The organism is Paenibacillus sp. GCM10012306 (assembly GCF_042649265.1).
Lineage (GTDB): Bacteria > Bacillota > Bacilli > Paenibacillales > Paenibacillaceae > Paenibacillus_AQ.
This window is the reverse complement of sequence record NZ_JBHRYW010000010.1, coordinates 1-230686: the sequence shown is the minus strand read 5'-3', so window position 1 is coordinate 230686 and position 230686 is coordinate 1. Positions and strand designations below refer to the sequence as shown.

At 48.4% G+C, this 230686-nt stretch carries 187 protein-coding genes, 1 pseudogene and 1 riboswitch (1 of these 189 cut by a window edge); of the genes and pseudogenes, 141 read left to right on the top strand and 47 right to left on the bottom strand.

What is annotated here, in order from left to right; all coding sequences use genetic code 11:
- The 14 genes and pseudogenes from cbiQ to ACFORK_RS21370 form a co-directional block, all read left to right on the top strand.
- Positions 1-518, top strand: partial view of a cobalt ECF transporter T component CbiQ gene (gene cbiQ / locus ACFORK_RS21435; RefSeq protein WP_379202788.1) — the 3' portion only. Its footprint begins 274 nt before the window's first position; only the last 518 of its 792 coding nucleotides appear in the window; its start codon lies beyond the left edge, outside the window; the stop codon is at positions 516-518.
- Positions 519-562: 44 nt separating this feature from the next.
- The gene (locus ACFORK_RS21430; protein WP_379202786.1) at positions 563-1441 is read left to right on the top strand and encodes an energy-coupling factor ABC transporter ATP-binding protein; all 879 of its coding nucleotides are present in this window, start codon (positions 563-565) and stop codon (positions 1439-1441) included.
- Between the two features lie 16 nt (positions 1442-1457).
- A pseudogene (gene cobJ / locus ACFORK_RS29105) lies at positions 1458-2289 on the top strand (precorrin-3B C(17)-methyltransferase); the annotation flags it as partial.
- A gap of 137 nt (positions 2290-2426) precedes the next feature.
- Positions 2427-4364, top strand: coding sequence for a sirohydrochlorin chelatase (locus ACFORK_RS21420; protein ID WP_483874852.1), 1938 nt, complete (start codon positions 2427-2429; stop codon positions 4362-4364).
- The gene (gene cobK / locus ACFORK_RS21415) at positions 4364-5149 is read left to right on the top strand and encodes a precorrin-6A reductase (RefSeq protein ID WP_379202784.1); all 786 of its coding nucleotides are present in this window, start codon (positions 4364-4366) and stop codon (positions 5147-5149) included. The genes ACFORK_RS21420 and cobK overlap by 1 nt, the downstream gene beginning before the upstream one ends.
- 10 nt (positions 5150-5159) lie before the next feature.
- Positions 5160-5825, top strand: a complete 666-nt coding sequence (locus ACFORK_RS21410) for a precorrin-8X methylmutase (protein ID WP_379202782.1) — start codon at positions 5160-5162, stop codon at positions 5823-5825.
- Between the two features lie 165 nt (positions 5826-5990).
- Positions 5991-7088 (top strand): cobalt-precorrin-5B (C(1))-methyltransferase, encoded by a 1098-nt coding sequence (locus tag ACFORK_RS21405; protein ID WP_379202826.1) that lies wholly within the window; start codon positions 5991-5993, stop codon positions 7086-7088.
- On the top strand, positions 7081-8328 hold the full coding sequence (gene cbiE / locus ACFORK_RS21400) for a precorrin-6y C5,15-methyltransferase (decarboxylating) subunit CbiE (protein WP_379202780.1): 1248 nt from the start codon (positions 7081-7083) through the stop codon (positions 8326-8328). The genes ACFORK_RS21405 and cbiE overlap by 8 nt, the downstream gene beginning before the upstream one ends.
- 284 nt (positions 8329-8612) lie before the next feature.
- Positions 8613-9320, top strand: coding sequence for a precorrin-2 C(20)-methyltransferase (gene cobI / locus ACFORK_RS21395; RefSeq protein WP_379202824.1), 708 nt, complete (start codon positions 8613-8615; stop codon positions 9318-9320).
- Positions 9317-10114 (top strand): precorrin-4 C(11)-methyltransferase, encoded by a 798-nt coding sequence (cobM, locus tag ACFORK_RS21390; protein ID WP_379202778.1) that lies wholly within the window; start codon positions 9317-9319, stop codon positions 10112-10114. Before cobI ends, cobM begins: the two co-directional genes overlap by 4 nt.
- Complete coding sequence (locus ACFORK_RS21385; protein WP_379202776.1) at positions 10062-11204, top strand: cobalt-precorrin 5A hydrolase; 1143 nt, start codon at positions 10062-10064, stop codon at positions 11202-11204. The genes cobM and ACFORK_RS21385 overlap by 53 nt, the downstream gene beginning before the upstream one ends.
- Positions 11205-11403: 199 nt before the next feature.
- Positions 11404-13107, top strand: coding sequence for a cobyrinic acid a,c-diamide synthase CobB (locus tag ACFORK_RS21380; protein ID WP_379202822.1), 1704 nt, complete (start codon positions 11404-11406; stop codon positions 13105-13107).
- 200 nt (positions 13108-13307) lie between these two features.
- A complete protein-coding gene (locus ACFORK_RS21375; RefSeq protein WP_379202774.1) occupies positions 13308-14192 on the top strand; it encodes an ROK family protein in 885 nt (294 codons plus the stop codon).
- 252 nt (positions 14193-14444) lie between these two features.
- Positions 14445-15470 carry an HRDC domain-containing protein gene (locus tag ACFORK_RS21370; protein ID WP_379202772.1) on the top strand — a complete coding sequence of 342 codons (1026 nt, stop codon included), beginning with the start codon at positions 14445-14447 and terminating at the stop codon, positions 15468-15470.
- Positions 15471-15553: 83 nt separating this feature from the next.
- Here ACFORK_RS21370 and corA read toward each other — a convergent pair whose 3' ends face one another.
- Positions 15554-16489, bottom strand: a complete 936-nt coding sequence (gene corA / locus ACFORK_RS21365) for a magnesium/cobalt transporter CorA (protein ID WP_379202820.1) — start codon at positions 16487-16489, stop codon at positions 15554-15556.
- 1432 nt (positions 16490-17921) lie between these two features.
- Between corA and ACFORK_RS21360 the strand changes: the two genes are divergently transcribed.
- From ACFORK_RS21360 to ACFORK_RS21200, 33 genes are all read left to right on the top strand, one after another.
- The gene (locus tag ACFORK_RS21360) at positions 17922-18464 is read left to right on the top strand and encodes a hypothetical protein (RefSeq protein WP_379202770.1); all 543 of its coding nucleotides are present in this window, start codon (positions 17922-17924) and stop codon (positions 18462-18464) included.
- A 590-nt stretch (positions 18465-19054) separates the two neighbouring features.
- Positions 19055-21646 carry an RNA dependent RNA polymerase gene (locus tag ACFORK_RS21355; RefSeq protein ID WP_379202768.1) on the top strand — a complete coding sequence of 864 codons (2592 nt, stop codon included), beginning with the start codon at positions 19055-19057 and terminating at the stop codon, positions 21644-21646.
- Positions 21647-22561: 915 nt separating this feature from the next.
- Entirely contained in the window at positions 22562-23035 is a 474-nt protein-coding gene (locus ACFORK_RS21350; RefSeq protein ID WP_379202766.1) for a hypothetical protein, read from the top strand.
- Positions 23032-23757 carry a hypothetical protein gene (locus ACFORK_RS21345; RefSeq protein ID WP_379202764.1) on the top strand — a complete coding sequence of 242 codons (726 nt, stop codon included), beginning with the start codon at positions 23032-23034 and terminating at the stop codon, positions 23755-23757. Before ACFORK_RS21350 ends, ACFORK_RS21345 begins: the two co-directional genes overlap by 4 nt.
- A 17-nt stretch (positions 23758-23774) precedes the next feature.
- Positions 23775-24572, top strand: a complete 798-nt coding sequence (locus ACFORK_RS21340; protein ID WP_379202762.1) for a hypothetical protein — start codon at positions 23775-23777, stop codon at positions 24570-24572.
- Positions 24573-24728: 156 nt separating this feature from the next.
- Positions 24729-25208, top strand: a complete 480-nt coding sequence (locus ACFORK_RS21335) for a hypothetical protein (protein WP_379202760.1) — start codon at positions 24729-24731, stop codon at positions 25206-25208.
- Between the two features lie 15 nt (positions 25209-25223).
- Complete coding sequence (locus tag ACFORK_RS21330; RefSeq protein ID WP_379202758.1) at positions 25224-25430, top strand: hypothetical protein; 207 nt, start codon at positions 25224-25226, stop codon at positions 25428-25430.
- A complete protein-coding gene (locus ACFORK_RS21325) occupies positions 25427-31435 on the top strand; it encodes a phage tail tape measure protein (RefSeq protein ID WP_379202756.1) in 6009 nt (2002 codons plus the stop codon). The genes ACFORK_RS21330 and ACFORK_RS21325 overlap by 4 nt, the downstream gene beginning before the upstream one ends.
- 53 nt (positions 31436-31488) lie before the next feature.
- Positions 31489-32262, top strand: a complete 774-nt coding sequence (locus ACFORK_RS21320; RefSeq protein ID WP_379202754.1) for a phage tail domain-containing protein — start codon at positions 31489-31491, stop codon at positions 32260-32262.
- Between the two features lie 11 nt (positions 32263-32273).
- The gene (locus tag ACFORK_RS21315) at positions 32274-35021 is read left to right on the top strand and encodes a phage tail spike protein (protein ID WP_379202752.1); all 2748 of its coding nucleotides are present in this window, start codon (positions 32274-32276) and stop codon (positions 35019-35021) included.
- A gap of 542 nt (positions 35022-35563) precedes the next feature.
- Positions 35564-37429: a hypothetical protein gene (locus ACFORK_RS21310; protein WP_379202750.1), complete on the top strand. Its 1866-nt coding sequence runs from the start codon at positions 35564-35566 to the stop codon at positions 37427-37429.
- 22 nt (positions 37430-37451) lie between these two features.
- Positions 37452-38690 (top strand): hypothetical protein, encoded by a 1239-nt coding sequence (locus tag ACFORK_RS21305; protein ID WP_379202748.1) that lies wholly within the window; start codon positions 37452-37454, stop codon positions 38688-38690.
- Between the two features lie 194 nt (positions 38691-38884).
- Complete coding sequence (locus ACFORK_RS21300) at positions 38885-40573, top strand: hypothetical protein (RefSeq protein ID WP_379202746.1); 1689 nt, start codon at positions 38885-38887, stop codon at positions 40571-40573.
- A 22-nt stretch (positions 40574-40595) separates the two neighbouring features.
- Positions 40596-41054: a hypothetical protein gene (locus ACFORK_RS21295; protein WP_379202744.1), complete on the top strand. Its 459-nt coding sequence runs from the start codon at positions 40596-40598 to the stop codon at positions 41052-41054.
- A gap of 56 nt (positions 41055-41110) precedes the next feature.
- On the top strand, positions 41111-41239 hold the full coding sequence (locus ACFORK_RS21290; protein WP_379202742.1) for a CD1375 family protein: 129 nt from the start codon (positions 41111-41113) through the stop codon (positions 41237-41239).
- A gap of 386 nt (positions 41240-41625) precedes the next feature.
- Entirely contained in the window at positions 41626-42912 is a 1287-nt protein-coding gene (locus ACFORK_RS21285; RefSeq protein ID WP_379202740.1) for a hypothetical protein, read from the top strand.
- A 91-nt stretch (positions 42913-43003) separates the two neighbouring features.
- Positions 43004-43165, top strand: a complete 162-nt coding sequence (locus ACFORK_RS21280; RefSeq protein ID WP_379202738.1) for a hypothetical protein — start codon at positions 43004-43006, stop codon at positions 43163-43165.
- A 51-nt stretch (positions 43166-43216) separates the two neighbouring features.
- Complete coding sequence (locus ACFORK_RS21275) at positions 43217-43702, top strand: phage holin family protein (protein WP_379202736.1); 486 nt, start codon at positions 43217-43219, stop codon at positions 43700-43702.
- A gap of 94 nt (positions 43703-43796) precedes the next feature.
- Entirely contained in the window at positions 43797-44657 is an 861-nt protein-coding gene (locus tag ACFORK_RS21270) for a peptidoglycan recognition protein family protein (protein WP_379202734.1), read from the top strand.
- 602 nt (positions 44658-45259) lie between these two features.
- Positions 45260-45390: riboswitch (SAM riboswitch) on the top strand.
- A gap of 113 nt (positions 45391-45503) precedes the next feature.
- Entirely contained in the window at positions 45504-46421 is a 918-nt protein-coding gene (metA, locus tag ACFORK_RS21265; RefSeq protein WP_379202732.1) for a homoserine O-acetyltransferase MetA, read from the top strand.
- 48 nt (positions 46422-46469) lie between these two features.
- Entirely contained in the window at positions 46470-47663 is a 1194-nt protein-coding gene (locus ACFORK_RS21260; protein ID WP_379202730.1) for an aminotransferase class I/II-fold pyridoxal phosphate-dependent enzyme, read from the top strand.
- Positions 47663-48841 carry a trans-sulfuration enzyme family protein gene (locus ACFORK_RS21255; protein WP_379202728.1) on the top strand — a complete coding sequence of 393 codons (1179 nt, stop codon included), beginning with the start codon at positions 47663-47665 and terminating at the stop codon, positions 48839-48841. Before ACFORK_RS21260 ends, ACFORK_RS21255 begins: the two co-directional genes overlap by 1 nt.
- A 260-nt stretch (positions 48842-49101) precedes the next feature.
- Positions 49102-50238, top strand: coding sequence for a cyclic dehypoxanthinyl futalosine synthase (gene mqnC / locus ACFORK_RS21250; protein WP_379202726.1), 1137 nt, complete (start codon positions 49102-49104; stop codon positions 50236-50238).
- A 496-nt stretch (positions 50239-50734) separates the two neighbouring features.
- Positions 50735-51412 (top strand): stalk domain-containing protein, encoded by a 678-nt coding sequence (locus ACFORK_RS21245; RefSeq protein WP_066373928.1) that lies wholly within the window; start codon positions 50735-50737, stop codon positions 51410-51412.
- 285 nt (positions 51413-51697) lie between these two features.
- Positions 51698-52540, top strand: coding sequence for an SPFH domain-containing protein (locus tag ACFORK_RS21240; RefSeq protein ID WP_379202724.1), 843 nt, complete (start codon positions 51698-51700; stop codon positions 52538-52540).
- A gap of 12 nt (positions 52541-52552) precedes the next feature.
- Positions 52553-52723, top strand: a complete 171-nt coding sequence (locus ACFORK_RS21235) for a type II toxin-antitoxin system antitoxin (RefSeq protein WP_066373934.1) — start codon at positions 52553-52555, stop codon at positions 52721-52723.
- Between the two features lie 499 nt (positions 52724-53222).
- On the top strand, positions 53223-55163 hold the full coding sequence (thrS, locus tag ACFORK_RS21230) for a threonine--tRNA ligase (RefSeq protein ID WP_379202721.1): 1941 nt from the start codon (positions 53223-53225) through the stop codon (positions 55161-55163).
- Between the two features lie 342 nt (positions 55164-55505).
- Entirely contained in the window at positions 55506-56246 is a 741-nt protein-coding gene (locus ACFORK_RS21225; RefSeq protein ID WP_379202719.1) for a 3D domain-containing protein, read from the top strand.
- Positions 56247-56421: 175 nt separating this feature from the next.
- On the top strand, positions 56422-56568 hold the full coding sequence (locus tag ACFORK_RS21220) for a hypothetical protein (RefSeq protein WP_379202717.1): 147 nt from the start codon (positions 56422-56424) through the stop codon (positions 56566-56568).
- Between the two features lie 259 nt (positions 56569-56827).
- Entirely contained in the window at positions 56828-58762 is a 1935-nt protein-coding gene (locus ACFORK_RS21215) for a methyl-accepting chemotaxis protein (RefSeq protein ID WP_379202715.1), read from the top strand.
- 157 nt (positions 58763-58919) lie between these two features.
- Positions 58920-60041, top strand: coding sequence for a cell wall-active antibiotics response protein LiaF (liaF, locus tag ACFORK_RS21210; protein WP_379202713.1), 1122 nt, complete (start codon positions 58920-58922; stop codon positions 60039-60041).
- A 4-nt stretch (positions 60042-60045) separates the two neighbouring features.
- Entirely contained in the window at positions 60046-61128 is a 1083-nt protein-coding gene (locus tag ACFORK_RS21205) for a sensor histidine kinase (protein WP_379202711.1), read from the top strand.
- Positions 61125-61778 carry a response regulator gene (locus ACFORK_RS21200; protein ID WP_379202709.1) on the top strand — a complete coding sequence of 218 codons (654 nt, stop codon included), beginning with the start codon at positions 61125-61127 and terminating at the stop codon, positions 61776-61778. Before ACFORK_RS21205 ends, ACFORK_RS21200 begins: the two co-directional genes overlap by 4 nt.
- Before the next feature lie 600 nt (positions 61779-62378).
- On the opposite strand, the gene ACFORK_RS21195 is transcribed toward ACFORK_RS21200, so the two are convergent.
- Positions 62379-62549 carry a hypothetical protein gene (locus tag ACFORK_RS21195; RefSeq protein ID WP_379202707.1) on the bottom strand — a complete coding sequence of 57 codons (171 nt, stop codon included), beginning with the start codon at positions 62547-62549 and terminating at the stop codon, positions 62379-62381.
- Positions 62550-62774: 225 nt separating this feature from the next.
- Between ACFORK_RS21195 and ACFORK_RS21190 the strand changes: the two genes are divergently transcribed.
- The 6 genes from ACFORK_RS21190 to glnA all read left to right on the top strand — a co-directional run bounded on the left by ACFORK_RS21190 (position 62775) and on the right by glnA (position 70864).
- On the top strand, positions 62775-64433 hold the full coding sequence (locus ACFORK_RS21190; RefSeq protein WP_379202705.1) for a S1C family serine protease: 1659 nt from the start codon (positions 62775-62777) through the stop codon (positions 64431-64433).
- Between the two features lie 122 nt (positions 64434-64555).
- Positions 64556-65245 (top strand): response regulator transcription factor, encoded by a 690-nt coding sequence (locus tag ACFORK_RS21185; RefSeq protein WP_379202703.1) that lies wholly within the window; start codon positions 64556-64558, stop codon positions 65243-65245.
- Position 65246: 1 nt separating this feature from the next.
- Positions 65247-66713 carry a sensor histidine kinase gene (locus ACFORK_RS21180; protein WP_379202701.1) on the top strand — a complete coding sequence of 489 codons (1467 nt, stop codon included), beginning with the start codon at positions 65247-65249 and terminating at the stop codon, positions 66711-66713.
- A gap of 57 nt (positions 66714-66770) precedes the next feature.
- Positions 66771-67727 carry a 4-hydroxy-3-methylbut-2-enyl diphosphate reductase gene (locus ACFORK_RS21175; RefSeq protein WP_379202699.1) on the top strand — a complete coding sequence of 319 codons (957 nt, stop codon included), beginning with the start codon at positions 66771-66773 and terminating at the stop codon, positions 67725-67727.
- A gap of 380 nt (positions 67728-68107) precedes the next feature.
- Positions 68108-69154 (top strand): 3-deoxy-7-phosphoheptulonate synthase, encoded by a 1047-nt coding sequence (aroF, locus tag ACFORK_RS21170; protein ID WP_379202697.1) that lies wholly within the window; start codon positions 68108-68110, stop codon positions 69152-69154.
- 285 nt (positions 69155-69439) lie between these two features.
- Positions 69440-70864 carry a type I glutamate--ammonia ligase gene (gene glnA, locus ACFORK_RS21165; RefSeq protein WP_379202695.1) on the top strand — a complete coding sequence of 475 codons (1425 nt, stop codon included), beginning with the start codon at positions 69440-69442 and terminating at the stop codon, positions 70862-70864.
- Between the two features lie 118 nt (positions 70865-70982).
- Here glnA and ACFORK_RS21160 read toward each other — a convergent pair whose 3' ends face one another.
- Positions 70983-72050, bottom strand: coding sequence for a LacI family DNA-binding transcriptional regulator (locus ACFORK_RS21160; protein WP_379202693.1), 1068 nt, complete (start codon positions 72048-72050; stop codon positions 70983-70985).
- A gap of 364 nt (positions 72051-72414) precedes the next feature.
- Between ACFORK_RS21160 and ACFORK_RS21155 the strand changes: the two genes are divergently transcribed.
- The 8 genes from ACFORK_RS21155 to ACFORK_RS21120 all read left to right on the top strand — a co-directional run bounded on the left by ACFORK_RS21155 (position 72415) and on the right by ACFORK_RS21120 (position 81470).
- Complete coding sequence (locus tag ACFORK_RS21155; protein ID WP_379202691.1) at positions 72415-73800, top strand: ABC transporter substrate-binding protein; 1386 nt, start codon at positions 72415-72417, stop codon at positions 73798-73800.
- A 101-nt stretch (positions 73801-73901) separates the two neighbouring features.
- Positions 73902-74795 (top strand): carbohydrate ABC transporter permease, encoded by an 894-nt coding sequence (locus ACFORK_RS21150; RefSeq protein WP_379202689.1) that lies wholly within the window; start codon positions 73902-73904, stop codon positions 74793-74795.
- Positions 74796-75632, top strand: coding sequence for a carbohydrate ABC transporter permease (locus tag ACFORK_RS21145; protein WP_379202687.1), 837 nt, complete (start codon positions 74796-74798; stop codon positions 75630-75632).
- A 12-nt stretch (positions 75633-75644) separates the two neighbouring features.
- Positions 75645-78395 carry a GH36-type glycosyl hydrolase domain-containing protein gene (locus tag ACFORK_RS21140; RefSeq protein ID WP_379202685.1) on the top strand — a complete coding sequence of 917 codons (2751 nt, stop codon included), beginning with the start codon at positions 75645-75647 and terminating at the stop codon, positions 78393-78395.
- A 49-nt stretch (positions 78396-78444) separates the two neighbouring features.
- Entirely contained in the window at positions 78445-79332 is an 888-nt protein-coding gene (locus ACFORK_RS21135) for a hypothetical protein (protein WP_379202683.1), read from the top strand.
- A 104-nt stretch (positions 79333-79436) separates the two neighbouring features.
- The gene (gene serC, locus ACFORK_RS21130) at positions 79437-80525 is read left to right on the top strand and encodes a 3-phosphoserine/phosphohydroxythreonine transaminase (protein ID WP_379202681.1); all 1089 of its coding nucleotides are present in this window, start codon (positions 79437-79439) and stop codon (positions 80523-80525) included.
- A gap of 103 nt (positions 80526-80628) precedes the next feature.
- Entirely contained in the window at positions 80629-81093 is a 465-nt protein-coding gene (trmL, locus tag ACFORK_RS21125; protein ID WP_175374163.1) for a tRNA (uridine(34)/cytosine(34)/5-carboxymethylaminomethyluridine(34)-2'-O)-methyltransferase TrmL, read from the top strand.
- A gap of 122 nt (positions 81094-81215) precedes the next feature.
- Complete coding sequence (locus tag ACFORK_RS21120) at positions 81216-81470, top strand: AbrB/MazE/SpoVT family DNA-binding domain-containing protein (protein ID WP_066373981.1); 255 nt, start codon at positions 81216-81218, stop codon at positions 81468-81470.
- Between the two features lie 376 nt (positions 81471-81846).
- On the opposite strand, the gene ACFORK_RS21115 is transcribed toward ACFORK_RS21120, so the two are convergent.
- Together ACFORK_RS21115 and ACFORK_RS21110 are read right to left on the bottom strand one after the other, a co-directional pair.
- The gene (locus ACFORK_RS21115; RefSeq protein ID WP_379202678.1) at positions 81847-82911 is read right to left on the bottom strand and encodes a phosphodiester glycosidase family protein; all 1065 of its coding nucleotides are present in this window, start codon (positions 82909-82911) and stop codon (positions 81847-81849) included.
- Positions 82908-83315, bottom strand: coding sequence for a hypothetical protein (locus tag ACFORK_RS21110; protein WP_379202676.1), 408 nt, complete (start codon positions 83313-83315; stop codon positions 82908-82910). Before ACFORK_RS21110 ends, ACFORK_RS21115 begins: the two co-directional genes overlap by 4 nt.
- Before the next feature lie 286 nt (positions 83316-83601).
- Between ACFORK_RS21110 and ACFORK_RS21105 the strand changes: the two genes are divergently transcribed.
- Together ACFORK_RS21105 and ACFORK_RS21100 are read left to right on the top strand one after the other, a co-directional pair.
- Complete coding sequence (locus tag ACFORK_RS21105) at positions 83602-84258, top strand: response regulator transcription factor (protein WP_379202674.1); 657 nt, start codon at positions 83602-83604, stop codon at positions 84256-84258.
- A 68-nt stretch (positions 84259-84326) separates the two neighbouring features.
- Positions 84327-85544: an aminotransferase-like domain-containing protein gene (locus ACFORK_RS21100; protein WP_379202672.1), complete on the top strand. Its 1218-nt coding sequence runs from the start codon at positions 84327-84329 to the stop codon at positions 85542-85544.
- Between the two features lie 329 nt (positions 85545-85873).
- On the opposite strand, the gene ACFORK_RS21095 is transcribed toward ACFORK_RS21100, so the two are convergent.
- Positions 85874-86776 carry a DUF2161 family putative PD-(D/E)XK-type phosphodiesterase gene (locus ACFORK_RS21095; RefSeq protein WP_379202670.1) on the bottom strand — a complete coding sequence of 301 codons (903 nt, stop codon included), beginning with the start codon at positions 86774-86776 and terminating at the stop codon, positions 85874-85876.
- Between the two features lie 225 nt (positions 86777-87001).
- On the opposite strand from ACFORK_RS21095, the gene ACFORK_RS21090 reads away from it, so the two are divergent.
- Positions 87002-88897, top strand: a complete 1896-nt coding sequence (locus tag ACFORK_RS21090; protein ID WP_379202667.1) for a PrkA family serine protein kinase — start codon at positions 87002-87004, stop codon at positions 88895-88897.
- Between the two features lie 109 nt (positions 88898-89006).
- Here ACFORK_RS21090 and ACFORK_RS21085 read toward each other — a convergent pair whose 3' ends face one another.
- Positions 89007-89732 carry a hypothetical protein gene (locus tag ACFORK_RS21085; protein WP_379202665.1) on the bottom strand — a complete coding sequence of 242 codons (726 nt, stop codon included), beginning with the start codon at positions 89730-89732 and terminating at the stop codon, positions 89007-89009.
- A 185-nt stretch (positions 89733-89917) separates the two neighbouring features.
- On the opposite strand from ACFORK_RS21085, the gene ACFORK_RS21080 reads away from it, so the two are divergent.
- Positions 89918-90811 carry an AraC family transcriptional regulator gene (locus ACFORK_RS21080; protein WP_379202663.1) on the top strand — a complete coding sequence of 298 codons (894 nt, stop codon included), beginning with the start codon at positions 89918-89920 and terminating at the stop codon, positions 90809-90811.
- A 236-nt stretch (positions 90812-91047) separates the two neighbouring features.
- Here the strand turns inward: ACFORK_RS21080 and ACFORK_RS21075 are convergent, their stop codons facing one another.
- Entirely contained in the window at positions 91048-92442 is a 1395-nt protein-coding gene (locus ACFORK_RS21075) for a SpoVR family protein (protein ID WP_379202661.1), read from the bottom strand.
- A 249-nt stretch (positions 92443-92691) separates the two neighbouring features.
- Between ACFORK_RS21075 and ACFORK_RS21070 the strand changes: the two genes are divergently transcribed.
- From ACFORK_RS21070 to ACFORK_RS21020, 11 genes are all read left to right on the top strand, one after another.
- Positions 92692-94353: a DUF262 domain-containing protein gene (locus tag ACFORK_RS21070; RefSeq protein WP_379202659.1), complete on the top strand. Its 1662-nt coding sequence runs from the start codon at positions 92692-92694 to the stop codon at positions 94351-94353.
- A 24-nt stretch (positions 94354-94377) separates the two neighbouring features.
- Positions 94378-94710 carry a hypothetical protein gene (locus tag ACFORK_RS21065; protein ID WP_379202657.1) on the top strand — a complete coding sequence of 111 codons (333 nt, stop codon included), beginning with the start codon at positions 94378-94380 and terminating at the stop codon, positions 94708-94710.
- Positions 94711-94870: 160 nt separating this feature from the next.
- Positions 94871-95311, top strand: a complete 441-nt coding sequence (locus ACFORK_RS21060; protein WP_379202655.1) for a hypothetical protein — start codon at positions 94871-94873, stop codon at positions 95309-95311.
- A 432-nt stretch (positions 95312-95743) separates the two neighbouring features.
- Positions 95744-96523 carry an SDR family NAD(P)-dependent oxidoreductase gene (locus ACFORK_RS21055; RefSeq protein WP_379202653.1) on the top strand — a complete coding sequence of 260 codons (780 nt, stop codon included), beginning with the start codon at positions 95744-95746 and terminating at the stop codon, positions 96521-96523.
- Positions 96524-97160: 637 nt separating this feature from the next.
- Entirely contained in the window at positions 97161-97880 is a 720-nt protein-coding gene (locus tag ACFORK_RS21050) for a response regulator transcription factor (RefSeq protein WP_379202651.1), read from the top strand.
- The gene (locus tag ACFORK_RS21045) at positions 97877-98812 is read left to right on the top strand and encodes a sensor histidine kinase (protein WP_379202649.1); all 936 of its coding nucleotides are present in this window, start codon (positions 97877-97879) and stop codon (positions 98810-98812) included. Before ACFORK_RS21050 ends, ACFORK_RS21045 begins: the two co-directional genes overlap by 4 nt.
- 106 nt (positions 98813-98918) lie before the next feature.
- The gene (locus ACFORK_RS21040) at positions 98919-99839 is read left to right on the top strand and encodes an ABC transporter ATP-binding protein (RefSeq protein WP_379202817.1); all 921 of its coding nucleotides are present in this window, start codon (positions 98919-98921) and stop codon (positions 99837-99839) included.
- Positions 99823-100524 carry an ABC transporter permease gene (locus tag ACFORK_RS21035; protein ID WP_379202647.1) on the top strand — a complete coding sequence of 234 codons (702 nt, stop codon included), beginning with the start codon at positions 99823-99825 and terminating at the stop codon, positions 100522-100524. Before ACFORK_RS21040 ends, ACFORK_RS21035 begins: the two co-directional genes overlap by 17 nt.
- Positions 100525-100693: 169 nt before the next feature.
- Positions 100694-101728, top strand: a complete 1035-nt coding sequence (locus tag ACFORK_RS21030) for a PAS domain S-box protein (RefSeq protein WP_379202645.1) — start codon at positions 100694-100696, stop codon at positions 101726-101728.
- Positions 101721-102413 carry an ABC transporter permease gene (locus tag ACFORK_RS21025; RefSeq protein ID WP_379202643.1) on the top strand — a complete coding sequence of 231 codons (693 nt, stop codon included), beginning with the start codon at positions 101721-101723 and terminating at the stop codon, positions 102411-102413. The genes ACFORK_RS21030 and ACFORK_RS21025 overlap by 8 nt, the downstream gene beginning before the upstream one ends.
- Positions 102414-102576: 163 nt before the next feature.
- On the top strand, positions 102577-104106 hold the full coding sequence (locus ACFORK_RS21020) for an ATP-binding protein (protein ID WP_379202641.1): 1530 nt from the start codon (positions 102577-102579) through the stop codon (positions 104104-104106).
- Positions 104107-104245: 139 nt separating this feature from the next.
- On the opposite strand, the gene ACFORK_RS21015 is transcribed toward ACFORK_RS21020, so the two are convergent.
- The 6 genes from ACFORK_RS21015 to ACFORK_RS20990 all read right to left on the bottom strand — a co-directional run bounded on the left by ACFORK_RS21015 (position 104246) and on the right by ACFORK_RS20990 (position 113368).
- Positions 104246-105097, bottom strand: a complete 852-nt coding sequence (locus ACFORK_RS21015; protein WP_379202639.1) for a DegV family protein — start codon at positions 105095-105097, stop codon at positions 104246-104248.
- A gap of 207 nt (positions 105098-105304) precedes the next feature.
- Entirely contained in the window at positions 105305-106165 is an 861-nt protein-coding gene (locus ACFORK_RS21010) for an AraC family transcriptional regulator (protein ID WP_379202637.1), read from the bottom strand.
- Between the two features lie 904 nt (positions 106166-107069).
- Positions 107070-108737 (bottom strand): glycoside hydrolase family 13 protein, encoded by a 1668-nt coding sequence (locus ACFORK_RS21005; protein WP_379202635.1) that lies wholly within the window; start codon positions 108735-108737, stop codon positions 107070-107072.
- A 108-nt stretch (positions 108738-108845) separates the two neighbouring features.
- Positions 108846-111164, bottom strand: coding sequence for a glycoside hydrolase family 65 protein (locus ACFORK_RS21000; RefSeq protein WP_379202633.1), 2319 nt, complete (start codon positions 111162-111164; stop codon positions 108846-108848).
- Positions 111165-111508: 344 nt separating this feature from the next.
- Positions 111509-112171 carry a beta-phosphoglucomutase gene (gene pgmB / locus ACFORK_RS20995; protein ID WP_379202631.1) on the bottom strand — a complete coding sequence of 221 codons (663 nt, stop codon included), beginning with the start codon at positions 112169-112171 and terminating at the stop codon, positions 111509-111511.
- Between the two features lie 159 nt (positions 112172-112330).
- Positions 112331-113368 carry a LacI family DNA-binding transcriptional regulator gene (locus ACFORK_RS20990; protein ID WP_379202629.1) on the bottom strand — a complete coding sequence of 346 codons (1038 nt, stop codon included), beginning with the start codon at positions 113366-113368 and terminating at the stop codon, positions 112331-112333.
- Positions 113369-114116: 748 nt separating this feature from the next.
- Between ACFORK_RS20990 and ACFORK_RS20985 the strand changes: the two genes are divergently transcribed.
- Positions 114117-121325, top strand: coding sequence for a pullulanase (locus ACFORK_RS20985; RefSeq protein ID WP_379202627.1), 7209 nt, complete (start codon positions 114117-114119; stop codon positions 121323-121325).
- Between the two features lie 278 nt (positions 121326-121603).
- On the opposite strand, the gene ACFORK_RS20980 is transcribed toward ACFORK_RS20985, so the two are convergent.
- The 3 genes from ACFORK_RS20980 to ACFORK_RS20970 all read right to left on the bottom strand — a co-directional run bounded on the left by ACFORK_RS20980 (position 121604) and on the right by ACFORK_RS20970 (position 125271).
- On the bottom strand, positions 121604-121963 hold the full coding sequence (locus ACFORK_RS20980; protein ID WP_379202624.1) for a MerR family transcriptional regulator: 360 nt from the start codon (positions 121961-121963) through the stop codon (positions 121604-121606).
- 19 nt (positions 121964-121982) lie between these two features.
- Positions 121983-122693 carry an SDR family NAD(P)-dependent oxidoreductase gene (locus tag ACFORK_RS20975; protein ID WP_379202622.1) on the bottom strand — a complete coding sequence of 237 codons (711 nt, stop codon included), beginning with the start codon at positions 122691-122693 and terminating at the stop codon, positions 121983-121985.
- An 832-nt stretch (positions 122694-123525) separates the two neighbouring features.
- The gene (locus tag ACFORK_RS20970) at positions 123526-125271 is read right to left on the bottom strand and encodes an alpha-glycosidase (protein ID WP_379202620.1); all 1746 of its coding nucleotides are present in this window, start codon (positions 125269-125271) and stop codon (positions 123526-123528) included.
- 826 nt (positions 125272-126097) lie between these two features.
- Here ACFORK_RS20970 and ACFORK_RS20965 point away from each other — a divergent pair.
- From ACFORK_RS20965 to ACFORK_RS20945, 5 genes are all read left to right on the top strand, one after another.
- Entirely contained in the window at positions 126098-127420 is a 1323-nt protein-coding gene (locus tag ACFORK_RS20965; protein ID WP_379202618.1) for a sugar ABC transporter substrate-binding protein, read from the top strand.
- A gap of 109 nt (positions 127421-127529) precedes the next feature.
- Positions 127530-128843, top strand: a complete 1314-nt coding sequence (locus ACFORK_RS20960) for a sugar ABC transporter permease (RefSeq protein WP_379202616.1) — start codon at positions 127530-127532, stop codon at positions 128841-128843.
- Positions 128840-129685, top strand: coding sequence for a sugar ABC transporter permease (locus ACFORK_RS20955; RefSeq protein ID WP_379202614.1), 846 nt, complete (start codon positions 128840-128842; stop codon positions 129683-129685). The genes ACFORK_RS20960 and ACFORK_RS20955 overlap by 4 nt, the downstream gene beginning before the upstream one ends.
- A gap of 138 nt (positions 129686-129823) precedes the next feature.
- Positions 129824-131905 carry a methyl-accepting chemotaxis protein gene (locus ACFORK_RS20950; RefSeq protein ID WP_379202612.1) on the top strand — a complete coding sequence of 694 codons (2082 nt, stop codon included), beginning with the start codon at positions 129824-129826 and terminating at the stop codon, positions 131903-131905.
- Positions 131906-132199: 294 nt separating this feature from the next.
- Positions 132200-133369 (top strand): IS110 family RNA-guided transposase, encoded by a 1170-nt coding sequence (locus tag ACFORK_RS20945; protein ID WP_379202610.1) that lies wholly within the window; start codon positions 132200-132202, stop codon positions 133367-133369.
- A gap of 896 nt (positions 133370-134265) precedes the next feature.
- Here ACFORK_RS20945 and yhbH read toward each other — a convergent pair.
- Positions 134266-135504 (bottom strand): sporulation protein YhbH, encoded by a 1239-nt coding sequence (gene yhbH, locus ACFORK_RS20940; RefSeq protein WP_379202608.1) that lies wholly within the window; start codon positions 135502-135504, stop codon positions 134266-134268.
- A gap of 68 nt (positions 135505-135572) precedes the next feature.
- Between yhbH and ACFORK_RS20935 the strand changes: the two genes are divergently transcribed.
- Both ACFORK_RS20935 and ACFORK_RS20930 read left to right on the top strand, forming a co-directional pair.
- A complete protein-coding gene (locus ACFORK_RS20935; RefSeq protein WP_379202606.1) occupies positions 135573-137162 on the top strand; it encodes an amidohydrolase in 1590 nt (529 codons plus the stop codon).
- 135 nt (positions 137163-137297) lie between these two features.
- On the top strand, positions 137298-137708 hold the full coding sequence (locus tag ACFORK_RS20930; protein WP_379202604.1) for a hypothetical protein: 411 nt from the start codon (positions 137298-137300) through the stop codon (positions 137706-137708).
- 87 nt (positions 137709-137795) lie between these two features.
- Here ACFORK_RS20930 and ACFORK_RS20925 read toward each other — a convergent pair whose 3' ends face one another.
- Positions 137796-138257, bottom strand: coding sequence for a hypothetical protein (locus ACFORK_RS20925; protein ID WP_379202602.1), 462 nt, complete (start codon positions 138255-138257; stop codon positions 137796-137798).
- Positions 138258-138424: 167 nt separating this feature from the next.
- Between ACFORK_RS20925 and ACFORK_RS20920 the strand changes: the two genes are divergently transcribed.
- A complete protein-coding gene (locus ACFORK_RS20920; RefSeq protein WP_379202815.1) occupies positions 138425-138808 on the top strand; it encodes a DUF423 domain-containing protein in 384 nt (127 codons plus the stop codon).
- A gap of 112 nt (positions 138809-138920) precedes the next feature.
- Here the strand turns inward: ACFORK_RS20920 and ACFORK_RS20915 are convergent, their stop codons facing one another.
- The gene (locus tag ACFORK_RS20915) at positions 138921-139436 is read right to left on the bottom strand and encodes a hypothetical protein (RefSeq protein ID WP_379202600.1); all 516 of its coding nucleotides are present in this window, start codon (positions 139434-139436) and stop codon (positions 138921-138923) included.
- Between the two features lie 221 nt (positions 139437-139657).
- Here ACFORK_RS20915 and ACFORK_RS20910 point away from each other — a divergent pair, with 221 nt between their 5' ends.
- The 8 genes from ACFORK_RS20910 (at position 139658) to ACFORK_RS20875 (ending at position 147276) form a co-directional block, all read left to right on the top strand.
- Positions 139658-139960 (top strand): YunC family protein, encoded by a 303-nt coding sequence (locus ACFORK_RS20910; RefSeq protein ID WP_379202598.1) that lies wholly within the window; start codon positions 139658-139660, stop codon positions 139958-139960.
- A gap of 191 nt (positions 139961-140151) precedes the next feature.
- Positions 140152-140613 (top strand): Dps family protein, encoded by a 462-nt coding sequence (locus ACFORK_RS20905; protein WP_379202596.1) that lies wholly within the window; start codon positions 140152-140154, stop codon positions 140611-140613.
- 391 nt (positions 140614-141004) lie between these two features.
- Complete coding sequence (gene sufC, locus ACFORK_RS20900; RefSeq protein WP_066374065.1) at positions 141005-141787, top strand: Fe-S cluster assembly ATPase SufC; 783 nt, start codon at positions 141005-141007, stop codon at positions 141785-141787.
- A gap of 27 nt (positions 141788-141814) precedes the next feature.
- Positions 141815-143116, top strand: a complete 1302-nt coding sequence (gene sufD, locus ACFORK_RS20895) for a Fe-S cluster assembly protein SufD (RefSeq protein ID WP_379202593.1) — start codon at positions 141815-141817, stop codon at positions 143114-143116.
- Positions 143113-144336: a cysteine desulfurase gene (locus ACFORK_RS20890; RefSeq protein WP_379202591.1), complete on the top strand. Its 1224-nt coding sequence runs from the start codon at positions 143113-143115 to the stop codon at positions 144334-144336. The genes sufD and ACFORK_RS20890 overlap by 4 nt, the downstream gene beginning before the upstream one ends.
- Positions 144323-144751, top strand: a complete 429-nt coding sequence (gene sufU / locus ACFORK_RS20885) for a Fe-S cluster assembly sulfur transfer protein SufU (protein WP_379202589.1) — start codon at positions 144323-144325, stop codon at positions 144749-144751. Before ACFORK_RS20890 ends, sufU begins: the two co-directional genes overlap by 14 nt.
- A 26-nt stretch (positions 144752-144777) precedes the next feature.
- A complete protein-coding gene (gene sufB, locus ACFORK_RS20880) occupies positions 144778-146175 on the top strand; it encodes a Fe-S cluster assembly protein SufB (RefSeq protein ID WP_379202587.1) in 1398 nt (465 codons plus the stop codon).
- A gap of 177 nt (positions 146176-146352) precedes the next feature.
- Positions 146353-147276, top strand: coding sequence for a copper amine oxidase N-terminal domain-containing protein (locus ACFORK_RS20875; protein ID WP_379202585.1), 924 nt, complete (start codon positions 146353-146355; stop codon positions 147274-147276).
- Positions 147277-147334: 58 nt separating this feature from the next.
- Here ACFORK_RS20875 and ACFORK_RS20870 read toward each other — a convergent pair whose 3' ends face one another.
- Both ACFORK_RS20870 and ACFORK_RS20865 read right to left on the bottom strand, forming a co-directional pair.
- Positions 147335-147583 carry a hypothetical protein gene (locus ACFORK_RS20870; RefSeq protein WP_379202583.1) on the bottom strand — a complete coding sequence of 83 codons (249 nt, stop codon included), beginning with the start codon at positions 147581-147583 and terminating at the stop codon, positions 147335-147337.
- A 79-nt stretch (positions 147584-147662) separates the two neighbouring features.
- Positions 147663-147902, bottom strand: coding sequence for a hypothetical protein (locus tag ACFORK_RS20865; protein ID WP_379202581.1), 240 nt, complete (start codon positions 147900-147902; stop codon positions 147663-147665).
- Between the two features lie 437 nt (positions 147903-148339).
- On the opposite strand from ACFORK_RS20865, the gene ACFORK_RS20860 reads away from it, so the two are divergent.
- Both ACFORK_RS20860 and ACFORK_RS20855 read left to right on the top strand, forming a co-directional pair.
- Positions 148340-150100, top strand: coding sequence for an ABC transporter ATP-binding protein (locus ACFORK_RS20860; protein WP_379202579.1), 1761 nt, complete (start codon positions 148340-148342; stop codon positions 150098-150100).
- A 4-nt stretch (positions 150101-150104) separates the two neighbouring features.
- Entirely contained in the window at positions 150105-151964 is a 1860-nt protein-coding gene (locus tag ACFORK_RS20855; protein ID WP_379202577.1) for an ABC transporter ATP-binding protein, read from the top strand.
- 965 nt (positions 151965-152929) lie between these two features.
- Here ACFORK_RS20855 and ACFORK_RS20850 read toward each other — a convergent pair.
- Both ACFORK_RS20850 and ACFORK_RS20845 read right to left on the bottom strand, forming a co-directional pair.
- Positions 152930-153187, bottom strand: a complete 258-nt coding sequence (locus ACFORK_RS20850; RefSeq protein ID WP_379202575.1) for a DUF7667 family protein — start codon at positions 153185-153187, stop codon at positions 152930-152932.
- Between the two features lie 753 nt (positions 153188-153940).
- The gene (locus ACFORK_RS20845; RefSeq protein WP_379202573.1) at positions 153941-154978 is read right to left on the bottom strand and encodes an HD-GYP domain-containing protein; all 1038 of its coding nucleotides are present in this window, start codon (positions 154976-154978) and stop codon (positions 153941-153943) included.
- 419 nt (positions 154979-155397) lie between these two features.
- On the opposite strand from ACFORK_RS20845, the gene ACFORK_RS20840 reads away from it, so the two are divergent.
- The 20 genes from ACFORK_RS20840 to ACFORK_RS20745 all read left to right on the top strand — a co-directional run bounded on the left by ACFORK_RS20840 (position 155398) and on the right by ACFORK_RS20745 (position 180450).
- Complete coding sequence (locus ACFORK_RS20840; protein WP_379202571.1) at positions 155398-156849, top strand: bifunctional metallophosphatase/5'-nucleotidase; 1452 nt, start codon at positions 155398-155400, stop codon at positions 156847-156849.
- A gap of 77 nt (positions 156850-156926) precedes the next feature.
- Positions 156927-157754 (top strand): undecaprenyl-diphosphate phosphatase, encoded by an 828-nt coding sequence (locus tag ACFORK_RS20835; RefSeq protein WP_379202569.1) that lies wholly within the window; start codon positions 156927-156929, stop codon positions 157752-157754.
- 196 nt (positions 157755-157950) lie between these two features.
- Positions 157951-159027 carry an HD-GYP domain-containing protein gene (locus ACFORK_RS20830; protein WP_379202567.1) on the top strand — a complete coding sequence of 359 codons (1077 nt, stop codon included), beginning with the start codon at positions 157951-157953 and terminating at the stop codon, positions 159025-159027.
- A 281-nt stretch (positions 159028-159308) separates the two neighbouring features.
- The gene (gene yfkAB / locus ACFORK_RS20825; protein ID WP_379202565.1) at positions 159309-160448 is read left to right on the top strand and encodes a radical SAM/CxCxxxxC motif protein YfkAB; all 1140 of its coding nucleotides are present in this window, start codon (positions 159309-159311) and stop codon (positions 160446-160448) included.
- A gap of 18 nt (positions 160449-160466) precedes the next feature.
- Complete coding sequence (locus ACFORK_RS20820; protein WP_379202563.1) at positions 160467-161813, top strand: hemolysin family protein; 1347 nt, start codon at positions 160467-160469, stop codon at positions 161811-161813.
- Positions 161814-162050: 237 nt separating this feature from the next.
- The gene (locus ACFORK_RS20815) at positions 162051-162281 is read left to right on the top strand and encodes a spore coat associated protein CotJA (RefSeq protein ID WP_379202560.1); all 231 of its coding nucleotides are present in this window, start codon (positions 162051-162053) and stop codon (positions 162279-162281) included.
- Between the two features lie 3 nt (positions 162282-162284).
- Entirely contained in the window at positions 162285-162551 is a 267-nt protein-coding gene (locus ACFORK_RS20810) for a spore coat protein CotJB (RefSeq protein ID WP_379202558.1), read from the top strand.
- A gap of 49 nt (positions 162552-162600) precedes the next feature.
- The gene (locus tag ACFORK_RS20805; protein ID WP_379202556.1) at positions 162601-163170 is read left to right on the top strand and encodes a manganese catalase family protein; all 570 of its coding nucleotides are present in this window, start codon (positions 162601-162603) and stop codon (positions 163168-163170) included.
- A gap of 297 nt (positions 163171-163467) precedes the next feature.
- A complete protein-coding gene (locus ACFORK_RS20800) occupies positions 163468-165189 on the top strand; it encodes a sigma-54 interaction domain-containing protein (protein WP_379202554.1) in 1722 nt (573 codons plus the stop codon).
- Positions 165190-165442: 253 nt separating this feature from the next.
- Entirely contained in the window at positions 165443-166555 is a 1113-nt protein-coding gene (locus ACFORK_RS20795) for an S-methyl thiohydantoin desulfurase family protein (RefSeq protein WP_175374215.1), read from the top strand.
- Positions 166552-168132 (top strand): hydantoinase/oxoprolinase N-terminal domain-containing protein, encoded by a 1581-nt coding sequence (locus ACFORK_RS20790; RefSeq protein ID WP_379202551.1) that lies wholly within the window; start codon positions 166552-166554, stop codon positions 168130-168132. Before ACFORK_RS20795 ends, ACFORK_RS20790 begins: the two co-directional genes overlap by 4 nt.
- 102 nt (positions 168133-168234) lie before the next feature.
- On the top strand, positions 168235-169332 hold the full coding sequence (locus ACFORK_RS20785) for an S-methyl thiohydantoin desulfurase family protein (RefSeq protein ID WP_379202550.1): 1098 nt from the start codon (positions 168235-168237) through the stop codon (positions 169330-169332).
- Positions 169329-170885, top strand: coding sequence for a hydantoinase/oxoprolinase N-terminal domain-containing protein (locus ACFORK_RS20780; protein ID WP_379202548.1), 1557 nt, complete (start codon positions 169329-169331; stop codon positions 170883-170885). The genes ACFORK_RS20785 and ACFORK_RS20780 overlap by 4 nt, the downstream gene beginning before the upstream one ends.
- Positions 170886-170930: 45 nt before the next feature.
- On the top strand, positions 170931-172547 hold the full coding sequence (locus ACFORK_RS20775; RefSeq protein WP_379202546.1) for an ABC transporter substrate-binding protein: 1617 nt from the start codon (positions 170931-170933) through the stop codon (positions 172545-172547).
- A 4-nt stretch (positions 172548-172551) separates the two neighbouring features.
- Positions 172552-173577 (top strand): ABC transporter permease, encoded by a 1026-nt coding sequence (locus ACFORK_RS20770; RefSeq protein WP_379202544.1) that lies wholly within the window; start codon positions 172552-172554, stop codon positions 173575-173577.
- A 42-nt stretch (positions 173578-173619) separates the two neighbouring features.
- The gene (locus tag ACFORK_RS20765) at positions 173620-174534 is read left to right on the top strand and encodes an ABC transporter permease (protein WP_379202542.1); all 915 of its coding nucleotides are present in this window, start codon (positions 173620-173622) and stop codon (positions 174532-174534) included.
- Between the two features lie 15 nt (positions 174535-174549).
- Positions 174550-175530: an ABC transporter ATP-binding protein gene (locus ACFORK_RS20760; RefSeq protein WP_379202540.1), complete on the top strand. Its 981-nt coding sequence runs from the start codon at positions 174550-174552 to the stop codon at positions 175528-175530.
- 5 nt (positions 175531-175535) lie between these two features.
- Complete coding sequence (locus tag ACFORK_RS20755) at positions 175536-176495, top strand: ABC transporter ATP-binding protein (RefSeq protein ID WP_379202813.1); 960 nt, start codon at positions 175536-175538, stop codon at positions 176493-176495.
- Positions 176496-176662: 167 nt separating this feature from the next.
- Positions 176663-178714, top strand: a complete 2052-nt coding sequence (locus ACFORK_RS20750) for a hydantoinase/oxoprolinase family protein (RefSeq protein WP_379202538.1) — start codon at positions 176663-176665, stop codon at positions 178712-178714.
- Complete coding sequence (locus ACFORK_RS20745; protein WP_379202536.1) at positions 178711-180450, top strand: hydantoinase B/oxoprolinase family protein; 1740 nt, start codon at positions 178711-178713, stop codon at positions 180448-180450. Before ACFORK_RS20750 ends, ACFORK_RS20745 begins: the two co-directional genes overlap by 4 nt.
- A 149-nt stretch (positions 180451-180599) precedes the next feature.
- Here ACFORK_RS20745 and ACFORK_RS20740 read toward each other — a convergent pair whose 3' ends face one another.
- Both ACFORK_RS20740 and ACFORK_RS20735 read right to left on the bottom strand, forming a co-directional pair.
- A complete protein-coding gene (locus ACFORK_RS20740) occupies positions 180600-180935 on the bottom strand; it encodes a potassium channel family protein (RefSeq protein WP_379202534.1) in 336 nt (111 codons plus the stop codon).
- A 433-nt stretch (positions 180936-181368) separates the two neighbouring features.
- Entirely contained in the window at positions 181369-182619 is a 1251-nt protein-coding gene (locus ACFORK_RS20735) for an XAC2610-related protein (protein ID WP_379202532.1), read from the bottom strand.
- A gap of 246 nt (positions 182620-182865) precedes the next feature.
- Here ACFORK_RS20735 and rfbF point away from each other — a divergent pair, with 246 nt between their 5' ends.
- The gene (gene rfbF / locus ACFORK_RS20730; RefSeq protein WP_379202530.1) at positions 182866-183636 is read left to right on the top strand and encodes a glucose-1-phosphate cytidylyltransferase; all 771 of its coding nucleotides are present in this window, start codon (positions 182866-182868) and stop codon (positions 183634-183636) included.
- Positions 183636-184622 carry a glycosyltransferase family 2 protein gene (locus ACFORK_RS20725; RefSeq protein ID WP_379202528.1) on the top strand — a complete coding sequence of 329 codons (987 nt, stop codon included), beginning with the start codon at positions 183636-183638 and terminating at the stop codon, positions 184620-184622. The genes rfbF and ACFORK_RS20725 overlap by 1 nt, the downstream gene beginning before the upstream one ends.
- Positions 184623-184842: 220 nt before the next feature.
- On the opposite strand, the gene ACFORK_RS20720 is transcribed toward ACFORK_RS20725, so the two are convergent.
- From ACFORK_RS20720 to rfbG, 5 genes are read right to left on the bottom strand one after another with little or no spacing between them, the layout of a single operon-like run.
- The gene (locus ACFORK_RS20720; protein ID WP_379202526.1) at positions 184843-185970 is read right to left on the bottom strand and encodes a DegT/DnrJ/EryC1/StrS family aminotransferase; all 1128 of its coding nucleotides are present in this window, start codon (positions 185968-185970) and stop codon (positions 184843-184845) included.
- A 12-nt stretch (positions 185971-185982) separates the two neighbouring features.
- Entirely contained in the window at positions 185983-186681 is a 699-nt protein-coding gene (locus ACFORK_RS20715; protein ID WP_379202524.1) for a GNAT family N-acetyltransferase, read from the bottom strand.
- A 3-nt stretch (positions 186682-186684) separates the two neighbouring features.
- A complete protein-coding gene (locus ACFORK_RS20710; protein WP_379202522.1) occupies positions 186685-187455 on the bottom strand; it encodes a glycosyltransferase family 2 protein in 771 nt (256 codons plus the stop codon).
- A gap of 16 nt (positions 187456-187471) precedes the next feature.
- A complete protein-coding gene (rfbC, locus tag ACFORK_RS20705; protein WP_379202520.1) occupies positions 187472-188026 on the bottom strand; it encodes a dTDP-4-dehydrorhamnose 3,5-epimerase in 555 nt (184 codons plus the stop codon).
- On the bottom strand, positions 188023-189129 hold the full coding sequence (rfbG, locus tag ACFORK_RS20700) for a CDP-glucose 4,6-dehydratase (protein ID WP_379202518.1): 1107 nt from the start codon (positions 189127-189129) through the stop codon (positions 188023-188025). Before rfbG ends, rfbC begins: the two co-directional genes overlap by 4 nt.
- Before the next feature lie 206 nt (positions 189130-189335).
- On the opposite strand from rfbG, the gene ACFORK_RS20695 reads away from it, so the two are divergent.
- The 3 genes from ACFORK_RS20695 to ACFORK_RS20685 all read left to right on the top strand — a co-directional run bounded on the left by ACFORK_RS20695 (position 189336) and on the right by ACFORK_RS20685 (position 190695).
- Positions 189336-189815: a hypothetical protein gene (locus ACFORK_RS20695; RefSeq protein ID WP_379202516.1), complete on the top strand. Its 480-nt coding sequence runs from the start codon at positions 189336-189338 to the stop codon at positions 189813-189815.
- Between the two features lie 137 nt (positions 189816-189952).
- The gene (locus ACFORK_RS20690) at positions 189953-190510 is read left to right on the top strand and encodes a hypothetical protein (RefSeq protein WP_379202514.1); all 558 of its coding nucleotides are present in this window, start codon (positions 189953-189955) and stop codon (positions 190508-190510) included.
- Positions 190507-190695, top strand: a complete 189-nt coding sequence (locus ACFORK_RS20685) for a hypothetical protein (RefSeq protein ID WP_379202512.1) — start codon at positions 190507-190509, stop codon at positions 190693-190695. Before ACFORK_RS20690 ends, ACFORK_RS20685 begins: the two co-directional genes overlap by 4 nt.
- A gap of 123 nt (positions 190696-190818) precedes the next feature.
- Here the strand turns inward: ACFORK_RS20685 and ACFORK_RS20680 are convergent, their stop codons facing one another.
- Positions 190819-191703, bottom strand: a complete 885-nt coding sequence (locus ACFORK_RS20680) for a glycosyltransferase family 2 protein (protein WP_379202510.1) — start codon at positions 191701-191703, stop codon at positions 190819-190821.
- A gap of 147 nt (positions 191704-191850) precedes the next feature.
- Here ACFORK_RS20680 and ACFORK_RS20675 point away from each other — a divergent pair, with 147 nt between their 5' ends.
- The 4 genes from ACFORK_RS20675 to ACFORK_RS20660 all read left to right on the top strand — a co-directional run bounded on the left by ACFORK_RS20675 (position 191851) and on the right by ACFORK_RS20660 (position 196031).
- Positions 191851-192873: a S66 family peptidase gene (locus ACFORK_RS20675; RefSeq protein WP_379202508.1), complete on the top strand. Its 1023-nt coding sequence runs from the start codon at positions 191851-191853 to the stop codon at positions 192871-192873.
- Between the two features lie 84 nt (positions 192874-192957).
- Positions 192958-193980, top strand: coding sequence for an SDR family oxidoreductase (locus ACFORK_RS20670; RefSeq protein WP_379202506.1), 1023 nt, complete (start codon positions 192958-192960; stop codon positions 193978-193980).
- A 217-nt stretch (positions 193981-194197) separates the two neighbouring features.
- Positions 194198-194857, top strand: coding sequence for a class I SAM-dependent methyltransferase (locus tag ACFORK_RS20665; protein ID WP_379202504.1), 660 nt, complete (start codon positions 194198-194200; stop codon positions 194855-194857).
- A 169-nt stretch (positions 194858-195026) separates the two neighbouring features.
- A complete protein-coding gene (locus ACFORK_RS20660) occupies positions 195027-196031 on the top strand; it encodes a CapA family protein (RefSeq protein ID WP_379202502.1) in 1005 nt (334 codons plus the stop codon).
- A gap of 120 nt (positions 196032-196151) precedes the next feature.
- Here the strand turns inward: ACFORK_RS20660 and ACFORK_RS20655 are convergent, their stop codons facing one another.
- Positions 196152-196715, bottom strand: coding sequence for a nitroreductase family protein (locus tag ACFORK_RS20655; protein WP_379202500.1), 564 nt, complete (start codon positions 196713-196715; stop codon positions 196152-196154).
- 551 nt (positions 196716-197266) lie between these two features.
- Between ACFORK_RS20655 and ACFORK_RS20650 the strand changes: the two genes are divergently transcribed.
- Complete coding sequence (locus ACFORK_RS20650) at positions 197267-197521, top strand: AbrB/MazE/SpoVT family DNA-binding domain-containing protein (RefSeq protein ID WP_379202498.1); 255 nt, start codon at positions 197267-197269, stop codon at positions 197519-197521.
- A gap of 175 nt (positions 197522-197696) precedes the next feature.
- Here ACFORK_RS20650 and ACFORK_RS20645 read toward each other — a convergent pair whose 3' ends face one another.
- Together ACFORK_RS20645 and ACFORK_RS20640 are read right to left on the bottom strand one after the other, a co-directional pair.
- Complete coding sequence (locus tag ACFORK_RS20645; RefSeq protein WP_379202496.1) at positions 197697-198203, bottom strand: helix-turn-helix transcriptional regulator; 507 nt, start codon at positions 198201-198203, stop codon at positions 197697-197699.
- An 87-nt stretch (positions 198204-198290) separates the two neighbouring features.
- Complete coding sequence (locus tag ACFORK_RS20640) at positions 198291-199445, bottom strand: YhgE/Pip domain-containing protein (RefSeq protein WP_379202494.1); 1155 nt, start codon at positions 199443-199445, stop codon at positions 198291-198293.
- A gap of 155 nt (positions 199446-199600) precedes the next feature.
- Between ACFORK_RS20640 and ACFORK_RS20635 the strand changes: the two genes are divergently transcribed.
- Positions 199601-200317, top strand: coding sequence for an HAD hydrolase-like protein (locus ACFORK_RS20635; protein ID WP_379202492.1), 717 nt, complete (start codon positions 199601-199603; stop codon positions 200315-200317).
- Between the two features lie 138 nt (positions 200318-200455).
- On the opposite strand, the gene ACFORK_RS20630 is transcribed toward ACFORK_RS20635, so the two are convergent.
- Genes ACFORK_RS20630 through ACFORK_RS20605 form a run of 6 tightly spaced genes read right to left on the bottom strand, consistent with a single transcriptional unit; the run spans position 200456 to position 207146 of the window.
- Positions 200456-201586: a YheC/YheD family endospore coat-associated protein gene (locus ACFORK_RS20630; protein WP_379202490.1), complete on the bottom strand. Its 1131-nt coding sequence runs from the start codon at positions 201584-201586 to the stop codon at positions 200456-200458.
- A complete protein-coding gene (locus ACFORK_RS20625; RefSeq protein WP_379202488.1) occupies positions 201568-202086 on the bottom strand; it encodes a GNAT family N-acetyltransferase in 519 nt (172 codons plus the stop codon). The genes ACFORK_RS20630 and ACFORK_RS20625 overlap by 19 nt, the downstream gene beginning before the upstream one ends.
- A gap of 26 nt (positions 202087-202112) precedes the next feature.
- A complete protein-coding gene (locus ACFORK_RS20620; RefSeq protein WP_379202486.1) occupies positions 202113-203225 on the bottom strand; it encodes a YheC/YheD family endospore coat-associated protein in 1113 nt (370 codons plus the stop codon).
- Positions 203222-204595, bottom strand: a complete 1374-nt coding sequence (locus tag ACFORK_RS20615; protein ID WP_379202484.1) for a YheC/YheD family endospore coat-associated protein — start codon at positions 204593-204595, stop codon at positions 203222-203224. Before ACFORK_RS20615 ends, ACFORK_RS20620 begins: the two co-directional genes overlap by 4 nt.
- Positions 204596-205768, bottom strand: a complete 1173-nt coding sequence (locus tag ACFORK_RS20610; RefSeq protein ID WP_379202482.1) for a YheC/YheD family endospore coat-associated protein — start codon at positions 205766-205768, stop codon at positions 204596-204598.
- Between the two features lie 10 nt (positions 205769-205778).
- A complete protein-coding gene (locus ACFORK_RS20605) occupies positions 205779-207146 on the bottom strand; it encodes a YheC/YheD family endospore coat-associated protein (protein ID WP_379202480.1) in 1368 nt (455 codons plus the stop codon).
- A 132-nt stretch (positions 207147-207278) separates the two neighbouring features.
- On the opposite strand from ACFORK_RS20605, the gene ACFORK_RS20600 reads away from it, so the two are divergent.
- Positions 207279-207623, top strand: coding sequence for a YlbF family regulator (locus ACFORK_RS20600; RefSeq protein ID WP_379202478.1), 345 nt, complete (start codon positions 207279-207281; stop codon positions 207621-207623).
- Between the two features lie 161 nt (positions 207624-207784).
- Here ACFORK_RS20600 and ACFORK_RS20595 read toward each other — a convergent pair whose 3' ends face one another.
- Complete coding sequence (locus ACFORK_RS20595; RefSeq protein WP_379202476.1) at positions 207785-208369, bottom strand: LURP-one-related family protein; 585 nt, start codon at positions 208367-208369, stop codon at positions 207785-207787.
- A 204-nt stretch (positions 208370-208573) separates the two neighbouring features.
- On the opposite strand from ACFORK_RS20595, the gene ACFORK_RS20590 reads away from it, so the two are divergent.
- A complete protein-coding gene (locus ACFORK_RS20590; protein WP_379202474.1) occupies positions 208574-208852 on the top strand; it encodes a hypothetical protein in 279 nt (92 codons plus the stop codon).
- 227 nt (positions 208853-209079) lie between these two features.
- Positions 209080-210414 (top strand): DRTGG domain-containing protein, encoded by a 1335-nt coding sequence (locus ACFORK_RS20585; protein WP_379202472.1) that lies wholly within the window; start codon positions 209080-209082, stop codon positions 210412-210414.
- 935 nt (positions 210415-211349) lie between these two features.
- Here ACFORK_RS20585 and ACFORK_RS20580 read toward each other — a convergent pair.
- The 3 genes from ACFORK_RS20580 to ACFORK_RS20570 form a co-directional block, all read right to left on the bottom strand.
- Positions 211350-211691 (bottom strand): YtpI family protein, encoded by a 342-nt coding sequence (locus ACFORK_RS20580; RefSeq protein ID WP_379202470.1) that lies wholly within the window; start codon positions 211689-211691, stop codon positions 211350-211352.
- A 93-nt stretch (positions 211692-211784) separates the two neighbouring features.
- Positions 211785-212288 carry a sporulation membrane protein YtrI gene (locus ACFORK_RS20575; protein ID WP_379202468.1) on the bottom strand — a complete coding sequence of 168 codons (504 nt, stop codon included), beginning with the start codon at positions 212286-212288 and terminating at the stop codon, positions 211785-211787.
- Between the two features lie 4 nt (positions 212289-212292).
- On the bottom strand, positions 212293-212616 hold the full coding sequence (locus ACFORK_RS20570) for a YtrH family sporulation protein (protein WP_379202465.1): 324 nt from the start codon (positions 212614-212616) through the stop codon (positions 212293-212295).
- A 244-nt stretch (positions 212617-212860) separates the two neighbouring features.
- On the opposite strand from ACFORK_RS20570, the gene ACFORK_RS20565 reads away from it, so the two are divergent.
- The 6 genes from ACFORK_RS20565 (at position 212861) to pyk (ending at position 221151) form a co-directional block, all read left to right on the top strand.
- Positions 212861-216514 (top strand): DNA polymerase III subunit alpha, encoded by a 3654-nt coding sequence (locus tag ACFORK_RS20565; protein WP_379202463.1) that lies wholly within the window; start codon positions 212861-212863, stop codon positions 216512-216514.
- Between the two features lie 74 nt (positions 216515-216588).
- Positions 216589-217095, top strand: coding sequence for a phosphatidylglycerophosphatase A family protein (locus tag ACFORK_RS20560; RefSeq protein ID WP_379202461.1), 507 nt, complete (start codon positions 216589-216591; stop codon positions 217093-217095).
- Between the two features lie 146 nt (positions 217096-217241).
- Positions 217242-217430 carry a glutamate decarboxylase gene (locus ACFORK_RS20555; protein ID WP_087914321.1) on the top strand — a complete coding sequence of 63 codons (189 nt, stop codon included), beginning with the start codon at positions 217242-217244 and terminating at the stop codon, positions 217428-217430.
- Positions 217431-217503: 73 nt separating this feature from the next.
- Complete coding sequence (gene accD, locus ACFORK_RS20550) at positions 217504-218397, top strand: acetyl-CoA carboxylase, carboxyltransferase subunit beta (RefSeq protein WP_379202459.1); 894 nt, start codon at positions 217504-217506, stop codon at positions 218395-218397.
- Positions 218398-219399 (top strand): acetyl-CoA carboxylase carboxyltransferase subunit alpha, encoded by a 1002-nt coding sequence (locus tag ACFORK_RS20545; protein ID WP_379202457.1) that lies wholly within the window; start codon positions 218398-218400, stop codon positions 219397-219399. It begins immediately after the preceding gene.
- A gap of 330 nt (positions 219400-219729) precedes the next feature.
- Positions 219730-221151: a pyruvate kinase gene (gene pyk / locus ACFORK_RS20540; protein ID WP_379202455.1), complete on the top strand. Its 1422-nt coding sequence runs from the start codon at positions 219730-219732 to the stop codon at positions 221149-221151.
- Positions 221152-221293: 142 nt separating this feature from the next.
- On the opposite strand, the gene ACFORK_RS20535 is transcribed toward pyk, so the two are convergent.
- On the bottom strand, positions 221294-222058 hold the full coding sequence (locus ACFORK_RS20535) for a G1 family glutamic endopeptidase (RefSeq protein WP_379202453.1): 765 nt from the start codon (positions 222056-222058) through the stop codon (positions 221294-221296).
- 101 nt (positions 222059-222159) lie between these two features.
- Here ACFORK_RS20535 and ACFORK_RS20530 point away from each other — a divergent pair, with 101 nt between their 5' ends.
- Genes ACFORK_RS20530 through ACFORK_RS20520 form a run of 3 tightly spaced genes read left to right on the top strand, consistent with a single transcriptional unit; the run spans position 222160 to position 224309 of the window.
- Entirely contained in the window at positions 222160-223335 is a 1176-nt protein-coding gene (locus ACFORK_RS20530; protein ID WP_379202451.1) for an MFS transporter, read from the top strand.
- A 42-nt stretch (positions 223336-223377) separates the two neighbouring features.
- Positions 223378-223914, top strand: a complete 537-nt coding sequence (locus ACFORK_RS20525; protein ID WP_379202449.1) for an acyl-CoA thioesterase — start codon at positions 223378-223380, stop codon at positions 223912-223914.
- Complete coding sequence (locus tag ACFORK_RS20520; RefSeq protein WP_379202447.1) at positions 223911-224309, top strand: FxsA family protein; 399 nt, start codon at positions 223911-223913, stop codon at positions 224307-224309. Before ACFORK_RS20525 ends, ACFORK_RS20520 begins: the two co-directional genes overlap by 4 nt.
- Before the next feature lie 855 nt (positions 224310-225164).
- Here ACFORK_RS20520 and ytvI read toward each other — a convergent pair.
- Positions 225165-226280 (bottom strand): sporulation integral membrane protein YtvI, encoded by a 1116-nt coding sequence (gene ytvI, locus ACFORK_RS20515; protein WP_379202445.1) that lies wholly within the window; start codon positions 226278-226280, stop codon positions 225165-225167.
- A gap of 411 nt (positions 226281-226691) precedes the next feature.
- On the opposite strand from ytvI, the gene citZ reads away from it, so the two are divergent.
- The 3 genes from citZ to mdh all read left to right on the top strand — a co-directional run bounded on the left by citZ (position 226692) and on the right by mdh (position 230228).
- Positions 226692-227804: a citrate synthase gene (gene citZ / locus ACFORK_RS20510; protein ID WP_379202443.1), complete on the top strand. Its 1113-nt coding sequence runs from the start codon at positions 226692-226694 to the stop codon at positions 227802-227804.
- 114 nt (positions 227805-227918) lie between these two features.
- Positions 227919-229214, top strand: a complete 1296-nt coding sequence (icd, locus tag ACFORK_RS20505; RefSeq protein ID WP_379202441.1) for an NADP-dependent isocitrate dehydrogenase — start codon at positions 227919-227921, stop codon at positions 229212-229214.
- A gap of 72 nt (positions 229215-229286) precedes the next feature.
- Positions 229287-230228 carry a malate dehydrogenase gene (gene mdh, locus ACFORK_RS20500; protein WP_379202439.1) on the top strand — a complete coding sequence of 314 codons (942 nt, stop codon included), beginning with the start codon at positions 229287-229289 and terminating at the stop codon, positions 230226-230228.
- The last annotated feature ends 458 nt before the right edge of the window (positions 230229-230686 follow it).

Genomic DNA, 230686 nt, shown 5'->3' with positions numbered 1-230686 from the left:
AGGCAATGGTGGTAATGCCGTTGCCAGGATCTTCACTCTCGCTCTATATGACGGCTGCTGGACTATGGCGAGGTGGGCTGCTGCTGGCAAGAGTGGCAGCTTGTCTGTCGTGCTTCTTTTTTCTGATTCTTACCACGCCGTTTGGCGAACTGCTACAGGTGCTCAGCAGATTGCGGATGCCGCAGATTGTACTAGAACTGATGCTGATCATGTATCGTTTTTTATTTTTGCTCAGCGACACCGCACATGGCATGATGCTGGCCCGGCGATTGCGCGGTGGCACAAGGGGATTTATGCCCAAGCTGCGAGAGGCTGCGGGGATGGCTGGCGTTTTGTTCGCAAAGACGGTTCAGCGATACCATGGTCTATCTCAAGGGATTTTGACCAGAGGGTTTGCTGGCGATATTGTTTTACCGCCCTGTGAGACCCGTCCGGTTCCGGTTCGGTATGCTATTGAGGCTTACATCGGAATGACTGTATTGGTACTCGTTCAGAGCTGGTTGGCCTGGCGATTGTGAATACCGTTGATCCCATCATTTGGGGTCGATAAAGGAGAATCATCATGAATAACTCAAGTCTGGCTTTTGAGGAAGTGGTGTTCCGGTACCCGGACACGAGGGAGCCTGCATTGCAGGGACTGACTGCGTCCATTCCTAAAGGTTCCAGAACAGCTGTGCTGGGCCATAACGGATCGGGTAAGTCCACGCTATTTCTACACGCGGTGGGTATTCTCCGGCCGCAGCAGGGAGTTGTGAGGAAGGATGAGGCAAGGCTGTCCTATGCCCCCAAAGACCTGGCTTCCCTGCGCCGCAGCGTCGGGCTGGTGTTCCAAGACCCGGAGCAGCAGCTGATTTTAAACACGCCTCTTGAGGATGTATCGTTTGGGCTGCGGGGTTGCGGTATGGCTGAACCTATGATCAAGCTGCGCTGCCGCGAGGTACTGGAACGGCTGAACTTAACAGAGCTAGGAGATAAGCCTATCCACCAGCTTAGTCTGGGACAGAAAAAACGGACGGCGCTGGCCGGTGTGCTGGCGATGGAACCAGAACTGATCCTGCTAGATGAGCCAACAGCTTATCTGGACCCTATGTCCGAAACGCTGTTGCTGGAGGCGCTTGATGATATACATGCCCGAAAGGGAACTACACTGGTCATGGCTACACATGACATGAATCTGGCTTACCACTGGGCGGACTGGATTATTGTCCTGGATAAGGGAATATGCAGGGCGTGTGGCAGGCCAGAAGAGTTGTTTGCCAGCCGGGAGATAATGCAGACCATCGGTCTGGGTTTACCGTTGCTGGCTGATGTATGGCAGAGCTTGCCGCCGGAGCTGATATCGGGGCAGAAGGCGCCCCGGACTGCGGATGAGTTCAAGGCTGCTCTGAGTGCACTGCTTACAAGTATTGAGAGGCGAGGAAGTACGGTAACGAGATTATAAAGGGACGAGGAGAATTATGGATAAACAGGGCAAGCTGCTGATCATCGGTTTTGGACCCGGTGCAATGGAACATATTACGGGTCGGGCACTGGCGGCAATAGAAGAAAGCGAAGCGGTAATCGGCTACAACACCTATGTTGAGCTTATCAAGCCACTGCTGCGGCATCAGGAAATAGTCGGCACAGGCATGACGGAAGAGATCAGCCGGGCGCAGGAAGCTGTACGCAGAGCAGAGACAGGACAGACTGTTGCTGTAATATCCAGCGGGGATGCCGGTGTATACGGCATGGCCGGACTGGTGTATGAGGTGTTAATTGAACGGGGCTGGAACCCGGAAAAGGGGATCCAGGTCGAGGTGATTCCCGGCATATCCGCCATCCAATCATGCTCATCGTTGCTTGGCGCACCGATTATGCATGACGCTTGCACGATTAGTCTCAGCGACCATCTTACACCATGGGAGAGCATTGCGACCAGAGTGGAGGCGGCAGCGGCAGCGGATTTTGTTATCGCGTTCTATAATCCGCGCAGCGGGAGGCGGACCCGGCAGATCGAGGAGGCCCGGAACATTCTACTGCGTTATCGCGAGCCTGGAACGCCGGTCGGCATTGTCAAAAGCGCCTATCGTGATCGACAGCAGACCGTCGTAACCACACTCGAGGACATGTTGGAGCATGAGATTGGCATGCTGTCTACTGTCATTATCGGCAACTCGGCGACGACGGTTTTCGAGGGGATCATGATTACCCCGCGCGGATATGAGCGCAAGTACAGCCTTGGCGCGGAGACACAGGCGCTGAAGCCTCACGAGCGGCTGCGGACCTCGGCGGAGCCGTGGTCATTGACCGCGTCAGAGGGAGTCACCGGGCAGCGGGGCGAAGCCGTTGCTTGTCACCCTGCAGCAGGAGGAGCAACCTGCGCAAAGGCAGTACAAGTAGAGGGCACACCCCAAGTGTTCCCGGCCTTGAAGCAGTCAGCAGCGATAATGGCTGCAGAGGGTGGAGAGGCTGAGGCAAGGATCTTCACAGCGGAGCTGGAAGTCTTGCCTCCAGTGGGCAGCCGGACATTGACGGGGGCTCAGTTGGCGCTGCTTGCAGAAGTGGCGGGACCAGCGGGCCAGGTTACCCATACACGAGAAGGGCATTTCCTGCTCCGCAGCATAGCGTGCCGACCACAAGAGCTTGCCCGCAAGCTTCTCGGGGCAGGAATGCGTGTCATGCAGCAGGGGAGCTTCGTGCATGTGGAGACCTGCGGCTTCTGCGAGGGCCGGAGAGCAGGCGGCCTGGGTGCGGCCATAAGATTGAATTATCTTCTGGCCGGACAGCCGGTGCCAAGGGAACTTAGAATCCAGGTCAACGGTTGCGGGATGACCTGCAATTCTGCAGTGCTAGATGACATCGGGGTGGTCTACTCCAAGGGCAGCTTTGAGCTGTATCTCGGGGGCAAGAAATCCGGACGCAGTCCCCAAGCGGGTACTCTTGCCGGCCAGGGGATGAACGAGGATGAAGTCATTGAAGCCGTTATGGCGGTTGTAGGGAGATACCGTGAGCTGGCGACGGAGAACGAGCGTTTCCATACCTTTTTTGCGAGGGTGGGGCTTGCAGGAATATGTTTAGGTTCAGATCATGAGGCGAAGGTCACGAAAGTCGAGACGGCTGTGAGAACAGTATTGCTGGTAGGGCATGGCAGCAGAGTGGCGGAAGGCAACGATGAATTAAGGGCGTTCGCGAATTTGCTGGCAAGACGCAGACCAGAGCTGAAGTTCGAGACCTGCTTCATTGAATTGGCCGGTCCTTCCATAGCCAAAGGTATTGAGAACTGCGTGCAGGGTGGGGCAACTGCGATATATGTGGTGCCGATTATTTTGTTCGCGGCTGGACATTCCAAGCTGGATATTCCTCAGGCGATCGATCAGGCCAAGGCTCGGTACCCTGGTGTTGATTTCATCTATGGACGCCCAATCGGTGTGCAGGATAGGGCGGTGGAGATTCTGTTGGACCGGATCTCCGAAGCTGTGCCAGTGATTCCTTCAAAACAGCCGAATCCACAGAAAGAGGTTTCAGTTGAGAAAAAGGTGAACATTCCCGACGAGGAGACGGTAGTTCTGCTCATGGGCCGCGGTGGGAGTGACCCTGATGCCAACAGCGATTTTTGCAAGTTAAGCCGTTTACTCTGGGAACAAACCTCCTATAAAAGTGTTGAGAGCTGCTTTATTGCCATTGCCAAGCCTTCCCTTGCAGCGGGGCTGGAACGCTGTCTGCTGCTAGGCGCGCGTAAAATCATCGTGCTGCCGTATCTACTGTTTACCGGCGTATTAATCAGGCAGTTCAATGAAAGGGTGGCAGCCTTTGCCGCTGAACATCCTGACATCGAAGTGGAAATCGGCAGTTATCTGGGTGCTCACCCGCTGCTGGTGGAGATGCTGGAAGAGCGAATCGATGAGACTCTGAATGGCCGCAGCCATGCCAATTGCGACAACTGTAAGTACCGTACCGAAGCAGGGGTGCACCACCACCACCATGGACATGACCATCACCATGAGAATGGATGCGGACATGATCACAGCCATGGACATGATCATCATCATGAGAATGGAGGTGGACATGGTCACAACCATGGACATGACCATCATCATGAGAATGGATGCGGACATAATCATAGCCATGGACATGAGCACCACCATGATGAGCATGATCATACTAACGGTCACAGTCAGTGCCAGGGGCATTATGACTTCAATCACGGTTCTGTCCATCATCGTTACTGTCAGATGCACTCCGACGATCGAGAAAGAGATCATGGTCCCGAACATTGCAATTGTGCCGGTGACCACCAGGAGTGCCCGAAGGAAGAGCAAGAGGTGTCCGGACAGCTTGATCGCATCGGCCAGCCGGTCTCCGGTTCGGGAACGGGATCACGCTGATGATATTTATTTTGTGCGGCACGAGCGACGCTCGGGAGCTGGCCTTGATGCTCACGCGGAATGGCCTGCCGCTGCTGACATCGGTCGTGACGCCAAGCGCGGCAGATTCGCTGCGCGAAGCCGGTCTGAATACGCGTGTTGGCAGGTTGGACCAAGGCTGCATGACTGCTTTGTTGCGGGAGGGTAGATTCCGTGCTGTCGTGGACGCAAGTCATCCGTTTGCGCTTGAGGCTCATGCCAATGCAGCGGCAGCGGCAGCTTCCCTTGGCTTACCCTATCTCCGCTATGAGCGGAGAAGCCTTACTTATGCAAGTCATCCGAGGCTGCTGTCTGTCTCTTCCTATGCGGAAGCTGCCGTCAAAGCGCGGGAGCTGAAAGGCTCCGTGATGCTGACTACCGGCGGGAAGACGCTGGAGATCTTTGCCGAAGCATTGCTGGGTGATCCTGAGATTACGCTGACGGTGCGCCTGCTTCCATGCCTGGAGAACATGGAGAAATGTCTCGCTTTGGGGATAGAGCAGCGGAATATTATTGCAATGCAGGGTCCTTTTTCACGTGAATTAAATGAGGCTTTGTACCGCCAATACGGCACAACGGTGATGGTTACGAAGGAAAGCGGAGCAGAGGGATCTGTGGATGAAAAGGTGTACTCAGCCCTGGAAATGGGGCTGTCTGTTATCTTAATTACCCGGCCAGAGCCGTTAACTAATGAGGTATACGATTCTTTTGAAGATATGTCCACAGCGCTCGGCCGATGGCTTCAGGAGAGTAAATCAGAGAAATGAGGGATCCGAAATGGATTTTGGAACTAAGTTCAAGCCGCTGACCGTGCAGCCGCAGGAGATCGAAAGTCTCAGCTTCCGGATGATTACCGAAGAGCTGGGAGCGCATGATTTTAGCCCGGAGCAGTATCCTGTAGTGCAGCGGATCATCCATGCATCGGCGGATTTCGAGCTAGGCCGCAGTCTGGTATTTCATCCCGAGGCGTTGCAGTCCGGCATAGCAGCAATTTTGCAGGGCCAGCCGGTGATAGCCGATGTGGAGATGGTGAGAGCTGGAATCGCCAAGGAACGAATCGGGAGATATGGTGGGGAAGTGCGAGTGCATATTTCCGATCCAGAGGTGGTGGAGGAAGCGAAACGGCTGGAGACTACCCGAGCGATTATTGCTGTCCGTAAAGCTTGCTTGGAGGCCCCGGAAGGCATCTATGTGATCGGCAATGCTCCCACTGCCCTGCTTGAACTGATCCGTCTGGTCAAAGAAGGTGCAGCCCGGCCAAGCCTTGTTATTGGAATGCCGGTGGGATTCGTCTCCGCCGCCGAGTCGAAGGATGAACTGCGCAAGCTGAACATCCCTTATATCACGAATATTGGGCGAAAAGGGGGCAGCACCGTCGTAGTCGCCGCAGTTAACGCGTTGACGCTGCTAGCCGTAAAGCATGCCGCAGAGCGGAAGCTTTGACGCAGAATCTCACAATTAAGCTGCTAAGCCGCGTCCAAGAAATCTTGTGCCGGTGGCTCATCAATAATCAGTCGTGGAGGAAACGTTATGCTGGAGAAGTCTCAGAATCTGATGAATTCCAAGAGTCGCCCGGGGAACGGCGGCGAGGCCAGCGGAAATTCAGAGATGCGTGGTCATGAGACCCCGCCGCTGCGCCGCGGCTACACAACCGGCGCCTGCGCAGCCGCCGCCGCCAAAGGGGCAGCCCTGCTGCTAATCACCGGCGATGCTTCCGAGACTGTAGATATCGATCTTCCGGCAGGCTTCCGTCATACCTTTCAACTAACCGGCTGGCAAAGGCATGGTACATCTTTGGCTGTCTGCGCTACGGTAAAGGACGCTGGAGATGATCCTGATGCGACCCACCGGGCCTGGATTGAGGCTGCTGTAAGCTGGCGGGAAGACCAAGGGATTGAAATTGACGGCGGTCAAGGCGTGGGTCGGGTAACGAAGCCGGGACTGCCGATGCCTGTCGGTGAAGCGGCTATTAATCCGGTGCCGAGAGCAATGATCCGGGAAGCCGTTGCTGGCGTACTGGAAGAACATGGGGCGGCGAGAGGTGTGCGGGTAGTCATTAGCGTACCAGAAGGTGAAGCTATTGCACAGAAGACACTCAATCCCCGGTTAGGTATCGTTGGCGGCATTTCCATTCTCGGCACGCGGGGTGTGGTTACGCCCTTCTCAACAGAGGCCTACAAGGCGAGTGTAAAGCAGGCAATCTCTGTTGCTGCAGCCGCTGGAAACCGTGAGATCGTCCTGACGACCGGAGGCAGCAGCGAGAAGTATGCTATGGCAATGTTTCCAGATCTTCCGGAGGAAGCTTTTATCCAAATGGGTGAATATGTTGGCTTCTCTCTTGAACATGCCAAAGCTTACGGCATCGTCAAGATAACACTCGTCGGGATGGCTGGCAAGTATTCCAAGGTAGCGCAAGGAGCCATGCTGATTCACTCCAAGAATGCGCCTGTTGATTTCTCTTTTTTGTCACGGATTGCACAGGAGGCTGGTGCGGATAGGCAATTGACTGCACAAGTAGAGGCTGCCAATACCGCATCACAGGTCGTGGACCTGATGATAGAAGCTGGGAACTTGGTTTTTTTTGAACAACTGTGTCTCCATGCCTGTAGACATTGTCTAAGCCATATGGGCGGAGGAGCGGTAGTGGAGATGGTGCTGATCACGATGAAGGGCAGAGTGCTGGGAAGGGCGGAAATCCGTGGATAACGTAATTTATATCATCGGCATTGGAGAAGATGGCGCCGGAGGACTGGCCCCGGAGAGTCTGAAAAAAGTGCTGGAAAGCGATGTGCTGCTCGGCGGGGAGCGGCAATTGTCTTTTTTTGGACAGTATACTGGGGACAAAATTGTGCTCAAGGGCGGACTGCAGGCCTTTACCGATAAGCTGGAGAAGCTGTGGAAGAACCGGAAGACAGTCGTGTTGGCATCGGGAGACCCGTTATTTTTTGGCATTGCGACCGCTCTTGTGCACAAATTCGGGGCGGAGAATGTCGAGGTTATTCCGCATTACAGCAGTGTGCAGCTGGCTTTTGCCCGGCTTGGGGACAGCTGGCAGGATGCGGAGCTGGTGAGCCTGCACGGACGGCCAATTCACGGTCTGGCACAGCGGATTGACGGCAAGGCCAAGGTCGCGATCCTGACCGATGCGGTCAATCATCCAGCGGTGATCGCCAGTTATTTGTTGGAGTTCAGTATGATGGAATATGAAGCTTTCGTCTGTGAACGGCTGGGCAGCCGGGAGGAAAGATGCGGGTTCTGGGAGCTGGAAGAACTGAAGGGACTGGATCGTGGTCATTTTGCTTCCCTTAATGTAGTTATATTGCGGCATAAGCCCGGGAATGTTGTCGCAGCCCGGCGAGGCTTTGCTTATGCGGACGAGGATTTCGCGCAGCGGAGACCGGACAAGGGACTGATTACGAAGCGCGAGGTGCGCGCCTTGGTCTTGTCCGAGTTGAATCTGGGTGAGCAGGCTATTGTCTGGGATATCGGGTCCGGCTCAGGAGCAGTGGCAGTGGAGTGTGCGCGAATAGCCCGCCAGGGCCGAGTCTATGCACTGGAAAAAGAGGCAGAAAATCTGTCTAACATAGAAGAAAATCGGCGCAGGTTCCGCGCGGATTTCGAAATTATTCATAGCAAGGCACCACAGGGGCTGAAGCATTTGCCGGACCCGGATGCCGTATTTATCGGTGGCAGCGGCGGGGAACTGGCGGCCATTATCGCGCTAAGCGCTGCACGGCTGAGGCCGGAAGGAGTCATCGTCGTCGGGGCGATTACGGTCGAGACGCTGCACGGCAGTATGCAGGCGCTGGCACTGGCCGGTCTGGAGGTAAGAGTAACGATGCTCCAGGCTTCGCGCGGGAAGCCGATTCTGGATATGACCCGTTTTGAAGGGTTGAATCCCGTCTATGTGGTCAGCGGCAGGTGCAGGGGTGTACGGCGGCAGTAATCTTTTTATATACAAATGCAAGTAAGATTCGGCTATGAAAATGATGCACAGATTCCTAGTTCCTGCGAGTAAGGGTGTAGCTCTTCGCGGGGACATAGAAGTCGTTCTTTTTAACGGAAAACTATGAATTAAGGAGGGGAAAGGCTATGAGACAGCTTGATATTGAAGAAGATGTTGTGAAGCAGGCAACTATTGAGCAGATGGGGAGAGCCGCAGGACAGGAAGAGGATGATCTTTTGTGGGGAAATGAAGAGCAGTTTGTTCCTGAGGAAGGCGCTGAACAGATGGTCATCGGTACGCTTTATGGTGTAGGTGTCGGGCCAGGAGATCCCGAGTTGATTACAGTGAAAGCTTGTCGCTTACTCAAGGAATGTCCGGTGATCGCCTATCCTGCGGCCAAACATGGCGGCAAATCCTATGCACAGGAAATCGTAGATACTTACGTCAGCGGCGAGGACAAGGATATGCTTGGTTTGGTATTTCCTATGACCAAGGATCCTGTTCAGCTGGAGAATGGCTGGCGATGGACTGTGGAGTTGTGCTGGAATGAGCTGAGGCTGGGCAAAGACATTGCTTTTGTCACCGAAGGCGATCCCAATCTGTACAGCACCTTCATTCATTTGGCCCGGCTGATGCAGGAGCTTCATCCGGGAGTTCCTATAGTTTCAGTACCCGGCATTTCTTCTGTACTGGGTGCGGCCGCTGCATTGGAGCAGCCGCTCGCGGAAGGCGATCAGCGGGTGGGCATCATTCCGGCTACAGGCGACAGGGAGGCAATCAAGGAGGCGCTGCTGCACCATGACACGGTGGTGTTCCTGAAAGTAGCAAAGGTGCTCGATACCGTACTTGATGTGCTTGATGAGCTCGGACTTCACAGCAAGGCATCTGTTGTTACCAAGGTGACTTCTCCTTATGAAACGTTGTGGAAGGATGCGCGCGAGCTACGCGGACATGAACTGGAATATCTGAGTCTCATGGTGGTGAGCAAATGACGGTACTGGAGGCAAAAGTATATATCGTGGGCGCAGGTCCTGGCGATCCCGAACTGATTACTGTGAAGGGTCAGCGCATTCTTCGCTCTGCCGATCTTGTGCTCTATGCGGATTCTCTGGTTAGCGAGGAGCTGATTCGTAATGCAAAAGACGATGCAGAGATGCTGCCAAGCTCTGGCATGGATCTGGAGCAGCAGGTAGAGATTATGGTGGCGGCAGTACAGTCAGGTAAAAGCGTAGCTCGCGTCCATACGGGCGATCCGGCCATGTACGGGGCTATCCTGGAGCAGATGACCCTGCTTCGGCAATGTGGCGTAGGTTACGAGATCGTACCGGGAGTCAGCTCTGTCTTTGCTTCCGCAGCAGCAGTAGGTGCGGAGCTGACGGTGCCAGAGCTTACGCAGACAGTGATTTTGACGCGTGCGGAAGGGCGCACACCGGTTCCTGAGCGGGAGCGGTTGTCGCTGCTCGCCGCGCATCACTGTACAGTAGCGCTGTTCCTGAGCGCCGCACTGGCAGAGCAGGTCACGGCAGAGTTCCTCGCCGCTGGCTGGAGTCCTGAGACGCCGGTGGCGGTGGTCAAGCGGGCGACCTGGCCCGACCAGCAAATCCTGCGTACAACGGTGGTGAAATTGGCGGATGACTTGCGAGATGCAGGCATTACTATGCATGCCATGATCCTTGCAGGCTGGGCATTAGACCCCGCGCTGACGGAAGCGGACAGCCACCGTTCCAAGCTGTATGATAAGAGCTTTACACATGGATGCCGGGAAGGAATATCCACTGATGTCTAAGAAGTATGCAGCGGTAGCTATAACACGAAACGGTATCAAACTGGCACTGGAGCTGGGCGTGATGATGGAGGATACAGATGTATTCTGTAGCGCCAAGTATACGGAAGGCCAGGAGGGGGCGGCGGATGTCTATTCGTTCTCTGAGCCGCTTAAGGATCTGTTGTCAGAGCTGTTCTACCGTTATCAGGGACTGATTCTGTTCTTTTCACTTGGCGCGGTAGTTCGGCTTATTGCCCCATTATTGCAGGATAAAAAGACTGACCCTGCCGTTGTGGCCATGGACGAGCGTGGTGAGCATGTGATTAGTGTCCTGTCCGGCCACCTGGGCGGAGGGAATGCGCTGACTCAGCGGATTGCCGGGTTGCTGAACAGCCGTCCAGTTATCACTACAGCTTCAGATGTGCAGGGCACATTTGCAGTGGATTTGTTGGGCCGTGACTTCGGCTGGCGAGCGGACAGTTTCGATTCAATGAAAAAAGTGAGCGCAGCCATCGTTAACGGTGAGCCGGTTGTTTTTGTGCAGGAGTGCGGTGAGCCGGATTGGCTGCCTATTGGATTAAAGCTGCCGGAGAATCTCAGGATTTTTGGAAGTATCTCGGAGGTAATAGAGCAGGGGATATCGTTCTCAGCTGCCGTTATTGTAACAGACAGACAGCTTAAGGCCAAAGAAAAGGAAACTCTGCAAGCCTGTTCAGTGGTGTATCGGCCACGGAGTCTTGTGCTTGGCATCGGCTGCAATCGCGGCACCTCCATGGCTGAGCTGGAGACGGTAGTAATGACTACGCTGGAGGAGTTAAGTCTGTCTCCGGTGAGCGTGCGAAATCTGGCAACAATTGATATCAAAGGAAATGAGGCTGGACTGCTGGAATTGGGGGCCAAGTATGGCTGGAAGCTAATTACCTATCCCGCAGAACAACTGAATAAAGTAGCGCTGGATCAGCCGTCGGAGACAGTTTTCCGAGCTACGGGAGCGTACGGTGTATGTGAACCGGCTGCTTTGCTGTCCTCTGGCGCTGCAGACTGGCTGCTGCCCAAGAAAAAGAGCGGTAACGTCACGATATCGGTGACCCGGGTGGCTTTTAATACATAGTACAGCTTGGGAAGCATTTGAATTCATTGTCGGACAGGAAAGGGGGGATATGAGCATGCTTGATGAGACAGAGGGTTTGACTGAAATCACAGAGGGCGAAGGTATGTACTCTTCAGATTCAATGAGAGGAAATGATATGGATCTGTCAGATATGACCCGGGAGGGTATGTATTCGTCGGAGATGAGAGAGAGGGAATCTATGTATTCTTCTGGTAGTGAAGCCAGTGGGAACAGGCAGTGCAGCCGTCTGGTTATCGCCGGCACCGGCAGTAGCTGCGGCAAAACCACGGTGACGCTTGGCCTTCTGCGGGCCCTGGTCCGGCGTGGACTGAAGGTGCAGGGGTTTAAATGCGGGCCAGATTATATTGATTCGGCCTATCATGCGGCTGTGACTGGTCGTCCCGCCCGCAATCTTGATTCCTGGATGACTCCGCATAATTATATGCTCGCCAGCTTCCTGCATGCCTCTCAGGATGCGGATATATCGATCATTGAGGGTGTGATGGGGCTATATGACGGCAAGGAGCCGCTGGGGCTTTCCGGCTCCACAGCAGAGATTGCTCTCCTGACAGCCAGTCCTGTGCTGCTGGTTGTGGACGCCCGCAGCATGGGACGCAGTGCTGCGGCGGTGGTACTTGGCTTCCGGCAGCTGGAGCCGGAAGTTCAGATCGCAGCGGTGATGCTTAACCGCTGCGGTAGCCCCAGCCATTACAGGACAGTGAAGGCGGCCGTTGAGGCGGCCTGCAATATTCCTGTCATAGGCTGGCTGGGGCGAGATGCCGCTCTGGATATCCCGGAGCGGCATTTGGGCTTGCTGCCAGCGATGGAGCGCGGCGAGCTGGAGCCCTTGTTCGACACCGCCGCCGATCTGGTGGCGGCGGGGATTGACCTTGCGCGGCTACTAGAGATTGCCGCCGCCGCGCCATTGCTGGCTAATCCAGTCGTCGCAACGGACCAGACGACAGATACCGCCGCGCCACCACTGCCGTCCCATCTCGCCGTCGCAACGAACCACTCGACGACAGGTCCCGCCGCGCCACCACTGCCGTCCCATCTCGCCATCGCAACGAACCAGTCGGCGACAGGTCCCGCCCCGCCGCAGTTATCTGCAATCTCCGCCGTTATTAGACCAGTGCAGGATCGCCCGGATGATCATACACAATCAGACCACCTGAGACACCACAAGCAGCAGTTCAATCCGGTCAGCCACACGCAACTGGACAGTCTCTCAATTGCTCCAGTCATAGCTGTTGCACGCGATGCTGCGTTCAATTTCTATTATGCCGACAATTTGGAATTGTTGACCCAAGCTGGAGCGCGGCTTGTAGAGTTCAGTCCGCTACGTGGTGACGGGGTGCCGGAAGAAGCCGATGGCATCTACCTTGGTGGGGGCTTTCCCGAGGAATTCGCTGCAGTTATTTCCGCGAACAGGGCCTTTATGCAAGGGCTCAGAGATGCTGCGGCCAATGATATGCCGCTATATGCCGAATGCGGCGGATATATGGTGCTGGCCCGTTCCTTGACCGATAGGGCCGGAGCTGACCATGCCATGGCCGGCATTATTCCGGCGTATGCTAAGATGCAGGAACACCGCGCTGCGCTGGGCTATCGGGAGGCCACTGCGCTCTCGGATTGTCTGCTGCTGGAGAAGGGGGAAAAGTTGCGGGGGCATGAATTTCATTATTCAACCATGAGTTATGATGAGGCACCGCGCCAATATGCCTATGAGAGCAGCGGGAGAGGTGGCAATCATCTGGAAGGCTATGTCTCCGGGAATATCATGGCCGCTTATGCGCATATCCATCTGGCCTCTTACAAACCTGCGGCTATCCGCTGGGTAGCGGCCTGTAGGGCTTATCAGAACAGAAAAGGCGCTCAAATCCAGGAAGGGCGGAACGGTTGAATCCATTTGACCGCCCAAGCCCGGAATAGTCGTTCACGCAGTCTATTACTGTATTAAAAGACTCCGAAGAGGAGTTTTCTTGAGCTTGTGTCAACCGCTTGTTATATCCTTGTTGTCCAAGTATAATGTGAAATAGAGAGCGCTTTAATAACAGGCAGTCCATACGGTCTGCTGTTTATGGAGAAGGGGGATTACTTGCAGTGAGATTACTGGGAGCGGTAGAAGCAGGGGGAACAAAGTTTGTCTGTGGGATCGGAACAGAGGATGGTAATATTATTGACCGGGTCAGCTTTCCGACATTAACACCGGAAGAGACAATGGGACAGGTACTGAATTATTTCAAGGATAAAGGCGTAGAGGCCATCGGCATCGGTTCGTTCGGACCGATTGATCCGGTGCTCGGCAGTCCTACTTATGGATATATAACCACAACACCGAAGCCGCACTGGGGACAATATAACCTTGTGGGCACTGTAGCGGAGCACTTCAATGTGCCGATCGCTTTTGACACGGATGTTAATGGTGCAGCACTTGGTGAATATACTTGGGGTGCAGCTCGTGGTCTGGACAGCTGTCTCTATATTACCGTTGGTACAGGTATCGGTGCTGGCGCAGTGGTGGGCGGTAAACTGATTCATGGACTCTCGCATCCGGAGATGGGCCATATTCTGGTCCGTCGTCATCCTGAGGACAAATACGAGGGCTTCTGCCCGTACCATGGTGATTGTCTGGAAGGCCTGGCAGCCGGCCCAGCCATCGGCAGCCGTTGGGGTCAGCCTGCGGGTGAGTTGCCTGCTGATCATCCTGCATGGGAGATGGAGGCGCACTATTTGGCGCATGCCCTGATGAATTACGTGTTGATCCTATCTCCGCAGAAGATTGTTATGGGCGGAGGGGTTATGAAACAAAGCCAACTGTTCCCGTTGATCCACAAGAAGCTGCAGGAACTGCTGAATGGCTATGTGCAGCATCCGTTCCTGAATGAAGGTATCGGCAGCTATGTCGTACCGCCTCAGCTCGGAGATAATGCTGGTCTGGCTGGAGCGATTGCCCTTGCCAAGCTGGCTTTGGACAGAGAGCAGTAATAAATAGGGATTGACTGTACGGTAATATATGGTATTGTAGGATTTAACAGTATAGCATCGTCATGAGGAAGCACCTCTTTCGCGTTGAACGCGAAAGAGGTGCTTTTTGGCGTGGTTTGGGATAGTACTTATATGTTTCCATAGCGGAAGAATGGCACGATATCCGGTTGTGGAAGAATAAAGCGTTCAGTCAAAGAGCTACTCCTATAGCCCTAATATGCTTGCTGTAAGACGGGAAAGGAAGGGATTGTTATGCAGATAATATTCATGAACCGCTTATCGAGGATGGCTGGCAGAGAAGAAGAGGAGTTCGCCCAGCTGTGGATCGGAGAAGAAGAGGGTGTGTGGAGCCTGGGCTGGCGTGATTTTTCGGTAAATGCTGCCTTGGAGAGCACGGATACCCTCTGGTATGAGGGAGGATCATGGAATGAGATGCTCTGTGTGTACCGACATGAACTGGCAGTGAAGATGGGGGCCGGCTACCGACCATTGATTGACGGAGGCTTGCACGAAGAGGAGGTACTGCCCCGGAGGGGCAGGGATCAGTTGAAGCTGCAGTACTACAGTGAGCATTATAGCCAAGAGAGCATCTATGATGAACTGTGCGCCTGGCGCCGGGGCCGGGCATCCAGTGAACGCAAGGCTCCTTATATGCTGGCGAGCAACCGTTTGTTGCGCCTGCTCAGTACCTTCTTGCCGAAGACGACAGAAGAACTGCTGCAAATTCCTGGAATCGGCGAAGCCAAGGCAGCCCAGTATGGGGCAGACTGGCTGGCAATAACGTCTGTTGCACCAAGAGAGCGCAATTTTCCGCTGGATTGGGTCTATGAGGAGATCGGGGATGAAGAGTTCTCTTCCTGGCTGTATAAGCAGAAGGAGCTTAAGTATAAAAAGCAGCTCGAGCGACTGCGCCTGAATCGGACTCTGCTACAGGGCATTGCTGGTGGCCTTGGACTGGAGCAATTGAAGAACGAGACGGGAGTCAGCCGTAGAGAACTCCTGGAAGCGCTGGAGGAACTGGAGAAAGACGGATACTCTGTAGAGAAACTGATTGAGCTTGAGCTTGAAAGCATGGCGTATGAAGAGCAACAGGCAGTCTGGAAGGCCTATGAAGAGTATGGTGACCTGTTCCTGAAGCCAGTATTGTACAAGGTCTATGGCGATGCACCTCCAGCTGCTGCGGGCGGCCTGGAAGTACATTATGAACGCCTGCGGCTGATCCGCATCCGGTTCCGGCGGGAGCAGAGCGGAAGCCTTGATTCAGCAACGAGCTTTTAGCATCACGTTACATACCAAAAAGACGAAGGAACCATACCCATAGGGTGTGAACTCCTTCGTCTTGTGCTTTCGTTATTAATCCTTCATAGCCAGTCTTTTTTACGGAAAATATAAAGCATTCCGCAGCCGAGGGTCAGCATCAGACCAATTACGGTGTAGTAGCCATATCTGCTGTGCAGCTCGGGCATATGGTCAAAGTTCATACCGTAGATACCGGTTATGACTGTCAGAGGCATGAATATCGTTGTAATGGCGGTAAAAACTCTCATGATTTCATTGGCACGGTTCGCGATACTAGACTGATAAGCTTCTCGTAAGTTGCCCATCAGATCGCGGTACGTCTCAAAGGTCTCAGAAATTTTGACGGCATTCTCATAAATGTCGCTGAAATACTTCTGAAGCTGGTCATCGATCAGCCGGAGATCCTTTTTGTTCAGCGTATTGATGACTTCTTTTTGCGGACCGAGCATTTTCTTGAGCCACAAAATTTCACTGCGCAGACCGATGATTTCACTAAGATGTGATTTCTTCGTATGCATGAGGATATCTTCCTCCAGCTTCTCAATCCGGACTTCAATCCGATCGCCGACGGAAAAATAGTTATCCACTACAAGGTCAATGAGCAGATACAGGAACTTATCAGGCTCGCTTACTTCCTGCTCCCACAGCATTGGTTTCAGGACACGCAGCTCATTGATCTTCTGCTTCGTCACGGTGATGATAAAATGTCTTCCCAGGAAGACGTTAAGTGCGCGGAGGAAAATCTCCTCATCATCGAACCGGATGCTATTCACTACAATAAAGTAGTGATTTTCGTAAATTTCAATTTTTGGACGTTGGTCCTCTTCGCTGAGACAATCCTCAACGGCGAGATCATGCAGATTGAACATGGGCTGAATGAGTTCCAGGTCCTCCACATCGGCATCGATCCAATAGAATCCCTCAGCAGGGGGAGACAATGTTTCATTAATATCATCAATAGGTGTAAAAACCCCTGCGTTTACCAGCCGGATTTTCATCTGATTCACTCCTTCGATCCCTGTCTTCTTCAGGGACATGCTAATGAAAGCACAGAGAAAAAATCAGCTTGGCCGGGGTCATGTCAGGGTGAAGCGGCAAATGACGTTTCGAGGGCATGAAGAAGAACTGCTCCCGCCGCCGGCAAGCTGATGTTAATCCTGTGTGGTTGTTCGTTTTGTACACTGAGCTGCGAACTCGGGTCGCCCTCCATAATCCTCTCACCTCATCTTGTCGTCCAGTTTAAAACCCTTGTCTAGTATAACGCCGGGGTATGCCTCTTTCAAGGAAAATTCTTGTCATTTTCAAGGCTCTTCAGCATTGTATGGATTTGACGAGAAGTGGGTTCATGATTTAACGTGGATTTTAAGAAAATCCAACTGAAAACAGCTAAATTTTATCAATAAAAAGCAAGTTTATTTTGATCTATATAAGTTTGAAATATCCTTGTGTAGCAAGGGCAAGGGCTTTCCAGTACATCATACTGTTGAACCAGTTGAAAGTCACAGAATATAAACTTTCAATAAATATGAATAAGTACCAGATGATATTTATACGCTTGAATGCTCTAAAAGATCAACTATGGTACTCTAAAGTTAAGCATTAATGGTACTGCTGTATGTCCTCAATCCATGAAAACCAATTCGAAGGACATGCCTAATACTTAGTAAAATATAATAAACCGTTGTAAATTTATTGTTCCCCCAGTTGTTTCTTTTCTTCCTCACTTGTAAAAAAATTGATGTGCGCACTCTATATATCCTTAACATATTGAAAATAAATATTTGCGCAGAGTTAAAAAACAAAAAGACGCTTAGTGAATTTTCACTTATGCGTCTCTTTAGTTTGATATAGAATTTGATCGTTTAAGATGTCATTGTGTCAGGTACCAATTTAGTTAACTGGTTTATGTTTCTATTTTACCCATGAAAGTTAAATGCCAAAAAAAGCTCTAAATCATCCAATTTTCAGACTTGAAAAAATCTTCGTCCTTTGTAAAAGATCGTATAATAAGGAAAACAAACTCTTTGGCATTTAATGTAGTGGACCTATGACAGCTCTAACACCGCCAGCAAGAATGCCACCTGCCAAAGCACCACCTATTTGACTTGATCTAGAAGTTCTTGTAACAGAGACATCATCCTAGAGAATTTTCAGGAAATAAAACCGCAACATACACCTATGATATTCGGCTATAAGAATCTCACTATTATGATATCAATATCACACATATTCGCTTAACAACGATAATTACGTGACACGTAGAAAATTCATCAAAAAGAGCTAGAATTCGACAATAATTACATCGCAGTTCGACATTGTTTCAATTTAGTGAATATTTGAATTAAATGTAAATAAGGAAAAAATAAATGGTTTAAATAGGAATAAATAACTATATTGGTAGAGCCAAAAGGCTACATAGGAGGGAACAACATGACATTATCATCCATAGCAGCTAAGTCGATTAATCAGATTGATTCAACAAAAGTTTTTATGAGCTACAATTCGTCATCACCATCCGAAATCACACTGTATTATGCTGCTGTTATTACAGATGAAAATCCTATTATTACAGAATATATATTCACAACTCTACAGGATGCAACTGCATCTGGACATGCTTATCGGATTGCTACTTGGGAGGATATCAACTCTCTTGCAACATATAGCGATTATCATCTACAGGGTACGATTATTAACACACCTCAAGGACGCTTCATTTGGCACGAAGAGTATGAAGAGGATATCACTGGTGAGATGATTCTCAGTGACTGCATGTATCGTGCTTACGGCGCCCCAGAAGCGTTCAGCAAACGTGTGGAGGAATACTTGAACGTTAATTACAATGAAGGGGCAAAGCTGCTTAATATGTCCTGTGGCAATCATAACGGACAAACAATATACACTGCTATATTATCCAGTGCTGCCGAGGGTACCTTTAGTATCAACAGCTTGGGTATGATTGAATATTATTAAGTTCTTATAACAACTATAAAAAAGTAATGAGATTAAAGTTATAAAGATACAGACCAAATTACGTATTTACAAGGTGGATTTAACAGAGTGTCTGACAAGAGATTGTGGAGAAAAAATAGTTCTACTAATAGAAAGGAGGTGTTTTTTCTAACCAAGATTAGGGAAATACTTTAAGGATTTTCGTGACTGAAGTATACAATCGATTTAAACCGGGAGAACATTTCGGCAAAAACACAGGTGTAATCATGGTTTCTTTTCGCAGAACAAAATCTTCTATAGAGATTTCGCTGTGATTTGATCCTGCCGCTGAGTCAAAATGAATTGTGAAATAATAAAGTGAAAATAAGTATATACAAAAAAATGATGGTTGTATTGTGTAATATAACATAAGGAGGTACTTTATAGATTAGCTATACATAGATAGGCCGAAATGAATGTGTTTATTTTATTAAAAAGAAAATAAGTTTATTATTATATTTTATTGTTTAGGAGGGGGTTGAAGGAAAGTACATCAGTTGTATTTCTTTTTGCAAGAGATTTAGCATATTAACTTCGGGAGGTATATTCTCATTAGTCTAGATAAACAAGTTATGATCTACAGTGTAGACACTAGTGCTTTTTATAATGATAAGGAAAAACGCATCCAGGATTTAATGAATCGTGGACAACTAAAAAAGAACCTTCTAGTCGAAAAGAGAAAAAAGCTGGACAAAAAAAATGATCTATATTTAGAAATATATACCGAACTTACACTAAAAATAAAGCATTACAACAAAAGAAACAATCAGCTAAAGGAACGTATCAAATATGAATTTAATTTTAATGAATCAATCAGAAACCTTCGTGAGAGTTACATTGCTGATAAAAATATAGTCTCTGTTTTCGATTCTGTATTAACAAGAGTGTTGAAGATTAATCCGAATACCATCACAACTGATATTATTATTGTTCAAGCATATTTTTTTAGTATTTTAGAGGATCTGATAAAAGACGGATTCATGCTTCACGGTGAAAAATACATATGTTTTACAGCGAGTGCTGGTCAAATCAGAACAAAGAAAACTGTATTCATTAAGGAAACAATTTTCCAGAGGTATTGCAATACTTTGATGTGTGGTCTTAGCGTAGATAGAATCAATGAGCATGGTGGCATCAATGTGAATAAGTATTTGGCATATCTTGCACTCTGTAATAGTGCCACAGAACAATGGAAAGACTTCGACATTAAAAAATGTATTGTTGTAGAGGATTTCAACAGTTTAGTCAATTCTGAGGTTGATTTTATAAGCGATTTGACATATGAGGTTGAGCGAAAAATTATGGACATTCCAATCGAGCATACCGATGGTTGTGGCATGATTCTTCCGCGCAAAAGTAAAAAACCTTTTATGGTCCGAGGCCCATGGATCAAAGGCTTACTGATGCCATTTCCTTTCGACAAATTCATAAGGGAACATAATAAAGTAGCAAAGTATTCTAAGTATGGTATTGTCGAAGATATTTATGGAATTACACATGATATTTTGAAGGATAAGATTGAAGTAATATTCACTAAAAGTCAATTTAAGATGTGGAAGTTTTTTGCTTCATGGAAAGAGTATCAAGATCTATTCATACAACATAACTGTCAAGCCGGAAAATGTAACGAAGAGGAAGAGAGAATAAAAAAAGCAAAGATAAACTATCAAATGCTTCAGAGTCTTGTTGATACATCAGATGAGGAGCTATTAAAATTGTGTATCCCATCAATCTCGATGATTGAGAAAGCTGGGTCAGATAAAAAAACTATGCTGGAGATACTTGGCGTTACGGAATTTAACACGAAGAAGAATTACTTCCAACAGGCACTAGAAATTTATCCTGAGTTACTAAAAGATGAGTATAGTAAAGAAGTTCTAAAAGAAACAAGGAGAAAAATGATCAAAAACGCCAAGTCTGGAAAACTAAGGATTGACGGTAAATATACCTTTATATCACCCGATTTATATGCCTTCTGTGAGAAATTGATTCTGAAATCAGAGAACCCTATAGGATTGCTTAACAATAACGAAGTTTATTGTTCTTTGTATAAAGACAACGTATTGCTTGACTGTCTTAGAAGCCCCCATCTCTATCGTGAGCATGCTTTAAGAAGAAATACAGTGAATGAAGAAAAGAAGAGATGGTTTGTAACGAAGAGTCTTTATACAAGCTGTCATGATCCTATTAGCAAACTCCTTCAATTCGACTGTGATGGTGATAAAGCTCTAGTATGCCAGGACGAAACGCTGGTCGAAGTTGCGGCAAGAAATATGAAGGGAATTGTTCCTCTTTATTATGAAATGAAAAAAGCAGATCCTGAGATACTAACTACTGAGTCTATCTATAATGGTTTAAATTCAGCTTATATGGGTGGGAATATTGGAACAATAAGCAATAACATTTCTAAGGTCTGGAACAGTGAAGAGTTCGAGTTAGATGTGATCAAGAAGCTTTGCATGGAAAATAACTTCACTATCGACTTTGCCAAGACACTGTATAAACCTAAAAGACCTAAAGAAGTTTCTGAGAACATTAAGAAGTATACAAGTAAGAAAGTGCCATTCTTTTTTATTTATGCTAAGGACAAAGATGATGATGAGGTAGAGAAGATAAATAATTCTGTTGTAAACAGAATTGGAAGAATTATTCCTAAGAAACGCTTGAATTTTAAAGCAGCCAATGTAGGTCATTTTGATTATAGAGTATTAATGAGTGGAAAGTCGCATGAAGATCATTCAGAGTTAAAAGAGAAAATAATTGAAACATATATTAAAAATGATAAAAACAAGCGATTTATAGAGTTTAAGCCAATTGAAGATGATATGACGGGCGACAATCTTTATCCATATAAAGTAATCCGTGACGAGCATTTGAAAATTACTGATGACTTATCATATATAGTAGATATTTTGGTGGATTATCTTTATGATCAGAAAAAGAGTAAGTATAAGGCTACTTTATGGTCGAGTTTTGGTGACATGATCATAAAGAATATCAATAGTAATCTTAGGGATGGCACAATGCAATGTGAAAGTTGCGGAGAAAGAGTTGTAATAACAGGTAACCGCATGAGATATTGCAAAGCTTGTGCAGAAAGAAATAAACGAGAAAGAACGAAAGAAAGAGTTCGGAATTATAGAAGTAAAAATAATTATATATAATATAGTAACGTTCTTTGGTGTTTCTGTTTTCCTTATGTATCAAGGGGTTTTAAGAGTTTGAGATATGTTATTACAGGCGGAAAAACGAAAAAAACCTTGGTACATAAGGCTTTGTTCAAAAAAGGATAATGGTGTTTAAGGGAGAGGATGCAAACTGTTGTACAAATCAAAAGAAATCGTCTTTCTTCTAAATTTGAGGTAGAAACAAGTAACCGCACAAGATATTGCAAAGCTTGTGCGGAAAGAAATAAACGAGAAAGAAAAAAGAAAGAGTTAGAACTATATAAATAAAAATAAGAATTATATATTGAGTAACGTTCTTTGGAATCTTTGTATCCCTTATGTATCAAGGTTTTTTATGGATTTAAGATATAGTCTTTCAGGTGGAAAAACGAAAATATCCTTGATATATAAGTCTTTATTCAAAAAAGGATAATGGTGTTTAAGGGAGAGAATGCAAACTGTTGTACAAATGATTCGAAACAGATACTAAATAAATATCTATCTTATAGCACATCTGAGTATTGGGATGAAGCGATGGAAGTTCTAGCTTCCGAAGACGAGAAGATTGAAAAAAGTGCCAGGAACCAAAAACGAAAACTTAATGACAACAACATTAAAATGATGGAAAAATAATTTTTTGAGCAGCATTGCCAATTAAAAAGGTATTGGCTTCTCCTATTCTGATCAATTAAAAATAGGGCAAAGTAAAAATTTAAACTACCTGAAAGGAGGTGATTATATTGGGGGTTAGAAAGCAATACAAGTATACCAGCTTGATTTGAAGAAATTGAATGAGTCTGATTTTCTTGGACAAAAGAGGAGAATTATTATCGAAAAGGACAAATTGTGAATTGAATATCCTTGAAGAGCATTGGCTATACAACTTCAATCTGCAATTTAGGGTGTGAGCTGTTGAACAAATTTGAGAATCTAAGTAAAGATAAAGAGACGATAATGCAAAAACTAGCAACCTCTCAGAATCTTTGTAAAGCTTTAAAGTATTCTAATGATAATTTTCTGGATATGCCAGACATTGAGGACACATCCGAATTATTTTATGAAAAACTGTATCCTTATCCTAAAGTCCCGTCCATTGAAGATACCCAAAATGCTTTTGTTACGATTGAGTTCAAAGATTACCGTAAAACAAGCAACCCATTATTCAAGTCAGGTTTAATCTACATTCATGCTTTTTGCCATGTGGATAAAATAAGAACAGATCATGGTCTTAGATATAATTTGATGATATCTGAGATCGATAAAACCCTGAATAATATTCGGGGGCTTGGTTTTGGTAAACTGGAATTCAATAAAATGGATGAGTATTATGTGAATGAGAAGTATATGGGAATGGATGTTGTTTATAAGGTATGTGAATTTAATTGACTTTAAATAAAGAAGATATCGAGCTTAAACTTATTGCAAATGTTCCAATAAGTATAGAGGGAGCCCCCGACCTAGTTCTTCCGTCCTTTAGGACTGTAGCTGAAAGGGATTTATCTAAATATTACCAGTATTTATCCGTTCTATTGATTAATAAAGATATATTTAACAAGGAGTTTGACGACGATCGCATCACTAATTTCGATGTGTTCTTTTCTAATTGCTACCATAGTTTAGAGTTCAGAGAGTTGGCATTCGACGGACTACATTTGTTCTTCTTAGAAGAGCCAACATTACATGAAGGTGAAACAGATGTTTCTATTAAATTCTCAACTGGGTTTATCAACAGAAATAATTTTGATGATATTCAATATATATTGAAACTTGCCCATCATATTAAAAATGAGAATAAACCTGAATTTAAAGCCGCAAACTCGAAGGCTCAAGAAATGATTGATATGATTTTTAGGAATAGAACAAAACAGCCTCCTAAAAAAGAGAAGATCGATTTGATGAGTATGGCAACAGGGCTAGGCTGGAAGTCTAATGGGATTTCTATACGAGAAGTCTTCGACTTATCCATTTATCAAATCTACAATGGATTCTTTTCCACAAACAACATTGATAACTATGAACACACAATTTCTGGTATTTATGCCGGAACCATAGAAAGTAAAAATATTAAATTGCCTGATATCCATTGGGCTAACAAAATTGATAATTAATTTGGAGGAATTTATACATGACAACACCTAACATTTGGGCTATTAAAGAGGTTGCACTTGCTACATTTTATGATTTGAAAACCGGGAAAGCAAAAGTTCAACTTCAAAACTTGAAAACTGCGGGTATTGAGAATACCGGAGAAACAAAATACGCTGTCGGCGGACGTGGGAATTCTAAAATTGTTGCTTTTTCGAGTACTCGTGGAGGAAAAGTGACTCTACAAGATTGCGTATTTACAAATGAAGTTATTGCAATGATGACAGGTAATGATATCAAAAATGCTGCAACAAAAGTCATTCAGAGAGAAGAGCTTGTGGTTTCCGGTAATAAAGCAACTCTTGCCCATACACCGGTACAAGCTACGGCTGGACTGATCAGTGTATATAAACTGAATCCGGATGGAACCCATGGTGAAGAGCTTGTACATACTACAGCTACCTTGGTAGCAAGTAAATATACATTGGCTGAAAAAGTACTTACATTCTTCACAGGAGATCTAGCAGACGGAACTGAAATTGTAGCGTACTATAAGGTTGCTACGGATGCTACAGCTAAAACCATTACCGTATCTTCTGATAAATTTGCCGGTTCATACAAGGTCGTCTTGGATTGCCTCGTACGTGATACTGTGAATGAGGAAGATTATGCTGCACAGATTGTTATTAATAAAGCTAAAATGGAAGATAACTGGAAGATTGATACTAGTGCTGAGGGTGATCCTTCGGTATTTGATATTCCACTTGAAATTTTGGAACCTGCAAAGAGTAGAGAAATGTACACAATGGTTATTTACAATGATTCGACATTGATTTAATAAATAGGAAGCTTTAAGGGAGAGGTAGCCAGTGAGCTATCTTTCCCTTTTTTTAAGACATTAGCTAGAGCTTTCTTGATTTATGTGGAAAGAGGACTGTAACCAGTGTCTTAGAGACACTTTTAAAATATGAAGTTAAAAAAGGAGATATAAAAAATGGCTAAACTTACGACTGCGAAAATTAATAAAATCAACAAAGAACTTGATAAGAAGCGGAAGATTTACATCCTTGAAGATAATGACGAAGTCAACATTAGTGTCACTTTTAAAGATGCAGTAGTGGATAAATTGGTATTGGATTATATCTCTATTTTAGAGGAAGTAAGTAAAAGTTCCGAGTTGACTGATGAAATAATTCGCGGAACGATAGCTGTTTTGAATTTGCTTATTCTTAGAGAATTTTCTGATGTTCCGACGATTTCAAAGAAGGTAGTTGAGATCCAGAAACTTATAGATATCACATATGTTCTATATAACACCGGCATAATGGATGCAGTTATGGAACAATTTGATCCGGCACAAGTCAAGAAAGTGCATGAGAAGCTTGAGAAGGTCAGCAAGCGTGCTGGAGAGCTTATAGGTGAAATGGCAATCCGAGCAACATTGGACGATGCGAAGAATGAGGAGCTTTCATAAGAGGATGTGAATGTAATGGCAGATGGGCGATTAGCATTAAAAATACAGGAGAGCTTAGACTTAAACGCCAGTTCGAAAGCTATAAATGAAGTGATAATAGCATTAAGTGAATATCCTTCTTTGAAAAAAATAAATAAGATAAATATCAATCAGACGCTAATTAATTTACTGAATAATGAATTAAAAAGTGCAGTGAGTGATAGAAGGGAGGAGAGATATTGAGTATCCCAATTAAGAGTTTACTTAATTTTGTTGGTGTGGATATTAAGGAAGATTTTATTGCTAAGCAATTAAAAGAAGGAATTACATATGTTAATGAGCTAAATAAGTCCCTTACAAAATTGTCTACAGTTTATATGAAAGGGCAAAGTGAAATCCAACAGTACGCCTCTAAATTTAGCAATCTAGGTATGGTGATGGGCATCACAACCAGTGAAATTGCAAAAGGAGCAGTCGAATTAGCAAATCAAGGCTTCAATGAAGAGCAGATGTTTAGCCGATTGGAATCGGCAGCGAAATTTGCTGCAATCAATAATCTTGAATTTAGTACAAGCGCACAGACTCTTAATGATACTGTCAGTTCAATGAATGTAGATCTTGATCGGGCAGCGGACGTATTTAGTTATCTAGGCGATGCTACAGCTGCAGGAGCAGATGACATTGGGAAGGCCATGCAGAGTGTTGGGGGGACAGCACGAGCAGTCGGCATTGAATTTGAAAAGGTATCCTCATGGGTAGCTACATTATCGTCAAACACACAAGAATCTGCAGATGCTGTTGGTAACTCGATCAAGAATATCCTCGAACGAATGCAATCTTTCAAAGAAACTGGCCTTAATTCGACAGACGGCACAACAATAAACGATGTAGCAAAGGCGTTAGCAGAAATTGGGGTTGCATTCGAAAACGAAGGGGGGAATGTTCGGAATTTTGGTACAATACTTGATGAAATTGGCCTTAGATGGGATTCTATTAGCTCAAAGCAACAGGCTTATATTGCAACCACATTAGCAGGTTCCAATCAAAGTGCACAATTCGCAAGTTTGATGCAGAATTATGGTCAATCCGTCGATCTTTACAAAGGTTCACTAGATAGTGCTGGTATATCAACAGAGAAGTTCGGACTATATCAGCAAGGAACAGAAGCTCATATAAACACAATGAAGGCTGCACTTGAGGGATTGTGGAGCAGTATGTTTAAATCTGAAGATATTCGCAACGTAATTGATCTAATGACAGGTTTAGTTAATACTCTTAATCAAGTGGCCAATACCTTTGGTGGATTGCAAACAAGTGTTGGCGTAGCAACTACTGCTTTTTTATTTTTTAAACGGGCTACTCTTGCTACTAAAGTTGACAAATTATTCGAAAGTCTGGCTACTGCCGGTTTAGAGATGAGATCATTAACAATATTTTCTGAATTGTACACTAGATCTGCCACTTCTGCAAAATTGGCAACTTTAGGTCTGCAAACGGTACTTAGCGTGGGCTTCGTTGCCGTAATTACATTAGCAACGGTGGCAATCTCCAAATTAATTGCTGCCCATCAACAAGCCAAAGAAGAGCAGAAAGCTTTCGCTGAGCAGCAACAACACATTGCGAACTCTTGGTCTACCCAGTCTGCTAAGATAAACGCACTGGTTGGCGAGTATGAAAGGTTAAACCAACTCACACAAAATGGTATGGTATTTGCAGATGTTGAGCAAGAAAATAATTATCGCCAAATTGTTGAAGAATTAGCGACACTTATGCCTAACCTTGTAGAATCTATTGATGATAAAGGGAATAAACATCTAAAAAATGCTGACGCCATCAAAGAAGAGTTAATATACGCAGAAGAATTAGCGAAGCTTAATCAAAATCAAAAAGTCCTTGATGCCGAAAGTACGTTTAAGGAAAAGATAGATGAAGTTGAGAAATACGAAAAACAAATATCAGATTTGCAAGGTAAGATGGCACTCGGCGGTAATGTAATGGGCACAACGTTTAATCTATTTAACGAGTCTCAGTTGAATCAGATGGAAACAAAGATGTTGACATTACAGCAGAAGGTGGCAACCGCTTCTAACGCTCTAAGAGCAGATTTGGGCTCAATAGTTCAGAATATGCTTTCTCTCAATAAAGTCAAGATGGATGATGGTCTCACAAAACAAATTGATAAGATTACATCAAATCTGAGTCTCGAAGGATTGTCCCCCAAAGAGATAAATGATAAGGCTACTGTCATCGCTAGCTTAGCTACTAAACTAAATGGTCTCCAGATTAGCACTGATGAATCGGTTATTGAGCGAACAAAAGATGAAATAAAAGTATTAGGTACTGAACTCGGGTTAACAGATAATCGAATTAATCTATTTATTGCATCCATACTTGACGCGAAAGAAGCTTTGAAGCAACAAGCTAGTGTATTAGAGCCAATCGTCGATCGCTCTAAAGATGTTGAACAAGCAATGGCCGATTTGTCAAATGGTTTTACACAGGCAGTAGATAATGTGAGTCCACTTAATGCTGCCATCCAAAAACTCAAGCAAGGAAAAAGTTTAACAGCCGATGAAATTGCGAATCTTATGCAAAAAGTGGATGGCTTTAGCGAGGCAGTATCAAATGAAAATGGAGTTTTAAAGGTCAATGAAGCGGCTGTAATAAAACTCAGAGATGGTCATATACAAAGTTTTAAAGATATTCTCAAAGCAAAAGAAAGTCAAGTTGCAGGACTTGAAAAGGAAACAATTAAGGATCTTAAAAATTATGGTATACAGATCGAAGGAATTAAAAACGTAGCGCAAGCAATGGAAGCCCTCGCAAGTAAAAGAGAAGAAGTAGATAGAGATATTCGTACTGTTATGCGAGATCCTGAGGCCACGGACGAAACTAGAAGCTATTTAGCTGAAAAACAGCATGATAAGGCGGGTATCATAGCAGCTCAAAATACTTTGCAAATGATTGAAAAAGCTAAAGCGCAGAATGATAAATTAAAAAATTTATACTACGCAATGCTAACATCAGCGGGGAAAACGACAGATGCTAATGATAAACTTAAAAGCTCTAATGATAAACTTAAGGATTCTAATGATAAGCTTAATGATTCTTACACTGAAACTGTTGAAGTTCTAACCCAAGTTCAAGAGAAACTAAAAGAACTCCAAAAACAGCAAGATATAGAAGAAAGTCGTCGCAAAAGGATGCAAAAAAGCTCCAAAGAATACCAAGATTCAATTCGAGAGAGCATAAGACTAAAACAAGAAGAATTAAAATTAGTAGAGAATGCTGATCCGTCAGAGTTAGTTGCAAAAAAGGTTACGAGAACCGTCAATAATTCGGATACTACTTCTAATTCATCAGCCTCAACAGGGAATCAAGCTGGAACCAGTACATCTAACGCTTCATTAAATAAAATGTTTTCTGCTTTTTCTGGACTAGAAGGTAAATTTAAATATAGTCAAGATAAGTCTGGTGGAACGTATGGAGAGTTTGTTAAAGATGCTATTTCGGACTGTTCTCTATTTGTGCAACAAATGTTCAAGCAATTTATGGGGATTGACTTAGGCAGAGATACATCTGCTCAATTTAAAAAAGGAAAAACGATAAATAAAATAGAAGATTTACAGCCTGGTGACTTGGTTTTCTTTGATACCAATCCTAATAAAGCTAATGGACATGTTGGTATTTATAAAGGTAATGGTAAATTTGAACATGTTGGCCAAAAAACTGGATTGAGCGAACAGGATATTAATAATCCTTATTGGTCTAAAAGCTTCACTTCGGGCAAACGTGTTCTGAGTGATGATGTGCAATCCACATCAACCCCCACTTCTTCAAGTAATTCTAACGGAAAAACAACTGATAATAATGGTAAAATAGAAGCCCTAACACCAGAAGAATATAAGAAATCTGCTGAACAAAAAGAGAAAGATATTGAGCGACTTAAGAATGAGGGTTTTGATAGCGTAGAGGATTTATTAAGATCCATACAGTACAACGCTGACATCGCAGTCGAAGAACTAGAACGTTTAATCACTGCTTCTAAAAAAAGGCAAGAAAAGCTGGATCCTACTAGTGAAGAATTTAAAAAAGAAAATAAATATCAGGTTAATATCCAAAGTGGTATTCAAAAAATTAAAAATCAAGAAGCATTAGATTTAGACAAAGAAATTAAACGCTATGGAGTTAAATCAGATGATTGGCAAAAGTTAATTAAACAACTTCAGACTGAACGCTCAGACATTCAATCCGAAAAGTACAAGACACTTGTTGATAATCTTAATATTGATATTGATGCAACCAAAGAACATATTGATGAGATGGACAAACTAATTCAACAATCTCAAAAAAAAATGGCTCAATATGCTGAAGGGACACCCGAGTATAATAAAGAACTGAATTATCAGATTGAACTCAAGAAGAAACAAAAGAAAGAAAATGATGATCTAATAGTTTCTATTGAAAATCTGATGAAAAGTGAAAACTTAGACGCGGCAACTAAAAAGAATCTTAAAGCAATTCTTGATGATTTAAATCTTAAAGATTATACGGGAGATGTCAAAAATTTAAATGCAGAGCTGATAAAGTCTAAAGCTAAACCACTTGAGGATCGACTCGACAACTTGAATTATCAATATGATATTTCATCTACAAAGTTGAACGCGATGAGAGAAGGAACTGCTGAGTATAATGCAGAGATGAAAAATCAGATTGCTATTATTAAGCAATCCAAAGAAGAAATCAAAAAGTTATTTGAATATTATTCTTCTCAAGCAAATAACCAAGAACTACTCCCTACTGATCGAGAAGAATATCGTAAAAAAGCAGAAGACATGGTTAAGCAGGGAATAGACCAAGAAGACAAGCTGAAGTCTATCAGAGAAAAATATGCAGATAATGTAATTGAAAAGTACAAGAGGGTGCTTCAAGAGCAGCAAAAGCTTAGAAATGCTGCTTTTGACAAAGAAAAAGAAGCTGAAGATGCTAGACATAAAACACGGATTGAGAATTTAGATAAGGAAATGTCTAGATTTGAGGAAGTTATCAATGCTCAAATCAAGTTGATGGACACTCAAGACACTACGGATGATTTTAACGAAGAGTTAAATAAGAAAATAGCATCTCGTGCTAAACTGCAAACTAGGTTAGACGAGCTTTCCAAAGATGACTCTATAGAGGGTCGGGCTAATACTAAAGAATTACAAGAACAAATTGCAACTCAAACAGAAGAAATTGAACGTTTTAAACTTGAACGCGAAAGAACTCTTCGTAAAGACAATCTACAAAAGCAGTTGGAAGACAAGAGGAAAACTGTAGATACCGAAAAAGAAATTGAAAACGATAAGAATACAAACATTATTAAGAATTTGGAATATTTAAAAAAACAGAATGATGAGTATTATGACGGTTTATTGAATGATGAAGAGAATTTTTTCAAAATGAAGCAGAATCTCATGAGCGAAGATACGATCCTGATTCAGGGTGAATTGGATAAGATTAAACTTGCTTACGATCAATTCTTTAAAGAATTAGAACAAAACTCTGCAGGCTATGCTGAGAAGATGAAAGCAAACTTAAAATACTCTATCGATCTAGACAGTAAGTACTCGGAAAGTTTTCCAATAGACAATAAACCAAGTTCTTCTGGTGAAACAGGCAATGTAGTTGTACAACCTGAGACCAACACACCTTTAGAATCAATGAGAAATCGGAATGCTGCCTGGGCTGAGTATCTGGAAAACAAAGTAAAAGCAGAAAAATTACTTGGAGAAATGAAAGGGCTTGGGAAGAATTCATCTGAATACAGTGCAAAGCAAAAGGAATTACAAGAATTAAATGATAAAAATCAAGAATATCGTGACAGATATGGATTTCAGGATGGTACTTCTGATCAATTAAAGAAAAAGGTGTTCTCTGCCGAAACAGGTGGGATGACCCCTGCAAGTATGCCCACAGAAGGTAAATTTCTTTTGGCTCACGAAAAGGAACTTGTCTTGAATGAGTCTGACACATCCAGATTATTGGATACTGTCAATGTTGTTAGAGATATTTTTGCAGGATCTAAAGTTAATCTAAGCAATTTACTGTCTTCAATAATTAGACCATTTTCTCCCGCGCCAAGCGCTGTTGTTTCTTCGGGAGGAATAAATGTTAATGTGACGATTGAAAAAATGGTTGGCGATGAGACAGGTGCGAAGAAATTCTTTGACATCGTTCAGCAAAATTTAAAACGAGGAATTAAATAAATGAAAGGTGAGATTTCATATCTCACCTTTTTATATTTTTAGGTGGTGAAGAATTGCCAATAAGGGATAGCTTATATTTTATATACGATGGAATTGAAAGTTTGGATATGGGTATCGTTAATGTCAATATGGAAACAGGAATGTTGGAAGAGAATTTTCTGCCTGAACAAACAATTAATGAAACGACGATTAGAGGAAATGATACTCCATATTTTATTGAACAAAAGAAAACCCCATTTAAAGTTAATCTAACATTTGCATTTGTTGATAACTTTGATGAAGGGAAATTAGAAGAAGTCTATCGGTGGCTTGGAAAGCAAACGTATTATAAACCTATGGTTTTGTCGAATGATTGGAATAAAGTGTATTACCTTTTATATACTGGGGAGCCGAGACTCTTGCACAACTCTCTTAAAGAAGGATATGTGACTATCGAAATGAGAAGTATTAGTCCTTATACCTATTCTCCGGTATATCAACCTGAATGGTTAGACTGCTCATCAAATAATGCAAATGGTATGGAATTTGTGGTGGAGAATAAAGGTGGATTGATTTGTAAACCTCAGATTAAGATCCAGAAAATAGGCGATGGAGAAATTAGTATTGTTAATGAGTCAAACAGAGGGAAGACATTCCGAGTTGTCAATCTAGTTAATAATGAAACTATTGACATTGACTGTGAGAAAGAAGATATAGTTTCAGATATTTCGTTAAATTATCATTTTGACGACACTTATGGAGCGTTCCCTTCGTTTGTGACTGGATATAACTATTTAAGGATATATGGAAAATGTAAGATTCAATGGAGATACCAGTTTGTAAATTAGGGGCTGAAGATTTGATCGAACAAATAAATACAGAGATTATTAAACCAAAACTCTTTTTGTGCAGACCAGATAAGAAGACTATTGCAAGACTTCCCGAAGTACATAATAACATTACTCAAAAAATCTACAATGGATCATTAAATGAATTGAGCTTTAAAATACCGCTAATGTTAACTGAGTTAGATGGTTTAGTTAAAAATAAACATATTGATCTTTTGAAAGAACATTATCTTATAAGATTTGAAAAAGGAAATTATAAAGAATATTATGTGATTGATAAAATTCCGAAAGCGTCCAATGAAGATGACAGCGTAACTGTTGAATGCCTCAGTTATGGCTATAGTCTAGCTTCCAAATTGATAAAAAATTATAATGTGGAATCCTATACTTTAAGTCAAATACTTTCTGATCTGCTAAAGCAAACCGTATGGAAAATTGGTTATGTAGATGCTTCGTTTGATTTGAAATATAGAGCCATTAGTTTTACAGGTAATGTTCTTGAAGGCATTCAACAAGCCGCCGACAAATTTAACGCTTTAATTGTTTGGGACACCATTAATCAAAAAATACATTTCTATAATCCAAATAACTACGGAAAAAACAAAGGATTCACAACTAAATTTGGAATGTTGATGCAGAGTCTAAATCATGAATTAAACTTTGATGAATTTTGCACTAGGCTTAAGCTATTTGGTAAAGAGGGAATCTCTATTCAATCGGTAAACCCTTTGGGAACAAACTTCATCCAGGATTTTTCCTATTTTATTTATCCATATCAAAAAGATAATTCGGGTAAGCTTATTAAGCATAGTGACTATATGAGTGATGATTTATGTGAAGCATTAATCAATTATAGTACTCTTTATGCTGCGAAACAGAATGAGTACACAGGTCTCCTAAATCAGATGACAAGTAGTCGCGCTATTCTTGATACCAAAGAAACTGAACTTAGTCAATTAAAGACGCAGCTTTATATTATTGATGATAATTTAGCAACAGCCAACGCCACAGGTGGTGACACAACGCAAATTAAAATTAATAAAACAAATATGGAGACACAAATTAAAAATAAGGATAATGAAATTAGTGCTACTAAAGCTCAGATTATCTCTATTCAATCTAGTATGGATATTTTGTCAAATTCATTGAAAATGGAAAATAACCTTACAGACAAACAGCTCACCGAATTGAATCCTTTCATTATTGAAAAGGAATTTAGCGATGATAACTATTCTGATGCTAAAACGCTACTAGCAGATGGGAAAATTGAATTTGATAAAATTAGAGAACCAAAGATTGTTGCAAAAGTATCTTTAGTTAATTTTTATGAGATTATGACGGAGAGTCATAACTGGGAGAAACTTAATATTGCGGACATTGTGACGGTTAAACATGAACGTCTGGGTATTGGCATTCAGGCAAATGTGTCTCAGATTGATTTTGATTATGAGAACAGCACAATTGATGTCACTGTTTCAAATGCGAGAGATTTATTGACCGACGAACAAAGATTCATGAAGAACTATTATAAGTCTATAAGTAGCTCAAACACTGTCGATATCAAAAGTAAGAGCTGGGATCGAGCCAAAGCAACCGCAGATGAAACTACAAAGTTACTGAATGAAACATGGGATGCAGTAAAGCATGATATTGTGGCGGGAGTAAACGAATCAGTAGAAATATCACGTAAAGGTATCATTATTAGAGATCCAAACGACCCCCAAAAACTGTTGGTTATGCAACATGGGCAAATAGCATTATCTCAGGATAACGGAAATACTTGGAGTACGGCCATTCTACCAGATCGAATTGTTGCTGAGCGTATTGCAGGTCGTCTGATTATGGGGAATAAGTTGTCTATAAGTGATGACGCTGGCACATTTACTGTAGAAGGGAATCTATTAACGATTAAAGATCCAGCAGGAAACATTCGGGTGCAGTTGGGTGGGTATAATCCTGGTATGTATGGTTTGAAGATTGTTAGTAGACAAGGGGATATTGTACTTAATGAGGATGGTATTGTACAAACAGACTCCATACAATTAGCAGATAATGTTGATAGTACACATGGATTAAAACTTAAATTCTATATTGATGATGGAATGATTAGCATTAGAAAGGTCGTACTTAACTTTAGTCTGGAGAGATTTAGAGCGTATAGTAAGGGTGCTTCTGCTGGAGGAGGTTCCATTACTACAACTCAGAATGGTAATGGGTACTCTATAGATGGAAATGGAGCTATCGTTCAGAATGGGCATTTGGTTGCTGGGGGAATGATAGTTAGCGGATTTTCTGTATCTGGGATGGCTCAGCCTTCTGGGGGAGGTACATATTATACAAGTAGTGAAGGCAGTCATAATCATGGTGGCTCCGCAGGTAGTCATAATCATGGAAACTCAGCTAATTTAAATTATGCGCCCCCAATATCTTCAGATGGTAGCCACAGCCATCAGACAACCATCCCTCCTCACAGTCACGATGTTTTAAGTCACTCTCATTTTATTGATCATACTCATACAATAAGTATTCCAGCTCATAGCCATGACATTAATTACGGCATTTATGAGAGTAGCTTCGCATCAGGTGTAAATATCTTTATTGATGGGGTTCATCGGAGCGGTGCATACTACGGGTCGGAAAATAGTGTGGATGTAACCCAATGGATCACCACTAAAGGGTGGCATACGATTGAGTTAACATCTACACAATTAGGAAGAATTAATGCGGGACTATACCTGAAGACTTTTGTTGGCTTCTAGAAAACACTACAGTTCCCAAGTTCCTACTGGGACTAGGACTGAGTAGAATTTAGGTTTAGTAGATAAGCTAAGATCCATATTCAATGCTCGACCAATTTCACCTCGAGGTAAATAGTTTAAATTGTGATAAGTGATTGGTTGAGCGTTTAATTTTGTGTTTTTACCGTGAAAAGGATTCGGTATGCACCTTAGTCTACAATGGAACGGCTTTTATCTTAAAGGGTGAAGGGGGTGAGGAAAATGAAGACACTGTCACTACTGACGATGTTTTGATACGTAAGACGTTCAACTCTGCCAGTAGTTCCAGCACTCAGGCCTACAAGCCATGGGTTTGTTATTAGAGGTTTATTGGAAGAATACTAGATGATGACGAGAGAACTGAATGGAATTCTTGGATATAAAAATAAACCACGTTTTCATTGGCGTGTTTTTTCATATCCATGCTTACCATGTGAAATTAGGCCATTTGTATAAATGGTTTTTTTGTTCCCCCACTCCGTTCTCACCATTGTATGAAAAAAATTAAAATAAGGAGTGAATAAATGTCGGCATTCGATTATCAAAATAGCACCATAACAAAATATCGCGTGGGAACAAGTTCTGACCCATATATAGATATAACAGAGTCTAAGAAAGTCTTCAATGGAGTGTTGCAGCTTAATGAAATCCCAGTTGCTTTAAACAAAGTTAGAATATCTGGTTATTTTGAAGTACCTACTTCTGAGAACAACAATCTAGCCGTTAATGAATATCGTGTTGATTATAACGAAGGTTTAGTATATTTCCATTCTTCCGCTGAAGGTAAGTCGTTAACTGCGATTTATAAAGGCAGAGGAAATCATTATGTTAGTTCTGCAAGAGTATGGACTGTAGAGCAAGATGGAAATGTAAAGCAAACACTAAAAGATTTTGTAGATAAAAGTAATGAAAAAATAATTGAAATTGATGGAAAAATTGCTGAATCTAAAATTGCTACGGATAAAGCTAATGCTGCTGCAACTAATGCCAATGATAAGGCAAACTTGGCGAACAATGCAGCTACAGCAGCAAATACTGCTACAGCCCAAGCAAACGCAGCAAGAGATGCGGCTAACAACGCTGCTACTAATGCTAACACAAAAGCTGATCTTGCAAATACTGCTGCTACTGCTGCTAATATTGCGAAGGCAAATGCCGATAATGCTGCGGCAGGTGCTATATTAGCAGCAAATACAGCCAATACAGCAACAGCGCAAGCTAATGCAGCAAGAGACGCGGCTAACGAGGCTAAGACTAATGCAGATACCGCTACTCGTGGTGCGAACACGGCAAGAGATGCTGCTAATTTGGCAGCTACTAATGCAAACACTGCTAAAACCAATGCAGATACAGCAGCTACTAATGCCAATACAGCAAGAGATAAGGCAAATCTAGCGGCTACTAATGCAGATACAAAAGCGCTATATGCTACACAACAGGGGGATTATGCTAAGAGTGCAGGGGATTCTTTAGTTCATAAGGGAGATTATAGTGCATCTACAGCTTATTTTGTTAGAAATCTAGTTTACTATAGCGGTTCTACATATATGTGTGTATTAAATACTACCGCGGGAACTGTTCCAACCAACACAACTTACTGGAGAAAAATTGTAGCATTTAACTGGAAAGGAATCTACTCAATTGCCACTACGTATCAATATGGTGATTTTGTTGTTGATTCTTCCAACCAAAAGCTATTTATGTGTGTTAAAGATGGGACATTAAATATTCCAATTACAACAGCTGCAAATTGGAATCTGATTGTGGATGTGTCTGAGTCTATTTCAAATGCTAACACAGCAACAACTAACGCAACTAACGCAGCAACTAATGCTAATACAGCAGCTACTAATGCGAACACAGCAAGAGATAAGGCAAATCTAGCGGCTACTAATGCGGATACCGCAAGAGACAATGCAAATATTGCTACTGGAAGTGCAAATGCAGCAAGAGATAAAGCTAATATAGCTGCGACCAACGCAGATGCTGCAACTACTAACGTAAATGCTGCTATTACTAATGCAAACAGTGTAGCAAGTAGAACTACATTCATGGGGGACTATAGTACAACAATAACATATTATCCAAATAACATTGTGGCTTATGGTGGATCGAGTTATATGTGTACTGTCCAAGCGTTGAATAAGATACCTACTAACACTGGATTTTGGAGACTTCTCGCTAAAAAAGGACAAGATGGAAATGGTTTTGGGACATTAACAGAAGATCAGTTCATATTGTCGAAGGATGAGCCTAATGTAGCTAATCCTTTTTTTTGGTTGGAAGACTTGTCTGATAGTGCTTTACAATATATCGGATTAATTATTGCCAATGCTTCTACGAAAAAGGGTGAAGCAGAAATATATTTTGAAGAAGATGAACAAAAATAATAAGTATCTTGGGGGCTATTGAATGACACAAAAAAATATACAAATGAAATACAATAACGGATCTGATTGGGATGAATTATTTCCAAAAACGAAATCGACATTAGTTACATTGAACAGTGGGAAAACTATCGAAGATCATGTGATGGATACCATTTCTCATATTACAGCTGCAGAAAGACTATCGTGGAACGCAAAAGTTACACAAGCTGATATTGATAGTGCTATTAAAAAACTAGTGGGTGCTGCTCCAGCTGTCCTGGATACATTAGAAGAAATCGCAATTGCATTGGGCAAAGACCCCAATTTTGCAGCTACTATTGCTACTCAATTAGCATCAAAAGTTGATAAAGTAGCAGGGAAAGATTTATCGGCTAATGATTTTACAAATACTCTAAAAACAAAATTAGATGGTATCACTGATGGGGCAACGAAAGTTCAATCAAGTACTAATGGTAAAATAAAAATAAATGGTGCCGATGTGGATGTTTATATTCATCCTATTGGAACGAACCCTCACGGAACAACAAAAGCTGATGTGGGACTTGGCAATGTAGAGAATAAAAGTTCGGCTACAATTCGTGCTGAATTAAGTACAACTGATGTAAATGCAGCTTTAGGGTTTATACCTACGAAGACAACCAGTGGTAATGATGCATCTAAACCAACTGCTACGGGAAGTAAAGCTATGTATATAGCTGTTGACACTGGTAAGATCTACCTCGACAATGCATCTGGTACGTGGCTGCTAGTCGGTGGTGGTGGTACTGTAAATTGGTCTAGCTTAACTGGTACACCAGTTACTTTGGCTGGATATGGTATCACAGATGCTACTCCTTTAAGTCACGTTGGTACGGGAGGAGCAACACATGCTACTGTAACAACTACAACAGCAGGATTTATGTCTGCCGCAGACAAGACGAAACTTGATGGTATAGCCACAAGTGCAAACAACTATGTTCATCCATCTGGTGACGGTAACTTGCATGTACCAGCGACAGGGACATCAAGCAATGCAAAAGTCCTGAAATCTGGTGCTACGGCAGGAAGTGCAGCTTGGGGTAATGTTGATTATTCTGAAGTAACGGGTAAGCCAACTACATTTGCTCCATCTGCGCATACTCATAACGCAACTGATGTAGTCGAAAGTTCAACTAAACGATTTACTACTGATGCAGAGAAGAGTATTTGGGGCGGTAAATCGAAAGTAACGGTTGGTACGGTTTCACCAACAGACGCTGATGTGTGGTTTCAAGAAGTATAATGGGAATAGTGAATTCAAAGGGGTATTAATTAATGACAGAAAAAAATATATTGATAAAAAAACATAATGGATTGGATTGGGATAACATTTATCCTGTAACGAAGGGAAACAACGTTGTCCTCACAAGCGGAGGTAGTGTTGAGGATAAAATCAAACAAATTGAAGGTGTAGTTACAACATCTAAAAATGGGTTAATGCTAGCTTCAGATAAATCTAAACTTGATGGGATTGCCGCTGGAGCAAACAACTATGTCCATCCGGCAACACATCCAGCATCTATCATCACACAGGATGCTTCAAATAGATTTGTCACTGACACAGAAAAATCAACTTGGAACGCTAAAGAGACTCCGGCTGGCGCACAGGAAAAAGCGAACGCAGCGGTTACAGCAGTAAAAGCTGACTATATCCGGCAGCCGGGATATGCAGCCACTAGTGGTACAGCTATAGCTTATAACGCGGCTCTAACTCCAGCGCCAACTTCAATACCGGATGGATTCGGTATTACTATTGTTCCGCACGTAGCCAATGGAGCTAACCCTACCCTAAGTGTTAACGGCCTTGCAGCAGTGCCTCTTAAAGATCAAAAAGGCGTAGCTTATGCAGCGGGTAAATTACTTGTTGGCAAGCCTTATACTTTCCGACGTGTGGGTACGGATTTTTTGGCAGATAGCGCGGGTGGCTCCGGTAATGCAGTAGCCGGGGATATTCGCGCGGGGAGAACAGCGGCTACTGATGCGGGAGATATCACAGGTACACTCCCGGTTCAAACGGGAGGTACGGTTACTCCGGGGGCCACAGCGGTTGTCAAGCCAGCCGGGATATATGATACAGCGATTGCTGTTGAGGCGGTAACTGTCCCAGCTGATAAGGTGCTAGAAGATACAACAATTGCCGGAACTAAAGGAACCATGAAGAACATGGCAGGAAGCACGGCGGCACTAACGGTGTCGGCAACAGCTGGACAGCTTTCTGCTATGATCCCTCTAGGTGCATACCAGACTAGAGGTGGACAGATCGCGGGTGCGTTAATCACTCACGCTGATGCTAACTTTCAAGCTGCTAACATCATGAGTGGTAAAACTGTATTGGGCATGAAAGGGACAGCGACAGCAGACGCGACAGCCACAGCCTCCGATATGCTAACGGGGAGATCAGCCTATGTTAATGGAGTTAACGTCGCTGGAACAATGCCAGAGATAACCTCTGCGGCAGATTCTCCCGAAGGTATTGGGATATGGCCTGATGGTGGCTTGGCTGTATACCCAAGGAAAGGCTATCGGAAGGGAGGCATGGGTGCGGGAGAAATAAAAGTATCTACAGCCCAATTACAGGGATTGCAGCCATCAATACATCCAAACAACATCTTAGGGGGCGCTTCTATTTTCGGAGTAGTCGGAGGGATCCCGAATAGAAGTGCGGAAAACCATCACATGCCAGCGCAACAATATACAGTGTGGCCGGGAGATACAACCTTCTTTCAGCCTCCACGGGGGTACTACAGTGGGGAGAGTTGGGTTGTTGCAGCAACACCACATCTTAGAACTGAAAATATCCGAGCTGGTTATAACATATTGGGTGTAGGTGGGAGCTTACAGCCTAAATACTACGCAAAGGGAACAACGTATGTTTCACAAAAAGATCTCGGTGTTTATGGTATTGGGTTCCGTCCGTTCGGTTTTGTCTTGTATATGGAACCTCCTTTGAGTCACTATTTTATTTTTTATTTTGCTTGTGGACGCGAATATCCATTTTCAGGTAATGGAACGGCTATGGGTGGTGGGTATGCAGCTGAACATTATCTTCATGATAACGGATTTTCAGCCACTAGTTATTACAGTCAATTTGGTGCAGGAACGTATACGTGGGAAGCTTGGGGATAAGAAGAGAGAAGGGAGAAGGGCAATGCAAATAGGACGCAGATTATATTATGAGTTGGCAACAGGTAACATCATTCAAGACACCGGAGAGAGATCCGGTGATGTTGTAGAGACAACACAAGAACAGGATTTTGCAGCTTACAGGGCACTAGCAGAGAGAACCCCGGAAACGGTAGGAGTGCTAGAGCTAGAATATGGTGAGTACCGCGAGGACTTTGCAAGGAGTAACGGATACCGATTCAATTTAAAGACATTGGAGATTGAGTTCAGCTATCCTGATCCTAACGAGACAGAGCAGCCGCAGGAGCCAGTATATGAAAAACCGCTAAGCGTACAAGTGGCTGATTTGTCACTAGATCTAGCAATGACTCAGGTTGCGCTTGCGGAAGCATACGAGGAGTTGCTATCATCTCGGACGGAGACCACGAGCCTACAGCTCGCGCTCGTTGACGTGTATGAGCAACTGTTAGAGATAAAAGCGTAAACGGAGCCACATTCCTATGGAGGTTCTTTTTTTATGCCCTGAAAGGGGGTGCGATAATGGTTACAGTATACGTATCTTTGATTATTAAGGAATATAAAACCTACGAGCAAGTTCCGGCTAGCTTGAAAGCTGCTGTGAAAGAAGAATTAGGAAAAATCGGTATGGTACTAACGGCAAGCCGCTGAAAGCAACTCCGGTTGTTTAGCACCACAAAAAGGTCTGACTTTTATGTTGCCCTCGGATCTCCGGGGGCTATTGAATAACGGATCTGATTGGGATGAATTATTTCCAAAAACTAAATCATTGCTACTCAATTAGCTTCAAAAGTTGATACAGTAGCAGCTAAGTATATAACTGTTGACACTGGTGAGATCTACCTCGACAATGCATCTGGTACATCGCTACTAGTCGGTGGTGGAGGTGCTTAACTAGTACACCAGTTACTTTGGCTCGATATGGTATCACAGATGCTACTCCTTTAAGTCATGTTCGGACGGTTTCACCAACAGACGCTGATGTGTGGTTTCAAGAAGTATAATAGCAAAAGTGAATTCGAAAGGGATGTTAATTAATGGCTGAGAAAAATGTATTGATAAAAAAACATAATGGATTGGATTGGGATAACATTTATCCTGTAACAAAAGGAAACAACGTTGTCCTCACAAGCGGAGGTAGTGTTGAGGATAAATTCAAACAAATTGAAGGTGGAGTTACAACATCTAAAAATGGGCTAATGTTAGCTTCGGATAAATCAAAACTCGATGGCATTGCCGCTGGTGCAAACAACTATACCCATCCAGCAACCCATCCAGCATCTATAATTTCTCAAGATACATCCAACCGTTTTGTTACTGATGCAGAAAAAACAACTTGGAATTCTAAAGCGTCGACTGCTGTTGCGACAACTGGAGCAAACGGTTTAATGAGTTCTGCTGATAAAGTAGCTTTAGCTAACAATACTGGTTTTGGTACTACTACTGGAACTCCAACTGCATATACTCTTGCCTTATCTCCTGCACCAACAGCTTTAGTTGCTGGATTACGTTTCAGTTTTGTAGCGCACACAGCAAGCGGTAGCAACCCAACGATTAACCCAAATGGTTTAGGTGCGAAGTCCATTTTGAAGCCAAATGGTTCCGCTGGAAAACTCTCTGCTCTTGGAGTGTACACAGTTATTTATAGTGGAACGTCTTTTATATTACAGGGTGAAGGGGGTGAGAATGAAGGAACCGCTAAAGCTGAGGATGTTTTAATCGGTAAGACCTTCCAAAGTGCTGAATCTCCGACTCTTAATGTAGGAGCCTTAGCGGATGGTTCGGGATTGACTTTACCCGGAGTAAATACGAACTCACAAGAAAAGTTCATTCGAGTGAGACCTAGCAGCATTGGTGGAAATACTAAGGGAGTCGTTGACCTAAACACAATGTTCGAAGTTAGCATACCAACTTTGTTGGCAAGCAATATCAAAGATGGTGTAATCATTGCCGGGGTTAGAGGTACGTATGTTGCTCCTCTAACAAGGCCGAGAGTATGGCGAGTGGATGACTTATACCGAGACGACGAAGTTGTCAGCTCGATAAACGCAATGGACTTTGGATTCACTGGTAGAATAAACGGTCAAACCGAAGACTTCATTATTAGATGGCAGGACGGTTCGGGTCGATGGAATGAAGTCCCACTTGATCAAGGGAATAACGATATCTATGCAATAAAAGCAGAGCAAGAGGGATTATTCATTCAGGGATATGACTGGAGATGGAAGTTAATTAACTGGTCAGGAAAACAACCAGGGACTCTAATTGCAGAAGTGAGAGGGGATTCTATGGTTTTCGTGAAGGGTGATTTTATAATCACATAAGTTGAGAATCACCAGCAAAATTGCATAAATTGCAGTGATGTATAAGACGTATTTTTACTGTGGATATTTCCACCGTTCTTCTGTATATTGAATGAGTAAACGAATAGTCCAAAACGAGGAATACTACGTACCAAGAAGTGAGAGAAAAGAATGGCTGCAATTGGTATGGTTGGTAAACTCCTTGTTCGTGGCGATGGAACAGGTTCCAGAGATTAGCCGTAAAGATGTTGAGAATCTATTGGAAAAGAAATAGAGATTACATAAGCGCCCCAAAAGGCGTTTTTATTTTGCCCTCATCTAAGCGGTGGGGGTTATTTTGATTTATGGGGATAATGAAATGGAAAATCTGTATAAAATTATTATCGGTGCATCTGCATCGGTAGTTACGTACTTTTTTGGCGGGTGGAGTGATGCACTTGCTCTCCTTGCCTTCTTATGTGTTTTGGATTACATGTTAGGTATTGCTGCAGCAGCATATGAAGGATATAAGTTCCCTGATGATCCAACCAAGGGTATCAATTCTAATCGAGGATTTTGGGGGATTTTCAAGAAATTCATGATGTTTAGTGTGATTGCTATCCTTTATCGTGTAGATCTTATGCTAGAACTTACAGGGACACTGGGTTTTATGGTAGGTGCTACTTCCTTTTACATTGGAAATGAATTGTTTAGTTTGGCCGAAAATTATGGGCGACTCGATCTACCAATGCCTAAACAAATGAGAAGTGTAATTTCTGTGTTGCGATCTAAAAGTGAAACTGTCGGCGAAAATGAGGATTTAAAACAATAAAAGAGACAATTCAGTGTAATACTCTGCTTAAGCATCAACAATATCGTCTCCTAGACAGTGTAGCATTGATTTACTAGAAAGGAAGATATCACAAATGAAACAACAAGGGAATTTTCTCCTAATGGAGAAATCGGAGTTTAAAGACTGGGTAGATAAACAAGTGGTAACTCGTAGCATAAAGAAACTTCAAGTACATCACACTGCATCCCCAAATTATACTACTAGAAAAATGATTAATGGTGTAGCTCAACAAGACCATTTTGTATGTCTTGAGGGAATGAGAACATCACATATAAAAGATAATGGATGGTCTGCTGCCGGTCAACATCTAACTATTTTTGAAGATGGTAAAATCGCATTAAGTCTAGACCGCGACTTAAATATTACACCAGCTGGAATTAAAGGCGCCAACACAGGTATGATCTGTATCGAGAGCATTGGCTATTTTGATAAAGGTGCAGACATTATGACTACTGCACAACGTGATGCAATTGTTCATGTTTATGCATGTCTGGCTGATAAGTTTAAAATTTCTATCAACACTGACAACATCGTGTATCATGCTTGGTTTACAGCCACAGGCGAACGGCTTAGCGACTACACTCCAGGAAAATCGAGTAAGACATGTCCTGGAACAGCATTTTTTGGTGACGGTAATACAATTGCGGCAGCTAATAAGGGTTTTATTCCTTCTATTAAAGCAGAACTAGTAAAGCTAAATATTAAATTAGAGCCAGTAGTCAATCCTCAACCTACACAATCAATAAAGGATGATAAAAAAGTGGATGCAATTAAAGCAATATCTACAAAAGATAATAGCATTGTGAATGGGCTACTTAAGGATGGTATTAGTTATGTTCCATCTAGTGTATTGAAAGAGAATGGATTTAAAGTGGCATGGGACAATGTAAATAAAAAATTGTATTATAGTCCACCAATTCAAATTCAAAATTGAATAAAAAAGGAAAATGAATATATTTTTAAAAATAGAATTGAATTCATAAAATAACCCCATTATAACTACAATATTGATTTATTGTATGTCATAATGGGGTTATTTTTTTATTTGTGGAGAGGGGATTCGCTACCTTCAAATTGATGTTAATTAAATTTAATTATGACAATGAAATTACAAGTGAGGGCAGCGGATAATGTGATTAGATCGTTGGGAAGCAGAACGGAATATTGATGGTAATAAAGAGGACATAGAGGTTAATAAAAGTAAAAATACATATGATTTTCAACCCATTCTGCAATTAGGCGAAACAAACATATATAAGCTGATATAGTCAGGCACGTTTAAATTATTTCTAGCTTAGATAAAAATTTAAGAATCGCTAAAGCCGAACTAATTTTTTATCTTGTCAAAATGAATAAATGATGTATAATACATAGCATATTACTTGATGATAATCCATTGAGAATATGCTTTTTTTATCTCTGATGGTGTCACAACTAAATTGGGGATGAAAAATTAAAACTGAATACGAATAATTGATCTTATAAGGTGATATTACAAGGTTTATTAACATTTAATGAGATCAATTAACAAGCAATTTCTTATCAAGAGCAGGTGGAGGGACTAGCCCGATGAAACCCGGCAACCGGCGTGAAAACGCACGGTGCTAATTCTTGCAGGAAACTTTGAAGCGGGCAGATGCCCGGTGAAGATTTCTGGCAGATGAGAGAGGCGCATATGTGAATAAATATGACCTTTCTCGTTCAGAGTGAGGTCTTTTTTGTTTACCCAATGTTAACAGCCGCCAAGCGGCATTCTATTATCAAGGAGTGAAGACGAGAAATGCCAATTAAGATTCCAGACAGTCTGCCGGCGAAAGAGATATTGTCGGGAGAAAATATTTTCATCATGGACGAGAGCGAGGCGTTTCATCAGGATATACGTCCCTTGCGCCTTGCCATTCTAAATTTAATGCCTACCAAAGAAACTACGGAAACTCAGTTGCTCCGTTTGATCGGTAACTCACCGCTTCAGGTGGACATTGTGCTGCTGCGTCCCCGTTCCCATACTTCGAAGAACACGTCGGCTGAGCATCTGAACAGCTTCTATACGACCTTCGATAAGATTAGCCACCGTCGATTTGACGGACTTATCGTGACTGGCGCTCCTGTGGAGCAGATGGATTTTGAAGATGTAACATACTGGGAAGAGCTGAAAGAGATTTTTGAATGGAGTAAAGATAATGTTACCTCCACTATGCATATCTGTTGGGCTGCACAAGCCGGTTTGTACCATCACTTCGGTGTGCGTAAGGAAGCATTGTCTGAGAAATGTTTTGGCGTATTCCCTCACACACTGAACCATAATAATGTAAAGCTGCTGCGCGGGTTCGATGAACTGTTCTATGTTCCGCACTCCCGGCACACGGATGTGTCCCGCGAAGATATCGAGCGTAATCCGGATCTGCAAATCCTGGCCGAATCAGAGGAAGCGGGCATCTATCTGGTGGCTACAAAGGATGGCCGACAAATCTTTGTCACCGGCCACTCTGAGTACGATCCGCTTTCCCTGAAGTGGGAGTATGATCGTGATGTCGCCAAGGGTATGGAAATGGCACTGCCGAAGAACTATTTTCCAAAAGATGATCCAAAGCGTACTCCGCCATCAACTTGGCGCGCCCATGCTAACTTATTGTTCTCTAATTGGCTCAATTACTATGTATACCAAGAAACACCCTATGATATTGGACCCATCATTTAAGTTATAGATGAGAATGCAGCAGTACACTTACTTAGGAGGTTATATGGAATGGACGACAAACTGAGGATTGAAAGCAGACTTGCCCAAATAGGATCGCAGGAGGACCCGGCCACTGGAGCGGTAAACTTCCCTATCTATAATGCAACGGCGTTTCGTCATCCGAAGCTGGGGCAAAGTACAGGCTTTGACTATAGCCGCACCAAAAGCCCGACCCGTTCTGTACTGGAAACGGCAGCAGCGCAATTGGAATCCGGAGATGCAGCATTTGCCTGTAGTTCCGGTATGGCCGCTTTGCAAACGATCTTCAGCCTTTTCCGACAAGGAGATCATCTGATCGTATCGCTGGATCTCTACGGCGGAACTTATCGCTTGTTGGAGCGGATCATGTCCAAATTTGGCGTGACGACTTCTTATGTGGATACCAATGATTTGGAGGCACTGGAAGCCGTTCGTCGTCCGGAGACCAAGGCGGTACTTATTGAGACACCAACCAATCCGTTGATGATGATTACAGATGTCGAGGCTGTCTGTACATGGGCCAAGTCGCATGAACTCCTTACTATTGTAGACAATACGCTGCTAACTCCGTTCTTCCAGCGTCCGCTGGAACTGGGAGCCGATATCATTATCCACAGTGCCACCAAATACTTGGGCGGTCATAACGACGTGCTGGCAGGTCTGATTGTGACTAAAGGTGCGGAACTGTCTGCTGAAATGGCGATTCTCCACAACTCCATCGGTTCAGTACTGGGACCAACCGATAGCTACCAGTTGATGAGAGGGATGAAGACGCTGGCACTGCGCATGGAGCGCCACGAGAGCAACGCACTGGAACTGGCCCATTATCTCAAAGGACATTCTGCCATCGCTGAAGTTTTCCATCCGGGTCTGCCGGAGCATCCGGGCTTTGAGATCCAGAACCGCCAGTCGTCCGGGAACACTGGTATTTTCTCCTTCAAAGTGAAGGATGCGAGATATGTGGAGCCGATACTTCGTCATATCCATCTAATCGCCTTCGCGGAAAGCCTTGGTGGTGTAGAATCGTTGATGACTTACCCGGCGATACAGACCCATGCCGATATTCCGGTTGAAATCCGCGATGCGGTGGGTGTTGATGACCGGTTGCTGCGCTTCTCGGTTGGTATTGAACATATCGATGACCTGATCGCAGATCTGGGTAATGCACTGGAACAGGCACGTATTGAGATTGAAGCAGCAGATGCACAAGGGGGCCAGGCATAATGAGTGATAACAACGTGAACAAGGATAAGAAGAATAACCTCAAATTCGCTACCCGTCTGCTGCACTTTGGCAGCGAGATCGACAAAGCTACTGGCGCTTCCAGTGTGCCGATCTATCAGGCTTCGACTTTCCATCATGAGGATATTAATAATCCGCCGCTGCATGACTATAGCCGGTCAGGCAATCCGACCCGTCAGGCGCTTGAAGATTATATTGCCCTGTTGGAAGGCGGAGAGCGCGGTTTCGCCTATGCCTCCGGCATGGCTGCGATCTCCAGTACGTTCCTGATGCTGTCCTCTGGCGATCATGTGATCGTGACTGAGGATGTCTATGGCGGTACATACCGGCTATTGACGCTCATCCTGAATCGTCTGAACATTGAAAGCACCTTTGTGGATATGACGGATCTTGAGCAGATCAAAGCTGCCCTTCAGCCGAATACGAAAGCCGTATATATGGAAACTCCGTCGAATCCGACGCTAAAAATCACGGATGTAGCCGCTGTATGCGAATGGGCCAAGAGCCATGAGCTTCTGACTATTCTGGATAATACGTTCATGACGCCGTATTATCAGCGTCCAATCGAGCAAGGTGTAGATATCGTTTTGCACAGCGCGACGAAGTTCCTCGGCGGTCATAGCGATGTGCTGGCAGGACTTGCTGTAGCTCGTACCGCAGAAATCGGCAAGCAGCTTAAAATGCTGCAAAACGGTCTGGGCACCGTGCTGGCTCCGCAGGAAAGCTGGCTGTTGATGCGTGGAATGAAAACGCTGGAGGCGCGGATGGCGCACAGCGAGATCAGCGCAGCCAAACTTGCAGCCTGGCTTGACGCCCGCAGCGATATTACGGCTGTGTTCTACCCAGGACTGGCAAATCATCCGGGACGCGAGATCCATGAATCGCAATCCAGCGGCTACGGCGCGGTTGTCTCGTTCGATGTTGGCTCCGGTGAACGGGCCAAGCGTGTGTTGAACAAGGTGACGCTGCCGCTTGTTGCGGTCAGCCTCGGCGCTGTAGAGAGTATCCTGTCGTACCCGGCTATGATGTCCCATGCGGCTATGCCGGCAGAGGTTCGGGCGGCCCGCGGAATTACGGATGGACTGCTGCGCTTCTCGGTCGGCCTTGAGTCTATCGAGGATCTCATTGTCGATCTGGAGCAGGCGCTTGCGGACGAATAATTAAGCTTCGCAAGGACAGTTTCGTTTTCGGACGAAGCTGTCCTTTTTGAATTCAGAAACGGTTCTATGAGCGGGGATGGTATCTTTTTTTACATGGAGGCAGGCCTTTTCCAAAAGATGGTTAAGGTCGTTATACTTTGTGAAAAAAATTTCTCAAGCGGTCCGGATTGTGTTACGATGAAGGAACGAACATATTCAATTGTCTTATAAATTTTATGAAAATACCATAAAGATATGGGTTTTAAAGGAGGCTGCGAACGATGAGTGCGATAGACCTGATCTTGGATAAAGCGCTGCGGGGAGACCGGCTTGGGCTGGAGGATACCGTAAGATTGTTCGAGAGTAACGAAATTGAGAAAATGGGCGCTGCTGCCGACATTATTATGAAACGTTGGCATCCGGACCCGATGGCGACCTTCGTCATTGGCCGCAATGTTAACTATACCAATGTATGTGATGTGTACTGCCGTTTTTGCGCCTTTTACCGCAGACCGGGCTCTGACGAGGGGTACGTACTGCCGGATGAACTTATTTTCCAAAAGATTTCCGAAACGATTGCCGTTAACGGAACTGAAATTCTAATGCAGGGGGGCGTGAACCCCAATCTGCCTTTCAATTACTACACAGATTTGCTGCGTGGGATCAAGCAACGCTTCCCCGAAATTACGATGCACTCCTTCTCACCTGCTGAAATCATGAAGATGAAGGAAGTTTCCGGATTGTCACTGGAAGAGGTCATCCGCGAGATTCATGCGGCCGGGCTGGATTCACTTCCAGGCGGTGGTGCAGAAATTCTCGATGACCGTACACGCCGCAGAATCAGTCGTCTGAAAGGCTCTTGGCGCGACTGGATGGACGTTATGCAGACCGCGCATAAAGTCGGTATGAACACGACCGCGACTATGGTTATTGGCCTTGGCGAGACCTTGGAAGAGCGGGCACTGCACCTGCTCCGCGTGCGCGAAGCTCAAGATGAGTGCATTGCCAATAAGTATGACTCCGAAGGCTTCCTGGCCTTTATCTCCTGGACCTTCCAGCCGGATAATACCAATCTGAAGCTGGACAGACAAACGCCGGAAGAGTATTTGAAGACCGTAGCGATCAGCCGTCTGGTGCTGGACAACATCAAGAACTTCCAATCTTCCTGGGTAACTATGGGGCCGGAAGTCGGCAAGCTGTCACTGCAATATGGCTGCAACGATTTCGGTAGCACGATGATTGAAGAGAACGTCGTGTCCTCCGCGGGCGCAACCTACAAAGTCAACATCGAGTCCATTACACAACTAATCCGTGAAGCTGGTAAAATCCCGGCACAGCGTAACACGCGTTACGACATTCTGCGGGTGTTCGATGATGCCAATGCGAAGATTGACAATGATTTTGTGATGCAGAACTAGGCAGAGAGGCTGCTAGTCTAGAGTTTTGAGGCTAAATATAGACCGTAGATTCATTCGGGAAAATCGAATGTGTCTACGGTCTTTTTGTCAGAAGAAAATAAAGTATTAGACTCGGAAGGTAACCATCGTGAAAGAAAGTTCCGGCCATATATAATTGCATATGAAGTAGGCACTCATGGACTACTGCCTGGAGTGACTTTTTTCGTGTTATGATAATACACAGAAGAAGCCCCTATTTTGTTTCCTTCAGCTTGGATTTGAAAACCCTGAATTCATTTTCTACCTTTCTATACAAGAGTGAACAGTCGTAGCTTGGAAGAAGGAAGAAATAGAAATGAAGCATTGGGCTTTGTGATATAATGTGGTAAAATCTTCAACTCCAAAAACGCAGAGACTATCCTACATGTAGCGTCATCTTTCAGAAAGATTATCTCTCAATAACCGTTGTTTCTGGTGTTCCTGGATTTGATGATATCCCAAGAGGAGGAAAACAGAAATGAAGAAGAAGGTTGTTACGACTTTATGCGGTACCATGATACTTTTAGTGGGCATGGGCACAGGTGCTTTCGCGAGCTCGCATCTCCAAGAAATTAAAGCGTTGTTAAACGGAGATTTAAAGATCAGAGTGAACGGGGAGATTACCCCTCTCAAAGATGGCAATGGCAAAGCGGTGCTTCCCATTACTTATAAAGGAACTACGTATCTTCCGGTACGATCTGTTTCTGAGCTGCTGGATGTTCCAGTGAATTATGACGGGACAGCCAAAGAGGTGATTATTGGCGAACAGCAGGCAGGCGTTCCCGTGAAGCAGGAGGATTTTAACACCAGTCTGCATACCAAGGACCCTGCACTGACCAAATACGGCGGCAAGAATTATAAGGAAGTGCTGTACAGCGCACCTAATTCCAATATTAAATATACCGCGCTCAGCCCTAACGGCAAATATCAGAAACTTGTTCTGCAATTCGCTGCGGTCGGCAAGGAAGTGGAGTCTCTTGAAATTATGGATAATGACAAGAATGTGCTTCTTAAAAAAGTAGAGAAGATTTCGCCTAATAGTGATCTCCAGACGATTGAGGTAGATATCTCTGGAGTAAAGAACATCGCAATAAATGTGACACAAGCTGTTGACGGCGGGTTCATTATTCCGCTAGATACTTCAATTTACAAGTAAGATTAAGCAGAGAAGCCCACAATGCCCGTATAGGCGTAGTGGGCTTATTTTCACGTGAGATTACATTTGATTTTTTCTCGTTCTTTTGCAATGAGGAGATTTAAATCCATCGTCCGTTATATGTGGACGGGCTTACAGGGGATGTGTCGTCGGAGTGTCAGAAGAAAAATAAAGTTGTAGACTGGCATGGCGGTTAGCGAACGGCTGCTGAAATAATAATTTACATCCATATCCAAAAGTGATATCATTTAAATATCAAATGAATATCTAGTTGGAGGGGTCCATATGACGGAAAAAATTCTTCGCCCTGTTAGCGGTTTCTGGGTTATTGCATTGCTAGTTCTTTGTTTGGCTGGTGGAATATACGGCGCCGCTCAGGAATATGTTATTGTGCCTGTCATCTTGTTCGTAGCAGCAGGCGTACTGCTGACCAGTATTACAGTAGTTCAACCGAACAAATCGGTTGTGGTGACATTTTTCGGGCAATATGTTGGAACGATATCTACAAGCGGGCTATGGGCGGTTATTCCGTTCAGTGGCCGTAAGACGGTCTCACTACGGGTTCGTAACTTTAATAGCGCCAAGTTGAAGGTGAATGATGTCGAGGGGAACCCGATTGAAATTGCGGCAGTTATTGTATTTAAAGTAATCAACTCTGCGAAGGCACTCTTCGATGTAGATAAATATATGGAGTTCGTGGAGATACAGAGTGAGACAGCGCTGCGTCATGTGGCGAGTAAATATCCTTATGACAACTTCAATGAAGCCGGAATGTCCTTGCGGGCGAATGCCGATGAAATTGCCAAGGAGCTGGCAAGTGAACTACAGGAGCGCTTGTCCATCTCTGGTGTCGAGGTCATTGAGGCAAGGCTAACGCATTTGGCTTATTCGACTGAAATTGCCAGCACGATGCTTCAGCGTCAACAGGCATCAGCCATTCTGTCAGCACGGCAGATCATTGTAGAAGGTGCTGTGGGCATGGTAGATATGGCGATTAAGCAGCTTAAAGAGAGCGGCGTGGTAGAACTGGATGAAGAACGCAAAGCGGCGATGATCAATAATCTGATGGTGGCGATTGTGTCCGAGCGTGGAGCTAGCCCGGTCATTAACGCTGGCTCGTTGTACTAAGGCGGTATAATTATGGCGGCCAAGAAAAGCTTTCCGCTGCGGATTGATCCAGAGCTGCATGAAGCGCTGGAGCGCTGGGCAGGGGAGGAGTTCCGCAGCGTTAACGGACACATCGAGTATCTGCTGCGTGAGTCGTTGAAGCGTGCTGGTCGCTTGCCCCAGAAGAAACGCCGCGAAGAATGATTCTGCTTCGGGAAGTGTGGCGACTGGCAGCATCAATAGTTATTTTCAATGTATAACAAGGATCGGACTTCTTCTGGCTTGACTGCCGGGGGAGGTCCGATTTATAATTTACTGGTAAATTCACGCGAACAGCTTTGACAAAGAAATGGACAATCGCTTCGGACCGTTCAGAGAGAGGAAACAATGGCTGCAAGTTCCTCCGGTATCCGGCTTTTGATTTACCCCTTTGTAGCTGCGGTTATGAACTCCCGGGAACTATCTAGTGGACAAGACTTGGGACAGTAAGAATCGCCGGTTCATGGCCGTTATTCCATGCTAACTAAGGATTCTGTGCTCGAAAGCCACTTCATTGGCGATAGGAGAAGGAATCGAATTTGGGTGGAACCACGGGTGCAATCACTCGTCCCTTTGCGGGACGGGTGTTTTTTGTTGCATGGAACATCTCGTTCCGTACAAATAAACGACCTACGGGTCTAATGATTTTTGAGGAGGAAATATAATGGCAGTAAGCATTAAGTTACCGGACGGCTCAGTCCGGGAATATGCGGAAGGTAGCACCATCGATGATGTGGCGGCTTCCATTAGTAGCGGACTTCGTAAGAACGCCGCTGCAGGTAAATTGAACGGAATCGTCGTCGACTTGTCGACCCCGCTTCAGGAAGGGGCGCTGGTAGAGATCGTGACTTTGGATTCGCCAGAAGGTCTTGAAGTGATGCGCCACAGTACCGCGCATTTGATGGCGCAAGCGGCAAAACGCTTGTTCGGAGCTAAGGAAGTCAAGCTGGGCGTTGGTCCAGTGATTGAAGATGGCTTCTATTATGATATGGATTTGGAGCATCCGCTTAATCCTGAGGATCTGCTCAAGATTGAGAAGGAAATGGAGCGGATTATTAACGAGAATCTGCCTATCGTACGCAAAGAGGTCAGCCGCAAGGAAGCGCTCGATATTTTCGGAGAACTGGGTGACCCTTACAAGCTGGAACTGATTCAGGCGCTGCCTGAGGACAGTATTATTACAATCTATGAACAGGGCGAGTTCTTCGACCTGTGCCGTGGTCCGCACGTACCGTCCACGTCCAAGATCAAAGTCTTCAAGCTGATGAGCGTAGCCGGTGCTTACTGGCGTGGAGATGCCAAGAACAAGATGCTGCAACGTGTATACGGTACAGCCTGGATCAAGAAAGCTCAACTGGATGAACACCTGCGCTTGCTTGAGGAAGCGAAGAAACGCGATCACCGCAAGCTCGGAAAAGAACTGGAGATTTTCACGTTCAATCAACTCGTTGGTCAAGGTCTGCCAATCTGGCTGCCTAAGGGTGCCAAGCTGCGCAGCATTCTGGAACGTTATATTGTCGATCTGGAAGCAAGCTTGGGCTACCAGCATGTATACACTCCGGTACTGGGTAACGTAGAATTGTACAAGACCTCGGGCCACTGGGAACACTATCAGGAAGACATGTTCCCGAAAATGGCTATCGACAACGAGGAGTTTGTGCTTCGTCCGATGAACTGTCCACACCATATGATGATCTATAAGAGCTCTATGCACAGCTACCGTGATCTGCCGATCCGTATTGCCGAGCTTGGCATTCAGCACCGTTACGAGATGTCTGGTGCCCTGACCGGTCTTCACCGTGTGCGTTCAATGACCCTGAATGACTCGCATATTTTCTGTCGTCTGGATCAAATCAAAGGTGAGTTCATCCGTGTTATCGAGCTGATCCAGCAGGTATACAAAGATTTCGGTATCAACGATTACCGTTTCCGGTTGTCCTATCGTGATCCGAAGGACACTGAGAAATATTTTGCCAATGATGAAATGTGGGAAACCGCTCAGCGTATGCTGCGTGAAGTTGTAGAGGAAGCGGGCCTCCCATTCTACGAGGCTGAAGGCGAAGCGGCCTTCTATGGTCCGAAACTTGACGTGCAGATCAAGACAGTGCTTGGTAAGGAAGAGACATTGTCCACAGTCCAAATTGACTTCCTGCTGCCAGAACGCTTTGAACTGGAGTATGTTGGTGATGATGGTCAGAAGCACCGTCCGGTTGTATTGCACCGTGGTATTCTGGGTACAATGGAGCGTTTTGTTGCCTTCTTGCTGGAGAATTTCGCGGGTTCCCTGCCGCTCTGGCTATCGCCTGAGCAGGTTAAGGTTATTCCGGTTTCCACTGCTTTCGATGACTATGCCAACGAAGTGACTGATAAGCTTCGTCGCCGTGGAATCACAGCGGTTGCTGACCTGCGTAACGAGAAGCTAGGCTACAAGATTCGTGAAGCACAGCTGGAGAAGCTGCCTTACATGTTCATCGTGGGTGAGAACGAGATGAATGCGGGTACCGTCTCGGTCCGTAAGCGTGGTGAAGGCGACCTTGGAGCCAAGCCGGTTCAGGAAGTCATTGAGCTGCTGTCCCAGGAAATCGCTGATCGTGTGATCTCTTAAGATCAACAAGCTGATTTATGCTACCAAATGTATAAACGGACATAAGAAATTAACAAAAGCAAGAAGGAACGAAGGGGAAGGTTTGGAACTGTAGGAGCGTAGCGCTCGCCTTTGTATCCAGATTTCAACCGTTAAAAGCGGCTGATAAAGAAGAAATCTGGATACAACAGCGACCGGAAGTCCAAACATTCACCGTAGTGACGACCGAGCTTTACGTTAGGATATTAAGTTCGTCTTATATAAAACCTCTGATTATATGCCTGTGGGGGACAGTTTTACTGTTCTCCACGTATAAAATTTTGAGAATAGGGAAACCTTCGCTAATAGGGGGAGGTTTATCTTATGAACAAAATGGGCATGTTTCAGAGGTTTTGGTGTTTAATCGTTACTGCAGCGCTTCTACTGGGTGTAGCCGGAATATACCCGGAATCACAACAAGAGACGGTGCAAGCAAAGGGTCTGAGTCCTGAAATCCAGACCGCCCGTGCGACAATATATGCGAATGAAGTCTACACACCACCAGTCTCGGCATCAGCTGTGCAGTCGAATGCAGTACAAGTTCCTAAAGCTTCAACACCGCCTGTAACGCAGAAGAAGGGAAGCCAGGCTCCGGCGAAAACACCGGCGTCTGTACCGGTAGCAGCACCAGCAAGGGAACAGATTCTCACGTCAATGAAGGTCACAGCAACGGGCTATACCGCAGGGTATGAATCGACCGGGAAAACATCCAAGCATCCGGAATACGGCATTACGTATTCTGGTGTCAAGGTTCGTCGGGACAAGAATACGATCTCAACGATAGCAGCGGACCCTAAAGTACTGCCGCTGGGCAGCATCCTTTATGTTCCTGACTATGGCTATGCGGTGGTAGCAGATACAGGTTCTGCGATTAAAGGACGGAAGATTGATCTTTATTTTGCCACTACCAAGCAGGTCTATAAGGAATGGGGCAAAAAAACAGTGGTGGTGCACGTGATCAAGCGGGGTAACGGTAAATGTACAGAAGCCATGCTGAAGAATCTCAGCCACGCGATCCAAACCTACAATTCCGTTCCACCAAATCTCTTGGAAGAAGTCATCTAACAGTGAGAACTGCAGCATCTGTTACACGGATTGAAATATAATTCACTTGGTCATGCATAATCTATGCTGCCACTTCCCATAATACGGACTGGGGCAATGATTCATTGCCTCTTCCGGACCAACCTCACTGGCCTGGTGCAACCATGACATGAGGAAAAAAAGGGAGGTGAATTCCGTGGCTAACTCCAAGAAATCAAAAGTTCAAGAAAACTATAAAACACCGAATGAAAAATACAATGCTGAGTTTGCGGTTGAAAATGATGGCGCAAACAGCAAAAGCAACACTTCTGTTGCGAAGCCGGTTCAAAAACCGCAACAATAATCATCTTACAGCAGACCTCTGCTGAAGAATCAGGCTGTTCTCATCAGCATCAAGCTGATGGGGGCAGTCTTTTTATTATGAGATGATAATTTTCAACCTAAAAAGTATATTTTAACCAAATTTAATGCTAATATTGATAAAACGAATATTTTCTTCCATGTTCTGCTGATAAATACAATAGAGTACATAAAATATGTGATGAGAGGGTTTTGTCTGTATGAAGAAGAGGCATTTTAGATTAACTGTAAGAGTAAAATTAGTGGTCTCTTTAATTGTAGTAGTAATTGTGCCCTCGCTGATCATTGGTGTGATGGCTGCGCAAAGCTCTCGAAACCATATGCGTCAGCAAATGCTAAGCAGTGCCCAGCAAAGCGTGGAGACGGTTAATTCAATTATCAGCTACAGCATCGAGTCCAAAAAAAGTGATGTAGATTTTCTCACCAACACACTGGCAAGTTCTACACTGCAAGGTCCGGATGCTCAGAAATTGATCCCCATGCTGGAACAATATCTAGGACTGAACCCCGATATCAATAATGCCTACATAGGTACTGCAGAAGGTGTAACCATCCAGGGTAGCGGTACAGAACGTTCGAACAATGACCCCCGTGAACAGGATTGGTACAGGTCTGCCTTGGCAGCGCCGGGTCAAATCAGCATTACTCCTGTTGTGATGGATGCCAAGGGCAGCCCTGAGATCATTATGTCGAAAGCGATTGCAAATGGAGCGGGCGTGTTAGGTGTATCCCTGAATCTTGACGCGATCCGAACGGAGTCTAGCGTTACAATTGGCAAGCAAGGGTATGTTATTGTGCTGGACAGTAACAAGAAGATAGTGGTGCATCCTAACCTTAAACCGGCGGAACCGGGTGGAAGCAGCTATACGGAGCAGATGTTTGCTGGCAAGAGCGGAAACTTTGAGTATTTGCTGGATGACCGTGAGAAGGAAATGTTCTTTACGACCAATGATCTAACTGGCTGGAAAATAGGAGGGACGCTCTACGTCAGCGAGATGAATGAGGGTGCTGAGGCTATAAAAAATACAGTGAATATTACGATTGCCATCATTCTAATTGTTACGATCACTGCCAGCTTGTTTATTGTCAGCACTATTACTCGACCTCTGAACAAGCTCAAGACCGCTGCCGAAGTGATTAGCAAAGGCGACCTGACAGAAAATGTGGATACCCGAAGAAAGGATGAGTTTGGCGACGTAGCCCGCAGCTTTCAGAACATGGTTGATAATCTGAGAGCAATGATTATGGGAGTTCAGGAAACGACGGATTTGGTATCGTCGTCTGCTGAGGAGCTAACTGCTGGCGCCGAGCAGACCAATCAGGCCATAGAACAGGTTAGTGTGGCGGTACAGGCGTTGTGTACGGGGAGCGAGCGACAGGTCGAGCGTGTGCAAAGTGGAGCGCGGAGTATGGAGTATATATCTGAAGAAATGGGGAGCTTGTCGAGCCGAATGCAGGAGGTATCAGTCGGGATGATTAAGACCTCTGCAGCGGCCACGGACGGTAATGCAGCCGCAGAGCAAGCGGTCCAGCAAATCCACCGTGTGCAGGAGACAGTGGAACGGCTGGATCAGGTTGTATTCAAACTGGAGGAACGCTCGCTGGAGATTGATACTATCGTGGATGTGATTACTGGTATCTCTCGTCAGACTAACCTGTTGGCACTTAACGCTTCTATTGAGGCAGCTCGTGCCGGAGAGCAGGGCCGGGGGTTCGCGGTGGTCGCCAGCGAGGTGCGGAAGCTTGCTTTTAACTCAGAGGAATCCGCCTCCCGTATCAGTGAATTGGTGCAATCCGTCCGGCAACATGTCGAGGAAGTGACTGCAGAAATGCAGCAAGCCAAGGAGAAAGTGTCCAGCGGTATCGAAGCAGTCAGTCTATCCGGCCATTCGTTTGCCGAGATTTCAGGAACCGTGAACCAGTCGGCTTCAACCCTGGAGGAGCTCGCCAGTGCAGTGGAGGCCATGACCCATGAGGTGGCGGGGGTAACAGAGCATATGGAACAGATTCGGAGTATCTCTGAGGAGTCTGCCAGTATTACGGATTCTGTATCAGCGGCTACCGAGGAGCAGCTTGCATCTACAGAGGAAATAACCTCTTCCTCCGTAGGCTTGGGCCAGATGGCAGAACAGTTGCGGCACCTCGTGCTCCGCTTTAAAATTCACGGAAATCGCTAATAATCTGTATTTAATTTCAATATAATCCCATACGACTCAGCCTCTAGACTGAGGGACTTTTCCTTCTCCCGCCGCTGTACCAAGACCTTGTCTTCCGGTAAACTGAGGTCATAGGGTAAGCGAAGAGTGAAATTCCATTTAAAGGGGGAAATCAAGCATGAAACGAAGGGTTTCGAGCCAGATCCTGAGCGGGCTAGTGCTCATCGGCATCGGTGGCATGTTTATGCTGAGGCAGCTGGGATATACCGATTTCAGCATAGGGTATGTGATCTCCAACTTCTGGCCGGCTATTCTGATTTTTTTGGGCCTGCAACGTCTGTTGTCCACCGGAGATTATAGCTCTAGGGGGTCATCGGCCATTGGAGGACTGTTTTTTCTGGCGATCGGGGTCTATTTCCTGGGACGAAACTTAGGTTGGTTCTACCTGTCGGCCGGTGATTTTTTCAAAATGTTCATTCCGGTGATGCTGATCGGCGGTGGGCTGTATGTCATTTTCAAGCCGCGCAGGAATGATCCTCCTGTGCCGCCAACGCCGCCGGGCTACTTCCCTTCGGGGAACAATCCGCTGGATGTCGAACCTCCAAAACCGATGGAGTCCACACTGGATGAGCAATTTGAGCAGAAATTCGGCAAGTTTTCGGGATCCTCTTCCTTTGAAGAGCCGAAGGCAGCAGCTCCAAAGGATACGGAGTGGGAAAGTTATCTGCACAAGGATGAGCGGGAAGAGGAGGGCCAGTTTGGCTCTTCCGGACCCCGCTATAGAGAGAAGCAGGAACGTCATTTTCAAAGATATCAGGAGCGTCAGGAGCGTCATGCACGTAGACACCAGGAGCGTCAGGAACGCCACGCCCGCAGACATGGAGAATGGGACGAGGAGTATGACCATCACAGCGGCAAGGAGACAAGTAACCGGTCGGCGTTTATCGGTGATATTCATATGGGCCGCGATCATTTTCAACTGAAGCACACAAACATCTCGCAATTTATCGGCGACACTGTCATTGACCTCACCAACGCGCAGATCGCTTACGGGGAGACCAAGATTAACATCTCCGCCTTTGTCGGTGACATTAAGGTATTTATTCCCGATGATATGGATCTGGGCGTTTCGGTTAACAGCAGCTCGTTCATCGGGGATATGCAAGTGTTGGATGAATCTCGTAGCGGGTTCATGAGCAATGTACAGTTCAAGACGCCATATTATAAGGAACGCGGCAAAAAAGTCCGTATCACCGTCAGTGCTTTTATCGGAGATGTTAAAGTGAAGTCGGTGGGCTAGAGAGATGGGAACAATACTTCATAATACTAAATGGGTGTTGTTGTTCTATTTCCTGCTCAGCGGCGGGGTGTCCGCAGGGCTTGTCTATGCGGGCACTTGTCTCGGTTATATTGAGGTCGTGGACTACCGGATGTGGGTATACCTGACGATTGGCATTGTCTTGTTCGCCGTCATTGTAGGATATATGGCCGGACAGCGCATGCAGCGGCGGATTGATCATCTGGATCTGAACATGCTGCAGGTGGCCAAAGGTAATTTATCTGTGCGGATGCCGGAGAGTGACGATCAGTCTTTTTCCAGGGTGTACCATGAATTTAATGTGATGATGGATACGGTGGAGAATAAGATGAAGCTTCTGCAGCGTCTTGGGGAGCAGGAAGTCATCGAGAAGGAAAAGGCAGCGGAGAGTGCGGTATTGGAGGAACGTCGGCGGATGGCCCGTGATTTGCATGATACGGTGAGCCAGCAGCTGTTCGCGATCCATATGTCCGCCTCTTCGCTGCCTAAAGTGCTGGAAATCAACCAGGCGCACGGACAGACTGTGATGAATCAGCTGATTACGATGTCTCAAATGGCACAGAAGCAGATGCGTGCGCTGATCGCGCAATTGCGTCCGGTAGAGCTGGAAGGCAGGAACCTGTTCGAAGCACTGGAAAAATGGTTCCCTGATTATTGTCGTCAAAACGGCTTAAAGGGTATTAAAGAGCTGGAATTGCAGGGGGAATTATCCGAGGCCATAGAACACCAACTGTTCCTGATCATTCAGGAGGCGATGGCCAACATCGTCAAGCATGCGGAGGCGCGTCTCGTTAGTCTGTCACTACGTGAAGGGCCCCGGCAGGTAGTGCTGAGCATCAGCGACGACGGTCAGGGCTTTGAGCATGTCCAGCAAAAACAAGGGTCGTATGGACTCACCACAATGCGCGAACGTGCGGAAAAGCTGGGCGGCCAGGTAGAGATTATTAGCCGTAAGGGAGCAGGAACGACCATTCGCGTACATATCCCCAAATTTATTCAGGGTGACCAGGAGCGGCAACTGCCGAAGGTCACTGATGCTGAATACCGGGAAGAGGAGGACAGGATATGAGTGCCATAAAAGTATTGCTGGTGGATGATCATGATATGGTTCGGATGGGCCTCAAAACCTATCTCATGCTGGAGCCGACCTTTGAGGTCATTGGTGAAGCTTCAAATGGACAGCAAGCGCTGGAGATGCTGCGTGCTAGCGACGAACAGACTCTGCCTGATCTTGTGTTAATGGACCTGATGATGCCGGTTATGAACGGGGCAGAGACGACCAGAGCCGTCTTGTCGGAGTTTCCCGGCCTCAAAATTGTCATCCTGACCAGTTTTCTCGAGGATGATCTGGTCGTCGATGCGATTGAAGCCGGCGCGGTCAGCTACGTGCTGAAGACTGTTTCCGCAGAGGAGTTGATCTATGCGCTGCAGGGTGCATACCGAGGCATGCCAGTGATGACCGGCGATGTGTCGCAGGCACTGACCCGCGGCATCCGTCAGCGTACTGTGCAGGGGGACTCCTCTGGTCTCACTGAGCGAGAAAAGGAAGTGCTGCTGCTCATTGCCGAGGGTAAGAGCAACAAGGATATTGGCGAAGAACTCCATATCAGCATTAAGACCGTCAAGACGCATGTTAGCAACCTGCTGATGAAGTGCGAGCTGGATGACCGCACGCAGCTTGCCATCTACGCCTACCGGAAGGGCTGGGCGCAGGGGTAGTTGAAGCTATGTCGGGTTAAAGATAAAGTAGAAGTGCTGAGTTTATGTTGAGTTAAAGATGAAGTAGAAGTACTGTGCTTATGTTGAGGTTAAAGTTAAAGTAGAGGTATTGTGCTTATGTTAAAGTTGTAGTTCATATTCACACAGAATACCAGGCGTTATTCTGCTAAAGTTAGGACTTTAGCTCAAAGATCTCCTATCCTCTGCACAAGTCTTATTAACAGTGAAAATGGCGCTATCTTCCCAACTAAGAGCATTTTTGCACCTTATTTTTCCTTAATATAGACAAATAATATAAATAGAGGCATTTTTGTATCTTAATTTCGAAAAAAGCACCCTCAAAGGGTTATTATGGAAGATTTAGTGTACAATATTGCACTTAATTCCCATCTATCACCCATCTGCAGACTATTTAAGGTACAAAAATGCCATTAATTACTCTTCGGAGTAACTTATAGGCTTTGTTTGTTATTTTAATGCGTTCTATATATTCTCCAAGTCGGTCATAAAAATAGAAGGGCACTATAAGTTGGAGGTATGATCCAATTTATAGTGCCTTTTTGTAGTAGGTATGAACTTTTAAAGGTTCAGCGATACTTATTAATACTGATTCAGCACTAGTTCGACAAAGTCCCGCCCGCGATCCCAGCCCACGTGATACGATCCCGCTGGCAATCCCAGCCCACGTGAAATGATCCCGCCGGCAATCCCAGCCCACGTGATATAATCCCGCTGGCAATCCCAGCCCACGTGATATGATTCCGCCGGCAATCCCAGCCCACGTGATTATGATCCCCACTAAGCGATCCCATCTAGAATTACACAAGTAATCTCCGCCCTCTACTCTCTATCTTTTCATTTCTATCCGCCTGCGCCTATCTTTTATCTGCGCTTAAATTGTTTTTAATGTGACCTTAAGGTTTAAAGTACAAAATAAGACCATGAAAACAAATTAAACCTTGCCACACGATAGGCAGGGCACGGGAGGAAAGAAACATGGACGAGAACAAAAACAGATTTAACCGTGATAACGAACCTGAATCTGATCGGGAATGGAACAACGGTAGCGATAGCAACCAGTCCTCCGAAACAAGCTCATCATACTATTACTCTTACGGACCTTTTAAATCCTTGAATAAAGAAGAACTGGACAACGACAGCGATGTAGAACACTACAACCGGCGGGAACCGGAGCGGGTGGAAATTACACCTCCTCAGCCCGTAAAATCACTTTCTTACAGCCCGACGATCCGCCCTACAGGTTATGAGGGAAACGGTGGAGGCAAGGGTAACAATGGTGGAAACGGTGACGGCGGCGGTAACGGATGGCAATACAATCGCAAGCCGAAAAGCTCGTTTAAAACAGTGCTGGTTTCTTTTCTCGCCGGAATGATCGTCCTTTCAGGATCGATGTACATGGCGGACCGCGGCAACTGGTTCACACCAGATGCAGCGAGCTCAAGTAACGGAAGCGGATCAAATGTATCTGCCTCAGCGCCGAGCGAAAGCGCCATGGCGAAGCCTTCGACGACAACGGCGTCCCTGGTTACTGGAAAAGGCGATGTTTCAGGCGTGGTGGATCATGTAGGACCGGCAGTCGTCAAGATTGAGACGCTCGTGAACCAAAGCTCGCGCGGCAGAGGACAAAGCAGCCCGAACAACAATGATCCGTTCTCGCAATTCTTTTTCGGAGATCAGTTCGGTGGCGGTGGTTCTTCCCAGTCAGAACCGGATCAGCAAGCTCCATCTGACAAGGGTTCTTCCTCTCAACTGGTTCCATACGGGATTGGTACAGGTTTCATCTACGATAAGGCTGGATATATCCTGACCAACCAGCACGTAATCAATGGTGCAGATGTCATTCAGGTGACAGTAGATGGTAACACCAAACCTTACGAAGCCAAACTGCTCGGCTCCAGCAAAGATCTGGATCTGGCTGTACTGAAGATTGAAGGCAACAACAATTTCCCTGTAGTAGCGCTGGGCGATTCCGATTCGCTGAAGGTCGGTTCGGAAGTCGTAGCGATTGGTAACCCGCAAGGGTTCGACCATACCGTTACTGCAGGCGTGCTGAGCGCCAAAGGCCGCAGCATTGATATCAATGAAGAAGACGGCAGTGGCACAAGAAACTATAAAAACCTGCTCCAAACAGATGCGTCTATCAATCCAGGTAACTCTGGCGGTCCGTTGCTCAATGTGAACGGTGAAGTCATCGGTATGAACGTAGCTGTAAGTACCGATTCACAAGGTATTGGTTTCGCGATTGCTGTGAATACAATCAAGAATGTTGTTGACAAGCTGGAAGCGAACCAAGCGATTCCAAAAGAGCCCGTTCCGTTCATTGGTGCAACTCTCATGACGATTACTGATGAAGTGGCCAAACAAATGGGAACTGATATTAAAGAAGGATCTGTGGTTGCAGATATTGTCTTCAGATCTCCCGCTTATAACGCAGACCTTCGTCCTTACGACATTATTACCGGAGTAGGCGGCAAGAAATATGCGACCAATCAGGATCTGATCACTTATATCCAATCCCTCAAGGTGGGTGACAAGATTACACTCAACGTTGTCCGTGACGGTAAGCAACTGAACCTTGATGTTACGATTGGCAATAAGAACGATTTTGATACTACACAGAAACAACGGCAATAACAGAGGCACGATACAATCAGACGGAAGGGTTCGCCCTTCCGTCTTTAATGTACAAAGATGTCATTTTTCCGATTCGCTGGTACAATATTTATATATAGAACTGGACAATGGGGGCTGTTTGGATGCGACCGAATATTCTAATTATTGATGACGATGAGAAAATTATCTCTATGCTGAGGCGTGGCCTGGCTTTTGAAGGCTACGATGTCAAGACGGCTGCGAATGGCGCAGACGGCTTGCGTGCGGTAATAGCAAATGATCCCGATGTGGTCATTCTTGATGTCATGATGCCACAGGTGGATGGCTTTGAAGTCTGCCGGAGGCTGCGGGAAGGCGGCAGCAATGTGCCCGTTCTGATGCTCACCGCCAAGGATGAGATTGAGCACCGGGTCAAAGGCCTGGATCTAGGCGCGGACGATTATTTGGTGAAGCCGTTTGCATTAGAGGAATTGCTGGCCCGTGTCCGTGCGTTGTTAAGGCGTAAGAGCGAGCAGGGTGGTGGCAGTGATCAGGCGGTGGCTTATGAGGATATTACCCTTGATGTGGACTCTCGGGAGGTTACGCGTGATGGCAAGCGGCTGGAACTGACCGCCAAGGAATTCGAGCTGTTGCATCTATTCATGCAGAATCCCAAACGGGTGCTATCGCGCGATCTCATTATGGACAAGATTTGGGGCTACGACTACAGCGGAGAATCAAATGTGCTTGAAGTATATATCGCCATGCTGCGCCAGAAGACAGAGGAACACGGCGGCAAACGATTGATCCAGACTATCCGGGGAGCCGGCTACATTCTAAGAGGTGACAATTAGCATGTCTATTAAGCTGCGGCTGACTGCTTGGTATTCGGGGATTTTGGCTATAATGCTGCTGGGACTATCAGCCGCGATTTATGCTTTTGTGTATATAAATACTTACGGTGATTTGAAGGACCGTGTTGAAAAGCAGGTAGAACAGCTGCAGCTTCTGCCGCGTTGGGGAATCGACGGCTCCTTGCTCAACGTCAATGTGATTCCTTCTCAGGCAACACGCCTCGAGGAAGCCAATATGTTGGTGCAGATAAGTATCTATGACAGTGGAGCTATTCAGCAGTCGGATAATATGATGAGCCTGGGGCTGAAATTCGATGTTCCCGATAAGAACAACATTATGCAGGAAAAAGGCTTCAAGCAGGTGACGCTTGCAGGCTATCATTTCATCATGTATCAGACGCCCTTGACCCCGATGCCTGGCAGTGCCCCATTGGCTGTTTTGCAAGTAGCCACGCCAACCAACCAGGAAGACCGGATGATGGAAAGGTTGAAAAACATTCTGGTCGCCGGTTCCTTTGCGACCTTGGTGGCAGCGTTTACCTTTGGTCTGTTCCTGGCCCGCAAGGCTATGAGACCCATCGGCAAGGTAATCGAGGCAGCGAACGGCATTCAGACCGGAACAGATCTCAGTTCCCGCATCGAATATGACGGTCCTCCGGACGAAATCGGCAGATTGGTTCAGACCGTAAATAGCATGCTGGGGCGGATGGAGGGTTTTTATACAGAGCTGGAAGATTCTTATGCCGCGCAGCGGCGCTTCGTCTCAGATGCTTCCCATGAACTCAGAACTCCGCTGACGACGATTCGGGGGAATATTGATCTGCTGCAGAAGGTCTGGGAGATGGAACCAGGAGGGAATCCTGCACTGGACGATGCCGCCATCCGCCAGCTGTCTCTTGAGTCGGTGAAGGACATTGCGGATGAATCCAAGCGGATGAGCCGTCTTGTGGCCGATATGCTCTCTCTGGCCCGTGCCGATACCGGGCGAACGTTTGACAAGGAACCGGTTGCGCTGGAGCCGATGATGATGGAAGTAGCGCGACGTGCGTCATTCTTGCCGCATCAGGCGGAATGGCGACCAGGGTCTATGTCGCACTTGAATGGCAAATACATTGTCGGCAACAAGGACTATTTGCAGCAAATGCTGTTTATTTTCATCGACAATGCCTTCAAATACACACCATCTGGTGAGGTAGTGTTTGATACTGTTTTCTATCAGAACCAGGTAGGTATTCGGATCAGTGATACGGGTATTGGTATGGATAAAGATGAGATCCCGCATATATTCGATCGCTTCTACCGTGCAGACGAATCGCGGGGGATCACGGAAGGAATTGGCCTCGGTCTCTCCATCGCCAAATGGATTATTGACGAGCATGACGGCTCGGTTGAAGTTGTCACCCGACAGGGAGAAGGCACCACGTTCGTGATCTGGTTGCCCCTTCTCTTTGCTCCGCCGCTGGAATAGGGTATAATTTAGGAGAACTATTACAGCAGTCAACGACAGCAGAAAGCTGGTGAAGTCATGGAAGTCATCAAAATATCGCCCCGGGGCTATTGCTACGGTGTGGTCGATGCTATGGTTATGGCACGGCAGGCCGCGCAAAATCTCGATTTGCCCCGGCCGATTTATATACTGGGCATGATTGTGCATAACAGTCACGTTACCAACTCGTTTGAGGACGACGGAATTATTACCCTCGATGGTACTAATCGTCTGGATATTCTGGACAAGATCGACAGCGGTACAGTAATTTTCACTGCGCATGGAGTGTCGCCAGAGGTACGCCGGGTGGCCCGGGCCAAAGGCCTGACTACTGTAGACGCTACCTGTCCCGATGTGACGAAGACGCATGACCTGATTCGGGAAAAGGTTGAAGAAGGATATGAAGTCATTTATATCGGCAAGAAGGGTCATCCTGAGCCTGAGGGTGCGGTCGGTATTGCGCCGGAGCATGTGCACCTGATCGAGAAGGAAGAGGAGATCATGAATCTCTCGGTTTCTTCCTCACGAATTGTGATTACGAATCAGACCACAATGAGTCAATGGGATATCAAGCATATTATGAAAAAACTGCTGGAGACGTATCCCGGCGCCGAGGTCCATAACGAGATCTGTATGGCTACCCAGGTGCGGCAGGAGGCTGTGGCAGAGCAAGCGGGACAGACTGATCTTGTCATTGTCGTGGGCGATCCGCGCAGCAACAACTCCAATCGTCTGGCACAAGTGTCGGAAGAAATTGCTGGTGTACCCGCCCACCGAATCTCGGACGTCTCCGAGCTTAAGACGGAATGGCTGCAGGGTGTTAAGAAGGTAGGGGTAACTTCAGGCGCTTCTACACCAACCCCGATTACGAAGGAAGTCATCAATTATTTGGAGCAGTATGATCCTGAGGTTCCGGCAACCTGGGAGATTAAGCGTACTGTGAATATGGCGAAGCTGCTGCCGCCGGTCAAGAACAAGACAGCGAGCACGAACTAATCTCCTGACATTGAACTTATAGGATGGATTAAGAGAGCGTATTACACCGGATTTCGGCGTGTGCGCTTTTTTGTTATGGGATAGAACTTTTCTCAACCACACTTACAGATGTAATGATAATATTCCTTTCGCTTCCATTTCGTAATTTGCTGAATCCTTTTTCAGGCTTTAGAGTCTGGAAATTTGAGCGTTTTCAAATCGGGCTGTTTTGTGAAAATGGGCCACGGCGGGTTGACGAAATGGGTATTTTCCGCTAGAATTGCTTTAGTGATTAAAAGCATAAAAGCTAAAAAGCTAAAAAGCTTAAAAGCGTCATAGTGGAACGAAGTGCACAAACACTGACTAATAAATTACGTTAAATGTGGAAAGGAAGATTAATTATGATCGTCATTACATCGAACCAAACTCCGGAAGAACAGGTGCAGGATATTATCAGAGTTATTGAAAAAGAGGGGCTGCAGGTCCACCTCTCCCGCGGTGCTGACCGTACCGTCATTGGTCTGATTGGAGGTGTTACACCTAAGCTGGCTGAGCATCTGCGGCAGATGAAAGGGGTAGAGAATGTCGTTAAAATCTCTAAATCCTACAAACTGGCGAGCCGTGACTTCCACCCGGAAGATACAATCATTGATATTCGCGGTGTCAAAATTGGTGGCGAGAACCTCGTCATCATGGGCGGACCTTGCGCTGTTGAATCCCCGGAACAAATCGATGAGATTGCCCGCCTAGTGAAGGCCTCTGGTGCTCAAGTGCTCCGCGGCGGTGCATTTAAGCCACGTACAGGACCATACAGCTTCCAGGGCGTGGGTGTAGAAGGCTTGACGATGATGGCAGAAGCCGGCAGACGTCATGGTCTGTTGACGATTACCGAAGTTATGACTCCGGAATACGTAGATATTTGTGCGGAGCACGCAGATATTCTACAGGTAGGTACACGTAATATGCAAAACTTCGATTTGCTGCGCAAGCTGGGCACCTGTGGGCGTCCTGTGCTGCTCAAACGTGGTTTCAGTGCGACCTATGACGAACTGCTGAATGCAGCAGAATACATCCTGGCAGGCGGTAACCGTGATGTTATGCTGTGCGAGCGTGGTATTCGTACATTTGAGACGTACACCCGCAATACACTAGACCTCTCGGCGATCCCGGTTCTGCAAAGTCTGAGCCATCTACCGGTCATCTCTGATCCTAGCCATGGCACCGGACGTCGTGAACTGGTGGAGCCAATGTCCAAGGCGTCCGTCGCTGCAGGCGCCAACGGCCTTATTATCGAAATGCACACCGATCCGGACAATTCCATGACTGGCGATGGTGTACAATCACTGTTCCCGGATCAGTTCGACAACCTGCTTAGAGATCTTGAGAAGCTCGCTCCGCTGGTTGGACGTAAGTTCTCTCAAGGCCCTGAACCTGTAGTAACTGTGTAATTTTTGCTCATATCTGCTGTTCAAATAGCCCGCTTATCCCGCGTCATTACTGGGATAAGCGGGCTATTTGATTTTGGACCGGACAAGATGTGTGGCTGGACGGACCTTTTTTACCATTTTCACTAAAGCGTTAGAAAATCTTACATGGAATCAAGAAATACCTGACATAAGCATTGACGATGTTAGGTATGAGATTTATAATGACGACAGCAAAAAAAATATAAAACAAGAACATTTGCATACTGTGAGCGGCTTAATGTTCGGAAACTTGGGGAGGAAAATATCATGTCGGTTGAAAAAGTGTTGCAAACTATCAAAGAGAACAACATTGAGTGGGTGGATTTCCGGTTTGTAGATTTGGGTGGACGTGCGCATCATATTTCGTTGCCTGCTTCTGAAGTAGAAGAAGAAACTTTTGTGAATGGTGTAGCTTTTGACGGTTCTTCCATTGCCGGCTTCCGCGGAATTGAAGAATCTGACATGGTTATGATGCCAGACACTGAAGCGACATATATCGATCCTTTTACGGCACACCCGACGCTTAACATCATGTGCGACATTTTCACTCCTGATGGCGAACGTTATGAGCGTGACCCGCGTGGTATCGCAGTTAAAGCAGAAGAGTTCTTGCAAAAGAGCGGTGTAGGTACGGCAGCATTCTTTGCACCGGAATCTGAATTCTTTATTTTTGACGATGTTCGCTATGAGAGTGGTATGAACAGCTCTTCCTTCTTCGTGGATTCCGAAGAGGCAGCTTGGAACACTGGACGCAAGGAAGAAGGCGGTAACCTCGGCTTCAAAGTTGGTGTAAAAGGCGGCTATGTACCTGTAGCACCAGTTGATACCCAACAAGATCTCCGTAGCGAAATGTGCCGTATCTTGGAAGAAGCAGGACTGCGCATCGAGCGTCATCACCATGAAGTAGCAACTGCAGGTCAAGCGGAAATTAACTTCCGATTTGACACCTTGAAGAAAACAGCCGACAACCTTTTGACTTATAAATACATCGTGCATAACACAGCTCGTCAATACGGCAAAGTAGCAACCTTCATGCCAAAACCATTGTTCGGTGATAACGGTAGCGGTATGCACGTGCACCAATCCATCTTTGACGGCGATTCTCCTTTGTTCTATGAAAAAGGCGGATATGCTAACCTGAGTGAAATGGCGCTGAACTACATCGGAGGTATTCTGTACCATGCTCCGGCGCTGATCGCTTTGACTAACCCGAGCACTAACTCTTTCAAACGTCTGGTTCCTGGCTACGAAGCTCCGGTTAACCTGGTATTCTCCAAAGGTAACCGTTCCGCTGCAGTTCGTATCCCGGTAGCTGCTGTGACACCTAAGGGCTGTCGCATCGAGTTCCGTACACCGGATTCCACAGCGAACCCTTACCTGGCCTTCTCCGCAATGCTGATGGCAGGTCTGGATGGAATCAAGAAGAAGATCAACCCGCAAGAATTGGGTTATGGTCCACTTGACAAGAACATCTATGAACTGGAAGATGCAGACAAAGAGAAGATCCGCAGTGTTCCAGGAAGCCTAGGCGAAGCGCTTGATGCTTTGGAAGCAGACTATGAGTTCTTGACAGAAGGCGGCGTATTCTCCAAAGACTTCATCGATAACTATATTGGTCTGAAGCGTTCTGAGGCTCAAGCAGTGAATATCCGTGTTCATCCACATGAGTACTCCCTGTACTTCGATTGCTAATCCGTTGCTAATCTAATAAATGTTCAACCTGCAAAGCCCCCGGGACACCTCCCGGGGGCTTTTTAGCGGCTTTTCTGTCAATTAATATGCTGAGGGCCTCTCAGAGCTCCTTGGAGCTTTACAGCGGTGCAGTGGTAGTCTTCGGTAGTGATAGGCCACATGACGGCTTAGAGGCGCCACAGGACTCTCTAATGATAAGTTCAGGCTCAACAAGAAAGGAACTGGTGCTCGACTGATTGTTAATAAGGTCATAAAGCATCAAGGCGGCGAGCCGCCCAAGTTTATTTTTATTCTGGCGGACTGTGCTTAGAGAGGGTGTCGTGTACTTGCAAGCCTCGATGTCATCACAGCCGATAATGGCGACTGTATCAGGTACCGAAATCTCGGCTTCCTTGAGTGCGCGCATTGCGCCGATGGCGATCTGGTCGGAGGCAGCGAAGATCGCCCGGGGCAGGTTGCCGTTAGCGATCATTCGCGTCATAGCTTCATATCCGCTGGATTCAAAAAAGTTATCCCCGTTCAAAAACCAGTCCTCGTTGATTGACATTCCCAGATCTTCAATAGCTTTGCGGTAGCCGCTCTCACGCATATTTGATATCTCTGACTCCTGATTACTCCCGAGATAACCGAGTTCACGGTAGCCTTGCAAATAGAAATGCTCAACGACTTTAGCGGACATCTTGAAATTATCGGACATGATGTAGCCGGAGCTAGACCCGAACAGCTTCATATCGACACCGATGCAAGGAATCGAACTGTGATCCAGTTTTGTGATGGAATTCTCTAGCTCTTCTCCGGAGAGCAGCACACATCCATCGACGTTGTAATGCCAGCACCGGGCCAGATAATCATTGATACCCCCGTTTGTAAACTTTTCATTGGAGAAAAAGATAAGATCATAACCCAGCAGACCCATTTGCTTTTTAAAGGCGTTTAGAACCTCTACGAAAAATGGAGGGGTGAAATCGATATTCAGCATCCCGGCAAAAATAACGCCGATCAAATGTGAAGATTTGGTTGAGCGTGGTTTGGATGAAATGGGAGGAGCGTAGCCAGTTTCTTGGATAATCTGTAGCACCTTGTCGCGTGTACTAGCAGAAATGTCACTGTAATTATTGATGATTTTAGAAACTGTCGATACCGAAACGCCTGCAAGTTTAGCAATATCCTTAATGTTATAGGTCATTAAAAGACCTCCTTATTCTAAATAACAACGTGATAGGCGGGAATTTTATATGTTTCTGTATTTTTCAATGAATTGAATGCATATTTACGAAATAGTTTCGGATTTTATTTTATATTTTAAACGAAAGGTAGTCAATGCTTGAACAGGCTGTTACAGGGGGGATTGAGGGGGAATCCTTGTTTTACAAGGTTTTTTTGAGGAATTAGCCAGGGGTTTAAAAAACGCTTTACAAAAATAAACAACGATGTAATAATAAAAATTACGAAACCGCTTTCTGGATTTGGCTTCTATTGTTCGAAACATCAGATATTTTCTGGACATGTGTTTCGTAATGTTAGAACAATTTATTCTGGGGGGTAACAAAATGGTAAAGAAGCTTTCTGCAGTCTTGCTAAGTTCTGTTCTTTTGCTGGGATTATCAGCATGCGGAGGCGGAAATAACGGCAATGGTGCAAGTGGGGAAGCTACAAACGCTCCATCGAATGCGGCAACGGGAAAATCTGCATCCGGTGAGAAGAAGGTTGTTAAGATCCTGCATTGGAAGCAAGAGAACATTAACAAAGCTATTCAAGAAATCAACAAGAAATTTGAAGAGAAATATCCTGAATACAAGGTGGAGTACACCACTACCGGGCCTGATGACGAGTTTAAACAGGCGCAAAGAGCAAGAATTACCGCTGGTGATGTTGACGTTCTTGCCGACCTGTCCGGGATGAGACTGTCTCCAAAGGATTGGACACCGGGTGCGAAAGTGCCAGATTGGCAGCAGTGGATCGATTCCGGTCTGATTGCGGATCTATCCGACCAAGCTTTCGTGAAGAACTACAATGCCAACGATATTGCCAAGGCGGGTACTTATAACGGAAAAGTATATGCCCTGCCAACCGGTAAAGTCGCGATGTCAGGATTCTTCTACAATAAAGAAATCTTCGAGCAAAACGGGCTTTCCGTTCCAACGACCTGGACGGAGTTCATCAAAGTGCTGGATACCTTGAAAGATAAGAACATTACGCCAATCGTAGTGGCTGGTAAAGACGTATGGCCATTGAAACTGCCAGTCTTCGGTCTGCAAGCGAAAATTCTTGGCGGCGGTGACCAGAACAAATGGATCGAGGGTGTATGGAAGGGAGAAACGGCTTACAATGATGCAGAATCTGTAGAGGTTCTGGATAAGATGAAGACGCTTCAGGATAAATACATCATTGATGGATTTATGGGTATCGACTATGCAACAGCACCGTCCTTCTTTGCTACAGGTAAAGTAGCGATGATTGCCGACGGAACCTGGGATGCACCAACTATTGCAACTGCTAATCCGGATTTGAAATTTGGGTACTTCCCGATCCCTGCTACTGAAGATGCAGCGAAGAACAATTCTCTTGTTGGAAAATACGATGTAACCTGGTATGCCGCAGAGAAAGGCCCGAACAAAGAGGGCGCGCTGAAATGGCTGGAGTTCTTCTCTGAGCCGGATAACTACACAGCGTATGTGAAAGCGGCCGGCTTCCTGCCAACACAAGACAATATTCAAACCGAGAGCGAGTTCATCGATAAAGAGCTTTCGCCATACCTGCGCGGAGACTTTGAACTGGCTTACGAAATTCTGATGATCAACCGTGTGAATGTCGGCGAGCACCTTGCTGCTGAAGGCGTACACACAGAATACCTGGCTCCGGGCGGCGAATTCAAGACGGCCAAAGAACTCGCCGATGTGCAACAGAAAGAATGGGAAGCGGCTGCGCCTAAATAAACTGCTAAAGGTTCAAGAATTAAACATACTGTGCAGCTTCGGGGTCTGTCCTGTGCAGGCCCCGATCCTTTATTTTGAATCAAAATTAGGCAGGTGAGCGAATGTATCCCTTCGGTAAAGGTATAAAGCGCTATGTGCCCTTTCTATTTTTGCTGGTGCCATTGGCGTTGTATGTTATTTTCTATTTCGGACCCTCAGTGATGACGGTCATTTATTCGTTTACAAATATAAAGAATGTGCCTGGTAGTGAATTGAAGTTTGTTGGTCTGCAGAATTACTATGATGTATTCTTCTCTGGCAATTCAGGCGAACGCGTGGACTCCATTATACGAACTCTTTATTTCATGGTGATTGTTACGGTTGTGCAGAACGGACTTGCGCTATTGGTGGCTGTGATCATTAATCAGAAGCTAAAGGGTGATTATTTCTATCGTGCGGTATTTTTTCTACCGGTAGTTCTTGGTGTTGCGGTAGTGGCGCTAGTATGGAGCATGATGTTTGATCCGCTCAGCGGTCCTGTGAACTATCTATACAATGCGTTGTTCGGTTATAAAGATATGTTCTTTGGAAGCTTCACCCATGCCTTCGGCTACATTATATTTGTACAAATCTGGATGTACATGGGCTATTCCATGCTGATCTTTCTGGCCGGACTGCAATCCGTACCGAAGGATCTGTACGAGGCAGGATATATCGACGGTACAAGTAGATGGCAATCGTTCAAAAACATTACGTTTCCGCTGATCGCTCCTTCCTTTACGGTCAATATGCTCCTGTCGATCATCGGTGCCATGTCCACCTTTGATATTATTCTGGCCACAACAGACGGACGCTTCAATACCAGAACGATGGCTTATGATGTCTACAAAGAGACCTTCCGTGGCAGTCTGGAGATGGGTCTGCCTTCTGCGCTTTCTGTTGTACAGTTCCTGATCATTCTTGTCTTTGTTGTGATCGCTGTAAAACAAATGCGCAAGAGAGAGGTGGAATACTAGATGAAAGACTCCAGATCCGCCAAAACTCTTTCTTACGTCGTTGTAGCGATACTTCTCGTGCTGTACATCATACCGCTACTCTTCGTCTTTAACGTTTCATTCAAGTCCTTCACGGAGTATCTACTGGACCCTATGGGAATTGTTTCTAATATTCAGTGGAACAATTACAAGGATGCCTGGGTACAGGGGAATTTCTCTAACTATTTCCTCAATAGCCTGCTGTATACGGGGGTTGCCACGGTATTGACACTCATCGTGTCGCTCTTCGGCGCTTTTCCGGTGGCACGGGGATATGTGAAGTGGAGTGGCTTTATTTATATGTTCTTCCTGCTCTCGCAGTTTCTGCCCAATCCAATGGTAGCTCAGTTCAAACTGATGCTCGCCATGAAGCAGGAACTCGGATTTGTAGGTTATGATACAAAACTGGGTTATATCCTGTTAAAAACAAGCGGAACAGGCATCGTCTTTATGATGTTCACTGGCTATATCAAATCCATTAGCCGTGAACTTGACGAAGCAGCAGGGATGGACGGCTGTGGCTATAACCGCTATCTGTTCCAGATTATTATGCCATTGATGAGACCTGTGATTGCCACCGGCGTCATTTTGACAGCCATCGGCATCTGGAATGACTTTGTCGGCCCGGTCATGTATCTGCCTAGCCCGGATAATTATCCGATCACCTTCGGGTTGAAGGAATTCCGTGGCCAATACGGCAATAACTGGCCGATGCTGGCCTGCGGTATTATGATCGTATCTACTCCGCTGATCATTCTGTACACTTTCATCCAGAAATACATTGTCGATGGTGCACTGGCAGGTGCGGTTAAAGCGTAAACAGCAATACAAATGAGAGGATGGATATTAGTGGAGCGCAATGAAATCAAAGGCTGGAAATTTATAGGAAACAATGGGGAGTTCAATCTTCCACAGCCAGATCGCAGCAGTTTTTTATATTTTCCTTTAGTAAATGAGGGTGGCATGATGTCTTCGATCACGCCTAAGCTTCACGGCCAGGCTACTTCAGGACATAATACGTTTCTGACACCGCCTTTGTCGGTTGAGGATTTGCATAATTCGCGGGCTTCGCGTAACTTCTGGGTATACGTAGAAGGTAAAGGGGCGTGGTCGGCAGCAGGAAACTCTGCCAAACAAAACGCAGCTTTCTATAAGGACAACGCTGACGAGTCTGAGCTCGAGGCTGGCCTTCTCTATCACCGGGTAACCCGTAGCAATAAAGAATTCGGCATTTCTGCCGAGATTACCAGTTTTGTGCCATGCGGTGAAGATAAGGTAGAGTTGACGAAGGTCGTTCTAACGAATACAGGAATTGAGAAAATCACATTGACATCGACAGCGGCTATTCCGCTGTATGCCCGGTCTGCGGATGACTTGCGCGATCACCGTCATGTGACATCGCTGCTGAACCGGGTCTATACCTCCCCGTTCGGCATTGAAGTACAACCGGCACTCTCCTTCGATGAACGCGGTCACCGTGTAAATCACACCTCGTATGGGGTATTCGGAGCAGAAGAGAACGGAAGCGGTCCAGTTGGATTCTTCCCTGTGCAGGAAGAATTTATTGGTGAAGGTGGAAGCCTGGACTGGCCGGAGGCTGTAGTGCTGAACAGCAAGCCAGCCACCTACGCTGAAGCCGAGCTGGAAGGGTATGAGGCGCTGGGTGGACTTCGGTTTGCGGAGACGGTCTTGAATCCAGGCGAAAGCCATTCTTACATTATTGTGCTGGCGATTGAAGGCGAGCGGATCAATATTCCTGTGCTGATGCAGAAATACGGTACAGCTGCAGCCTTTGATGCTAAACTGGAAGAGAATAAATCGTTCTGGAACGACAAGGTGAACACCGTTGAATTCCACACTGGTGAACATGATGTCGATCAGTGGATGAAATGGGTAACCCTTCAACCGGTGCTGAGAAGACTTTACGGAAACTCCTTCCTGCCATATCACGATTATGGCAGAGGGGGACGCGGCTGGCGTGACCTCTGGCAAGACTGCCTCGCCCTGCTTATCATGGAGCCGGAAGAAGTACGGAGCCTGCTCTTGAACAACTATGCCGGTGTGCGGATTGACGGCAGTAATGCGACGATTATTGGCTCGCAGCCTGGCGAATTCATCGCTGACCGCAACAACATTCCGCGGGTATGGATGGACCACGGGGCTTGGCCGTTCCTGACTACCATGCTGTATCTGGATCAGAGCGGAGATCTTGATTTCTTGCTGCAGGAGCAAATCTACTTCCGCGACGTCTTCATGAATCGTGCCCAGAAACGCGATACTTCATGGGATGCCGAGACAGGTAGCTCGCTAAGAACGACCTCCGGCGAAGTCTATACCGGTACCATTCTGGAACATATTCTCCTGCAAAACCTGGTTCCATTCTTCAACGTCGGAGAGCACAACAACATTCTGCTTGAAGGCGCCGATTGGAATGACGGACTGGATATGGGGGCAGACCGTGGAGAGAGTGTGACCTTCACATCCTTCTATGCTAGCAACCTGCTTGATATTGCCCGCCTGCTGCGCGACCTGAAGGAGCGCAAGGGTCTGTCGACCGTCGAACTGGCGGAAGAGATGACGTTGCTGCTCGATTCTCTTGGCGAAGGTGTGGACTACACCTCGGTATCCGGCAAGCACGAACAGCTCGAGCGCTACTATGCGGCAGCGCCGAATAAAGTTAGTGGTGTGCGGGTGGCACTGGATATTGACAAGGTAGTAGCAGATCTGGAGCGTAAGGCTAATTGGATCTTCGATCACCTGCGCAGCAATGAATGGGTACAAACCGAAGACGGCGGCGGCTGGTTCAACGGTTATTACAATAATGACGGTGAACGCGTAGAGGGAGAATTCCCTGGCGGCGTCCGCATGACGCTGACCGGTCAGGTGTTCCCGCTTCTCGGCCATGCTGCTGCACCTGAGCAGATTCCGAGTATTATTAACGCTGTTGAGAAAAATCTGTTGGATGACAAAATCGGCTACCGGTTGAATTCCCGTTTTGGCGGCATTCAGCAGAACCTGGGCCGTGCCTTTGGTTTTGCCTTCGGACATAAAGAAAACGGTGCAATGTTCAGCCATATGACGATTATGTATGGTAATGCACTCTATAAACGCGGATATGTTAAGGAAGGCCGGAAAGTGCTGGATTCCTTGTATCAGCTTAGTGCTGACTTTGCCACCAGCCGGATGTATCCGGGAATTCCGGAGTATATCAATGAGCAGGGCCGCGGTATGTACACGTATTTGACCGGTTCGGCCAGCTGGCTGCTGCTGACTATGGTGACAGAAGTGTTCGGTATCAAAGGAAAGCTGGGCGACTTGTTGCTTCAGCCTAAACTGGTACAAGAGCAGTTCGACCACAATGGGCAGGCAAGAATTAAGACTATTTTCGCAGGGCGTGAACTGGAGGTCGTCTACACTTCCGCTAATCGTTCTGCATATGGAGAGTATCAGATCCAGGGAGTTACACTGAATGGTAACCCTGTGGCGTTGCAGCGCAGTGTAGAAGGGGTTATCATCCCACGTACAGAACTGAACGCTCTATCAACCGATAAGCGCCATCTAATTGAAGTAGAGCTGGCGTAATCATTTGTTCCAAGTCTAACCCTTGTATTACGGAAAGGACGCATTCTATATGAGCAATATATTATCGAATGGCATCCTGTCGGTCGAAATTGCTGAGTTGGGAGCCTATACAGGCTCCCGTTTCGACTGGACAGGATTTATCACACAAGTAACTCTAGAGCAGGGAAAACACACGTTTTGTGTGCCGGAAAGTCTGATTCCCGGACATGGTAGCGGCGGCAGCGGATTATGTAACGAATTCGCCATTTCTCAGGCCATTGGATATGACGAGGCTCCGGTGGGCGGCTGGTTCCCGAAGCCAGGTGTCGGCCTGTTGCAGAGGGAGGATCTGGACCCCTACACCTTTATGGGGGATTACAAGCGGACTTCGTTTGTTACTGAAATAGAGGCCAGTTCGGACTCCATCACGTATACGGTACAGCCAATGGAGTGTAATGGGTACAGTATGCTCTTAACTAAGAGGATAGCCATCGCTCAGAATACATTGACCATTGACTATACGTTTGAAAACAAAGGAACAAAGACTATCGAAACAGAAGAATATGTTCATAATTTTGTCGGGATCGACAATAATCCGGTCGGAGTGGACTATGAACTACGGATGCCAGGGGTTATTTCTGTTGAGAAGCCCGAATCCGCTTATACATCGGAATTGCTGTTGACGGATGGAGAACGATTGGGGTGGAAGCGCCAGCCGGATCGTCCATTCTACTGCCTGCTCTCCATAGGCGCCAAAGGCGAAGTAGATTTCAACTGGGAGCTGATTCATAAGCCAAGTGGAATCGGTCTGAGAGAAAGCGGAGATTTCCCGATTTCAAAAATAGCTTTGTGGGGAGAAGGCCATGTGATCTCTCCTGAAGTTTTTGTGAACATTAGTCTTTTACCGCGTCAAAGCAAGCACTGGCGCCGTTCTTATGAGTTTTTCAAGCTTTCTTAGGGTATAAACTCATCTCTTATGTGAATAATTATACTTGCTGGTGTGTGAGATTACTGCTATCATATCGATATCCAGATTCATAGTAGAGAAAGGGTGGGAGAGTTTTGAGCAAGAGAGCATACAATTTTAATGCCGGTCCTGCGGCATTGCCGTTAGAAGTACTAGAACGCGCACAAGCGGAGTTTGTGGATTTTCGGGAGAGCGGAATGTCTATTATGGAGATGTCGCACCGTGGAGCCATATACGAATCTGTGCATAATGAAGCACAACAGCGTCTGCTTTCACTGCTGGGCAACCCGACAGGCTATAAGGTTTTGTTCACTCAGGGTGGAGCGAGTACCCAATTTGCAATGATCCCGCTCAACTTCCTTTCCGAAGGTAAAGTGGGCAGCTACGTGATGACGGGCAGCTGGGCTGATAAAGCTTACAAAGAAGCTAAGCTGGTGGGCGGTGTTCATGTCGCAGCTTCCTCGGAAGATCAGAAATTTCTGAAGATTCCTGAGCTGAGCTCCATCAAGGCTGCGGACAATGCGGCTTATCTGCATATAACGTCGAATGAAACAATCGAAGGCACACAGTACGCGGAGTACCCGGATTCCGGTTCTATTCCACTCATTGGCGATATGTCCAGTGATATTCTGAGTCGCTCGTTCGATGTGAACAAGTTCGGCCTGATTTACGCAGGTGCCCAGAAGAATCTGGGACCGTCCGGGGTAACAGTTGTGATCGCGAAGGAAGAGCTTATTGCTGAATCTCCTTCCCATATTCCGACGATCCTGCGCTACAGCACTCATACGAAGAATAACTCTCTGTACAATACGCCACCATCTTTCTCTGTATATATGGTTAATGAAGTGTTAAAATGGATTGAAGAGCAGGGCGGCTTGGCTGGAGTTGAATCCAAAAACCGTGAAAAGGCCGGTCTTTTATATGAATACATTGATGGAAGCGACGGTTTCTACCGTGGCGTTGCAGATCAAGGCAGCCGCTCCATCATGAACGTTACGTTCCGGATGCAGTCGGAAGACCTGGAGAAGCAATTTGTAAAAGCTGCTGAACAAGAAGGCTTTATCGGTCTCAAGGGTCATCGTAGTGTTGGCGGCCTGCGCGCTTCCATTTACAACGCTGTTCCTTACGAGAGCGTTAAGGCACTTGCCGATTTCATGAAGCATTTCCGGCAAACTCAAGGTTAATGATCGCTGTTCCTGACCTTCCGCCAATAGGCGGAAGGTTTTCTGCTTTAAAAATCAACAATCCCGGGCGGCTTTAAGTCCGGACAGAGAGGAATTACAGACTATGGCACTTCACATCGTTCTGGTCGAGCCGGAAATCCCGGCAAACACCGGCAATATCTCACGCACTTGTGCGGCGACAGGTACGCATCTACATTTGGTACGCCCGCTGGGGTTCCGCACGGATGATGCTACACTGAAACGGGCAGGGCTGGACTACTGGCATGCGGTCCACATTGAATATCATGATTCCTTTGCGGAAGTTCTGGAGAAATACAGCGAAGGACGTTTTTTCTATGCAACGACAAAGGCGGACAAGCGGTACAGTGATTTTGAATTCCAGGATGGCGATTTCTTTGTGTTTGGCAAGGAAACCAAGGGTCTTCCTGCAGAGATTCTCGAAGCAGGGAAGGAAACCTGCATGCGGATGCCGATGAGTACAGCGGTGAGATCGCTTAATTTGTCAAATTCGGCAGCGATTATTGTATACGAAGCGCTTCGTCAGCTGGATTTTCCACAACTTGTTTAAAATAAGACATGTTTTTTTAATAATTCAGCAGGATTCGACAATTTCATAACGAAATCTTAGTACAGGTCCGATATAAATATGTAATCCATTATTTAGTTGAACAGGAGAGGTGTAAGTTAGATATGAAACCTGCTGGAGTAGTTCGCAAAGTGGATCAGCTTGGTAGAATTGTTCTGCCAAAATCCTTACGCAAGAGATATCAAATGAATGAAGGAGATCCGGTGGAAATTTTGGTACAAGGCGACCATATTATTTTGGAGCGCTACCGTCCGAAATGTGTGTTCTGCGGATCGATGGAAGAAGTAAGCGAGTATAAAGATCGTTATATTTGTGCCGAGTGCCTTACAGAGATGACTCATTTGCAAAGACATGCATAATATAACGGTTTCGGCTTCTCGGATAGAGAGGTCACTCAAACTATGATTACATAAGAAAAAGCACCGCGCTTCTGCGGTGCTTTTTCTTATTCAGCCGGGCTCGCCAGTCACTTTTTGAAAGAGGGGCCAAGCGGTCCTGTGTTTGCTTCACGCAAAATCGAAAATTCTCTAGAGGCCTTTGGTTTTATCTTCGTTGTAAGAGGCAGTCAAAATGCCTGTCAGGAATAAAGCGAAAACAAGGGTAACAATCCAAAAGGTCAATGAAAACGACATGCCGGGCACCTCCAAAAGGGACTGTATTCGTTATCATGATTATACCCGTTCATCTGGTAAAAATAAACGTAAATGTGAGAAGTGGCATAGACAATCTATCATATTACTTAAAAAACAGGAAATTCGTAGGCACAGGCCGCAAATTACCGTCCGAAGGCTTGTTCACGACTCTTCCGTTAAAGATCAGCGAGGAAGAGCCTCCTCCATCCAAATTATATGCATCTATAACTCCCATATTAAAGAGCTTGTTCTGTAATTCCTCCAGCGTAGCACCGGAACTGCCATTTTCATTGTATCCGTCAGCGACCAGAATCAGGAGCTGATCATCTTTATATTTGCCCATCACTGTGCGAGGGGCTCGCTTGGGTGATGTCTTCCACTTCTCCGGGATCGGCATCTTCATGCTGTCCTTCAAAAGAACAGGAACGAAGGTTGCGCCAAATTGTGGTTCCAACTGGTCCAATTGCTCTCGGCTGTAAAATTTACCGCCGATCAGCTTGCCGTTCTTATTCAGTCCGACGAAGCTAAGGTCCTTATAGCTGGACTCAAAGCCGTTCAAATATTGGCCCCCGATTACAGTTGTGCTTAACGGATAGCGTTTGCCATCTTTGTCTGCAAAACCACCAGCATTAATCCCGGCGATAGCGCCGCTGCGGCTGACGGCTTGCATTGTGGTCTCCGCTCCGTTCACTGCATCCGCGAGGCTCATGGTTGCGGCTGATGCATCTTTAAGTTTGATTTTCAGAGCATAAGCTTTATAATTTCCTGGATTAAGCTGGAACAGTTCGATGACAACACGATCGCTGCTAACGACTTCGGAAGGAATGCCAAGTCTGGCGCTAATCCGGCGATTGTAAATGATCTGTGGGCGCGAGGCCTGCGTCTGAGCTGTATTCACAATTTGGTTCATTTCGTTGGTGGTGGCTTTGTAGAGCTTGGCACTGGCACTCACAGAATCTATGGTGTAGGCTGCAGTAGCCTGGGCTTGGATCAGTTCTTGTTTGAGTAAGCCAGTCTCCGCCATAGGTCCCTGAACAGGAGAGAATTGATCTACATGGAGCTGCAAATCAAGCGGGGGTTGAATCCACCATAGACCAATCAAGAGGCCGATGAACGGAGCGGTTAGCATCATGAAGAAGCGGTTGACTCTTTTGACAGGTGTCATCATTTGAGTAGATCCATTTCTTTCTTGAGGGCATCAAGCTGCTTGCGTACCTCGCTAAGCTGGGTATACAGCTTGTTGCTATTGTCTGTCTTGGCACTCGCATTGTCCTTGGTGAAGGTCAACAGTTCATTGAAGGTCTGCACAGTGCTCTGCAGTTCCTTCACTTCATCAGAGAGAGCGGCGATTTTGGACTCATAATCGGTCTTCAAAACGGTAAGCTGCTGCTGGCTTTGCGCGCTGAGCTGACTCAGCACTTGCTGCTTCAGATGGTTGGTGTAACTATACACGGCATAAACGCCAATTCCGATCATCACAACCCAGAACAGTAAAAACCATTTTACGGACGAGCCGTTTCTCGCAGCTGTACGGCGCGATTGAATCGGTGTCGATTCCGCTAGCGGTTGCATTTTATCACCTCGGGGCTTGTTCTTTTCAAGTCCCCATTCTATCAGACTTTGATTATTTTCGCAAAAATGTAAGAGAGTCAGATCATGATAAAAAATAATTGCATCCTATTAAACTACTGCGATACAATTTGCTATAGATTGGAATATCTGTGGGACGTATTCAAGGTAAGTAATAGAGAGGAATAAATCAATAAGACATCATATATCCTTGCTTGCGTCAAACCGGAAACGCCGCGGCGCTTTCCATTCTGGGTAAATACATATAAAGCAGGAGGTCTGGGCGTCAATGATGAAGGTTTGGCAGGTGGTCATTGTGGGATGTCATCCCACAAGCATGCTTGGAACGAAATTGATTCTGGAAGAAGGGGGAGAGCTGGAGGTTCTGGGGATGTATTCTACATGGACCGAAGGGGCCGCAGTAGTGCGGGAGAAGCAGCCTGATCTGGTGCTTACCGATTATCAAATGCCAGATGGAGAGGTAGAGAGTGTGCTGTTTGATATGAAGAACAGTTCGCCAACCTCTCATTTTGTTGTTATGACCGATGAAGATGGCAGAGAACTGCTGCAGTCATTTATAGAACTTGGGGCCAGCGGCATACTATCCAAAGGTGCCTCACCCGGACAATTGCTTCAGTTGATTAATGGATTACGGGAAGGTTTTCTCTCTGTTCCGCTCGAATGGATCAAGAAGGGCTTCTGGCCGATATCCCCGTCCAAAGGACTCGACAGCGTTCTGCAATTAACCCAGACAGAGACTTTTATAATGGAACGAATTGTGCAGGGGGTCACATATGACAAAATTGCGCTGGAGATTGATGTGAGTCGGCGCTCCATTGATAACTATCTTCGCAAAATCTATGTGAAGCTGGATGTCACCACAAGGGCACAAGCGATTGAGAAATTCGCTCTCTTCTCCAGACAGCATCGACAAATCTACGCTTGAGCTAGAGCAGGACGACATAATGCTGACAGGGTCTGAATATTCTTGGAACGAGGGAGGGGGAATTTCGCATGAAATACGACTTTTCCGCACGTGCGCACACGCTGTTGTCATCACAGCTCCTGAGCATACGGACCCAAACGCGGAGAGGCTCCATGATATCGTTAGCCGAAGAATTACCTGCGGAAGAGTTATTCCCGCTGTCCTTGCTTGCCGAGACAGCATCCACGGTCATCTCTGTTGATGCCGGGGCTCTTCAGTATGGAGATCCCGAGGGGTATGGGCCACTGCGTGAATGGCTAACGGGGGACTGGCTCAAAGCCAAAGGAGTGGCCGTCGCCGAAGGCGGAGTGCTACTGACAACAGGCAGCCAGCAGGCTATTGATCTACTATCCCGGGTCTATATTGATCCTGGAGATTGTGTGCTGGTCGAGAATCCAACTTCGCCGGGCATGCTTCAGGCGTTGCGGATGCAAGGTGCGGTGATTATTCCAGTCCAGGGCGACAGTGATGGATTGCTTCCAGATCATCTGCGAAGCCAGATCCTTCAGCACCGTCCCAAGATGCTGTATGCAGCGCCGAGCTTTACCAATCCAAGCGGAGTTCTATGGAGTCTTGCGCGGCGCAAGGAGATTCTGGAGCTTTGTATCGCGCATGATGTGCTGATTGTAGAGGATGATTCTTATGGAGATCTGCACTTTGAGCGGTACAATGAGCATCCTGTCGCCAAGTACCCATCGCTCTATGCGCTGGAAAATGTCAGTGACGGTGGACATGTACTCTACATCGGCTCCTTTAGTAAAACGGTTGCTCCTGCGCTGCGCACGGGCTGGGCGGCTGGCAGCCGGGAGCTGATTTCAATGATGGCTGCGGCCAAGCAAATGGCGGACTGGCAGTCGAGTTCTCTGAACCAGCGGCTGCTACATCACTTGCTGGATGTTTCCGCATTTGATTTGCGGGAGCATATCAAGCTGCTGAACCGGGAGTATCATACCCGATTCAAGTTGATGATTGAGCTGCTAAAGCGCCCCGCCTGGAAGCAAAGCTCATATAATCTTCCGGTCGGTGGCATGTTCCTCTGGGTGTCCCTGCCAGAGGGATTGGACGTCCATGCGCTGCTCCGCTGCGCGCTTGGTAAGGGAGTTGCCTTTCTGCCCGGACCTCTGTGCAGTGTAGATGGCGGGGGGCAATATATCCGTCTGAACTTTACCCATCCGGGCCGTGATGAACTGCTGCTCGGCATGAACCTGATGAGCGAGGCGGTTACCGAGTTTACCGCCCGTAGCTAAAGTGGCTGGTCGGGTGTACGCTGCCCCGGAACAGGCGTGACTTGAATAACGTGAAGAAGCATCCCGTGGGCCGGGATGCTTTTTGTTTATAGGGCGGTGAAGTTTGGCCGCCGCTCGGATTGCGCTTGCGGAGTCATATGCATGCGAGCTATTCTTTGGCCCTGCCGGAAGCTGCTGACGGCGCTGTTGATATATGTCCGTTGTCCGGTTCCCAGCGAACTAGTCGGTTATAAAGCTGGGCCGGATAGGATCTCTAGTGTCACAGGTCTGATGTGTGGTTACTGGTGAATTAGTTGGCTATAAAGCTGGGCCGGAAAGGATCGCTGCTGTTACAGGCCCGCTGTCCGGTTTCCGGTGACAGCGGCATATTCCACCAGGGCGGCATGCCCGCCCTTGGTGAGGGTGTAGCGGCCACGGGTGATCCGCAGGAACCAGCCGTAGTAGTTGTGCTGCAGGATGGCCGCCGCGCCGGGCACTCCGCTGCGCTTGCGCAGCTCCGCCGGGGTGATGCCGGCGGAGCGCTCTGCCGCCGCGCTGCCAGCGGCGGCCATCTCAGTCCGAGCAGCCAGCAGCTGCAGCTCGGACTGTTTCGCTTCCGCTGTGTCGGCGGAAGCGAACTCCGACGGCTGCCCCGCAGCAGCCGTCCCAGCGTCCCGTTCAGCGCTGCCGCGCGCTGAACGGACTCCCTGCAGCTCGGCTTCCGCCTCCTGCAGCGCAAGAGCCACGCGCAGCGCCTTCTCCCGATAGGCGGTGACGAGCTTAACGCCCGTGCTGCCGCCGGTGTTGTAGTCGCCGCTGCGCTCATGGAACTCATAGAGCAGGCGCTCGCGCTTTCGACCACCGCCGCGCCCGGCGGGCAAGGTCTCGTCCGGCTCGGCCAGCACTTCTACCACCGGCGCCTTCGTCTTATAGAAGGTCACGGTGATGAGCCCGATGCCGAGCCGGCGGCACAGTCCGCTCAGCTCGCCCCAGCGCTGATTGACCGCACCCTTCTTGTCCCGATTGCGCTCGACTGCAAGATAGACGTTCGGGCTAAGCTTTAGCCGTTCAACCCCCTGCAGCAGCAGGGCGAGGTTGAAGGATTTTTTCAGCTCCACAATCAGCGGGGGCTCCCCGTTCTCACGAATGCCTACCAGGTCGCAGGTCCGTACCTCGCCCTTGATCTCATAACCCTGCTTTTCAAAAAAAACCTTTAATGGAGCATACAGCTCCGTTTCATGCCGTACGGCCATAGTTTGTCACTCCTGTACCCCATACTCGCAGGGTCTGCGCCCGATATTTAAAACAGGCATAATCGTCCATGCCTGACTTTGTGGGGTGATTTACTGATTCTCTATTATAGCACAGCAAAAAATAGGTCAACTATTCGGGGCTTGCCGCATAGGTATGTAATACACTTTTGAAAGCCATTTGGAGCCATAGAGGAGCAATAGGAGCGCAAGAGGAGGCAGCGAGCAATGGACATTTTTGAGCGTATAGCTTCGTATCGGGCTGAGAACGACCGTTTGGCGTGGAACGGCACCTTCAAGGAATATGTTGAACTGCTGAAGAAAGACCCATCTCCCGCTAAAACCGCTCACTCCCGTGTATACGACATGATCAAATCTCACGGCGTAGAGGAAATTAATGGACGCAAGAGGTATAAGTTTTTTGAACAGGAGATTTTCGGTCTGGACCGGGCCGTGGAAAAGCTGGTGGAGGAATACTTCCATTCCGCTGCGCGGCGCCTGGATGTTCGCAAACGGATTCTGCTCTTGATGGGGCCTGTCAGCGGAGGGAAATCGACACTCGTTACGCTACTCAAACGTGGCCTGGAGCAATATTCAAGAACGCCGGAAGGTGCCGTGTATGCTATTGAGGGCTGCCCGATGCATGAGGACCCGCTGCATTTGATTCCGCATGAGCTGCGTCCCGAGATTGAACGAGAGCTTGATGTGCGCATCGAGGGCAACCTGTGCCCCTCCTGCCAAATGCGACTGAAGAACGAATACGGTGGCGACATTGAGAAGGTTGGCGTAGTGCGCGTCATTTTGTCGGAGGAAGAGCGGGTGGGCATCGGTACCTTCAGTCCATCCGATCCCAAGTCGCAGGATATTGCCGATCTGACTGGCAGCATCGACTTCTCCACCATTACTGAATTCGGTTCAGAGTCCGATCCGCGCGCATATCGTTTCGACGGGGAGTTGAACAAAGCCAACCGGGGACTGATGGAATTCCAGGAGATGCTGAAATGCGATGAAAAATTCCTCTGGAACCTGCTGTCGCTGACCCAAGAGGGGAACTTCAAGGCTGGGCGGTTCGCGTTAATTAGTGCGGATGAGCTTATTGTGGCCCATACCAACGAAACGGAGTACAAATCCTTTATCTCCAATAAAAAGAATGAGGCGCTGCAGTCCCGTATGATCGTCATGCCCGTTCCGTACAACCTCAGAGTTTCTGAAGAGGAAAAAATTTATGCGAAGCTCATTTCCCAAAGCGACATGAAGCATGTGCATATTGCCCCCCATGCGCTGCGTGCCGCTGCGATATTCTCGATTCTGACCCGTCTGAAGGAGAGCAAGAAGCAGGGGATGGATCTCATCAAGAAGCTGCGGATGTATGACGGGGAAGAGGTTGAGGGCTACAAGGAAGCGGACCTGAAGGAAATGCAAACTGAGTATCAGGACGAAGGGATGTCCGGCATAGATCCACGCTATGTCATCAACCGGATCTCCAGTGCGCTGATCAAAGGTGATTTGCAGTGCATGAATGCATTGGATGTTCTGCGGGCGATCAAGGACGGCCTGGACCAGCATCCTTCCATCACCAAGGAGGAGCGGGAGCGGTATCTGAACTTTATCTCCATTGCCCGCAAGGAATACGACATTTTAGCCAAAAGCGAAGTGCAAAAGGCATTCGTCTACTCCTTCGAAGAGTCGGCCAAAACACTGTTCGAGAATTATCTCGACAACATCGAGGCCTTCTGCAACTGGTCCAAAATCCGTGATCCTCTCACCGATGAGGAGATGGAGCCGGATGAGCGGCTGATGCGCTCCATTGAAGAGCAGATCGGCATCTCCGAGAATGCCAAGAAGGCGTTCCGGGAAGAGATTCTGATTCGGATCTCCGCCTATTCCCGTAAAGGGAAGAAGTTCGAATACAACAATCATGACCGGCTGCGTGAAGCCATTGAGAAGAAGCTGTTCGCCGATCTCAAGGATATTGTCAAAATCACAACCTCCTCCAAAACCCCGGATGAGAGCCAGCTGAAACGGATCAACGAGGTGACGAGACGTCTCATCGATGAGCACAACTACTGCCCAGTATGCGCCAATGAACTGTTGCGCTATGTCGGCAGCCTGCTGAACCGCTGATGAATATATAGGTTGAACGGGAAGTAACTTAAGGGACAGCAGCTATATAATTTAAATTAAAAAGGAATATCCTGAGCCATCGCAACTGGCTTAGGATATTCCTTTTTCTTTATTCCTCTGAATCCTTGGATTCATTGATTTTGCCGCCTAGATTAAAGCCCAACTCCCCGTTGTATTTGCCAAAGTGCCCGTTGATTCCAAGGCCAGCTCCCTGACCGCCCCCAAACTGGGCTTTGGCCTGTGCCCCAACACCATTGTCTCCACCAAGGTGCAATCCGGTATTGAACCCAGCACCCTGACTTTGGCTTAAGTGCCCCTCTGCATTAGCGTTTAATCCGTACTGGCCACCCAGTTGCGCTTCAGTATTAAATCCGACGCCTTGACTGGCGCTGAGATGCGAATTCGCTTGTGCATTAATCCCGTATTTGCCCCCGGCCTGTGCCTCGGTATTGAGCCCAAAGCCTTGACTACTGTTCAGATGAGTGTTGGCCTGTGCGTGGATGCCATATTGCTCTGACCCCAGGTGACCATCTGCATACGTACCTACGCCATTGTAGTTTAGATGTCCACCGGCATTAAACCCAGCGCCATGCTTACCGCCAACGTCCGCTCCTGTTTTTACAGTAATGCCTTGCCCACTGTCCACACTTGCGTTCAATTGACCATTCACAATATGCTGCTTCGGATTCTGGTTGTCTTGGGGAGGAGGAGTTGTAATACCTTCCGAACGGTGATGAAAGTAATGAGAATAAGGGTACTGAGTGTAACGAGGTGTATATGGATAAACGGGCTGTGGATGATCTTGCCGGCTGGAATATTGGTGCCAATAATTCATGGGAATACCTCCATTTGTAAGATAATGATATCAGCCTATTCTATTCATCCTGGAACCTGAATGACACAACATAAAGCGATGAGGGTATTTTCCCAACCCCGATTTTTTTAGCAAAACAGGAACAGTCACCTTGGCAGCCAGTTGTTATAATGAAATCACCGTACGGGGAAAGGTTGGGTGAGTGCTTGAATTACAGTAAGGATATTGAGCGATGCATCGAATACATTGAACAAAATATTAAAGAAGATTTAACGGCTGAAGATATTGCCGCTGCATCCGGGTACTCGTTGTATCATTTTTGCCGGGTGTTCAGTTTGTGCAAAGAAATGACGGTAATGGAGTATGTACGGAGCCGGAGGCTGTCTTTGGCCTCAATTGAATTATTTAATGGAAGAAGGATCATAGATATCGCGCAAGATTATGGCTTTGAGACACAGAGCGGTTTTACCAAGGCGTTCCGCAAAGCTTTTGGTTACAGCCCCTCGCAGTATGCTGCGCGGATGGATGGATTTCTTCAGGATGGAACTATTTTTGAAATCGGAGGTTATTTGATGAACCCTATTATTGTAAAGAAGCCAGCTTTCAAGGTTGCCGGTTATGGAATCCAAACGAATGTGGCTGAAGGTAACTATACGAAGGATGTCGCTTCTTTCTGGAGTCAATATGAAGGAGAAAATTTGGAATCCAAAATGTACGATATTTTGAATCCGCCTAAGCATGGGGAGGTCGGGTTATGTATCCCTGCCTCTGAAAACGGAAACGCCACATATCTGCTGGGTGTGATTGTAGAAGACTTCGACCAGGTGACCGGGGATATGCTGACTGCCCAAGTTCCTGAAGCCGAATATGCTGTGTTTACTACGCCACCCGTGGATACCTCGGAGGGTAAGGATCAGAGGGATTTTGTTCAGGTGATCAAGAGCACTTGGAAGTATATTTTTGAAGACTGGTTTCCTGGGAGCAATTATATATATGATGAGGGCAAGCTGGATTTTGAGTTCTACGACGAGCGCTGTCATTCTCGGGTAGATACGGTGATGGAGATTTATGTGCCTGTGAAAGAACGATCAGAGCAATAATAATCTGCGTGCCAGATGTGGTTTGGTTAAAAGTCTAACCGACGAGGGATTGTACTTCTACGCCCCTCACAATATTTGTCTGATAGTATTCCTATTGTATCGATCGTCAAAAAGGCCCGCAACGCACAGGATAGTGCGAGCGGGCTTTTCCTATATATGCATCTTCTTGCAATTTCCGTACCGCGTGTGCCTCTCGGGGCGCGAGGTTTGGCTCAACGCGGTGGTCAAACCTTTTGTTACATAAACCGCCGCTGCACCTTTTTCCCATCATAGGTGAACAGCGCCTTCTTCTCCTCCACAACCGTCTGCAAATGCACCGTGCGGCCCCACAAGGCATAGATATGCGGGAGCGTCCGCTCCAAATATTTCAGGTCCAGCTCAATGCTCTCATAGCGATGTTCAATGTACAGCTCGCCGTTCCGCTCATAATCGGCATCCTTGATGACGAGGTAAGGGGAGCCACCGTTCACGCGAGCCAGTACCAGCTGGTCTCGGACATTTTCCCAGGCTTTGTCGGTAATTTTCCACTCAGGACCTTTCTTCTCAAAGACATAAAGATCCAGATCATTGACCAGTTCCTTGGACAGATAGCTGCGGATAAAAGAGGTGTCGGAATCCAGCTCGCGTACCTCGAAGATTTTATCGCGATCCCAGCGGCGCTCGATATCTTCGAATATTTTTAGGCCGAGGTAGTAGGGGTTCAGGCTCTGGCGGGAGGGCTGCACCACTGAGGAATTCAGCTTGGCGTATTCCACTGTTTCCTCCGACGTCAGGTCCAGCTCGCGTACGATCCGCTGATGCCAGTAGGAAGCCCAACCTTCGTTCATGATCTTTGTTTCCATCTGCGGCCAAAAATAGAGCATCTCGTCATGCAGCATCGTCATAATGTCCCGCTGCCAATCCTCGAGCGATGTGGAATATTGCTGAATGAACCAGACGATATCCTTCTCCGGCTCTGGCGGAAAAGCACGATTACTAGGTACTGGCTCCGGGGGAACTGCGTTGACCTGATCCAGTTTCCATAGTTCGTCATAAGGGTTGGCTGGAGCGTTGCTGCCGGGTGGTGTATCCTTGCGGTCTTTCATCTTCGCTTCCAGCAGATGGGTCTTACCGAGCTTGCGCGGCTGGATTAAGCTAGGATCGATATGCTCCTGGATCGCAAGTACGGAATCAATAAAGCTCTCTACGGCCTCCGTGCCGTAGGTCACCGAATAGTCGGCGATCCGGTCAGCCGTAGCCGACATACTCTCGACCATATTCCGGTTGGAGATGGAGAAGCGGGCATTGTTCTTGAAGAAATCGCAGTGGGCCAGCACGTGAGCTACAATTAGCTTGTTCTGGATGAGCGAATTGCCATCCAGCAGGAACGCATAGCACGGGTTGGAGTTGATGACCAACTCGTAGATTTTGCTTAAGCCGAAATCATATTGAGACTTCATTTTATGAAAAGTTTTTCCGAAGCTCCAATGGCCGAACCGGGTCGGCATCCCATAGGCACCGAACGTGTAAATAATATCGGCAGGACAGATCTCATACCGCATCGGATAGAAATCCAGCCCGAAGCCGGTAGCAATCTCCGTAATCTCCGCAATGGCCCTCTCTAGCGCTTTCAGTTCATCATCGCCGGGCATGAACCCATCTCTCCTTCCTTCTTCTAACGCACCGTGTACTGGCAGAGTCTAACGTAAGCTCCGCGCTTAAGCGGGAGCTGTTCTTCTTATGTATATGGGTGGAGAGATAGAAGTATGATGAGGGGGATTTCTTGGTTTCTAAGTCAAAGGTTATACGCTTGGAATTTCCAAATATGAAGGTTTTATAGGTGTATATGTCGAATATTCCCATTAATATACTACCATTGAACTAGAGAGAGGTAATTTTCATTGAAGAAAACCATTGAAGCTAATGAAATGTCGGTAATGCGTTTGTTTTCTGTTGGAAATGAACAGTTTATTGTCCCTGTGTACCAAAGAAGATATCTATGGGGCAAAGACCAATGGATGGATTTATGGAATGATATTCAGAACATAGAAGTTGGGGAAGATCACTTCCTTGGTTCTATAGTGGTTATTAATCCTCAGCATAATATTGAGTTGAATCAATTTGAAGTTGTTGACGGACAACAACGTCTGACAACGCTCTCCTTGCTCATTGCTGCTCTGCGCGACAGTTTAATTCAGAGCGGGGGTGCACAGGAATTGTCAATTGGAGAGGCTCTTCACGGATATTTGCATTGTTCTACAATGTTCAGCCAAAACCTGCCTAAACTTATACCAGGTAAGCTGGACAAGGATGATTTTGCAACGATTGTTGATCGGAAAATAAAAGAGATGACGAATTCGAATATGTATTCGGGGTATCAATTTTTTATTGATCAGTTTTCTAAACAAAATGATTTGGTGGAATTAGCAAAGACGATTATCGGCTCATTGAAAGTAGTTTTAATTCAAGTTATGTCCCATAAGGATGCATTTAGATTATTTGAAACTCTGAATGATCGGGGATTATCTCTCTCAGCAGCAGACCTGATAAAAAACTACATCTTAAGTAAAGCTGCGCGTACTTCCGAAGATGAACTTGATGATATTGTTGAAACATGGGATGAAATAGTTGAGCTTGTTGGGCAGTTGGATCATCTTCGCTTTTTTAGACAAGTATTGCTATCCAAGACTGAAGGTGTATTTTCTTTTAATAGATTATATGATCGATATAAAACCGTAGTTGATAAGTCAGATTCTATTGTAGATTTGGTAGACGATCTCAAAGAATATGCGGTTTTATATAACCAAATATGTACAGCCACTACAAAGTATCAATCTGTTAATGAAAAATTACGGGCGATCAATGCAATTGGAGTAGCGACTAGCTATACGCTCTTGTTGAAATTACTTAAAAACCAAGTGACGGAACAGCAGCTTGTAACTGTACTTACCTTGATTGAGACATTTGCATTGAGACGAGCGATCTGTAGCTGGTCGACGAATAATCTCGATCCAATCTTCAATCACTTGGCGCTAAATGCTCCGGTAGATTCTACTTGTGTAGAATTTATAAAAGGGGTGCTGACAAGGGCTGATTATATTCCATCGGACGAAGATTTCATTGCTAATTTTACAACGAAGAATTTTAGACAAGATGATCAATGTAAATACATATTGGAGCGTATTGAGGATTACCATGTAAACTTCAGTAAAGAGAAGAGTATAGCAAACCGATCTCTTGTCCATATCGAGCATATTATGCCAAAAACGATCAAATCCAGAGGTAATAAGAAAGAATACAGCGACTGGGAGTTGTATTTGGGGGTGGACAACTCAGCTTTACATGGTGTCCATGTCAATAAAATTGGGAATCTGACTCTACTGGGTTCAAGTTTGAATATTTCAGCATCCAATAACCCCTTTGAAGAAAAGAAGAAGAATTATGAGCAATCATCAATTCTAATGACCAAGCAGCTTGTTGATTATCCGAAGTGGGATATCGTCTCAATCCAAGCACGAACTGAGAAGTTAGCTGGCATTGCAGCAGAAATCTGGAGACTGTAAGTAATAGAATAGGAGATGTTATAGATGAGAGAAGAAATTGTATTATTTAAAATTCATAGAGGCCTGAGAGAACGAAATCATTATGAAGCTACGCGAAAGCATTGGAGAATGAACAAGAACCGTATCGAACACATTAAGTATGCAGTAGGTATCGACCAGGGCAAGGTCGTATGTGTTTTTGAACCCACTAGCTGGGAAGTTGTAGAAGAAGGAGAATATAAGGGGAAGCTGAAATTTGAAGGAACCGACGCAGGTCATGAGATTTTCAATAAATTGCAACTTGCCCAAGGTCAATTGTTAAAGAAATTTGGTAGGGGCAACCCAGTGGCGTACATCTCACTTTCTGAAATAGATTAAAAATGAGCTAGGTTGCTTGTGGGATAAGTGAAACACTGCTAATACTGTGAATACGTTAAAAAACTTATGAGTGAAAATTAGTGATAGTCTCAGTTGGTTGAAAAAATAATAGTTATAATATTGATATTAATCTAAATAACTCGGAGGTATTTATTTTTTTATGGAAGCCATTTCTTTATTGTTAAGTCTTATTAATTACTTTAGGGATGATAGAGAGCAGGAAAGACAAATCAACCGTAGTAAATTCTTAGCGGAAATTGAAATTAATGATTTAGTGAACGAGATTCAATTGATTATTTATGAAATCTTAAGCGAGAACGGAGAGATTGATTTAGAACTAAGTGATGGTTATCCAAATGAATATGATCTTGCTTTTAAAATAGCTAACACCCTTTATGATAAAGGGCTGTCTATTGTGAAACAAGAATACTTTACTGACTTAGATGACAAGTTGCAAACTAATCTATATCAAATGGTGAAACAAGCTCAACAAGATAAAATGTATTTAAATACTGAAGCATTTGAAAATAATGACATCGAATATGAAATGGATATTATTAATGGGGCAGTGGATTTAACTAACAATTTACGAAATAGATAATCTAAATGTTGGGTAAGCAGGCTCCTTAGCGTATCGATACGTTGGATCAATAAAGAGGCTCTTGAAGAGCATTAACTTCAAGAGCCTCTTTATTCATAATACTAATAACACGTTCGCCTGAAAGCTTTCCGGAGGAAGCTCGCATCGGAAGCACAGGCTGTCTCCGGATGTTATCCGCGAAAAGCGGTACAATTGAAAAATCTGGAGACAACAAAGACCGAAAGTCCAAACATTCTCCGCAATGACGGCCTACTCTTTGTAAGAATCTATGAAAGTAATAATTAAGAACTAAATTAATATCGATATGGAACAATTTACATATGAATTAATTCTAGAGATGTTATGATAGATAAAGGATAGATTTTCCTATACCTCCACAGGGTGTATATGGTTCAATCGTATTCTGAAAAACTAACAACGAGGTGCTTCATAATGTTCAGAGTATTTGAGGAATTCAAAGGGAAGACAGCAATTATCACAGGTGGGGGTACAGGCATTGGCAGAGCTACAGCACTGCGTTTAGCGGAGCTCGGAGCCAATGTTGTGATCGCAAGCCGGTCTGAAGCGGATGGCGTTGCGACTGTACGCGAAATTGAGGAGCTTGGAGGAAGTGCGGCATTCATCCAAACGGATGTGGCCAAGGAAGAACAAATTATTTCCCTGGTCAACCAAACCATTGAACGTTTTGGTTCGATTGACTACATGTACAACAACTCGGCGATTACAGGGGATAATGAGCTTCTTGAGGATTATAAGACCGAAACCTTCGACAGAGTGTTTGATGTCAATGTCAGAGGACAACAGCTTCTGATGAAGTATGCAGTGCCACACATGAAACCGGGCAGTGCGATCGTTAACTGTGCATCTTTGCATGGAACAATTGCTATGGCGGGGGATGTTGCTTACTCTGCAAGTAAACATGCGGTTATTGGTTTGGGTAAATCAGCAGCGGCCGAGCTTGCAGCTAAAGGAATTCGGGTGAATATTGTCGCTCCAGGACCAGTTCCTACCAAAATGATGAGACGCTATGAAGAATTGCTCACAGACGATGTAGATGCGCTTGAGCAAGCCATTGCCCAACTTCCGGTTCTGAAACGCTACGGAACGCCAGAAGAAGTAGCCAACGCGGTAGTCTTCCTTCTGAGCGACATGGCTTCGTATGTCGTTGGTCATGTGCTTATGGTTGATGGTGGTTGTTCGATAATTAGATAGTCGTCTGCAACATATAAATAAACAGGCCGCTAACAGTCATTCTTGACTGATGAGCGGCCTGTTTTTGCTACTCAGATCTAGAAGTAATTGGTATACTTTGATAAAAGAATATGAATTTCAGCTATATAAGTTGAACAAAAGATAGTAACGAAAAGCGAGAAGGAACGAAGGGAGAAGTTTGGAACTGTAGGAGCACCGCGCTCGCCTGAAAGCTTTCCGCAGGAAAGCACGCATCGGAAGCAAAGGCTGCAGCCAGATTTCAACCGCTTGAGGTGGTATATTCCCCTTCATCAGTCGTCTTAGCAGTGAAAAAGAGGGTCACCTCTTCAATTAACAGCATTTTTGCGCCTTATTTTTCTTTGAAATAGGTAAATGAGGAAAATAAGGTCATTATTGTATCTTATTTTTTGAAAAAGCACGTTAGATGGGGTGTTCTGGAAGATTTAAGGTACAATTTTGCACTTAATCTCCAAAAACCCTTAGTTGCAGAGGATTTAAGGTACGAAAATGCCGTTAATTAACTTCGATCCTTCTTAAATAAGCTCTCTTTTTTCTTAAATATGTTTGTTTTTAAATGCGCTCTACATAGAAGATTATCCAGCAATTTAATAGCTTGATTATTGGAGGCGACGATGGAATGCAGCAGCGGATCTTGCTGATCGAAGACGATGAAAGCATCAGTGAAATGGTCTCATCTTATCTTGTAAAAGAAGGTTTTGAGGTCAAGGCGGTGTATGACGGTGAGGAGGCAGAGCGCGTCTTTCGCAGCGGCGCGTATGAGCTTGTTCTGCTGGATCTCATGCTCCCCAAGCGAAGCGGGACGGATATTCTACAGACGATTCGGGCTAATAGCCTTGTCCCTGTTCTGATCATGTCTGCAAAGGACAGCGATGTAGATAAGGCACTCGGTCTGGGCTTCGGGGCGGATGACTATATCACGAAGCCCTTCTCTATGATTGAGCTAGTAGCGAGGGTGAAGGCAGCGATCCGCCGGGCGGGTTATGCCGCAGCGAGGAACGCTAGGATAGAAGCAGCGGCCCCGGCCCGGCAGATGATTAACCTGGAGGGACTGATCGTAGACCTGGATAATTTTACAACCTTAAAGAATGGGACAGAGGTGAAGCTTACGGCCAAGGAATTCCATATTCTTAAGCTTCTGGTGCAGAACCCCGGCAGAGTGTTCACCAAAGCCCAAATTTATGCCAGCGTGTGGGAGGATGAGTATTATGGCGAAGAGAATGTAATCAATGTACATATGAGAAGACTGCGGGAGAAGATTGAGGATGATCCTTCTGAGCCGGTATACATCAAGACGCTGTGGGGGATCGGATATAAGCTGGGGGCTGAGGTGCAATGATCGCCATCCTTGGCGTGGTGATTGTCATCCTGCTGCTGGTCGTTCTGTGGCAGTACCGAAAGTCGAGGACAACTGCCCGCCAGCTTGCCTATATTCATCACAAGCTGAACAGTATTCTGGATACGTGTTCACAGGAAAGGCTGCTGCTGTTCAGCCGCAACCCGGAGCTGCGTGTCCTATTGACTGATCTGAATCGTCTGCTGGACGTCAACCACAAGGCAAGTATGGAGAGGGTCCGGCTGGAGAAAGAAATGCGGAGCATGTTAGCCAATGTATCGCATGATTTGAAAACACCGCTAACGGTTGTACTGGGGTACATCGAGACCGTCCTGCATGATGAGAGTATGCCTGCCCGGGAACGGGACGTTATGCTGCATACCATACACCGCAAGGCGGAGGAAGTGATCTCCCTGATGAATACCTTTTTTGATCTGGCGAAGCTCGAAGCAGGGGATCGTGATATCCCCCTCTCCCGGATCGATGTGAACGAGGTGTGCCGGAGGAATATCCTCTCTTTCTACGATATGCTGAGCGGCCAGGGCAGCGAGGTGCAGATTGATATTCCGGACGAAGCGGTGTACATCATGGGCAATGAGGAAGCGCTGGACCGGATTCTATCCAATCTGCTGTCAAATGCAATCAACTACGGCGCTGCTGGCGGTGTGCTGGGCTTACGGCTTTTTACAAACGGGTCACAAGTGAATATAGAGGTGTGGGACCGCGGGAAAGGCATCACGGCTACTCATCAGAATCAGGTGTTCGAGCGGCTGTACACCTTGGAGGATTCGCGCAATCGAACCTATCAGGGCAGCGGACTCGGTCTGACCATTACGAAAAGATTAACCGAGCAGATGAACGGGACGATTGCATTAGTTAGCAAACCGCATGTCCGAACAGCGTTTACAGTTTCTTTTTCCCACATAGAGCGGTAACGTCCCTGAACTTAAGAATTTCGTAAGGATTGGTTAAGAAAAAAGAAGATTCCGTTATGTACAATAAGAAATATGAATGAGACGAATGACAAAGGAGACAGTGGATATGGTAACAGCCCTTCAGACACGGAATTTAACGAAGGTATACCAAGGTAAGGAAGCGGTAAGCGATGTTAATATGACCATCAAGCAGGGGGAGATTTATGGCTTTCTGGGGCCGAACGGGGCGGGGAAGACTACAGTGATGAGAATGATCACGAACCTGGTCAAGCCGACAAGCGGAGAAATTGAATTTTTCGGTGAAAAAATGACCCCCGGCTCTTATGAAATGCTGAAACGGATGGGCTGCATTATTGAGTATCCCGTATTCTATGACAAACTAAGCGCCAGGGAGAATCTAATGCTGCATGGGGAGTATATGGGCTACTATGATCCCCAATCCGCTACCGCGGCCTTGGAACTGGTAAAGCTGTCAGATATTAATAATAAGCCGGTAAAACAATTCTCGCTGGGCATGAAGCAGCGGCTCGGCATTGCCAGAGCGGTAATGACGAAGCCGGAACTGCTCATTTTAGATGAGCCGATTAATGGTCTCGACCCTGTTGGGATCAAGGAGCTGCGTGATGTATTCCGAATGTTGAGCCGGGAGTACGGAATGACCCTGCTGATCTCCAGCCATCTGCTGGGAGAAATCGAGCAGGTTGCCGATACGATCGGCGTAATCCGTGAGGGCAGGCTGATGGAAGAAGTATCGATGGAGTCCATCCGCGGCCGGAACTCGCATTATATTGAGCTGGTTACACCGGATTCCACCAAGGCGGTGTACGTACTGTCGCACCAGCTGGGCTTGAACAATTTCAAGGTAATGGACCCGGGTCTGATTCGTATTTATGATGATGGGATTACACTAAGCGATCTGAATAAGGCGCTCGTTCTCGGTGATGTCGGCGTTGAGAATCTTAGTAGAAAGCATCATTCGCTGGAAGATTATTTTATGGAACGGATCGGGGGTGAAGGAATTGCTTAAACTCATCTCGTTGGAAATCCGCAAAAATAAACTGAAGGGCATGTCCAAAGCGATAATTATCGCTAATCTGGCAGTATTGGCTATGATGGTGTTCATGCTGCTGATTGACCGGAACGAACCCTCACACGCCTTCACTACGCTTGAAAATATGTTTGACGGATTATTTATGTTACTGAGGGCGGTGTATATTGTATTTGCCGCGGTTCTGATCAGCAAGCTGGTGATTGAGGAATACAAGAACAATACAGTCACTGTACTTTTCATGTATCCCATATCGCGTAAAAAGCTGCTCGCTGCTAAGTTAATCTGCATCTTCTTGTTCACCTTAATGAACATTATCGTATCCGGACTTGTCCTGGGGGCCATTATGAATGGGATTAATCATTATACAGGCATCCTCCCGGGGGAGATGAGCTGGACGCTGCTATGGTCTGAACTTGTGAAGCTGGGAACCGGATCCTTGTATGCCGCTGGCATTGCCCTAATTCCGCTATACTTCGGGATGCTTAAGAAATCAGTTCCCGCTACCATTATTTCAGCGGTGCTTCTCTCCTCTGTCATCTCCGGGGATTTCAATCAATACCGCTTGGGTGATATGGTTGCTGTATGCATTGGCCTTAGTCTGATCGGGATTGCAATTTCCTATTTATCGATTCGCAATGTGGAAACCGAAGATATCGCCTGATCCTTTCAGGCCACTGAAATAGCCACTGTCTGATGCCAGGAGGCTATTTTTTGGCTATAATACACCTCTCTTTACTCATGAATTCGTTCAATGATCTTGTTATGATAGAGAAATAGTCTGATTTGGCGATTGATTTGAAGCTGGAGTGATCTTATAGAGAGCGGAGAGGATGCGGGTTGTGAATGAGGATAAGCATTCTATTCTGAAGCCCATGATTTCGCAAGAATATGTGTTTAAGGATTTATATGAGAACCATCCAGATCCCATCTATATCCTGGACACAGAGGGCAACTGTCTTGGGGTAAATCGTGCGGCGAGGGAAAGATCAGGGACTGAGATTGAAGGACTGAACAGCCATTCGGTGCTGGAGGCTTCAACTGCGGACTATCAGCTGGTATGCCGACAGCAGTTTGCCAAGGCGCTTCAGGGTGAATCCTCCAGCTTTGAGATGGATACGGTACGTCCTAACGGGGAGTTTCACCGGGTGGTCATCACCTTTTTACCCATTGAAGCTGAGAATGAAGTGGCTGGCGTCTACGCGATTGTCAAAGACATCACCAATTACATTGGTGTGGACGATATCCGCAGTCCCGGGCATCTCAAAGAGCTGAACGATCGGCATAGCCTGATCCTCAATTCCGTATCAGAGGGCATCTTCGGGGTGAACAAAACAGGACATACGATCTTCATCAACCCGGCGGGAATGGAGATGCTTGGTTATACGCTGGATGAATTCATCGGCATTCACAGCTTCTCGCATATCCAGCACACCCGTTCAGATGGCTCACATTACGCCCTGGAGGAATCTCCAATCAATCGGACGGTCAAAGACGGGATTACGCGTAGTATGGAGGAAGAAATCTTCTGGCGTAAGGATGGAACCAGCTTTCTAGTGAATTACCGGGTCGCTCCGATCGTGGACGAAGTAGCGATGGACACGATTCGTGGACTCAATACAGATTATATCGAACTATCGACCCCGGAGATCACCAAGGCGGTCTATGTGCTGCAGCATAAGTTGAGTCTCACGAATTTCAAGGCGATGGACGCTGGAATCATCCGCGTATATGACGAAGGTGTTTCGCAGCAGGCACTGAACAAAGCGCTCGTTCTCGGAGATGTCTATATTGCGAGCCTTAGCAGGAAGCAGCATTCGCTGGAAGATTATTTTCTGCAATTGATCGGGGGTGAGGGCATTGCTTAAATTAATATCACTGGAAATTCGTAAGTATAAATTGACAGGAACCATCAAGGGCGTGCTCATCGCGAACCCAATCATCCTGGGTTTTATGGTACTTGTACTGTTTATGGACCAGAATGAGCAGGTTCCTGCCTTCACATCATTCGGGGATGTTTTTGAAGGATTGTTCGTTTTTGTAAAAGCGGTATTCATTATCTTTGCTGCAGCTTTGCTGGGCAGACTGATTATCGAAGAATACAGAAGCAACACAATTAGCGTACTCTTCATGTATCCTATTCCACGTAAAAAGCTACTTATCGCCAAATTGGTGATCGTCTTTCTCTTCACTTTCTGTACGATTATTATTTCAGATCTGGTGTTAGGGGCCTTGTTGTTCTGGATCAATCACTTCTTCCAGATCATTCCTGGTCAACTAACCTGGATTCTGGTGAAAGACGAATTGGTGAAGCTGGGAGCAGGGGCACTCTATGCAGCAGGGATTGGACTCATTCCCTTGTACTTCGGGATGCGGAAGAAATCGATCTCAGCCACGATCATTTCGTCGGTGGTGCTTGTGACGCTGATTTCCGGCGGATTTGACCAGTCGCGCTTAGGCAATTTTGCCGCCGTTTCCATCAGCCTTGGCCTTATCGGAATCGCCATTGCGTATTTATCTATTCGTAAGATCGAAACAGAGGATATCGCTTGATGCCTTAGGCCATAGAATAGCCCCTGCACTTGTGCAGGAGGCTATTTTTGGTATAGAAAACACCTCTCTTTACTCATGAATTACCCTGCAGAACTTGTTATAATATGTGGATTGAACGCAATGATGCCCTTGTACAAGCTAATCTTGGGGGAGTACGGAGAGGATGAAGGCTATGGATAAGGAAAACCACTCTATTCTATATGAGAATCACCCTGATCCCATCTACATTTTGGACACGGAGGGGAACTGCCTGGGCGTGAACCGTTCTGCCAAGGAACGGTCAGGAGTGGAATTTGAAGGACTGAACAGCCATTCGGTGCTGGAGGCTTCAACTGCGGACTATCAGCTGGTATGCCGACGGCAGTTTGCCAAGGCGCTTCAGGGTGAATCCTCCAGCTTTGAGATGGATACGGTACGTCCTAACGGGGAATTTCACCGGGTGGTCATCACCTTTTTGCCCATAGAAGCTGAGAACGAAGTGGCAGGCGTCTACGCGATTGTCAAAGACATCACCAATTACATTGGTGTGGACGATATCCGCAGCCCCGGGCATCTCAAAGAATTGAACGATCGGCATAGCCTGATTCTCAATTCCGTATCAGAGGGCATCTTCGGGGTGAACAAAACAGGACATACGATCTTCATCAATCCGGCGGGAATGGAGATGCTTGGTTATACGCTGGATGAATTCATCGGCATTCACAGCTTCTCGCATATCCAGCACACCCGCTCAGACGGCTCGCATTACGCTCTGGAGGAATCTCCAATCAATCGGACGGTCAGAGACGGGGTTACACGTAGTATGGAGGAAGAAATCTTCTGGCGTAAGGATGGAACCAGCTTTTTAGTGAATTACCGGGTAGCTCCAATCGTGGACAATGGTACGATCGAAGGCGCTGTTATTGTATTCAGCGATATTACGAACGAGCGGGAGATTATTCGGGCCAAGGAGTTTGCAGAGAAGGCTGCTCGGGCCAAGGCCGACTTTCTGGCCATGATGAGTCATGAGATCCGGACGCCGATGAACGGGATGATCGGGATGGCGGATCTGCTGCTGGAGACGGAGCTTGGCGAGGAGCAGCGGAGCTATGCGGAGATTCTGCGCAGCAGCAGTTACAGTCTGCTAAGTATTCTGAACGATATCCTTGATTTTAGCAAAATGGAAGCAGGCAAAATGACCCTACAGTCGGAAATGTTCGATCTGCGGGAAATGATGTCCAGCATTGTAGACCTGTTCACACCCAAGGCCGAGGAGAAGAAGCTGGCTTTGCGATGGTGGGCCGATACCAGTGTCCCCGAAGTGCTGACTACCGATCCCAGCCGTTTGCGGCAGATCATTGTTAATCTCGTAGGCAATGCCTTGAAATTCACGGAGCAGGGTAGCGTCACCTTGTCCGTGAAGAACATCGTACTGCCGCATTCGCCGAATTACCTGCTGGAGTTCTCGGTACGGGATACAGGTATCGGCATTGCCGACAACAAACTGAATCTCTTGTTCCAATCCTTCTCCCAGCTTCACCCGTCGCATACGCGTAAATATGGTGGGACAGGCCTCGGGCTGGCGATCTGTAAACAGTTGGTAGAGCTGATGGGAGGCACGATTTTTGTGGAAAGTGAGGAGGGGCGAGGTTCTACCTTTCGCTTCATGCTGCCCTTTTTGAAGGAGGAGGACATGGGCGAGTTTGAACTGTAAGTACAGGTGGTAGACTACAGTCGTCCAAAGGGTTACTTTATTGGTGACCAGGCGCTTTAGCCGTCAGATCACAAAGGCTGCCCGTAGTCAGTTTCTGACTTCCGGGCAGCCCGCCATGCTTGCTTTTATAGTATTGAAATTATGATTCACGCAAATACATAAGACCCACCGTATGCGGACCGCAATGACTGCCGATTACACAACCGGCCTCAATAACGGCAATTTCTTGAGCGCCTGTGGCTTGCTGCAGCGCACGCTTAAGGTACTCTGCATCCTCTTCAGCCATGGTATGGGCTACAATAAGCAGTTCCTTATCCATGTTCTTGATGTCGGGAAGCGCGTTCTGAAGCATCTGCTCGACGGCTTTTTCTTTCTTGCCACGGACTTTGCTGACCGGAACAATACTACCGTCAATCAGCTTCAGCACCGGCCGGATTTTGAGTAGGCTGCCGATAAAATTCTGCATACCGGAGCAGCGTCCGCCCATATATAAGTAATCTAGTGTATCGACTACAAATTGCGTGTCCATATTCCTTCTGGCGGTCTTAAGGAGCTCTGCGATCTCGGCTGCACTATGCCCCTTGGCGGCGGCACGCACGGCCTTCATGACGAGCAAGGCGATTCCCCCGCACAGTGTCTCCGAATCTATGACCTCAATTCTTCCATCTGGGAATTCACCCGCAGCTAGCAGGGCATTCTGATATGTAGAAGATATGGCAGAGGACAAACTGATATAGACAATATCGCCGCCGCTCTCAATGACCGGGGTGAATGCTGCTATAAAGTCAGCCGGCGAAGGTGCGGCGGTTTTGGGCAGACTGCCTTTGGCAGCAACCTTGCGGTATACCTCTTCGGGCGTAATATCCACTCCATCCTTATAAGTACCCTCGTCGAATATTACATATAGCGGGACGATGCCGACATCATACTTCTCTTTCCAGCCTTGTGGCAAATCGGAAGTGCTGTCTGAAAAAATTTTTACAGTAGACATGAAATTCTCCTTCACCGAGTATCGGATCTTTTTATATAATCCACATAATTTGTTTATTATACCAAGTCGAAGCCATTTCTCAAAATGGAAAATAGCCGCGGGGATAGAATGCCAAGCATCTGCTCTATGATATGAAAAGCGGCCGCCCGGTGTTCGGGCGGCCGTCTTGGGTTATGGAGATTCATTGGGTAATGGGAAATGTAACGCTTATTTCTGCTTAATCGGAATCCATACTTCACAGCGGTAGTCTTCTGCGCTCACATCACCGAGAGGGTAGAGTTCAAGTTCGGGTCCGCCTGAATGTTCATAGGCTGTGCTGGGGAACCATTCCTGAAAGATTCGGCTCCAGACGTCCTGAATCGTATGCGGCATCGGCCCTACCGAGGTGAAGACAGCCCAGGTGGCGGCGGGAACAATAGCCGTTTCATATTCTTGCGGGTCCGTATTGGACTCATCTTCTACGGCGATCCAATAGGAGAGCTTCTCGTTGGGGTGGTCCACACCCATGCAGATCCCGAGGATATCCTTTTTTCCGCCGATCTCAATCAATTGGTCAGAGGTCCCGTCTCCGTTGGCGGCACTCCAGAAGGCTGGGATCTCCCGCAGGTTTTCTCCATCTTTCAAGGATACCTCGATAGACTTGCCGATCACTCTGAAGCTATCTTTCTCGATAATTCTGTATTCCATTTCTTTATCTCCCTTCAATGATAGATGGAAAGAGAGGCGTGGAAAGGCCTTGAGCTGCACGCCCTTCTCGCGAGCGGCTGAAGGGGACACCCCATGCAGCTTACGGAACGCTTTGGAAAAAGATTCAGGGGTATCGTAGCCGTATTTCAGTGCTGCGTCCAGCACTTTAATGTCCGACACGCTCAGCTCCTGCGCCGCAAGCGACAATCTCCGCTTGCGGATGTACTCGAATACCGTGAATCCGGTTAGGAGGTTGAACATACGCTGAAAATGAAAGGGCGAAGAGCAAGCTACCTTTGCAATCTCATCAATATTCAGCGGTTCCTCTAAATTGTTCTCCATGTAATCCAGAGCATCCTTCATTCGAATCAACCATTCCAAGTGCGCCATCTCCTTCTGAATCCATACTATCATTCCCGGGTCTGTTCATCCGGTTCTTCCGTGCGTTCTGAAGACAGGTGACCGAACTGATATCTTTAAATAGAGTAAGGTCGTAACTACAGAAAATGTTTGGACTTCCGGCCGCTGTTGTCTCCAGATTTCTTGATTGGTTCCGTTTCAAACGGTGGAAATCTGGAGACAGCTTATGCTTTCGATGCGAGCTTTCCTGCGGAAAGCTTTCAGGCGGTCGCTATCCCTCCTACAGTTCCAAACTTTTCTTTCTATTTTTTACGGCCCAACATCATAATCAATGGTTGCCACAAGATCTTGGTCAAAACTACTTCATAAACACAACCGGATCAGTAGTTTCAGGCTCATTTATGGGAGCTAACGGACTGTAAAACCGTTATTTTCCACATGAAGTACCCACGAATATGTAGCGGACTCAGATGACGTTATTTCCTGCCAAACAGCGGAATATGAGCACGATTTCTGCCCATAGCGTCTCTGGAGTCCGTTATCTTCCAGAATAACTGGATTTATAAGCAATAAGGACTCTGGGTTCCGTTACTTGGCGAAGCAAGCACTGATGTTGAGGTAGCTTCTTATTTTCAGTTCAAAATTCAAACTTTCTAATAGTATAACTCAGGGAGACAGGTCTCGTCAGTCACTTAGTACGGACCTCATTAGTTCTCCAACCGGAATACGCCTTCTTATCACAGGTCTCGTCAGTCACTTAGTACGGACCTCATTAGTTCTCCAACCGGAATACGTCTTCTTATCACAGGTCTCGTCAGTCACTTAGTACGGACCTCTTTAGTTCTCTAACCGGAATACGCCTGCTTAGCACGGATCTCGCCAGTCACCGAGCACGGTTTTCTGCAGTTGCTTAGCACGAACCTCGTCAGTTCCCTAACCGATACACGCTCGCTTCGTATGGCCGCAGAACGCTGCGGTCAGAGGACGCCTCCCCGTAGTTTCCGATCACCAGTTCCTTGACGGCTGCAAGCTCCGATGGAAGATCTACAGGCTGCGGAACATCACTGAAGTTCAGCAGCACGAGCCACTGCTCTTTGTCCAGGGTACGGGTGTATGCATAAATATAGTCGTGTTCAGGAAGCAGCAATTTGTATGCTCCGTAGACCATAATCGGGTTCTCTTTGCGCAGCGCGATCAGCTTGCGGTAGTAGTGGAACACCGAATCGGGATCGGCCACTGCCTGCTCCACATTAATCTCGCTATAATTCGGATTTAGCCGCAGCCAAGGTGTTCCGGTAGTGAAGCCTGCATTGGCAGACCCATCCCATTGCATAGGCGTCCGGGCGTTGTCCCGTCCTTTGGCATAAATAGCATTCAGAATCGTGTCGTGATCGGCGCCGCCCTCAGTGACCTTTTCACGGTACATGTTGAGGGTCTCGATATCCTGATAGTATTCCAGAACAGGGAATTTCACGTTGGTCATCCCGATTTCTTCGCCTTGGTAAATATACGGGGTGCCCTTCAGCGTATGTAGCAGGGTCGCCAGCATTTTGGCGGAGATGACACGGTACTCCCCATCATTACCGAAACGGGATACCATGCGTGGCTGGTCATGGTTGTTCAGGTACAAGCTGTTCCAGCCTTGCTCAGCCAGGCCGACTTGCCATTTATGCAGAATTCCGCGCAGCTGGTGCAGGGTCCATGGTGTTACTTCCCACTTGCCGCTAGGGCCGGAGTCAACGTCCATATGCTCGAATTGAAAGACCATCTGTAATTCTTCCCGATCCTCGCCAGTATATAGAATGGCATCTTCCACAGACGCCCCTGGCGTTTCGCCGACGGTCATGACGTCATACTTGGAGAGTACCTTTTGGTTCATTTCATGCAGGAATTCATGCACTCTTGGGCCGTTCATGTAGTATTCACCACCACCGCCAAGCTCGGCATCACCTGAGGAAGGAAGGCCTGGCGTTTTGGAGATCAGGTTGATAACGTCCATCCGCAGTCCGTCCACACCTTTATCCAGCCAGAACGTAATCATCTTGTAGAGCGCATCGCGCAGCTGCGGATTCTCCCAGTTGAGGTCCGGTTGCTTGCGCGAGAAAAGATGAAGATAGTATTCACCAGTAGTCTCGTCCAGTTCCCAGGCCGGGCCGCTAAAAATGGAGCTCCAGTTGTTAGGGCGCTTGCCGTCTGGACCGCCGGGACGCCAGATGTAATAATCGCGGTAAGGGTTGTCCTTGGAAGAACGGGATTCCACGAACCAGGCATGCTCGTCCGAAGAATGGTTGATCACGAGGTCCATCATCAGCTTGATCCCACGGGTGTGGAGGCCTTCCAATAGTTCCTCCCAGTCCTGAAGTGTACCGAATTCATCCATGATATCTTCATAGTCGCTGATGTCATAACCGTTGTCGTCATTGGGCGACTTGTAGACAGGGGAGAGCCAGACGACATCTACGCCAAGCTGCTGGAGATAATCGAGACGGGAGATAATGCCCTTCAGGTCGCCGATGCCGTCACCGTTGCTATCCATGAAGCTGCGGGGATAAATTTGATAGACAACAGCCTCTTTCCAAAATGCTTTTTTCATAGTGAGATCTCCTTTGAGGTTGTTTACATTCCATCCGAATACAAACCGCTAAACAGTACCCGGCCCCCGAAAGCAGACAGCCTCGGGGGCCGGGAGAATACGGGCAGATTATGCGGTAACGTTGGTCCCTTGAGCAGTCACATTGCTCAGTCCATTCACTGTATATTCCTGACCATAAATCGTGAGCGAGGCCGGAATATCGGTCTCATTGGTCACGGTTACCTGGGTATCGGTTACGCTAACCAGTAGACGAGAGCCGCGGAACATGATTTTGAAGGAATAGGACGTCCAGTGACCTGGGTTGGAAGGGTTCAGGTTCAACCGTCCATTCAGTACGCGTAGACCGCCGAAGCCGTGAACGATCGACATCCAGGTTCCCGCCATGCTTGTGGTATGGCAGCCGTCTTCCGTATCATTATTGTAGTTGTCCAGATCCAGTCTGGAGGTGCGCAGGTACATTTCATAAGCCTTTTCCTTGTATCCCAGCTCGCAAGCGAGAATCGCATGGATGCAAGGGGAGAGGGAGGACTCATGCACGGTGATCGGCTCGTAGAAGTCGAAATTCCGCTTTTTCGTATCGTGATCGTAACGGTCACCGAGGAAGTATAGACCTTGCAGCACATCCGCCTGCTTGATGAAGCAAGAACGTAGAATCCGATCCCATGACCATTTCTGGTTAAGTGGTAGATGATCTGGATGCACATCCTTGACCTGAATGATCTCTTTGTCGAGGAATCCGTCCTGCTGGAGGAAAATCCCCAGCTCTTCATCAACAGGATAGTACATTTTAGCGATAATCTCGCTCCATTTGCCCCGCTCGCTATCTTGAAGCTCTAGCTTCTCCAATAATTCTGCGTAGCGGGCTGGTTCATTCTCTTGCAAGTAAGCTAGGGCTTCCAGCGTGTATTCCATCGTCCAGGATGCAATACGGTTCGTGTACCAGTTGTTGTTGACGTTATTCTCGTATTCGTTCGGTCCAGTAACGCCGAGCATGACATATTTGTCTTTGTGGGTTACATAATGCACACGTTCTTCCCAGAAGCGGGAGATTTCCACCAGCACTTCAAGTCCGTATTGGCCGAGGTAGGATTGGTCTCCGGTATAGTTCACATAGTTATAGATAGCATAGGCAATCGCCCCGTTGCGGTGAATCTCCTCGAACGTAATTTCCCATTCGTTATGGCATTCCTCGCCATTCATCGTCACCATCGGATAGAGGGCGCCTTTGGTGAAGCCGAGCTTGCGGGCGTTTTCCTTGGCTTTTTCCAGGTGCTTGTAACGGTAGATTAACAGGTTGCGGGCGATGGAGGCATCTGCCGTACTGAGATAGAAAGGCACGCAATACGCTTCGGTATCCCAGTATGTGCTGCCGCCATATTTTTCACCGGTAAAGCCCTTCGGCCCGATGTTCAGACGGTCGTCTTCACCGTTATAGGTTTGATTCAATTGGAAAATATTAAAGCGGATCGCCTGCTGTGCGGACACGTCGCCTTCAATGATAATGTCGCTTTCCTTCCATTTATCTCTCCAGGCATCTGCTTGCTCAGTCAAAAGTGCCACAAAACCAGCTTCCCGTGCGCTTTGCAGTGCATTCTTGGCGGCATCCACCAGTTGTCCGAGACCATGATTGCGAGACGTTACGTTGGCAGCATATTTGTAGATCACGACTTGATCGTTCGGCTGTACCGCTATAGCAACCTGGCTGCCTACGTATTTTTCCTGCTCGATGGCTTCCGCCTGCGCCGCTGTGTTCTCGCCGTTTACGAGAATGTCGAAGGCCATAGCCGAGGTAACGTGAAAATCGAGCTTTTTGGTCTTCAGGGTGAGATAGCCGCTATCTCCCTCACTTTTCTTCTCGACTTCATTCCAGAATTTCTCGTCATAGTTAGCATCCTTGTTCTTGATGTCGCCATCCAGGTAAGGCGTAATTGAGAGCTGGCCAGTGAAGTTGAGTGGAACGATGGAATAACGAATCGCGCCGATTTCCTGGCGGGTCATGCTGACGATGCGAATGCTCTCAACCTTGACTTGTTTGCCATCTTCCAGTGTAGCCGTGAAGCTGCGGGACAGCGTACCTTCCTTCATATTCAAGACCCGGCGGAAATCGGTCACTGTGCATTTGGCAAGATCGAGTGTAGTCCCGTCGATATCGATATTGATCCCGATCCAGTTCGTGCTGTTCAGTACTTTGGCAAAATACTCGGGATAGCCGTTCTTCCACCAGCCAACCCGTGTCTTATCGGGATAGTATACGCCTGCCATATAGCTGCCTTGCAGGCTGTGACCGCTATATTGCTCTTCGAAATTGGCGCGTCCGCCCATATATCCGTTTCCGATGCTGAACACACTCTCGGAAATTTCCTGGGTTCCCGGATCAAACGATTCTTCGATAATGGACCATTCATCAATTTTCAAATATTGCTTCAAGATTATCGGCTCCTTTTAAGTTGGGGATGGATAAACTGAAAAAATAAATTCTCTTGGTGCTTGGGAGAAAAGGTCAGTAACTCCAAGGAAAGTTTGGACTTTCGATCGCTGTTATAATCCTATTTCCTATGTAAACTTTAAGATAGGGTAGAAATTTGATTAGCTTATGCTTCCGATGCGAGCTTTCCTGCAGAAAGCTTTCAGGCGAGCGCTATCGCTTCTACAGTTCCCAATTTTTCCTCTCCGTTACTTCCACTCCCAACTTCCAAAACATTTATTTATTCATTTCATATTGAATAAGGCAGGGCCGCTTCGCGGCCGCTAGGTGTATAACTTAATGTTGGTTAAACACTGGTAAAAGATTCCCGTAGCGCCGAAACTTTCAGCTCTTTCAGGGAAGGGATGACCATATTGGCGGCGCCAAGGGTGGCTGGGGAGCCGATACCGACGCTAACCATTCCGGCACGGGTAGCGGCTTCTATGCCAGCTTCGGCATCCTCAAAGACGACACAGTGAGCTGGCTCTACGCCCAAGGCTTTGGCTCCCAGCAGGAACACCTCAGGGTCAGGCTTGGCAGCGCTGGTATGAGTGCCATCGATAATAGCATCGAAGTATGGGGTTAATCCGGTGTTGTTCAAGATGGTCATCGCATTTTTGCTGGCAGAGCCGAGAGCGACCTTGATGCCATTCTGCCGGCATTCCTGCAGGAATTGAAGGGCACCGGGTAGAATCTCTGAGCTGTCCATGGAGGAGATGTACTCAACATAGCGGGCGTTTTTTCTATCAGCCAGCCTAGCCTTTTCGTTCTCGTCCACAGTTAGCCCTCCAATCTCTAGCAGAATGTCGAGCGATGCCGCTCGGCTGACGCCTTTAAGGCGTTCGTTATCCTGCTCGGTGAAAGGGAAGCCGAGATCATCAGCCAGCTCCTTCCAGGCGATGTAATGATACTTGGCGGTGTCTACAAGTACACCATCCAAATCGAATAAACAGGCATGAATGGTTGTCATGAATGGAACCTCCTAGAAAGATATACGCGGCAGTTCTTCTGGGCATGCGCATTTGAATGGAGCGAGAAAGTAATTGTTCTGCATATTAGCGCAAACGTTTGAACAATGATCCAAAAAATAAATGAAGCTTGGATGCTTCATTTATTTGTTCCTGGTTTGTTACGGCTTGCTTGGTGCGTGCATGGAAGACTCCCTGACAATGAGACGGTGTGGAATTACAAATCTATTCGTATAACCGGCATCATTGTTCGGCTTCTGTATGCCTTGAATCAGTACCTGCGAGGCAGTATAGCCCAGATGGTAGATACCGATATCAATACTGCTGATAGGGGGACTGGACAGCTCGGACAACGGAATGTTGTTAAAGCTGACAATCGCCAGATCTTCGGGAACCTTATATTTCAGTTCGTTCAATCCGCGCAGTACGCCAAAGGACACCATATCGTCCACTGCGACCAGCGCAGTGGGGCGGTTCGGGAGATTCATGAAGAAAGACATCGCCCTATAGCCGCTATCCTGCAAGAATTCACCTTCCACAATCCATTCCGGACGCATGGTCAACCCGCTGTTCTGCATGGCTTTGCGGTAACCTTCCAGACGATCGCGAGAAACGATGAGGTTGGGCGGGCCGCTGACGAAGCCGATACGCTCATGTCCCATGGAAATCAGGTGATTCGTAGCGTCGTACGCTGCCATGACGTTATCATTATCGACAGATAATATATTCTCATAGCGGTCACTTCTACCGATTAGTACGAAGGGGTAGTCACCCGCCTGTAGAAAATCAATCACAGCGTCATCTTTGCGTGAATACAGCAGAATTACACCGTCCACACGGCGCCCTTTCAGTAGGCGGGAGACGGCTTCCAGTTCTTCCTTTTCATTCGCACCGGAGCTAATCAGTACATCGTAACCGGATCGGCTGGCCTGCGTAACAATCCCGCGAATCAATTCCATGAAGAACAGGTTGGAGAACAGCTCTTCTGCGGGTTTCGGAAGGATAATGCAAATACTGTTTGTAGTCTTCGATACCAGACTCTTGGCCATCATATTGGGAGTGTATCCCATATCCTCCATAATCGCTTTAACTTTACGAGAGGTTTCCAGGCTGATTCTGGGATGGCCTGACAACACCCGGGATACTGTGGAGGGGGATACTCCCGCTTTCTTCGCCACATCCTTAATGGTAACTGTCATAGAAACCTCCTTATGGAACCGTTTGCTTTACACAGTAATATTAATCGAAGTACTGTCAATTGTAAATAGAAAAAGTCCGTCAGGACAAGGAAAAAGCCACTTTTGGAGAGGGTACAGGATTTTTGCCACCAGGTTTGTATATTTTCACTAAAGAGCTAGAATAGCGATGATTTCATGAGTTTTTAGGAGAAAATAGGGTATAAATGATGATTTGTTGCATATATTTCAGTGCAAACGTTGTGCATAAAAGAGATTTTAGGAAGTGAGATTTGAACGGAGATACTACAAAATCTTATTGACAACTTCTTGATTTTGGGATTAGTATGTTAATCAAATTGCGGCAAGCGCTTTCAAGTATTGTTTTTTATCGCAAGATGATAGAAAGGTTATGTAATTATTAGTAGATTAGATTTTTCTTAGAACTTTTTGCAAACGTTTGCGCAATTTTGTAGTAGTGTTAACCGCTAGAGAGTGATGTTTTCAGATGTTCACGTTGCTATGTATTTCTTTAAAAATATCATTGGCTTATTTTGTGAAGGAGGATGTGGTGTTTAACAGAGGCCTGACAAGCCGCCATAGGACAAAGAAGCTGCCTGCCATGCGATAACTACTGGGGCAAAACTTACATAAAGAGTTCCTTAAGAACTCCGGGATCAGGCAGTTGAATCGGATGAGAGAATTAGAACAGTAACCTATGAATAAAGCACACTTGTGATGAAATCAAGGAATTCATGGAGGGGTTAACGGAATGAAACGGGCGTTTTGGATCAAGAAATATTTTGCGGCAGGGATGGTTATTGTTCTGCTGTTATCCAGCTTAGGGCTTCATCCGGCAGTTGTACAGGCAGCAGCGACGGAAGCCATACTTGTGGACAATTCTCAGTCGGCAGCAACAGAAGAGGCTTTGGAACTCAATGAGACGACCCAAAGTGAAAGTGCTGAAACGCAACTTTTATCGGAACCAGGTATAGTAAGCCCTGTACCAGACGGACACATGCGGGTTCACTACAACCGGGTGTCCGAAGATTATGCAAATCAGGGATTGTGGGTGTGGGACGGTGCCGCAGCACCTTCCGAGAACTGGCCGAGTGGGGCAACACCTTTTCCAGAAGGACAGAGGGATGCCTATGGTGTTTATGCAGACATCCCGCTGAAGGAAGGGGCCAAGAAATTTTCGTTCCTGGTAGTGAACCGCAGCACGCAGGCGAAGGATGCCGGGGACAAGTTTTTTGCAATCAATACACCGCAGACGAACGAAATTTGGATCAAGGAAGGCTCTGACGTAATTACACCATATGAGCCGGTTACACTTCCTGCTAATACGGTGCGGGTGCATTACATTAGATCGGACAACAGCTACGGCGCGCATGGATTGTGGCTGTGGGGAGATGTTGCGGCAGAATCCGCGAATTGGCCGAGTGGGGCCACGCCATTTTCGGATGGACAAAGAGACCGTTTCGGGGCTTATGCCGATATTCAGCTGAAAGAGAATGCGAAGAAAATCGGCTTTCTTGTCCTGAATCCGGCAAACGGCGATAAGGATGGTGGAGATAAAGGTTTTACACTGCTGGACCGCTACAATCAGCTCTGGGTACGGGAAGGCGATAATAATGTCTATGTCTCTCCGTTTGGCGAGGTACCGATCGGATTGGTATCTGCTGAGGTTCTATCCACTCAGAAAATCCTTCTGGGCTTCACCCTGACGGACGGGCTCGATTCGGGTACGCTGCAATCAGCGATTTCCGTGAAGGATAAGGCGGGAAGCGTTATTCCGGTTACATCCGTAACGGTTACCAGCCCCACCGCGATCGAAGTGGAGACCGAAGTCTTTGAACTGGATCAGACACCACTGAGTGTGACTTATGCGGGCAAGACCGTAGCGGCTTCTTCCGGGTGGAGAATGCTAGATGAGATGTACAACTATACGGGAGACGATCTTGGTGCAACCTATCATCCCGCCGAGAAGACGGCGACACTGAAGCTGTGGGCTCCCAAAGCCAGCTCGGTATTAGCCAAGATTTACGATAAGAATGACGCTAATGTCCTTGTGGGCACAGTTTCGCTGGAACGGGGCGAACAGGGTGTCTGGTCGGTCAAGCTGAAGTCGGAAGATCTGACAGGTGCAGCAGCAAGCGATGTGAGAGGCTTTTACTATCAATATGAAGTCACTAATGATGGGGTAACGAAAGATGTCCTAGACCCTTATGCCAAATCCATGGCGGTATTCACGGTAGACACAACAGGAGCGCCGGGAGAGGGCGGCGACACTGTTGGTAAAGCGGCGATTGTCGATTTGAGTGGGAGTAATCCTGCTGGCTTCAATTATGCCGATATTAGTGGTTATGAGAAACGTGAAGACGCTATCATTTATGAAGTGCATGTCCGGGATTTCACCTCTGACCCTTCTATTGAAGTCAGTCTGGATGGCAAGCGCTGGGGATCATATGCGGCTTTTGAGAAGAAGCTGGATTACATCAAGTCCTTGGGCGTGACTCATATTCAACTGCTTCCTGTAATGGCTTGGTATTACGGGGATGAGACGAAGATGGATCAGCGGGAATTGAATTATTCGGCAAAAGGAAATGAGTACAACTGGGGGTATGATCCCCACAGTTATTTCTCTCCGGACGGGGCTTATTCGCAGAATCCTGCCGACCCGGAACTAAGGATCAAGGAATTGAAGGGCCTGATTGATGCTGTGCATCGAGCCGGTATGGGTGTGGTGCTGGATGTGGTGTACACCCACATGGCGAAGACAGAACTGCTGAACGACATCGTGCCGAACTACTATGCGTTCCAGGATGCGAATGGCAATTTTATCGGTGGCTTTGGCAATAATCTGGCGACCAACCACAAGATGGCCGAGAAGCTGATGGTGGATTCTGTGAGGTACTGGTTCTCCGAGTATAAAATCGACGGAATGCGCTGGGACATGATGGGCGATGCCACATACGATTCGGTGCAGAACGCTTATGATGCCGCTGCTGCGCTAAATCCGAAGGCACTGTTCATCGGTGAAGGCTGGCGGACCTTCGGTGGTGGGGCCTCTGATCCATCCCTTGCTGGCAAAGGTGCGGATCAGGATTGGATGGATAAGACGGACAGTGTCGGGGTGTTCTCTGACGAGTTCCGCAATGAATTGAAATCCGGCTTTGGTTCTGAGGGCGAGCCGAGATTCATTACAGGCGGTGCGCGTCAGATCAGCACGATCCTGAACAATATCAAGGCACAGCCGTCCAATACGCCTGCGGATAGTCCAGGCGATATGGTGCAGTATATTGATGCCCATGACAATCTGCCGCTCCATGACGTGATTGCGCAGTCAATCAAGAAAGACCCGGCGATCCCGGAGAATGAGCTGGAGATCCAGAAGCGAATCAGGCTGGGTAACCTGTTGGTGCTGACTTCTCAAGGCACGGCGTTTATCCATGCGGGTCAGGAGTACGGACGCACGAAGCAGTGGAAGGACAGCGGCATTCCTGAGGATAAATATACGGAGATGAAGGATAAGGATGGGGTCTCCTTCGGTTATTTTATCCATGACTCTTATGATTCTTCGGATGCTATCAATATGTTCGATTGGAGCAGAGCAACGGATGAAGTAAGCTTCCCGGTGGAGAATATCACGAGAAAGTACACGACTGGCCTGGTGGAGCTGCGGAAATCGACCAATGCTTTCCGACTGGCTGACAAAAGCCTCGTGGATTCCAACGTGACTCTGATTGCGTCACCTGAGGTTAAAGCCACCGATCTCGTCATCGGCTACAAAAACAAGGCCACCGATGGCACCGGCACCTATTATGTGTTTATGAACGGAGATAGCACCGCTAGAACGCTTACGCTATCTGAGGATTTGACGAACGGTGAGGTGCTGGTTGACGGTGCTCAGGCCGGAACAACACCTATTCCTGCCGCGAGCCAGAGCGGGTTCAATCTGACGACCCATTCCATTACACTGGAGCCGCTCACCGCAGTAATTATCAAGAAAGCGTCTGCCGCAACTGTCCTGACTTCGCTGGAGAGTGATCCTGCGAGTTATGCGCTTCAGGTGAACAACAGTCATCAGAGTGCTGTATTCGCCAAATATGATGATGGCAGCAGAAGCAATGTGACGGCAAAAGCAACTTTTGTGTCTGAACAACCGGATGTGGCTGAAGTCACGAACAAAGGGTTGGTCAAAGCCAAATCAGCGGGAACCGCTATGATTACTGTCTCTTATGGCGGCTTATCGACGAAGATTACAGTCAAAGTCACTACAGAACCAGTGGATAACAAGCGTTATGTCCAGTTTACCTATACCCGTGAGGACAAGAATTATACAGGCTGGAATCTCTGGGTCTGGAACACTGGCGCCAAGAACGATCAGATCGACTTCACAACATTTGAACAAGGAACCGCAAGCGTTCTGATCGAAGTGGCACCGAACGCTACGAATGTCGGGTTTGTGCTTCGTAAAGGCACAGACTGGAACACGGCAAAGCAGGATTACCCGGATGATCGGCTAATTCCGCTCACACCAGGAGAGATGTTCACCAAGGTCAATGTCACCAGTATGGTCAAAGAGCTGGATATCAAGCCGAGCATCAGTGGCCCTGTACTGAAAGACGGGACGATTACATTCCGATACCGTGATGAGGTCTTGTTCAGAAGTGGAAGCCAAGACGCAATCACTGGCGTCAAGGTCAAGGTGAATGGTACAGAATATCCGATGGCATACGACCCTGCTAGCGAATGGTTCAGCTATTCTCTGACTGACATAGAGCAGGGAACCTACAAATACACATTCTTGGTCACTAAAGATGGAAGTACCACCGAATTTACAGATCCGAAAAATACAGTGAATGGCGAGTCCCTGGTCGTCTACCATATTCCAGACGTCAGCATTGTCTCGGAGGTACACCCCGCTGCAATTCATTCCAATCAGAATGCGGTGGTAACCCTTAAAACGAATTCCGATGAGACTGTAACGTATAAGGAAGCCTATATGGATCTAACTGCACTGGGCGGGCCTGCCAAGGTGAAGCTGGATACGGAGCTGATGCAGCAGACTGTGGCTGTCAAGGATGCCATCCCGGCGGGAATAAAGAATATTCCGATTGTCCTGGTCGATCAGTATGGCAACAAGCATAAGCACACAGCTACCCTTGAGGTGAAAGCCAGAACGTATTCTGGTGACCAGCTTGATTTTGACTGGGATGAAGCGCGGATTTATTTTGCCCTGACGGACAGATTCAAGGACGGAGATCCAGGTAATAATGAGAATGTTGATAAAAATCACCTCGAAGCCTATCATGGCGGGGATTTCAGAGGGATGATCGACAGTCTCGATTATCTGCAGGAACTTGGCATCAATACGCTGTGGATCACGCCGATTGTGGATAATATTGATTTTAATCAAGGGGCTAGCTTTGGTGGCAAGCAGTACGCCTATCACGGCTATTGGGCCAAAGACTTCACCAAGCTCGACAAGCACCTTGGCGATATGGATACCTTCAAGGAGCTGATCGACAAGGCGCATGACAAGGGGATTAAGATCATGGTGGACGTTGTACTCAACCATACAGGGTACGGTTTGAAGCCAGAGGATAACAGTCCGAACATCACTCCTGAAGATAAGGCGCGTTTTGCCGGCATGTTACGCACAGATGGTGTGTCTGCGGACACAGATCCTATACGAGGTGAACTCGCAGGCTTGCCAGATTTCCGGACGGAAGATCCAGCAGTGCGCGAGCAAATTATTGCTTGGCAAAGCGGTTGGCTGAACAATGCGCGGACGCAGCGCGGAGACACTATTGACTATTTCCGCGTGGATACTGTGAAGCATGTGGAGGATACGACATGGAAAGCCTTCAAGAACGCGCTAACTGCCATCGATCCAAACTTTAAATTAGTAGGAGAATATTTTGGCGGAACGACCGACAATGACGGGGGAACGCTGGAGAGTGGACAGATGGACAGTCTGCTGGACTTCGGCTTCAAGGGCGCTGCCCGTGATTTCACAAATGGTAAAATCAATGATACCGATGCCTATCTTCAAGACCGGGAAGCCAAAATCGGCAATGCCCGGATGATGGCGCAATTCCTGAGCAGCCATGATGAAGACGGCTTCTTGTCCGAATATATCGGCGGGGACAAAGGCAAGCTGAAAGTTGCAGCTGCGCTACAGATAACGGCCAAGGGACAGCCGGTTATTTACTACGGCGAAGAGCTGGGCCGCTCAGGCAAGAATGCCGGAGATATGTCCAAAGGCGAGTTCAGCGAGAATCGCTCGGATATGCCCTGGGAGCAATTGACTGCGGAGAAAGGGCTCCACGATCATTACAGCAAGCTATTGAATATCCGGGCCAAGTATTCCAAAGTGTTCGCCAAGGGAGTACGGACCAAGCTGGCTGGCTCGGACGAACTGGGTTATCTGGCCTTTAACAAGCAGTACAACAGTGAAAATGTAGTGACTGTCATCAACACCAAGAGTGATGCTGTCTCTGCTCAGATTCCGGTGCCTTTTGCGGCGGGAACGCTTGTCAAAGACGAATACAGCAACACAACTTATACTGTATCTGGTGATCAAAAGCTTACGCTTGAGCTGCCTGGTCGTAATGATGGCGGAACTGTGATTCTTGGTGCTGCGCCTGGCTTGGAACCAACGCCAACACCAACGCCTGTAGTGACACCAACACCGACGCCTGAGATGAAGCCAACACCTGTGGTCACACCTACACCAGATGCCACATCGACACCGGAAGCAACGCCAGCACCGGTGGCAACACCTAGACCAGAGTCTGCGTCGCCATTTACGGCACTACCAGCGCAGAGCTCCATTCCTGGCACGGTTTCAACCACTGCACCGTCCAGTAGCCCGCAGATTGTATCCGTGGACAGCCTGAAGGGTAGCCAAGACGGCAAGGTTGAAGTGGGGCTTATCCCAGGCAAAACTGCGGTTCTGCTGCCGGTTCAAGCTGCACAGGTATTGGGAACCAATAGTCTGGTTATTAAGACAGATTCTTTGAGTATTACACTTCCTAATAAGTTGCTTGCAGACCTGTTAGGGCGTGTATCTGGAGAAGATGCGGAGACGGCCCAGATTCTTTTCGAAATCAGTGCATTGCAGGAAACTGCCGTCCGGTCACTGTTGGATGAATTGAACAAGGACGGCGTACGCACCACTTCCGTATCGAATATCTATGATTTCAATCTATATGTTGTTAAAAAAGACGGAAGCCGCATCCCGGTAACGGTATTCCAGCAGCCTTTGACTTTGTCCTTCAAGCTCAAAGGTCAACCGAACAAGGAATGGACCGGCGTCTTCCACTTGCCGGATCAAGGGAAACCGGAGTACGCTGGCGGCGTGATTCAGGGCGATACTATAACCGCTGAGGTTACACATTTCAGTAAATATGCCGCACTTGAGATCAATACCACATTCAAGGATGTGCCGCAGACGTATTGGGCTGCTCCTGCGATTAAATCACTGGCAGCTAAGCAGGTCGTGACCGGTGTATCGGCTAGTGTATTCGAACCAAAAAGCAGCGTCAGCCGTGCGGAATTCACCGCGCTCTTAATCCGTGCGCTTGGCGTGAACGGGCAAGGAAAGAACGATTTTAAAGATGTTGCGGATGACGCTTGGTATGCTTCTTATGTAACAACAGCAGCGCAGTTGGGTATTGTTAAAGGGCGGAGCGAGGATGCTTTCGCGCCGAGTGCTACAATCACCCGTGAAGAGATGGCTGTTATGCTTGTCCGGGCGCTTGAGGTCAAGCAAGACAAGAAGTTTAATGTTCAGGCAGCAGCCAGTACCTTTACCGACGCATTACGTATCAGCGATTGGGCGAAGTCTGAGGTGAATACTGCCGTGGAATTTGGGCTGTTGCTGGGCCGAGAAGACGGTGTATTTGCTCCTCAGGAACAACTGACTCGTGCTGAAAGCGCGCAGGTAATCTATAATCTGCTGGCGCTGTAACGCCTAAAGCCAGGGCGGGCAGTACCTAAGGTTGGCAGCTCATGGATTTGAATAGCTGCACAATAGGCAGTATTAGGAGTTCCAAAAGGTACTACCAAATACTTCTATCAAAACTACTACCAAATACTACTACCAGATGCTGCTAACCAAGTTGTTACTAACCAAGTCAAAAGATTGTTTCCGAACCAGTGCTCGTACTGGTTCGGTATAACCCAAAAAAGACCTCACCCTCCACGCTTAAGTGGAGGGTGAGGTTTTTTTAGCCAAATGTCTATTTCTTAATTCATTTCAGATTCAATTTTTAAGATCTTTTCTTGAATTTTTTTAAGATTTTCTTCTGTATCTCGAATTTGTTGTAGAACAGTAATTTCGTGCTGTCTCATCATTTCTAGCCGCTGAGGGGAGTTATCATTCCCGCTCATCGACCAATCAACAAATTGCTTAATGTCCTTTATTGGCATCCCGGTATTTTTTAAACATAAGATGATTTCCAGAAATTTAAGTGCACCCTCGTCAAATACCCGATCTCCTTTTTCGGTTCTTTTGAGAAAAGGAAACAGTCCTTTATTTTCGTAAAAGCGTAATTGCGAGATCGATAAATGATTCATTTGTGCAACTTGTCCAATAGTATAATTCATTACGTTCTCCTCAGGAGGATTACCAAGGGATAATCCCATTTTTATCAAGAATTTTACCGTTATAGTTTGTATCACTTAATGCGTATTTAACAATGATTTCTGCACCTTCTGCCGTTGTTTTACCACCTGGAGAATTATGATTAAGATCCGTAGTTGTGAAGCCAGGTGTAACCCCTAGAATTTCAGGCCCACTTGTACCAAATTCTGTACCAAATGCTAATGTTAATGAATTAACAGCCGTTTTTGTTGAGTTATAGCCCAGTATATTGAGCTGAGGGATGTCGCCATTCGCGAACATGGTTTGTGAAGCCATATCTGTTGTTACGTTAACGATCTTTCCACCCTGAGAATTTTTCACCAAAGGTAAGAAGGTTTGAATCATTTGGAATGTGCCAAAGAAGTTAACGTCAAACTCTTGCCGTAGTGTCTCAAGTTTTAATTCACTCGGGAGAATACCAAAATCAAGGGCGATCCCAGCGTTATTAATCAATAAATCCAAGTGATCACTTACTTCAAGGATTTTATTTTTTGCGGTTTGAATAGATTGTGTATCAGAAATATCAACGGGAACAAACGAAACATTTGATGAGCCCAGGGAATGCACGGCTTTTTGCCCTAGCTCCTCATTTCGTGCTCCTAAAAATACATGATACTCATTTTCCGCTAATTGTCGCACAATTTCATATCCAATTCCTTTATTAGCACCTGTTACAAAGGCGAATTTCTTCATGTTTATTCCCTCCAATTTATATTTCAGTTAGTTACAACTAAAAAGATACAACCTAAACCTAAGTTGAGGTCAAGTTTTTTTAAAACGTGAAAGTTAACGGACTATATATTCGTTATTTGCACATGAAATTGCTAATGGATTGTGAAACGGACTCAGGTGACGTTATTTCGTCCCAAACAATAGATTTTGAACAAGATTTCCGCGCATAAGGTCTCTGGAGTCCGTTAGTCTTGCTGAATGGTTGAATCTATAGGAATAAAGCCTCTGGAGTCCGTTACTTGCCGAGACAAGAATCAATCACTGATTTTGAGTTATATCCAAAATGAATACAACAATATTAATATCTTGTTATGAAAATAATTTATGCATTGGGTTTGAAGTGTAAGTTGTGTTTGTCTGCAAAGGGGATTTGGTTTTTTATACTGTAATTTCACGCTATGTTTGACTGAAAACTGAGCTTAATCATCAAGCCTCCAAATCAACGAAAACGGAAGTAGTTATTTAAGCTTTATGCTATAGCTGAACCATAGTCAAGATCGTGAGTAAAGCACCACAGGTGTCACTCAATACACAATCCCGTCATTTTAAAAAACTTTCATGAGCCTTAGCTCACAACCCTGTATGAAAAATGCTGAAATCGTACATTTGCGTAAAAAAAGACTATCCTCAGGCCATTTCTGGCTTCAGTGGTATGTTCCCCGTACAGAAACAGGTTTTTATTATTTCACCTGTCTACTATACGGGGAGCATATCGCTAAGAGGATAGTCCTTTCTATTTATCTATCTAGCCAGTCACGAAGACAGGGTAAAGTGTCTTGTATGCGTGAGCTGTTTAAACAACAGCCTTAATAATCGTGTACCCGTAAGCCGGGAGCTTGACGGTAAGCTTGCCACGGTCAGCACGAAGTGAATCGCCAGTGATTACATTCTCCCAACGTGATTCATCAACGTTAACGCGGAGTGTCTGAGCCGTCTCATCTGTATTCACCATGACAATGACGATGTCGTCACCTAGGCGGCGTTCATATGCAAGCTTGGACCCATGATTTGCCGCTTCCAGGAAAGTGATCGTACCCGTGCGCAGTGCCGGATGACTGGCCCGGATGTCGATCAGTCTGCGGTAGAAATCGAACAGGGCGCGATCTTGCTTCTTAGGGTCCCATTCCATGCACTTGCGGCAATCCGGGTCGCCAGCCCCGTCCATGCCGATCTCATCGCCGTAGTAGATACAAGGCGTGCCCATGTAAGTGAACTGGAACAGTGCGGCCAGTTTCATCTTCTTCTTGTCACCGCCAGCCAACGTCAGGAGGCGCGGTGTATCATGGCTGTCCAGCAGGTTGAAGGCCACTTCGCTGGCTTGCAGCGGGTAACGCGACAGCTGTCTGCCAATGGAGTTGGCGAAGCCTTCGGCATCCAGGGAGCCGAGAACGAAGAAGTCCAGCACAGCATCGGTGAACGGGTAGTTCATGACGGCGTCGAACTTGTCACCCTCCAGCCAAGGTGCAGACTCATGCCAGATCTCGCCGAGAATGTAGGCGTCGGGATTGGCTTTTTTCACAACTTTGCGGAAATCGCGCCAGAACTCATGATCTACCTCGTTGGCCACGTCGAGGCGCCAGCCGTCAATCCCGGTTTCCTTGATCCAGTATTCAGCTACTTTCAACAGGTATTCTTTAACTTCCGGATTCTCCGTATTGAGCTTCGGCATCATCGGCTCGAATGCAAAGGTGTCATAAGAAGGGATACCATCGACGACATCCAGCGGGTATTTGTGGATATGGAACCAGTCCTTGTAGCGGGAAGTTTCGCCTTTCTCCAGCACATCCACAAACGGTGCGAAGGTTCGTCCGGAGTGGTTGAAGACGGCGTCGAGCAGCACACGAATTCCGCGTTCATGGCAGGCGTCAACGACTTTTTTCAACGTCTGCGTATCACCAAAGTGGGGATCGATGCTCAAATAATCCTCGGTGTCGTACTTGTGATTCGTGGTCGCCGAGAAGACGGGTGTGAAATAAATACCAGTGATGCCAAGCTCGCTGAGATGGTCAAGGTGGTCAATTACACCCTGCAGATCGCCGCCAAAAAAATTGTCCGGTGCCGGGGTTCCGCCCCAAGGCTGCACGTTCTCTGGGTCCAGGCTTGGATCACCGTTCGCGAAGCGCTCGGGGAAAATTTGATAGAATACGGTGTCTTTTACCCATGCTGGGGGGGTGAAGACATCCACCCGGTTAATGAACGGGAACTCGAAAAGCTTGTTGGGGTTCTCGGGACGGTTACTCTGAAACTCGCTTTCGGTCATCCAAATGCGTTCAGTGTCCTTTTGCAGCAGAAAACCGTACTTCAAGCGGCGGTGCAACGGTACCGACTCGCACTCCCAATAGTCGAACATAGAATCAGAGGTGAAAAGCGTCATCGGGATCAGCTCTTTGGTGGCATCCCAGGCGTATTTGTCTCCGGCCCAGGCGAATACTTCGGTGAGATCCCCTTTTTTGGCCCGCAGGCGGAGGTGAATGGTAGTTTCATCATAGGCATAAGACCAGTTCAAGCGCGGACGATGGTATACAGCTTCCAATAACATGAATGAATTCCTCCCTAAAATGTGGTTGTCGTATGCCTGAAGGGAACTTATGAACCCAGTGTACCCTTTTATGCATACAAATAATGGATTTGCACAGAATTTTGTGCAACAAAAGCATGATTTCTAACAGGAAAACGGTTACCAAACTTCGGTATAGATCAGGATGCACGTTGCAGATAGGGCAGACAGTGTAGGTGATGCGGGTGAGGGATAGCGACAGGAACTCCCGCACTGTACTTGCCCGATCAAGGCAAAAAAGGCACAACCTAGCAAAATAGTCTGCCGAGGTTGTACCTGAGAGTAACATTGCCTTTGTATTTGGAAAGAGCGCCCTGTATTGATTTGGATTATAGCATGGAAGAACAAGGGGTTCAATAACTTTGTTCAAACCATTGCACTATTTTTCACTTTGTAAATCTTCCCCTCTTGGGTCTAAAGGGTTCTAAAATCCCTGCTTAAAGCGCTTGCTAAGATATATAAGTATCTATTAAAGGGAAAATTGATGGTTAAATCTTAATTAATCGTATTAAATAGGAGATATCGTGCGAAAAAGCGAGATAATTGCCCATTTTATTTTCTAAATAAGGATAAATACCTAAATACACTATGTGCAAACGTTTTTACAATCATTCATTCCTGTTGTATGATTAATTCAGTGATGAAGCGCTTTCTAAAACTTGTTTAAGCGAATACATACAGAACGAACGGAAAAACGAATATTTTTTTTGTATCTTCTGAAATCGTTTGCGCAAGTTCTTGCACAACATTTTGTCATCATCATAATGCTTCATCAAAAGTGGTATACAAATTGGGAGGGGTTATTGCAATGAAGTTGAAAAAGCTCATGGTTCTCACCGCAGCATGTTCTATGGTCCTGTCCATTACAGCGTGTGGCAGCAATACAGCCAATAATGGAGGGAATGCAGCCGCGACGAACGCACCTGCTAACAATGGAGGAACGAATACAGACAGCGGGAACGCAGTTGCTGGTGACATCGTCCCTGAAGACGGCGCATCCTTGATCGTCTGGGAGAGCAAAGAGGAAAGACCATTCACGGAAGAAATCGCGAAGCAATTCACGGCCAAATATAATGTTCCTGTCAAAATCGAAGAAGTGCCAGGTCCAGACCAAGTGACCAAACTAACCCAGGACGGACCATCTGGATTGGCTGCCGACGTTATCAACATTCCGCATGACAACCTTGGTAAAGCTGCGAGTGCAAGCCTGTTGCTTCCAAACGATGTTTTTGCCGAGCAGACCAAGGCTGACAACACAGAGGCTTCGATCGTAGGCTCCACGTTTGACGGGGAATTGTACGGCTATCCAAGAGCGGCTGAGACTTATGCCCTTTTCTACAATAAATCTCTGGTAAAAGAAGCACCGAAGTCCTTCGATGACGTTATTGCCTTTAGCAAAACGTTCACAGATAAATCCAAGAACAAATACGGCATCATGTGGGAAGTAGGCAACCTGTATTACAACTACTTGTTCGTGGCTTCGACTGGTGGTTACCTCTTTGGTGATAACGGCACGAACAAAGATGATATTGGTCTGAACAATGAAGGTGCCATCGAAGGCCTGAATGTTTTTGCCAAGCTGAAGGAAGTCTTGCCAATCAAGAGCGGCGATATCAATGCTGATATCAAGCGCAGCCTGTTCAACTCCGGTGACGTAGCTATGGATATTACAGGTCCGTGGGAACTGGGCGGTTACAGAGAAGCTCTGGGCGAGAACCTTGGACTTGCGCCAGTACCTACCGTTGATGGTAAAACAGCAATCACGTTCTCCGGTATCAAAATCTATGCAGTCAATTCGTTCACACAGTATCCGAATGCTGCCAAGTTGTATGCGCATTTTGCAACCAGCAAGGAATCCCAGCTTGAGTTGAACAAGATTATTGGTTCGGTGCCAACCAACAAAGAAGCGTTGGAAGATCCGCAAATCAAGAACGATCCATACGTGTCCGCTTTTGCAGAACAAGCCAAGAACTCCCAACCGATGCCTTCCATTCCTGAAATGGGTAACGTATGGAGTCCTGTGAATGCTGCGCTTCCTGAAATTTGGGATAAGGATGTTGATCCTAAGGTAGCCATGGACAAAGCAGTTCAACAAATCAAGGATCTGAACAATGGTACATCGGCTCAATAATAGCAAGTGCGCTTAGCAATAGCTTGAACAGCACACAGTGGAATTCATTTGCCCGCCGCATGGCGGGCAGTTTCCTTGAATTCCGCGCGGAGAGGAGAATGGATGAGAAATGCAGCGACACCGAACGAGAGCCGCAATACTGTCGACGTTATTCATGGGATTGGGACAAATATATAATCGCCAATTCATCAAGGGACTTATTTTCATAGCTGCTGAAGCTTTAGCCGTCTATTACTTTATTCAAAATCTCGGAAGAGCTTTATGGGGAATAGTGACGCTAGGGGAAACTCCCAGCCACCTGGAGAAGGTAAAGGGCGTTAGCAAGATGGTCCAGGGAGACCATTCCATTTTCATTCTGATTCAAAGTTTGATCACGATTCTTGTACTTATTCTCTTTCTTGCCGCTTGGTACATGAATATTAGAGATGCCTATAAGATCGGCTCCGAACGCGAAGCCGGTCATCAAGCGAACACCTTCAAGCAGACGGTTCGCTATATTATGGATTACAAGTTTGCGCAGACGTTTCTGATTCTGCCAACCGTGGGGATTCTGTTCTTCACCATCATGCCGATCATCTTCATGATCATGCTGGCGTTCACAAACTATTCTGCACCTGGACATATGCCGCCGGCCAAACTGGTGGATTGGGTCGGATTCGAGACCTTCCGCAGCTTGCTGGTGCTGAAATCCTGGAGCCATACCTTCTATGGCGTCTTGACCTGGACGATTGTTTGGGCGGTTCTGTCTACAGTGACCACTTATTTTGGCGGTTTGCTTGTGGCGTTACTGGTCAGCCAGCAGGGTATTCGTTTCAAGGGAATTTGGAGAGCCATTCTGATTGTGCCTTACGCGGTACCGCAGCTGATCTCACTTCTCCTGATGCGCAACTTGTTCAACGGACAATTCGGACCCATCAACCAGTATCTCGGTTATTTTGGGCTAGGTGGTCTCCCGTGGTTAACTGATCCTTTCTGGGCCAAAGTAACGGTTATTATCGTTAACATGTGGGTCGGAATTCCGGTCTCCATGCTGCTGATTATGGGCGTCCTGACTACCATTCCGCGTGATATGTACGAAGCGGCAGAGGTTGATGGAGCATCCGGATATCAGAAATTCCGTATTGTAACGCTGCCGATGGTGCTATTCTCCACAGCGCCTACACTGATTACGCAGTTTGCGGGCAATATCAATAACTTTAACGCCATCTTCCTGCTGACAGGCGGTAGCCCAGTCAACGGAGACTATCAATATGCCGGATCAACAGACTTGCTCGTAACCTGGCTCTACAAATTGACGCTCGATCAGAACAAATACAACATGGCTTCGGCAATAGGGATTATCATCTTTATCATTGTTGCTTCATTCTCCCTGTATAATTACCGCCGGACGAAGTCGTTCAAAGAGGAGGATATGATCCAATGATCGGACACAAACTTGGTAAAACGGTCCGCCTGACTGCGAGCTATATTGTACTTGTCATTCTGTCGATAGCTGCGCTGTACCCGGCGATTTGGATTCTCATGGCGTCCTTCCGTCCTGGTAAATCATTGTACAGCAAAACGTTTATCCCTGAGCAATTTACGCTGGCTCATTACACCGAGCTGTTTACTTCACCAGTCTATATGTTCGGTCAGTGGTATGCCAATACGCTGAAGATCTCGATCATGTCCATGCTGATTGGGGTCGTGCTTACACTGCTCACAAGTTATGCCGTTTCCAGATTCCGGTTCAAGGCCCGTAAGACGGCGCTGTCCACGATTCTGATTCTTGGTATGTTCCCTGGCTTCATGAGTATGATTGCAATCTATTTGCTGCTAAAAGAGTTCCATCTGCTCGATACGCATCTGGCGCTGATTATCGTCTACGCTGCTGGCGCACCGCTCGGCGGTACCTTTATCGCCAAGGGCTTCCTGGATACGATTCCGCGCTCGCTGGATGAAGCGGCCCGGATCGACGGCGCGAGCAATTTCGGAATTTTCGCACGGATTATTCTGCCGCTATCCCGTCCGATGATTACCTACATGGCATTGACCCAGTTCGTCGGCCCATGGGTAGACTTTATCTTTGCCCGCCTGATTCTGCGCTCCAAGGAGAATTGGACCGTGGCGGTCGGGATGTGGGATATGGTCAACAGCCAGCAGAATACGAACTTCACTTTATTCTCTGCCGGTGCGGTGCTTATCGCGGTGCCGATTATGATTCTGTTCGGCTTCCTGCAGCGTCTGCTTGTAGACGGTCTGACAGCGGGGGCTAGCAAAGGTTAATTTCAAGCGCAAGGCTTATACGGTTCAACTGGCAAGCCAACACATAAGCTTCAAGGGAAAGGGGTACAGCCTGTACGCAAGATGTGGAGGGCTGTATCCCTTTTTGACATTTCTACAATCATGGGGAGAGAAAGAGTTATGAGACGGTCATGGATTACACGGTTCAAGTCAGTTGGCATGAAGCTGTTTCTCATTGTGTTCTGTTCCATAGTCCTGCTGTCCACTGTGCTTGGTTTGACATCCTATTATACGGCCAAGGGCATCATCACGGATGAGGTGGCGGCGGCTTCGAGCCAGTCTATTGTGCAGGCTGCGGACAAGTTGGAATTTCTGCTGGCTGAATATGAGGCGCTCTCACGGCAGTTCGCTGTAGACCCGGCATTAAAAGCCGATTTGGAGAGCGCTAATAATAAACAAGTAGGAACGGTGTCCAAGGCCGCTGCGGAGGATCGTATCCGCCGCAAGCTGGATTCTGTCCGGGATTCGGACAAACGGCTGTCCGGGATCCGGCTACTCTCAAAAAGCCTGGTCGATGTCGATTCTTACAAGTCTACGGGAACTGGTGCTGTTCGGAGTGATGAGGGGGTAATCGCTCGAGTGAAACAGATCGAAGACGCCAAGGGCAATCCGGTCTGGTTCCCTGTAAGGGAGAAGGGCTTCTTCGACGTGTACAGCGAGCCTTCTCTGACAATGGGTCGACTGCTGAGAAATATGCAGCATCCCGAGGCAGAATATTACATGCTGATTGAGGTAAAAGGAAGCGCCATTACCGGTCTGCTGGACAACCTTCAGATTGGTAATGGCGGTGAGATCCGCATTGTCACACCTGAAGGCGTGATTGTGTATGCGGCTGACTCCAGGCTGCTGGAGCAGGAATCCTTCATTAAGGCTCCGGCCATAGTGAAAAGCCAAGACAATTCGGATGCTGCAGCAGGGATGCAGCCCAACCATTCTTTCACTGCACCGAATGAACAGGGGCGGTCTCAATTGGTAGTCTATCAGCCGCTGGGTATCGGTGGCTGGACGATGATCGGCTATGCGCCGGTCAGTGATTTTACAAGCTCAGCCAACAAACTATTGTACATAACGTTATCCGTCGTGCTGGCAGCAGCGGTTGTTGCCTTGCTGATCGGGTATCTATTGCTGCGCCTGGTTGGCAAGCCGCTCGGGAAGCTGGCTGGTTTGATGGAGGAGGGCGAGAAGGGTAACCTTCAGGTTCGTACGAACTTTAAAAGCCAGGATGAGATCGGCCGGCTCGGCCACAGCTTCAACCGGATGATGGAGCAGATTTCATGGTTGGCTACCCAAAGTCGACTGTCGGCAGACGGGGTGCTTTCAACCTCTGCGCAACTGGTAAAGGTGTCGGGCACTACCTCACTACATGCGAGAGAGGTGGCCGCTGCCACGAGTGAAATCGCCGGTGGGGCAGCGAGTCTGGCCGCAGAGGCCGAACGTGGCCACCGTAATGTGGAGATTATGGGGGAGAAAATGCAGGAAGTGACGGAGCTGAACACTACCATGGACAGCTCAGCCGGCAAAATCGTTGCCGTCAGCGGCGAAGGCTCGAAGACCATGAGGCTGCTGGTAGAGCAGAGTGAGTCGGTGGTGAACCTGATGAATCTCATACAGGGTAATTCGGCCAAGCTGCGAGAAAGCACACATTTGATCCGTAGCATCCTTAGTCCAATGATTGCTGTCAACAAGCAGACGAATATCCTGGCGCTCAATGCTTCTATAGAAGCGGTAAGAGCCGGAGAGGCGGGAAGAGGTTTTCTCGTGATTGCTGATGAGATCCGTCAGTTGGCTAACCAGTCGAATCAGTCCATTCAGTCTGTATCGCAGATTACGGAGGAAATCGGGCAGAATATTGAGAATACGGTGAGTGTGGTCAATGAAGCCGCGCCGCTATTCGGGAAGCAGATTGATTCGGTACGAGAATCTTCTGTGATCTTCAGTCAGGTACAGACAGAAATGGAACAGTTTCTCGAGCATATTGCGAATTCTACAGCTGCGGTTAACGAACTGATTGCCTTTCAGCGGCAGCTTGGCGACGCTATGGCGAGCGTTAGCGCCGTGGTGCAGCAGAGCAATGCCTCCACGCAAGAGGTTGCGTCCATGTCTAGCGAGCAGTCCGTGGTCAGCGAAGAACTTGTGGTGTTGTCCGGCAAGCTGGAGGCATTAGCTGAGGAACTGAAGAAATCGCTGGTTTCGTTTCAGTGATTCTCTTAGGGTGTAGGAAGCTCAAGAGTTGTGAATGAAATGGGAGCTTGTACAGTTGTGCGCATGTCGTAGAGCAGGCGGTCATGAGAGTGTATGATGGTGCTGGCGGTACATGGCGGTGCATCGGGGCATGGCAGTACATGGGTGAATGACTGTGCATGGGGTGCATGGCGGCTGGTCAGAGTCCGGTGTAAGTTTTCACACCGTACCTTTGAAGCTGGACTCTGAGCGGAGCTTCGGAATAACAGTTATGATGAACGAAAGGCAGCCCCTGTTCGCACACCGTAGGTTAAAATGGAAGTTGAAAGGACAACCATTTCAGAGCTACATGCGAAAGGAGCTGTTATTATGAAGAATACCATAAAATACGTAGGTTTGGATGTATCTAAAGATAAAATTGCAGTGGCTATTGCAGACGAAGGTCGAGAACCCGCTCGATATTATGGAGCCATTCCCCACACCCCCGATGCCGTAGCTCGATTGATTCGGAAACTCAAAGGTGCAGGGATTACGCTTGAGGTCTGCTATGAAGCCGGGCCTACCGGGTACGACCTATATCGTTGGCTGACGAAGATGGGAATTTCCTGCGGGGTGATCGCACCCTCGCGTATTCCACAGCGCCCCGGCGATGCCATAAAAACCGATCGCCGAGATGCAGAAAAACTAGCTCAGCTTCACCGAGCAGGAGAATTGACCACGATCTATGTGCCGACTGCAGAGCTCGAAGCCTTACGAGATCTCATTCGTGCCCGTGAAGATGCTAGGCAAGACCTACATCGGGCTCGGCAACGACTGATTCATTTTCTGTTGCGCCACCAAATTCACACGCCAGAGGGCATGAAAAAACGCTGGACCAAAAGGTACCGGGAATGGCTGTCCATCTTGAAGTTTAATACTGTAGCTCAAGAACGGGTTTTCACCGAATCTCTGCAGCAGCTCCGGGAAGTGGAGGAGCGAATCAAGCGACTTGAAGCCGCCATGCGAGAAGAAGCACAGATTTGTCCGTACGCGCCAGTCATTCAAGCGTTGCAAGGTCTGCGGGGAATCGCCTTGCTAACGGCGATGACTTTAGTTGTCGAGATCGGGAATTTTGAGCGTTTTCGTTCACCGGCCCAGCTCATGAGTTACCTGGGACTTGTACCACGGGAGTATTCATCGGGAGCAAGCACCCAAAGAGGGAGCCTTACAAAAGTCGGGAATTCCATGGTACGGCGCGCCTTGGTAGAGTCTGCATGGAGTTACCGTCACCGTCCTGCTGTAAAAGGAGATTTAGCCGTGCGCCTGGAGGGACAGAGTGCTCATGTCCATGAAACGTCATGGAAAGCCCAAGAACGGTTACACAGCAAGTATCTAAAGTTAGTCAGACGTGGGAAACATCGAAATTTAACTATAGCTGCTATAGGTCGTGAGTTAGTTGGGTTTATCTGGTCGATTGCGGTAGACGCAGAACAAAAAATGGCGTAATCCGAATAGGAAAATGTGAATATCCCGAGAGAATTGAATCCTTGGGGCATGGAGACAAAGAGAAAGGTTCGAGGAGAATCCGTGATTTTCCTGTGCACAGGATCCATGATCTGACGTGCGAAAACAGTTTACGAAAGCTCCTTCGACGCAGGCATAATATGTGGTAACCAACCCACGGATAGCAGATTGCCAGCCGACGACTCGCATTTTGTCTCTGTGCCCAAGGGATTGAAGACCCTTTGGTTTAAAAGGAAAAACAGGGGAATTGACTAATTCGTTCATAGCAGGAAAATGTACCGTTAATTCTCCCCTTTCAAGGGTTTTACTCGAATTAACGGGAAATTCTCCAGTTAATTTCCCTCTTTATATGAAAATCGAGGGGTATGCTAGAGATTAACAGGAGTTTTTCCAGTTATTTTTTGGAGACACGCCGTTTTTGAATAAATAACGGGAGTATTTCCAGTTGATTAAGCGCTGCATGACATCCGCTGTTACTTAAGCGGCTCTGCGCGCCTGAAGAGCGAGTGTCTGTCGCAAGTCTGTCGCAAGTCTATCGCTTAGCTGTCGCAAGTCTATCGCATGCCTGTCGCATTCCTGTCGCTTGACTGTTGCTTGACTGTTGCTTGACTGTCGCATAACTTTCGTACGGCTACCGCATGTCTATCGCATGTCTATCGCATGTCTATCGCATGTCTATCGCATGCCCACCCACTTGCCCATCCCTTGCTCAAGAAGGGGATCGTCTACCACAAAAAGAAAATGGCGGGTTCAGGAATCCACCTGAGCACCGCCATTTTTTATTTTTTACATTATTTTTTAAGCAGATGGCTTCTCAGCAAAGAATATGCCTATTTTGAGACAGCCCTTTTTCAATGTGAATGGCAATCGGAACGCGGTCAGCGGTTCACGGATTCTCTTTTGCCGAAAAAAGCTTTCAGCGCCTGGTAGACTTCTTTCTTATCCTTGATCACATAATGCATGAACTGCTCATGCTTCAGGTGGCGATAGGCTGACATCAGTGTGCTGCTGCGGTTATACTGGTTCACTTCGCCGTAGCCGAAGAGGTTGCTGCGCTTTAGCAGCTCGCCGATTAGCTTGACGCAGCGCTCGTTGTCGGAGGTGAGATTGTCGCCGTCTGAGAAGTGGAAGGGATAGATGTTGTACTTGGATGGTGGATACCTTTGATCGATAATGTCTAGCGCCTTTTGGTAGGCGGAGGAGCAGATAGTTCCCCCGCTCTCACCTCTAGTGAAGAAATCATGCTCGCTAACTTCCTTGGCTTCCGTATGATGGGCCAGAAAAACAATCTCGACCTTCTCATACTGGCGGCGCAGGAAGCGGGTCATCCAGAAGAAGAAGCTGCGGGCACAGTATTTTTCGAAGGAACCCATGCTTCCTGATGTGTCCATCATGGCGATAATAACGGCATTGGAGTGAGGAACCGTGATATCGTCCCAAGTCTTGTAGCGGAGATCATCGGGGCTGATGCTGTGGATGCCGGGTGTGCCTCTGCTGGCATTGCGCCGGAGATTCTCCAGCAGGGTGCGCTTTTTATCGATATTGGACATCATGCCCTTTTTGCGGATATCGTTGAAGACGATGGACTTTACTTCAATCTCTTCTTTGTCCTTCGGCTTCAGGTGCGGCAGCTCCATGTCCTGGAACAAAATATCCTCCAGATCCTCCAGGTCAACCTCGGCCTCGATGGTATCCTGGCCTGGTTGATCGCCTGCCCGTTCGCCTTTGCCTGGCTGAGCAGAGGAAGAATCGCGCCCCAGCACATCGCCAACCTGGCTGTCACCGTCACCCTGCCCGACATGCTTCTGCTTGCGGAAGTTATAGATAATGCGATACTCATCCAGACTGCGGATTGGAACCTTGACGATTTGCTTGCCGTCGGACAATATAATATTCTCTTCGGTAACAAGGTCGGGCAGATTATCCTTGATGGCTTCCCTGACCTTCTGCTGATGGCGTTCCTGATCCTGATGGCCTTTGCGGTGCAGGGACCAGTCTTCTTTGGATACGACAAAGGTAAAGGGACCGGATGATTGCGACAGGATGACCACCTCCCCATGGATATAAGTTGCGCTGTGAAGCCGGACCTTGCCGGCTTGTAAATAAAGTATATTCATGGCGACGAGGGATATGTGATAATCTCAGAAAGTAAAAGGTGAAGTGACCCGTAAAGGAGCAGAGCTTAATGACAACGATTCTATATAAAAATGGAAAGCTGCCGTCCAACCTCGGAGTGGCAGATGCAATCGTAGCTGAGAACGGCGTAATCACCGCCGTTGGGAAGGGCAAGGAGCTGGCCCTGCAGCTTACAGGCCGGTCTTACTCCACTGTGGACTGGGAGGGCGCTCATGTGCTGCCCGGTCTGGTCGATTCCCATCTGCATCTGGGGATGCATGGGATGAAGCTGGACATGCTTGATTTTACCGGTGTGTCCTCCAAGGGAGAGATGCTGCGCATGATCAGGGAGCGCGCAGAAGTGACGCCTGCCGGACAGTGGATTCTTGGCCTGGGCTGGAACGAGAATGAGTTCAGCCCGGCGGTCGCTCCCCATATCGGAGAGCTGGACGAGATCACGGACCGTCATCCAGTCTTCCTGACCCGGACCTGCTTCCACGCTTATTTGGGGAACAGCGAGGCCTTTCGCCGGGCCGGGATTACGGAAGGAACCCCTGACTTCGCATCAGGCGCGTACGGGCGCGGTGAGGACGGCCGTCTGAACGGCTGGGTGTACGAGGATGCTTCCGCACCGTTCATGGCCGTGCAGCCCGCACCGGACTACGCGGCCAAGAAAGAGGCGATGCGCCGCGGCTATCTGGATGCCTTGGCGCATGGGCTAACGGCAGTCCATACCGAGGATCTACGGTTATTGGACAGTGTGGACACCATGCTGCGGATTCACCGGGAGCTTAATGAGGAGGGGCTGTTCTTCCGCACTCATCAGTTGCTGTACAACACCTATCTGCCGGAGGTAGAGGCGCTAGGTCTTCGCGCCGGTCAAGGCGATGAGTGGCTTCGGCTTGGCGCAGTCAAGCTGTTTACCGATGGAGCCATCGGTGGGCGGACGGCGCTATTGGAACAGCCATACAGCGATGCTCCGCATACGTCAGGCATCGCCATCTATACGCAGGAGCAGATCCATGAGATCACCGTTGCTGCCCGCAGGCTGGGCTTTCCGATTGCGGTCCATGCGATCGGGGATGCTGCTGCGCATATGACGCTTACGGCTATGGAGCATGCGCCGCTACCAATGTCCGCGGCGCTGCCGGACCGGTTCATCCATGCTCAAGTGCTGAATGCCGGGCTGGTCCAGCGCATGAAGCAGCTGCGGCTGATTGCGGATATCCAGCCCCGATTTGTTGCCAGTGATTTTCCTTGGGTATTGGACCGCGTAGGGACAGAGCGAAGGGACTATCTGTATGCCTGGAACAAGCTTCTGTCCGAGGGCATCCCATGCGCCGGTGGTAGCGACGCACCGATTGAGCCGATCAATCCATTCCTCGGTCTGCACGCCGCTGTTACCCGTCGCAAGCCGGAGGAGACCCATGACGGCTATCTGCCTGGGGAGAAGCTCAGCACAGAGGAAGCGGTGGGACTGTTCACGTCCGGCAGTGCTGTAGCAGCCGGGGAAGAACATGAGCGTGGCGCCATCGCCGCCGGGCGCCGGGCTGATTTCACGGTTATTGACCGTGATATCTATGCCGATCCGCAGGAGCTGTTGCAGGTGAAGGTCCAAATGACCGTCGTGAACGGTCAGGTGGCGTATAGCGCGACCTGAGCCATGGTCAGACTGCAGAGGTGCACCTGTCTGCGGGATATTTTTGCAACCAAAACTCCCGGTTATACGTTTATAATAGGGTAGGTTTAATATTTTTATAAACAATAGGATCTGAACTCCAAGGAGGCAGCCAAGATGAGACAGAAACGTATATTCCCTGCCACCGCAGCAGCAGCTGTATTGTTAGTGGCTTTGACCGCTTGTAGCGGAAATAACTCGGCCCAGTCCGCCGAAAGCAGTGCAACGCCAGTGCCAACAGTGATTCCGGTTGAAAGCACTGAGCCTACAACTTCGCCAAGTGAGGAAGCTGGTGCGATCAAGGGAACTGGAATTTATAACGGTCAGATTGACAACCATTCTGTGGAAATTGAGACGAAGGAAGGGGCCACATCATTCGAATTGGGACTCGGCACGGAGAATGTACCGGCGAGTCTGAATGAGGGCGATTCTGTGGTCTTTGAATATGTGGACAAAACCGTAGAAGGCGATGAGAGCTTGAAGCAGCATATCCTGTTGAAGCTTTCTTTGGCAGATACGGGAGGCTGACGCGGCAATTATATTATGAAGGATAACGGGTGTGCCATTCCTGACAAGGAGGGCACACCCGTTTGTGTCTACTGCGAATCACCGGGATTAAAGTCCGCCGGCATTGACGAAGACTGTAGATATCAGCAGCATAAAAAGAAGTACGATGACCCCATTGATAATGGTGCCAATAATACCAAGCACCTTCCGACGATTGCGCAGGACGAGACCGATGATGCCGACAATTACGCCGATCACATTCAGGGCTGATAGAATCAGTACGGAAAAACCAACAGTGATAATGAGTTGAGACGCATCAGCCAATAGATTCCCAGATTGATCGAATACGGTGGATGCCATCGCGCCTACGATCACAAAAGCAATGACGTAGCCGAGCACGGTGACCATACTGATGACGAATGAAGCGATGCCAGGCCCAGAATGCTTGAAATTCTGTTTCATCTCTTGGTAGTGGTAAGGTTCCTGAATTTCATGCGATTGTTGGTTGGAAAACACTTCTTCCAATTCTGTGTCCGGCGACTCCGGCTTCGATTGAGCATTATACTCCACAGGTTACACTCCTTTTTGAAGCTAAGAATAAATGTGTACTCCTAACTTTTTCATAAGGTGGGGCTAAAAGCAAGTCCCCGGACGCAAAAAGTTCATGGATTCCGGCTGGAAATGATCTGTCGTGATACGTTAAGATAGGGAAAGCATATTCTAAGGAGTTGTCTATGATGCAACGCACATTTATGGCTTGGGGTGCCTTGCTGGCGATGCTGGCGGTAGCTATTGGCGCCTTTGGTGCCCATATACTGAAGCCGGTTATCAGCGAGCATTACATGACGGTCTATGAGACTGGCGTGCAGTACCATATGTTCCATGCGCTTGGCTTAGTTCTGATTGCTCTGGTCGCGGGACAGTGGGGAGAGAGCACACGACTTCGCTGGGCGGGCTGGCTGCTGTTGATTGGCATTGTATTGTTCTCTGGAAGCCTGTACGTTCTGAGTATTACCGGAGTCAAGGTGCTCGGCGCCATCACGCCGCTCGGCGGTGTGAGCTTCATTGCGGGCTGGCTATGTCTGGCACTGGAAGCTTTCGCACGCAAGCCACAACGCTAGTCACAAACTCTACGAACTTATTTACAAGAATGTTTTGGATCCAACAACAAAGAAGCACCCGGCCTTGATGATAAGGCGGGTGCTTCTTTGTTGTGGCCTGTTATGCCGTTCTTTAAGAAAACTCGTCGATCTCGTACAAACTGAAGGTGTAAACTTGCTTCTCATCGACATGATAGACGCTGATCGAGTTGTCTGTCTCATCAAAATTCAAAATGCGGCAGGGAATGGATACCTGCTGTCCGCGACGGTTCGCTCTTAGGCGTACCAACTGATTATTCTGAATATACTGACGGATCTTTCCATGAACATCGGAAGGCCCGTTGTCAGGGGCATTCTTAGCTTGTGGCGCCGCTTGCTGCGCTGATTGCTTCTTCGCCTGCTTCGCTGGCAATTTTATGGGTGTGGGTGGGGGAGTCTCTTGTTGCAGAGCCATTTTAGCCGAACGGAGAAGACTGTCTATTGTACGCCCCAATTCAAGGCCCGAATTAATGTTGAAATCGGTAATCTTGTCATTGTTGTTCAACATCTCAAGCAAATATTGCAAGGCAAGCGGGTTAGTACGGGCATTGATCAGGATGTCGACGTTGAAAAGATAATTGCCGTCTGTGTTTTGTAGTTTTTTGTCCATATTTCCCCCAGCTCAATCGTTTGAAAACGATCCTTCAAATAATAATAAAGCATAATAAACTATACCACTAAACAGGACGAAAGCATATACCTTGCTATAGGGGGTTGCGGACTTTAGTCCCCCTTCGCTAATATGGAAAATATAGGCGTTTCGTCCACACGCGGAGAGCTGGGTGTGAATACAAATACATCGTGGATCGTCAAAACAAGGAGGTGTTGTCTGTGGTTACTTTGGAGCCCATTACGGTAGGGGACCATGTACTGGTCGGAGTGGAAGTCAAACTTCCCAAAACAACATTGCTCACCATCAGCACAAGCCGGGGTTACATTATGTGCGGTGCCCTGGATGTTGGCCTGCTGAATGAGAAGCTGAGCGACCGCGGAATTATTGCTGCACGTGCTGTAGGCGTGCGGACGTTGGCGCAACTTCTCGAAGCACCGCTGGAGTCAGTAACTATAGAAGCAGAGAATCTGGGGATTCATCCGGGCATGCCTGGATCGGAGGCTTTGCTCCGCATGCTTTGAGATGCCAGGTGTCTTTTACCAGGGATAGGGAGTCCGGAGGGCCTGCGGGCCCTTTTTGAATGCGATAAAGGGGGCATAAGGGGAGGCTTCTTGGTTCATCCTACATACGGAAGGGTAAATGGAGAATAGACAACACTAAGCCGGACAGGAACCTGCACCGGTTAATCAACGGATAAGGAAGGGATAGAGACATGGCTAAAGCAACCAACAAAGTCGATACTGCCTCGCTGGAGCAAACTCTGAACCGTGAGGTAGCCAACCTGAACGTGTTGTACGTAAAACTTCATAACTATCACTGGTATGTTAAAGGAGAACAGTTCTTTTCCCTGCATGTTAAATTTGAAGAATTATATGACGATATCACGCTTAAAATGGATGAGGTAGCGGAGCGTCTGCTGAGCATCAAGGGACGCCCTGCAGCTACGTTGAAGGAATATCTCGAACTGGCTACCATCCAGGAAGCGACAGGCAAGGAGGATACACGGGCAATGCTTCAATCCCTGATTGAAGACTTTGCGACTGTAGCGGAAGAGCTGACGGAAGGCATTGAACTGGCGGAACAAGGAAACGATCAGCCGACAGCTGACCTGTTCATCAAAATCCGCAGCGATCTGGAGAAGCAGCAATGGATGCTTCGGTCCTTTTTAGGATAATTAGCAAGGGCGGCGGACAAGCCGTTCTTAGCGTGAATGATCAAAATTCGAGACTAATCGAGCCTCCTGCTGGGGGCTTTTCTTTTTTGCAATGGTTGAATTCTCTATATTGTATTAAAAATTTGTAGACTTCTGTCACAAAAGATATAATTCATACATATCACGCTTGAAGGGAGAGACTTTTATAACTTGAAAATGTAGATAAGCGTTTGTAAAAGAACCTTATTTATAATAAAATTAATGAGAATCATTGATAATCATGCTTTTTCAATTTATAATAATTTTAATGTGATATACAATCTAATTGTGCTGGTAATCAGGGAACACCCTGCTAAATACACATGCAGCTTTCTGATTTCGCAAATCACGAAAAATGGAGGGAATTACAGTTATGGCAGCAGAATTTGTCATCGAGGGATTGAAAGCGACAATTGAAGGAAAAGAGATTTTGAAAGGAATTAACCTTTCCATGAAGGGTGGAGAAATTCACGCGATCATGGGTCCGAATGGTACAGGTAAGAGTACACTGGCTTCCGCTTTGATGGGCCATCCTAAATATGAAGTAACTGAAGGAACAGCAACGCTTGAAGGTGAAGACCTTCTGGAGATGGCTGTAGACGAACGCGCACGTGCCGGTTTGTTCCTGGCAATGCAATATCCGAGTGAAATCTCCGGAGTAACTAACTCCGACTTCCTGCGCAGTGCAATCAACGCACGTCGTGAGGAAGGCAACGAAATTTCATTGATCCGCTTTATCCGTCAAATGGAAGCGAAGATGAAGGAACTGGACATGAACCCTGAATTCCTGCACCGTTACCTTAACGAAGGTTTCTCCGGCGGGGAGAAGAAGCGCAACGAAATCCTGCAAATGATGATGCTGGACCCTAAGATCATCGTGTTGGATGAGATTGACTCCGGTCTTGACATCGATGCTCTTAAAATCGTAGCAGAAGGCGTTAACTCCATGCGTAGCGAAGAGCGCGGCTTCCTGGTTATTACTCACTACCAACGTTTGCTTAACTACATCAAACCAGATTTCGTACACGTAATGATGCAAGGCCGTATCGTGAAATCCGGTGGACCTGAGCTGGCACAGCGCCTTGAAGCTGAGGGTTATGAATGGATCAAGGAAGAGCTGGGCATTGAAGACGAGACTGTAGGACAAGAAGCTTAAGAGACGCCAGGAAGGAGGAGACCACTTATGACGACGCAAACCATTCTTCCGGTGGACGCCAAAGCTCTGAGCGAGCTATCGCAAGGCAATGGCGAACCAAACTGGCTTCAAGCAAGCCGTTTGAAGGCACTGGAACTGGCAGCCGAACTAGAACTGCCTAAACTTGAAAAAACCAAGATTGATCCATGGAATGTGGACAATTACGGAACTTATAAATCAAGCCAAGCGCTGACTGACCTGAGTGCAGTCCCAGCTTCTATTGCAGAACTGGTGAAGGATCAGGAGCAGGGCAACCTCATTATTCAGCGCAACTCTGGTACAGTATATACTCACCTCTCGCCAGAGCTCGCAGCACAAGGTGTGATCTTCACAGACCTGCAGACTGCAGCTAAAGAGCATGGTGATTTGGTTCAGCGGTACCTGCATCAAGCCGTGAAGCCTGAAGAGCATTCAATTGCTGCATTGCATGCTGCACTTTGGAACGGAGGCGTGTTCCTCTATGTACCGAAGAATGTCGTTATTGAAACGCCATTGCAGGCAGTATTGCTTACAGATGACGCTGAAGCAGCTTTCGTTCCGCATATCCTGGTCGTTGCGGACACTAACAGCTCCGTAACCTATGTAGACAACTACGTATCCGACAAGGCAGAAGCTGGTCTGCATAACGGTGCCGTGGAAGTATTCGTTGGGGCGGGTGCGCATGTGCGTTATGCTACCGTTCACCAACTGGGTGCAGATACTGCTGATATTACCTATCGCCGTGCTGTCGTGGATAATGACGGAACGATCGAATGGATCGTCGGCGAGATGAACTATGGCCATACCGCAAGCGACACTAAGTCGATCCTGAAGGGTAATGGCTCAAGCTCTGATGCCAAAGTTATTGCTGTAGGTTCCGGTTCGCAGAAGCTGAACTACACTACACAAGCACAGCATTTCGGTAAAAACACACCAAGTGACATGATCACCCGTGCAGTAATGCGTGAGGAAGCCTCTTCGATCATTAACGGAATTACCAAGATCGAGAAGGGCGCAACCCGTGCAGACGGTCAGCAGACTGAAAAGGTTCTGATGCTGAGTCCAAAAGCGCGTGGCGACGCCAACCCGATTCTATTGATAGATGAAGATGATGTTACAGCAGGCCATGCCGCTTCCGTAGGACAGGTCAATCCGGAGCAGGTCTACTACCTGATGTCCCGCGGAATCTCCAGACGTGACGCGGAAGCGTTGATCATCTACGGCTTCCTGGCACCTGTCGTGTCTCAAATTCCACTGGAGGGACTGCGGACCCAGCTCCAATCCCTAGTGGAAAGGAAGTTAGGACAATGAATAGCACCATCCGCGAACAGTTCCCTATCCTGAACCAGAATATTAACGGGCATTCGCTCGTGTATCTGGATAGCGCGGCAACTTCGCAGAAGCCGCGTCAGGTGATTGATGCGATCAAGCATTATTATGAATGGGACAATGCCAATGTGCACCGCGGCGTGCACACTCTCGGCAGCCGGGCGACGGATGCCTATGAAGGCGCGCGCGAGAAGCTTGCGAAGTTCATCAATGCGCGCAGCACGAAGGAAATCATTTTCACACGTGGTACTACAACTGCTCTGAATCTGGTTGCTTCCTCTTATGGTCCTGCCAATGTAGGCGAAGGCGATGAGATTGTGCTCACCCAGATGGAGCATCACAGCAACCTGATCCCTTGGCAGCAGCTTGCTAAGAAAACGGGAGCAACGCTGAAGTATATCCCGCTGCAGCAGGATGGTAACATAACCTTGGAGGATGCGGAGAAGACCATCACGGACCGGACCAAGATCGTAGCGATCGCGTATGTGTCCAATGTTATGGGAGTTACCCATCCGATCAAGGAGCTTGCTGCTATCGCTCACCGTCATGGTGCAGTGATTGTGGTGGACGGTGCACAGAGCACCCCGCATCTTAAGGTGGATGTGCAGGACCTGGATTGTGATTTCTACGCACTGTCCGGGCATAAAATGTGCGCACCTACCGGCATCGGTGCCCTCTACGGAAAGAGAGCGCTGCTGGAAGCCATGGAGCCTGTGGAATTCGGCGGTGAAATGATTGATGATGTGGGCCTTTATGAATCCACCTGGAAAGAGCTTCCGTGGAAATTCGAAGGTGGCACACCAATCATCGCTGGTGCTGTCGGACTGGGAGCTGCGATTGATTTCCTGCAGGAAATCGGAATGGATGAGATTCACCGTCACGAGATGAAGCTTGCCGCTTATGCCGAGCAGCGGTTGTCCCAAATCGACGATCTGACGATTTATGGCCCCCGCAATCGCGAGGTAGGCGTTGTAACCTTCAATCTCGGGGATGTGCATCCCCATGATGTAGCAACTGTACTCGACGCAGAAGGCGTTGCCGTTCGTGCAGGCCATCATTGCTGTCAGCCGCTCATGCGCTGGCTGCAGGTCAGTTCAACGGCACGGGCCAGCTTCTATCTCTACAACACCGAAGAGGATGTAGACCGGCTGGTGGATGCGTTAATCAAGGCAAAGGAGTATTTCAGCTATGAACTTGGATGATTTGTACAGACGCGTAATTATGGATCACTACAAGAACCCACGTAATCGCGGCTCATTCGAGGACGATGCCTTGAAGATTGAACTGAACAACCCGACTTGCGGCGACCGCATTACGCTTCAGCTCAAGGTGGAGGACGGCGTTGTCAAGGATGCACGTTATACTGGTGAAGGCTGCTCGATCAGCATGTCGTCGGCATCCATGATGACCGAAGCTGTCAAAGGTAAAACCGTAGCGGTTGCGCTGGACATGGCTGACCGTTTCTCCGGGCTGATGAAGGGTGATCCGGTGGAGTTCGAAGACTATGAAGACATTGAGGCCCTCTCGGGCGTGAATAAATTTCCGGCGCGGATCAAATGTGCCACATTGGCCTGGAACGCGCTTCGTAAAGGCATAGACGAAGAAGAGCAACATTAATAACAACAAACGAGGAGGCTGACACCATGGCTAAGAAAGCGCCTGATTTGGAGGAATACCAGTATGGTTTCCGGGATGAGCACAAGTCCATTTTCCAGTCTGGTAAAGGACTGACCCCGGAAATCGTACGGGAAATTTCAGCAATCAAAAACGAACCGGAATGGATGCTCGAGTTCCGCCTGAAAGCACTGGAGCAATTCTACAAAATGCCAATGCCTAAGTGGGGCGGCAACCTGGATGATCTTGATTTTGACGATATCCAGTACTATGTAAGACCTTCCGAGAAGCAAGGTAAGACTTGGGAGGAGGTTCCTTCTGAAATTAAGGAAACCTTCGACAAGCTCGGTATTCCAGAAGCGGAACAGAAGTTCCTCGCTGGTGTCTCGGCTCAGTATGAGTCCGAGGTTGTTTATCACAGCATGCAGAAGGATCTTGAAGATCAAGGTGTTATCTTTACCGATACCGACACTGCACTGCGTGAACATCCAGAGCTGTTCAAGAAGTTCTTCGGAACTATCATCCCACCAGCCGATAACAAGTTTGCTGCACTGAACAGTGCCGTATGGTCCGGGGGAAGCTTTATCTATGTTCCTAAGGGCGTGAAATGTGAAGTGCCATTGCAGGCTTACTTCCGTATCAACTCCGAGAACATGGGACAATTCGAGCGTACGCTGATTCTTGCAGACGAGGATAGCTTCGTGCATTACGTAGAAGGCTGTACAGCACCGATCTACAGCACGAATTCCCTGCACAGCGCGGTTGTTGAAATCCTGTGTATGAAGAACGCACGTGTTCGTTACACTACGATCCAGAACTGGGCGCCGAACATCTACAACCTCGTTACCAAACGTGCGGTTGCAGAAGAAAATGCGACTATGGAATGGGTAGATGGTAACATTGGCTCCAAGCTGACTATGAAATATCCAGCTGTTGTGCTTAAAGGCCGTGGAGCGAAGGGTTCTGTCCTTTCGATCGCAGTAGCAGGTAAAGATCAGCATCAGGATGCTGGTGCGAAAATGATTCACTTGGCACCGGACACTACGTCCACCATCGTGTCCAAGTCGATCAGTAAGCACGGCGGTAAGGTAACCTACCGCGGTCTGGCTTCCTTCGGCCGTCAAGCAGAAGGCGCAAAAGCCAACATCAAGTGCGATACGCTCATTCTGGATAACGAATCCACTTCGGATACGATTCCTTACAATGAGATCAAGAATGATAACATCATTCTGGAGCATGAAGCGACGGTATCCAAAGTATCCGAGGAGCAATTGTTCTACCTCATGAGCCGCGGTCTGTCTGAAGAAGAAGCGACCCAGATGATTATCATGGGCTTCATTGAGCCATTCACCAAAGAACTGCCGATGGAATATGCGGTAGAGATGAATAGACTCATCAAATTCGAAATGGAAGGCAGCATCGGTTAATCAAGAGCTGTCTTTAGGATTTAACATATAAAACGTGTCCGCAGCAACTTGGAGGTACAAACATCCAGGCTGTGCGGACACGTTTTTTTGTTTGTTCTCATCATGCCAAATATTAGCTGTTTCATTAGGGCAGACAGCGTGTACTGTTTAATTAAAGTGTTCAACCAAGGAGGCCTCATGTTAAAAAAACTTTTACTCATTTGCGGATATGCAGCCGTATTAGCTGCTATTTTGTCTTTTTCCTATCAGCACAAAACGTTTGCTGAATCGGCCATTTCTGTGATTGTTAACAATGAAACAGCCGACACTGATGTTCAGAGTTATATCAAGAATAATACAGTTATTGTTCCACTTGGTGTTGTGCAGAAGCTCCCGAATGTCAGCATTGCCTGGAACAATAGCACAAAGACCATAATGATTACAAACAAGACACAGAAAATCACTTTGGTACCGGGGCAAGAATCAGTGGTGGTAGGCAGTAAGAAACTCATATTACCTGTAGCCGTGTCTTTGGAGCAGGGGCGGGTGATGGTTCCGCTGCGTTTTATCTCTGAAGCCGCAGGCGCTTATGTTCAGTGGGTACCTGAAAAACGTACGGTTTATGTGGCTAAGGCATCGGATGCCCTGAGTACGAAGCTGTCGGGCTCCAAGCTGGCCGAAGCCCGTGCCGCCGCCATCGAGTTTCCACGGATAGAAGCCCTCAAGTCTCTGGCCGCGAGCAGCCAGTATTCGGATGACCTGACGGATCATTATTATTTTCCTGAAGGAGAAGCCGGTAAATTCTTCATCCGGACGGCCGATTACATCCGCTACTATGAAATCACTGATAACCGGAGTGTGCTGAAGTGGACAGCCACCCTTGATCTGGAAGACCAGACAAGCACATCTGAGCTAGGATTTCTACCTTATTCTGTAAGACTACAGGATGGAAAAATGCCGTCTATAAGCGGTAAAATCGCTTTTTTCGAATATGACTATCCCAAGGCGAGTACCACCTTTGGTATGATCGACGGGAAGGGACAAATGATCATATCCGGGCAGAAGCGCTCTGCGAGAATTGGATTCTATGATATTAATGGCGAGGCTTCACAGACTCGTTGAATAAGGCGAATCCCGAAGGGAGAGCGAAGTAGCCCCACCGCAGGTAGCTCACCCGTGTCTAAACGTAGCTCCATACGCCGAAGTAAGGCAATTCCCGAAGGGAGAGCCGCCGCGCCCGTATCCCCGTAACTCGTCCGCCCGCGCAAAAAGTTCGGTCACCGCTGACGCCAGCGAATCCCAAAGGGAGAGCGACATAGCCCCGCCGCCGAAAGCTCACACTTGGTTCTACAAACGTAGTAGCCCCATGCGCCGAAGTAAGGCGATTCCCGAAGGGAGAGCCGCCGCAGTCTGCATCCCCGTAACTCATCCGTCCGCACAAAAAGTCCGGTCACCGCTGACGCCAGCGATTCCCGAAGGGAGAGCGAAGTAGCCCCGCCACTGATAGCTCACCCGTGTCTAAACGTAGCCCCATGCGCCGAAGTAAGGCAATTCCCGAAGGGAGAGCCGCCGCAGCTCGCATCGCCGTAACTCATTCCCCCGCACAAAAGTCCGGTCACCGCTGACGCCAGTGATTCCCAAAGGGAGAGCTGCCGCAGCCCCACCGCCAGTAGCTCACCTGGTTCTAAACGTATCCCCGTGCGCCGAAGTAAGGCGATTCCCGAAGGGAGAGCCGCCGCATCCCGCATCCCCGTAACTCATCCGTCCGCACCGTATGACAAGGCCCAGAGGGCCGGGCCTACCGCTACCGCCTGCTTCTGTTCGCGATTGCCGCACTGTTTGCGGGTTTACACTTCCGGGTGTCCAGAGGGCTGGCAGCCCTTGGGGCCCTCCCTGAAGGGAGGGTTTGGGAGGGTTCCCCTGCCCCAAGAATTTCGCTTATTCTTAATTCAACAGTATTCAGGAGGAAATGGAAGCATTTAAAGACATAGGCGACCTTTTCCTTTATGAAAATGTCATTTTCATTGCAAATAACGGGTTATACGGTCGATTCTCCCCTTTGCCGCATTAAAACATGGATGATAAACTGCATAAAGTCACTAAAATGGAAGCGCTAAAAAATACTTGTGAAGCCGGCTTAATAATGAAAGCCAGCGACGCTGCGTAAAGCGTAAGGAGGAGAGACATGGATGTTCTCAGGCAACTGCGGGGCTTTTATCGGGAGAAACTGCACTTATTGATTCTTTCGATTGTATGCTTGGCTGCCGCAACTGCAGTGGGGCTTATAACCCCGAATTTGTTAAGAAGGTTGATTGACGATGTTATTGTTCCAATGAAATTCACCGAGGTGCCTGTGTTGGCTCTCACCGTGCTGGTTGTTGTGATTGTAAAAGCATGCCTGCAATTTGCACACGGATTCTTTGGTGGGCGTCTCGGAAATTTCCTGGCGTATCGTCTACGCAATGCCTGTTATGAAAAACTGCAATTCCTGTCATTCCGTTATTATGACACGGCGAAGACAGGCGACCTGATGTCCCGGCTGACCGGGGACCTGGAAGCGATCCGGATGTTCATTGGCTTCGGATTTGCCCAGTTGCTTAACGTATTTTTCATGGTATTATTCGGTTCCATAATGATGTTCTCGATCAATTGGCAGCTGACGCTGATCACCTTGATCACCATGCCGTTCCTGGCTATCGTCGCACTTAAATTTGAGTCCAAGATACACCCTGCCTTTCAGGAGATGCGCCTGGCGCTAAGTTCTTTGACCACAGCGGTTCAAGAGAACGTCACAGGTGTGCGGACAGTTAAATCTTTTGCCAGAGAGAACCATGAGGTCGAAAAGTTCTCGCACCGGAATGAACGGTACAAGGACAACCAGATTTTTGCCGCAGTGCTGTGGAGCAAATACTTCCCGGCGATGGAGCTGCTGGCATCGATTAGCGTGGCGATCCTGCTCGGAGTAGGCGGCACACTGGTCATTCATGAGAAAATGTCACTGGGCGAGCTGGTTGCATTCTTCAGCTTGATCTGGTATATCATTGGTCCGGTATGGGGTCTAGGCTTCCATATCAACAACTATACGCAGTCCAAGGCTTCAGGGGAGCGCGTGCTTGAAGTGCTGAACCAGAAGATTGATGTTAAAGACAGCGAAACCGCCCGGGAGCTGGTTCATAATGAGGTCAGAGGTGATGTAGCGTTTAATCATGTCACCTTTGCATACGGCAATAAAATGCCAGCGGTTACGGATATTGATTTTGAAGCCAAAGCAGGGTCTGTTATCGGCTTCCTTGGGGGCACTGGCTCCGGGAAATCTACAATTATCCAACTGATGATGCGCGCTTATGATGTGGATCAAGGCAATATTACGTTGGATGGGGTGGATGTCCGGGAATACAGTGTGCGTAGCCTGCGGTCACAGATTGCGACTGTGTTCCAGGAGACGTTCTTGTTCTCCTCTTCAATCCGCAACAACATTGCCTATGGTCTAAAAAATGTGAGCATGGAAGAGATCGTCCGTGCGGCACAACTGGCTAAAGCACATGATTTTATCATGGAAATGCCCGAAGGCTATGATACTGTGGTCGGGGAGCGGGGAATGGGCCTCTCCGGCGGGCAGAAGCAGCGGATCGCTATTGCGCGAGCACTGCTTAAGAATCCGCGTATCCTCATTCTTGATGATGCGACAAGCGCCGTCGATATGGAGACCGAGCATGAGATTCAGACCGGCTTCCAGGAGGTTATGCGTGGACGGACAACGCTGATTATTGCCCACCGGATTTCCTCTCTGCGCCATGCGGACCAGATCATCGTGATGAATGAAGGACATGTGCAGCAGCGGGGAACCCATAAAGAGTTAATCGAGGTGCCTGGACCTTACCAGGATGTGTACCGGATTCAATATGCAGATTACCTTGCTAAAGTAACCGAAGGAAAGGAGGCGTAAAGTTATGGAACCTCAAGTCAACTCGGGTACAGGAGCCACTCCGAAGAAAAAAACGGCGCCCGAGCAAACGCTGGACGAACGGTTCGTCTACAAGGACGATGATGTCATTGATAAGGCATTTGACTGGAAGCAGTTCACGCGACTGTTTAGCTACATGAAGCCTTATGCCAAGCAAATGCTGCCGCTTGTACTGGTCATGATGGTGCTGGGGACGATCACCAAGCTTACGGTGCCGTTCCTGACCAGTATGGCGATAGACAAGGCGATCGCACCTAAGACAGGAAGTCCAAGCTTAACGCTTCTTTATACCCTTACGGCGAGCGTGGTGGTCCTGTATCTGATTCAATGGATTGCCGGAATATACCGGATCAAATTTACTAACATCATTGGGCAAAGAGTGATTTATGATCTGCGCTCAGACCTGTTCCGACATATTCAGAAGCTGTCCTTTAACTTCTTCGACAAGCGACCGGCAGGTTCGGTGCTGGTACGGGTTACGAATGACATTAATTCCTTGCAGGATCTGTTCACCAACGGGGTCGTCAACCTGATGATCGACTGTGTGCAGCTCCTCGGGATAATGGTCATCTTGCTTCTCATCAACTGGAAGCTTGGTCTTGCGGTAATGGTTACCGTACCGATCATGTTCTTTGTCTCCACCAAGCTGCGGCAGAAGATCCGGATTGCCTGGCAGGATGTACGGATGAAGAACTCACGGATCAACTCCCACTTGAATGAATCCATTCAGGGGATCAGAGTGACCCAGGCGTATACCCAAGAGCTGGAGAATATGAATTACTTTGATGCTATGAATAAAGATAGCAAGAAATCATGGGATAAAGCTTCGGCGATGAACCAGGCGTTCGGTCCGATTATTGAGATCACCGGCGGCTTCGGAACCCTGATTCTATTCTGGCTCGGTGCTTATCTCATCCAGTCCGGTGAGCTGACCGTAGGTTTACTGGTTGCTTTCAGTACCTATGTCAGCAATTTCTGGGACCCGATCAACCGTCTGGGTCAAATGTACAACCAGCTTCTGGTGGCTATGGCCTCCTCTGAACGGATCTTTGAATATCTGGACGAGAAGCCTAACGTATCCGATAAGCCGGGTGCGAAGACACTCCCAACCATTCGAGGCGATATCAAGTTTGAAAAGGTCATCTTTGAATATGAGAAGGGACGGGCGGCTCTTAAAGGTATTGATCTCGATGTCAAAGCCGGTCAGTCCATTGCGCTAGTGGGCCATACTGGTTCCGGTAAGAGTACCATTATCAACCTGATCAGCCGCTTTTACGATATCACCACCGGTAGAATCACAATCGACGGGCAAGATATCCGAGATGTCACCCTGGAGAGTCTACGCGGACAGATCGGAGTTGTGCTTCAGGATACCTTCATCTTCTCGGGAACTATCCGTGACAATATCCGTTTCGGACGATTGGATGCCACGGATCAGGAGGTTGAGGAGGCCGCCAAAGCGGTGGATGCTCATGATTTTATCACCAAATTGCCCGGTGGATACGACACAGAGGTCGAAGAACGAGGCAACGCACTGTCCATGGGTCAGCGTCAGCTATTGTCCTTTGCTAGAGCGCTGCTGGCGAATCCAAGAATTTTGATCCTGGATGAAGCCACGGCGAGTATCGATACCGAGACCGAGCTCAAGATTCAGGAAGCTCTCAAAACCTTGCTTCAAGGCCGGACTTCCTTCATCGTCGCCCACCGATTGTCCACCATCCGCCACGCCGACAAGATCGTGGTACTGGATCACGGGGAGATCAAGGAAGAAGGCAACCACCGCGAACTGACTGCTCGGGACGGTGTCTACAACGGATTGATCGAAGCACAGTTCCGGTTCCTGTAGACCGAAGTCTAGGTCCAGGTGGCAAACAACTGAAGAACTCTTTTAACGGCAAGTTGATAAACTGATTTATAAAAAAGAAGACCTCAAAAGATGACATCAAAAGAGCCTTCAACTCCACTCTACCGTGGGGCTGGGGGCTTTTTGGTTAGAACGTTGGTAATTTGGAACAGGCTGGAAGTATCTTGCTGTTCGTTTTCAGGATCAAAGAAGGAGTAGTGCTTGATGCGAGTGAAGCCGCTGCGGGTCGGGGGTTCTTCCGATCACTGTTAAAGCCCGATTTCTTTATTGCAGAAGGAATTAGAGGGGGGAACCGGGTCTTAAAGGCGACCACTATCGTTTCTGCAGAATCCCGTAGGCCCTCCGCTCTAGTCCTGCATGTGATCAACTTCAAGACCTAAGTTGCTATCCACTGATCCTTTTCAGGTAGCTACTATCGCCTCTACATGCAATCTATCGTATATACTATTCGGATTTTTTCTCCATAAGAATGCATTAAAGTAACAAACCAAGCCAAGTAAAAAGAGAGCTTACATATGGAGTCTCGAAGTGTAATTAACGGCATTTTCGTACGTTAAATCCACTGCAGCTAGGGATTAGTGGAGATTAAGTGCAATATTGCACCTTAAATATTCTAAAATACCCCATCTGGCCTGCTTTTTCGAAAAATAAGATACAAAAATGCCGTTAGTTGGTGAGGTGCCCCCTTTTATCACTGTTAAGACGACTGGTGAAGGGGAGTATACCGATTCTAGTGGTTGGAATCTATCGACAGTCTATGATCCGGTGCTAGTTTTCCTATGAAAAGCTTTCAGGTGATGCTTTGCGTCTACAATTCCAAACTTCCCTCTTCGCTCCTCTTTGTTGTTTGTTCATTTTTTGTTCGGCTGATATAGTTTCCTTTTCGTTCAAGCTTCAGTTCCATTTATATAGTAGATCAACTGTGCTACTTTCTCTACGATACTGTCTTACTTACGGCGTTTAGAGATCCGGCCAGAGGTGCGCAGCTCAACCATCTGTGCGCCGATGTTCTGCTGCCAGTTGATATCTTGCGTTCGTGCCGCCAGCATGGCTTCATTATTCAGCCGGGCCATTTCCCAGCAGTAGGCTGCATTCGCCTGTAAGCAGTGCTGCTGCTCCAGCTCTTCAGATTCTGTCAGCTTCCGCTGGCGGCTCAGCGTATATAGCTCGGCAAGACGGCCATGAATCGGCAGCATAGGTTTCATCCTTTCGGGTTAGACTGATCAACGTTCTACTCTACTGATCAGTCTAACCGATTGCACCCGGCCATAAACTTGGCCGGCCTCCGCAACGGCAATGCCTCCGCGAGGGAAGCGCGGAGGCTCCACCCGAATAGCCTTGAGATGCCCCCGGTCCTTTGCGCAGCAAAGAAGGGGGAACTCAAGGCGAAGCCCGCCTCCGCGAGAGAAGAGCGGAGGCCCACCCCAAAAAGCCTTGAGATGCCCCCGGTCCTTTGCGTAGCAAAGAAGGGGGAACTCAAGGCGAAGCCCGCCTCCGCGAGAGAAGAGCGGAGGCCCCACCCCGAATAGCCTTGAGATGCCCCCGGTCCTTTGCGCAGCAAAGAAGGGGGAACTCAAGGCGAAGCCCGCCTCCGCGAGAGAAGAGCGGAGGCCCCACCCCAAAAAGCCTTGAGGTAGCCCCCGGTCCTTTGCGTAGCAAAGTAGGGGGAACTCAAGGCGAGCCCCGCCCCCGCGAGGGAACCGCGGAGGCCACCCCAAAAAGCCGCGCCCCGGGTTTTCATTACCCGGGGCGCGGCCAGCGCAGTAAAGCTTTGAGCAGTCCTGCATCTTGCGGAGCAAGACAGGAACTGCTCAAGGGCGAGCACACCCACCCTCAAAATCATCCATCCACCGACGCCACGCCATTCCGCCAACCACGCAGTTCCTTCGGGTGTCCAGAGGGCGGCGCCCTTGGGGCCCTCCCTTAGGAAGGGAGGGTTTGGGAGGGTTGCCCCCGCCCTATGTGTAGATCTCCACAATAGACACACTACGCTCGCGGGACAGATCAAGGAATTTATGATCGATCTGCACCAGTGGACGAAATACATCTACGGGGTTGTTCATGACGATGACGCCCATGTCGCCGGTGTTGAGGAGGACACGTTTGCCGATGAAATTTGGCATCAAATGCTGGATAAAGGCATGAACGGTTTTGCCGTTCAGCTTGCCGAAGCTAAGATTATGTAATTCGTGCAGGACAGAGATTAACTCTTGCTTGGACTGATATACTCTTGGGGAAGTCATGGCACTATACACATCGGCCACAGCGGCAATTTGTGCATAGGGATGAATCTCGGATTTGGTTAAATTAGCGGGATAGCCGGAGCCGTCTTCCCGTTCATGGTGCTGGAGAGCAACCAATGCAGCGGTAGGGTCGTCCATGGAATTGCTGATAATTTCGTAACCGTATGTAGTATGACGCTTCATTTCCTCGAATTCTTCGTAAGTCAGCTTGCCCGGCTTGTTCAGTAAATCGGGAGAGATCCGGCATTTGCCGATGTCGATCAGATAACCTGCCCGGCTGATCTCGTAGCATTCCTGCTTGGAATAACCGAGCCAAGTTGCAATATAATAGGAAAGCATACCTACCTGAAGGGAATGATTATAAGTATATTCATCTTCCCGGTCAAGCAGCAGAAGAAGGGTTACTACGTCTTTATGCTTGTCCAAGGTTTGCAAGGATGGCTGCAAAACATCGTCTACCAGGGATGGATTGAAACTGCCTTTAGTTATCGCTTCCAAATAGAGGGTCTCGAAACCGTCAATCATGTTATCAAAGCTTGCGGTAACGGTCTGAATGATGGACGGTTTATCGGGAGGGGAGAGTGTTTCTGTCAATGATTCGATATCAACGTAATCAATACCGTGTTGCAAGAGCTTGGATATTTCATCCATGCGCAACTGTGTTCCCTTGGACAATACATGCAGCCCGCGGGCGTTGAAGGTGTCTGTGACGAGAAAATCACCCGGCTTAACATCCATGACGTGTACTCTCAATTGCCTATGCCACCTTATGTGTCAATTTTTCTCAGCATAGCAAGAAAAGGATAAACATTCAATGGTTAACAAGTAATATTCACAATCTGCGGATGTGTGCTGAACTTTCGGCACATTTCGCTTATGCTAAACGGCTAATTCTACGAATCTTATACAGGCTTTAAGGCCTAGGGGATGTATATTTGCGAACCAACATGTATTTCAAAGAAGGAAGGGATGCATATTCATCCTCCTGAAGCTGGTGCAAAGAAAGGTACAAAAATGCAGGTCTCATTGCACTTGCACGCCTTGGTATAATGGTTATGTAAGTACTGGAATATACCATGTTGAGTCTGGAAATGTTATGCTAAGCTCTGAAAGATCAAGCGCCTGCGCTTCCATAAAAGGGTGGCCTTATACAGGTGGGAAGGATGTTATTGATGAAGCCTATACCAGAGCGATTAACGATACTTCATACCAATGATATACATAGTCATTTCGATATGATGAGTCCACTTGCAGCAATGATTGACGAGCAACGGGCCGCAGTGGGCGATGAACCACTCTTGTTACTGGATGTTGGCGATCATATGGATCGAGCAGCTATAGAGACGGAAGGAACGATGGGACAGGCAAACATTGATATTCTGAATCTGACGGGATACGATGCGGTCACCATTGGTAATAATGAGGGGCTTACCTTTACTGCGGAGATGCTCTCGGCGGTATTCTCCGGACTGCAGTGTCCAGTTGTGTGCTGCAACTTTGTAGAGACCGCGACCGGAGAGCCGCCGCACTGGATGAAGCGCCATGTTATCTTAGACCGGGATGGCATCCGCATAGGTGTGACAGGAGCGACAGCGGCCTTTGCATCGTTCTATGCCCTGCTGGGATGGGATGCACTGGACCCCGAAGAGGCGCTTCGTAAGGAATGCAGCCTACTGGCTTCACAAGTAGACATTCTGATCGTGCTATCTCATCTAGGTCTGCCTACAGATCAACGTCTGGCTGAGAACCTGGAGGGTGTCCATGCCATCTTGGGTGGACATACTCATCATCTGCTGGAGACTCCGCAAATCATAGGAGGTACTGCTGTCTGCGGCGCCGGCAAGTTTGGCCGTTATTTGGGCCGGCTTGTTTTTGAACGGCAGGAGCATGATCTTGGTTTCAGACTTGTACAGGGCGAATGCCTTGCTGTTTCCCCTGAGCTGAGCGAGGAAATGATTCATTCTGCAGCCGCCAGTCATCTGGAACGGGGACGGGAAGCTTTGCATGAATCGGTGGCCATTACGGATCGAGAGCTTCCGATTGACTATCAGGGGGAATCCCCATTCGGCAATTTTCTCGCTCAGGCTGTGCGCAGATTTACAGGCGCTAAGCTTGCGATTGTCAATACCGGACAACTGCTGGGACCACTGCCGGAGGGAGATATTTCACTGGGCATGCTGCATGGACTGTGTCCTTCGCCGATCAATCCTTGCATAGTCAAGCTTAAGGGGCGGGATATTCGCATAGCTTTGGAGCAGAGTCTGACGGAGGATTTTCGTAATAAAGCCATCTACGGCTACGGTTTCCGGGGAAAACAGCTAGGCAGTCTTGCAGTAGATGGCTTAAATATCTTGTACGATCCACTTGTTTTGCCTTATGATAACGATATTGCAGTTTTTGTCGAAGGCCAACTTCTGGAAGATGATCGGGAGTATGAAGTCGGGACGCTGGACATGTTCACTTTCCGGATCGGTTATGAGACTCTTGCCAACGGCAAGGATGCTGTTTACCTCCTTCCGCATTTCCTTCGTGATCTGCTGCGGATGGAGCTGCAGCGACCAGGTAGTCTAGACGAAAGCTTCCTTCCCCGTTGGAATAGCAATTCTACACAAGGGAAGGCCTGAATGAAGACTGCGCTTCATAAATTTTAAAATAACAAAGTTGTACCTGATATTCATTCCGCCAGAATTAGGAGGATTGTATGGACACTATTACAGCCATTATTTTGGCCATTGTTGAAGGGATCACAGAGTTTATTCCTGTATCTTCCACAGGTCATATGATCTTGACGGCCAAGCTGATGGGTTTTGCCGAGCAGGAATCGATTATGAAGACCTATGAGATCGTTATTCAACTGGGTGCTATTCTGGCTATCGCACTGGTCTACCGTCATCGGGTGCTTAACTTGCTGGGGATCGGGCGCAGTAGCACGCGTCGGGGCGGTGTAATGCCGGAGTCCCGCCTGAATCTGATCCACGTGATTCTGGGGATTGCTCCGGCCCTGGCCGTCGCTTTTTTCGCACGCGACTTCATCAAGAGCCTCTTCGGAGCCAGTACGGTGCTCTGGGCGCTGGTAGCCGGCGGGATTTTAATGATCGTTGCCGAGTGGGTTAACCGTCGCAAGATTCGTATTACCGCCCATGAACTGGATGATCTGTCCTATGGTCAGGCCTTGGCCATTGGCTTGTATCAGATTATCTCTGTATTATGGCCAGGCTTTTCACGTTCTGGCTCCACGATTTCCGGGGGAATGCTCAGCGGGGTCAGCTATAAAGCCTCAGCCGATTTTTCCTTTCTAATTGCCATTCCGATTATGTGTGCGGCTTCCGGGTATGAGCTTCTGGACTCTTATCGTAATTTTACTAGTGAGACGATCGGTTACTTTGCCATCGGCTTCCTGATTTCATTCGTAGTGGCTTATCTTGTGGTTATTCTGTTCATGCGATGGATTCAAAAGATCAGATTGACACATTTTGCGATCTACCGTTTTATTCTGGCGGCTGTTTTCTGGTTGTTTATTATGCGTTAAACATTTCTAAGATTCCATCGGTACAGCGGTACCCGGCTATGGTTGTTTCCAGAAGGTGTATCCGAGGAAGCGTTATCCGAGGCAAACCGATGAGTGTACTTGCCAGTTCTCTGAAGGTAACGGTATAGACACGGTGTGTGACCCAAAGTTTTCAAGCAGAATAGCAATCTACCGTTAAAGGCAGGAGTGAACCAGCGTGCGTTTAGTATCCGTCAACCAGCTTCAACCGGGCATGAGGCTGGGTAAAAAAATTTATAGCGATGAAGGTATGATTCTGCTCGCCGATGGCGTAGAGCTCACCGATTCACTGATCAAACGCCTCGGCAGGATCGACATCGGCTATGTATATGTGGAGGATTCTCTCACTGATGATGTGGTGATCGAGGGGATGCTTCAGGATGAGACGCGCAACCAGGCGCTCAAGGTCATAAAGACACAGTTCCAGGACATGTCCGGCGCTTCCGGAATTACCAAGGGTTTTTATCATCTGGATAAAAAATTCTCAGGTGTGATGGATTCCATTCTGGGTGAAATGTCTGCTCAGGAGACGCCTATGATCATGCTGCTGGAAATGCATACAGCCGACAACTATCTGTATGTCCACTCGTTGAATGTCTGTCTCTATACGCTTGTTATGGCTATCGCTCACGGGTACAGTCAAGCAGAACTGCGGGTCATTGGTCTGGGGGCGCTGCTGCACGACATTGGCAAGACGCAAATTCCGGTTAAAATCGTCCAAAAACCCGGCAAACTGACGGATGAAGAGTTCCGGCAGATGCAGTCCCATACCGAAATCGGCTACCGGATTCTTAAGGATGAGCCGAATATTCCGCTGCTTGCCGCCCATTGTGCGCTGCAGCATCATGAACGGATTGATGGTTCCGGCTATCCCCGTGGACTCAAGGGAGCGGAGATTCATGAGTATGCCAAATGGATTGGCGTGGCTGATTCTTATGATGCCATGACCTCGAGTCGTGTATACAAGAAAGCGATGCTCCCCCATCAGGCGGTAGAGGCGCTCTATGTCGGCTCCGGCACATTGTATGAGCAGCGGCAGCTTGAACTGTTCCGGGACCGTGTGGCCATCTATCCACTAGGACTTACAGTGAAGCTCAGCACCGGCCAGACCGGGGTTGTGGTCAAAATTGACCCTAACACTCCTCACCGTCCAGTGGTCCGCATTCTTACCGGACATGAGGGCGAATCGGTGGTTCCGTTCGAAATCGACCTTGCCGTGATGCTCTCCATTGTTATTGTGGATGTAGCCAATTAATGGTGCCAGCTGGCACCGCTTCATAGATTTCTCAATGAGGCAATTCCAGCCTCTCACGCATGCAGCGAGATGGATATACGGGTGGGTACGAAAGTGCACACGGCCCGGATATCTTTTCGCTGCATGCTGTTTTTTTCAGAAAATATCAGTAAAAAGCAGGCGAGTGCAACTCAAAAGTGCAGTTTTTTCGTTCTTCGTGGTATGATATAGGATAATAATCCGTTCATACGGATGAGTTTTAGGTTAATAATAAGGACTAAGCTTTGAAGGAGCTATCACAAATGAATGTTATAAGACCAATGTCATCATCCCCGCAGAAGGAGCTATCCCCAAGCTATGATCCTTGGGACCCGATTACTTCACTGCGGCAGTACGGGCGGCATGTACTGACCAGTGTGGAGATGACGGTTACGAATTTATGCAATATGCGGTGTGAGCACTGCGCTGTCGGGGACAGCCTTACCATGAAAGAAGGAGAGATGCTGCCCCTTAAGAATATGCTTGATCGGCTCGAGGAAGTGGAGCATCTGCAGACGATCAGTATTACCGGCGGAGAGCCGATGTTCCGCGCTTCTACTGTAGACAATATGATTGTCCCGCTGCTCAAGTATGCCAAAGAGCGGGGAATTCGCTCGCAGATCAATTCCAATCTGACCATGCCATACTCCCGTTATGAGAAGCTGCTTCCTTATCTGGACGTTATGCATATCTCTTTCAACTATGTTAATGGTGATGATTTTCATGAAGTTGGCTTTGCGAACAGCGGCCATCCTGTAGCGAAGGAAGCAGCTTACCGCTTGTACGACACGATGATCGAGAACTCCCGCAGACTCAGTGATGACGGTATGCTCATCTCTGCGGAATCCATGATCAACTATCGTACGCATACCAAGCTGCCAGAAATTCACCGGTTGATCGGCGATATGGGAGCAAAACGCCATGAGGTGCATCCAATGTATGCTTCGAGCTTTGCCTCCAAGCTGCCTGTGTTGTCGCTTAAGGATATGCAGGCTGCCATTCATGATCTGCTCGATCACCGTGATCCGGAGATGTGGATGCTGTTCGGTACTCTTCCGTTCTTTGCCTGCAGCTTCCTGGAGGAAGATCAGAAGCTCCTGAAGCGACTGCGTTCCGAGAAAAATGTTACGCTTCGCAATGATCCAGACGGACGCAATCGCGTGAACGTGAATCTGTTTACAGGAGATGTATTTGTGACGGATTTTGCAGACATCGCAGCGTTTGGCAACATCAGCAGCAACAAGCTCGATGATATTTTTACAGACTGGCAGACCCAGCACCCGCTTAACCAAGAAGTGAACTGTCACTGTGATGCAGCTAGCTGCTGCGGACCGAATCTTCTGGTAGCGGATATGTATTATCCGGGTGTTGATTTCAAATCAAGAAAAGCGATCAACCTGTAGAAATGAGGCGTTGTTATAGTGCATACGGAATTTGAAGTAGGGAGATTGCTGCTTAATCTTTTGCTTGTTCTGGTGCTCGTATTATTAAATGGCATATTCGTCGCAGCAGAGTTCTCACTGGTGAAGGTCAGGCAGTCACGCCTGACCCAGCTAGTCAGTGAGGGCAACAAGATGGCTGGATACGCGTTAAAAGTAAACAAGAAGCTGGACGCTTATCTGTCTGCGACCCAATTTGGGATTACGCTGGCCTCACTCGGTCTAGGCTGGGTGGGAGAGCCTGCTATTTCGGAACTACTGGTGGAGCCGCTGATGTTCAAGCTCGGTGTCACAGATCAAACGCTGATTTCTACCGTATCTGTAGTGATCGGGTTCTCCATCATTACCTTTTTACATATTGTGCTGGGTGAGCTTGCACCGAAGTCGCTGGCGATTCAAAAAACTGAAGGCTCAGCCCTGCTGCTATCCGCACCGTTGATGTTCTTCTATAATCTGTTCATGCCCTTTATCTGGGTGCTCAACGCTTCCGCGAATGGGCTATTGCGTTTGGTGGGCGTTGAGCCTGCCAGTGAAGCTGAAGCGGCTCACTCAGAGGAAGAAATACGCATTCTCATGAATCAAAGCGCCAAGAGTGGCGTTATTGACAAAGATGAGATGAAGCTTATGGATAATATCTTTGAATTCTCTGACTTGCTGGCTCGTGAGGTTATGCTGCCGCGTACGGACATGGATGTACTGTACAGCAACCTTTCGCTGGAAGAGAATATGCGCATTATTACGGAAACCAAGCATTCGCGTTACCCGGTGGCGATGGAGGATAAAGACCGAATTATTGGTTTTATCCACATTACCGATTTACTATTCGCACCGCCTGAACAGCAGAATGATTTGACTACATTGGTTCGCCCGATTCCGAACGTGCCAGAGTCGATGGAGATCAGTCATGTGCTGCGCTTGATGCAGAAGAACAAGATTCAGATGACACTTGTTGTTGACGAATACGGTGGAACTGCCGGTTTGCTAACTGCGGAAGAGATTCTGGAAGAGATCGTTGGGGATCTGCATGACGAGTTCGAGGATGAACGTCCCAGCGTGGAGCAGAACGGAGAGTACATTTCAGTGGCAGGCCGTATGCTAATCGAGGATGTCAATGATTTGACCGGTATAGTCATTGAAGACGATGAAGTGGATTCCATCGGCGGCTGGCTGTTCAAAGAGCTGGAAGGCAATCCATCCAAGGGCAAGCGCGTCGTGGTCGGCGAGGTCGTCTTTGAGGTCGAAGAGTCTACCCGGCTGCGGATTACCCGCATTAATATTCACCGGGAGCCGTCTGCGAAGAATGAAGAAGAATCTCAGGTTAATGAATAGTAAACACAGGTTTGAAGGAACGAAATGAGTACCAACCATATTTCAGCTATAAATTAAGCCTTCTCCTATCGCGCACTGCATGCACGAGGGGGGAAGGCCTTTTTTTTGTCGCATAGGGAATTCAAGTGATTTTTTTTTCACAAACCGTCGTATTCCGCCTTTGCCTATCATAAATTAGTTACGAAGGTAAGCGTTCAGAATAACTGCTGCCCCCAGCAGTGAAATGAGCAAAGGAGGATGTTCATATTGAATTCCCAGGAGCGTGTGTATACGCCGTTTAGGGGGCCTTTTGATCCCTGCCCGCCAGTACCGTTCAAGACGTACGTTGTCCCCCCAAACCAGTTCATCAACTTTCAGCCGCCGAATCTTCCCCAGTTCAGTCTGCCGGAAGCGTTAAGGTACGGAACCTTGTGGCCGGCGCTATTCAGTCCGTATGAGTCCAAGTCGAAGTCGAAAGGAGGGAGATAAGCCATGCAGGCACAGCCATGCGACCAACGGTATTACGAATTGCTGGAGCAGCTGCAGGTTCTGGATTTTGCGCTTGTGGAACTGAATCTCTATCTGAATACCCATCCAGAGGATCTAAAGGCGATTGAGCAGTTCAACCAGATTACCCAGGAACGGACACGGCTGGCAGGCCAGTTTCAGGAGCTGTATGGACCGCTACAGAATTTTGGGCGTGCCTTTTCCCAATGCCCTTGGGAGTGGAACCAGCCCCCTTGGCCTTGGCAAGTGTAGCGGTCTGATTATGGTAGCAGCAGTTCACTAAAGGAGGGGAACGTCCCGAATGTGGATTTATGAAAAGAAATTGCAATATCCGGTACGGGTCGGTAAATGTGACGTACGGATGGCACGTTATCTGATGGAGCAATATGGTGGAGCGGACGGCGAACTCGCCGCTGCGCTGCGTTACATGAACCAACGGTATGCGATTCCTGACAAGGTGATTGGTGTGTTAACGGATATTTCGACTGAGGAATTCGGGCATTTGGAGATGATTGCCACAATGATCTATAAGCTGACAAAAGATGCATCGATTGAGCAACTGGAGGCCGCCGGACTCGGCCCGAACTATGCGACCCGGGATCACGCTCTGTTCTATAATAACGCCGCTGGCGTCCCATTCACCTCAACCTATATTGCTGCCAAGGGAGATCCGCTCGCTGATCTCTATGAAGACATTGCGGCCGAAGAAAAGGCGCGGGCTACATACCAGTGGCTGATCGATATGACGGATGATGTGGATCTGCAAGACAGTCTGAAGTTCCTGCGGGAGCGGGAGATTGTGCATGCGCTGCGCTTTAAGGAGTCGGTACAGATTTTGATTGATGATCGGGGAAAGAAGAAGGTGTTCTGATTGTTGATCAAATCGAGAAAATCCTGTCATCCATGGGGTGACGGGATTTTTTGTATGTTCATGCTACATCATTTTAGAAATAAAATGGGCGAAAATTGTATTTAATGAAATGAAAGCAGTTGATAAACGCTAGTAAAATTAAATTCCAATAATACTCATAGGAATTATGTAAAAAAATCTGGACTCTTTCGACAAAAAATGCGAGAATGAATTCAATATTTCTAATCATGTATACAGGAATTCATATAATTTAGTAGAGTATACTAGTGAGTCCTGTTCATGAGAGGGTGCTTATTATTGAGTATAGAACAACTTGAGAGTCTTAGCTGGCAAGGCCTTTACGGTCTGGTAGAGCAGTTATCGAGTCTCTTGCCTGTAAATCTGGAAATTAGGCAATGGAAGGGTGCAGGTCATTATGATGCTGCGTTCATTGCTCGAGAATTGAAGGTTATTGTCGAAAGCCTAGCCATTCAGGAGAATGATGATTATGGTTCTGCTGCAATAGCGGGAGAGGAGTCAGAAGGGCTGCGTGCCCTATGGTATAGATTGAACACCACAGTCATGTTGTGGGTGAAGGCGGACAATCCGGAAGGCGCAGCGTGGCTTGCTGCCAATCTTCCAGTTATCAGAGGCTATGCCCGTTCTTTTAGGGAGATGCTTGCTGGAAGCGAGAGCAGTCGCAAGCTTGCCGCGGAGAACAGCCTGCTCAAGAAAGAGCTAAGTGCCATGCTCTCTGTGGCACAGGAGGCGCTGCTGGTGATGGACCCGGATGGAAGAATCGTAGAGTTGAATCCGGCAATGTCCAGTCTGCTGGAATCTCCGCGGACACAGGTCTTGGGGAGTTTTATTCAGGAGTGGATTTCTCCTGGAGATTGGGATCATCTCAGAGTAGTCCGGGATTTAGAGGAGCGGACGATCGTTCCTGAACGATCAGGCCGCAGCAGGGCCAATTGGAAGATACGTGTGAAGCCGGTCTATGATGGTGGGCGGCTTGCAACGATTCTGCTTCAAGTCGAAGCCGAGAAGCTGGAAGGGAAGAAATATCTCTTTCAAAAGCAGACCACTTATCGTTTCGAGGATATCAAGGGCACAAGTGCCCCGATTCGTACGATCAAGGAGATGTCGCAGCGGGTAGCTTTAAGCGAGGTAAACCTGCTGATTTTGGGAGAGAGCGGGACGGGCAAGGAAGTATTTGCCCAATCTATCCATGCGGCTAGTTCCCGGAAGGATGGCGCGTTCATCGCGATCAACTGTGCAGCGATCCCTGATACGCTCCTGGAGAGTGAGCTTTTTGGTTATGAGAGCAGCGCCTTTATTGGAAACCGGAATGAGAGTAAGGCTGGACGGTTCGAGCTAGCCGATGGCGGAACGATATTCCTTGATGAAATCGGAGATATGTCTTTGCATTTGCAGGGCAAGCTGCTGCGGGTAGTCCAGGAGCGTAAGGTGGAGCGGCTCGGAGGTATGGAGCCGATTGATGTAAATGTCCGCATTATCGCCGCTACGCATCGTAATCTGGACAGAATGGTGGCCGAAGAGAAATTCCGCGAGGATCTGTATTATCGGTTGAACGTCATTCCATTGCACATCCCTCCGCTGCGTGAGCGGAAGGAAGACATCCCGCTGTTGCTGGAATATTTCATGAAGAACGTCTCGTTAAAATACGGGCGTATGCCGAAGCGGCTTTCGCCACAGGTGCTAGAACGGCTCCTGCTGTATGACTGGCCGGGTAATGTCCGTGAGCTAGAGAACGTGGTAGAGCATTTTGTTCAACTAGAGATTGGTGATCTGGTTACACTACAGAGTCTGCCAGCGCAAATCCGCGGACAAATTCCAGGGGTAATGGCTCCGGGACGGCGTAGCGCTCGTCATCTGGAAGAAAATCACGAAAAAGAGACGATCATTCAGCTGTTGAATCAGCTCGGAAGAGATACAGAAGGCAAACGGATGGTAGCAGAGAAGCTTCAGATCAGCTTGCCGACCCTCTATCGCAAAATCAAGAAGTTAAAAATTAAATAACCCAGATTTAAAATTCAGGACAGGGAATCATCGGATTTTTATTGTATTTAAAAAATGAGAAAAATAGATAAAAACAGAGAAAAACAAAGATATATATTAAAATATTATCTTTTTTAAACTAATTTAAAGAATTTAAAGTGATAATTAAAATGATAAAAATGATTTGGCTCCAATAACCAGCTTGAATATTTGAAAAGTTTCTCGGAATTATCTGTGTTCAGAAACAAAATGACATAAGAAAGGGGGCAGAAAGATGGGCTGGAGAATTACCGGTGAACAGTTGGCACATATCGGGCTAGGTGCGAATCTGCTTAGCTCAGGCGGGGGTGGAGATACTTACACTTTTCAGGCATTGGCTCTGTCGGTAATCGATCACCAGCGTGGAATTGAAGTTATCTCTTTCGGTGAACTGGGAGCTGAAGATTACGTTGTGATCATCGGGGCCACCGGATCAGCTGCCCTATGTGAAGAGATGATTCCTTCAGGACAGGAGGTGATCACGGCACTCCGTGCTTATGAGGAACGTCTCGGACGCCGGGCAACAGCAGTGATGCCGCTTAATATTGGAGGCGCGAACGCGCTTATTCCGCTGATTCTGGCAGCCCAGTGCGGATTGCCGGTGGTGGATGGAGATGGCATGTCCCGGACCTTTCCTGAGTTACATATGTCCTCACTGCATCTAGCTGGGGTCCAAGGGAACTCGCTGGCGATGACTAGTGTGTCTGGAGAAACGGTGTACTTAGCCGAACCGGATAATATCTTGTTATCACAGCTTGTGATGCAGACGACGCAGGACATGGGCGGAGTTGCTTATTTTGCCGGATTAGGCGTTAGTGGACAAGCGTTGTCTACTGCTATTATTCCGAATACGTTAAGCACCTCCTGCGAGCTTGGCCGGATTGCTCATGAGGCTAATGATGTGCCGCAATGCTTGAGCGATTTCCATGCCTGCTTCTCTAATTCCATCTATGGTCGTCCGCAAGTCCTGATTAGAGGCAAAATCTATGGCGTGCTGCGGCAGTTTGTTGACGGATTGGTAGAGGGTAGCTTTCACATTGCCGGCACCGGCCGCTACGAAGGAGCTGCACTAGAAATCCGCTACAAAAATGAGTATTTGTCGGCCCGCCGCGGTGACTCATACGTATGTCTCACCCCGGATTTGCTGCTAGTTCTTGATGAAGAACGGCTATCTCCCTGTATGGTGGATGAGATTGAAGAAGGCATAACGGTGACGGTAATGGGGATTCCAGCTCCCAACGTCCTGCGGACAGGTGAATTGTTGAGTTACATCGGTCCAGAGGCCAGTGGAATTATGGAGCCTTACACACCTGTTGAATTGTTGGCTGGCAAGGGGTGGCTGGAATGAGAATGGGCATTGATGTGGGCAGCACCTACACTGCCGCTGTAATTATCAGCGAATCAGGCAGGCTGCTTGGGCAAGCCAAGTCCAGGACAACGGCAGATATTTTGTCAGGCATCCGGACTGTCATCGGACAGTTGCTGGCAGAGAATGGAATAGAACCGCAGCAAGTCAAAGGGATTTTCATAGGAACCACACATCTACTGAATGTCTTGTCCCATGGTCAAGGAATTGCGGATACGGCGCTCATACGAATCTGCAAACCTTCCAAAATCCATTACGGACTGGGCTGGCCGCCTGCGCTCCTGGAGCATGTGAAATGGATGGAGCAGATTCCCGGCGGCTTTGATTTTACGGGCCGGAAGCTAAGCGGGGAAAATGACCAGCCGGAGCTGGATCGACTCATCCGGCGTCTGGTAGAGAGTGGGGTAGGCGCAGTGGCCATCGTAGGCACCTTCGCTCCGCTCTATGAAGAAGAGGAGCAGCGCATGGCGACGTTGCTCCGTGAGGCGCTGCCGCAGCTCTCGATCTCCCTGTCTCACCAGATCGGCAGTGTAGGATTTTTGGAGCGGGAGAATGCGACATTGATCAATGCCATGCTCTCCCAAGTTATGCGGGACTCAATCCAGCAGCTTTCAGGGCTGTTCGGTGAAGCACAGTTACATTGCCCGTATTGGTTCACACAGAACGACGGATCGATTCTCTCCCTAGATCGGGCTGCTGCTTTTCCCGGATTTGCCGTAGCATCGGGAATTGCCAACAGCTTGCGAGGCAGTGCCTATCTGACCGGCATTCCCGACTGTATTGTTGTGGACATGGGCGGCAGCAAAACAGAGGTAGGGCTGGTCATCGGGGGAGAGCCGCAGGAGCATATCAAAAGCGCCAGACTGCTGGGCATCCGTGTTAACCTTCGGCTGCCGAAGGTGGTGACTCTGCCATTTGGCGGCGAGACCCCGGTGTATATCAGGGATGGAGAGATTACTGTTGGGCATGACTGGCCCGTTTCGGGATCAGAAGCGGGCCAAGCCAATCCCGAACATCTAAAGGGGGAACCGCTGGAAGCAGCGGCGGGCAGCTTGACTGAGGCTTTTCTACGGCGGCTGCCAGAGGAACATCCTTTGCGCCGAGAATACGGCAAACCGCTTGGGCATTGGCGGGAAGCGGACGCGGAACAGGTGGTTCGCCGCACCATTGCTACGCTGCGCGAGACGATTGAGCAGCTCCAGACCGCGAGGGACAAGCTGCCGGTTGTGCTCGTAGGTGGAGGTAGCGCCCTGCTGAAGGAGAAGCTGTTCTATAAATACGGCGAGCTTGTGCAGCCGCCGGCGTTTCAGCTGTGCACCGCAGTCGGCGCTTGTGTAGCGCCGGTAGGGGTGCAGCTGGATCGGATCTGTTGGCTGCAGAACGAGACCAAGGAGGCGGCGCTGCAGAAGGTCAAGCAGGAGGCGATCCAGCAGCTGCTGCAGGACGGAGCCCTGGAGGACAGTATTTCTTTTGTCCAGATGGAAGAGATTCCTTTCGACTATTACTCAGGAGAAGTGATCCGGTTCCGGATTAGAGCGGTAGGACAGCTTAAGCTGTGAAGAGCAGGCATGGGTGATAGAGGCTTTTGACGAGTTGAACGTTTGATTCACAGTCAGGACTGATTTGCTAAAAAAGATAAGACATATGAAGGAGCCGAGCGTATGCGTAAGATTGAAAGTCACCATTTGGAGGATATTGCATTAGGCGCTGCTGTACTGGGCACGGGTGGGGGAGGTGACCCTTATGTGGGCCAACTGATGGCTATGGCGGCTATTGAAAAATATGGCCCTGTGAACTTGATCTCGCCAGAAGAGCTGGACGATGAAGCTTGGGTAGTGTCCGTTGGTATGATGGGGGCGCCCACGGTAGTAGTGGAGAAGATTCCCGGAGGGCAAGAACCCCTACAGGCCTTTGAAGCGCTAAAAGCACATACGGGGAAGGAGATCAGCGCGATTTTTCCAATTGAGATCGGCGGTATTAATTCTCTGATTCCCGTTATCCTCGCTGCTACAACAGGCTTGCCACTAGTGGATATTGACGGGATGGGACGTGCATTTCCAGAGCTGCAGATGGTTACCTTCCATCTGGTGGATATCCCTTCCGGTCCAGTGGCGATGGCTGATGAGAAAGGAAACTCCGTAATTGTGAATGGTGTGGATAGCTTATGGAGTGAACGAATCGCTCGTCAAGCACTGATTACGATGGGAGGCTCGGTAACGACCTGCGATTATTTGATGCAGGGCTTTCAGCTGAAGGAAGCCGGCATTCATCATACCTTCAGTCTGGCACAGCGTATCGGGGAGACGGTACGTAGTCTGAAGCATCGGAACGAGAGTCCGGTGGAGGCGTTAGTAGCTGAAGTGGGAGGTACGCGGCTATTCACCGGCAAGGTCAGAAATTTGCTTCGTCGCAACGATGGCGGGTTCACGAAAGGCGAAGTGAGTCTCAGCGGCATGGGGCAGGATCAAGACCGGACGTTCACCCTGTACTTCCAGAATGAATTCCTGGTGGCAGAGGCTGACGGTGAAGTGGTGGCTACTACGCCGGATCTGCTGACCGTTGTGGATGCCGAGACGGGCGTGCCGGTGACTACCGAATCACTGCGTTACGGTAATCGGCTGGCGGTAATAGCTATTCCCTGTAATGAAAAATGGAGAACGGCGAAGGGTATTGAAACGGCGGGCCCGCGTTACTTCGGATACGATGTGGATTACATCCCACTAGGTGCAGAAAGCAAGGAAAGAAGGGTGCTTCGATGAGCTATAGAATCGGAATTGATGTCGGCGGTACACATACAGATGCAGTCATTATAGATAAAGACAGACAGTTGGTCAGCAAAATTAAGGTGCCTACAACGGAGGACATCGGGACAGGCATTCAGCGTGCTATCGCCGGTCTGCTTGCAGAGAGCAAGCTTGACCCGCGGGAAATCCGGTTCGCGATGCTGGGGACCACACACTGTACCAACGCAATTGTTGAACGGCGGAATCTGGCGAAGATCGGAGTGGTGAGAATCGGCGCTCCGGCTGGTCTGGCAATTCCCCCGTTCCTGAACTGGCCGCAGGAACTGCTGGATGAGGTGTTTGTCGGAAGTCATATTATCAGCGGAGGCCATGAATTCGACGGGCGGAGAATCGCTCCGCTGGATGAGGCTGCACTGCGAGAGATGGCTTCTGAATGGAAGGGAAAAGTGGCCGCGGTGGCGATCACCTCCATCTTCTCACCGGTGGACTCCGGTGATGAGCAGCGTGCACAAGCTATTTTCCAGGAAATTCTCGGGGATGACATCCATTTCTCGCTGTCCAGCGAGATTGGCAGCATCGGACTGATCGAGCGTGAGAATGCCACGATTCTGAACGCAGCTTTGGTTCACGTGGCACGCCAGATGGTACGGGGGTTTGAGGACTCACTGGCTGAGAACGGCATTGATGGGGCACGAATCTTCCTCGGGCAGAATGACGGGACGCTGATGACCTCGGATTACGCGCTCCGTTTCCCGGTATTGACCATTGCTTCCGGGCCGACAAACAGCATCCGCGGTGCGGCTTATCTGACGGATGCCAAGGCAGCGCTGGTGCTGGATGTTGGCGGAACCACAACCGATATCGGCGTGTTGGTTCAGGGATTCCCGCGTGAATCCTCTCTGGTTGCCGAGATAGGCGGAGTACGCACGAACTTCCGCATGCCGGACCTGCTGTCCTTCGGACTTGGCGGTGGGACACGAATTCGCGGCGAGGGTGCAGCCTTGACCGTTGGACCGGACAGTGTGGGGTATCTGTTACCTGAGAAGGGGCTGCTCTTCGGCGGTACTGAACTCACTGCCACTGACATTGCAGTAGCCAAAGGGCTGACGGAGCTGGGGGACCGTGAGAAATTGACTCACTTGTCTCCGCAACTGGTGGATGAAGCTTATGCGACAATGATTAACCTGGTCGAGGAAGCCATCGACAAGATGAAGACCTCGTCTGATTCGATCCCAGCCATCGTGGTCGGCGGAGGCAGCATTATTCTTCCTGATGAACTGATTGGTGTGTCCGAAGTGCTTCGCCCGCTCCATTTCGAGGTGGCCAACGCCATCGGCGTAACTATTGCCGAAGTGAGTGGCCAGGTCGAGAAGATCTACTCACTGGAGGAATGGGGCAGAGACCAGGCGCTTACGGAAGCCAGACAGCTGGCTGCCGGGGAAGCGGTAGCGGCCGGTGCAAGTGCCGATTCCGTTGAGATTGTAGATATTGAAGAGGTGCCATTGGCTTATTTGCCAGGGAATGCTGTACGCATTCGGGTAAAGGCTGTTGGACAGCTCACAATATAGATTTGTATTACCAATAGGAGATCAGAGAGTGGGGAGAAGAGAATGATGAAGAAGAGATCAAGAAATACGCTGCTGTTGCTGATGCTAAGTGTAGTGCTGGTGTTATCAGCCTGCGGCAGCAAGGGGAATACACCGGCAGCTAATACTGGAAGTAGCACCGGAAGCAATACATCGAGCGGGAATGCACCAAAAGGCGGCATTGCTGTTTACAGTGTGAATACCGATGTAATGACCTTCTGGGACCCAAGTGACAGCTTCAGCAATGAGATTATCGCGATGCACAACATGTACGAAACACTTCTGCGCTACAATGCGGAAACGAAGAGCTACGACAAGCTGCTCGCCGAAGATTATAGCAAATCGGAGGATGGTCTGACTTGGACCTTCAAGCTGCGCAAAGGGGTTAAGTTCCATACTGGAGCGGAGCTGAGCGCAGATCTGGTCAAGAAGTCGATTGAGCGTACCATCAAGAGAGGCAAGGGCGCTTCTTATATCTGGGAAGCCGTCAAGGAAATTAACGTTGTCGATCAATACACGGTTGAATTTAAGCTGAAATATGCTGCAGCGCTGGATAGCATCGTCTCTGCAGGTTATTCTGCCTTTATCTTCGACGCCGATGCGCTGGATCAGCATGGGGAAGATTGGATCAATCAAGGCAATGACGCAGGTTCTGGCCCCTACACTGTACAAAAGTGGACCAAGGGTAGCGAGCTAGTGCTGACCGACTATCCAGAATACTGGAAAGGCTGGCAGCCTAAAAACTTTGAAAAGGTAGTGTTCAAAACCACACCGGAAGCCAATACCCGCGTACAGCAGCTGGAGTCGGGTGAAGTCGATATCACCAATCAGCTTACCCCTGAAATGCTGAAATCACTGGACGGCAAATCTGGCGTTCAAGTTCTGAAGGCCGATGCATTCCAGAACCTGACGCTGCAAATCAATACGCTGAAAGCGCCATTCAACACTCCGAAAGCACGTCAGGCTCTGGCCTATGCGATCAACTACGACAGCATTGTCAAAGACATTATGGGTGGTATGGCAGAACAGTCAACCGGTTACCTTCCGAAAGGGTTATGGGGACAAGATCCAAGTCTATTCAAATACTCCTACAATCCGGAAAAAGCGAAAGAGCTGCTGAAAGAAGCAGGTGTAACTGGAGGGAAATTGTCGATCACTTACTTGTCCGGTGACGATACTGAGCGTCAAGTAGCTGAGCTGCTGAAGGTTGAATTGGCAAAAGTTGGCGTAGATCTTGAGATTAAAGGGATGACTTGGGATGCTCAATGGGATCTAGCCAAGTCTCCAGATGCCAGCCAGCGTCAAGACCTGTTCCTGCTCTACTACTGGTCGGGTTACTCTGATCCTTATGGCTACCTCAGCATTGCCTACAAAACTGAAAATCCAATTGTCTATAACCTGGGCTATTACAGCAATACCAAGTTTGACGACTTGATCGATCAAGCGCGGAAGAACGCCGGAGCCGACCGTGATGGAGCCGCTGCCTTGTACAAGCAAGCCCAGGAAATTCTGATTAATGACGTGCCGGGCATTTCCATCTTCGATCTGAAATACGGTTATGGCTTGCGTGATAACTTCAAGGGCTTCAGCAGCAACCCTTATTATGCCAACGTAGTGTTCTTCTACGACACTTACCGGGAATAGGCTGATGATCCGCTTTATTATTAAAAGACTCTTGCTGGGACTCTTTGTCCTGGCAGGAGTCTCCGTAATTACATTTACCGTTGCACGTGTGGTTCCGTCTGACCCCGCTGCACGTTGGGTGGGGCCACGCGCGAATGCGGAGCAGATTGCGGCAGCCCGAATCGAGCTCGGTCTCGACAAGCCACTGCCGCAACAGTTCTTCACCTATATGAAAGGCTTGTTCACAGGGGATTGGGGGACCTCGATTCGTACCCACCAGCCGGTACTGCGAGAGTTGTTGTCTTTCCTTCCGTCCAGTCTGGAGCTGATTCTGGCGGGGATGTTGATTGCGGTAGTCATCGGCATTCCATTAGGCGTGATATCAGCGGTTAAAAAGGATTCATGGATAGACCAGCTAACCCGCACTTTCAGTGTTGGTGGTGTATCCATTCCTACCTTTTGGCTGGGCCTGATCCTACAGCTGGTATTTTTTCGTCAGCTAGGTCTTTTTCCGCTTGGAGAACGGGTAAGTACCAATACTTCGCTGCTGTATCCTATTGATAACTGGACCGGATTCTATTTGCTGGATTCTTTGCTTCAGGGAAACTTTGTTTTCTTCAAGGATGCAGCACTGCATCTAGTGTTACCTGCGCTGACCATGGCGGCGTATCCCTTAGGGCTGGTTATTCGCATGATCCGTTCTTCGATGATTGACGTGCTTGGCGAGGAACACATCCGTGTGCTGAAGGCCTACGGAATTCCCGCTTGGCGACGAGTCTTTGTCTATGGTCTGAAAAACGCGCTGGGTCCTACGGCGACCTCGCTTGGTCTGACCTTTGCCTACGCGCTGACCTCTACATTTCTGATCGAAGCGGTGTTCAGTTGGCCGGGTTTGGGCATGTATGCCTCACAGGCAATTTTGGCGAATGACTATCCGGTAACGATGGCGATTACGTTCCTCGTTACGGTGGCTTACATTGGGATCAATTTGCTTGTCGATGTCGTGGTCGCCCTGCTGGACCCACGGATCAAGCTGTACCAGAACGCTTAGAGCAGCCATGCTCTATTACCATTGATAGGAGGAAAACGACTGATGAATTCAAACTCGCTGCCGACGCCGCTTCCTCCGGTGATTGAAGAGTCGTCTGCAGGCCGGGCCTATAAGTTCAAGGAGTTCATCCTGTTCCTGCGGTCGAATAAGCTGGCGGCTATTGGCTTGTCGTTTATTATTATTCTGCTTATTATTGCCGTAATTGGTCCCTTGATCGCTCCTTATCCTGATGACGCCTATAAAGCCGTCCATCTGGAGAACAAGCTGCTGCCTCCCTCAGGAGCACATTTATTCGGGACCGACGAATTAGGCCGGGATTTGCTGTCACGGGTTATTTACGGTACCCGATTATCTTTTCAAATCGGGATCTCGGTTATTTTATTGTCCATACTGATCGGAATTCCATATGGTCTGATTGCCGGCTACTTTGGCGGGTGGGTAGACAATGTGATGATGCGGATCTGTGAAGTATTTCTGAGCTTTCCGTCGATGTTGCTGTCTATTGCCATAGTCGCCCTGCTGGGACCGTCGCTCAATAATATGATGTTCTCCATTGCCTTGTCGTGGTGGCCCTGGTTCGCGCGGTTAATGCGGAGCGAGGCTGTAGCGATTAAGGAACGGGGCTTTGTGGAGGCGGCGCAATCGATGGGCGTCCATCCGCTAGTCATTATTTTCCGCCATATATGGCCGAATTCACTTTCCGTCATTATTGTGCAGATATCGATGTCCTTCGGCTCGGTGATCCTGACGGCAGCGTCACTCAGCTTTCTGGGCCTTGGCGCGCAGCCGCCGACACCGGAGTGGGGACTGATTATTAGTACAGGCAGAGGCTACTTCTTGACTAATTGGTGGTATGTCACGTTTCCGGGCGTGTTCATTCTCCTGACGGTCATGGCCTTTAATTTTCTGGGCGACGGGCTGCGCGATTATCTTGATCCGAAGACCAGAAACAGCTAGAAAAGAGGTGTACCCATGAACGAACTACTGAGAGTGGAGCAGCTGCGTGTCCGCATCGAGACCCGGGAGCGTCAAGTCACAGCGCTGGATCTGGATCATATTTCTTTGCAAAAGGGTGAGATGCTTGCGCTGGTGGGAGAGACAGGATCGGGTAAATCCCTAACGGCGTCTTCGATCCTGCAGCTTTTCCCTACAGCGGCAGCCCGAATTACCGGGGGACGGGTGCTGTTTGATGGCACTAACCTGCTGGAGGCATCACCTGGTGTGATGAATGGCATTCGCGGTAAGGAAATCTCAATGATTTTTCAGGACCCGATGAGCTCGCTGAATCCGGTCTTCCGTATTGGCAAGGTGATGCTGGAGATTATCCGCAGGTACACCGGAGCAGGCAAAAAGCAGGCTAAGCAAAAGGCGGAAGAGGCGCTGAAATTCGTCGGATTGCCCGACCCTTCCGGCATTCTGCGCCGTTATCCGCACGAGCTTAGCGGCGGACAGCGCCAGCGGGTGGCTATTGCTATGGCGATGGTCTGCAAGCCCAAGCTGCTGATTGCCGATGAACCGACTACGGCACTGGATGTGACCATCCAATCGCAAATTCTGTATTTGATCAACAAATTGAAGGAAGAAGAAGGCATGTCGGTGCTTTTCATTACCCATAACCTGGGGATTGTCTCACAGATGGCAGACCGCATCGCTGTGATGTATGCCGGGAGTATTGTGGAGACCGGGCAGACGGAGGAAGTTTTCCGATTTCCTCGTCATCCCTATACCCGGATGCTGCTGGATGCCATACCGAAACTTCGGGAGACCCGTGATCGTCTGCCCGTAATCTCCGGCACTGCGGTGCTGAAGGAGGCGGCAGGCGGACAAGGCTGCAGCTTTGCCGGACGCTGTCCGCGGGCGACCGAGCGCTGTAAGGCAGAGAAGCCGCGACTTGCAGCTGTGGTCTCCAGCCACGAGATTGCGTGCTTTCATCCTTGGGAAGAGGAGCAGTGAAGAGAATGACAGAAGCCCTGGTTGAAATTGAAAACCTGAGTAAGTTTTTCACTGTACGTTCCGGCTGGTTCGGTGTCAGCAAGACACTGCATGCCGTGGATAATGTTAGTTTGACCCTGAACAAGGGGGAGTGCTTTGGCCTCGTCGGGGAATCCGGTTGCGGCAAAAGTACGCTATCGCGAACGCTGCTCCAACTGTATGCGCCCACCTCAGGCACTATCCGGATTGCCGGCTCAGATATTTCATCCGTCACACGGCGGGTGAAGCGTCAGAATACCCGGAACGTACAGATGGTGTTTCAGGATTCCTATTGGTCCATGAACCCGAAGCTGCGGGTCGGAGATGTCGTAGGCGAGCCGCTGCGGACACATACGAAGCTGTCGGCCGCCGAACGTAACCGGAAGGTTGCGGTTTTACTGGAGCAGGTGGGGCTACCCGCTGACTTTGCACGCCGCTTTCCAAGCCAGCTTAGCGGAGGACAGCGGCAGCGTATCGGTATTGCCAGAGCGATTGCTCTGGAGCCGGAGCTGCTCATTCTTGATGAGCCGACCTCCGCACTAGATATGTCTGTGCAGGCGCAAATCCTCAATCTGCTTAAGGATCTGCAGGAGGAGCAGCAGCTCACGTATCTCTTCGTCTCACATGACCTTAGTGTGGTGCGGCATATGTGTACCCGTATGGCGGTGATGTATTTGGGGCAGATCGTGGAGACTGGAACGACCGAGCAGATTTTTGCTAACCCGCAGCATCCCTACACCCGTATGCTAATGCAGGCGGTGCCTGATGTTGAGGGAAACGCGGAGCTGACATTCTATGACGGAGAGATGCCCAAGGCTATCGATCCGCCTGTCGGCTGCCGCTTTGCCTCGCGTTGTCCGCATGCAACCGAGCAGTGCACCAGAGAAAATCAGAGCCTGCGCGAACTGGAAGACGACCGATGGGTCCGCTGCCACTTGGCTATGTAGGTGTACCAAGAACACTTATGCGGGCTGTAGAATAGGCACCTGCCACGATATACATGCTGTCAAGCAATTATGAGGCACCCTGCAGGGCATTTCCGCCTATTCATCCTGTAGGGTGCTTCTCTCTGTCATTACAACGAATGCAACCTTTTAATCCGAGGAGGGAAACGATGCGTATTGCTACAGATATTGGAGGGACTTTTACCGACCTGGTCTATGTTAATGACGCTGGTGAGATCGGTGTCGCCAAGAGTGACACTACTCCTGGCCAATTTGAGCAGGGTGTGCTCGACGTCATTCGGCGGAGCGGTGTGGACCCGCAGCAGATAGACGATTTTATTCATGGTACTACCGTTATCATTAATGCACTGACCGAGCGTAAAGGAGCAAAAACCGGACTGATCACCACTAAAGGCTTCCGTGATGTGCTGGAAATCGCACGTGGCAATCGCCCGGATCTGTTCAATGTGCGTTATCATAAGCCGGCTGCGTTCGTGCCAAGGCATCTTCGGCTTGAAGTAGGCGAGCGTCTGGATTATACAGGAGCTGTAGTAGCCCCGTTGAATGTGGAAGAGCTTCAGGCTGCGGTACAGCAACTGAAGGTCGAGGGAGTGGAGGCTATAGCGATTTCTTTCCTGCATGCCTATACCAATCCTGTTCACGAGCAGGAGGCGCTGCGGATCATTACCGGCATGTGGCCTGAGGTCCAGATTACGGCTTCCCACGAGATTTCCCAGGAATGGCGGGAATATGAACGCACCAATACTGCTGTGTTGAACTCCTATGTGAAGGCAACCGCAGCCTCCTACATTGACCATATGGAGCAGCGGCTGAAGGCCGAAGGTGTCCATGGACGCCGGTACGTGATGCAATCCAATGCGGGAATGACCTCGTTCAGACAGGCGAAGCAGACCCCGATTCAGATGGTGGAGTCGGGTCCGGTAGCGGGGATCTTCGGTGCAGCGATTCTGGGGAAATGGATTGGCGAGGAGAACATTATCGCCTTCGATATCGGGGGAACGACCGCCAAGTGCTCGCTGATCGACAAGGGCGAGGTGAAGGTGACTACAGATTATAAAATCGAACAGAACGAGCGCAATGCTGGCTATCCGGTTAAAGTTCCTGTGGTGGATATCGTAGAAATCGGCACAGGCGGGGGCTCCATTGCCTGGATTGACGAAGGCGGTTCGCTGCGCGTAGGACCGAAGTCAGCTGGGGCGCTGCCCGGTCCGGTGGCCTATGGCCGGGGCGGCCAGGCCCCGACAACGACGGATGCGAATCTGTTGACTGGACGCTTATCGCTGGACAACTTCGCTTCTCCAGCTAGCATGGAGACCGTGCGACAAGCCATAGAAGAGCAAATTGCGTTACCATTCGGCCTTTCTGCCGATGAGGCGGCACTGGGGATTCTGCGGATTGCCAATTCCAACATGCTGAATGCACTTAAGCTGGTATCGGTCCGCAGAGGCTACGACCCGCGTGATTTCACCCTGATCGCCTTCGGCGGCGGTGGGCCGCTGCATGCGGCCGCACTGGCCAAAGAGCTCGGTGTGCGCAAGGTGGTCGTGCCTTTTGCCTCTTCCGTATTTTCGGCTTGGGGCATGCTCATGACCGACCTGCGGCAGGACCATATTCAGACGTATATCCGCCGCATTGAATCTCTTGAGCTTGCGGAGCTGAACGGGCTATTGGCACAAATTCAGGAAGCCGGCTTACAGGCTTATCTTAAGGAAGGTCTGTGCCGTGAGGACATTACCTGGGTTCGTTATGCAGATATGCGTTATCTGGGGCAAGAGCATACTGTGAAAGTAGCCATGCCTGAAGGCGAGTTGACCGCAGCACAGTTGGCGGAATTGAGCAGCCAATTTCACGAGATTCATGAGCGGGAGTATACCTTCCGTCTGGAGGGGGTGCCTGTTGAGATAGTGAATCTGCATGTCAGTACTATCGGTTCTGTGCGGAAGCCTGCACCGAAGCCGCAGGCCGGGCACGGTCCTGATGCTACACTTGCCCAGACTGGGGTCCGTCCAGTGCTCTTCGATGAGGCGGGTTGGCTGAATACTTCAGTCTATAACCGGAATACACTCCAGCCGGGGAATGAAGTTGAAGGACCTGCCATCGTGGAGGAAGCTTCATCGTCGGTTGTCGTGTATCCGGGTCAACTGCTAAAGGTAGACGGCTACGGAAATTTGATCATTGAGACGGAGGTGCAGAGCAGATGACGGCAGGCAGCACGATTGATCCTTTTACCCGTGAGATTGTCAAAGATTCACTTATAGCCATCGGCGAGGAAATGTTCTATTCTTTGGCCCGCACTTCCATGAGCCCCATTATCTATGAAGTGCTGGATTTCGCCAGTGGACTGACCGATGCCAAAGGCCAACTGCTGACCCAGGGGAACGGGGTTACCGGCTTCATTGGTATGCTTACCTTTATGGTGAAGAATACTTTGGACAAGTTTGGTTCAGAGGGACTGCATCCCGGCGATATCATTATTCTAAATGATCCATACGGTGGCGGGGGTTCGCATCTTTCGGATGTCGGGCTGCTCTTGCCGATTTTCCATGAAGGTGAGCTGGTGGCCTTTGCGGCCAACAAAGCGCACTGGACAGAGGTCGGCGGTAAAGATCCTGGTTCATGGACGACCGATTCCACTGAAATTTATCAGGAAGGTCTGCAGTTCCCAACGATCAAGCTGTTTAACAAGGGGGAAATTAATCAGGCGCTCATTGATTTGATCGGGGCGAATGTACGTTTTCCGAACCTGTCGCTTGGAGATTTGTGGGCGCAAATTGCCGGGTTGCGGACGGGAGAGCGAAGATTCCGTGAACTTTGCAGTAAATACGGCAAGCAGACAGTGCAAGCATCGATAGACTTTCTGCTGGATCATGGGGAGCAGGTGTCGAGGCAACAACTGAGCCTGCTGCCTGCAGGTGTCTATGAAGCGGAGGATGAGGTGGAAAATGACGGCTTCGGCAACGGGCCGTTTCCGGTCAAGGTTAAGGTGACCATTACCGCCGATGAGTTCATCTGCGATTTCCGGGGCAGTCATCCGCAGGTAAAAGGGCCGATGAACGCTTCCTATACTGCGCTTGTCTCCTCGGTAAGGACGATTTTTCTGGCCGTGACTAATCCTTCGCAGGATGTGAATGACGGTGTGTTCCGCCCGCTGACGGTTATTACCGACCGGAAATCGATCTTGTCGGCGGAACGGCCGGCGGCAGTATCGACCTACTGGGAGAGCATGCAGTTCGGCGCGGAATTGGTCTGGAAGGCGCTGGCCCCGGTCATCCCGGACCGTTTGAATGCGGGGCATTTGCTCTCAGTCTGCGGGATTGTCCTTAGCGGGGTCCATCCCGTTACACAAGAGCCTTACCTGATCGTGGAGCCTTCCGCAGGTGGCTGGGGAGCAGGCAGTGGCATGGATGGCATGGCCGGTCAATTCTGTATCGGGGACGGGGAAACCTACAACGTTCCGGTTGAGGTGGCGGAAGCGCGCTATGGGATCAGGGTGGATGAATACAGTCTGACTGCTGACGGTGCGGGAGCCGGGGAGTTCCGCGGCGGGAGTGGCGTGATCCGAGCCTACCGTACTTTAAGTGACGGCCACTCCTTCTCGGGCACCTTTGGGCGGCACGAGCTTGCCCCATGGGGTTTAAATGGCGGACTTGCAGGATCAGGCAACGTCATTGAAATTCAAAAGGCGGATGGCCGGCAGGTTGAGCAACTGGGCATCTGCGCCAGAGTTCCTCTGGATCAAGGAGACGTGGTGCGCTTGATTACAGCTACAGGCGGTGGATACGGCAACCCGCTGCAACGTCCGGTTGACAAGGTACTTGCCGATTGGAAGGACGGTTATATCAGCTTGGAGCAAGCCCGTGATCTATACGGGGTTGTGATTGATTCTGCTACGGGACATCTGGAGCGGATTACCGCTGCCCGCGCTGCGCTAGACTGAGGAGCAAGGGCACTTACGGCAAGCGGCGGACGTTAGATAGGAATGACGAGCAAGCTGGAGAGGATGAGTTACCGTAATTTGATGATCATTCTCGTTTCATGTTCAACAAAGAAAGGCCTGGTTAGCTTTGCTGACCAGGCCTTTTTGTATCATTTTTCAGTTTTCCCCGCTTGCTTGATAAGCTCATAGGCGATATAACCAATCATCCCCAAGAATAGTCCTGTACCAGCAACAATGTACACGATCGTAAATATTTTACCGAGCTCTGTCTGGGGAGTGAAGGTCGGATGGCCCACCGTACTTAACGTCGCAACACAAAAATAAATGGCATCAAGGGCAGACAGCCCTTCTTGTTTGACATAGAAAATGGTTCCGGACAACAGTGTCATCATAACCAGTAGAAATAATACCTGAAAATTTTTACGTTTGAATGCTCTCCATAAACCTGAAAATAATCGTTTTAATGTTAGTAACAATGAAAGCATGTAGCTCCACCCTTCACAAATAGTAGTGGTCCCGGCAGTGAGCTGAGAAAATCCCATCCTAAGTCCAATACACCCTTTTGTATTAGATCATACATAGCAAATCACCGTCAATCATTATGGGGTGGCGAGTGCGGATGCACAGTGTTAATGAAGACTGGAGCTTCAGACACAAGAATCCCAAAGCTCCATCAATTTCGTTATGGCAGCGTTGATGTCGTTCAGGGTCATACCATCTCTGGCTTCCGTAGATATTCCTTCCAAAAAGGTAACAAATAATGTGGTTAACATATGAAAGGTAGGGGGGAAAGCACGCAGTTCCTCCATTTATAAAATGAACGACAACCAGCCCGTTTAGCGTGAGCTGGTTGTCGTTTGCTGGCAAGAGATTTAGAGGGTTACCAGCATTATGGCCGAGCTGAGGACCCCGTTCATCCTACTCCGCATAAGGCTCAGTCGTATCCTTTGTAAGCATAAATTCCCCGCTATTGATGTCCCAAACCTTAGTACGGATGACCTTCTGCTGTGGATCTATCTGTTCCACTGTCCTCTTTGTCATTGTCGGAATACCTTTGATATATGTATATTCGTTCATAAAATGTTCGACTGCGCTGGATCTGCCGGATGAGGTGATGAGCTTGGTAATGGCGTTAAATTCAGGTGAAGTAATCTCCTCCAGAAAAGAATTACGGACAAATTCGGACCTCTCTACGTCCCATAACCAGTAGTGATAAGGAATATTGGGACCAGCAGGTGTGCCTGCCTGAATCCGCACATCAAGAACTCCGTCAAAGTTCATATCTTCCAATACCAAACCGAAGGTGTCATTATCCTGGGTTGAGGTCGCTTCAAATGTCAGTTCCTGAATGGATTTGTCATTGTCAACAGGATTTGTGACGGTAATCCGGGTCGCATGGCTTAAACTCTCTTCTCTCATCCCGTACACAGTAAACGTAAATGGCGGAAGAGCCGAGTTAATACTGATGGTGGTGCTATACAACATTTCTGATGGATCGATAAGAGGGTCTTTTATGTAACAAAGAGATTCATAGCCACTGCTTGCGCTGCAATCCTCCAGATCTTGTTCCGGACTAATCGTAAAGCTCACGCGGGACTCCTGCCTGCTCGTCTCCGTACTGATACTACCAAATGCAACGACAATATTTATATCCTTGGCTGCTTTAGGGAGGAGTTCACGGAATTCATTTAACTCGGTTTTGGTAACAGGCTCCTCCGTGTTTTTTTCTACATTCAGACTTATCCTGCCTTTGTAATAAAACGTATCATAGTTGCTGCTCTTTAGATTGAGCTTCATAGGCAGGTTGCTATTGTGAAGAATTCGATCCATTTGAACAACATAAGGGTCTTCATGTGTAGAAGCATAGTGTTTGTTCCATGCATCTTCTAGACTATAGAACAGTTGCTGGGCGGGCAAAACAACGAACAAGCCGAATATCATGAGGGCCAACGCTGAGGGCAATAGCTTCCTGTCGAGCTTCATCCCCAAAAACAAATAACCGCCAACACCGAGCACGAGTGCTATTCCAGTCCAAGTGGCAAGAACAGGATTTTTATGCGATAACCACCCGTCGCCCGTACTGAACGCAATGGTTAACAAACCATAGAAGCACGCTATTCCTACGACTATCGAAAATAATAAATAAGCTATTTTTATGGTTTTCAACATGTGCAGAGACGTCCTCTCTTGATGGAGAAAAAATTTACAATACAATTAGATTTTACCTCGTATCTCTACTAAGGTCTATCCTTCTAACCTCGTATGAGAGACTTAACGCCTCTATTTGGAGTCGTACAACAGGCTATAAATACCAATACTTCCACCCGTAGCAGTACCTGTACCTGTCATCTTCTCATCCCTCACATATACTATCATATAGCTTATATAATTCTATATATAGAACGGAGAATGAGGATGAAGGTCGTAATTCTGGCGGGTGGGTACGGGACAAGAATCAGTGAAGAGACACATTCGCGACCCAAGCCGATGATCCCGATTGGTGAGAGACCGATTCTGTGGCATATTATGAAAACTTACAGCCAGTATGGCTTTAATGAATTTGTGATTTGTCTGGGGTATAAGGGGCATATGGTTAAGGAGTATTTCGCCAACTACATCCGGGACGAGTCGGATTTGACGTTGGACTACAGAAGTGGTGATACCCAGTACCATTCGCAGGAAGCCGAACCCTGGAAGGTTACGCTGGTAAACACAGGCAAGGACTCCATGACGGGTGGTAGAATCAAACGCATTCAGCGTTATGTTGGCGATGAACCTTTTATGCTCACTTACGGCGACGGGCTATGTGATATGAACTTTCAGGAGTTGCTAAAGTTCCATAAGGCTCATGGCAAGCTGGCTACGGTCACCGCTGTACAGCCGGCCGGGAGATTTGGTGCTTTAGGTCTTGGCGCGGGGGACAGAGTCAATGATTTTCATGAAAAATTAAAAGGGGACGGCAAGTGGGTCAACGGGGGATTCATGGTGCTGCAGCCAGAAGTCTTTGATTATATAGAAGGAGACCATACAATCTTCGAACAGGAGCCTTTGATCAACCTGGCCAGCGGAGGGGAGCTGCATGCATTCCGGCATGATGGCTTCTGGTATGCGATGGATACGCTCAGGGACAAAAATTATCTGCAAGCGCTTTGGGATTCCGGGCAAGCCCCCTGGAAGTTGTGGTGATGGGGATGAGCACGGCAACTCCGCTTGTAAGCATTCTGATTCCAACGTACAACCGGCCTCATTACCTGGAGCAGGCATTAAGAAGCGCTTTGGCCCAGACGTACCCGAACATTGAGATTATTATCAGCGACAACAGTGACAATAACTATACCCAGCATGTGGTTGAGTATTTTCAATCAGAGCTTGGTTTTTCCAATATTCATTATGTGAAGAACAAGAGCAACATCGGTCCGGTGGCCAACCAACTGCAATGCATGCGGCTGGCCAGCGGCGAATACGTCAACTTTTTAATGGATGATGATCTGTTTGATCCTGTCAAGATTGAGAGAATGGCCGCTTATTTAAAAAGATTTCCCGGAGTCACACTAGTTACGTCGCGCAAAAGCATCATCAACGAGGCTAACCAGATGATCCAGCTTTCGCCGGATACGGTACCCTTCGCTAATTTCGGTGTTTATGAAACGTTTGTTAATGGAAGGATGGCGATGGCCACCATGCTGCGCAACCGGATCAATTATATCGGGGAACCGACAACCGGACTGTTCCGAAAAGGGGATCTGGCTGAGCCCTTCGGGGTCTTCTATGGCCGCAAAGCTTTCAATAATGTTGATGTGGCGACTTGGCTGACTCTGCTGTCTCGCGGCGATTTAGTGTATATTACGGATCCGTTAAGTTCTTTTCGCAAGCATTCATCGCAAATATCGGTCAGTCCGTTGTCTCAGATGGCTGAGATCTGCGACTGGATTGATCATATCCTGATGGCCACTCATACCGGCCTATTACCTCAAGATGAAGAATGGGTACAAACAATATTGGCGCTCAAGGGGTTGGCAGTGAATCAGTTTCCAGCGTGGAATGCGCATACGAAGCGTTTGTTTCAGCACGAGTTTGTCTCAAGAATCACACAATTGATGGAGATTTGCGCGGTAAACGCTAATCTACGTACCGCAGGCCAGGAGTTTAGGGAGCTGCTGGGAAGAATATGACACAAGTTAATGTGAAAATGGCCCGGACTTGATCCCCTATTTTAAGGGATTCAGGTACGGGCCATTTTGTGCCTGAACGCAGCCACTGTTCAGGGGAGTCTATAGAAGAGGCGCTGGATGTCCCGCCTCCAGCCAAAAAGGATTGACCCTTTCTTCGCCGACCCGGGGGGGCAAAGAAGCAGGTCAATCCTTTTTCAGAACATTGTCGTGCTAACTTTCCTTATTGATACGCCTGAACGGCTGAGATCACATATTCGACCTCGTCCGATGTCAGGTCGGGGAACAGTGGCAGGGTCACAAGCTCACGCCAGACCTTGGTAGCCGCCGGATTCTCCGAAGCGTATTTCATGAACAGAGGCTGCATCGGCAGTGGCATATAGTGAACACCAGTAGCGATGCCGCGGGCTTGCATGGCGGCGATGAACCGCTCCCGCTCCTGAACCCGTACAACAAAGGCCCAATACGAGGAATCGTGTAGATCATAAGGAATGGCGGATTTCACCTTCGTCAAGCCCTGAAGCCCCGCGGTGTACTGTCCTATAATCTCTTCCCTTCTGCGGTTCATACGATCGAGCTTGCCGAGCTGAACAAGGCCGATGGAGGCCATAAGATCGTTCATATTATATTTGTAGCCGATGTCCGAGATTTCATAATACCAGCTGTTCACATCAGGCTGACCCAACTGATACTCCTCATAACGCTCCCAGGTATCCTTGTTGATGCCGATCCAGCGCGAATGACGGAGCGGCTTCAGCAGCTCTACATCGTCTGAGGAGATCATGCCGCCGTCCCCGGTGGTCATGCATTTTTTCTCCTCAAAGCTGTAACATCCGATATCTCCCCAGGTACCTAGTGTCTTGCCTTTATACTTGCCGCCAGCGGAGTGCGCGCAGTCCTCAATAACCTTCAGGCCACGCGCCTTGGCCCAAGACACCAGATTGTCCATAGGAACAGGATGGCCGCCAAAATGCACCGGCATGACAGCTACACAGTCCTTGTCATATTTTCGTTCCAGATCTGCAAGATCCAGGCCCAGTGTGTGTTCGTCGATATCTACGAATACGGGAATAAGGCGATTATACAGTGCAGCCATTGCGGTTGCGGCAAAGGTCAATGCAGGCACCAGCACCTTTTTACCTTCCGGGAATCGATAAGCGGACAGCGCCAGATGCAGCGCAGCCGTACAGGAATTGACGCCTACAGATTCTTGTGAGCCTACATAGCGGCTCCATTGCCGCTCAAATTCAGTAACCTTGGGTCCCAGACCAAGCCATGCGCTGTCAAACGAGTCTTTAATACTTGCCAGCTCCTCCTCACCGACAGAAGGCTTGAACAGTCTGATTTTCATGTGATACCCACCTTATCTTTTATGGAATGCGTCACTCATTATTTGCCAGAAGGCTTCACGTGTAATAGTCATGGTCACCAGTTCGCGTTCTGGCGCTTCGGTTAGTGGAAGTGGTGCTGGAATCCAGCGGATGGCGCCAGCTTCCTCCACTTTGAGCAGCGGTATCCGCTCTGATTCCACCGCTCCCAGGCCCTTATAGATTCGCATTGCCCGGTAATTGTCTCCCAGCACGTGGATGCAAGCCGTCTCGATACCCAATGTATGGATGCTCCATTCACCGAGTGCAATGAGGGCGTAAATCATAATATTCCCGAACGCACCTTTGCGTCCGCGCAGGAGATTGTCGAACTCACAGCTTTTGGCAGCTTCATCGTAATTTAGCAAGCCTACCTGTCCTACAGGAGCTTGTTCTTCATCCTCGACAAAGAAAAGAATCCGATCGTCTGCGCCCAGAACCTGATGCTCCAGCCAGCGCCGGGTTCCTTCTTCGGATGCCGAAAACTGGGTAGTGAACCAGGAGGAGGAGGAATTCCTCCATTCTGTGAGTTGGCGAATTTCATCGGAGTTGTGAATAACCTCTCCAGTGATGGGACGCAATCTGCCGCGCACGGTACCATTGACTACAATAGGGATGCAGTAAGAGGAAATTTGCTGCACGTCTGCTTGCTTATAGGTTCGCAGGAGTTCCTTCATCTGGAACAATCCCTTCATTTGTTATTGGATATATCCATGGATCTTGGCGAATCGTTCAAAGGTCTTGATATCCAGCTCTCCGACCTTTCTGGCGTATTTATGCTGTGACAACTGTGTGGAATGATAGCGGAGATAGCTAAGTGGTTGAACCAGAATCGCTGCATTGCCTTGCGTCATCAGGTTAACCCAACTGGCCATATCCACGGCGAAGAAGACCTGTTTACCTGCGAGCACACCGAAGGGCTCTGTCAATGCACTGCGCTTGAACAGTACAGTGGTAGGTTCTCCGAGATAATTTGTCTGGTTACGCAGCATCATTTCTGTCAGCGTCCGACCATTGATTATAGTATCCTTGTTAGAGAATTTCCTGAAGGTTAAGACTGGTGGGACATATATTTGCTTGCCCTTGGCGTCAATAACTCTCCGCTGGGAACTGACAAGAACTACGCCGGCGTGTCCCAGAATGAAATTCATCATTTTTTCGATTTTTTGTGGATGAAACAAATCATCGTCGTTCAGGTAATTGATATACTCGCCATGTGCAAGATTGAGGCACTGCTGTTGGTTGGCGATAGGACCGATGTTCTTGGGGTTTCGGTGGTAGCGTATTTTGGAGCCGTTCGGATGTGCCTGGTATTGTGCCACCACCTGTTCAGTCTCCGTGTTGTCACTATTATCGCTAATGACGATTTCAATGTTGGCATAGGTCTGAGCAAGTGCACTTCTTAGTGCCTGTTCAAAATAGTCGGATCGATTGAAGGTGGGGATCAAAATACTCACGAGTGGTTGCATACGTCTGATCGCTCCTTTAATTTTGTTCTAAATGTCGTTTGTATTCCTCCAGGGTGGGAAGTTGCATATCTCTGTCTGACATAATCGGCCTCAGAATCGGCCAGGTAATGCGCAATGTCTCGTCGTTCCAGCGTACGCCGCCTTCATGCTGCGGGGCATAGCAGCGGTCCACTTTGTACACAACTTCACAAGCATCCTGAAGTGTACAGAATCCGTGAGCAAACCCTTTGCTGATATATACCATCTTGTTGTTGTTTTCTGTCAGCAGCACAGAATCCCAGCAACCAAATGAAGGAGAATCCGGCCTGAGGTCTACAAAAACATCGAAGATGGCACCCTGGGTTACCCGGATGAGCTTCGTTTCCGCATGGTCGCCATACTGTAGATGCATTCCCCTGATCGTGCCTTTTTTGCCTGAAAAGGATCGATTCTCCTGAACCCAATTCCAGTCCAGACCATGCTCCTTGAATAACTGTTGATCATAAATCCGCGTAAAATGGCCCCGGTGGTCGCTACTGGGACTGAGGCTGATTTCATAAATTCCCTGCAGTCTGCCTGGCTTGATGATCATCCGCTTTGTACTCCTTTCATATAATCGCGGATCTGTTGCAGGCTGACCTGACGCATGTCTTCTTGGTGCTGAACAGCTTTGTACCATTCCACAGTCCGGGCCAGCGCCGTCTCCAGATTCCAGCGTGGAGTCCAGCCTAGCTCCTGCTTCGCCATTGACGAATCCAACCGCAAATAATGGGCCTCTGGCGGATGGCTGGTCTCCTTGTCGACAAGGTAGCTGGCCCCTTCCCCCCATAGGCTGCATAGCCGCTGAACCAGTTGCTCCACGGAGTAGGCATCATCGGGGCCGAAGTTCCACCCCTGATCATAAGGTGAGCCGGACTCGGCCAGTTTTTGTGCTAACAGTAAATATCCGTGCAGTGGTTCCAGCACGTACTGCCAGGGCCTTACTGCCTGTGGATACCGGATCTGTACAGCTTCCTGCCTCAGAACGGCCCGGACAACATCCGGAATCAGGCGTTCCTTGCTCCAGTCTCCGCCCCCGATGACATTGCCGGCCCTGGCTGATGCGATAGCGACCTGAGCGGCTGCACTACCTGGATGAAAGAAGGCTCTACGGTAGCTGTCTGTAATGAGCTCTGAGCAGGCTTTGCTGCCGGAGTAGGGATCACTGCCGCCAAGACGGTCGCTCTCCCTGTAGCCCCAGGCCCATTTTCGATTGTCGTAACACTTATCTGTTGTGACATTAAGGACGGCCCGAATCGGGCTTCCTTGTGCTGACGCTGTGCGGACTGCCTCCAATACATTCACAGTTCCCATCATATTAATCTCGAAGGTGGCGGCAGGATTAATGTAGGATTCACGAACGAGCGGCTGGGCTGCCATATGAATTACGATATCTGGAGCAGTCTGCACAAGGGCATTGGATAAGGCATCGGGATTTCGAATATCATCCAAATAAGAAGTGATCAGTTCATCCATGCGGCAAATATCATACAGGTTCGGCTCGGTGGGAGGCTTCAGAGCATATCCGGTTACTGAAGCGCCAAGGGAATGCAGCCACAGAGACAACCAGGTTCCCTTAAAGCCTGTGTGTCCGGTGATGAATACTTTCTTGTTCCTCCAGAATACGGCATCTGCCTGTTGCTGGGCGGGCATCATTGACTTTCCTTTCCTCCTTCGCCTGCATTAATAAAACTCTTCCTCTCATTGTTAATAGAAGATATAAGTTTGTGATAGCATATGGTAAAAGGTAGGGTCCTGAAACTGGCAATAATCTATAGACCTATTAATTTCAGAAAATATGTATCCATCCAAGCACACCTCTGATTCTTGCATAATATAGCAGCAGGAAAGGAGGGAAAAGGATGAGTGATGTGGAAGCCAAACTGGCCCAGTTTCTGGAGAAAGCACAGAATCTGGCCTTGAAGGATGATAATGTGGTGGGGCAATTGCTTAGAAAGCTGGGTTCCGTTCAATCCAAAGTGGATACTACGGCGAGCGACAGCATTGATCAAGCAAGCTTCAATCAATTGCAATCCGAAATGGCCGCTCTGAACCTGGATGAAGCTACAAAATCCGAGCTGTTGAATGCAATTGGTAAAGTGGATAACGGAGCGACCAGTGTTTCTGTCGGTCAAGTAGTGGATGATGTCTTTGGCAAACTCCGGAATCTGCAAACTTCGTTTGCAGGCTCTAATGTGGATGTGAACACAGTAGTTGGGGAGCTAAGCCGGATCTTTGAGCAAACAAAGTCTCAGGTTCAACCGTTCTTGGGTTCGTTAAATCTGAACGGAAGCAATTTGCTTGATACTGTGCAAAAGTTGATAGGCAGCCAGTTACGCTAGTGCCGTCTATAGGCTGACGAGGGGCTGTCCCACAAGGTCGTATCTGACTGCGGGGCAGCCTCTTCTATGCATTGACTGATCGAATTGGCGGGGAAATGAGAGTTTCATATCTTCTATATAAATGGAGGTTTGAACGAATGGCAGCACAATTTAAATTGGAGGATTTGACAGGGCTGATCGAGAAAGTGGCCCGGCCGGGCCTGTTGGCTCAGCTTCTGGGCAAGGATAATGCGGTTCCCAAAAGTATTGTAGACTTTTTGAAGACAAGTTCCGATCAGCTAACTCCGACCGCAGGTGAGCCTGTATCGGCTCATTCGAAAGCCAGTGTACCGTCTACTAAGGCTGCATCGGCCCAATCGAAAGCCAGTGTGCCGTCTACCAAGGCTGCATCGACCCATTTGACAGCTAGTGTGCCATCTGCCAAAGGACAATCATCCGCACGCAGCAATGTGATTGGTGGAATCCTGGGCGCGTTGGGTCGAATTACCGCTGTTCCTTTCGCGGAGCTGGCCCGTGAGAACATTGGCAACAATGTGCTGATCACAACGAACCGGGAAATCGTCGAAGGGATTGTAGCTGAAGCCGGGAGCGGATATGCCGTGTTAACCGAAGAGGGAGGCGCGAGTGTAATCGTGAATTTCAAGAATATCCTGGCGTTTCAACCTAGCATTCTAGCGGAGGTGGAAGCAGAATGAGTTTTTCCAAGAAGATCGCAACCTATGTCGGGGAAAGCGTTCAAGTGGAGACGGCAGTAGAGACCTTTGCCGGTGTGCTTGTATCGGCGGATGATACCTTTACCGTGATTAACAGGGACGGTGTGAAAGACAATCCGGTGACCATTTTGACCGATGCTATTGCTTATGTAAGAAGCAATTTATAGCAATACGAGCTAGAGAGGCGAGATAAATGCAGTCATACAAAAGAGGAGGTGCCGGGGGCACCTCCTCTTTTTACATCCTATAGTAGTCTCGTAAAGTGCCGAGTCTCCTCTCTAAAGCGTTGATCATGCTGTTTCTGACCAGGTAAAGCAGGTAGACAGAATGCGGTTAAGTGTTTCCTGATCATAGATTCCGTTCGCCTGATTACGCTCCATCAGCTTCCGCGCCCAAGATAGTGCTCGTGAATATCCCTCATAATCATGAACGGGAATGGTGCGCTGATAGAATTGCATGTGAATCTCGAACTCTTCCTCGGTAGGAAAGACACCCAGATTATACAGCAGCATTCTGCGCACCCGGTCCGCCGTCAGACGCTGAGCCTGATGCTGCCGGATAGAGATTTGACCTTCATGCACGCGATAGGAGTAGAGGTATTCGGGCAGATTCTCGATCCTTGTGAGTTCCGACAGCCGGCTCCAGAATTCATAGTCCTCGGCATGTGTAAAGCCCGGATTGTAGTGGATGTCATGTTCCTTCAGTACGCTGCTCCGCATAAATACCGTAGGATGTCCAACACAACAATAGAAAAGCTGCCAGCAGCGAATATCTTCATGACTTGTAGGCCTGGGGATGAGTTCCCCGTTATGAAAAAGGGTGATGAAGGTGCCAAGGACACCGACCTCGGGATGGGTCTCCATATAGCGGAGCTGTGACTCAAAACGATGGGGCGCACTGATATCATCGCTGTCCATTCTCGCAATATATTCACCTGTGGACAAGTCCAGTCCCTCATTAAGACAATGAACCAGCCCTTTGTTGGAATCGTGGATGATGAGGCGAATTCGCGGATCTTCCAAGCTCTGGAGATATTCCAGTGTACCGTCGGTGGAACAATCGTCGATGATCAGAAATTCAAAGTCGCGGTAGGTCTGATTCAGTATGCTTTCCACTGCATTTTTAATATAAGGCCTGGTGTTATAAGCCGACATCAATACTGTTATCTTGGGCATTCGGCGTTCTCTCCCTCAAACGATTTTCAAACTACTACAAAAGGTCGTATAATTAAGTTTATTTTATTCTTTTTCCGCAGATTTGCTTAGACGAAAGTCAATCACAGTGGGAAAAGGGCCGTTTTAGGACATCCAGGAGGAAGACTTATGATCAGATATCCATTTTTAGAGAAAAACGCAACAATAGGAGTGACAGCGCCTTCATCAGGCGTGAGCTCAAAGGGTCATGATCCCTTCAAGTTAGCTTGTGAACAGATGGAGACCAAAGGCTTCAAGGTCGTCTGCGGAGATACCGTATGGACACAGCATAAGGCTAAGTCGGCTCCAGCTCCGGTGCGTGGCAAGGAATTCAATACCATGATGGGGGATGAAGCCATCGGGATGATTTTTCCGCCTTGGGGTGGCGAGCTGTTGATTGAGATGCTGGAGTTTATTGATTTTGAATGTATTGAGCGCCAAAGTAAATGGATTATGGGGTATTCGGATATAAGCACGTTACTGCTGGCGGTGACCCTGAAGACGGGCCTGGCTACAGCTCATGGGGCCTGCTTCTATGATTTTCGGGGAGAGGTTAGCGATGAGACTACCGGGCAATGGCTGTCCGTATTGATGACGAAGGCAGGGGGCTCCAATATTCAGCACTCAGCTCCCCGTTATCACAAAGAGAAGGAACAAAGTGAACCGTCGCCAAATGTCTTTCATCTAACGGAACCTGTGGAATGGAAGACAGTCTCTGGATCGCCGGAAACGGTCAAAGGTAGATTGCTGGGTGGATGTGTGGATGTCATCAGGCATCTAATCGGCACACCGTACGGCGACGTGGCATCTTTTCAAAAGAAGGTCATCCATGATGAGCCTATTCTGTGGTACCTGGAAAATTGCGAGCTGAACACCGCAGATTTACGTCGTTCGCTCGTCCAGATGAAGCTGGCAGGCTGGTTCCGGAACTGCTCGGGACTATTGTTCGGCAGAAGTGCGGCCAATCGTCCATTTGATGGATACACAGCCGAGGACATGTACAAGGAACTTGCCGAGGAACTGGGCGTGCCAGTGATTTATGATGTGGATTTTGGGCATGTTCCGCCGCAGCTTACACTGATTAACGGAGCTTATGCCGAGATAGAGGTATTCGAGGGGAAAGGCACAGTACAGCAGCATTTTCTTCCCTAACAGACAACGCGTCAGAGGTATGGATAAGAGTCTTTTCAGTGATTATTTCGGGTACTTATTTTCCTAAAAAAGGAGCTGGGTCAGATGAAAGTATTGTTTATCGGAGGGACGGGTCAGATCAGTCAGGCTGTGTCCAGGCTGGCTGTAGAGCGAGGTATAGAACTGTATCTGTTCAATCGAGGACAACGGGATGAATTCGTACCAGAAGGCGCGAAGGTCATCACGGGAGATATTCGCCAGCAGGCTGAGGCTGCTGCTGTGCTGAAGGACCATGAATTCGATGTGGTGGTGAACTGGATTGCCTTTACACCGGAGCATGTTCAGACCGACATTGAGCTGTTTACAGGTAAGACCAAGCAGTATATCTTCATCAGCTCGGCTTCTGCTTATCAGAAGCCGCAGCGCAGCTACCTGGTGACGGAAGAAACGCCAATGGAGAATCCTTACTGGCAGTATTCCCGGGACAAGATTGCCTGTGAAGAGCTGTTAATGGAAGCATACCGGAATAGCGGCTTCCCGGTGACCATCGTACGACCGTCGCATACTTACGGAGATACGGCAATTCCGGCGGCATTGACGAGCTGGGAGCATCCATGGACGCTGGTGGACCGTATCCGCAAAGGCCAACCGATCATCGTGCATGGGGATGGAACCTCACTGTGGACGCTGACACACAACACGGATTTTGCCAAGGGATTCGTGGGCTTGCTGGGACATCCTGAAGCATTGGGAGAAGCGATTCATATTACCTCGGATGAGGTTCTAAACTGGAATCAGATTTATGCAGGTCTCGGTGAAGCGGCAGGCGCAGAGCCACAGGTCGTGCACATCTCCACAGACTTCATTGCCGCCTTTACGCCTCCGGGAACCGCAGACGGTCTGATTGGCGACCAGGCGGTGAGCAGCGTATTCGACAACAGCAAGATCAAGTCCCTGGTACCGGATTTTGTCTGCACAGTTCCTTTTATCGAGGGTGTCAAGCGTTCGCTGTCCTGGTTTGAGAATCATCCGGAGCTCTGCACAGTGGACCCGGAATGGTCGGCGCTGGTGGATGCCCTGATTGAAAGACATGGTACGGCGCCTAAACCTATTTCCTACTATACCTAGAACGTGACAAGCCTACTGGCTTGAAACGACGGCAGGGTCGTGCTGAACCTTAGAGAAGGCGAAGCCGACCCTGCCCTGTTATCAAAGACGACTGAACCCTTGCGGATCAGCGTCTTTTTGTGCTGTGCACCCATCCCACTATAGGAGGTCCAGGCATGAATCAGTGAATCCTGAATATACTCTCACTACCGAAATTCCCGTTAAAGGAGTCCTGGCCATGCCAACACATCCCTATGTCTCCCGTTTCTTTGTCAACACCGATGCAAGGCGCGATAAATTGATATATGATTTGCCGAAGTCCTGGTGGAGCCGTCCTTATGAATACGAATGGTGTACGCATTTCGTCTCCTCACATGATGTGGTGCTGGATGCAGCTTGTGGTATCTCTCATCCGCTCAAGTTCTATCTCACCGACGTCTGTGAGGAGGTTCATGCCTGCGATATGGATGCAAGAATTGTTAGCAAGGAAGCTATACTGGCGGAGATTTCCCACGATATTGGAAAGGACGCAGCATGGCAGGTACAGGCTGGAAGGACTACACGCCTGCATCTGGCCCAAGCCGATCTAACAGCGCTGCCTTACGAGGATGAATATTTTGACACGGTATTCTGCATCTCTGTCCTGGAGCATCTGTCGCTGTTGGATCAGTATCACGCACTGGGAGAGTTCCACCGGATTTTGAACGATGAGGGTCTCTTAATCCTGACTTTTGATTACCCAACAGTAAATCTCCAGCTCATGAACGGCTTGCTGCTGCAGGCGGGATTTCAGTACTGGGGCGAGACTGATTTTGAGCTGCCTTCGGATGCCGTACGGACGGACGCCTGGGATGGCTTGAATTGCTTCCGGGCTGTGCTAAAAAAACAACATAGCTGACAGGCATTGATTTATTCAGGCCCATATGCCTAGTAAATCTAAGGATAACTACTGGACTTTATACCCTTTATATGGAAGTTTGTGCCTTGTATAGTAGAGTAGCAGCACAGCAGACTGCAGTGAATCAGAAGATAAAGGGGTTAAACTGTTGCGCAAATCAGCAATCCTTATGATCATTATGCTACTACTTGTTACGGGCGCATCTCCTGCTAATGGAGAGGAAGCGGAACCACAGCGCATTCAGCTATCTTTTGCAGGCGATATCCTGCTGGACGGCTTCGTAGGTGAGCAAATTGCCCGCTACGGGGCCAATTATCCATTCGTGAAGGTGGCGCCGGTACTCCAGAAGGCAGATTTGGCTTTTGCCAATCTGGAGACACCGGTGTCTACCCGGGGAACGCCTTCACAGAAAAGCTTTGTTTTCCGTTCCAAGCCCTCAGCTTTGAGTGGACTAGTCTTTGCCGGCATTGACGGTGTGACCCTGGCCAATAATCATATTCTGGATTACGGCAGGACGGCAATGCTGGACACGTTGGTTCATCTGGACAGATACGGAATTGGACATACGGGCGCAGGCGCTGATATCAAGGAAGCGTTCAAGCCGTTTGTGAAGACGGTCAAAGGAAAAAGAATCGCTATCCTCGGTGTTAGCCGTGTACTCCCTAGTCCTTCCTGGTATGCAGGAGCATCTACCCCAGGTGCCGCTTCGGCATATACGTTAGAGCCGCTGCTGAGCGAGATTAAGGCCTCATCCAAGGTCAATGATTTCACGATTGTGTACATCCACTGGAACGAGGAATTCAAAGATTATCCGGAGAAATATGCCCGCACCCTTGCCAAGCAAATCATTGACAGCGGAGCCGATATGATTATAGGCGCACACAGCCATTGTCTGATGGGTATTGAGTATTACAAGCACAAGCCTATCTATTATTCACTAGGCAATTTCGTGTTTAATCGTTCCACCCGTGGAGGGGATAAGACGCTTCATTCCATGCTGCTGAATATAGAGATTAAGGGCTCGGATATGACGGGCGTGATCACTCCCGTGAAGATAATCGCGGGCCAGCCCAATTTTATGGGAGCGGATTACAATGCTCAGACGATACAGCAGCTCAACAAGCTCTCGTATAATGCGAGGATTGATTCGTCGGGGAAAGTATGGGAGAAGTGAGATCTCCTGCCCTGAAGTTCGGACTATAGCGGCAATGACCAACTGGGTGTCCCATTCGCCATGACCGATGGCGGTGAGACACCCTTTTGCATGGCGCGAACATGTTGACGGTATGGATGCCTATTCGTGCACTGTGAGCCGAGTTTCTGCCGGTGTACGCGGTTTGGCTGGCGGGATTACCTCAGGGTAACCGATATGCAGCACGCCTACGATTTTCTCGCCAGGAGCAACGCCGACAGCCTCCCGGAAGTAAGGGGCGAACATGTAGGGATTGGTCTTCCAGACGACGCCCAGCCCCTGCTCCCAGGCTGCGAGCTGAAAGCTCTGAATCCAGCTGCACACGGCGCCGAAGTCTTCTGTCCACTGCTTGTCCCGCGGGTCTTCCTGCATGACAACAATGAGATGAACCGGGATCGTCATATATTCCTTCCGCCGCTGAAGCTCGTATTTCTGCCGTTCTTCATGCGACATGGCGCCGAGCACAGCTTCAGTAAAGGTCTCGCGGGCAGCACCCTTGTATTGGATAAACCGCCAGGGCTCCCGGAGCGCGTGATTAGGCGCCCAGTTGGCGGTGTTCATCAGCGAAAGCAGCAGCTCCTGTGGAACAGGCGTGCTCTTGTACTGCCGGATACTCCGGCGTTCCCGGATCGCTTGTGCAACGGGAAAAGCGGGGGAGTTATGCATTTTCTGTGCCTCCTGTATGCCTGTGTTATGGGTGTGATTCTGTCAATTATACTATATGAATTAGGCTGAGATCTAAAGTCCCGGGTAAGGAAATAAATGGTTAATTTATTTTTTTATAAACTAATCTAGTACAGGATCTATCTAAAAATCTGAGATGGGCATTATACGGTCGTTAGAGCGGAGGATCGGAAGAACCCTCCGAATGCGTAGCGGTCCAATATAGCGTCTGAGGCGTCAACTGCTGATTTTGGTTTTGAATCCTATTACAATGTAAAGATTTTATGTTCAATTTATATATTTTCCATAAATAGCTTTCAATGAAAGCTATTTTCATATAGAATAGTTAACGAAATCTTTAAATTGTCGAAAAAACAGTGTTATTTGTCGAAAAACAGTGTCGATAAATATCAAAAAATGTAGAAAAAAATTGACAGGAAAGAAATAGCACCTTACAATGCAAATATGACGTAATCGTTACTACTTTATAGAAGCTTTGATAGCTTTTAACTCTAATGATTATTTAGGTGTTATTTCAAGGGAGGATGCTTAAGATGAAAGCAACAGGAATTGTAAGAAAAGTAGATGAACTGGGACGTATCGTAATTCCAATTGAACTGCGTAGAACAATGGGAATTGACATAAAAGACCCGCTTGAAATCTTCGTTGATGGAGAAAAGATCATTCTTAGAAAATATGAGCCTACCTGCATCTTCTCCGGCAGCGCGGAAAACCTGATCAACTTCAAAGGTAAAATGGTCAGCAAAGATGTTCTGGACGAGCTTATTTCAAGTTTCGACAAAATCTAATTTAATTTTCGGTTAGTCCGGAAATTGTTCAGCCTATAAAGGCCGGTTTGCAGCACAGTATTGTGCTTGCAAACCGGCCTTTTGTCATACTCTAAACCAAAACAAGACGGGCACCTCCATAACGCTTGGGTGGCCGTCTTGTTTTGGTTAATAAGACATGGGCTGTTGTACTGGCTCAGGAATCCAGCACACTCTGCAATTTGTCGACGGCTGCGCTGTATTGCGTCATTCCAATCTCAATACAGAGTTTCTGATGCGGACTCAGTTTGCCATCAAGATCCTTAAGCTTCTGCGCCAGTTGGTCATGAATAGCCTGTTTATCCTCTATCTCTCGCCGTAGAAGATTGTTCAGGGTGTCCTTGTCGGTCATATCTCCGAAATAGAGGTGCATAAGGAAATCAGAGCGCAGCACTTCTCGCTCGGCAGGCTGCTTCAAGTAATGGTTGAATTGTTCCATTCCTTCAGTGGTGATGGTAAAAACATTCTTATCAGGCTTGCCTTTTTGATGCACAGTCTCTTTGCTAATGAGATTTTGGCGTTCCATCTTGCTCAGGGCTGGATAAATGGTACCAAAGCTGGCATCGAAGAAGAAGGAGAAGTCTTCTTCGAAGTGACGTTTAATTTCATAGCCAGAATGGGGCTCCTTACTTAATAGACCCAAGATCACATCTTGTATATTCATAGACGTCCTGCCGCTCCTCTCTGTCTAATTACCATACCACAATCGCAGGCAGAGACTCAATGAACTGAGACTGGGGGAAGAGGAGTGTTAGGCGCTTATTTGGGTATTACCGGGAGTGGTTGCCGGTTCCCGACGAATGGAGGTCAGGAGGATGCTTATGGCAACGGCGGTAGCCCCAATATAGATTAGGGGCCAGAGGTCACTGCTTAGATCCGAACCGCCGATGAGAAGGGTGAACATGCCGTCCACTGCGTAATAGGCAGGTGAGAACAGGCCAATCGATTGGTAGAACGTCGAGAGCATATCGCGTGGAACAGTGGCTCCAGAGGCCAGCATCTGGATAGATAGCAGCGCAATGTTGAGCCAGGCGCCGATGTCTCCGAGCAGGAGGAGGCTGAGATTGGCGATGGTCATGCAAGAGAGCAGTACGACAAATTCGAATAGCCACATTGTTATGAAGCCGTAACCGGAATGAATGCCTAGCCCATTCATCATGGAGGTGCCGACCAGCGAGCCGATGATGGCCGTAGCTCCGATGATGATAAAGTGGGCGGACAGAGTCTTCCATTTCCCTGCTGTGCCTGTCAGTGTGGATGATGCTTTGCTGAGACTCATCGTCAGGAACATTGCCCCTGTAAAAGAAGCTGTCACTACCATCAGGGGGACCATGGCGGAGGAGAAGTTGCGTAGAGGATGGACTACCTGAAGATCCGAGCTGACTCGTTGTCCGGAGCTCTTCCGGATGATCTCAGCTTGTGCTTCTGGGATTTTCATACTGTTAAGGACACCGTTCAGCGTAGTCGTGCGGGTATGTTCATTTAGTGACTCGGTGACTTTAGCAGCAACGCTCTGCATGACCGAGCTGACCATCTGTGGGTTGGATTCGTTGAGAATGTAGTTAACTTTCGCAGTGGCGTAAGGGTCACTAAGCTGTGAGGTGAAGCCTTGTGGGAGATGGATGATGAAACGGAGGCGTCGATGTTCCAGATCATTCTGGGCATCAGGCAACGTAATTTCGGTCTCAGTGCGGAAATGAAGTGATCCGGCAATAGAATCCGCGATGGTCTGGCCTGCCGCACCGTCTTCGTTCACTATTGCAATGGGCAGCTGATCCGTGCGAGTGGTCACATGGTCGTAGCCAGTGATCCAAATCAGGCTGAAGAATACTTGAAACAACAGGGTGGTGATAATGCCGATAATGGTAGCGGGCTGCTTGAGCAGTTTCAAAGCTACAGTAAACATAAAAGATCACTCCTTTTATATATCACATTGTAATATGACAGAATGAAATATATCATACTGATATATGGAAGGCAAGATGAATTTATCCATCGCTATCCCGGCAGCTTTCCGATATCATAGAATGCATAAATACAGCATAAGAAAGGAGTTATTTCATGAGTCAGGAAGAAACCAGTTTTGAACAGAACAATCAGATCCCGCAGCTGAAGAAGCCGGAAGCGATCATCTTCGATATGGACGGGACCTTGTTCCAGACGGAAAGCCTACTGCTGCCGGCCTATCACAAAATGTTCGACATTTTGCGAGAGGAAGGGTTATATACAGGAACGACACCACCGGAGGAGCGTATCCTTGGAAGTGTTGGCATGTTGCTGGAGCAAATCTGGAAGATTGTAATGCCAGAGGCGGGAGAGAATGTGCATCGTCGTGCGGATGAGCTGCTGCTGCAGTTGGAGATTGAAGGACTGGAGGCCGGGAATACGCTGCTCTATCCGCAGGTAGCTGAGACGCTGGTGGCATTAAAAGAACGGGATGTACGTCTGTTCGTCGCCAGTAACGGGCTGCAGGACTATATCCATAGCATTGTAGTCGTGCACGAATTGAAAGAGCTGTTCGAAGGCTTGTATAGCGCAGGCGGGCAAGGAACAGCGACAAAGACGGACCTGGTGCGCATTCTGCTGGACAGCCGTGGAATCAGCAGTGCCTGGATGGTAGGAGACCGTTCTTCCGATGTTAAGGCAGGAAAAGACAACGGGCAGACCGTGATTGGCTGCGCCTATGCAGACTTCGGTCGTCAGGATGAGCTTAAGGGCTCGGATGTTATTATCGAGTCTATTGGCGAGCTGTTAGAGCTTTATGATAATGCGGAATAGGGTAGCTTGACTGCTTTAACGCTGTTGTAATCACATATATCTGCAAAATAAAGAGCCTCAGTCCGTGTAGTTCGGGCTGGGGCTCTTTCGCCTATACATATGAAAGAAGGGGGGAACAGTGAGGCAGTGCATACCTCCTTATTCTTCGGTGACTTTGGAAGACGCCGGAGTTTCCTTGTTTCTATGAATCCACAACGCATATTCCAGCGGACGTACCAGCGATTTGCGGTAGGTTTCGGTGTCGCCGGACCGGAGAAAGACCTCACGAGCAGGCTTGGGGTTGACCTCCAGGATATAGATTCTTCCTTCACGATCAATGGCAAGATCCAAGGCCAACTCACAGAGGGAGCTAAAGGTATCTTCCAGATAGGCAGCGGCTTCGATCCCCAGCTTCTCGGCCGTGTTCATTACCTTCCCGGCTTTCTCCTGGCTACCCAGCCAGCTTCTGAGTAGTTTCTCAGCCCGAACAGCATGGCCGCCGCCATGCAGGTTAGAGGTTACGCTGCGCGCCGCTCCGACTCGTCCGGCCATTCCCGTTAGTTCCCAGACGCCAAGACCATTCTTCTGAACCAGCATGCGGTAATCATGGAAGCGGCCATTCGGCAGACGAAGAGGAATGCCCTGCTGTGCGAGAAAAGTACTTCCAATACACCACTGACGGACTACACTTTCAAGCTGGGAGAGCGAGACCTTGCGTGGAGGGATAATGTGGCGGTTCTGCCGGCGGCCCTGTATGTCGAAGAAGCTTTGTGCACTGGCCTTCTTCTCGATGCGTAGAATTCCGCGTCCGCCAGTGCCATTAATCGGCTTGATATAAACGACGGAATGCTTTTTAAGCATCCGTTTGAGGTCGGTGGAAGACTGATAGAGCAGCGTGTCCGGGAGATGCTGCCGGAAACGCTGCTTTTGCGAGAAGGTTTGGTGAATGGTCCATTTGTTGCGCAGCGGCCGGTTTAGAAAGGTCAGATGATTGTAGCGGGCACGGAAGCGAAGAAGCTGCTGGAAGCGGGCGCTTTTCTGGATACGGCAGCGATCAAAGATCATCCCCGGCAAGGCCCGCCACTTGCGGGACCATTTCCCGGTTTTGGAGTCATAGACCATCGCGTAGACTTGCTCTTTCGTGGCGTGTACATCCATAGGTGTAAAGACAAAGACATCCAGCCCGAGCTTGCCGCCTTCGATAATCATCCGCCGATACACACTTTTTTCTTCGAGCTGCTTGGCATCGTTCAGATACAATGTAAGAATGCCTAAGACGGGTTGTGACACAGTAGTTCACCTTCTTGTGAAGAGATGGTAGTACTTCCCGCATATTCTGGCGAACGCAGCTCAAGCGTGGGCTTGCCGGTTGGTCCAGTGGTGAGAGCCACCGCAGCCAAGCCAGCCCGGAAGCACATTTTCAGGCTGGCGATATTGTCACTGGCGACACTGCATTCCAGTCTGCCAAGACGTTGCAGCTGTGCCGTCAGAAGCGAAGAGCCAGTATGCTTACCCCGATACAGCGGATGGACGGCGACAAGGCATGCTTCCTTGCCGAAGCCAGACACGAAGCAAAGGCCTGCAAGCTGGCGGCCGTACTGGCCGCGCACGGTAGCCACCAGCAGCGATACGCCAGGGAGGGCAAGCTGCTGTGGAGTCAATGCAGCTAGCGTCCGGTAACCCTGGATTGTGATCCGCCGATCACCGTGCTGCCGGATGAAATGCAGCAGGCCATCCAGCCGAGCGCTCCACTCTGCAGGGGCCGTGTCGTAGATGGAAGAGATTTGCATGTCGTTGTCACTTCCTTCAGGCAAGATTATTCGGGATGCTGGGACAGATGCTGGCTGTACTGGAAGATCCGTTCCAGTGATAGCTTGCGGATCGCCGGTTCATCGAATTTCATCGGTCGTGAGTTGGCCTCGAAGAACCAGAGACCACCGTTACGATCGACTCCGAAATCCATGGACATTTCCCCAAGTCTATACTCGGAGGCCCGCTCAATCTGGCGGGCCATTAACAGGGCTGTCGTGGGCACGTTCTTGAGAATGGCCGCGCTCCGCTCGGTGCTGAAGGTTCCCTCCAGCATGCTGGAGGGTTCTTCGACGGTGCCGCCACGCGGAACGTGGGTAGTGATGCTGCGGGCGCCGGCCAGCCGGGCGCCGATGCCTGTAACGCCCCAGTTGCCCCGGTTATTCTTTTGCAGCAGCACGCGCAGATCGAAGGGGCGACCGCGGTGAGTGGCCAGCTCAATGGCCTCCTGAACGATATATCGAGTCGTTCCCTTCTCCTTGCTGATGCGACTCCAGAGGCGTTCAATGGAAGCTGTTTTGTAGGTAACGTTTTTTTTGCCAGTCTGGATTTGTAGTCGGTAGGGCAGTGGCGTTTCTTCAAGATACTTCAGTCGCATGATGCCTTTACCGGCTTTGCCGGTCTCGGGCTTCAGATAGAGACTGCCGTGATTCTTCAGCATGGCTGTCAAGGTGCTCGGACTGCGCAGTCGGCGGGTCTTGGGTACATGCTTTGAGGTGAAGCGAGAACTGTGTAGCCATTCGAATAGATTCCATTTGTTGAAAAAATACGGATTGTAGAGATGGATGCCAGGATGCTCCAGACACTGGGCGATTTTGCGGGCCACAGGCTTAAGTTCTTCCTTTTCCCTGCTCGCCACCCGATTATAGATGATCTGTGGCAGTGGTACAGGGATGCTGTACCACTGCTTGCCGCTTGGAGAAGGGATATAACCGTTGATGAACCGTTCCTCCAGCTTGAGATCACGGACGGTAACTACATATACGAGGTAACCCAGTTCTTTGCCGGTGCGAATAATATCACGGAAATTACTGCGGTTGCCGCAGAATTTCAGACGCTTGTCACTGGTGGTCAGGATGGCGATAACGGGCTTGCTCTCATCGGGAATGCGGATGTTCAAGGCTCATCCCTCCTGCGGAATTTGCTGAGATACAGGCAATGTTCCAAAATATGCTCGATGGAAGCTCTGCCCTCAGCGCGCAGGGAAGGGTGGCGGAAGATGGAGCGTCCGGGTTTGGCATTCGCCTCGAACATCCAGATTTCCTCATCCTGGTCGATCCCAAGATCGAAGCCGATCTCGCCCAGCAGATGTCGATGCTGGATTTCCAGCGACTCTGCCAGTCTGACAGCAGTACTCTTGGCACGCTGAAGCACTTCATCAGCCTTGCTTCCGAATACACGGCCAAGCGCCTGCTGTGGCGTGAGTAGTGCACCACCATTTTTGAGGTGAGTAGTGACGCTGCCCCGTCCGGCCTTCTTGGCGCCGATCCCGACGACAACCCACTGGTTACTGCCGTTCTTGTGCATATGAAAACGGAAGTCGATAGGGCAGCCATCAATTTCAATGAGCCGGATGCCCTGCTGTACGATATAATTCTGAAGCTGTTGGCCATGGCGCCCCCGCAGCATACGCATTAGGCTCTCGAAGTTTGAGAAGCGCAGCAGCACGTTCTTGCCATTCTTGCGGTAACGGGCAAAGTAGCCCTTTTTCGGCAAATAAGTGAGCCGGTAAATGCCGTGTCCAAGGCTGCCCGCTGACGGTTTGTAATATACGAAATGATGACGGTCCAGCATATCGCGCATTTTCTCCGTGTTAGGGTTGGTATGGGTCTCCGGCACGTAGCGGTTTGCCGTGGAGTCGTTCTCCAGCAGTCGATAAATATCGGATTTATTAAAGAAGCTCCAGTTGAAGTAAGGAATCTTCTTGCGCATGAATCGTTCCCGCAGCTGGTTGATGTAAGGAGAGGTTTCCGCCCTTCTGCTGGGAAGTCGATTGTAGACGACATCGGGCAACGGCACCATTTTGCGTTCGAATTTGCCGTTTGAAGTCAGGAAATAACCGTATATTTGCTCCTGCTGCCAATTGATATCGCGTGGGGTGAAGGCAAAAATATAGCATTTATTGCTGCCTTCACGCAGCAGCTGTTTGATGAATCCTGTGCGGGAGCCGAAGGGCTGGGAAGAGGAAGTCGGCCCATCGGATAATATACCGACCAGAGGTCCGAGCTGTACCTCATCGTTCTCCAAATTGCGCAAGTAAATGCCGCCAGTCTTCGGAACCTTGATGGCGCTCTTCACACCAGAGGCGAGAAACATATGCTTGCCGGCTCGCTTGATGGGTTTGATGATCGCCGGAATTGTATCCTTGCCCAGCCGCAGGCGAATGTTCTTTTTACCGGATAGCTTCAGGCTTTTCATCAGCGAGCCCGATACATATACGATCCTCTGGGGCTGTTTGGTGAAATGGACGTTGCAAAAAGTGAGACCCATTTATGAATCCTCCTTAGGAATCATTGATTTATTCCCGTGTGAACGAAGCCGCAGTGGTGACCATGTCGGCTGTATACGCCTTGCAAGCATCAGATGGCGGGCGTAGCGCAGCGGGTTTTCAGTAGATAGCTTGATAGCCCGGCGGTCGCCTGTCAGGCGAAACACAGATCGTCCCGGCTTGGAATTGGCCTCGAGCAGCCAGATCCGGCCGCCTTCGTCAATCCCGAAGTCAAGGCCGAGCTCACCGAGCCTGCCGCAGGCATCCTCCAGCACAGCCGGCAGGAAAGCAGCATGAACGGCCAGTTCCTCCACAATATCCTTGCCTGCCAAACCGTATTCTGCGGTCAGGAAGGGTAAGGGAGAGACGGCAGTTCCACCGCCGTGCAGGTTCGAGGTGAGCGTTCCCTTGCTGCCGAGCCGGACGGCCATTCCTGTGAGTCCCCACACGCCGCTGCCATCTTTCTGCATAAGGACACGAATGTCGAACGGCTGGCCTGTGCTGCCAGTGAGATGCAGATAAGGCTGTATAATGTAACGGCGCGAGTCGATGAAGTCGTGTATCCAGTCGAGACCTTCTTGCTCACTGGCAAAAGCGAGGTGAAACGGTGTGTTGGCACCGTCCCGGCCACTCACGCGAAGCCCCCCTGTGCCTCCGTGAATCAACCTGGCATGTAACGTGCGCTTGCCATGCGAACCGGCCCTGGGCTTCAGGAATACGCCGTATTCTCTCTCTGCGAGCATGGTGCTCAGTCGGTCACGGCCACTATAGAGCCGGGTCTCGGGTAGCAGCGGCGCCGCGCTGCGAATGGACTTCAGAATCTTGTATACGCTCCATTTGTCGGGTAGCCCGCGGGACCAGGGCAATGAGCGGGGAAGGGCGGCCAGCGCAGCCGAAGCTTCCTGCCGCTCCTTTCGGCTGCTGTAGAAACAGCGGTTATAGACCACATCTGGCGGTGCGGCCGTAATGTTCTGCCAGCTGCCGTCCTGCCACATATACCCGGTGACACTTGATCCGTCTGCTGCTACGCCTTTAGGCTGGAAGATGAGAACATCCAGATTGAATAACGGAGCGGCCTGGCACAGCTGGCTACAAAAGGCGGGCTCTGCGATGGGAGGGTTGCCATTGCGGCGGCCTGTCATGACGCCAAGGAACCCTAGTGTTGATGTCTCCATGAGATCCTCCTTATAAACCGGCCAGGTAACGGCAGTACAGAACCATTTGCTTGACGGATGGTCTTATTTTTTGATCGTTCAGCGGTGTGTTGTCGTTCTTGGATGGCTTGGAGTTCACTTCGAGCAGCCAGATCCGGCCGGATTGGTCGAGTGCCAGATCGATCCCGAGTTCACCGAAGTGGGCCGGGATATAACTCTCTATTCCGCGAGCTATGGCAAGGGCTGCTCGGGGCAATCCGAGCTGCACGCTATCCTTCACACCGGAAGGAAGGCTGCTTTTGTTCACCGCTTCCCGGACAGTGCTGAGGGTACCGCCCCGCGCCAGGTTCGACACGAAATGGTTGTTGCCAGCTGTACGGGCGACGATGGAAGTAACACCCCATTTGCCGGTACCATTCTTCTGCACCAGTGCCCGGAAATCGACGGGTCTCCGCCCTATTTCCAGCAGGGGGAGACCTTGCTGGATCTGGTAGCGGGTGCTTTTCATTTTGGGAGAAATGGCCTGAAAGAGCTTCGCAAGTGTGGGATACGACTGCCTGCGGGAGCCCATTGGTGTGGTAGATTGCAGCAGGTATCCGCCCCCGTCTTCCTTGGAAATGCGGAGGATGCCTTTGCCCAGACTTCCGCGTACTGGCTTCAGGAATACGCTCTGATAATGGCTGCACATCCGCTTCAGCACGGCAGAACCGTTCAGCATATGGGATTCGGGCAAGTACCGCTGCAAGGAGGCATCTTGTTTCAACGCCTCGAACACCTCTGTTTTGTCAAGAAATTTTTCGTTGAAGAAATGTGTGCCGTAGCGCGATTTTACATCGGCCAGGAAATGCTGTACGCTAGGTTTGTTCTCTACCTTGCGCGTGGTGAGTCGGTTGTTGATGACATCGGCAATGGGCAGATTTCGCTTGCGCCAGCCCTCTTCGTATACCCAGCCCTGAATGGATGAACCAGATGTCTCCAATGATTCAGGGGTAATGAAATATACATAGGCTCCCTGTGCATGGCAGGCATTGGTCAATTCCCGGCAGAACATCGTGATGGCTCCGAACAGCCGCTCGGGCTGATCGGGATAGTGGCGGCTGACAAGAACGCCGATCAATGGTCCAAGCCGGAGGGTGCGGCTGCCCGTGCTGTAGGAGACGTTTAGTTTATGCCGGAATTTAAATCCGGCTCGTCGCGCCAGCCCCTCACTTACGCGCAAACTGTCGGACTTGGGAACCGGAATGACGGTTACGTCCTGCCGGAATGAGCCGAAGGCGAGCTGAAGCGTGCCGTTTGCCGGAATTTTGAGTCTTTTCATGGATCGGTCTCCAAGCATGACGGCATTTTCCTGCAGGATGCTCGATTGGACCGTTTGGACAGGGATCTTGAGCTTAGACATCTTGGATCTCCTTCCGGTAGCATGATGCCGGCAAATTGATAGCTAAGGGTTACATATCATTCATCATATGGAGACATCTGACCCTTGGTGATTGACCTATTTTTTTAATAACAATCTGGGAGGAATGAAGTAATGAACGTTTATGACAAAGCACACGAATTAGCACGGGCCATCAAAGAAAGCAGCGAGGTGACGGATATTTCTGCAGCGATGAAACTGGTTGATGCTGACCCGGAAGGTAAAGCTATGCTGGAGGGCTTCCGCCAGAAGCAAGCAGAAATGCAGCAACGGATGATGAGCGGAGAGATGCCAGAGCAAGAGGAAATGGAGAAGATGGAGAAGCTGTTTGAGGTGCTGAACCTGAATCTCGGCATTCGCCGTCTGTTTGATGCAGAGCGCCGCCTGAGCGTAGTGATCGAGGACGTGAACAAGATTATTACCGAGAGCCTGCAGGAGCTTTACGGAGAACTGGGCTAACACCCAGGTGTTTAATAGGTAAAAAAGGGTATTCCCGCGGCGAAAGCCTGGGGAATACCCTTTTTTAGTGAGAGAATAGTAGCGTAACATCATAATCAGTGCTTGCTTAATAACCTGACCAAAACAACTCAGTCAGAAGGCTGACAAAGAGGTTCACGTCGTTATTCCTGTTTGCCCTCGATGGCGCACAGCAGAATGCCCGCAGCTATGCCAAGCCTTCGGTCGATCAAGCTTCTTCTGTCTTCCTCGAAATCGGCGCTTACTTTGGAAACGAACGGATTGAAGTTCCTGGTGAAGACCGGAATGGCTATTCCGTCTATCACGACACTGTACTTCTGGGGAATGATAGGGAAGATTCGACTGAGTAGCGCCATAGCGAGGCTCTCCTCCTTGATTTTTCCGATCTCTTGATCATGGCTATCCAGAATAGTCCATTCGTCCTTCAGAATCGATTTGAATCCGTTGCGCCGCAATGCGCCGAGATGTTCCCCGGTTTCTGTATCATGCACATCATAGGTCGCTCCGAAGTCGATGATGCTGCGGGCTTTGATCCGCAGAAGTTCCTTGTACATACTCTCATCCGTATAGATGGAGATGTCTTCTTTAAGCTTGAACGCTTTAAGATGGGAGTACAGAACCAGCTCCCCCGTACTGTCATAGATATGGAGTTTGGCCCCTAGGACGGAGAATACTTTTTTGCGAATAACGTACTGGGTATGTGTAAAAGCTCTGTTTATGATGATCAACGCCTCTCTGATTGGATGAAGTGCAGCTGTCGTTATGTACTATAGAGCTATACCTGCTTCTGTTACAGATTATACCAGTCAATGGGAATCAAAGATAAGTTTTTTGTGGACTTGTCTCATATTTCCGGCTCCACGTTCATAGAGTAGAGATATAGATTTCACACGGCCACTGTGAATAAACTACTGAACAAGGAGCGGTTTTCCATGAAAAAAAGAAATAAGTTCAAGCACAGTCTCTACCTGATCCTGGCGCTGGCTATGCTGCTGTACGCGATTCCGAAGCTATCGCTAGCTAATGGGCCAAGCTGGGTGTTCGGATTTGGTGTCGTCTGGTCGGTCTTTGCCTTTCTGGTTATTGCTGCTCATTTGCACTTTATCATTGGGGTGGATGAGGAGAAGCAGCAGCGGCTAGAGGCTGTGCGCAAGGAGAAGATTGCTGCTTGGGGCAAGTGGTATGAGGAGAAGAGAGTCGTGCAAAAATGATAGATTGTCGCAGGACAACCCCCTGAATTCGCCATAATGGTGAGCGCAGGGGGTTATTGAGTTGTATTGAACAACCGGACTCCCCTCTGACGGAGAGCCGTAACCCCGTAACCCCGTAACCCCGTAACCCCGTAACCCCGTAACCCCGTAACCCCTGTTGAACTAGGGCTTTCTTCCCGTGTATAATAGAACAGTATAGTACAGATCGGACCATGGGGGTGTAACAGTTGGAAGGTCAAGGCGATGCAATTACCAAACATGAACAGCTGCTGCAGCACATTGAGAGTCTAAAGGTCGGGACCAAAATATCGGTCCGCAAACTGGCGAAAGAATTGGCCGTCAGCGAGGGAACGGCGTACCGGGCAGTCAAGGAAGCCGAGAACCTCGGCATCGTGATTACCAAGGAGCGGATCGGGACTGTTCGGGTGGAGAAGAAGCCGCGTAATATCTCTGAGCAGCTCACCTTCGGGGATGTTGTGGATATTGTCGAAGGCCATGTGCTGGGCGGCGCGGGCGGCTTGAACAAGCATTTGCACAAATATGTCATCGGGGCGATGAAGGTCGACGCGATGATTCGTTATATTGATGCAGACAGTTTGTTGATTGTCGGCAACCGTGATGATGTTCACTCCATGGCGCTGGAGCAGGGTGCTGGGGTGCTGGTAACGGGTGGCTTCGGAACAAGCCGGGAGGTTAAAGCGCTGGCTGATCAGTTAGATCTGCCCGTGATTTCATCCAGACATGATACTTTTACTGTCGCTTCGATGATTAACCGGGCGATTTTCGACAGGTTGATTAAGAAGAAAATCATGCTCGTGGAGGATATTCTGGATAGCAGGCCTAGGCTGCATACGCTGAAAATATCCAGTACGGCCGGCGAGCTGCTTCAGCTATCTCTTGACAGCGGGGAGCAGCGGTTCCCGGTAACTGATGAATGGAACCGCGTCATTGGCATCGTCGGCCGCCGCGATGTGGAGACTTTGACGGCGGGGCAAAGTATTGAAAAGGTGATGATCCGTAATCCGGTCACTGCCGGGCTGCAGACCTCCCTGGCATCAGCGGCACAGATCATGATGTGGGAAGGGATCGACTTTTTGCCGATTGTGGACCGCAACCGCAAGCTGGTAGGCTCGTTGACCCGCAAGGAAGTGCTGCAAAGTCTGCGGGATGTTCGCAACCAACCACAGCTTGGCGAGACCTTCGACCATCTCATCTGGAACGGCTTTGCGGAGGAGCGGGATGAGGAAGGACATTTGTTCTTTCACGGCTTCATCACCCCGCAGATGGCGACGGATCTTGGGACGATATCGGAGGGAGTGCTGTCTACACTGATGACCCTCTCTGCATTCAAGGCGGCCAAGGATATCACCGGCAATGACTATGTGCTGGACAATATGTCCACCTACTTCATCCGGCCCGTACAAATCGAGCACTCTGTAATTGTTATGCCGAAGCTGCTGGAGAGCAGTCGCCGGACCTGCAAGATCGAGATTGAGATCAGCCACCAGGACACGCTGGTAGCCAAGGCAGTGCTGATGCTGCAATCCATCGACCACGGATAAGGGCGACTCGCTCCAAACATGCGTACTCCGGGGAGGCTGGCTCGCAGCCAAATACCGGATTATAAAATGGGGTTGTCACAAAAGTGAACGATTCCCTTCAAGTAGACAGTAAAAAAATAAACGCCCATTAAGCGGCGTTGATCTTAAACGGAGACGCTCCCCTTTCGATAGACAGGTAGAATCATAACCCCTGCTACGACAGGGGAGCGTTATCATGTTACTTCAAAAAGTGGATGCGCTAAAGCCAAGCCCTGTCTCAAACGCAGATCCTGAACCTCAGGGGTTGTAAACTGGAGCTTTTCTTGGACAATCAATCCAAATAAAAAGTGGCCTTGCACGGCCGTGCGCATGTCGCGCAGCATGGTGGACTGGATCAGAGCCTGGTGCAGGTCCTCACACTCTACCTTTAAAGTTTGGCTTTGAGCTAGGATTTGAATTAGCGGGAAAATGTACTGTTAATTTTCGCTTGCAAGGGTTTTTCTAGAGCTTAAAGGGAAATTCTCCAGTTATTTTTCCTCTTTATAAAAGAATCGAGGGTTATCTTAGAGAATAACGGGAGTATTTCCCGTTATTTTTTGGAAACACGTCACTTTCGAACAATTAACGGGAGTATTTCTAGTTATTTTCAACATGACATCCGTTTTTATTTTACTAGATGAGTACGCCTGAAGGCCGGAGTGGGTTTTGTTTTGGATCTTGTTTTGTTTTGGCTTTTGCTTTCACTTTGGTCTTCACTTTGGTTTCGCTTGTCCATCTCTAGCAGAAAAAGGTGAGCGTCGACCAAAAAAAGAAAATGGCGGGTTCAGGAATCTTCCTGAGCACCGCCATTTTCTTTTTTTGCATTATTTTTTAGCAGATGGACTTCTCATCAAGGAATAGGGAATATACCTAGTTTTGAGATAGCCACTTTTTTGACGTATGCATTGGCTCTGTAATCAGCGTTTGGAGCCCGCAGAGTGGGGGGCGGCTTCATCTTCGGCTACCATCTTGAGACGGCTGAAATGTCCGAAGCTGCGCAGCCCCGAGAACAGATTGAAGATACCGATGATCAGAAAGGCTGCTTCGACAATGATGCCGATGGTGGAACCACTGTAAAGAAACATGGACATCATGGTCAGGGTCAAGAGCATTGCGCCGAGCAGCATATTCATGAAGGATTTTTTGAGTCCGCGATCCACGGGGTCCACGCTGCGGCGGGAAGCAAAGCTGTAGTAGGCCGCGCCAATGATAAAGGCGACCAGTAGAATGAATAGTGTGTACTTAACGAACATAATCATGGTCAGGCAGCTCCTTTTCAGGTCTACGAGAGTCGGTTTGCAGGGTTCGGGGACGAACGCCTGCCGCTGCCTCTTATTGTATCATGATTGTCCTCAGGTGCGCTTGTATGGATTGATTTCCACCCAGATTTGCAGTACACCTTCCATAACGAGCATCGTGCGGATACGCACGGCATATTCCTTATCCCGTACAATGTAGAGCTTTCCGTCGAGCAGAAGGCGAGCCAGCTTGCCATCCGTATCAATTTCGAACATGCTCCGGCCGCGCATCGGTGCGAGATCCTTGCTCATTTTGCTGATGATCTCCTTCACCGTGGCCGGTTCCATTACAGGTTCGCCATCCTTGGTCTTGCCTTCCTCGGCGCGGAGCTTGATTTCCCGGATGACTGTAGAGCTGTTGTTGTATTTCTTAAGGGTCTCTATATCCTTGCGGTACTGATCAATTTGGACGAGCAGGCTCTGATTCTGCACCCACAGCACATTATAGCCCATATGAAAAATTGCATTGTATACGACGCTCCCTGCGACCATTCCGAGTACAAATACGGCGGAAATTTGAGAGAAGCGGCGGTAGCGGTGAAATGGCGGAATCCTCACAGCGCTACCCCCTGCCACAGACCCATTTGACTAGTTCACTGCCCATATGAGCGCCAAGAAAAGCAAAGACAAGATAGAGAATCTGCTTGATCGCCGGAGACAGATTGCCGTCAAATACATTGCTCTCGATGACCCGCATCGGATCGATCGTTCCCCCAACTGCGGCAGCCAGTGCCCAGATTTTGATCCGATTGGCCACGTCCAGCATGGTATCTGTAGGCGGCTGAAGTGAGAGAACGGCACCGATGCCGCCGAGCATCGCCCCGCCGAGGACAATCCCGCAGGCAATAAAGAAATCAAGGACGGCCTTGCTCAAAAAAATGCTCATACTAGCCCCTTTCCGGAACGCGGCCATCCTCTGCCTCGGCCTGTCCCTGTGCTCTCTCTCCATTCTATGGGCGTGTCCCCCTCTAATATGATAAAATAGTTTCATATATATAAGCTGAACGTAAGAATGATAACTTACGGGTTGGTCAAAGCCTTGTATATCAAGGATTTCGCGAACCCAGTACCTTAGATTCTTAAGTTCACTTTCCATATGTTTGATTTTTGGAGTGGAAGGAAGTGGGATCATGAGCTCTTTCGTGCATTTGCATGTGCACAGCGAATACAGTTTACTGGACGGAGCGGCGCGGATCACCGATCTTGTGCACCGGGCCAGCGAATATGGCATGACATCGCTGGCGCTTACGGATCATGGAGTGATGTACGGGGCCATTCCCTTTTATAAAGCTTGCCTAGCGAAAGGCATCAAACCGATCATTGGCTGCGAGGCTTATTTGACGGCTGGTTCACGCCGCGAACGGGGCAGCCGCAAGGACCAGCCCATTTATCATCTGATTCTGCTCGCCAAGAACATGACCGGATACCAAAACCTGATGAAGCTGGTTTCCATTGGACATCTGGAGGGCCATCATTATAAACCGCGCATTGATATGGATGCCCTTGCCGCACATGCGGAGGGCATTATTTGTCTTAGCGCCTGTCTGGGCGGTGAAGTACCGCAGCATTTGCTGCATGGCAGGGATGAAGAAGCACGCAAGGCCGCACTGCGCTATAAATCGATTTTTGGCGAAGACTTCTATCTGGAGCTGCAGGATCATGGCATTGCGGAACAGAAGCGTGTGAATCCGAAATTGATTGCGCTTGCTGCGGAATGTGAGATTCCCCTTGTTGTGACCAATGATGCCCATTATCTGACCAAAGAGGATGCCGAGGTGCAGGATGTGCTGATCTGTATCGGCACGGGCAAGACAGTAGATGATGAGGAGCGGCTGAAGATCGGCTCCAACCAGCTGTATCTGAAAAGCGGGGAAGAGATGGCAGCGTTGTTCCCGCATGTGCCACAGGCTATTGCGAACACGGCAGTGATTGCCGAAAAGTGCAATCTGGAGCTGGTCTTTGGCAATCATATTTTGCCAGCGTATTCGCCACTGCCGGAAGGATTGGATGCCGCCGCCTATCTGCAGCAGCTCTGCCAGAAGGGGCTTGAGGAACGGTACGGAGATACGCCGCTGTGGGAATCGCCGGAACAAAAGAAGCAGGCCGAGGAGAGACTGGCCTATGAACTGGGTGTCATCGGAAATATGGGCTTTAGCGATTATTTTCTAATTGTGTGGGATTTTATCGCTTATTGTCACCAGCAGGGCATTGCCACCGGACCGGGACGGGGTTCCTCCGCAGGCAGTCTGACGGCCTATGTGCTGCGAATTACCGATGTGGACCCGCTTAAATATAATTTGCTCTTTGAGCGTTTTTTGAATCCCGAGCGGATTACCATGCCGGATATTGATATCGATTTTAGCGACGAACGGCGTGATGAGGTTATCAGCTATGTCGTGAACAAATACGGCAGTGAGCATGTGGCACAGATTATTACGTTTGGTACGATGGCCGCACGGGCGGCGGTGCGCGATGTGGGCCGGGTGCTCAACCTGCCTTACGGTGAGGTGGACAAGGCTGCGAAGCTCATTCCGGGTCAACTGGGCATCAGCATTGCTCGGGCGCTGGAGACGTCCCCTGATCTGAAGGCGATGTATGAGACAAATCCGAGAACACGGGACCTGCTAGATATGGCGATGAAGGTGGAGGGTATGCCGCGTCACGCCTCGACTCATGCCGCAGGGGTTGTGATTTCCAAGGGACCGCTGACGGATGCAGTGCCGCTGCAAGAGGGCAATGAGAGTACAGCCTTGACGCAGTATTCTATGGAGCATCTGGAGAGCGTTGGTTTGTTAAAAATGGACTTTCTAGGCCTGCGGACTTTGTCGATTATTGAGCGGACGATGAACTGGATCAAAGAAATGACTGGTAGTCTCCCAGATTTCCGATTGATTCCAGACAATGATCCCGGGACCTATGAAATGCTGGGGGCTGGTGAGACCACAGGGGTCTTCCAACTGGAGTCGGCTGGTGTTAGGCGGGTGCTGAAGGATCTCAGGCCAAGTGGTTTCGAGGACGTAATCTCGGTTCTCGCGCTATACCGTCCGGGTCCGATGGAATTCATTCCGAAGTTTATCGCCGGCAAGCACGGCCATATCGAGGTGGAATTCCCGCACAGCGATCTGGCGCCGATTTTGTCGGATACGTACGGCATCATTGTCTATCAGGAACAGATTATGCAGATTGCGTCGCTGATGGCAGGCTTCTCGCTGGGTGAGGCAGATCTGCTACGCCGTGCGGTTTCGAAGAAGAAACGGGAAACGCTGGACAAGGAACGCAGTCACTTTGTGCAGGGCAGCCTGAAGCAGGGGTATACCGATGAGGATGCCAACGCCGTATATGACATGATCGTGCGTTTTGCCGATTACGGCTTCCCGCGTGCCCATGCCGCTGCCTACGGTGTACTGGCCTTCCAGACCGCTTATCTGAAGCATCATTATCCGGTGCAGTTCATGGCATCCATGCTGACCGCAGTGATGGGAACCCATCGCAAGGTGGCGGAGTACGTGCTGGAATGCCGCCGAATGGGCATCGGTGTGATGCCGCCGGATGTTAATGAGAGTGGCGTGCTGTTCACTCCGGTGCCTGGTGAGGACACAGGACATATTCGCTTCGGCCTTGCCGCCGTGAAGAATGTCGGCACGCTGGCCGTGGAGAACATTATGGAGCTCCGCAAGGAGCGTCCTTTCGACAGCCTGCTCGATTTTTGTCGACGCGTGGACCTGCGGATTTGCAACAAGCGGGTGATAGAATCGCTGGTGCAGGCCGGTGCCTTCGACCGTCTTCCTGGGCATCGGGCTCAGCTGTTGGCCATGCTGGATGAGACCGTGGATGCGGCAGTGAAATGGCGCAAGGAGCGAGACGAACTTCAGATCCAGCTGTTCGATGATCTGGTTGAGACTCCCAATTGGGAAATTCGCTACCCCGATATCCCGCGGTTCACAGTAGGGCAGCAGCTGGAGCTGGAACGTGAGCTGTTGGGCTTGTACCTGTCCGGCCATCCGCTGGATGACAGTGCGGGTCTGCTAGAGGAGCAGGGCATTCAGCGGCTGATGGATCTCAGCGAAGCTCCGGACGAGAGCCAGACGGTTACGGCCGGAATGGTCGTATCTGTCAAGGAGATTACGACGAAGGCCGGCAAGGCGATGGCTTTTATCGAGTGGGAGGATCAGATCGAGCGTTGCGAGGTCGTACTATTCCCCGAGGTGTGGAAGCGAAGCCGTAGCCTTATCGTTAAAGGCGCATTGCTCGCCCTGCGGGCCAAGGTACAGCAGGAAGACGAAGGCTTCAAGCTGCTCGCCGAGGAGGTCGCGCCGCTCTCGGGTGATACGCTGCACGGCCTGCTGCAGCGCCGCAATGCCGCCGCGGCCCGCCCGCAGGGCGGGGGCCGCTCCGCATCTGCGGGACGGACGGCAGGTGCCACGCCGTCCCGCGGCCCAGCGGCCGCCAGAGCCGCCGGTGGACCGGCCGGGGCGCCACCAGCCGCCCGGCCGCCTGCGGCTACGCCGGGGGGGCCTGTGGCCTCCGGACAGACCCGTCCGCCGGGCACAGAGAACGGGCAGCGCGTGTTCATTAAGATCACGCCGCATACCGAAGAGTCAGGCTTGTTGCCGCGCCTGAACCAGCTGCTGCAGGCCCATCCGGGGCCTGTCGCGACCGTGCTATTCTATGAGCGCTCGCAGAAGCTGCTCGCGCTCAGCGACAGCTACCGGATCGATCCCTCTCCGGAGCTGCTCACAGCCATAGAAAGCATGCTGGGTGCAGGTACAGTAAGAATAAAATAAGAACATTTCTCTCCCTTTTCGCATACATTTAGGAAACCACAAGGCATATCCTGTGCGGAAAGGGGAACAACATCATGTCATATCAGGAGCTTGCAATAGAGTTGCTGGAGAGTCGGGGCGTAACCATGTCGTCCATCGCGAAAATTGTATATACTTTGCAGTCTGCATATTATCCCGCCTTAACGGAGGAGGAGTGTCTTTCAAGTGTGAGGGCGGTCCTTGGCAAGCGGGAGGTGCAGTACACGCTGATGACAGGTATCGCACTGGATGAACTGGCAGAGCGGAAGTTGCTGCCACAGCCGCTGCAAGCCGTGCTGGAAGCTGATGAATCGCTGTATGGGGTGGACGAGACGCTAGCGCTTGGCATTACCAGCGTGTACGGGATGATCGGTCTCACCGGATTCGGGTATCTGGATAAAATAAAGCTTGGCATTATCGGTGAGCTGAACGATGATACAGGTAGAATCCATGTGTTCCTGGATGACCTGGTAGCGGGCATTGCCGCGGCGGCCTCCGCGCGGATTGCGCACCGTCACGAAGGGGCAAAAGTCTATCCCGGCCCCGCTGGCAGCGACCAATAAACTGCGGATGATTCAGAGCTCTCCGGTCTGCCCTAGTCTTCTATTCTTGACGCGTGTCCTGTTGCGGTGAAAAAGAGAACTGTGTTATCATGATTCCATTATACGGGATACGGGTGGGAATTAAGATTGGGGAGGCCTTGCAGGGCATGTGGACGGTAATTTATATCGCGCCAACCGCCAGAGTGGCGGATATGATTCAGAGCAAGCTTACAGAAGAAGGATTTTTGGTAAAATGCCGTCCGATAAATATGTCCAAGCAGCAATTTGAGATTCTGGTGCCTTCAGGGGAACTTGAAGAGGTGCAGGAAGTCCTTAATCTGATTTTGCATCCCTGAATGATTATTTATAAAGCAGATATGACAGCGGTAAGCTGCATATCTCAAATAAACGGCTGAAGAGGTGCGACCCTTGTTCAAAGATTTATTTCAGAAAAAACGGAAGTACGCGACGATTCCTTCAGAGCGTCTGGAGCGAAGTGGCGGCCCGGTGGAAGGCGAACGCCCTAAACGGGAGATTCCTGAAGGACTGATGAGCAAGTGCAGCAAGTGCGGCACGATCCAGTATAGCAAGGAACTGGAGAAGAACCTCAAGGTCTGCCCGTCCTGCGGGTACCATATGCGACTGAACGCCTCTGAGCGTGTAGCAATTACACTTGACCCGGAAGGGTTTATTGAGTTTGACAGCGAGATGACATCTGTAGATCCGCTGGAATTTCCAGGTTACGCCACCAAGCTGGAGCAACAGCAGCTAAAAACGGGACAGCCCGATGCTGTAATTACAGGTCAGGGATCGATTGAAGGCCAACCTGTCATTGTAGCAGTGATGAATTTCGAGTTCTTCACCGGAAGTATGGGTTCGGTTGTCGGAGAGAAAATTACTCGCGCTATTGAAGAAGCGACGGAGCGGAAGCTTCCGCTGTTGATCTTCTCGACCTCTGGTGGTGCGCGGATGCAGGAGAGTATTCTCAGTCTGATGCAGATGGCGAAGACTAGCGCCGCACTGGCTCGCTTTAGCGAGGTCGGAGGGTTGTACATTTCTGTTATCACAGACCCTACAACCGGTGGTGTATCCGCGAGTTTTGCCAGCCTTGGCGATATTATTATAGCGGAGCCGGGAGCTGTCTTCGGCTTTGCCGGACGGATTGTAATTGAGCAGACGATCCGCCAGAAGCTGCCGGAAGATTTCCAGACGGCAGAGTTTAACCTGCAGCACGGCCAGCTGGATCTGGTGGTACACCGCAAGGAAATGCGTGCCACACTTTCCAAGCTGCTCGATCTGCATAATGCGAAAGGGGGAATTTAGGTGGCAGGAGAGTTGCCTTTTGAATTGCCCCTGGTTGAAATGCGTAAAAAAATCGCTGAACTGAAGCAGTTTGGTGAAGAGAAGGGCATCGATTTCAGCGATGAGGTAGCACGTTTGGAAGAGCGTTACCGGGTGCTGGAGAATGAAGTGTATTCCAATATTTCTCCATCCCAAAAAATGCATCTGGCCCGGCACCACGGCCGGCCGACTTCGCTGGATCTGATCAATCTGATCTTTACGGATTTCATCGAACTGCACGGTGACCGGATGTTCGGTGATGATCTGGCTGTTGTAGGCGGGATCGCCAAGTTGAACGGCTTGCCAGTGACAGTAGTGGGACAGCAGCGCGGGAAGGACACGAAGGACAATATTCAGCGCTTCTTCGGCAGTGCCCACCCAGAGGGCTTCCGCAAGGCGCTGCGGCTCATGAAGCAGGCGGACAAGTTCAAGCGTCCGATCATCACCTTCGTAGATACGAAAGGTGCTTATCCCGGCAATACCGCTGAGGAAAGAGGCCAGTCCGAAGCGATTGCCCGTAATTTGCTGGAAATGTCCCAGCTAGGCGTTCCTGTAATCTGTGTGGTCATCGGTGAAGGCGGCAGTGGCGGTGCATTGGCGCTGGCTGTTGGGAATCGCGTTCTAATGCTGGAGCATGCCATCTATTCGGCGATCTCGCCGAATGGTGCGGCATCCATTCTGTGGAAAGATGCATCCAAGGCAGATATGGCAGCTGAAGCGATGAAGATTACAGCGGATGATTTGCTCGCCATGGAAGTCATCGAGGAAATTGTGCCTGAGCCGAAGGGCGGAGCGCACCGGGACTACGAGGCAACAGCAGAAGCAATCAAGGTAGCGCTGTGGCGGCATTTGCAGCAGTTGTCGGACCTTGATCGTTGCGAGCTAAAAGAGGATCGCTATCGCAAGTTCCGCAAAATCGGTGAGTTTTCCGAGGGTCAGCAAGAGCAATTGGTACTGGAAGAAGAAGTGCTTAGCAAGGAGTAATCGCCTGCTGTTTATTTGCACTTTCCGACATATTATAGTTTTGGGGCATCCCAATGCTGGAAGTTTCTATTAACCATTTTATACCATCGAAATAATCCTGGTGTGATGCCGGGATTATTTTTATTTTGTGGGCATTTTCTGAAAATTCGACGTAGAATTACAGCAAAAAGACGCTGGAACATTGATTTTGTGTCTAAGTTGCAGTAATATTCATAAGGGCGAAGTGAAAGGTGCATGTGATAAAGTTCCTATTCAAATCACAAGCCTTATAGTAGATTTTGTAGTTGGAAAAAGTGAGACAGAGAGAACGAAAAAACGGAGGAAAACCTAATGCGGAAAAGTAAAATTGTATGTACGATCGGTCCTGCTAGTGAATCGTTGGAGAATATCAAAAAATTGATTTTGGCTGGTATGAATGTAGCCCGTCTGAACTTCTCCCACGGCGATTTCGAAGAGCACGGAAACCGGATTAAAACCATCCGTCAGGCATCTGCGGAACTGAACAAAACGGTTGCAATCCTGCTCGATACCAAAGGACCGGAGATTCGCACAGGCAAGCTGGAAGTAGAACCTATTGAACTGGTACAAGACGAGTATCTGACATTGACTACGGAAGAAATCTTGGGTAACCAAAACCGTATCTCTATCACATACAGCGAACTTCCTAACGATGTTCAAGTAGGCTCCACGATTCTGATCGACGACGGCCTGATCGGCCTGACTGTTGTCGACATTCAAGGCACAGAAATCAAGACCCGTATTGTCAACGGCGGAACGATTAAGAGCAAGAAAGGCGTTAACGTGCCTGGAGTTGCTATCTCGTTGCCAGGTATTACGGAAAAAGACACCAACGATATCATTTTTGGGATCGAACAGGACATTGATTTTATCGCCGCTTCCTTCGTTCGCAAAGCTAGCGACGTTCAGGAAATTCGCGAGTTGCTTGAGAAGCACAATGCTTCCCACATCCAAATCATTTCCAAGATCGAAAACCAACAAGGTGTTGATAACCTTGATGAAATTTTGGCAGTTTCCGACGGCCTGATGGTTGCACGTGGTGACCTTGGTGTGGAAATTCCTGCTGAAGATGTGCCATTGGCTCAAAAATTGATGATCAAAAAGTGCAACGTGGCTGGCAAACCAGTTATCACAGCTACCCAAATGTTGGATTCCATGCAACGTAACCCGCGTCCTACCCGTGCTGAAGCGAGTGACGTAGCGAACGCAATCTTCGACGGAACCGATGCAATCATGCTGTCCGGCGAAACTGCTGCAGGGAAATATCCAGTTGAATCTGTACTGACTATGTCCCGCATTGCTGAGAAAGCGGAATCCGCGCTGGATTACCGTGAAATCTTCAATAAACAACAATTTGCACAAGAAACGACTGTAACTGAAGCGATCAGCCAATCCGTTGCGATCTCCGCACTGGACCTGAACGCTAAAGCAATCATTTCTTCCACGGTAACTGGTCATACTGCGCGTGTAGTATCCAAATACCGTCCAAAAGCACCAATCATTGCCGTGACAACGCAAGAGAGAACTATGCGTCAATTGTCTCTGGTATGGGGCGTAACACCGGTTTACGGACAAGTAGCAACTTCTACGGATGAGCTGCTTGAAACAGCACTTAAAGGTGGTAAGGATTCCGGTCTGGTACAAGGCGGCGACCTCGTCGTGATTACTGCTGGTATTCCACTGGGCCGTTCCGGTTCCACAAACCTGGTTAAAGTAAGCCAAATTCCTAACTAATAAGCTGTATGGGGTTTGTCCCTACCGCAGGTTGATCCATGTTAAAAAGCAATGGTGCATGCACCATTGCTTTTTTTTCAGCAGTATAACCCCATTTCCATGGGGTTATTTTCACGTCCGGATTCCTGTAATTTGTGGTATTCTAGTGGGGCTGGTGTCTAGGAATGGAGCGAGATCGAACGGGAGTGCTGATACAGGTGGCTGGGCTTTTGTGCCGGTAGACTCTTCTGACGCTAAAAGCGCCGCCGCAGGCGCTGGGGCAGGAGGGGATAGCAACTGTGATCTTGTTCTGGACCATAATTCCGCCCTGGGCTGATGTGAGCTTTGCCCGTCTGCCGTTGATTCGGCACCGAATGAAGGGAACCCGGCTTACACAGGCGATGGATGTGATTCGTCCGTTAACCTGTGGGGCTTCCAGAATCCATTCGGCGGAGCTTTGCGGACCGGTGTAGCACTGGTGTGTCCGAAAGGTCCACTTCTTGCTGAGATTACGGAGTGTGATGCACCATTTGGTGCGGCTGATCTTGACGATGCTGGCCTGCATGACATCACCGGGTGATACCGGAAGCGGAATAATAGTTTCAAAGGCCGGCAGGATTTCCCACCAGGCATAATAGTGAGCTTTGCCGTTCTCGAAGGTATGACCTGTCCCGGTCTGAATCAGGTTGCTGTTCCCGAATCCATCAATGCCAATCCAGGCAGACGAATAGGCTGAACGGGCGGAGGGCTTGACGAAGGGAACCACCCATTCACCGGAAATTCGGTGATAGGCGCCTCTTTTACCGCTGAGCGCATATCCGCTCCAGTTACTGGAGGTCCAGCCGAATCCGGCGCTGCGGGCTCGTGATGTATTGATTTTATCCGTAATACAGGGCTGATGGCGCTTGACAGAAATGCTGGGATTCATAGATTCACCACCTCCATCGATTCTGTTGTATCTAATGCACCAATGAAATATGAGGCATGGGTGTTCCGTTAAAAATAGGATGGAGAGGACTTTTGGCATACATGGAAAAACTTTTGAAGCTGCGCAGCTTTTATCTCTTCCTGGGACTGGCTGGCGGCTCATTCGGCTCGTACCTCACGCTGCTGCTTGTCCATAACGGGCTCGATAGCAGTCAGATCGGCATGCTGATGGCTACCGGTACCTTGATCGCCATTGTGATCCAGCCGATGTGGGGCATTATATCCGACCGGTATAACCAGACACGGCTTGTGCTTATCCTAAGTGTAGCGGTACCGGCGGTACTGGCAGTCTTTTACCAATCCAAGTACTTCTTCGTGCTGCTCCTGGTATATACGATTGCGACGATATTCTCCTCCACACAGGCCCCTATCGCCGATTCTTACGCCATTGCGGCGGCGAACAGGACAGGATCAAGCTATGGGAGCATTCGTCTCATGTTGAGCATTGGAGCTGCTGTAGGCGGGTATCTGGGCGGCAGATACATCACAGCGTTCTCCGTGTCGACGATCTGGCTGCCGTTTATGCTGTTCAATTTGGTGGCGGTCCTGATTGCGCTGACACTGCCGAAGCAAGCTGAAGAGAATCACGTGATGAATCAATCCTTCTCTCAAGGAGTGCGCAAGCTGCTGGGTAACCGGGTATTTTTGGCCTTTCTTGGCGGCAGCTTTCTTGTCAATCAGACGATGGCTGCGTTCGGAACCTATTTCGTGCTTGCTTTTAAAACGGTCGGCGGCTCTACCAGCGCTGCGGGCATTGCCTTATTTATTGCTTCGTTCACCAATGTGCCGTCCATGCTCTATGCCTCCAAGGTGATCCGCAAGCTGGGCCGGGAACGCACACTGCTGATCGGGGCGCTAATTTATGTGCTGCGCTGGGGTATTCAGGTGGCATTTCCATATCCGTCTGTAATGATCGGCGTTCAGGTACTGCACGGGTTGTCGTTTGGTCTGTTCTATATCTCGGCGGTGGAATATGTATCACAGATTACGTCGGCGGACATGCAGGCTACGGGCCAAAGTGTGTTCAGCATGGTTTTCTCCGGATTTGCCGGCATCGTTGGCAACCTGTTGAATGGATTCTTGTTGAACCAGGGCGGGGTCATGGCGATGAATGTGGCTTGTATGCTCAGTTCGGCTGCAGGCGCAGCTTTGCTTATCTATGTGTCGCGGAGTGCGCGGCGGAGAATTAATATGCCTGCAAAGGGGCTTGGAGCCTAGAGGCATCATCATTTTATAAAATAGAGAGAGGAGCATTTCCTTATGGCTTCACGTGATCTGGGAACATCCAGCCCTTGGTACGGAACGGTTTTTCGTGTCCGTTATCAGGAAACTGATCAAATGCGCGTGGTCTACCATGCCAATTATTTGAACTGGTTCGAGACCGGCCGTACGGAGATGTTTCGCCAGCTTGGCTTTACGTACCGCGATCTTGAAGATAGAGGGGTGCTGCTTCCCGTCACCTCTGCAGATTTGCAATTTAAAAGTCCGGCGCGATATGATGATCTTATCCTTGTATATGCGCGCCTGACGACCTTTTCACAGCTGAGAGTCGTCTACGAATATGAAATACGGCGGCTGCCTGAGGAAGGGCGTAATTCTGTCGGTGATCCTGACGTTTATGCAGGGATGACCGCACCGCTTTATGCGGGTGATCCGCCCGGAGAACTGCTAGTTACAGGCTCTACAAGCCATGTCTGGCTGAACCGGGATTGGAAGCCTACAAGGCTGGACAGAGCCCTTCCGGAGCTGTATCACGCGATTACAGGGACGCTGCGGGAAAAGGGGAGATCAGTATGATGAGGAACAAATGGCTATGGGCTGCATTATTTATTATCCCAGCCGTGGAATTATTCGGGTTCATCTATGTTGCAAATTTTCTCGGCGCACCCAAAACATTGCTACTGATGCTGACAACCTCAGTAATCGGGCTTTTAATGATGCGTTTTGAAGGAAAGAAAGTGCTGCAGGACAGCAAACAGCATGTGGAGGAGGGACGTGTTCCCGGCCGCACCATGCTGGATGGCTTATGTATTTTTTTCGGCGGACTGATGTTGATTCTGCCGGGCTTCGTCACCGATGTGATTGGCTTTACCTTGGTGTTTCCGTTGACCCGGCCGTTATATCGGACCTATCTCCTGCGCTGGATTGAGAAAAAAATGAAGAACGGCAACTTCACGTATTACCGCCGATAATCGGCTAAACCTGACGGACTGTGCGGAGAAAAACGCATGGTCCGTAAGTGTACGTTCATTTTGTGTAAAGTGACGCATTTTTCCGCGCTCAATTCCTTTCGTAAAAGAAGGGGAATGAACGTGGGGGGAGATGTGCAATTTTGTACCACTCATAAAATGAATCTTTGTGCGTGCAAAAGGACCTCATCCTCCAGAATTGTGGAAGAACGGGGTCCTTTTTTTAGGATGCGGAAGTTTATTTTACAAAAGAGCATATTTCGCATTTCGCATCCCCAATACCTCTACTTTTAACAGCGAAAATGGCCCAAACTCTCAAATAAGAGCATTTTTGTACCTTATTTTTCTATAAAATACGTAAATGAGGGAAATAAGGTCATTATTGTATCTTATTTTCGGGAAATCATGCTGAAAGGGTCTATTCTGGAAGAATTAAGGTACAATATTGCCTTTAATTTCCACCAAACTTATAGTAACAAAATATTTAAGGTACAAAAATGCCGTTAATTATATTTCGGAAATTATTGTTATAAATTCTTCGCCTTTTTGTAGGCGCCCGATCACAATCTCCAATCTGCATCCCCGATCTCCATGCTCATCTCTCTTTCCTCACCATTCCTCCTCTTCTGCAAGGGAGACCGGATTAAGTAACGGAAACGGTATCTCATTCTTCGTCTTTCGTCTCTGCTCGGACTCATATCATCATCTTTATCGCCATCGCCATCTCCCAACTCTTATAGCCATCCCTTCATCTTCACCACTTACTTTGCACACTCCTGCGACTACTTACATTCGCCGAAGCAGGCCTGTAGTCATAACTCGCATGTGCTGGGGACATCAGCCTGCTACAACTAGTGTTCACCGGAGCCGGCCGCTGACAATATAGTTATGCAATACGTGAAAAACGCCGGCTCGATTGAACGCATTCAGCGTCACAAGGAGGACAGGGCCGAGTATGAGTCCCAGCATGCCAAACAACTGAAGGCCGGCGAACATGCCGATCAGCATGGCGAGCGGATCAAGCCCGACACTGCTGGCAAGGACCTTCGGCTCCAGCACCTGGCGGGTTATGAGAATGATCCCGTAGAGCACGGACAGGCCGATGCCGAGTGCCAGATTGCCGGTCATGTAAGAATAGACCAACCAGGGGATCATGACGATGCCCACACCGAGATAAGGAAGCAGATCGACAATACCGATCATGAGGCCGATGGCGAACGCCGACTTCACGCCCAGCACTAGTAGCCCGGCAATGACAATGACTGCGGTGATAGAGATCAGGATGAATTGGGCCCGGATATAGCCAAACAACGCTTTTCGCAGATCCTGCCAAATATCCGAGACCGGCTTGAGCAGTGGCGCAGGCAGCCATTTGGTCATTCGACCATTATGCCGCTCCCAACTGGTACTGAGAAAGAACGCAGCGAGGACCACCACAACGGTAATGGTGCCGACGCTGGGCAGGGCAGAGATCAGTTTCAGAATGGTGTTGAAGAACCCTGTCACGAGTTGGGTCACGGCATAACCGACTGTTTCGGTAGTACGACTGATGTTGCTGTCGATGGTGGCGTGATAGCCGGGATTGTCCTGATAGAACTGATTGATCTGGTTAATAATATTCTGAATACTGGCGTTGCGGCTCCAGGACAGCAGCAGTTCCCGCCACTGGTCGGTATGTAGATTGAAGGTCTGCAGCAGCACGATCAACTCCTTCACGAGCCGAGTAATCAGCGCGGTCAGGACCAGGGCGGTGCCTCCAATATAGAATAGCAGGGAGAGTGAGACAGCGAGCCAACTGGGAAGCCTTAGATCCTTAAGCAGAAGTACCAGCGGGTGCATGATATAGGCGAGCAGCCAAGCCAGCAGCAGAGGATAGAGAAGGGGAAGCAGTACATAGGTGGCCAGCACCAGGATGACGGCAGCCAGGACGACCCACAGGCCGCGCAGCACTCTTTTTAGCACCAGACGGTCCATATGTTGTTACCTCCTTTCCTCTGACGCAAGAGAGACCTTGCAGGATGGGAATGCTCGTACTATGTATATTCATAGGCAGACGATTAAGACTATAAATAGCAGATGAACAGCAGATAAAGAGGATTCGGAAGCGTTCTCATACACTGAAGGCGTGATCATGAAACAGTATTTCATTTTTATTTTTCTATCTCTCCGATAAAATCATTTGATACACGGGAGAGCTCCCATGTTGTTCACATAACCGTCAAAATCCGTTATGATGATTATATGATGTACTTCGAGTCTTCTCCGTTCTCCGTATATGATCGTTTTTAATGTCTTTATTACCCAATGTTTTAATCCTTCAAATTGTAAATGTTTTCATGAATCCTCTTGGCATTTATACCCTTGTTAGCAAAGGAGAGATGTACTATGACAGCTACCAAAGGCCTGGAAGGCATTGTTGCAACCACTTCTTCTATCAGCTCGATTGTGGATGGTGTGCTCACGTACCGCGGGTACGATATTGACGATCTTGCGGAACATGCTTCTTTCGAAGAAACCGCTTTTTTGCTGTGGTATGGTAAACTGCCGACTTCCGCTGAGCTGCAGGTGTTGCAGCGTGACCTTAGTGCATTCGCACCGGTTCCGGAGCAGGTAATTGCCCAAATGAAGCTGTATCCCAAAGATGTGAGCACAATGGCTGCACTGCGGACAGCAGTCTCAAGCCTCGCTCTATATGATGAGTCAGCAGAAGATATGAGTCGTGAAGCCAATCGGATCAAGGCTGTGAAGCTGCAAGCACAGATCCCGACTCTCGTTGCTGCGCTGTCACGTATTCGCAAAGGACTGGAGCCTATAGCGCCGAAGGAAGGTGTCTCGATCGCCGAGAACTTCCTGTATATGCTTCGGGGCCAGGACCCGGATGAGATTTCTGTCAAAGCGCTGGACACTGCGCTCGTGCTGCATGCCGACCATGAGCTGAACGCGTCCACCTTTGCCAGCCGTGTGACTGTAGCAACACTTTCCGATATCTATTCTGGCGTTACCTCCGCCATCGGTGCCCTGAAAGGTCCACTGCATGGTGGTGCGAACGAAGCCGTTATGAAGATGCTGGAGGAAATCGGCAGTATTGAATCCGTAGAGCCTTATGTGCGCGGTAAGCTGGAGCGCCGGGAGAAAATCATGGGCTTCGGGCACCGTGTCTACAAGAACGGAGATCCTCGCGCCAAGCACCTGATGAAGATGTCGCGGGAGCTTGGAACTATGAAAGGTACAACAGAACTGTACGAAATGTCCGTGAAGATTGAGGAATTGATTACCGGCGAGAAGGGCCTGAAGCCCAATGTCGATTTCTATTCCGCATCCGTTTATACCCAGCTGGGCATTGAGCGTGAACTGTTCACACCGATTTTTGCCATCAGTCGGACCTCGGGATGGACAGCGCATATCCTGGAGCAATACGAGGATAATCGTCTGATCCGTCCGCGTGCAGAGTACACGGGTCTTTTGGAGCAGACTTACGTTCCGGTCGATGAAAGATAATAGGGCGGCCTTGCAGGCCGCTCCTCTCTTTTAGTAGAATTAGAGCCAAGCGTACGCGCCGTAATTTAAAAGTATATGATTCAAATCACAAAATACTGGGAGGAGTACACACAAATGTTGAAACTGGAAAAATACGAACTGCCGACAGAGGGCGAGCAAATTACGATAGAGGACGGCAAGCTGGTTGTTCCGAATACGCCAATCATTCCATTCATTGAAGGCGACGGTACTGGCCGTGACATTTGGAAAGCCTCCAAACGAGTACTCGATGCTGCAGTAGCTAAGGCTTACGGCGGTTCGAAGCAGATTGCCTGGTACGAAGTATTTGCCGGTGAGAAAGCCTTCAATACATATGGTGAATGGCTGCCGAACGATACACTGGAAGCAATCCGCGAATATATCGTAGCGATCAAGGGTCCACTTACGACGCCAATCGGTGGCGGTATTCGTTCCCTGAACGTGGCTCTGCGCCAAGAACTGGATCTGTATGTGTGTCTGCGTCCAGTGCGTTATTTTGACGGCGTTCCTTCCCCTGTAAAACGTCCTGAACTGGTAGACATGGTTATTTTCCGTGAAAATACAGAAGATATCTACGCTGGAATCGAGTATCAGGAAGGTTCTGAAGCGGTTAAGAAAGTGATTGAGTTCTTGCAGCAAGAAATGGGCGTGAACAAGATCCGTTTCCCAGAAACCTCCGGTATCGGTATCAAGCCAGTATCCTCCGAAGGCTCCAAGCGTCTGGTTCGTGCAGCTGTAGAGTATGCAATCAAGCACGGACGCAAGAGCGTTACGCTGGTGCATAAAGGTAACATCATGAAGTTCACGGAAGGTGCCTTCAAGAACTGGGGCTACGAAGTAGCTGAACAGGAGTTCGGCGATAAAGTATTTACTTGGAACCAATACGATGTTATCAAAGAGCGCGACGGCGAAGCTGCTGCGAATGCTGCACAGAAGGAAGCCGAAGCTGCTGGTAAAATCATCATCAAGGATGCTATTGCAGACATCGCGCTGCAACAAGTGTTGACGCGTCCTACGGACTTCGACGTTATTGCAACGCTGAACCTGAACGGTGACTACCTGTCCGATGCATTGGCTGCGCAAATCGGCGGTATTGGTATCGCTCCTGGAGCGAACATCAACTACGTGACTGGACATGCCATTTTCGAAGCGACACATGGTACAGCTCCTAAATATGCAGACAAAGACGTTGTGAACCCAGGTTCCGTTATCCTTTCCGGCGTTATGCTGCTTGAGCACCTCGGCTGGCAGGAAGCTGCGGATCTGATCTACAAAGGTATGGAGACTGCGATCAACAATAAGACAGTTACCTATGACTTTGCCCGTTTGATGGAAGGTGCTACTGAGCTGAAATGCTCCGCGTTCGCCGACGAAGTTATCAACCACATGTAAGAGTGCTGCCGGTGACAGTTTTGGACGAATTCGTCCGGCTGTCCCGTCAAGACCGTTCTAGGAGGATAAATGGTGGCTATCAAACGGTATAAAATTACAATCGTGGGCGCCGGGTTCACCGGTGCTACGACAGCACTTATGCTGGCTCAGAAGGAGCTTGGCGATGTGGTGCTGCTTGATATTCCCCAGCTTGAGAATCCAACTAAAGGCAAGGCACTTGATATGATGGAAGCCAGTCCTGTGCAGAAGTTTGATAGTCAGATTACCGGTACATCGAGTTATGAAGATGCTGCGGATTCTGACATTGTGATCATAACAGCAGGGATTGCCCGCAAGCCGGGTATGAGCCGCGATGATCTGGTCAACACCAACGCCGGGATCGTGAAATCAGTATGTGAAAATGTGAAGCGTGTAGCCCCGGAATCCATCGTAATTATTCTGAGCAATCCTGTGGATGCCATGACTTATGTGGCTTATAAGACCCTGGGATTCTCGAAAAATCGCGTCATCGGACAATCCGGTGTGCTGGATACCGCACGTTACTGTACTTTTATCGCCGAGGAGCTTAACGTCTCTGTAGAAGATGTACGCGGCGTTGTACTTGGCGGCCATGGCGATGATATGGTGCCGTTGGTACGGTACTCCAGTGTCGGCGGCATCCCTATCGAAACGCTCATTCCTGCGGAACGCATTGAAGCGATCGTGCATCGTACCCGTGTGGGTGGTGGTGAGATCGTCAGTCTGCTGGGTAACGGCAGCGCCTACTACGCGCCAGCGGCTTCGCTTGTGCAGATGACAGAAGCGATCCTCAAGGACAAGAAACGGATCCTTCCGGTCATTGCCCTGTTGGAAGGGGAATACGGCTACGAGGACCTGTTCATGGGTGTTCCTACACGGCTAGGTGCTGGCGGGATTGAGAAGATTTTTGAACTGGAGCTGACTTCTGAAGAGAAGGCCGCACTGGATAAATCGGCAGAATCCGTACGTGACGTAACGAATATCATTACAATTTAAGCTACGGTAGATGTTGAAATGAAAAGATGAAGAGCACCTGAAGGCCGTTGAAGGCTTTCGGGTGCTTTTTTGTATACGGAATAAGCGGCGACGTCATCATCAGTGCTTGCCAAAATAACTGCGTTAAGAAACTCGGTCAGAATGACCCCGTCAAACAACTGCGTCAAAACAACTGTGTCAAAACAATTTCGTCAGAATAACCCCGTCAGAAGGTTGAGACTCATGCATGGGGGCTAACGGACCCTATTGCCGTTATTTGCACATCAAGCTGCTTCTGGAACATGTAACGGACTCAGATGCCGTTATTTCCACCCAAACAGCGGATTTTAAACAGCTTTTCTGCTCATAAGGTCCCTGGGGTCTAATCCTGTATCACTGCAATAGAAAAAAATTACAGTAAAAAGGAATACGACTCAAACACTGTTCGAAAAGCCTGAAGACCTTTCCAGATAACCTTG

Coding starts and splice junctions, on each gene's coding strand:
- ACFORK_RS21430 (WP_379202786.1), top strand. CDS start 563: ATGAATAACTCAAGTCTGGCTTTTGAGGAAGTGGTGTTCCGGTACCCG.
- ACFORK_RS21420 (WP_483874852.1), top strand. CDS start 2,427: ATGGCTGCAGAGGGTGGAGAGGCTGAGGCAAGGATCTTCACAGCGGAG.
- cobK (WP_379202784.1), top strand. CDS start 4,364: ATGATATTTATTTTGTGCGGCACGAGCGACGCTCGGGAGCTGGCCTTG.
- ACFORK_RS21410 (WP_379202782.1), top strand. CDS start 5,160: ATGGATTTTGGAACTAAGTTCAAGCCGCTGACCGTGCAGCCGCAGGAG.
- ACFORK_RS21405 (WP_379202826.1), top strand. CDS start 5,991: ATGCGTGGTCATGAGACCCCGCCGCTGCGCCGCGGCTACACAACCGGC.
- cobI (WP_379202824.1), top strand. CDS start 8,613: ATGGTCATCGGTACGCTTTATGGTGTAGGTGTCGGGCCAGGAGATCCC.
- cobM (WP_379202778.1), top strand. CDS start 9,317: ATGACGGTACTGGAGGCAAAAGTATATATCGTGGGCGCAGGTCCTGGC.
- ACFORK_RS21385 (WP_379202776.1), top strand. CDS start 10,062: ATGATAAGAGCTTTACACATGGATGCCGGGAAGGAATATCCACTGATG.
- ACFORK_RS21380 (WP_379202822.1), top strand. CDS start 11,404: ATGTATTCTTCTGGTAGTGAAGCCAGTGGGAACAGGCAGTGCAGCCGT.
- ACFORK_RS21370 (WP_379202772.1), top strand. CDS start 14,445: ATGCAGATAATATTCATGAACCGCTTATCGAGGATGGCTGGCAGAGAA.
- corA (WP_379202820.1), bottom strand. CDS start 16,489: ATGAAAATCCGGCTGGTAAACGCAGGGGTTTTTACACCTATTGATGAT.
- ACFORK_RS21360 (WP_379202770.1), top strand. CDS start 17,922: ATGACATTATCATCCATAGCAGCTAAGTCGATTAATCAGATTGATTCA.
- ACFORK_RS21355 (WP_379202768.1), top strand. CDS start 19,055: ATGATCTACAGTGTAGACACTAGTGCTTTTTATAATGATAAGGAAAAA.
- ACFORK_RS21340 (WP_379202762.1), top strand. CDS start 23,775: ATGACAACACCTAACATTTGGGCTATTAAAGAGGTTGCACTTGCTACA.
- ACFORK_RS21335 (WP_379202760.1), top strand. CDS start 24,729: ATGGCTAAACTTACGACTGCGAAAATTAATAAAATCAACAAAGAACTT.
- ACFORK_RS21330 (WP_379202758.1), top strand. CDS start 25,224: ATGGCAGATGGGCGATTAGCATTAAAAATACAGGAGAGCTTAGACTTA.
- ACFORK_RS21310 (WP_379202750.1), top strand. CDS start 35,564: ATGTCGGCATTCGATTATCAAAATAGCACCATAACAAAATATCGCGTG.
- ACFORK_RS21305 (WP_379202748.1), top strand. CDS start 37,452: ATGACACAAAAAAATATACAAATGAAATACAATAACGGATCTGATTGG.
- ACFORK_RS21300 (WP_379202746.1), top strand. CDS start 38,885: ATGCTAGCTTCAGATAAATCTAAACTTGATGGGATTGCCGCTGGAGCA.
- ACFORK_RS21295 (WP_379202744.1), top strand. CDS start 40,596: ATGCAAATAGGACGCAGATTATATTATGAGTTGGCAACAGGTAACATC.
- ACFORK_RS21290 (WP_379202742.1), top strand. CDS start 41,111: ATGGTTACAGTATACGTATCTTTGATTATTAAGGAATATAAAACCTAC.
- ACFORK_RS21285 (WP_379202740.1), top strand. CDS start 41,626: ATGGCTGAGAAAAATGTATTGATAAAAAAACATAATGGATTGGATTGG.
- ACFORK_RS21280 (WP_379202738.1), top strand. CDS start 43,004: ATGAGTAAACGAATAGTCCAAAACGAGGAATACTACGTACCAAGAAGT.
- ACFORK_RS21270 (WP_379202734.1), top strand. CDS start 43,797: ATGAAACAACAAGGGAATTTTCTCCTAATGGAGAAATCGGAGTTTAAA.
- metA (WP_379202732.1), top strand. CDS start 45,504: ATGCCAATTAAGATTCCAGACAGTCTGCCGGCGAAAGAGATATTGTCG.
- ACFORK_RS21260 (WP_379202730.1), top strand. CDS start 46,470: ATGGACGACAAACTGAGGATTGAAAGCAGACTTGCCCAAATAGGATCG.
- ACFORK_RS21255 (WP_379202728.1), top strand. CDS start 47,663: ATGAGTGATAACAACGTGAACAAGGATAAGAAGAATAACCTCAAATTC.
- mqnC (WP_379202726.1), top strand. CDS start 49,102: ATGAGTGCGATAGACCTGATCTTGGATAAAGCGCTGCGGGGAGACCGG.
- ACFORK_RS21245 (WP_066373928.1), top strand. CDS start 50,735: ATGAAGAAGAAGGTTGTTACGACTTTATGCGGTACCATGATACTTTTA.
- ACFORK_RS21240 (WP_379202724.1), top strand. CDS start 51,698: ATGACGGAAAAAATTCTTCGCCCTGTTAGCGGTTTCTGGGTTATTGCA.
- ACFORK_RS21235 (WP_066373934.1), top strand. CDS start 52,553: ATGGCGGCCAAGAAAAGCTTTCCGCTGCGGATTGATCCAGAGCTGCAT.
- thrS (WP_379202721.1), top strand. CDS start 53,223: ATGGCAGTAAGCATTAAGTTACCGGACGGCTCAGTCCGGGAATATGCG.
- ACFORK_RS21225 (WP_379202719.1), top strand. CDS start 55,506: ATGAACAAAATGGGCATGTTTCAGAGGTTTTGGTGTTTAATCGTTACT.
- liaF (WP_379202713.1), top strand. CDS start 58,920: ATGAAACGAAGGGTTTCGAGCCAGATCCTGAGCGGGCTAGTGCTCATC.
- ACFORK_RS21205 (WP_379202711.1), top strand. CDS start 60,046: ATGGGAACAATACTTCATAATACTAAATGGGTGTTGTTGTTCTATTTC.
- ACFORK_RS21200 (WP_379202709.1), top strand. CDS start 61,125: ATGAGTGCCATAAAAGTATTGCTGGTGGATGATCATGATATGGTTCGG.
- ACFORK_RS21190 (WP_379202705.1), top strand. CDS start 62,775: ATGGACGAGAACAAAAACAGATTTAACCGTGATAACGAACCTGAATCT.
- ACFORK_RS21185 (WP_379202703.1), top strand. CDS start 64,556: ATGCGACCGAATATTCTAATTATTGATGACGATGAGAAAATTATCTCT.
- ACFORK_RS21180 (WP_379202701.1), top strand. CDS start 65,247: ATGTCTATTAAGCTGCGGCTGACTGCTTGGTATTCGGGGATTTTGGCT.
- ACFORK_RS21175 (WP_379202699.1), top strand. CDS start 66,771: ATGGAAGTCATCAAAATATCGCCCCGGGGCTATTGCTACGGTGTGGTC.
- aroF (WP_379202697.1), top strand. CDS start 68,108: ATGATCGTCATTACATCGAACCAAACTCCGGAAGAACAGGTGCAGGAT.
- glnA (WP_379202695.1), top strand. CDS start 69,440: ATGTCGGTTGAAAAAGTGTTGCAAACTATCAAAGAGAACAACATTGAG.
- ACFORK_RS21160 (WP_379202693.1), bottom strand. CDS start 72,050: ATGACCTATAACATTAAGGATATTGCTAAACTTGCAGGCGTTTCGGTA.
- ACFORK_RS21155 (WP_379202691.1), top strand. CDS start 72,415: ATGGTAAAGAAGCTTTCTGCAGTCTTGCTAAGTTCTGTTCTTTTGCTG.
- ACFORK_RS21150 (WP_379202689.1), top strand. CDS start 73,902: ATGTATCCCTTCGGTAAAGGTATAAAGCGCTATGTGCCCTTTCTATTT.
- ACFORK_RS21145 (WP_379202687.1), top strand. CDS start 74,796: ATGAAAGACTCCAGATCCGCCAAAACTCTTTCTTACGTCGTTGTAGCG.
- ACFORK_RS21140 (WP_379202685.1), top strand. CDS start 75,645: ATGAGAGGATGGATATTAGTGGAGCGCAATGAAATCAAAGGCTGGAAA.
- ACFORK_RS21135 (WP_379202683.1), top strand. CDS start 78,445: ATGAGCAATATATTATCGAATGGCATCCTGTCGGTCGAAATTGCTGAG.
- trmL (WP_175374163.1), top strand. CDS start 80,629: ATGGCACTTCACATCGTTCTGGTCGAGCCGGAAATCCCGGCAAACACC.
- ACFORK_RS21120 (WP_066373981.1), top strand. CDS start 81,216: ATGAAACCTGCTGGAGTAGTTCGCAAAGTGGATCAGCTTGGTAGAATT.
- ACFORK_RS21115 (WP_379202678.1), bottom strand. CDS start 82,911: ATGATGACACCTGTCAAAAGAGTCAACCGCTTCTTCATGATGCTAACC.
- ACFORK_RS21110 (WP_379202676.1), bottom strand. CDS start 83,315: ATGCAACCGCTAGCGGAATCGACACCGATTCAATCGCGCCGTACAGCT.
- ACFORK_RS21105 (WP_379202674.1), top strand. CDS start 83,602: ATGATGAAGGTTTGGCAGGTGGTCATTGTGGGATGTCATCCCACAAGC.
- ACFORK_RS21100 (WP_379202672.1), top strand. CDS start 84,327: ATGAAATACGACTTTTCCGCACGTGCGCACACGCTGTTGTCATCACAG.
- ACFORK_RS21095 (WP_379202670.1), bottom strand. CDS start 86,776: ATGGCCGTACGGCATGAAACGGAGCTGTATGCTCCATTAAAGGTTTTT.
- ACFORK_RS21090 (WP_379202667.1), top strand. CDS start 87,002: ATGGACATTTTTGAGCGTATAGCTTCGTATCGGGCTGAGAACGACCGT.
- ACFORK_RS21085 (WP_379202665.1), bottom strand. CDS start 89,732: ATGAATTATTGGCACCAATATTCCAGCCGGCAAGATCATCCACAGCCC.
- ACFORK_RS21075 (WP_379202661.1), bottom strand. CDS start 92,442: ATGCCCGGCGATGATGAACTGAAAGCGCTAGAGAGGGCCATTGCGGAG.
- ACFORK_RS21065 (WP_379202657.1), top strand. CDS start 94,378: ATGAGAGAAGAAATTGTATTATTTAAAATTCATAGAGGCCTGAGAGAA.
- ACFORK_RS21060 (WP_379202655.1), top strand. CDS start 94,871: ATGGAAGCCATTTCTTTATTGTTAAGTCTTATTAATTACTTTAGGGAT.
- ACFORK_RS21055 (WP_379202653.1), top strand. CDS start 95,744: ATGTTCAGAGTATTTGAGGAATTCAAAGGGAAGACAGCAATTATCACA.
- ACFORK_RS21050 (WP_379202651.1), top strand. CDS start 97,161: ATGCAGCAGCGGATCTTGCTGATCGAAGACGATGAAAGCATCAGTGAA.
- ACFORK_RS21045 (WP_379202649.1), top strand. CDS start 97,877: ATGATCGCCATCCTTGGCGTGGTGATTGTCATCCTGCTGCTGGTCGTT.
- ACFORK_RS21040 (WP_379202817.1), top strand. CDS start 98,919: ATGGTAACAGCCCTTCAGACACGGAATTTAACGAAGGTATACCAAGGT.
- ACFORK_RS21030 (WP_379202645.1), top strand. CDS start 100,694: ATGCGGGTTGTGAATGAGGATAAGCATTCTATTCTGAAGCCCATGATT.
- ACFORK_RS21020 (WP_379202641.1), top strand. CDS start 102,577: ATGAAGGCTATGGATAAGGAAAACCACTCTATTCTATATGAGAATCAC.
- ACFORK_RS21015 (WP_379202639.1), bottom strand. CDS start 105,097: ATGTCTACTGTAAAAATTTTTTCAGACAGCACTTCCGATTTGCCACAA.
- ACFORK_RS21005 (WP_379202635.1), bottom strand. CDS start 108,737: ATGAAAAAAGCATTTTGGAAAGAGGCTGTTGTCTATCAAATTTATCCC.
- pgmB (WP_379202631.1), bottom strand. CDS start 112,171: ATGACAACCATTCATGCCTGTTTATTCGATTTGGATGGTGTACTTGTA.
- ACFORK_RS20990 (WP_379202629.1), bottom strand. CDS start 113,368: ATGACAGTTACCATTAAGGATGTGGCGAAGAAAGCGGGAGTATCCCCC.
- ACFORK_RS20985 (WP_379202627.1), top strand. CDS start 114,117: ATGAAACGGGCGTTTTGGATCAAGAAATATTTTGCGGCAGGGATGGTT.
- ACFORK_RS20980 (WP_379202624.1), bottom strand. CDS start 121,963: ATGAATTATACTATTGGACAAGTTGCACAAATGAATCATTTATCGATC.
- ACFORK_RS20975 (WP_379202622.1), bottom strand. CDS start 122,693: ATGAAGAAATTCGCCTTTGTAACAGGTGCTAATAAAGGAATTGGATAT.
- ACFORK_RS20970 (WP_379202620.1), bottom strand. CDS start 125,271: ATGTTATTGGAAGCTGTATACCATCGTCCGCGCTTGAACTGGTCTTAT.
- ACFORK_RS20965 (WP_379202618.1), top strand. CDS start 126,098: ATGAAGTTGAAAAAGCTCATGGTTCTCACCGCAGCATGTTCTATGGTC.
- ACFORK_RS20960 (WP_379202616.1), top strand. CDS start 127,530: ATGCAGCGACACCGAACGAGAGCCGCAATACTGTCGACGTTATTCATG.
- ACFORK_RS20955 (WP_379202614.1), top strand. CDS start 128,840: ATGATCGGACACAAACTTGGTAAAACGGTCCGCCTGACTGCGAGCTAT.
- ACFORK_RS20950 (WP_379202612.1), top strand. CDS start 129,824: ATGAGACGGTCATGGATTACACGGTTCAAGTCAGTTGGCATGAAGCTG.
- ACFORK_RS20945 (WP_379202610.1), top strand. CDS start 132,200: ATGGAAGTTGAAAGGACAACCATTTCAGAGCTACATGCGAAAGGAGCT.
- yhbH (WP_379202608.1), bottom strand. CDS start 135,504: ATGAATATACTTTATTTACAAGCCGGCAAGGTCCGGCTTCACAGCGCA.
- ACFORK_RS20935 (WP_379202606.1), top strand. CDS start 135,573: ATGACAACGATTCTATATAAAAATGGAAAGCTGCCGTCCAACCTCGGA.
- ACFORK_RS20930 (WP_379202604.1), top strand. CDS start 137,298: ATGAGACAGAAACGTATATTCCCTGCCACCGCAGCAGCAGCTGTATTG.
- ACFORK_RS20920 (WP_379202815.1), top strand. CDS start 138,425: ATGCAACGCACATTTATGGCTTGGGGTGCCTTGCTGGCGATGCTGGCG.
- ACFORK_RS20915 (WP_379202600.1), bottom strand. CDS start 139,436: ATGGACAAAAAACTACAAAACACAGACGGCAATTATCTTTTCAACGTC.
- ACFORK_RS20905 (WP_379202596.1), top strand. CDS start 140,152: ATGGCTAAAGCAACCAACAAAGTCGATACTGCCTCGCTGGAGCAAACT.
- sufC (WP_066374065.1), top strand. CDS start 141,005: ATGGCAGCAGAATTTGTCATCGAGGGATTGAAAGCGACAATTGAAGGA.
- sufD (WP_379202593.1), top strand. CDS start 141,815: ATGACGACGCAAACCATTCTTCCGGTGGACGCCAAAGCTCTGAGCGAG.
- ACFORK_RS20890 (WP_379202591.1), top strand. CDS start 143,113: ATGAATAGCACCATCCGCGAACAGTTCCCTATCCTGAACCAGAATATT.
- sufU (WP_379202589.1), top strand. CDS start 144,323: ATGAACTTGGATGATTTGTACAGACGCGTAATTATGGATCACTACAAG.
- sufB (WP_379202587.1), top strand. CDS start 144,778: ATGGCTAAGAAAGCGCCTGATTTGGAGGAATACCAGTATGGTTTCCGG.
- ACFORK_RS20875 (WP_379202585.1), top strand. CDS start 146,353: ATGTTAAAAAAACTTTTACTCATTTGCGGATATGCAGCCGTATTAGCT.
- ACFORK_RS20870 (WP_379202583.1), bottom strand. CDS start 147,583: ATGAGTTACGGGGATGCAGACTGCGGCGGCTCTCCCTTCGGGAATCGC.
- ACFORK_RS20865 (WP_379202581.1), bottom strand. CDS start 147,902: ATGCGGGATGCGGCGGCTCTCCCTTCGGGAATCGCCTTACTTCGGCGC.
- ACFORK_RS20860 (WP_379202579.1), top strand. CDS start 148,340: ATGGATGTTCTCAGGCAACTGCGGGGCTTTTATCGGGAGAAACTGCAC.
- ACFORK_RS20855 (WP_379202577.1), top strand. CDS start 150,105: ATGGAACCTCAAGTCAACTCGGGTACAGGAGCCACTCCGAAGAAAAAA.
- ACFORK_RS20850 (WP_379202575.1), bottom strand. CDS start 153,187: ATGAAACCTATGCTGCCGATTCATGGCCGTCTTGCCGAGCTATATACG.
- ACFORK_RS20840 (WP_379202571.1), top strand. CDS start 155,398: ATGAAGCCTATACCAGAGCGATTAACGATACTTCATACCAATGATATA.
- ACFORK_RS20835 (WP_379202569.1), top strand. CDS start 156,927: ATGGACACTATTACAGCCATTATTTTGGCCATTGTTGAAGGGATCACA.
- yfkAB (WP_379202565.1), top strand. CDS start 159,309: ATGAATGTTATAAGACCAATGTCATCATCCCCGCAGAAGGAGCTATCC.
- ACFORK_RS20815 (WP_379202560.1), top strand. CDS start 162,051: ATGTTCATATTGAATTCCCAGGAGCGTGTGTATACGCCGTTTAGGGGG.
- ACFORK_RS20810 (WP_379202558.1), top strand. CDS start 162,285: ATGCAGGCACAGCCATGCGACCAACGGTATTACGAATTGCTGGAGCAG.
- ACFORK_RS20805 (WP_379202556.1), top strand. CDS start 162,601: ATGTGGATTTATGAAAAGAAATTGCAATATCCGGTACGGGTCGGTAAA.
- ACFORK_RS20795 (WP_175374215.1), top strand. CDS start 165,443: ATGGGCTGGAGAATTACCGGTGAACAGTTGGCACATATCGGGCTAGGT.
- ACFORK_RS20790 (WP_379202551.1), top strand. CDS start 166,552: ATGAGAATGGGCATTGATGTGGGCAGCACCTACACTGCCGCTGTAATT.
- ACFORK_RS20785 (WP_379202550.1), top strand. CDS start 168,235: ATGCGTAAGATTGAAAGTCACCATTTGGAGGATATTGCATTAGGCGCT.
- ACFORK_RS20780 (WP_379202548.1), top strand. CDS start 169,329: ATGAGCTATAGAATCGGAATTGATGTCGGCGGTACACATACAGATGCA.
- ACFORK_RS20775 (WP_379202546.1), top strand. CDS start 170,931: ATGAAGAAGAGATCAAGAAATACGCTGCTGTTGCTGATGCTAAGTGTA.
- ACFORK_RS20770 (WP_379202544.1), top strand. CDS start 172,552: ATGATCCGCTTTATTATTAAAAGACTCTTGCTGGGACTCTTTGTCCTG.
- ACFORK_RS20765 (WP_379202542.1), top strand. CDS start 173,620: ATGAATTCAAACTCGCTGCCGACGCCGCTTCCTCCGGTGATTGAAGAG.
- ACFORK_RS20760 (WP_379202540.1), top strand. CDS start 174,550: ATGAACGAACTACTGAGAGTGGAGCAGCTGCGTGTCCGCATCGAGACC.
- ACFORK_RS20755 (WP_379202813.1), top strand. CDS start 175,536: ATGACAGAAGCCCTGGTTGAAATTGAAAACCTGAGTAAGTTTTTCACT.
- ACFORK_RS20750 (WP_379202538.1), top strand. CDS start 176,663: ATGCGTATTGCTACAGATATTGGAGGGACTTTTACCGACCTGGTCTAT.
- ACFORK_RS20745 (WP_379202536.1), top strand. CDS start 178,711: ATGACGGCAGGCAGCACGATTGATCCTTTTACCCGTGAGATTGTCAAA.
- ACFORK_RS20740 (WP_379202534.1), bottom strand. CDS start 180,935: ATGCTTTCATTGTTACTAACATTAAAACGATTATTTTCAGGTTTATGG.
- ACFORK_RS20735 (WP_379202532.1), bottom strand. CDS start 182,619: ATGTTGAAAACCATAAAAATAGCTTATTTATTATTTTCGATAGTCGTA.
- rfbF (WP_379202530.1), top strand. CDS start 182,866: ATGAAGGTCGTAATTCTGGCGGGTGGGTACGGGACAAGAATCAGTGAA.
- ACFORK_RS20725 (WP_379202528.1), top strand. CDS start 183,636: ATGGGGATGAGCACGGCAACTCCGCTTGTAAGCATTCTGATTCCAACG.
- ACFORK_RS20720 (WP_379202526.1), bottom strand. CDS start 185,970: ATGAAAATCAGACTGTTCAAGCCTTCTGTCGGTGAGGAGGAGCTGGCA.
- ACFORK_RS20715 (WP_379202524.1), bottom strand. CDS start 186,681: ATGAAGGGATTGTTCCAGATGAAGGAACTCCTGCGAACCTATAAGCAA.
- ACFORK_RS20710 (WP_379202522.1), bottom strand. CDS start 187,455: ATGCAACCACTCGTGAGTATTTTGATCCCCACCTTCAATCGATCCGAC.
- rfbC (WP_379202520.1), bottom strand. CDS start 188,026: ATGATCATCAAGCCAGGCAGACTGCAGGGAATTTATGAAATCAGCCTC.
- rfbG (WP_379202518.1), bottom strand. CDS start 189,129: ATGATGCCCGCCCAGCAACAGGCAGATGCCGTATTCTGGAGGAACAAG.
- ACFORK_RS20695 (WP_379202516.1), top strand. CDS start 189,336: ATGAGTGATGTGGAAGCCAAACTGGCCCAGTTTCTGGAGAAAGCACAG.
- ACFORK_RS20690 (WP_379202514.1), top strand. CDS start 189,953: ATGGCAGCACAATTTAAATTGGAGGATTTGACAGGGCTGATCGAGAAA.
- ACFORK_RS20685 (WP_379202512.1), top strand. CDS start 190,507: ATGAGTTTTTCCAAGAAGATCGCAACCTATGTCGGGGAAAGCGTTCAA.
- ACFORK_RS20680 (WP_379202510.1), bottom strand. CDS start 191,703: ATGCCCAAGATAACAGTATTGATGTCGGCTTATAACACCAGGCCTTAT.
- ACFORK_RS20675 (WP_379202508.1), top strand. CDS start 191,851: ATGATCAGATATCCATTTTTAGAGAAAAACGCAACAATAGGAGTGACA.
- ACFORK_RS20670 (WP_379202506.1), top strand. CDS start 192,958: ATGAAAGTATTGTTTATCGGAGGGACGGGTCAGATCAGTCAGGCTGTG.
- ACFORK_RS20665 (WP_379202504.1), top strand. CDS start 194,198: ATGCCAACACATCCCTATGTCTCCCGTTTCTTTGTCAACACCGATGCA.
- ACFORK_RS20660 (WP_379202502.1), top strand. CDS start 195,027: ATGATCATTATGCTACTACTTGTTACGGGCGCATCTCCTGCTAATGGA.
- ACFORK_RS20655 (WP_379202500.1), bottom strand. CDS start 196,715: ATGCATAACTCCCCCGCTTTTCCCGTTGCACAAGCGATCCGGGAACGC.
- ACFORK_RS20650 (WP_379202498.1), top strand. CDS start 197,267: ATGAAAGCAACAGGAATTGTAAGAAAAGTAGATGAACTGGGACGTATC.
- ACFORK_RS20645 (WP_379202496.1), bottom strand. CDS start 198,203: ATGAATATACAAGATGTGATCTTGGGTCTATTAAGTAAGGAGCCCCAT.
- ACFORK_RS20640 (WP_379202494.1), bottom strand. CDS start 199,445: ATGTTTACTGTAGCTTTGAAACTGCTCAAGCAGCCCGCTACCATTATC.
- ACFORK_RS20635 (WP_379202492.1), top strand. CDS start 199,601: ATGAGTCAGGAAGAAACCAGTTTTGAACAGAACAATCAGATCCCGCAG.
- ACFORK_RS20625 (WP_379202488.1), bottom strand. CDS start 202,086: ATGCAAATCTCTTCCATCTACGACACGGCCCCTGCAGAGTGGAGCGCT.
- ACFORK_RS20615 (WP_379202484.1), bottom strand. CDS start 204,595: ATGGGTCTCACTTTTTGCAACGTCCATTTCACCAAACAGCCCCAGAGG.
- ACFORK_RS20610 (WP_379202482.1), bottom strand. CDS start 205,768: ATGGAGACATCAACACTAGGGTTCCTTGGCGTCATGACAGGCCGCCGC.
- ACFORK_RS20605 (WP_379202480.1), bottom strand. CDS start 207,146: ATGTCTAAGCTCAAGATCCCTGTCCAAACGGTCCAATCGAGCATCCTG.
- ACFORK_RS20600 (WP_379202478.1), top strand. CDS start 207,279: ATGAACGTTTATGACAAAGCACACGAATTAGCACGGGCCATCAAAGAA.
- ACFORK_RS20590 (WP_379202474.1), top strand. CDS start 208,574: ATGAAAAAAAGAAATAAGTTCAAGCACAGTCTCTACCTGATCCTGGCG.
- ACFORK_RS20580 (WP_379202470.1), bottom strand. CDS start 211,691: ATGATTATGTTCGTTAAGTACACACTATTCATTCTACTGGTCGCCTTT.
- ACFORK_RS20570 (WP_379202465.1), bottom strand. CDS start 212,616: ATGAGCATTTTTTTGAGCAAGGCCGTCCTTGATTTCTTTATTGCCTGC.
- ACFORK_RS20565 (WP_379202463.1), top strand. CDS start 212,861: ATGAGCTCTTTCGTGCATTTGCATGTGCACAGCGAATACAGTTTACTG.
- ACFORK_RS20560 (WP_379202461.1), top strand. CDS start 216,589: ATGTCATATCAGGAGCTTGCAATAGAGTTGCTGGAGAGTCGGGGCGTA.
- ACFORK_RS20555 (WP_087914321.1), top strand. CDS start 217,242: ATGTGGACGGTAATTTATATCGCGCCAACCGCCAGAGTGGCGGATATG.
- pyk (WP_379202455.1), top strand. CDS start 219,730: ATGCGGAAAAGTAAAATTGTATGTACGATCGGTCCTGCTAGTGAATCG.
- ACFORK_RS20535 (WP_379202453.1), bottom strand. CDS start 222,058: ATGAATCCCAGCATTTCTGTCAAGCGCCATCAGCCCTGTATTACGGAT.
- ACFORK_RS20530 (WP_379202451.1), top strand. CDS start 222,160: ATGGAAAAACTTTTGAAGCTGCGCAGCTTTTATCTCTTCCTGGGACTG.
- ACFORK_RS20525 (WP_379202449.1), top strand. CDS start 223,378: ATGGCTTCACGTGATCTGGGAACATCCAGCCCTTGGTACGGAACGGTT.
- ACFORK_RS20520 (WP_379202447.1), top strand. CDS start 223,911: ATGATGAGGAACAAATGGCTATGGGCTGCATTATTTATTATCCCAGCC.
- ytvI (WP_379202445.1), bottom strand. CDS start 226,280: ATGGACCGTCTGGTGCTAAAAAGAGTGCTGCGCGGCCTGTGGGTCGTC.
- citZ (WP_379202443.1), top strand. CDS start 226,692: ATGACAGCTACCAAAGGCCTGGAAGGCATTGTTGCAACCACTTCTTCT.
- icd (WP_379202441.1), top strand. CDS start 227,919: ATGTTGAAACTGGAAAAATACGAACTGCCGACAGAGGGCGAGCAAATT.